Origin of the sequence: Quadrisphaera sp. RL12-1S (assembly GCF_014270065.1) — a bacterium.
Classification (GTDB): Bacteria; Actinomycetota; Actinomycetes; order Actinomycetales; family Quadrisphaeraceae; genus Quadrisphaera.
In genome coordinates, this window is sequence record NZ_JACNME010000002.1 from 399,081 (window position 1) to 580,284 (window position 181,204).

The 181,204-nt window shown below is 75.8% G+C and carries 173 protein-coding genes, 2 pseudogenes and 1 riboswitch (1 of these 176 running past the window's edge); of the genes and pseudogenes, 69 read left to right on the top strand and 106 right to left on the bottom strand.

Annotated features, from left to right (window positions below):
* Positions 1–1,251, bottom strand: the 5' portion of a protein-coding gene (locus H7K62_RS05380) for an AAA family ATPase (RefSeq protein WP_186716887.1). The gene continues 1,932 nt to the left of window position 1, outside the view; the window shows 1,251 of its 3,183 coding nt (coding positions 1–1,251); its start codon is at positions 1,249–1,251; its stop codon lies off the left edge, out of view.
* Positions 1,248–2,552, bottom strand: a complete 1,305-nt coding sequence (locus H7K62_RS05385) for an exonuclease SbcCD subunit D (protein WP_186716888.1) — start codon at positions 2,550–2,552, stop codon at positions 1,248–1,250. The genes H7K62_RS05380 and H7K62_RS05385 overlap by 4 nt, the downstream gene beginning before the upstream one ends.
* Before the next feature lie 125 nt (positions 2,553–2,677).
* Here H7K62_RS05385 and H7K62_RS05390 point away from each other — a divergent pair, with 125 nt between their 5' ends.
* Entirely contained in the window at positions 2,678–4,333 is a 1,656-nt protein-coding gene (locus H7K62_RS05390; RefSeq protein ID WP_222437109.1) for a hypothetical protein, read from the top strand.
* 314 nt (positions 4,334–4,647) lie between these two features.
* Positions 4,648–5,166, top strand: coding sequence for a hypothetical protein (locus H7K62_RS05395; protein ID WP_186717070.1), 519 nt, complete (start codon positions 4,648–4,650; stop codon positions 5,164–5,166).
* An 81-nt stretch (positions 5,167–5,247) separates the two neighbouring features.
* Here H7K62_RS05395 and H7K62_RS05400 read toward each other — a convergent pair whose 3' ends face one another.
* Positions 5,248–5,718 (bottom strand): PPOX class F420-dependent oxidoreductase, encoded by a 471-nt coding sequence (locus H7K62_RS05400; protein ID WP_186716889.1) that lies wholly within the window; start codon positions 5,716–5,718, stop codon positions 5,248–5,250.
* Between the two features lie 250 nt (positions 5,719–5,968).
* On the opposite strand from H7K62_RS05400, the gene H7K62_RS05405 reads away from it, so the two are divergent.
* The 5 genes from H7K62_RS05405 (at position 5,969) to H7K62_RS05425 (ending at position 13,860) form a co-directional block, all read left to right on the top strand.
* Positions 5,969–9,463, top strand: coding sequence for a pyruvate carboxylase (locus H7K62_RS05405; RefSeq protein WP_186716890.1), 3,495 nt, complete (start codon positions 5,969–5,971; stop codon positions 9,461–9,463).
* Between the two features lie 60 nt (positions 9,464–9,523).
* Positions 9,524–10,672 (top strand): FecCD family ABC transporter permease, encoded by a 1,149-nt coding sequence (locus H7K62_RS05410; RefSeq protein WP_370591616.1) that lies wholly within the window; start codon positions 9,524–9,526, stop codon positions 10,670–10,672.
* Positions 10,669–11,787, top strand: coding sequence for a FecCD family ABC transporter permease (locus H7K62_RS05415; protein WP_222437111.1), 1,119 nt, complete (start codon positions 10,669–10,671; stop codon positions 11,785–11,787). Before H7K62_RS05410 ends, H7K62_RS05415 begins: the two co-directional genes overlap by 4 nt.
* On the top strand, positions 11,787–12,680 hold the full coding sequence (locus H7K62_RS05420; RefSeq protein ID WP_186716891.1) for an ABC transporter ATP-binding protein: 894 nt from the start codon (positions 11,787–11,789) through the stop codon (positions 12,678–12,680). Before H7K62_RS05415 ends, H7K62_RS05420 begins: the two co-directional genes overlap by 1 nt.
* A gap of 85 nt (positions 12,681–12,765) precedes the next feature.
* Positions 12,766–13,860, top strand: a complete 1,095-nt coding sequence (locus H7K62_RS05425) for an ABC transporter substrate-binding protein (protein ID WP_186716892.1) — start codon at positions 12,766–12,768, stop codon at positions 13,858–13,860.
* Positions 13,861–13,887: 27 nt separating this feature from the next.
* Here the strand turns inward: H7K62_RS05425 and H7K62_RS05430 are convergent, their stop codons facing one another.
* Positions 13,888–14,544, bottom strand: coding sequence for a histidine phosphatase family protein (locus H7K62_RS05430; protein ID WP_370591617.1), 657 nt, complete (start codon positions 14,542–14,544; stop codon positions 13,888–13,890).
* Between the two features lie 137 nt (positions 14,545–14,681).
* Here H7K62_RS05430 and H7K62_RS05435 point away from each other — a divergent pair, with 137 nt between their 5' ends.
* Both H7K62_RS05435 and H7K62_RS05440 read left to right on the top strand, forming a co-directional pair.
* A complete protein-coding gene (locus H7K62_RS05435; RefSeq protein WP_186716893.1) occupies positions 14,682–15,044 on the top strand; it encodes a hypothetical protein in 363 nt (120 codons plus the stop codon).
* A complete protein-coding gene (locus H7K62_RS05440) occupies positions 15,037–15,459 on the top strand; it encodes a hypothetical protein (RefSeq protein WP_370591618.1) in 423 nt (140 codons plus the stop codon). Before H7K62_RS05435 ends, H7K62_RS05440 begins: the two co-directional genes overlap by 8 nt.
* Before the next feature lie 193 nt (positions 15,460–15,652).
* Here the strand turns inward: H7K62_RS05440 and H7K62_RS05445 are convergent, their stop codons facing one another.
* Together H7K62_RS05445 and H7K62_RS05450 are read right to left on the bottom strand one after the other, a co-directional pair.
* Positions 15,653–16,852, bottom strand: coding sequence for a glycosyltransferase (locus tag H7K62_RS05445; protein WP_186717075.1), 1,200 nt, complete (start codon positions 16,850–16,852; stop codon positions 15,653–15,655).
* Between the two features lie 366 nt (positions 16,853–17,218).
* Entirely contained in the window at positions 17,219–18,514 is a 1,296-nt protein-coding gene (locus H7K62_RS05450) for a hypothetical protein (RefSeq protein ID WP_186716894.1), read from the bottom strand.
* Positions 18,515–18,817: 303 nt separating this feature from the next.
* On the opposite strand from H7K62_RS05450, the gene H7K62_RS05455 reads away from it, so the two are divergent.
* Entirely contained in the window at positions 18,818–19,273 is a 456-nt protein-coding gene (locus H7K62_RS05455) for a DUF6204 family protein (RefSeq protein WP_186716895.1), read from the top strand.
* 902 nt (positions 19,274–20,175) lie between these two features.
* Positions 20,176–21,432 carry a DeoR family transcriptional regulator gene (locus H7K62_RS05460; protein ID WP_186716896.1) on the top strand — a complete coding sequence of 419 codons (1,257 nt, stop codon included), beginning with the start codon at positions 20,176–20,178 and terminating at the stop codon, positions 21,430–21,432.
* 40 nt (positions 21,433–21,472) lie between these two features.
* Here H7K62_RS05460 and H7K62_RS05465 read toward each other — a convergent pair whose 3' ends face one another.
* The 3 genes from H7K62_RS05465 to speB are packed head-to-tail and all read right to left on the bottom strand — an operon-like array spanning position 21,473 to position 25,481.
* Positions 21,473–22,756 (bottom strand): MFS transporter, encoded by a 1,284-nt coding sequence (locus tag H7K62_RS05465; protein ID WP_186716897.1) that lies wholly within the window; start codon positions 22,754–22,756, stop codon positions 21,473–21,475.
* Positions 22,753–24,513: a flavin monoamine oxidase family protein gene (locus tag H7K62_RS05470; protein WP_186716898.1), complete on the bottom strand. Its 1,761-nt coding sequence runs from the start codon at positions 24,511–24,513 to the stop codon at positions 22,753–22,755. The genes H7K62_RS05465 and H7K62_RS05470 overlap by 4 nt, the downstream gene beginning before the upstream one ends.
* The gene (gene speB, locus H7K62_RS05475; RefSeq protein ID WP_186717076.1) at positions 24,510–25,481 is read right to left on the bottom strand and encodes an agmatinase; all 972 of its coding nucleotides are present in this window, start codon (positions 25,479–25,481) and stop codon (positions 24,510–24,512) included. The genes H7K62_RS05470 and speB overlap by 4 nt, the downstream gene beginning before the upstream one ends.
* A gap of 139 nt (positions 25,482–25,620) precedes the next feature.
* Between speB and H7K62_RS05480 the strand changes: the two genes are divergently transcribed.
* From H7K62_RS05480 to H7K62_RS05490, 3 genes are all read left to right on the top strand, one after another.
* Complete coding sequence (locus tag H7K62_RS05480) at positions 25,621–26,232, top strand: GNAT family N-acetyltransferase (RefSeq protein WP_186716899.1); 612 nt, start codon at positions 25,621–25,623, stop codon at positions 26,230–26,232.
* Positions 26,233–26,307: 75 nt separating this feature from the next.
* Complete coding sequence (locus H7K62_RS05485; protein ID WP_370591619.1) at positions 26,308–27,237, top strand: glycerophosphodiester phosphodiesterase family protein; 930 nt, start codon at positions 26,308–26,310, stop codon at positions 27,235–27,237.
* Complete coding sequence (locus H7K62_RS05490) at positions 27,234–28,646, top strand: MFS transporter (protein WP_370591620.1); 1,413 nt, start codon at positions 27,234–27,236, stop codon at positions 28,644–28,646. Before H7K62_RS05485 ends, H7K62_RS05490 begins: the two co-directional genes overlap by 4 nt.
* A 26-nt stretch (positions 28,647–28,672) precedes the next feature.
* Here the strand turns inward: H7K62_RS05490 and mmuM are convergent, their stop codons facing one another.
* The gene (gene mmuM / locus H7K62_RS05495) at positions 28,673–29,683 is read right to left on the bottom strand and encodes a homocysteine S-methyltransferase (protein ID WP_222437114.1); all 1,011 of its coding nucleotides are present in this window, start codon (positions 29,681–29,683) and stop codon (positions 28,673–28,675) included.
* 214 nt (positions 29,684–29,897) lie between these two features.
* On the opposite strand from mmuM, the gene H7K62_RS05500 reads away from it, so the two are divergent.
* Positions 29,898–30,248 (top strand): RNA polymerase-binding protein RbpA, encoded by a 351-nt coding sequence (locus tag H7K62_RS05500; protein ID WP_186716900.1) that lies wholly within the window; start codon positions 29,898–29,900, stop codon positions 30,246–30,248.
* Between the two features lie 128 nt (positions 30,249–30,376).
* Here the strand turns inward: H7K62_RS05500 and H7K62_RS05505 are convergent, their stop codons facing one another.
* Genes H7K62_RS05505 through H7K62_RS05515 form a run of 3 tightly spaced genes read right to left on the bottom strand, consistent with a single transcriptional unit; the run spans position 30,377 to position 34,691 of the window.
* Positions 30,377–31,213, bottom strand: coding sequence for a polyprenol monophosphomannose synthase (locus H7K62_RS05505; RefSeq protein ID WP_186716901.1), 837 nt, complete (start codon positions 31,211–31,213; stop codon positions 30,377–30,379).
* Entirely contained in the window at positions 31,210–32,967 is a 1,758-nt protein-coding gene (gene lnt, locus H7K62_RS05510; RefSeq protein ID WP_186716902.1) for an apolipoprotein N-acyltransferase, read from the bottom strand. Before lnt ends, H7K62_RS05505 begins: the two co-directional genes overlap by 4 nt.
* Complete coding sequence (locus tag H7K62_RS05515) at positions 32,964–34,691, bottom strand: amidohydrolase (protein WP_186716903.1); 1,728 nt, start codon at positions 34,689–34,691, stop codon at positions 32,964–32,966. The genes lnt and H7K62_RS05515 overlap by 4 nt, the downstream gene beginning before the upstream one ends.
* A gap of 114 nt (positions 34,692–34,805) precedes the next feature.
* On the opposite strand from H7K62_RS05515, the gene H7K62_RS05520 reads away from it, so the two are divergent.
* Positions 34,806–35,849: a 5'-3' exonuclease gene (locus H7K62_RS05520; RefSeq protein WP_370591621.1), complete on the top strand. Its 1,044-nt coding sequence runs from the start codon at positions 34,806–34,808 to the stop codon at positions 35,847–35,849.
* A 102-nt stretch (positions 35,850–35,951) separates the two neighbouring features.
* On the opposite strand, the gene H7K62_RS05525 is transcribed toward H7K62_RS05520, so the two are convergent.
* The 9 genes from H7K62_RS05525 to H7K62_RS05565 form a co-directional block, all read right to left on the bottom strand.
* Entirely contained in the window at positions 35,952–38,672 is a 2,721-nt protein-coding gene (locus H7K62_RS05525) for a DEAD/DEAH box helicase (protein WP_186716904.1), read from the bottom strand.
* A gap of 59 nt (positions 38,673–38,731) precedes the next feature.
* Complete coding sequence (gene tatC / locus H7K62_RS05530) at positions 38,732–39,553, bottom strand: twin-arginine translocase subunit TatC (protein WP_370591622.1); 822 nt, start codon at positions 39,551–39,553, stop codon at positions 38,732–38,734.
* 62 nt (positions 39,554–39,615) lie between these two features.
* The gene (tatA, locus tag H7K62_RS05535; protein ID WP_186717082.1) at positions 39,616–39,894 is read right to left on the bottom strand and encodes a Sec-independent protein translocase subunit TatA; all 279 of its coding nucleotides are present in this window, start codon (positions 39,892–39,894) and stop codon (positions 39,616–39,618) included.
* A gap of 94 nt (positions 39,895–39,988) precedes the next feature.
* On the bottom strand, positions 39,989–40,315 hold the full coding sequence (locus H7K62_RS05540; RefSeq protein WP_186716905.1) for a hypothetical protein: 327 nt from the start codon (positions 40,313–40,315) through the stop codon (positions 39,989–39,991).
* Positions 40,316–40,382: 67 nt separating this feature from the next.
* Entirely contained in the window at positions 40,383–40,718 is a 336-nt protein-coding gene (locus H7K62_RS05545; protein WP_186716906.1) for a hypothetical protein, read from the bottom strand.
* Between the two features lie 85 nt (positions 40,719–40,803).
* On the bottom strand, positions 40,804–41,931 hold the full coding sequence (locus tag H7K62_RS05550; RefSeq protein WP_370591623.1) for a helix-turn-helix transcriptional regulator: 1,128 nt from the start codon (positions 41,929–41,931) through the stop codon (positions 40,804–40,806).
* Positions 41,928–42,920, bottom strand: a complete 993-nt coding sequence (locus H7K62_RS05555) for a helix-turn-helix transcriptional regulator (RefSeq protein WP_186716907.1) — start codon at positions 42,918–42,920, stop codon at positions 41,928–41,930. The genes H7K62_RS05550 and H7K62_RS05555 overlap by 4 nt, the downstream gene beginning before the upstream one ends.
* A 44-nt stretch (positions 42,921–42,964) precedes the next feature.
* Complete coding sequence (locus H7K62_RS05560) at positions 42,965–43,816, bottom strand: polysaccharide deacetylase family protein (RefSeq protein WP_186716908.1); 852 nt, start codon at positions 43,814–43,816, stop codon at positions 42,965–42,967.
* Positions 43,813–45,120: a YncE family protein gene (locus tag H7K62_RS05565; RefSeq protein ID WP_222437115.1), complete on the bottom strand. Its 1,308-nt coding sequence runs from the start codon at positions 45,118–45,120 to the stop codon at positions 43,813–43,815. The genes H7K62_RS05560 and H7K62_RS05565 overlap by 4 nt, the downstream gene beginning before the upstream one ends.
* Before the next feature lie 178 nt (positions 45,121–45,298).
* Here H7K62_RS05565 and H7K62_RS05570 point away from each other — a divergent pair, with 178 nt between their 5' ends.
* Positions 45,299–46,498: an ATP-binding protein gene (locus H7K62_RS05570; RefSeq protein ID WP_186716909.1), complete on the top strand. Its 1,200-nt coding sequence runs from the start codon at positions 45,299–45,301 to the stop codon at positions 46,496–46,498.
* On the opposite strand, the gene H7K62_RS05575 is transcribed toward H7K62_RS05570, so the two are convergent.
* The 11 genes from H7K62_RS05575 to pafA all read right to left on the bottom strand — a co-directional run bounded on the left by H7K62_RS05575 (position 46,473) and on the right by pafA (position 59,939).
* Positions 46,473–47,261, bottom strand: coding sequence for a sirohydrochlorin chelatase (locus H7K62_RS05575; protein WP_222437116.1), 789 nt, complete (start codon positions 47,259–47,261; stop codon positions 46,473–46,475). The two genes, H7K62_RS05570 and H7K62_RS05575, sit on opposite strands and share 26 nt — an antisense overlap.
* Positions 47,258–48,424, bottom strand: coding sequence for a uroporphyrinogen-III synthase (locus tag H7K62_RS05580; protein ID WP_370591637.1), 1,167 nt, complete (start codon positions 48,422–48,424; stop codon positions 47,258–47,260). Before H7K62_RS05580 ends, H7K62_RS05575 begins: the two co-directional genes overlap by 4 nt.
* Positions 48,425–48,450: 26 nt before the next feature.
* Positions 48,451–49,704 (bottom strand): uroporphyrinogen-III C-methyltransferase, encoded by a 1,254-nt coding sequence (gene cobA / locus H7K62_RS05585; protein ID WP_186716910.1) that lies wholly within the window; start codon positions 49,702–49,704, stop codon positions 48,451–48,453.
* Positions 49,705–49,932: 228 nt separating this feature from the next.
* Positions 49,933–50,295 carry a Rieske (2Fe-2S) protein gene (locus tag H7K62_RS05590; RefSeq protein ID WP_186716911.1) on the bottom strand — a complete coding sequence of 121 codons (363 nt, stop codon included), beginning with the start codon at positions 50,293–50,295 and terminating at the stop codon, positions 49,933–49,935.
* On the bottom strand, positions 50,292–52,919 hold the full coding sequence (gene nirB / locus H7K62_RS05595; RefSeq protein ID WP_186716912.1) for a nitrite reductase large subunit NirB: 2,628 nt from the start codon (positions 52,917–52,919) through the stop codon (positions 50,292–50,294). Before nirB ends, H7K62_RS05590 begins: the two co-directional genes overlap by 4 nt.
* A gap of 12 nt (positions 52,920–52,931) precedes the next feature.
* The gene (locus H7K62_RS21495; protein ID WP_222437117.1) at positions 52,932–53,279 is read right to left on the bottom strand and encodes a molybdopterin oxidoreductase; all 348 of its coding nucleotides are present in this window, start codon (positions 53,277–53,279) and stop codon (positions 52,932–52,934) included.
* On the bottom strand, positions 53,276–55,600 hold the full coding sequence (locus tag H7K62_RS05600) for a molybdopterin oxidoreductase family protein (RefSeq protein WP_222437118.1): 2,325 nt from the start codon (positions 55,598–55,600) through the stop codon (positions 53,276–53,278). Before H7K62_RS05600 ends, H7K62_RS21495 begins: the two co-directional genes overlap by 4 nt.
* A gap of 2 nt (positions 55,601–55,602) precedes the next feature.
* A complete protein-coding gene (locus tag H7K62_RS05605; protein ID WP_186716913.1) occupies positions 55,603–57,018 on the bottom strand; it encodes an MFS transporter in 1,416 nt (471 codons plus the stop codon).
* Positions 57,019–57,123: 105 nt separating this feature from the next.
* Positions 57,124–57,513 carry an FKBP-type peptidyl-prolyl cis-trans isomerase gene (locus H7K62_RS05610; protein ID WP_186716914.1) on the bottom strand — a complete coding sequence of 130 codons (390 nt, stop codon included), beginning with the start codon at positions 57,511–57,513 and terminating at the stop codon, positions 57,124–57,126.
* 4 nt (positions 57,514–57,517) lie between these two features.
* Positions 57,518–58,528, bottom strand: a complete 1,011-nt coding sequence (locus H7K62_RS22055) for an FKBP-type peptidyl-prolyl cis-trans isomerase (RefSeq protein WP_186716915.1) — start codon at positions 58,526–58,528, stop codon at positions 57,518–57,520.
* A gap of 49 nt (positions 58,529–58,577) precedes the next feature.
* On the bottom strand, positions 58,578–59,939 hold the full coding sequence (gene pafA / locus H7K62_RS05620; protein WP_186716916.1) for a Pup--protein ligase: 1,362 nt from the start codon (positions 59,937–59,939) through the stop codon (positions 58,578–58,580).
* Between the two features lie 181 nt (positions 59,940–60,120).
* On the opposite strand from pafA, the gene H7K62_RS05625 reads away from it, so the two are divergent.
* Entirely contained in the window at positions 60,121–62,550 is a 2,430-nt protein-coding gene (locus H7K62_RS05625; protein ID WP_186716917.1) for an HNH endonuclease signature motif containing protein, read from the top strand.
* Between the two features lie 331 nt (positions 62,551–62,881).
* On the opposite strand, the gene H7K62_RS05630 is transcribed toward H7K62_RS05625, so the two are convergent.
* Genes H7K62_RS05630 through H7K62_RS23580 form a run of 4 tightly spaced genes read right to left on the bottom strand, consistent with a single transcriptional unit; the run spans position 62,882 to position 65,291 of the window.
* On the bottom strand, positions 62,882–63,445 hold the full coding sequence (locus H7K62_RS05630) for a GNAT family N-acetyltransferase (protein WP_186716918.1): 564 nt from the start codon (positions 63,443–63,445) through the stop codon (positions 62,882–62,884).
* A gap of 21 nt (positions 63,446–63,466) precedes the next feature.
* On the bottom strand, positions 63,467–64,255 hold the full coding sequence (prcA, locus tag H7K62_RS05635; RefSeq protein ID WP_186716919.1) for a proteasome subunit alpha: 789 nt from the start codon (positions 64,253–64,255) through the stop codon (positions 63,467–63,469).
* Complete coding sequence (gene prcB, locus H7K62_RS05640) at positions 64,252–65,082, bottom strand: proteasome subunit beta (RefSeq protein ID WP_186716920.1); 831 nt, start codon at positions 65,080–65,082, stop codon at positions 64,252–64,254. The genes prcA and prcB overlap by 4 nt, the downstream gene beginning before the upstream one ends.
* Positions 65,079–65,291, bottom strand: coding sequence for a ubiquitin-like protein Pup (locus H7K62_RS23580; RefSeq protein ID WP_186716921.1), 213 nt, complete (start codon positions 65,289–65,291; stop codon positions 65,079–65,081). Before H7K62_RS23580 ends, prcB begins: the two co-directional genes overlap by 4 nt.
* A gap of 154 nt (positions 65,292–65,445) precedes the next feature.
* Here H7K62_RS23580 and H7K62_RS05650 point away from each other — a divergent pair, with 154 nt between their 5' ends.
* Complete coding sequence (locus tag H7K62_RS05650) at positions 65,446–66,294, top strand: HEAT repeat domain-containing protein (RefSeq protein ID WP_186716922.1); 849 nt, start codon at positions 65,446–65,448, stop codon at positions 66,292–66,294.
* On the top strand, positions 66,291–66,749 hold the full coding sequence (locus H7K62_RS05655) for an SRPBCC family protein (RefSeq protein ID WP_186716923.1): 459 nt from the start codon (positions 66,291–66,293) through the stop codon (positions 66,747–66,749). The genes H7K62_RS05650 and H7K62_RS05655 overlap by 4 nt, the downstream gene beginning before the upstream one ends.
* On the opposite strand, the gene dop is transcribed toward H7K62_RS05655, so the two are convergent.
* Positions 66,738–68,318, bottom strand: a complete 1,581-nt coding sequence (gene dop / locus H7K62_RS05660) for a depupylase/deamidase Dop (protein ID WP_186716924.1) — start codon at positions 68,316–68,318, stop codon at positions 66,738–66,740. The genes H7K62_RS05655 and dop overlap by 12 nt on opposite strands.
* 95 nt (positions 68,319–68,413) lie before the next feature.
* On the opposite strand from dop, the gene H7K62_RS05665 reads away from it, so the two are divergent.
* Complete coding sequence (locus H7K62_RS05665) at positions 68,414–68,818, top strand: DUF3054 domain-containing protein (RefSeq protein WP_186717087.1); 405 nt, start codon at positions 68,414–68,416, stop codon at positions 68,816–68,818.
* On the opposite strand, the gene arc is transcribed toward H7K62_RS05665, so the two are convergent.
* From arc to H7K62_RS05680, 3 genes are all read right to left on the bottom strand, one after another.
* Entirely contained in the window at positions 68,815–70,506 is a 1,692-nt protein-coding gene (arc, locus tag H7K62_RS05670; RefSeq protein ID WP_370591624.1) for a proteasome ATPase, read from the bottom strand. The genes H7K62_RS05665 and arc overlap by 4 nt on opposite strands.
* A 137-nt stretch (positions 70,507–70,643) precedes the next feature.
* Positions 70,644–71,738: a tRNA (adenine-N1)-methyltransferase gene (locus H7K62_RS05675; RefSeq protein ID WP_186716926.1), complete on the bottom strand. Its 1,095-nt coding sequence runs from the start codon at positions 71,736–71,738 to the stop codon at positions 70,644–70,646.
* 90 nt (positions 71,739–71,828) lie between these two features.
* A complete protein-coding gene (locus H7K62_RS05680; RefSeq protein WP_186716927.1) occupies positions 71,829–72,974 on the bottom strand; it encodes a site-2 protease family protein in 1,146 nt (381 codons plus the stop codon).
* A gap of 106 nt (positions 72,975–73,080) precedes the next feature.
* Here H7K62_RS05680 and H7K62_RS05685 point away from each other — a divergent pair, with 106 nt between their 5' ends.
* The 3 genes from H7K62_RS05685 (at position 73,081) to H7K62_RS05695 (ending at position 77,175) form a co-directional block, all read left to right on the top strand.
* Positions 73,081–73,950, top strand: a complete 870-nt coding sequence (locus H7K62_RS05685) for a RecB family exonuclease (RefSeq protein ID WP_370591625.1) — start codon at positions 73,081–73,083, stop codon at positions 73,948–73,950.
* 278 nt (positions 73,951–74,228) lie between these two features.
* Positions 74,229–75,929: a putative bifunctional diguanylate cyclase/phosphodiesterase gene (locus tag H7K62_RS05690; RefSeq protein WP_186716929.1), complete on the top strand. Its 1,701-nt coding sequence runs from the start codon at positions 74,229–74,231 to the stop codon at positions 75,927–75,929.
* 199 nt (positions 75,930–76,128) lie between these two features.
* Positions 76,129–77,175: a class I SAM-dependent methyltransferase gene (locus H7K62_RS05695; protein WP_186716930.1), complete on the top strand. Its 1,047-nt coding sequence runs from the start codon at positions 76,129–76,131 to the stop codon at positions 77,173–77,175.
* Between the two features lie 7 nt (positions 77,176–77,182).
* Here H7K62_RS05695 and H7K62_RS05700 read toward each other — a convergent pair whose 3' ends face one another.
* The 10 genes from H7K62_RS05700 to H7K62_RS05745 all read right to left on the bottom strand — a co-directional run bounded on the left by H7K62_RS05700 (position 77,183) and on the right by H7K62_RS05745 (position 89,739).
* Positions 77,183–78,292: an ABC transporter ATP-binding protein gene (locus H7K62_RS05700; RefSeq protein WP_186716931.1), complete on the bottom strand. Its 1,110-nt coding sequence runs from the start codon at positions 78,290–78,292 to the stop codon at positions 77,183–77,185.
* Positions 78,289–79,332: an ABC transporter ATP-binding protein gene (locus H7K62_RS05705; protein WP_186716932.1), complete on the bottom strand. Its 1,044-nt coding sequence runs from the start codon at positions 79,330–79,332 to the stop codon at positions 78,289–78,291. The genes H7K62_RS05700 and H7K62_RS05705 overlap by 4 nt, the downstream gene beginning before the upstream one ends.
* Positions 79,333–80,253, bottom strand: a complete 921-nt coding sequence (locus H7K62_RS05710) for an ABC transporter permease (protein ID WP_186717088.1) — start codon at positions 80,251–80,253, stop codon at positions 79,333–79,335.
* A gap of 16 nt (positions 80,254–80,269) precedes the next feature.
* On the bottom strand, positions 80,270–81,274 hold the full coding sequence (locus tag H7K62_RS05715) for an ABC transporter permease (RefSeq protein WP_186716933.1): 1,005 nt from the start codon (positions 81,272–81,274) through the stop codon (positions 80,270–80,272).
* Positions 81,275–81,283: 9 nt separating this feature from the next.
* Positions 81,284–83,002 (bottom strand): ABC transporter substrate-binding protein, encoded by a 1,719-nt coding sequence (locus H7K62_RS05720; protein ID WP_186716934.1) that lies wholly within the window; start codon positions 83,000–83,002, stop codon positions 81,284–81,286.
* A 178-nt stretch (positions 83,003–83,180) separates the two neighbouring features.
* Positions 83,181–83,906, bottom strand: a complete 726-nt coding sequence (locus H7K62_RS05725; RefSeq protein ID WP_370591626.1) for an HAD family hydrolase — start codon at positions 83,904–83,906, stop codon at positions 83,181–83,183.
* Between the two features lie 11 nt (positions 83,907–83,917).
* Positions 83,918–84,604, bottom strand: coding sequence for a response regulator (locus H7K62_RS05730; protein ID WP_370591627.1), 687 nt, complete (start codon positions 84,602–84,604; stop codon positions 83,918–83,920).
* A gap of 32 nt (positions 84,605–84,636) precedes the next feature.
* Positions 84,637–87,504, bottom strand: coding sequence for an ABC transporter permease (locus H7K62_RS23245; RefSeq protein WP_186716935.1), 2,868 nt, complete (start codon positions 87,502–87,504; stop codon positions 84,637–84,639).
* The gene (locus tag H7K62_RS05740; protein ID WP_186716936.1) at positions 87,504–88,370 is read right to left on the bottom strand and encodes an ABC transporter ATP-binding protein; all 867 of its coding nucleotides are present in this window, start codon (positions 88,368–88,370) and stop codon (positions 87,504–87,506) included. The genes H7K62_RS23245 and H7K62_RS05740 overlap by 1 nt, the downstream gene beginning before the upstream one ends.
* Before the next feature lie 67 nt (positions 88,371–88,437).
* Positions 88,438–89,739 (bottom strand): sensor histidine kinase, encoded by a 1,302-nt coding sequence (locus H7K62_RS05745; protein ID WP_186717091.1) that lies wholly within the window; start codon positions 89,737–89,739, stop codon positions 88,438–88,440.
* A gap of 182 nt (positions 89,740–89,921) precedes the next feature.
* Between H7K62_RS05745 and H7K62_RS05750 the strand changes: the two genes are divergently transcribed.
* Positions 89,922–90,749 (top strand): PAC2 family protein, encoded by an 828-nt coding sequence (locus H7K62_RS05750; protein ID WP_186717092.1) that lies wholly within the window; start codon positions 89,922–89,924, stop codon positions 90,747–90,749.
* Positions 90,750–90,848: 99 nt separating this feature from the next.
* Here H7K62_RS05750 and mshC read toward each other — a convergent pair whose 3' ends face one another.
* The 5 genes from mshC to H7K62_RS05775 all read right to left on the bottom strand — a co-directional run bounded on the left by mshC (position 90,849) and on the right by H7K62_RS05775 (position 95,066).
* Positions 90,849–92,141: a cysteine--1-D-myo-inosityl 2-amino-2-deoxy-alpha-D-glucopyranoside ligase gene (gene mshC / locus H7K62_RS05755; protein WP_186716937.1), complete on the bottom strand. Its 1,293-nt coding sequence runs from the start codon at positions 92,139–92,141 to the stop codon at positions 90,849–90,851.
* A gap of 37 nt (positions 92,142–92,178) precedes the next feature.
* Complete coding sequence (locus H7K62_RS05760) at positions 92,179–92,997, bottom strand: SCO1664 family protein (RefSeq protein ID WP_222437123.1); 819 nt, start codon at positions 92,995–92,997, stop codon at positions 92,179–92,181.
* A 68-nt stretch (positions 92,998–93,065) separates the two neighbouring features.
* Positions 93,066–93,626, bottom strand: coding sequence for a DUF3090 domain-containing protein (locus tag H7K62_RS05765; protein WP_186716938.1), 561 nt, complete (start codon positions 93,624–93,626; stop codon positions 93,066–93,068).
* A gap of 21 nt (positions 93,627–93,647) precedes the next feature.
* On the bottom strand, positions 93,648–94,391 hold the full coding sequence (locus H7K62_RS05770; RefSeq protein WP_186716939.1) for a histidine phosphatase family protein: 744 nt from the start codon (positions 94,389–94,391) through the stop codon (positions 93,648–93,650).
* Positions 94,392–94,406: 15 nt separating this feature from the next.
* Positions 94,407–95,066, bottom strand: a complete 660-nt coding sequence (locus H7K62_RS05775) for a hypothetical protein (RefSeq protein WP_186717110.1) — start codon at positions 95,064–95,066, stop codon at positions 94,407–94,409.
* 68 nt (positions 95,067–95,134) lie between these two features.
* Here H7K62_RS05775 and H7K62_RS05780 point away from each other — a divergent pair, with 68 nt between their 5' ends.
* Positions 95,135–96,124, top strand: a complete 990-nt coding sequence (locus H7K62_RS05780) for a magnesium and cobalt transport protein CorA (protein ID WP_222437124.1) — start codon at positions 95,135–95,137, stop codon at positions 96,122–96,124.
* Here the strand turns inward: H7K62_RS05780 and H7K62_RS05785 are convergent.
* A pseudogene (locus H7K62_RS05785) lies at positions 96,102–97,144 on the bottom strand (LLM class flavin-dependent oxidoreductase). The gene H7K62_RS05780 and the pseudogene H7K62_RS05785 overlap by 23 nt on opposite strands.
* Positions 97,145–97,228: 84 nt before the next feature.
* Between H7K62_RS05785 and H7K62_RS05790 the strand changes: the two are divergent.
* Positions 97,229–98,164 (top strand): aldo/keto reductase, encoded by a 936-nt coding sequence (locus H7K62_RS05790; protein WP_186716940.1) that lies wholly within the window; start codon positions 97,229–97,231, stop codon positions 98,162–98,164.
* A gap of 15 nt (positions 98,165–98,179) precedes the next feature.
* Here the strand turns inward: H7K62_RS05790 and H7K62_RS05795 are convergent, their stop codons facing one another.
* Complete coding sequence (locus tag H7K62_RS05795) at positions 98,180–98,491, bottom strand: hypothetical protein (RefSeq protein WP_186716941.1); 312 nt, start codon at positions 98,489–98,491, stop codon at positions 98,180–98,182.
* A gap of 36 nt (positions 98,492–98,527) precedes the next feature.
* On the opposite strand from H7K62_RS05795, the gene H7K62_RS05800 reads away from it, so the two are divergent.
* On the top strand, positions 98,528–98,764 hold the full coding sequence (locus H7K62_RS05800) for a DUF5703 family protein (RefSeq protein ID WP_186716942.1): 237 nt from the start codon (positions 98,528–98,530) through the stop codon (positions 98,762–98,764).
* Positions 98,765–98,777: 13 nt separating this feature from the next.
* Here the strand turns inward: H7K62_RS05800 and H7K62_RS05805 are convergent, their stop codons facing one another.
* The 4 genes from H7K62_RS05805 to H7K62_RS05820 form a co-directional block, all read right to left on the bottom strand.
* A complete protein-coding gene (locus tag H7K62_RS05805) occupies positions 98,778–100,148 on the bottom strand; it encodes a M20/M25/M40 family metallo-hydrolase (RefSeq protein WP_186716943.1) in 1,371 nt (456 codons plus the stop codon).
* Positions 100,149–100,184: 36 nt separating this feature from the next.
* Entirely contained in the window at positions 100,185–102,062 is a 1,878-nt protein-coding gene (locus tag H7K62_RS05810; RefSeq protein WP_186716944.1) for a hypothetical protein, read from the bottom strand.
* A gap of 140 nt (positions 102,063–102,202) precedes the next feature.
* On the bottom strand, positions 102,203–102,934 hold the full coding sequence (locus tag H7K62_RS05815) for an HAD family hydrolase (protein WP_186716945.1): 732 nt from the start codon (positions 102,932–102,934) through the stop codon (positions 102,203–102,205).
* Positions 102,931–103,992, bottom strand: a complete 1,062-nt coding sequence (locus H7K62_RS05820; protein ID WP_186716946.1) for a HoxN/HupN/NixA family nickel/cobalt transporter — start codon at positions 103,990–103,992, stop codon at positions 102,931–102,933. Before H7K62_RS05820 ends, H7K62_RS05815 begins: the two co-directional genes overlap by 4 nt.
* Positions 103,993–104,070: 78 nt before the next feature.
* Between H7K62_RS05820 and H7K62_RS05825 the strand changes: the two genes are divergently transcribed.
* The gene (locus H7K62_RS05825) at positions 104,071–104,415 is read left to right on the top strand and encodes an ArsR/SmtB family transcription factor (protein WP_222437126.1); all 345 of its coding nucleotides are present in this window, start codon (positions 104,071–104,073) and stop codon (positions 104,413–104,415) included.
* 77 nt (positions 104,416–104,492) lie between these two features.
* On the opposite strand, the gene H7K62_RS05830 is transcribed toward H7K62_RS05825, so the two are convergent.
* The 3 genes from H7K62_RS05830 to H7K62_RS05840 all read right to left on the bottom strand — a co-directional run bounded on the left by H7K62_RS05830 (position 104,493) and on the right by H7K62_RS05840 (position 106,638).
* A complete protein-coding gene (locus H7K62_RS05830; RefSeq protein WP_186716947.1) occupies positions 104,493–105,089 on the bottom strand; it encodes a copper resistance CopC family protein in 597 nt (198 codons plus the stop codon).
* Positions 105,090–105,133: 44 nt separating this feature from the next.
* Positions 105,134–105,916, bottom strand: a complete 783-nt coding sequence (locus H7K62_RS05835; RefSeq protein ID WP_222437127.1) for a YcnI family copper-binding membrane protein — start codon at positions 105,914–105,916, stop codon at positions 105,134–105,136.
* A 74-nt stretch (positions 105,917–105,990) separates the two neighbouring features.
* The gene (locus H7K62_RS05840; RefSeq protein ID WP_186716948.1) at positions 105,991–106,638 is read right to left on the bottom strand and encodes a hypothetical protein; all 648 of its coding nucleotides are present in this window, start codon (positions 106,636–106,638) and stop codon (positions 105,991–105,993) included.
* A gap of 58 nt (positions 106,639–106,696) precedes the next feature.
* On the opposite strand from H7K62_RS05840, the gene H7K62_RS05845 reads away from it, so the two are divergent.
* Positions 106,697–107,863, top strand: a complete 1,167-nt coding sequence (locus H7K62_RS05845; protein WP_186716949.1) for an FUSC family protein — start codon at positions 106,697–106,699, stop codon at positions 107,861–107,863.
* On the opposite strand, the gene H7K62_RS05850 is transcribed toward H7K62_RS05845, so the two are convergent.
* Together H7K62_RS05850 and H7K62_RS05855 are read right to left on the bottom strand one after the other, a co-directional pair.
* Positions 107,771–108,382 carry a hypothetical protein gene (locus H7K62_RS05850; RefSeq protein WP_186716950.1) on the bottom strand — a complete coding sequence of 204 codons (612 nt, stop codon included), beginning with the start codon at positions 108,380–108,382 and terminating at the stop codon, positions 107,771–107,773. The two genes, H7K62_RS05845 and H7K62_RS05850, sit on opposite strands and share 93 nt — an antisense overlap.
* A gap of 34 nt (positions 108,383–108,416) precedes the next feature.
* Positions 108,417–109,139 (bottom strand): TetR/AcrR family transcriptional regulator C-terminal domain-containing protein, encoded by a 723-nt coding sequence (locus H7K62_RS05855; RefSeq protein WP_370591638.1) that lies wholly within the window; start codon positions 109,137–109,139, stop codon positions 108,417–108,419.
* 226 nt (positions 109,140–109,365) lie between these two features.
* Between H7K62_RS05855 and H7K62_RS05860 the strand changes: the two genes are divergently transcribed.
* The gene (locus H7K62_RS05860) at positions 109,366–109,806 is read left to right on the top strand and encodes an Asp23/Gls24 family envelope stress response protein (RefSeq protein ID WP_186716952.1); all 441 of its coding nucleotides are present in this window, start codon (positions 109,366–109,368) and stop codon (positions 109,804–109,806) included.
* Between the two features lie 153 nt (positions 109,807–109,959).
* Positions 109,960–110,739: an aquaporin Z gene (gene aqpZ / locus H7K62_RS05865; RefSeq protein ID WP_186716953.1), complete on the top strand. Its 780-nt coding sequence runs from the start codon at positions 109,960–109,962 to the stop codon at positions 110,737–110,739.
* A 92-nt stretch (positions 110,740–110,831) separates the two neighbouring features.
* Here the strand turns inward: aqpZ and treS are convergent, their stop codons facing one another.
* Positions 110,832–113,084, bottom strand: coding sequence for a maltose alpha-D-glucosyltransferase (gene treS / locus H7K62_RS05870; protein WP_370591639.1), 2,253 nt, complete (start codon positions 113,082–113,084; stop codon positions 110,832–110,834).
* Between the two features lie 1,160 nt (positions 113,085–114,244).
* Here treS and H7K62_RS05875 point away from each other — a divergent pair.
* The 3 genes from H7K62_RS05875 to H7K62_RS05885 all read left to right on the top strand — a co-directional run bounded on the left by H7K62_RS05875 (position 114,245) and on the right by H7K62_RS05885 (position 117,588).
* Positions 114,245–115,168, top strand: a complete 924-nt coding sequence (locus H7K62_RS05875) for a carbohydrate ABC transporter permease (protein ID WP_186716954.1) — start codon at positions 114,245–114,247, stop codon at positions 115,166–115,168.
* Between the two features lie 89 nt (positions 115,169–115,257).
* Positions 115,258–116,112, top strand: coding sequence for a carbohydrate ABC transporter permease (locus H7K62_RS05880; protein ID WP_370591640.1), 855 nt, complete (start codon positions 115,258–115,260; stop codon positions 116,110–116,112).
* 102 nt (positions 116,113–116,214) lie between these two features.
* Positions 116,215–117,588 carry an ABC transporter substrate-binding protein gene (locus H7K62_RS05885; protein WP_222437129.1) on the top strand — a complete coding sequence of 458 codons (1,374 nt, stop codon included), beginning with the start codon at positions 116,215–116,217 and terminating at the stop codon, positions 117,586–117,588.
* A gap of 75 nt (positions 117,589–117,663) precedes the next feature.
* On the opposite strand, the gene H7K62_RS05890 is transcribed toward H7K62_RS05885, so the two are convergent.
* The 9 genes from H7K62_RS05890 to H7K62_RS05930 form a co-directional block, all read right to left on the bottom strand.
* Positions 117,664–118,083 (bottom strand): hypothetical protein, encoded by a 420-nt coding sequence (locus H7K62_RS05890; RefSeq protein ID WP_186716955.1) that lies wholly within the window; start codon positions 118,081–118,083, stop codon positions 117,664–117,666.
* A gap of 10 nt (positions 118,084–118,093) precedes the next feature.
* On the bottom strand, positions 118,094–118,267 hold the full coding sequence (locus H7K62_RS05895; protein ID WP_186716956.1) for a CsbD family protein: 174 nt from the start codon (positions 118,265–118,267) through the stop codon (positions 118,094–118,096).
* A gap of 165 nt (positions 118,268–118,432) precedes the next feature.
* On the bottom strand, positions 118,433–119,155 hold the full coding sequence (locus tag H7K62_RS05900; RefSeq protein ID WP_186716957.1) for a GNAT family N-acetyltransferase: 723 nt from the start codon (positions 119,153–119,155) through the stop codon (positions 118,433–118,435).
* Positions 119,152–120,309: an LLM class flavin-dependent oxidoreductase gene (locus H7K62_RS05905; RefSeq protein WP_186716958.1), complete on the bottom strand. Its 1,158-nt coding sequence runs from the start codon at positions 120,307–120,309 to the stop codon at positions 119,152–119,154. Before H7K62_RS05905 ends, H7K62_RS05900 begins: the two co-directional genes overlap by 4 nt.
* Positions 120,306–121,664, bottom strand: a complete 1,359-nt coding sequence (locus H7K62_RS05910) for an NtaA/DmoA family FMN-dependent monooxygenase (protein ID WP_186716959.1) — start codon at positions 121,662–121,664, stop codon at positions 120,306–120,308. The genes H7K62_RS05905 and H7K62_RS05910 overlap by 4 nt, the downstream gene beginning before the upstream one ends.
* A complete protein-coding gene (locus H7K62_RS05915; protein ID WP_186716960.1) occupies positions 121,661–122,824 on the bottom strand; it encodes an LLM class flavin-dependent oxidoreductase in 1,164 nt (387 codons plus the stop codon). The genes H7K62_RS05910 and H7K62_RS05915 overlap by 4 nt, the downstream gene beginning before the upstream one ends.
* A 43-nt stretch (positions 122,825–122,867) precedes the next feature.
* Positions 122,868–123,776: a hypothetical protein gene (locus tag H7K62_RS05920; protein WP_186716961.1), complete on the bottom strand. Its 909-nt coding sequence runs from the start codon at positions 123,774–123,776 to the stop codon at positions 122,868–122,870.
* 27 nt (positions 123,777–123,803) lie between these two features.
* Positions 123,804–123,924: riboswitch (SAM riboswitch) on the bottom strand.
* 112 nt (positions 123,925–124,036) lie between these two features.
* On the bottom strand, positions 124,037–124,495 hold the full coding sequence (locus H7K62_RS05925) for a hypothetical protein (protein WP_186716962.1): 459 nt from the start codon (positions 124,493–124,495) through the stop codon (positions 124,037–124,039).
* A gap of 154 nt (positions 124,496–124,649) precedes the next feature.
* Positions 124,650–125,345 carry an SDR family NAD(P)-dependent oxidoreductase gene (locus H7K62_RS05930; protein WP_186716963.1) on the bottom strand — a complete coding sequence of 232 codons (696 nt, stop codon included), beginning with the start codon at positions 125,343–125,345 and terminating at the stop codon, positions 124,650–124,652.
* Between the two features lie 203 nt (positions 125,346–125,548).
* Between H7K62_RS05930 and H7K62_RS05935 the strand changes: the two genes are divergently transcribed.
* On the top strand, positions 125,549–125,965 hold the full coding sequence (locus H7K62_RS05935; RefSeq protein ID WP_186716964.1) for an STAS domain-containing protein: 417 nt from the start codon (positions 125,549–125,551) through the stop codon (positions 125,963–125,965).
* A gap of 80 nt (positions 125,966–126,045) precedes the next feature.
* Here the strand turns inward: H7K62_RS05935 and H7K62_RS05940 are convergent, their stop codons facing one another.
* Positions 126,046–126,477, bottom strand: a complete 432-nt coding sequence (locus H7K62_RS05940) for a rhodanese-like domain-containing protein (protein ID WP_186716965.1) — start codon at positions 126,475–126,477, stop codon at positions 126,046–126,048.
* Positions 126,478–126,562: 85 nt separating this feature from the next.
* Here H7K62_RS05940 and H7K62_RS05945 point away from each other — a divergent pair, with 85 nt between their 5' ends.
* Positions 126,563–127,021 (top strand): Lrp/AsnC family transcriptional regulator, encoded by a 459-nt coding sequence (locus H7K62_RS05945; protein WP_186716966.1) that lies wholly within the window; start codon positions 126,563–126,565, stop codon positions 127,019–127,021.
* A gap of 298 nt (positions 127,022–127,319) precedes the next feature.
* Here the strand turns inward: H7K62_RS05945 and H7K62_RS05950 are convergent, their stop codons facing one another.
* Positions 127,320–127,727, bottom strand: a complete 408-nt coding sequence (locus tag H7K62_RS05950; protein ID WP_186716967.1) for a VOC family protein — start codon at positions 127,725–127,727, stop codon at positions 127,320–127,322.
* Entirely contained in the window at positions 127,724–128,293 is a 570-nt protein-coding gene (locus tag H7K62_RS05955) for a tyrosine-protein phosphatase (protein WP_186716968.1), read from the bottom strand. Before H7K62_RS05955 ends, H7K62_RS05950 begins: the two co-directional genes overlap by 4 nt.
* 209 nt (positions 128,294–128,502) lie before the next feature.
* Between H7K62_RS05955 and H7K62_RS05960 the strand changes: the two genes are divergently transcribed.
* Positions 128,503–129,369, top strand: a complete 867-nt coding sequence (locus H7K62_RS05960; protein ID WP_222437130.1) for a PHP domain-containing protein — start codon at positions 128,503–128,505, stop codon at positions 129,367–129,369.
* Between the two features lie 24 nt (positions 129,370–129,393).
* Here H7K62_RS05960 and H7K62_RS05965 read toward each other — a convergent pair whose 3' ends face one another.
* Together H7K62_RS05965 and H7K62_RS05970 are read right to left on the bottom strand one after the other, a co-directional pair.
* Positions 129,394–129,738: a DUF1048 domain-containing protein gene (locus tag H7K62_RS05965; protein WP_186716969.1), complete on the bottom strand. Its 345-nt coding sequence runs from the start codon at positions 129,736–129,738 to the stop codon at positions 129,394–129,396.
* Positions 129,731–130,042 carry a PadR family transcriptional regulator gene (locus H7K62_RS05970; protein WP_186716970.1) on the bottom strand — a complete coding sequence of 104 codons (312 nt, stop codon included), beginning with the start codon at positions 130,040–130,042 and terminating at the stop codon, positions 129,731–129,733. Before H7K62_RS05970 ends, H7K62_RS05965 begins: the two co-directional genes overlap by 8 nt.
* Positions 130,043–130,217: 175 nt before the next feature.
* On the opposite strand from H7K62_RS05970, the gene H7K62_RS05975 reads away from it, so the two are divergent.
* From H7K62_RS05975 to H7K62_RS05995, 5 genes are all read left to right on the top strand, one after another.
* Positions 130,218–130,568, top strand: coding sequence for a VOC family protein (locus H7K62_RS05975; protein WP_370591628.1), 351 nt, complete (start codon positions 130,218–130,220; stop codon positions 130,566–130,568).
* 75 nt (positions 130,569–130,643) lie between these two features.
* Positions 130,644–131,309 carry a DUF3105 domain-containing protein gene (locus tag H7K62_RS23585; RefSeq protein WP_186716972.1) on the top strand — a complete coding sequence of 222 codons (666 nt, stop codon included), beginning with the start codon at positions 130,644–130,646 and terminating at the stop codon, positions 131,307–131,309.
* Entirely contained in the window at positions 131,306–132,118 is an 813-nt protein-coding gene (locus H7K62_RS05985) for a DUF305 domain-containing protein (RefSeq protein ID WP_186716973.1), read from the top strand. The genes H7K62_RS23585 and H7K62_RS05985 overlap by 4 nt, the downstream gene beginning before the upstream one ends.
* A gap of 139 nt (positions 132,119–132,257) precedes the next feature.
* The gene (locus H7K62_RS05990) at positions 132,258–132,800 is read left to right on the top strand and encodes a putative immunity protein (RefSeq protein ID WP_186716974.1); all 543 of its coding nucleotides are present in this window, start codon (positions 132,258–132,260) and stop codon (positions 132,798–132,800) included.
* A 170-nt stretch (positions 132,801–132,970) separates the two neighbouring features.
* Positions 132,971–133,873 (top strand): alpha/beta hydrolase, encoded by a 903-nt coding sequence (locus tag H7K62_RS05995; RefSeq protein WP_186716975.1) that lies wholly within the window; start codon positions 132,971–132,973, stop codon positions 133,871–133,873.
* Here the strand turns inward: H7K62_RS05995 and H7K62_RS06000 are convergent.
* Positions 133,864–135,009 (bottom strand): MFS transporter, encoded by a 1,146-nt coding sequence (locus H7K62_RS06000; RefSeq protein WP_370591641.1) that lies wholly within the window; start codon positions 135,007–135,009, stop codon positions 133,864–133,866. The genes H7K62_RS05995 and H7K62_RS06000 overlap by 10 nt on opposite strands.
* A gap of 239 nt (positions 135,010–135,248) precedes the next feature.
* On the opposite strand from H7K62_RS06000, the gene H7K62_RS06005 reads away from it, so the two are divergent.
* Positions 135,249–135,782 carry an RNA polymerase sigma factor gene (locus H7K62_RS06005; protein ID WP_186716977.1) on the top strand — a complete coding sequence of 178 codons (534 nt, stop codon included), beginning with the start codon at positions 135,249–135,251 and terminating at the stop codon, positions 135,780–135,782.
* Positions 135,779–136,849, top strand: coding sequence for a hypothetical protein (locus H7K62_RS06010; RefSeq protein ID WP_186716978.1), 1,071 nt, complete (start codon positions 135,779–135,781; stop codon positions 136,847–136,849). Before H7K62_RS06005 ends, H7K62_RS06010 begins: the two co-directional genes overlap by 4 nt.
* Positions 136,850–136,919: 70 nt before the next feature.
* On the opposite strand, the gene srmL is transcribed toward H7K62_RS06010, so the two are convergent.
* Positions 136,920–138,185 carry a PheS-related mystery ligase SrmL gene (gene srmL, locus H7K62_RS06015; RefSeq protein ID WP_222437131.1) on the bottom strand — a complete coding sequence of 422 codons (1,266 nt, stop codon included), beginning with the start codon at positions 138,183–138,185 and terminating at the stop codon, positions 136,920–136,922.
* A 222-nt stretch (positions 138,186–138,407) separates the two neighbouring features.
* Between srmL and H7K62_RS06020 the strand changes: the two genes are divergently transcribed.
* On the top strand, positions 138,408–138,896 hold the full coding sequence (locus H7K62_RS06020; protein ID WP_186716979.1) for a GNAT family N-acetyltransferase: 489 nt from the start codon (positions 138,408–138,410) through the stop codon (positions 138,894–138,896).
* Here H7K62_RS06020 and H7K62_RS06025 read toward each other — a convergent pair.
* Positions 138,889–139,785, bottom strand: a complete 897-nt coding sequence (locus tag H7K62_RS06025; protein WP_186716980.1) for an aminoglycoside phosphotransferase family protein — start codon at positions 139,783–139,785, stop codon at positions 138,889–138,891. The genes H7K62_RS06020 and H7K62_RS06025 overlap by 8 nt on opposite strands.
* A gap of 56 nt (positions 139,786–139,841) precedes the next feature.
* Here H7K62_RS06025 and H7K62_RS06030 point away from each other — a divergent pair, with 56 nt between their 5' ends.
* From H7K62_RS06030 to H7K62_RS06045, 4 genes are read left to right on the top strand one after another with little or no spacing between them, the layout of a single operon-like run.
* On the top strand, positions 139,842–140,237 hold the full coding sequence (locus H7K62_RS06030; RefSeq protein ID WP_186716981.1) for a hypothetical protein: 396 nt from the start codon (positions 139,842–139,844) through the stop codon (positions 140,235–140,237).
* Positions 140,238–140,251: 14 nt separating this feature from the next.
* Positions 140,252–140,686, top strand: coding sequence for an NAD(+)--rifampin ADP-ribosyltransferase (gene arr, locus H7K62_RS06035; RefSeq protein ID WP_186717102.1), 435 nt, complete (start codon positions 140,252–140,254; stop codon positions 140,684–140,686).
* A gap of 17 nt (positions 140,687–140,703) precedes the next feature.
* On the top strand, positions 140,704–141,630 hold the full coding sequence (locus tag H7K62_RS06040; protein WP_186716982.1) for a phosphotransferase: 927 nt from the start codon (positions 140,704–140,706) through the stop codon (positions 141,628–141,630).
* Positions 141,627–142,487: a haloalkane dehalogenase gene (locus tag H7K62_RS06045; RefSeq protein WP_186716983.1), complete on the top strand. Its 861-nt coding sequence runs from the start codon at positions 141,627–141,629 to the stop codon at positions 142,485–142,487. The genes H7K62_RS06040 and H7K62_RS06045 overlap by 4 nt, the downstream gene beginning before the upstream one ends.
* A gap of 10 nt (positions 142,488–142,497) precedes the next feature.
* Here the strand turns inward: H7K62_RS06045 and H7K62_RS06050 are convergent, their stop codons facing one another.
* On the bottom strand, positions 142,498–144,003 hold the full coding sequence (locus H7K62_RS06050) for a PD40 domain-containing protein (RefSeq protein WP_186716984.1): 1,506 nt from the start codon (positions 144,001–144,003) through the stop codon (positions 142,498–142,500).
* Positions 144,000–144,332, bottom strand: a complete 333-nt coding sequence (locus tag H7K62_RS06055) for a PadR family transcriptional regulator (RefSeq protein ID WP_186716985.1) — start codon at positions 144,330–144,332, stop codon at positions 144,000–144,002. The genes H7K62_RS06050 and H7K62_RS06055 overlap by 4 nt, the downstream gene beginning before the upstream one ends.
* Positions 144,333–144,417: 85 nt before the next feature.
* Between H7K62_RS06055 and H7K62_RS06060 the strand changes: the two genes are divergently transcribed.
* Entirely contained in the window at positions 144,418–144,867 is a 450-nt protein-coding gene (locus H7K62_RS06060) for a GNAT family N-acetyltransferase (RefSeq protein WP_186716986.1), read from the top strand.
* 7 nt (positions 144,868–144,874) lie between these two features.
* On the top strand, positions 144,875–145,645 hold the full coding sequence (locus tag H7K62_RS06065) for an SAM-dependent methyltransferase (protein ID WP_186716987.1): 771 nt from the start codon (positions 144,875–144,877) through the stop codon (positions 145,643–145,645).
* Between the two features lie 163 nt (positions 145,646–145,808).
* Here the strand turns inward: H7K62_RS06065 and H7K62_RS06070 are convergent, their stop codons facing one another.
* Positions 145,809–146,816: a zinc-dependent alcohol dehydrogenase gene (locus H7K62_RS06070; protein WP_186716988.1), complete on the bottom strand. Its 1,008-nt coding sequence runs from the start codon at positions 146,814–146,816 to the stop codon at positions 145,809–145,811.
* Positions 146,817–146,905: 89 nt separating this feature from the next.
* Here H7K62_RS06070 and H7K62_RS06075 point away from each other — a divergent pair, with 89 nt between their 5' ends.
* Together H7K62_RS06075 and H7K62_RS06080 are read left to right on the top strand one after the other, a co-directional pair.
* Positions 146,906–148,618: an IlvD/Edd family dehydratase gene (locus H7K62_RS06075; RefSeq protein ID WP_186716989.1), complete on the top strand. Its 1,713-nt coding sequence runs from the start codon at positions 146,906–146,908 to the stop codon at positions 148,616–148,618.
* 148 nt (positions 148,619–148,766) lie between these two features.
* Entirely contained in the window at positions 148,767–149,393 is a 627-nt protein-coding gene (locus H7K62_RS06080) for a hypothetical protein (protein ID WP_186716990.1), read from the top strand.
* 48 nt (positions 149,394–149,441) lie between these two features.
* On the opposite strand, the gene H7K62_RS06085 is transcribed toward H7K62_RS06080, so the two are convergent.
* Positions 149,442–149,648: a hypothetical protein gene (locus H7K62_RS06085; RefSeq protein ID WP_186716991.1), complete on the bottom strand. Its 207-nt coding sequence runs from the start codon at positions 149,646–149,648 to the stop codon at positions 149,442–149,444.
* A gap of 7 nt (positions 149,649–149,655) precedes the next feature.
* A complete protein-coding gene (locus tag H7K62_RS23590; RefSeq protein WP_222437133.1) occupies positions 149,656–150,609 on the bottom strand; it encodes a phosphatase PAP2 family protein in 954 nt (317 codons plus the stop codon).
* 604 nt (positions 150,610–151,213) lie between these two features.
* Here H7K62_RS23590 and H7K62_RS06095 point away from each other — a divergent pair.
* Positions 151,214–151,708, top strand: a pseudogene (locus tag H7K62_RS06095) (GH25 family lysozyme); the annotation flags it as partial.
* A gap of 11 nt (positions 151,709–151,719) precedes the next feature.
* Here the strand turns inward: H7K62_RS06095 and H7K62_RS06100 are convergent.
* Positions 151,720–152,091: a cupin domain-containing protein gene (locus tag H7K62_RS06100; RefSeq protein ID WP_222437134.1), complete on the bottom strand. Its 372-nt coding sequence runs from the start codon at positions 152,089–152,091 to the stop codon at positions 151,720–151,722.
* Positions 152,088–153,527, bottom strand: coding sequence for an NAD(P)/FAD-dependent oxidoreductase (locus tag H7K62_RS06105; RefSeq protein ID WP_186716992.1), 1,440 nt, complete (start codon positions 153,525–153,527; stop codon positions 152,088–152,090). Before H7K62_RS06105 ends, H7K62_RS06100 begins: the two co-directional genes overlap by 4 nt.
* Before the next feature lie 274 nt (positions 153,528–153,801).
* Between H7K62_RS06105 and H7K62_RS06110 the strand changes: the two genes are divergently transcribed.
* Positions 153,802–155,868: an HNH endonuclease signature motif containing protein gene (locus tag H7K62_RS06110; protein WP_186716993.1), complete on the top strand. Its 2,067-nt coding sequence runs from the start codon at positions 153,802–153,804 to the stop codon at positions 155,866–155,868.
* Between the two features lie 188 nt (positions 155,869–156,056).
* Positions 156,057–156,827, top strand: coding sequence for a signal peptidase I (lepB, locus tag H7K62_RS06115; RefSeq protein ID WP_186716994.1), 771 nt, complete (start codon positions 156,057–156,059; stop codon positions 156,825–156,827).
* A 35-nt stretch (positions 156,828–156,862) separates the two neighbouring features.
* Here lepB and H7K62_RS06120 read toward each other — a convergent pair whose 3' ends face one another.
* Together H7K62_RS06120 and H7K62_RS06125 are read right to left on the bottom strand one after the other, a co-directional pair.
* A complete protein-coding gene (locus H7K62_RS06120) occupies positions 156,863–158,065 on the bottom strand; it encodes an aromatic amino acid transaminase (protein WP_186716995.1) in 1,203 nt (400 codons plus the stop codon).
* Positions 157,995–158,993 (bottom strand): DMT family transporter, encoded by a 999-nt coding sequence (locus tag H7K62_RS06125; RefSeq protein WP_186716996.1) that lies wholly within the window; start codon positions 158,991–158,993, stop codon positions 157,995–157,997. The genes H7K62_RS06120 and H7K62_RS06125 overlap by 71 nt, the downstream gene beginning before the upstream one ends.
* Before the next feature lie 83 nt (positions 158,994–159,076).
* Here H7K62_RS06125 and H7K62_RS06130 point away from each other — a divergent pair, with 83 nt between their 5' ends.
* Both H7K62_RS06130 and H7K62_RS06135 read left to right on the top strand, forming a co-directional pair.
* Positions 159,077–159,532, top strand: a complete 456-nt coding sequence (locus H7K62_RS06130; RefSeq protein ID WP_222437135.1) for an Lrp/AsnC family transcriptional regulator — start codon at positions 159,077–159,079, stop codon at positions 159,530–159,532.
* Positions 159,529–160,041, top strand: a complete 513-nt coding sequence (locus H7K62_RS06135) for a hypothetical protein (RefSeq protein WP_186716997.1) — start codon at positions 159,529–159,531, stop codon at positions 160,039–160,041. The genes H7K62_RS06130 and H7K62_RS06135 overlap by 4 nt, the downstream gene beginning before the upstream one ends.
* A gap of 28 nt (positions 160,042–160,069) precedes the next feature.
* Here H7K62_RS06135 and H7K62_RS06140 read toward each other — a convergent pair whose 3' ends face one another.
* Positions 160,070–160,294, bottom strand: a complete 225-nt coding sequence (locus H7K62_RS06140; protein WP_186716998.1) for a hypothetical protein — start codon at positions 160,292–160,294, stop codon at positions 160,070–160,072.
* Between the two features lie 98 nt (positions 160,295–160,392).
* On the opposite strand from H7K62_RS06140, the gene H7K62_RS06145 reads away from it, so the two are divergent.
* On the top strand, positions 160,393–161,460 hold the full coding sequence (locus H7K62_RS06145) for a hypothetical protein (protein ID WP_186716999.1): 1,068 nt from the start codon (positions 160,393–160,395) through the stop codon (positions 161,458–161,460).
* Between the two features lie 16 nt (positions 161,461–161,476).
* Positions 161,477–162,154, top strand: coding sequence for a M15 family metallopeptidase (locus tag H7K62_RS06150; protein WP_186717000.1), 678 nt, complete (start codon positions 161,477–161,479; stop codon positions 162,152–162,154).
* On the opposite strand, the gene H7K62_RS06155 is transcribed toward H7K62_RS06150, so the two are convergent.
* A complete protein-coding gene (locus tag H7K62_RS06155) occupies positions 162,123–163,097 on the bottom strand; it encodes a GNAT family N-acetyltransferase (protein ID WP_186717001.1) in 975 nt (324 codons plus the stop codon). The genes H7K62_RS06150 and H7K62_RS06155 overlap by 32 nt on opposite strands.
* A 66-nt stretch (positions 163,098–163,163) precedes the next feature.
* On the opposite strand from H7K62_RS06155, the gene H7K62_RS06160 reads away from it, so the two are divergent.
* Positions 163,164–164,252 carry a hypothetical protein gene (locus H7K62_RS06160; protein ID WP_186717002.1) on the top strand — a complete coding sequence of 363 codons (1,089 nt, stop codon included), beginning with the start codon at positions 163,164–163,166 and terminating at the stop codon, positions 164,250–164,252.
* Positions 164,253–164,257: 5 nt separating this feature from the next.
* Here the strand turns inward: H7K62_RS06160 and H7K62_RS22085 are convergent, their stop codons facing one another.
* From H7K62_RS22085 to H7K62_RS06175, 3 genes are all read right to left on the bottom strand, one after another.
* Positions 164,258–165,922 (bottom strand): GGDEF domain-containing protein, encoded by a 1,665-nt coding sequence (locus tag H7K62_RS22085; protein ID WP_186717003.1) that lies wholly within the window; start codon positions 165,920–165,922, stop codon positions 164,258–164,260.
* A gap of 70 nt (positions 165,923–165,992) precedes the next feature.
* A complete protein-coding gene (locus H7K62_RS06170) occupies positions 165,993–166,928 on the bottom strand; it encodes a HEAT repeat domain-containing protein (RefSeq protein WP_186717004.1) in 936 nt (311 codons plus the stop codon).
* 90 nt (positions 166,929–167,018) lie between these two features.
* Entirely contained in the window at positions 167,019–167,435 is a 417-nt protein-coding gene (locus H7K62_RS06175) for a hypothetical protein (RefSeq protein WP_186717005.1), read from the bottom strand.
* Positions 167,436–167,602: 167 nt separating this feature from the next.
* On the opposite strand from H7K62_RS06175, the gene H7K62_RS06180 reads away from it, so the two are divergent.
* A complete protein-coding gene (locus H7K62_RS06180) occupies positions 167,603–168,193 on the top strand; it encodes an LD-carboxypeptidase (RefSeq protein ID WP_186717006.1) in 591 nt (196 codons plus the stop codon).
* Positions 168,194–168,241: 48 nt separating this feature from the next.
* Positions 168,242–168,517, top strand: coding sequence for a hypothetical protein (locus H7K62_RS06185; RefSeq protein ID WP_186717106.1), 276 nt, complete (start codon positions 168,242–168,244; stop codon positions 168,515–168,517).
* A 24-nt stretch (positions 168,518–168,541) separates the two neighbouring features.
* Here H7K62_RS06185 and H7K62_RS06190 read toward each other — a convergent pair whose 3' ends face one another.
* On the bottom strand, positions 168,542–169,300 hold the full coding sequence (locus H7K62_RS06190) for a TetR/AcrR family transcriptional regulator (RefSeq protein WP_186717007.1): 759 nt from the start codon (positions 169,298–169,300) through the stop codon (positions 168,542–168,544).
* Between the two features lie 104 nt (positions 169,301–169,404).
* Here H7K62_RS06190 and H7K62_RS06195 point away from each other — a divergent pair, with 104 nt between their 5' ends.
* The gene (locus tag H7K62_RS06195) at positions 169,405–170,946 is read left to right on the top strand and encodes an MFS transporter (RefSeq protein WP_186717008.1); all 1,542 of its coding nucleotides are present in this window, start codon (positions 169,405–169,407) and stop codon (positions 170,944–170,946) included.
* Here the strand turns inward: H7K62_RS06195 and H7K62_RS06200 are convergent.
* Entirely contained in the window at positions 170,930–171,787 is an 858-nt protein-coding gene (locus H7K62_RS06200) for a TIGR03620 family F420-dependent LLM class oxidoreductase (RefSeq protein WP_186717009.1), read from the bottom strand. The genes H7K62_RS06195 and H7K62_RS06200 overlap by 17 nt on opposite strands.
* Positions 171,788–171,903: 116 nt before the next feature.
* Between H7K62_RS06200 and H7K62_RS06205 the strand changes: the two genes are divergently transcribed.
* Positions 171,904–172,128 (top strand): hypothetical protein, encoded by a 225-nt coding sequence (locus H7K62_RS06205; protein ID WP_186717010.1) that lies wholly within the window; start codon positions 171,904–171,906, stop codon positions 172,126–172,128.
* Here the strand turns inward: H7K62_RS06205 and H7K62_RS21515 are convergent.
* Together H7K62_RS21515 and trpS are read right to left on the bottom strand one after the other, a co-directional pair.
* Complete coding sequence (locus H7K62_RS21515; protein WP_222437136.1) at positions 172,118–173,266, bottom strand: GNAT family N-acetyltransferase; 1,149 nt, start codon at positions 173,264–173,266, stop codon at positions 172,118–172,120. The genes H7K62_RS06205 and H7K62_RS21515 overlap by 11 nt on opposite strands.
* 29 nt (positions 173,267–173,295) lie before the next feature.
* Positions 173,296–174,462, bottom strand: a complete 1,167-nt coding sequence (trpS, locus tag H7K62_RS06215; protein WP_186717011.1) for a tryptophan--tRNA ligase — start codon at positions 174,460–174,462, stop codon at positions 173,296–173,298.
* Between the two features lie 203 nt (positions 174,463–174,665).
* Between trpS and H7K62_RS06220 the strand changes: the two genes are divergently transcribed.
* Positions 174,666–175,208, top strand: coding sequence for a DinB family protein (locus H7K62_RS06220; protein WP_186717012.1), 543 nt, complete (start codon positions 174,666–174,668; stop codon positions 175,206–175,208).
* A 97-nt stretch (positions 175,209–175,305) separates the two neighbouring features.
* Positions 175,306–177,126 (top strand): putative bifunctional diguanylate cyclase/phosphodiesterase, encoded by a 1,821-nt coding sequence (locus H7K62_RS06225; RefSeq protein ID WP_186717013.1) that lies wholly within the window; start codon positions 175,306–175,308, stop codon positions 177,124–177,126.
* A gap of 40 nt (positions 177,127–177,166) precedes the next feature.
* On the opposite strand, the gene H7K62_RS06230 is transcribed toward H7K62_RS06225, so the two are convergent.
* Positions 177,167–177,673, bottom strand: a complete 507-nt coding sequence (locus tag H7K62_RS06230; RefSeq protein WP_186717014.1) for a hypothetical protein — start codon at positions 177,671–177,673, stop codon at positions 177,167–177,169.
* Positions 177,674–177,772: 99 nt separating this feature from the next.
* Positions 177,773–178,510, bottom strand: a complete 738-nt coding sequence (locus H7K62_RS06235) for an HD domain-containing protein (RefSeq protein ID WP_222437137.1) — start codon at positions 178,508–178,510, stop codon at positions 177,773–177,775.
* A 161-nt stretch (positions 178,511–178,671) separates the two neighbouring features.
* On the opposite strand from H7K62_RS06235, the gene H7K62_RS06240 reads away from it, so the two are divergent.
* Complete coding sequence (locus tag H7K62_RS06240; protein WP_186717015.1) at positions 178,672–180,501, top strand: TIGR03767 family metallophosphoesterase; 1,830 nt, start codon at positions 178,672–178,674, stop codon at positions 180,499–180,501.
* Positions 180,502–180,516: 15 nt separating this feature from the next.
* Here H7K62_RS06240 and H7K62_RS06245 read toward each other — a convergent pair.
* The coding region (locus tag H7K62_RS06245; RefSeq protein ID WP_186717016.1) for a short-chain fatty acyl-CoA regulator family protein at positions 180,517–181,204 on the bottom strand (688 nt) is incomplete at its 5' end.

Consider the following 181,204-nt stretch of genomic DNA (forward strand, 5'->3'; position numbering starts at 1 on the left):
GCGGGCCTGCTCCTCGCGGCGGGTCGCCTCGGCCTCCAGCTCCACCAGCCCGGCCAGCCGGCCCTGCTCGCGGCGGTGGTGCGCGGCGCGTTCGCGCAGCTCCCCGGGGTCGGCGCCGCCGGCGGTGGCCTGCCCGGCGGCCGGTCCGGCGGCGCGTGCGAGGGCGGCGCTGGCCGCGGCGGCGCGCTGCTCGGCCTCGGCCAGCGACGCGCGGGCGGCGTCGAGGGCGTGCAGGTGTCCCTCTACCGCCTGCCCGGCCAGGGCCGCGCCCAGCTCGGTGCGCTGCGCCCGCACCCCGGGCTCGGCCTGCTGGAGCCGCTGCTGCTGCTCGCGCACCTGCGCGGTGCGCCGGACGCGGTCGGCGGCTTCGCGCAGGGCGTGCTCGCGCTCCCGGGCGGTGCGGGCGGCGGCGGTGGCCCTCACCCGGGCGCCCTCGGCGTCCAGCGCGGCCTCCCGGGCCGCGGTCGCCAGGGCCCTGACGCGCTCGAGGACGTCCCCCGTGCCGCCGTCGGCGTCGTCGTCCTCACCGACCTGCGGGGTGGGGTGGGGCGGGGCCCACTCGGCGCCGGTGTGCTCGGCGCGCTCGGCGAGGGCCGTCAGCCGGGTCGCAGCGGCTTCCTGGGCGGCCGCGGTGCGGGCCCGCTCACCGGCCAGCCACCGCTCGGCGCGCTCGTACCTGTCGGTGGCGAACAGCCGCTGCAGCAGAGCGCGACGCTCGGTGACCCCCGAGCGCAGGAACGTCGCGAACTCGCCCTGCGGGAGCAGCACCACGGTGGCGAACTGCGGCAGCGCCATCCCCAGCAGGTCGGTCAGGACCTGGGAGGCCTCGTCGTTGCGGGAGGACAGCGGCCGCCAGCCGTCCTCGCCGGCGTCCTCGGCGCCGGGGGCCCACTCGGCGAGCAGCGTGCGCGCCTGCTCGGTGGTGGTGCCCTGCCCGCGGCGCTTGGGACGGGTCCACGCCGGGGAGCGCTCCACCCGCAGCCGCCGCCCCCCGGCGGTGAGCTCGAGGACGACGACGGGCGCGGCGTCCGGGGAGGCGTGGTGGGAGCGCAGGTCCGGGGCCCCGCCGGAGCGGGCGCCGGGGACCGCGCCGTAGAGGGCGAAGCAGACGGCGTCGAGCACGCTGGTCTTGCCCGCACCGGTGCGCCCGTGCAGCAGGAACAGGCCGTCGGCGGACAGGGCGTCGAAGTCGACCTGTTCGGAGCCGGCGAAGGGGCCGAAGGCGGTCACCGACAGCCGGTGGAGCCTCACGCGCTGGCCGTCCGCGTCTCCGCGGCGTCGAGGCGGTGCTCGCGCAGGTCCACCTCGTCCAGCCCGTCCAGCTCGGGGCGGTGGTCGGCCTCGACCAGCTCCGGGCGGGTGGCCTCCAGCGCCGCGCGCAGCAGGGCCCGCTCGGCGGGGTCGGCCGCGCGGCCGCGGACGTGGTCTACGAAGGAGCAGCACAGGGCCTCCTCGTCCAGGCCGGCGACGCGCTCGGCGTAGCCCTGCGGCCTGCGGTCCGCGGCGGTCCGGTCGGGCTCCCAGGACAGCACGAGCACGTGGGGGAAGCGGGTGCGCAGCGCGGCCATCGGCTCGCGCGGGCGCTCGGGGTCGGTGAGGACCACCTGGCACCACGCCTGCCGCGCGGCCTCGTGCTCGGGCGCTGAGAGCAGGTCGGCCAGGTGCCCGCGCAGCAGTGCGAGCGGTCTCGGCGGGGCCACGTCGACGGCGTCCACCCGCTCCAGGCCGTCGGCGCCGAGCTCGAGGAGCCAGTGGCCCTTGGCGCGTCCGGCCTCGGAGAACGCGTAGGCCAGGGGCGACCCGGAGTAGCGGACGTGCTCGGTGAGCACCTGCCGCCCGTGCAGGTGGCCCAGGGCCAGGTAGTCCAGGGAGCCGGCGCCCTCCTCGTCGCCGTCGTCGTCCTGCGGCGGGGAGGCGCCCAGCAGCACCCCGGCGGGCACCGAGCCGACCCCTCCGACGGTGATGTCGCGCTCGTCCCCGCTGGCCTGGCCGCCCACCACGAAGGCGTGCGCGGCCAGCAGGGCCCGGGTGCGACCGCGGGCACCGTCACCGGCGCGGCGGGCCGCGAGGTCGGCGCGCACCCGGGACGAGACCTCCCCGAGCACGGCCGTGTGGCTGCGCGCCACCCCCAGCGGTCCGGCCACCAGGCCCGGCTCGAGGTAGGGCACGCCGTACAGGGCCACCGGTCCGTGCGCGTCGGCCAGCTCCACCGGGCGGGCGGCGTCGGCCACGCGGGTGCGCAGGTGCAGCCCGGCGCGCTCCAGGGAGCGCCCCCCGAAGCCGAGGCGGGCCGCGGAGTCGTGGTTGCCGCTGGTGAGCAGCACCTGCGCGCCGGCGTCGAGGAGGCGGTGCAGCGCGTCGTCGAGGACCTCCACCGCGTCGACCGCGGGCAGCGCCCGGTCGTACACGTCACCGGCGACGACGACGGCGTCCACCCGCTCGGCGCGCACCACCTCCACCAGGTCGTCGAGGGCCGACGCCTGGTGCTCGAGCATGCCGACCCGGTGGAAGCTGCGCCCCAGGTGCCAGTCGGAGGTGTGGAGGATCCGCACCCCTGGGACGCTAGGCGGCCCCACCGACAGCCCGTCCGGCGGGTCACGCACCGCAGGCGCCCGCAGCGCACCGCGACGCTGGCGCCGGCGGCGGTCACCCGCTCGGAGCAGGGGCTGGCTGGCAGGTGGGCGCACTGGAGGTGGGGGCGGTGGGGCAGGAGGTCGACGCGGCCGCGCTGGGGCGCGAGCGGCGGCGCGCGCACCGCGAGCGGCTGGCGCTGTGCGTGGAGGCGCTGGAGGGGATGCTCACCGAGCACGCCGGCGGGCGGGCGCGGTTCGAGGCCGACCCGCCGCGGGTGGGCGTCGAGCTGGAGCTGGTGCTGGTGGACCCTGCCACCAGCGCACCGCTGCGCGCCAACGACGCCGTGCTGCAGCGCATCGCGGCCTCCTCCGACGGCTCGGACGGCTCCGACGGCTCGGACGGCTCCGGCGGCTCGGACGTCCCGTCCGGCGGGGCCGGTGAGTGGGGTCCGGAGATCAGCGCCCACACCCTGGAGGTGAACCTGCCCCCGGGCGCGCTGGAGGGGCGGGGCCTGGCGGCCCTGGAGCGAGGGCTGCGCAGCCGCCTGGACGCCGCCGGCGCGCGCGCCCGCGAGGCCGGCGGCCGTCTGCTGATGACGGGACTGCTGCCCACGCTGCTGCCCGAGCACACCGGTGGGGACTGGATGACGCCGTCAGCGCGCTACCGGGCCCTGCAGGAGGCGGTGCTGGACGCGCGCGGGGAGGACCTCGCCCTCGACGTCGAGGCGGCACCGGAGACCCCCGGCGGGCAGCGGCTGTCCCTGCTGCTGGACACCCTCGCTGCCGAGGGGGCCTGCACCAGCACGCAGGTGCACCTCAAGGTGGCCCCCGAGCAGTTCGCCGCCAGCTGGAACGCCGCGCAGCTGCTCATGGGCCCCCAGCTGGCCCTGGGCGCGAACAGCCCGTTCGCCTTCGGTGCGCGGTGCTGGGAGGAGTCGAGGGTGCCGGTGTTCACCCAGTCCGTGGACACCAGACCGCCCGAGCTCGCGGCCGCCGGCGTCCCGCCGCGGGTCTTCCCCGGCAGCGGCTGGCTGGACCCGGCCCGGGGGGCGCTCGCGGCGTGGGACCTCTTCGCCGAGAACGCCCGGCTGTTCCCGCCGCTGCTGCCGCAGACCTGGACCGAGGACCCGGCGGCGGAGCTGGCCGCCGGCCGGGCCCCGCGGCTGCCGGAGCTGTGCCTGCAGGGGGGCACGGTGTGGCGCTGGAACCGGCCCGTCTACGACGTCTCCCCGCAGACGGGGGCGGGGGCGGGGGCGAGGGCGGCGCTGGCGCACCTGCGCATCGAGAACCGCGTGCTGCCGGCGGCGCCGACGGTGCTGGACGCGGTGGCGGACGCTGCCGTGTGGCTGGGGGCCGTGCACGCGCTGCGCACCGGCGGGCCCGACCCGGCCCAGCTGCTGCCGCACGCCGCCGCGGTGGCCGGACTGCACGACGGCGCCCGCGAGGGCCTGCGGGCGCTGCTCCCGTGGCCCGGCCTCGGCCTGGTCGCGGCGCCCAGGCTGCTGCTGGAGGTGGTGCTGCCGCTGGCCGCCGACGGGCTCGCCGCGGCAGGGGTGTCCTCCGCCGAGGTCGACAGGTACCTGCAGGTGGCCGAGCGACGGGCCGCCGCCGGCCGCACCGGGGCGCAGTGGCAGGCGCGCGCCGTGGCGGCGCTGGAGGAGCGCGGCGCCGACCGGCGCGCGGCGCTCGCGGGGATGGTGGCGCGGTACGCGGAGCTGGAGGACGGCGGGGAGCCCGTGCACACCTGGCCCGACCTGTGAGCTCCGGCCCGCGGCGAGCAGGCGAACAAACACCTCACTCCTGTAAGTTTGTAATCGCGTAATCAGGCGTAGTCTCGACGTAGTCGGCGAGCCGCCGACGCCCCGCCGTCGTGCGCGCCCAGGAGGCCCCCGTGAGGAACTGCCACCACGTCCACCACCTGCCCCCCGAGGTCGTCGCCGTGTGGGCCGAGCGCGTGCGCGCCGCCCGCGGCGGCCCCTCCGGACCGGGTGGTCCTTTCGCCGACGCGGTCCGCGCCGGGCGGGGTCGCGGTGGCCCGCGAGGGCGCGAGAGCGCCCCGCCGCCGGTCGAGGGCCTGGCCGGCTGGCTGGCCGGACGGCTGCCGTCGGACTGGTTCACCGGTCCGGTGGAGCTCACCGCGGACCGTGACGAGGTCCTCGTGGTCGGGGAGCTGCCCGCTCTCGACCCGGTGCCCGTCGAGGACGCCGAGCGCACCGCCGCCGAGCGCGGACGGATCGCGAGGTTCCGCGAGAGCACCCGCGAGGAGCGGATCGGCATCGCCCGCGAGGTCGAGGAGCGCTGGGGCCGCGCGGTGGCCTGGGGCGCCCGGCTGGGCTCGACCAGGGAGGTGTTCACCACCCTCTCGGTGCCCACCATGACCCGGCTGCGCCAGCCCGAGCGGCTGGTGCTGGACACCCTCGTCGACGCCGGCGTGGCCCGCTCCCGCTCCGAGGCCCTGGCCTGGTGCGTCGCGCTGGTGGGAGAGCACACCGAGGAGTGGCTGGGGCAGCTGCGCCAGGCGCTGACCGAGGTGGAGCGCGTGCGCGCCGCCGGACCCGGCGCTGGGCCCGGCGCCGCTGCCGAGGGGGCCTGAGGCGCCACCACGAGCGGCCCCTGACCCCATGACCTCCGCGGGCCCGCTGCGAGGCCCGCGGAGGTGAGGGGGGGCAGGGGGTCAGGCGAGCCGGGCGGGGAACCCGCCGGTGGCCACCGGTCCCCAGCGGGTGGGGGTGATGCTGATGAGGGACTTGCCCTGTGTGCGCATCGCCTGGCGGTACTCCTCCCAGTCGGGGTGCTCCCCGGAGATGCAGCGGAAGTACTCCACCAGCGGCTCCACGGCCTCCTCGCCGTCCACGACCTGCGCGGTCCCGTCCACCTGCACCCACTCGTTGCCGAAGCCGGGCGAGAGCACCACCAGGGAGGCGCGCGGGTCGCGGCGGAGGTTCACCGCCTTGGCGCGGTCGGGGTAGGTGGACACCACGAACCGGGCCTGTTCCCCGACGCCGGTGACGCCGCACGTCACCGGGGAGGACTGCAGCGTCCCGTCGCGGCGGAAGGTGGTCAGGACGACGTCGTGGCGCGTGCGCGCGAAGTCGAGGAGCCCGGCGAGGTCGACGCGGTTCGTGGTCGCGATGGTGCGTGCCATGGGGCGAACCTAGCCAGGCCGCGGAGCGCGGGCGCGCCAGGCGAGTGCTGGCCCGGCGCGGGCGCCGCTGTTGGCCCGGCAGGGGCGTCGGTCCAGGGGTGCGCGCGCTGATCGGGCCCCGCTACGGTCGCGGTGAGGCCCGGCTGGCGGTCTGAGGCACCACAGAGGCACCACCGCCGCTGGGGTGCCGCAGCACCGCCGCAGCACCCGCCGGGACCGTCGAGAGCCGCGCCGCCCTCCTGGAGGTCCCGTGTTCCGCAAGGTCCTGGTCGCCAACCGCGGGGAGATCGCCGTGCGCGCCTTCCGCGCCGCCGTCGAGCTGGGGGCCCGCACCGTGGCGGTCTACCCCTACGAGGACCGCGGCGCGGTGCACCGCATCAAGGCCGACGAGGCCTACCAGATCGGTGAGCGCGGCCACCCCGTGCGCGCCTACCTCGACGTCGACGAGATCGTCCGCGTCGCCCGCGAGTCCGGCGCCGACGCGGTCTACCCCGGCTACGGCTTCCTCTCGGAGAACCCCCGGCTCGCGCAGGCCTGCGCCGACGCCGGCATCACCTTCGTGGGGCCCCCGCCCGGCGTCCTGGAGCTGGCCGGCAACAAGGTCCGCGCCCTGGCCCGGGCGCGCGCGGCCGGGATCCCCGTGCTGCGCTCCTCGGCGCCGTCGGCCGACGTCGACGAGCTGGTCGCGGCCGCCGACGGCATCGGGTTCCCCGTCTTCGTCAAGGCCGTCGCCGGTGGCGGCGGGCGGGGCATGCGCCGCGTCGACGACCCCGCCGCGCTCGCGGAGGCCCTCGCCACCGCCATGCGCGAGGCCGAGGGCGCCTTCGGCGACCCGACGGTGTTCCTGGAGCAGGCGGTGCTGCGCCCGCGCCACATCGAGGTGCAGGTGCTGTCCGACGGCACGGCCGGCACCCACGCCCCCGGCAGCGCCGGCGCGACCGACGACGGCTTCGTCCACCTGTTCGAACGCGACTGCTCCCTGCAGCGGCGCCACCAGAAGGTCATCGAGATCGCCCCCGCGCCCAACCTCGACACCGAGCTGCGCGACGCCCTCACCCGTGACGCCCTCGCCTTCGCCCGCTCCATCGGCTACGTCAACGCCGGCACCGTGGAGTTCCTCGTCGAGACCGCCGGCGAGCGCGCCGGCCAGCACGTCTTCATCGAGATGAACCCCCGCATCCAGGTCGAGCACACCGTCACCGAGGAGGTCACCGACGTCGACCTCGTCCAGTCCCAGATGCGCATCGCCTCCGGGGAGACCTTCGCCGACCTCGACCTGTCCCAGGACCGCATCGTCCTGCGCGGCGCCGCCCTGCAGTGCCGCGTCACCACCGAGGACCCCGCCAACGGCTTCCGCCCCGACACCGGCACCATCACCGCCTACCGCTCCGCCGCCGGCGCCGGCGTCCGCCTGGACGGCGGCACCATCGACACCGGCGTGGAGATCAGCGCCCACTTCGACTCCATGCTCGTCAAGGTCACCTGCCGCGGGCGCGACTTCCCCACCGCCGTGCGCCGCCAGCGCCGCGCGCTCGCGGAGTTCCGCGTGCGCGGGGTCAGCACCAACATCCCCTTCCTGCAGGCCGTCCTGGACGACCCGGCCTTCATCGCCGGGGACGTGGCCACCTCCTTCATCGAGGAGCGCCCCGAGCTGGTCAGGGCCCGCACCCCCGCCGACCGCGGCACCAAGCTCATGACCTACCTCGCCGACGTCACGGTGCACCGCCCCCACGGGGAGGCACCCACCTCCCTCGCCCCGGCCGCGAAGCTGCCCGCGCACGTCGACCTGGAGGCGCCCGCCCCGGACGGCTCCCGCCAGCGCCTGCTCGACCTCGGCCCGGCCGCCTGGGCGGCGGCCCTGCGCGCCCAGGTGCCCGTGGCCGTCACCGACACCACCTTCCGCGACGCCCACCAGAGCCTGCTGGCCACCCGCGTGCGCACCCGGGACCTGGTGGCCGTGGCCCCGCACCTGGCCCGGGCGCTGCCGGGCCTGCTGAGCGTGGAGTGCTGGGGAGGGGCCACCTACGACGTCGCCCTGCGCTTCCTCGGCGAGGACCCCTGGGACCGCCTGGCCGCCCTGCGCGAGGCGATGCCCAACCTGGCGCTGCAGATGCTGCTGCGCGGGCGCAACACCGTCGGGTACACCCCCTACCCCGAGGCCGTCACCCGCGCCTTCGTCGCCGAGGCCACCGCCACCGGCGTGGACGTCTTCCGCATCTTCGACGCCCTCAACGACATCACCCAGATCCGCCCCGCCATCGAGGCCGTGCTGGAGACCGGCACCGCCGTCGCCGAGGGCACCCTGTGCTACACCTCCGACCTGTCCGACCCGTCCGAACACCTGTACACGCTCGACTACTACCTGCGCCTGGCCGAGCAGGTCGTCGAGGCCGGCGCCCACGTCCTGGCCGTCAAGGACATGGCCGGCCTGCTGCGCCCCCCGGCCGCCAAGAAGCTGGTGTCCGCGCTTCGGCTGCGCTTCGACCTCCCCGTCCACCTCCACACCCACGACACCGCCGGCGGGCAGCTGGCCACCCTGCTGGCCGCCGTGGACGCCGGTGTCGACGCCGTCGACGTCGCCGCCGCCCCCATGGCCGGCACCACCAGCCAGCCCCCCGCCTCGGCCCTGGTCGCCGCCCTGCGCCACACCGAGCGCGACACCGGCCTGGACCTGCGCGCCGTCATGGACCTGGAGCCCTACTGGGAGGCCGTCCGCCGCCTCTACGCCCCCTTCGAGTCCGGCGTCGGCGCCCCCACCGGCCGCGTCTACGACCACGAGATCCCCGGCGGGCAGCTGTCCAACCTGCGCCAGCAGGCCATCGCCCTCGGCGTGGGGGAGAAGTTCGAGCAGGTCGAGGCGATGTACCACGCCGCCGACCGCATCCTGGGCCACCTGGTCAAGGTCACCCCCTCCTCCAAGGTCGTCGGGGACCTCGCCCTCCACCTCGTCGCCGTCGGCGCCGACCCGAAGGACTTCGCCGCCGACCCCCAGCGCTTCGACGTCCCCGACTCCGTCATCGGCTTCCTGTCCGGAGAGCTCGGCACCCCGCCCGGCGGCTGGCCCGAGCCCTTCCGCACCAAGGCGCTCGCGGGCCGCACCGCCGCACCCCAGGAGGTGGCGCTGAGCGGCCAGGACGAGGCCGGGCTCAGCGCGCCCGCCGACCTGGTCACCGACGGAGCTGGCGGCGGTGAGGGCCGCGGCACCAGCCCGTCCCGCCGGGACCTGCTGAACCGGCTGCTCTTCCCCGGCCCGTCCGCGGAGCTGGCGCGGGTGCGCGAGGCCTACGGGGACGTCTCGGTGCTGGACACCCGCGACTACCTCTACGGCCTGCGCCGCGGGGAGGAGTCCGTCATCGCGCTCGGCCGCGGTGTCTCGCTCATCGCGGGCCTGGAGGCCGTGGGCGAGCCCGACGAGAAGGCCGTGCGCACCGTGATGACGGTGCTCAACGGCCAGCTGCGCCCGGTGGCGGTGCGCGACCGGACCCTGGAGGTCTCCGTCGCCTCCGCCGAGAAGGCCGACCCGGCCCGTCCCGGTCACGTCGCCTCCCCGTTCGCGGGCGTGGTCACCCTCGTCGTCGCCGAGGGCGAGGCCGTCGAGGCCGGCCAGACGGTCGCCACGATCGAGGCCATGAAGATGGAGGCCTCCATCACCACCCCCGTCGCCGGCACGGTGCGCCGCCTGGCCATCGGGAAGGTGCAGCAGGTGGAGGGCGGCGACCTGGTCGTGGAGGTCGCCACCAGCTGAGAGCAGGACGACGACGGGGGCGGTTCCCGCGGGAGGTGAGGACAGGCTAACCTCACCTTCGTGATCGCCCCCGTCGACGCCCCGGCGACCCCGGCGCGCCCCGGACGGCGCTCCGGGAGTCACCCCGGGCAGCCTCTCGACCTGCGCCCCGCGCAGACCGCCCGCCGCAGCGCCGTCGTCCTGCTCCTGGTGCTCGGGGTGCTGCTCGCCGTCCTGGCCAGCCTCGCCCTGGGCTCCCGGGCGCTGGCGCCGGCCACCGTGCTGGAGGCCCTGCGCGCGGGGCCGGCTGCCGCCGGCCCCGGGGGCAGCGAGGCCTCGGTGATCGTCTGGCAGCTGCGCGTGCCGCGCACCCTGCTCGGCCTGCTCGCCGGGGCGGCCCTCGGGGTGGCCGGCGGCCTCATGCAGGGCCTCACCCGCAACCCCCTCGCCGACCCCGGGCTGCTGGGCGTCACCCAGGGCGCCGCCCTGGCCGTGGTGGTGGCCGCCGTCACCCTCGGCGCCGGCGGCGTCCTGACCCCGACCACCACCGTCACCGCCGCCCTGCTCGGCGCCGCCGCGGGCGCCCTCGTGGTGGTCGGCATCGCCGCCGGCGGTCCCCGCGGCCGCGCCTCCACCACCTCCACGGGCAGCGCCGGCGGCACCGACCCCCTCACCCTCGTGCTCGCCGGCGCCGCGGTCACCGCCCTGCTCGGAGCCCTCGTGCAGGCCGTCGTCCTCGCCGACGCCACCGGCCTGCAGGCCTTCCGCTTCTGGGCCGTCGGAGCGCTCACCGGCACCGGCGGCGTCGTGGCGCTCGCGGCCCCGGTCGCCGCCGTCGGCCTCGTGCTGGGCCTGCTGGGTGCGCGCGGCCTGGACCTGCTGGCCCTCGGGGACGACCTCGCCCGCGGCGCCGGGCTGCGCGTCGGTGCCGCCCGCGGCCTGGGCGTGGCCGCCGTCGTCGTCCTGGTCGGCGCCGCCACCGCGGCGTGCGGGCCGATCGGCTTCGTGGGCCTGGTGGTCCCGCACCTGGCCCGCGCGCTGGTGGGTCCGGTGCACCGCTGGCTGCTGCCGGTGGCCGGGCTGTGCGGTGCGGTGCTCGTGCTCGTCGCCGACGTCCTGGGGCGGTTGGTGGTGGGCGCCGGGGAGGTGCCGGTCGGGGTGGTCCTGGCCGTGCTCGGCGGTCCCGCGTTCGTGGTGCTCGTGCGCCGGCGCCGGTTGGTGGCCCTGTGAGCACCCGCCCCCTCGCCCCCCTCGCGCCCCTCGCCCCGCTGCTGGCCCCGGCGCCCGGGACCCTCGCGCTGCGCCTGGGGCCGCTGTCGCTGCGCCTGCACACCCGCGCCGCGGTGCTCGTGGCCGCCGCCCTGGCGCTGCTCGTGCTCGTCGTGGCCGTGGACCTGTCCCGCGGGTCCGCCCCGCTGGGCCTGAGCGAGGTGTTCTCCGTCCTCACCGGCGGCGGGGAGCGCGGCGCCCGCTTCGTGGTCACCGAGCTGCGCCTGCCGCGCACCAGCACCGCCGTCGCCGTCGGCGCCCTCCTGGGCCTGTCCGGGGCGCTGCTGCAGGCCTTCGCCCGCAACCCCCTGGCCAGCCCCGACGTCCTCGGCGTCGACCGGGGCGCCGCCGCCGGCGCGGTGCTGGTCATCCTCGCCGCCACCGCCGCCCCCGGGCTGGCCGGGCCGCTGTCGGCGGTGGGCGTCCCCCTGGCCGCCGGCGCCGGTGCCCTGGGCACCGCCGCCCTCGTCTACGCCCTCGCCTGGCGCGGCGGCGTCCACGGCACCCGCCTGGTGCTCGTCGGCATCGGCATCGCCGCCGCCCTGCAGGGCCTCATCTCCTGGATGCTCATCGGCGCCCGCCTCGACTGGGCCGCCCAGGCCGTGCGCTACCTGTCGGGGTCGCTGTCCGGGCGGGGCTGGGAGCAGGCCGCCCAGGCCGGCGCCACCCTCGCGGTGCTCGTGCCGCTGGCGCTGGTGCTCGGGCACCGCCTGGACGCCCTCGTGCTGGGGGACGACTCCGCCCGCGCTCTGGGCGTGCCGCTGCAGCGCAGCCAGCTCGCGGTCCTGCTGGTGTCGGTGGTCGCGGCGTCCGCCGCCGTGGTGGCCGCCGGGCCGATCGGCTTCGTGGCGCTGCTGGTGCCGCAGGTGGCGCTGCGCCTGGCCGGCAGGGCGGCCCGCGGCCGCCCCCCGGTGCTGCTGTCCGCCCTGCTGGGGGCGGTGCTGGTGGTGCTGGCCGACTGCGTCGGACGCACCGCCCTGGGCGGGGAGGTGCCCGTCGGGGTGGTCACCTCGATCATCGGCGCCCCCTACCTGATCTGGCTGCTCGTGCGCAGATCCCGCGAGAGGACCTTCTGATGACCACCACTTCCACCACTCCCACCACCTCCACCAGCAGGTTGCGCGCCGAGGCGGTGCGCCTGGCCTACGGCGAGCGCGTCGTCGTCGGCGGCTCCAGCGGTGGCCTGGACCTGGCCGTCCCCGACGGCGCCCTCACGGCGGTCGTCGGCCCCAACGGGTGCGGCAAGTCCACGGTGCTGCGCGCCCTGGGGCGCCTGCTGCGGCCCACCGCCGGACAGGTGCTGCTCGACGGGCGCGCCATCGACTCGATGCCCACCCGCGCGGTGGCCCAGCAGCTGGCCCTGCTGCCCCAGAGCCCCACCGCTCCGGAGGGCCTGACCGTGAGGGACCTGGTCTCCCGCGGTCGCCACCCGCACCAGCGCTGGTTCTCCACCGCCTCCGCCGCCGACGACGACGCCGTGGCCCGCGCCCTGGAGCGCGTCGGCGTGCTCGACCTGGCCGACCGCGTGGTCGACGAGCTCTCCGGCGGGCAGCGCCAGCGGGCGTGGATCGCGCTGGCCCTGGCCCAGGAGACCGACCTGCTCCTGCTGGACGAGCCGACCACCTTCCTGGACCTGTGCCACCAGCTGGAGGTGCTCGACCTGGTGCACGGGCTCGTGCACCCCACCAGCCCCGCCAGCCCTGCTGGCACCTCTGCTGCCACCTCTGCTGGGGGGCGCACCGCCGTCGTCGTCCTGCACGACCTCAACCTCACCGCCCGCTACGCCGACCACGTCGTCGCGGTGCAGGCCGGAGCCGTGGTGGCCACCGGGACCCCCGCCGAGGTGCTCACCGAGGAACTGCTCGAACGCGTGTTCGGCGTCCGGGCGCGGGTGCTGGAGGACCCCGTCGCCGGGGGACCGCTCATCGTCCCCCTCGCCGGTCGGCACGCCCTCGCCCCCACCGCCTGAGCGGCGCCCCGACCGCCCTGGCCACCCCACTGCTCCGCAAATCGAACACCTGTACGACAACCGCCCGAGGACCCCAGGAGCCCCCATGACCCGCCCCACGCCCCACCTCGCCTCCCTGCTGGGCGCCCACCTGCCCCCCGCCGGCGCAGGCACCTCCCGCCGCGCCGTCCTGCTCGCCGGCGCCGGCGGACTGGCCGGCCTGCTCGCCGCCTGCGGCTCCAGCAGCCCCGACCCCGGCGCGGCAGGCGGTGAGGCGACGGCCCGCCCCGGCGGCGCCAGCCCCACCTCCGGCCCCTGGACCTTCACCGACGACCGCGGCCGCACCACCACCCTGGACGCCGTCCCCACCCGCATCGCCGGCTACGCCGACGAGGTCAGCGCCCTGTGGGGCTTCGGCATCACCCCCGTGGGCGTCTGGCACCGCTACCCCCTGTCCGAGGACGCCAACTTCACCGGCCGCGACACCACCGGCGTGACCGTCCTCGGCTCCACCTACGGCGAGATCGACCTCGAGGCGCTCGCGGCGCTGGCCCCCGACGTCCTCGTCGTCCCCGGCTACCCCGCCGACTCCTCCGGGAAGCTCGGCGAGCAGCTGTTCTCCTTCACCGACCAGGCCCAGCAGGACGCCGCCGCCAAGATCGCCCCCATCGTCGCCATCGCCCAGAAGGGCACCTCCGCCGACGTCATCGCCCGCAACGGCGAGCTCGCCGCCTCCCTGGGTGCGGACCTCGACGACGACGCCAACACCCGCGCGAGGGCCGACTGGGAGGCGGCCTGCGACCGCGTGCGCGCCGCGGCCTCCCGGGACCTGGTGGTCGGCGCCCTCTACGCCACCCCCGGTGACGGCATGTACTGGGCCAAGGCCTCCGACGACCCCGGCCTGGCCTTCTACGCCTCCCTCGGCGTGCGCTTCCTCCCGCTGTCCACCAGCGAGTACTACTGGGAGCAGGCCTCCTGGGAGAACGCCGGGAAGTACACCCCCGACGTCGTCCTCTACAGCCCCATCGACGCCCTGGACGCCGCCGGCCTCAAGGCCCAGCCCACCTTCGCGCCCACCCCCGCGGCCCAGGCCGACCAGCTCTACCCCTGGTACTTCGGCTCCATGGACCACGTCCAGCAGGCCCGCGTGCTCAACGCGCTCGCCGACGACCTCGAGAAGGCCCAGAAGGTCACAGCCTGACCCTCAGGTCGTCTACCAGGTCAGCCCTCAGGTCAGCAGGCCCGGGGTGAGGTTCCACCGCCTCACCCCGGGCACCCCGTGCTCGGCGTCCAGCACGCACACCGCCGCGGTGTCCAGCAGCAGCTGCGCCCCCGCCTGCGGACCGGCCTCCAGCCACACCGCCGCCAGCACCCGCAGCACGTGCCCGTGCGCCACCAGCACCACGTCACCGCGCCCCAGCGCCGGCCGCACCCGCTCCAGCACCCGCTCGCAGCGCGCCGCGACCTGCTCCAGCTGCTCACCGGGCGGCTGCCCCTGCCCCCCGGGAGCCACCCCGTCGCGAAACACCCGCCAGTCGTCGCCCCGCTGCTCGCGGATCTGCGGCGTCGTCAGCCCCTCGTAGGCCCCGTAGTCCCACTCCGCCAGGTCCTCCAGCACCACCGGCTCACCACCACCGAGCCCACCGTCGGCCACCGGCACGCCCAGACCCGCCAGCCGCGCCGTGCGCTGCGCCCGCTGCCGAGGGCTCACCGCCACCAGCGCCGGCTCACCCTCCAGCACCCGGTGCAGCACCCGCGACGCCCCGCGCGCCTGCTCCTCACCCACCTCCGTCAGCGGAACGTCGGTGCTCCCCGTGTGCCGACCCGAGGTCGACCACTCGGTGGCACCGTGACGCAGCAGCAGCAGACGACCCGTCTCACTCACCGCGCCAGGCTGCCAGCCAGCCCCCGCCAGCGCTCGCGGGCCGCCACCTACGATGACGACGACGCCTCCACCGGCGCCCCACCTGAACCACAGCCCGACGACCAGCAGGCACCAGCAGATCCCAGGAGGCCCTCGCCGTGACCCCGGTCCTCGCCTGGGCCTGCGGCGTCCTCGCCCTGGTGGTCGCCGCGCTCGCGGGCCTGGCCACCGCCCGCGGCCGGCGCCTGGACGACCGGATGCTCATCGCCGTCGCCGTCCTCGAGGTCGCCCTGCTCGTGCAAGCCGTGGCCGGGTTCGTCGCCCTGGCCCTGACCGACCGCCCCGTCGACGGCGTCGTGTTCGGCAGCTACCTGGTCACCACGGTGCTCGTGCCGCCGGTCGGGGCGTTCTGGGCGCTGGGGGAGAAGTCGCGCTGGGGGACCGGGGTGCTCCTCATCGCCGCGCTGACCACCGCCATCCTCGTCGTGCGCCTCGAGCAGGTCTGGAGCGCCGGTGCCTAGCAGACCCCCCACCTCCGGCGCGTCCGGGGCGATGCGCCACGGCCCGGGCCGGGTGCTCGTGGCCGTCTACGCCGTCCTGGGCCTGTCCGCCTCCGTCCGCGGCCTCTACCAGGTGCTCTTCCAGTTCTCCGAGGCGCCGGTGGCCTACCTGCTGAGCCTGTTCGCGGGCCTGGTCTACGTGGTGGCCACCGCTGCGCTCGTGCGCGCCACCCCCGGAGCGTGGCGGGTGGCGCTGGGTGCCGTGCTCGTGGAGCTGGTCGGGGTGCTCACCGTGGGGACCCTGACGGTGCTGGACGCCGCCGACTTCCCCGACGGGACGGTCTGGGGCGCGTTCGGCCGCGACTACGGCTGGGTGCCCCTGGTGCTCCCACTGCTGGGTCTGGCCTGGCTGCGGCGCACCCGTCCCACGCGCTGACTACACCGATCTCGCTGATCTCGCCGACTCCGGCCTGCTGACTGCTGGTCGGTGGCGGAGCGGGGCACCCACCCAACCTGATAACAGAACCAAGCAGGGTGATCATGGAGCGCTCGTCGTGCGGGCCGGCCGGCAGCCGGCCCGCACGACGAGCACCCCGCACCGACACCGGTGCGGCGGGGGAGGGGAGGGGTCAGCCGCGCCAGTCGGCGCTGGGGACCCGCTGGCCCCGGAAGACCCACACCCGCAGCAGCAGGAAGCGCAGCACGGTGCCGGCGAGGTTGGCCGCGGTCAGTGCCACCACCTCCACCACGTGGGAGGCGCCCGGCGCGACGGCGTGCAGGAGCACCAGCGACCCCGAGGTCAGGCCCCAGCAGATGCCGAAGACCACCAGGCCCTGCGCCTGGTGGCGGGCCACCTGCGAGCGCCCCCGCACCCCGAAGGTGAAGGCGCGGTTGGCGGCGGTGTTGGCCACCGCGGTCACCAGCAGGGAGGCCAGGTTGGCGCCCTGCGGCCCGAGCACCGGCCGCAGCAGCAGGTACAGCAGGGCGTACGCCAGGGTGCTGGCCACCCCGACCACCGCGAACCGCAGCACCTGCGAGAGCAGGCCCGTGGGGGAGGTGGGGGAGGGGCGCGTCACCAGGGCGGCGTGGACGTCGGCCAGGGGCAGCTCCCCCCGGGCCAGGGAGGAGGCCAGGCGCGCCAGGCCCCGCAGGTCAGCGGCGGCGGTGGCGACGATGTCGACGCGGGAGTCGGGGTCGTCCACCCAGTCCACGGGGACCTCGTGGATGCGCAGGCCCGCACGCTCGGCGAGCACCAGCAGCTCGGTGTCGAAGAACCAGCCGTCGTCGACCACCAGCGGCAGCAGCGCCCCGGCGACCTCCTTGCGCACCGCCTTGAAGCCGCACTGGGCGTCGGAGAAGCGCACCCGCAGCGTGGAGCGCAGCAGCGCGTTGTAGCAGCGCGAGACGACCTCGCGCTTGGGGCCGCGCACCACCCGGGAGGCGCGGTGCAGCCGGGTGCCGATGGCCACGTCGGAGTGCCCCGAGACCAGGGGTGCCACCAGCGGCAGCAGCGCGGCGAGGTCGGTGGACAGGTCCACGTCCATGTAGGCCACCACCTGCGCGGGAGAGGCCGACCACGCCGCGCGCAGCGCCCCGCCGCGGCCCTTGCGGTCCAGGTGGACCACCTTCACCCCGGCTCCGGGGGAGTCCAGCTCGGCGGCCAGGGCGTGCGCGGTGACCAGGGTGGCGTCGGTGCTGGCGTTGTCGACCACGGTGACGCAGAAGGAGTACGGCAGGTGCGCCAGCAGGTGGGCGTGCAGGGCCCGCACGCACCCGGGAAGGTCGTCCTGCTCGTTGTAGACCGGGACGACGACGTCGAGCACGGTCACGGGAGTCGAGGTCGGGTCGCAGGTCGGGTCGGACGCCGCAGTCGCGGCCGCGGCGAAGGCGGAGGTCCGCGCGGCCGGTGCACCGTCCCCCGGGGCCGCCGGGGCCGCGGGGCCGCCCTCGGAAGTTGCAGCGGCGAAGGCAGCGGTGCCGGCGTCACCGTCCACGAGGCTCACGCCAGCGACCCTCGGCCCGCTGGCTGGGGCGAGCTGGGGGGAGACCTGGGCACCACCTGGGAGGCTCCCCACAGGACCGCTCTGCCCAGCGCGCTGCACAGCTCTCGGGTCGACGCCCAGCCGGCCATCGGGCAGCAGGGGCCCACCTCGCCCGGGGGCGCCGGCGTCATCGCGCGTCGCACCGCTCACGGATCACACCGGCCCACGCCCCCGAGCGTAGGCCCGCACCGCCGCGGTGGAGAGGTCCTCCAGGTCCCGGTCCTCCAGAGCGAGGACGCCCAGGGTGGTGGTGAAGGCCAGGCGCAGCCCCCGGTCGGACAGCGGCAGGCCCGCCGGGCGCAGCGCTCCCGTGCGCAGGTCGGTCGAGGGCCGTACCCGCAGCCACAGCGCCGAGGGATCCGACCCGCGCAGCAGCGAGGCCAGCACGGCCCGGTCAGCCAGCCACCCCGACAGCGCGGTCCGCGCCGGCTCGGGCAGCTTCCACGTGCGCGGTGAGAGTCCGGTCTGCACGCGCACGTGGGTGGCCACCGCCAGAGCAGCTGACCCTCCTGGACCTTCTGAGCCGGCTGTCCCCTCGGGCCGCAGGCGGCTGGGCCACCCCGCTCCCGCGTCCACCGCCGCTCCCGCCAGCACGACGTCGGTCTCGCCGCTCGCATCATCACTGGTGTCATCACTGGTGTCATCGCTGGCGTCGGGGAACAGCGGGGGAGTCACCGCGTCGCCGTCGATGTGAGAACCGCTGGCCCGGTCGATGTGAGGAAGCGACGACGAGGATGTGACATCGGCGCCGTGAGAGTTCTGTGACGACGCGTGAGGAACAGGAGGGGTGAGGTCATCACTGCCTACGTGTGAGATGGAGGAGGTGTCGTCGTCCTGTGAGGCGTGGGTGGTGACGTCTGCCAGGCGCAGCGTGGCCATGACGTCCTCGCGCTCACCGGTGAGCGCGAGCAGGTGCACGTGAGCGCAGAACCGGGTCCACACCGCCGGGTGCACGGCCAGGGGCCGTGCGTCGGGGTGGGCCTTGACGAGCAGGCGGCGCACGGGGTCGGGGTCCGGTCCGGGCGCCAGGGGCGGTGCGGGCATGCGCAGGACGGCGGCCAGGGCTGCTGCGGCACCCACGGGCAGTGCCCCGGTGGTCTCGGCGTGCTGGGTCAGCGCCCGCACGGCGCTCGCCCTGGCCCGCAGGCCCGGCAGGGAGGCCGGGGGGTCGGCGGTGGCCGCGGCGTCCAGCCAGGCGCGCACGGGCTCGGGTGCCAGGACGGCGGCCGGTGTGGGGGAGGCAGGCGCTCCTGTGCCCCCGGATGAGGTCCCGGGTGTGGCCCCGGGGGTGCCCTGCGTCCAGGTGAGCAGCTCGCGCAGGGCCCAGGTGCGCTGGCGCTGGGTGGAGGGGCTGGTGGCGCCCAGGGTGGCCAGGTAGCCGTCCACGAGGCGGCTCAGGGCCGTGGGGCGATCGCCTGCGGTGGTGGAGGCCTGCGCGTCCGTCGTCACCACCCCATCCTACGGCACTTGATAACGGAACCAGGCCCACCTCCTCGTCCCCGGTCGCCCCCAGAGACCCCCGGGTCCGCGCGAACCACGTCAAGGCTTCGGTCTGGCCTAGACGTACTGACGGGTCCGGTCCGTGGTGAGGAGAGGGTTGCTGCGTGGTTCCGTTATCAAATTGCGGGTGGATGTGCCGATGAGGGTGGGCGGGGGCAGTAGGAGGCGACGTCGAGGCCGACGACGAGGACCACGGGGGGAGCGCGAGAAACGGCTCGTGCAGCACGCGCGCGATGAGGACACTGGTCGACCATGACGACGGACCAGCGCCCGCGCGACGCCGCGAGTCCCAGAATCCCAGCGGACCCGCTGGCGCCGGCGACACCAGCGGCACCAGCGACGTCCCAGACCCGGACCTACCGCACCGAGGTCGTCGGACAGTTCGACCGCCCCAGCGGTGAGCTGCGTCAGCGACTGCTGGCCGCCCAGGGCGAGCACGACGTGTTCTCCTCGGCGTTCACCGAGGACGGCTGCTGGACCTACGGGCCCACGCTGACGCGCTTCACCGTGCGCCACCTGCTCACCGTGGTCTCACCCAGCACCGTCGAGGCCAACGACGACGCCCGCACCGAGGCCCTGCTGCGGACGATGACGATCCTGCAGGACGCCGGCGTCTCCTGGCGCGGTGACCTCAGCGTCTCGGTCACATGCCTGCAGGACGTCAGGACCCGCGCCTCGAAGCGGACCGGTCGGCGCAGCAGCTCATGAGGCCGCGCTCAGCGCCTCGTCGGGGAGGCCCCGACCTGCCCCTTCTTCCCGCAGTCTGACATAACGTCGATTATCGGCTCGCTGGGAACGGCCAGGGGAGCGACGCTCCAGCAGGCTCCTCGAGACCGTGCGCCTGACACCTGACCTGGTGCCTCGAGCGCCTGGACGGTGTCTGTCGGGGTTCCCAGAATGCGCCAGCGGCGGCCCGGACCGCCCGTGGTGATGACGGCTCGGGCGGCCCGGACCGCCCGTGGTGATGACGGCTCGGGCGGCGGCTCGGTCGCCATCGCTGCGACCTCCGGGAGCGAGTCCCCCGGTGTCCTGCCGTCGGCGGCTCCTTCCTTGCTGCGACCGTCATCATCACCGCCATTGCCACCGCCATCGCCGTCGAGCTTCCCGCCGTCGCGCCGGCCTGCTCGCCCGGCGATGCGTGGTGCCCCGAGAAGCACCGAGAAGCACCGGGAAGCAGGAGCCGGACGCGGCGGGATCCCACCGAGGCCCGCGGGTGGGTGTTGGCCCGATCGGTCCGCAAGCCCCGGTGTCAGCAGCTGCCGTTCGCTCCGCCTCTGCCGGCCGCTGCGCCGCTGCGGCCGGAGCCGACGGCGTCTGCGTCCGGGCCTTCCCCTGCGGCTCCCCCGGAAGATGTTGTTCTCGCACGCTTGGTGCCGTTATCAGATACTGCAGGAGCCCCAGGAGGTGCGTCGTCGTCGCGCACATCCCGCGACGGCGACGAGTTGCGTTCTCACATCCATCCGCCACGGAGCCTGTGAGCAGCAGGCGCCCTCGCACGTATGAAACGAACCTCACGCACGTGCTGTGAGCAGACTTCTCACACATGACAGCACTGTCAGAACCTCACATCAGCCAGGGTGCGCCGTGCGTCGCATGTGACACCTGGTTGGATGTGCGATGTGAGCGGTGAGCGGTGGGATGAGATCACACGCTGGGTCGACGCGGAGGGCCGGGTCGGCCTCGCTGAGCTGGCGTCGCGCTTCGAGGTCTCGGAGATGACGATCCGGCGGGACCTGGACGCGCTGACCGCTGCTGGTCGTCTGCGCCGCGTGCGCGGTGGCGCCATCAGCCTCACGACCGCTCCCCCGAGCGCGCCCAGGCCGACCCCGGCGCCGCAGCAGGCCCCGACCCGTCCGGCCCCCCCGGCCCCCTCAGGTCCCCCGGCCTCGGTGGACCAGGGGCGCGGGGCGCCGTCCAGTGCGGCGCCCGTCGTCCACACCGGCGTCGAGGCGGGCGTCGAGGCGGAGCCCGACCCGGTGGCCTCCCCCGGCTTCGACCCGTCCAGGGCACCCTCTTCGCTCGGTTCCGTTATCGCGTCATGGGCGGGAGCCTTCCCCTCTGGGTTCCCCACGCCGCAGGCCGCACCTGCCCGCGAGACACCAGCGCCAGCAACGGCCCCGGCCCCGCACGCGCCCGCCGAGGCGGAGACGCCGCCGGGCTGGGACGTCCCGCTGCCCCCCGCGCGCCCCGCTTCTCCCCCCGCTTCTCCCCCCGCACATCCCGACCGTCCTCGTGATCATCACCTCGAGGACCAGCCCGTCACCCGCCCCGCTCCCCCCGCCGAGACCGAGGACCCCTGGGCGCGTGCCGCCCGCGCCGCCCTGGGCGAGCTGGCCCCGGGCGCCGCCGTGCTGCTGACCGGGGGCACCGGCGCGCTGGCGCTGGCCCACCACGTGGCCAGGCTCGCGGCCCGCTCCCCCACCGCACCGCTGACGGTGGCCGTCACCGCCCTGGCCCCGGCCACCGTGCTGTCCGGCGCCCCCGGCGTGCGCCTGGTGGTGCTGGGCGGGGAGGCCGAGCACGCCGGCACCGACCTGGTCGGTCCCTCGGCGCTGGCGGCCCTGGAGGACCTGCACCTCGACGTCGCCGTCCTGACGCCCACCGGCCTGGACGCCCGCGGCGCCTGGGCGCCCACCTCCGCCGCCGCGGCGCTGGTCGCGGCGGCGGTGGCGCGTGCCGAGCGCACCGTGGCCGTGGTCGCCCCGGGGGTGCTGGGCCGCCCGGGCCTGGTGCGCGCGGCGCCGCTCGGGGCGCTGCAGGAGGTGGTGGCAGTCCCCGCCCCGGGCGAGGACACCGCCGCGCTCACCGCCCGCCTGGAGGCGGTCCGCTCCGGGGCGCCCAGCGCCCCCCGCGTCACCGCCGCCTGATCACCACCGGATCGCTGCCCGGGTCGGCCTGAGCCCTCCGTCAGGCGGGGTCCGCGCCGCGCGGGGCCACTCCGAGCACCCGGGAGCAGGCGACGACGACGAGCGCGGCCAGCGCCGCCGCCGCCACGGGCAGCAGCAGCGCGGGCTGGGGGCCGGGTCCGTCGATGATCCGGCCGGCCACCGCCGCGCCGAGGGAGACCCCGAGACCGAGGGAGGTGCCGATCCAGGCCAGGCCCTCGGTGAGCTGGCGCGGCGGCACCAGCTGCGCCACGAGCGCGTTGCCGGAGATCAGCGTCGGGGAGATCGCGATCCCGGACAGGAACAGCGTGGCCGCCAGCACCGGGATGCTGCCCGACAGGGCCACCGGCGCGATGAGCACGGCCATGGCGACAGCCCCCCGGCGGAAGCGGCGCGGCAGGCTCCCCCGCCAGGTGACAGCGCCGAAGACCAGCCCGGCCAGCAGGCTGCCGATCGAGTACAGCGCCAGCACCAGCCCGGCCGCCGCCGGCTGGCCGCGCTCGGCGGTGAACGCGACGGCGATGACCTCCACCGACCCGAAGACCACGCCGGTGGCCACGAACGCCAGCACCAGCGCCCGCAGGCCGGCGTTCTCCACGACCCCGACCGCTGCGCGCACGCGCTGCCCGGCGGAGACAGGGGTGCGCTCCGGCGCCCCGCCCGCCGCCGAGGACGCCGCCGCCGTCGTCGTCCTGGTGGTGGGCGGCTCGCTGGAGCGCTGCACCACCAGGGCCGTCCCGCCGGCAGCGGTCGCCGCGAGCGCGGTGGCCAGGGCGAGGGAGGGTGAGACGGCGACGGCCAGGACGGTGGCCAGGGGTGGGCCGACGGTGAAGGTGACCTCGTCGAGGACGGACTCCAGGGAGAAGGCGGGGTGCAGGCCGGTGGGGTCCTCGCGCAGGGCCCAGGCCCAGCGGGCGCGCACGAGGGATCCCCAGCTGGTGAAGGAGGCGCCCGCGAGCGCGGCGGCGGCGCCGATGAGCAGGGGGCGGGTGCTGGTGGGCAGGGGGGCGTGGGCGGCGAGGAGGACGCCGAGGATGCCGGCGGTGTGGACCGCGAGCGCGGGGACGGCGACGCGGGCCTGGCCGTGGCGGTCGATGAGGCGTGACAGGACGGGGGCGCCGAGGGCGGAGGCGATCGAGGAGGCGGCGGCGACGGCTCCTGCTGCGGCGTAGGAGCCGGTGGCGCGTTCGACGAGGAAGACGTAGATGAGCCCGTACATGGAGATGGGCAGGCGGGCGAGGAGCCCGGCGCTCACGAAGGCGGGGGCTCCGGGGGTGCGCAGGACCTGGCGGTAGGGGTTCTTCATCCCCTACCGGCTGGGTGGTCGGCGGAGGTGCTGGGGTCGGAGGCGTCGAGGTCGACGGGGGCGAGGGCGTCGAAGGCGTCGCCGGGGCCGGGGTTGTCGGGGTGGGTGGTGCCGCCGAGGTGGCGCACGACGCCCCAGACGGCGTTGAGGGCGGTGGTGACGGCGCCGTCGGCCCACCCGGGGGTGAAGGAGATGTCGTCGCCGGCGAGGAAGAGCCCCTGCTGGGCGGGGGGCAGGTCGTCCCTGACGAAGTGGGTGAACAGGCGGCGCTGGTAGCGGTAGTGGCCGGGCAGGGCTCCGCGGAAGGCGCCCATGAAGTTGGGGTCGGACTCCCAGGAGACGGTGACGGGCTCGCCGATGATGTGGCTGGCGATGTCGACGCCGGGGTAGACCTCCCCCAGGGAGCGGACCATGAGGCGGACGCGCTCGTCGGTGGACAGGGCCAGCCACTTGAGGGCGTCGTCGTTCCAGGTGTAGCTGAGGCAGATGGTGGCCGGTTCGTCGTCCCCGCCCCCTTCTCCGTCCAGGAGGTAGGTGGCGCGGGTCATGCGGTCGGTGAGGGTGGTGGACATGACCCGGCGTCCTGTGGCCGGGTCCCGGTCGCGCCAGAAGGGGCGGTCGACCATGACGAAGGTCTTGGAGGACTGCGCGTAGTGGGAGCGGTCCATGGCCATCCACGTGGGGTGGTCGAAGAGGGCCTCTTCGGTCTCGATGCGCGCGGACAGCAGCCAGGACTGGCAGGTGACGACGACGCCGTCGTGGGTGGTGGTGCGTCCCCAGCGGTCGGTGACCGCGACCTGGGAGCTGGCCGCGCTGCCGGAGGTGGCCGAGCCGGCGCGGGCGAGGGCGGCGACGCCGGGGCGGGGGGCTCCGGCGTGCAGGTCGCGCAGGGACTGGCCTGCGTAGGGGCCGTCGGGCAGGGGCCGGGACCACAGGCGCAGCGGGACCTGCTGGACGCCGCCGAGGACGCGCTGGTGGTCCTCGTCGGCGTTGGTGGCGATGACGCGCAGGATCTCCAGGATGGAGTTGGGGAAGTCGGTGTCCCACCCCCCGGTGCCGAAGCCGACCTGGCCGAAGGCCTCGCGGTGGGCGTAGGGCAGGGCGCGGAAGGCGGCGGAGGCGGCGACGAAGCCGTAGAAGCTCTGCTCGTCGCGGGCGCGCACGAGGGGGTCCCACAGGGCCTTGACGCGGGGCAGGTCGCGGGTGGCGATGGCGTGCTGGAGGTCGGGGACGCCGATCTCGGCCAGGGCGGCGGCCCAGGCGCGGGCGACCTCGGAGAAGAAGCCCGGCAGGTCGGCGGCGGTCTCGGCGTAGTGGACCTGGCCGCCGAGGTCGATGACGGTGGACCCGGCGGTGGGGGTGAGCGGGTTGGGGAACGGCGTGGTGCGGGTGCCGACCAGGTCGGCGTAGTGGAAGAAGGAGCGCCCGGAGGTGGGGAAGCGCATGCCGCCGAGCTCGGCGAGGACCCCGTCCACGCCGCCGGGGAAGGGCACCGAGCGCAGGCGGCCGCCGATCTGGTCGGCCTCGTGGACGACGGGGCGCACCCCCAGGCGGGCGAGCTCGTAGGCGGCGACCAGGCCGGAGATGCCGGCGCCGACGACGGCGACGCTGGCGCCGCGGGCCTCGGGCGGCACGGACCCCAGGCCGGCGGGGTGGGCCAGCCAGCGGTCGTGCTCGAAGGGGAAGTCGGGGGTGAGCATGGTCACCTCCGGGTGGGCGAGGGCGCCGAGCACCCCCTCGCCGGTGGCGGCGGTCATGCGGGCGCTCCCGGGGTGGTGCCGTGCAGGGGTGACAGGGCCATGAGGGAGACCAGGTCGTAGGCGACGTGGCTGGCGGCGACGGCGGTGATCTGGGCGTGGTCGTAGGCGGGGGCGACCTCCACGACGTCGGCGCCGACCAGCTGCAGGCCCGCCAGGCCGCGCAGCACCTCCAGCAGCTCGCGGCTGGTCATGCCGCCGGCCTCGGGGGTGCCGGTGCCGGGGGCGTGGGCGGGGTCGAGGACGTCGATGTCGATGCTGAGGTACAGCGGGCGGTCCCCGATCCGCGAGCGCAGGCCGTCGACGACCTCGTCGACGCCGCGGCGCATGACGTCGGCGCTGGTGACCAGGCCGAAGCCGAGGCGGGCGTCGTCGTCGAGGTCGGAGCGGCCGTACAGGGGGCCGCGGGTGCCGACGTGGGTGAGGGCGCCGGGTTCGAGCAGGCCCTCCTCCACGGCGCGGCGGAAGGGGGTGCCGTGGGTGTAGGGGGCGCCGAAGTAGGTGTCCCAGGTGTCCAGGTGGGCGTCGAAGTGGACCAGGGCGACGGGTCCGTGGCGGCGGGCGACCGAGCGCAGCAGGGGCAGGGCGATGGTGTGGTCGCCGCCGATGGTGACCAGGCGGGCGCCGGCACCGGACAGCTCGTCGGCGCCGGCCTCGACCTGCTCGATGGCCTGGTCGATGGAGAAGGGGTTGGCGACGACGTCGCCGGCGTCGACGACCTGCTGGTGCGCGAAGGGGTCCAGGTCCAGGCCGGGGTGGTGGGGCCGCAGCAGGCGGGAGGCGTCGCGCACGGCGGCGGGCCCGAAGCGGGCGCCGGGGCGGTAGGACACCCCCGCGTCGAAGGGGACGCCGATGACGGCGACGTCGGCGCGCCCGACCTCGTCGGCGCGGGGCAGGCGGGCGAAGGTGGCCGGCCCGGCGAAGCGCGGGATCCGGGAGGAGTCCACCGGCCCCACCGGCGCGCTCACGTCCCCTCCGCGACTGGTCGTCCCGCTGGTCGACTGCTCGGAGAGCTCCTCAGGCACCACGACGAGCATCGTAAGGACGACGCCGGTCCACGTCCCAGAGCCCTGGCCCCGCCCCTGCCCGCCCGGGCACGATGACCGGATGGCTGATCAGGTGGACGACACCGGTGTGGTGAGACCCGCTCGCGCTGAGGACGCCCGCGCCGTCGCCGAGGTGCACGTGGCCGGCTGGCGGACCGGGTACCGCGGCCTCTTCCCGCAGGCCTACCTCGACGCCCTCGACGTGGACGCCCACGAGCAGCGGTGGGCCCAGAACATCTCCGGCGGCCTGGCGGTGCTGGTGCACGTCGCAGCTCGTCTCGACGACGATCGAGACGACGACGGCGTGGACGGCTTCGCGGCGTTCGGCCCCGCCCGCGACGACGACGTGCCCGCGAGCGCCGGAGAGGTGTACGCGCTGTACGTGCACCCGGACGCGTGGGGCCGCGGCGCCGGGGGTGCGCTGCTGGCGGCAGCCGTCGGGCAGCTGGCCCAGGTGGGTCGGCAGCGCCACGAGGGTCGGGAGGACGCCGCTCCGGTGCTGTGGGCGCTGGAGGACAACGCGCGGGCCCGTCGGTTCTACGCCCACCAGGGGTGGGTCGAGGACGGCGCGCGCCGCCGGGACGAGCGCCCCGGCAGCGGGGACGTGCCGGGGATCGCCTTCACCGAGGTCCGCTACCGCCTCGCCAGGTCCTCGCTCGGGCTCCGGCGGTGAGGAGTTCACCGGCCGGACACCCCTCGCGGGTCTGAGCCGCTCCGCTCCTGGGCCCGGCTGCGCCACACTGCGCGGGTGACAGGCCCGCCCCTGAGCCCGCCTCCCCCTGCCGCGCCCGCGTTCCTGGGCCTGCGCGGACCGCTGGGCCTGGCGCACCGCGGTGGCGCGGAGCACCCGGAGAACTCCCTGGCGGCCTTCGAGGCCGCCCTGGCGATGGGCCACCGGGTGCTGGAGACGGACGTGCACGCCACCGCCGACGGGGTGCTGGTGGCGCTGCACGACCCGACGCTGGACCGCACCACGGACGGCTCCGGCCCCCTGGCGGCCCGCACGTGGGAACAGGTGTGCGAACTGCGGCTGCGGGACGCCGGCGGTGCGGTGACCGACCACGCGCCGGTGCGCCTGACGGACCTGCTGGACGCCTGGGCCGGCACGCGTCCCCGGGTGCGCCTCAACGTGGACGTCAAGGAGGTGGGCGCCGTCGGCCCGCTGGTGGAGCTGCTGGCGGCCCGGCCGCGGGACGCGTCGCGGGTGTGCGTGGCGTCCTTCTCCGACGCCCGCCGGCGCGCGGTGGTGGCGGGCCTGGCGCGGCGCGGGGTGGCCGTGACCAGCTCCGCGGGCACGGGCGGGGTGGCGCGCTTCCTCGTGGGCGCCCGGCTGGGGCTGCGGGGCCGGGCGCTGCGGGCGCTGGTGGGTGCCGACGCCCTGCAGGTGCCCACCAGCCACGCCGTGCCCGCGCCCCTGTCCCGGGTCCTCGGCGACCAGGTGCACCTGGTGACACCGGCGCTGGTGGACGCGGCGCACTCGGCGGGGCTGGTGGTGCACGTGTGGACCGTCGACGACCCGCACCAGATGGAACACCTGTTCGACATGGGGGTGGACGGGGTAGTCACCGACGACGCCGCCGCCGTCCGGGACGTCCTGCGCGAACGCGGCGCCTGGCCGCCGCACGAGGACGAGCACCAGCACCAGGACGACGACGACGACGAGGGGGTGCGCCCGTGAGCGCGCAGGTGGCCACCGGCCTGACGCCGCGGCAGCTGGGCCGCGCCCGCCGCGCCTGGTACGTCTACGACTGGGCGAACTCCGCCTACGTCACCACGACGGCGACAGTGCTGTTCTCCCCCTACCTCACGGCCGTCGCGCAGGCGGCGGCGTGCCCGGACGGTGTCGGGCAGGTGGTGCGCGACGGCGTCACCACGTGCCCGGTGCCGCTGGACGTGCTGGGGGTCCCCGTGGCGCCGGGGTCGCTGGCGCTGTACGTGGTGACCTTCGCGACGCTGCTGTCGGCGCTGGTGCTGCCGGCGGTGGGCGCGGTGGCCGACAGGTCCCGCTCCCCGCGGCGGCTCATGACCGGCTTCGCCTGGGTGGGAGCGGCCGCGGCGGCGTCGATGGTGTTCGTGGCCGGGGACCGCTGGGTGCTGGGGGTGGTGCTGCAGCTGGTGGCGAGCCTGTGCCTGGGGGCGTCCCTGGTGGTCTACGACTCCCTGCTGGTGCGCCTGGCCGGTCCCGCCGAGCGGGACCGGGTCTCCAGCCGCGGCTGGGCGCTGGGGTACGCCGGTGGGGCGGTGCTGCTGGCGGCCAACCTGGTGCTGCTGGCCCAGGCCGACGCCCTGGGCCTGGACGAGGCCGCCGCCGTGCGGGTGTCGCTGCTCAGCGCGGGCCTGTGGTGGGGGGTGTTCACGCTGGTGCCGCACCTGGGGCTGCGCCGGCTGGACGGCGCCCCCGCCGTCGTCGTCCTGCCCGGTCCGGAGGGCGAGCCTCCGCAGAGCACGGCCGGCGTGGTGGCGGGCTCGCTGGGGCAGCTGGTGCGCACCCTGCGGGGGGCGCCGGCGTTCCCGCAGACCCTGCTGTTCCTCGTGGCCTACCTGTTCTTCAACGACGGGGTGCAGACGGTGATCGCGGCCGCGAGCGTCTACGGCCAGCAGCAGCTGGGGTTCGCCTCCTCCCAGCTGGTGGTGGCGATCCTGCTGGTGCAGGTGGTGGCGCTGCTGGGGGCGCTGGCCGCGGGCTGGGTCGCGCAGCGCACGTCGGCGCGGGCCACGATCCTGGGCAGCCTCGTGGTGTGGGTGGCGGTGGTGGTGGCCGGGATGCTCATCCCGGCGGGCGATTTCGGGCTGTTCCTGGCGCTGGCGGCGGGGATCGGGCTGGTGCTCGGGGGGACGCAGGCGCTGTCGCGGTCGGTGTTCAGCCAGCTGGTGCCGCTGGGCCGGGAGGCCGAGTGGTTCGGGCTGTACCAGTCCGCCGAGCGCGGCACGAGCTGGCTGGGGACCCTGGTGTTCGGACTGGTGTTCCAGCTGACCGGTTCCTACCGGCCGGCGATCGCCTCGCTGGTGGTGTTCTTCGTGGTCGGCGGGGTCCTGCTGCTGCGGGTGGACGTCGAGAGGGGGCGCGCCCAGGCCCAGGCGGCCTGACCAGCCGCTGACCTGCCGCTGGCAGGTCAGCCCAGGGAGGTCAGGACGGCGGCAGTCCGGGCCGTGTGGTGCGGGCGCACCCTGCAGCAGCCGCCGACCAGCCGCGCCCCCGCAGCCACCCACGCGGCGACACCCTCATCGCCGGCACCGTCGGCGTCGGTGCCGGCGCCGGACCAGGTGCGGGCCGCCGCGTCCCACGCCTCCCCGCTGTTGGGGTAGGCGACCAGCACCGCCTCCCGGGCGGGAACCGCCGCCCCGGCCTGGAGCAGCGCCGGCAGCACCGCCGCCGGATCGAGGCAGTTCACCCCCACGCCCAGCACGCAGCCCACTCCCGCGGCCGCCGCCAGCACCGGCCCGACCGGCTCGCCGCGGCGGGTGCGGACCACCCCCGCCTCGTCCACCACGGCGCTGAGCGAGACCCACGCGGGCACCCCCAGCTCCTCCAGCTCGGGCAGCAGGGCCTCGACCTCGGCGGCGCCGGGCAGCGTCTCGCAGGCGATGACGTCCGCACCGGCCTGCGCGAGCAGCTGCAGGTGGGGGCGGTGGTGGGCGCGCAGGGCGCGCTCGTCCACGCGCCCCTCGCCGGCGGACGCGCCGGTGGACTGGCCGGCGGACAGGTAGGCGCCGGTGTACTCCGAGCCGTCGGCGAGGTGGGCCCCGTACGGGCCGACGGACCCGGCCACCCAGCCCGCAGCGCCCGCGAGCGCGAGGCCCTGGCGGGCCAGGTCGACCGAGGAGGTGATGGCGCGCTCGGCGCTGGTGCGGTCCAGCCCGGCGGCGAGCAGGCCGGGCAGGGTGGCCTGGTAGCTGACGGTGGTGAGCACGCGGGCGCCGGCCCGGGCGAAGGCGGCGTGGGCCGCGACCACGGCGGCGGGGTCGTCGAGGAGGAGCCGGGCCGACCACAGGGCCGAGGAGACGTCGTGGCCGCGGGCCTCGAGCTCGGTGGACAGGCCGCCGTCGAGCAGGACGGGACCCTCCGCGAGCGCCGCGGTGAGCAGTCCCTCGGGTGCCTCGTGTCGAACGTCGGGTGTGACCACGGGGACAGGGTGTCACCGGGATCACACCCAGCGTCGGATCGCCCGCGACAGAAGGGAACAGAACGGGGTAGTGGGCCGTTGTCTCAGGGGTAGCGGCTGCTGCGGCAGGCGGTCGAGCGTGCGGCTCGACCCCCGTGGCACCCGGGCGCGGAACGACGCCGACGCCGGGCCGACGTCGAGGGGACACCGGCGTGGACAGCGACTGGAGGACAGCATGAGTGACAGGAGCCTGCGCGGGACGCGTCTGGGTGGTTCGAGCATGGAGAGCGAGGACGGTGTCGAGCTGGCGCCGCGCCAGCTGGCCGTGTACGAGTGCCCCCAGGGACACGTGACGCAGCTGCCGTTCGCGGCGGAGGCCGACGTGCCGGCCGTGTGGGAGTGCCGCTGCGGTGCCGAGGCGCTGCTGCGCAACGGCGAGGCCCCCGAGGTCAAGCCCACCAAGCCGGCCCGCACCCACTGGGACATGCTGCTGGAGCGCCGCTCCGTGGCTGACCTGGAGGTGCTGCTGGAGGAGCGGCTCACCAAGCTGCGCAACGGCACCCTGCACCAGCGGCGCAGCGCCTGACGCTGCGCCGCCGCCCCGTGCGGCGTGCGCCGGGGGCCTCTTCCCAGGGCCTCGTGGTCGCCGCGCCGTACGGACCCGGGTGAGGGCCTCGACCCCGCGGGTCCCCTGGGAACGGGCCGGACCTCCCCCTACCGGGGGAGGCCGGCCCGTCGCCGTGTCCGGACGCTGCGGGCGAGGTCGCCCAGCTGGTCGGCCCGGCGGCGCGCTCCCCACGCGGTGGTGCGCAGGAGGGCCTCGACGACGATCGCCCTGCTCATCTTGCTGGCGCCGGCGGCGCGCTCGGTGAAGGTGATGGGCACCTCCACCACCACCAGCCCGGCGCGGACCACCCGGGCGGCCAGGTCGAGCTGGTAGCAGTACCCCTCCGAGCGGACCGAGGGCAGGTCCACGGCGTGCAGGGCGCGGGCGCGGTAGGCGCGGAAGCCACCGGTGGCGTCGCGCAGGGGGACGCCCATGGCCCAGCGGGCCCAGGTGTTGCCGCCGCGGGAGAGCAGCTGGCGGGTCAGCGGCCAGTCGACCACCCGGCCGCCGGGCACCCACCGCGAGCCGAGCGCGAGGTCGGCGCCGCCCAGCGGGAGCTCGACGTCCGCGCCGTTCGCACCCGCCGCACCGGCGGGTGCACGCACCCCGACTGCCGCGAGCAGCCAGGGGAGCTGCTCGGGGGCGTGGGAGCCGTCGGCGTCCATCTCCACCAGCACGGCGTACCCGCGCTCCAGGCCCCAGGTGAACCCCGCGGTGTAGGCCCCGCCGAGCCCGCTCTTGCGGGGGCGGTGCAGCACGTGGACGGCGCTGTCCTGCGCCGCGAGCGCGTCGGCGATCTGCCCGGTGCCGTCGGGGCTGCCGTCGTCCACCACGAGCACGTCCGCCCACGGGACGGCGCTGCGCAGCCGCGCCAGCGTCACCGGCAGCGACTCGCGCTCGTCGTACGTGGGGGTGATGACCAGCACCCGCTCCTGCGCGCTCACGCGACGGGTTCGCGGCGGACGGGCTCCGGGACGGGCCCGCTGCCGTCGCCGTCGTCGTCACCCTCAGGGCTCTGGGAGCTCTGAGCGGTCCGGGCGCTCTGGGCGTCGCGGCGGCCCAGCAGCAGCCCCCCTGCGGCTCCGAGCAGACCCAGCAGGGACAGCAGCCCCTCCACGGGGACCCCCGCCTGCCGGACCCGGTCGGCCACCGTCAGCGACGTGCGCAGCGGCACCTGGCCGGAGATGACGGCCGGGGTGTACAGCCGCGTGGGGTCCACGAGGGCGCCGTCGGGCATCACCAGGGCGCTGGTGCCGACGGTGGAGACGTGGACGACGGCGCGGCCGTGCTCGACGGCCCGCAGCCGCGACATCGCCAGCTGCTGGACGTTCTCGTCGGAGTACCCGAACGTGGCGTTGTTGGTCTGGACCACCAGCAGGTCGGCGCCGTCGTCGACGGTGTCGTCCACGAGGCCGTCCTCGACCACCTCGAAGCAGATCATCACGCCCAGCTTCGCGCCGCCGGCGTCCAGGCGGCCCACGCGGTCCCCGGGGACGAACTGCGCCGTCACGAGGTCGACCTTGGAGGTGATGAGGCGGAAGAAGGACTTGTAGGGGATGTACTCCGCGAACGGCACCGGGTGGCGCTTGTCGTAGGCGCCGGCCACCCCGCCGACGCCCCCCAGCCCGTCGCGGGTGGTGCCGTCCGGCTCCCACACCAGGGAGGTGTTCTTCACGGTGCCCGGCTCCTCACCCAGCAGCACCGCGCCGAGCACGATGGGTGCCTCGACCGCGTCGGCTGCGGCCTGGATCTCGGAGTTGGCGTCGGCGTTGCGCAGCGGGTCGATGTCGGAGGAGTTCTCCGGCCACACCACCAGCTGCGGAGCCGGCGCCTGCCCGGCCCGCACCCGCTGGGCCAGCTCCAAGGTGCCCTTGACGTGGTTGTCGAGCACCGCGCGGCGCTGGGCGTTGAACTCCAGCCCCGCGCGCGGCACGTTCCCCTGCACGGCGGCGACGGACAGGTCGCCGTCCTGGGCCGCGGTGGGTCGGGGCACCAGGGCCCCGACGGCGCTCACCGCCAGAGCCGCGACCGCGGCGGTGAGCGGGACGACGACGGCGCGGGGCTGGCGGGCGGTCCCCGCTGTCGCCGCTGTCGCCGCCATCGCCGCGGGACCCCGGCCAGGAAGGCCGAGCAGCGCCTGGGCCAGCAGCGCACCCGCCACGGCCACCGCGAAGGACACCAGCGGGGCGCCACCCAGCGCCGCCAGCCCGAGGGTGGGGGCGTCGGCCTGGCTGAAGGCCAGCCGTCCCCAGCCGAACCCCCCGAAGGGCCAGCGGGCGAAGCCGGCCTCCACCGCGGTCCAGGCGCCCGCCGCGGTCACCGCGCGCAGCAGCGCGGTGGGCAGGGGGCGCGCACCAGCCAGGGGCCAGCGCAGGCGCGAGGTCCACGCCATGAGCACCCCGGCGACGGCCACCGACAGCGCGCACGCCACCGACAGCGGGATCCAGGCGATGAGGCCCAGGTAGATGCCCGACCACGAGACCAGCGGGAGGAAGAAGGCCAGACCGGTCAGCAGGCCCAGCCCCGCGGCCCGCCAGGTGCGCCTCCCGGTGACGGCGGCCAGCAGCGCCCCCACGCCGAGCGGGGCGAGGTACCACAGGTCGTGCCCGGGGAAGGCCAGGTACAGCAGCAGCCCCGCGCCCACGGCCACCGGCACGGCCCAGCGGGCCCGCAGCGCCGGCCCGGTCACCGGGGTCATGCCAGCACGCCCGCGTCGTGGGCGGTGCGCCCGCGCACCAGGGTGCGCAGGCAGCGGGGGGCGGGAGTGCCGGGGGTGAGGTCGGGCAGGCCCGGGGTGCCGGAGCGGGCGTCGGTGCTCCAGGCCTGGAACCTGTCGTCGGGGGCCTGCACCACGAGGTCGGAGGAGGGCTCCCAGACGGCCAGGGTCGCCGCGCCGCCGGGCACCAGCGCCCCCTCGCCGTCGCGGCGGGCCGCGCGCCAGCCGCCGCGGGTGGAGGCCAGGAACGCCGCGCGGGCGGAGACGGCGTGCTCGCGCACGTGCGGGAACGCGGCGGCGCGCACCGCCTCCCAGGGGGCGAACGGCGTGACGGGGCTGTCCGAGCCCAGCGCCAGCGGCACCCCCGCCGCGGCGAGGGCGGCGAAGGGGTGCAGCGCGAGGGCCCGCTCACGGCCCAGCCTGGCGGCGTAGACGCCGTCCGCGCCGCCCCAGGCGGCGTCGAAGGCGGGCTGGACGCTGGCCACCAGGCCCAGGCGGGCCATGGTGGCGATGCCGGCGGCGTCCACGGCCACCGCGTGCTCGATCCGGTGGCGCGAGGCCGCCAGCGGCGGCGCCCCCTCGGCGGCCAGGACCTCGGCCGCGGCGGAGAGGGCCTCCAGGGCCAGGTCGAGGCCGGCGTCGCCGATGGCGTGGACACCGGCCTGGAGGCCGGCGCGGGTGCAGGCGATCACGTGGTCGCGCAGGGCGGCGACGTCGAGGTAGCCGTGGCCGCGAGAGCCGGGGCCGGCGGCGTCGAGGTCGGCGTAGGGCTCGCGCAGCAGGGCCGTCCGCGAGCCGAGGGCGCCGTCCACGCACAGGTCCCCGCCGAACCCCAGCAGCGTCCCGGCGGGCAGCGCGAGCTGCGCCGCCAGGTCGCGGGCGGCATCGGCGTCGGGCACCAGCTCCCCCCACAGGGCCAGCACCTCCGGCAGGGCCAGCTCCTCCGGCACCGCGCCCGTGACCGCGCCCGAGGTGAGCTCGACGAGGTCGCGCAGGTCGTCGTGGGAGCCGACGTGCGGCGCGGAGCACTCGTGGACGCTGCCGATGCCCGCGGCCGCCGCGGCCCGCAGCGCGCTGTGCTGCAGCTGGCGACGGCGGGCGGGGTCCTCGCGCAGCCGGCGGTGCACGGCGTCGCGGGCGGCGTGGTGGGCCTCGCGCTCCACCCTCCCGGCCTCGGCGAGCCCGGCGCGGGCGGCCAGCGCCGGGGAGATGACGGCGGAGTGCACGTCCACGCGCGAGAGGTGGACCTCCGTGCCCGCTCCCGCGGCCCGCTCCAGCTCGGCGGCCGTCGGGGGTCGGCGCTCGGGCCACCCGGTCTCGTCCCAGCCGTGCCCGAGCACGGGCTCCCCGGGGTGCTCGGCGGCCGCGCGGGCCACGCGGTCCAGCGCGTCGGTCAGGCTGCGGGCGCCGGTGAGGTCCACGCCGGCCATCGCCAGCCCGGTCTCGGTGGTGTGGACGTGGGCATCGACGAAGGCGGGCGTCACCAGCGCCCCGTCCAGCTCCACCACGGCCAGGGGCTCCCCGGCAGCACGGGAGCGGGAGGCCTGGGCGTCGGCGGCCTCGTCCGAGCCCACCCAGGCGACGGTGGCGCCGTCCACGAGCACGGCCGTGGCGAACGGGTCGGCCGGGGAGTAGACGCTGCCGCCGCGGTAGAGGACGCGCGAGGGCGCGTCACCGGGGGCAGCGGCGGCGGTGGGGTCGCTCACCGCCTCATTCTGCCGCCGTCGCCTGGGAGCCCTCCCGCCCCCTGCTACCCGTCCACCGGCGTCCGCTTGGTTCTGTTATCAGCCTGCTGGCCGCCCTCCCCTACGCTGGCCGCCGTGCCCGACCCCTCGACGAGCCAGCAGGCCGGCCAGCGCGTCCTGCTGCTCGACGCCGCCACGCTCTACTTCCGCGCCTTCTACGCCATCCCCTCCTCGGTGACGGCACCCGACGGCACCCCGAGCGGCGCGGTGCGCGGCTTCCTGGACATGACGGCCACCCTCGTGGAGAGGTTCCGGCCCGCGTCCGTCGTCGCCTGCTGGGACGACGACTGGCGCCCCGCCTGGCGCGTCGCGCGCATCAGCTCCTACAAGACCCACCGGGTGGCCGCGCAGGGCCCGTCAGCCGGCGGGCCGAGCAGCGAGGAGGTGCCCGAGCACCTGCCCGCCCAGGCCGACGCCATCGCCGACCTGCTCGCCGCCCTCGGCGTGCCCCGGGTCGGGGCACCCGCGTGCGAGGCGGACGACGTCGCCGGCGTCCTCGCCACCCGCCCCCGCCCGTCGGGCAGCGGCGGCGCCACTGGCGTCGACGTCGTCAGCGGTGACCGCGACCTCCTGCAGCTCGTCGACGACCGCGCCCACGGCGGCGCCGGCGTGCGCGTGGTGTGGATCGGCAAGGGCGTCGGCAAGGCCGAGGTGCTCGACGGCGCCGCCCTGGCCGAGCGGTACGACCTGCCCGCTCGAGACCCCGGCGGCGCCTACGCCGACCTCGCCGTGCTGCGCGGGGACCCCAGCGACGGGCTGCCAGGGGTGGCCGGCATCGGGGAGAAGACCGCGGCGAGCCTGCTGCGCCGCCACGGCGACCTGCTGGGCGTCCTCGAGGCGGCTCTCTCCGGCGATAGCTCCGCGTCCGGGATCACCCCGTCCCAGCGCCGGCGCCTGGCGGAGGCCGCGGACTACCTCGACGTCGCCCCGCGCGTGGTGCGCGTGCTGCGCCACGGGGAGGTGGTCGAGCCCTTCGGCGACGACGCCGCCGGGGTCGACGCCGCCTCCGTGCCCGAGCCGGAGCCGGGGCGGCTCGACGAGGCCGCCGTCGCGTCCCTGGCCGAGCGGTGGGGCGCCCGCTCCCCCGCCGAGCGCCTCGTCGCCGCCCTCACCCGCTGACCCCGCCCCATCCTCACACCTCAACCCTCACGTGAGGGTTGAGGCTCGACCTGAGGGTGAAGGTCGGCCGTCCGTGCTGGTCAGCGCCAGGTCGAGGGCCGGTCAGGCGGTGCGGGCCGCGGAGCCGGCCGAGTAGGTCACCACACCGCGGTCGACCAGGGCGATGGCCTGGCGGGCGGTCCGCGCGAGGGCGTCGCCCTCGTCCGTCCCGGCCCGGGAGGCCACCACCACCACCTGGTCGAGCAGGTCCAGCAGCTGGCGGGCCCACCGGACGAAGTCGCCCGCGGCGAGGTCGACCGGGCCCCGGGCCGCGTCGAGCACGGCGTCCAGGGAGGCCCCGCGGCACCAGCGGTGCACCGGCCAGACGAGCCCGAGATCGGGCTCGCCGGTGGGCCGCAGGTGGTGGTCCTCCTCGGCGTCAGACAGCTGCGACCACGCCCGCACGGTGGCGGACAGGGCCTGCGAGACGGCGTGCCCGCCGGGGGTGTGGGCCGCCGGCGGCCCCTCCTCGCGGCGCGCCTCGTAGACGATGGAGGACAGCACCGTGGCGAGCCCGGCCGCATCGAGGGACGCCCACGCCCCCGAGCGCAGGCACTCGGCCACGAGGAGGTCCTTCTCGGCGTAGACCCGGCGCAGCACCTGCCCCGCCGGCGTCACGCGCAGCTCCCCGGGCAGTTCCCCGGGACGCGCGTCGTCGTCGTCGAGGAGGTCTGAGGAGGGCGCCACGGGCTCGAGGTAGCCCAGCTCGACGAGGAGGTCGCAGACCCTGTCGAAGGTCCGGGCGATGGTGCCGGTGCGGGACTCGATGCGCGCCAGCACGCCCTCGTGCTCCTTGCGCAGGCGCTCCCAGCGCTCGGCCCAGCGGGCGTGGTCCTCGCGGTCTGGGCAGCCGTGGCAGGGGTGCTGGCGCATCTGGCGGCGCAGCCGGGCGACCTCGGCGGCCACCTGGTCGTCGCGCAGCGGGCGCCGCTGGTCGGCCTGGTCGCTCACCCCGCCCTTCTGCCGGGCCTCCGCGCCGCGCAGCGACAGCTCCTCCACGGGGCCGCGACGGCGTCGTCGTGCTCCTTCGCCCTCGAGCTCGCCGATGCGGCGGCGCAGCGCGGCGTACTCGGAGAAGTCGCCCAGGTGGCACGTCATGGCCTCGGCGTAGCCGGCCAGCCCCTCGGACTGGGTGCGGGCCTGGCGGGCCAGGCCCACCACGCCGCGGTCGGCCTGGAACTGCGCGAAGGAGGTCTCCAGCACCTCGCGGGCCCGCGCCCGGCCCACCTGCGCGACGAGGTTGACGGCCATGTTGTAGGTCGGCCGGAAGCTCGAGCGCAGCGGGTACGTGCGGGTGGAGGCCAGACCGGCGACGCCCTCGGCGTCGAGCCCGGGCTGCCACAGCACCACCGCGTGGCCCTCCACGTCGATGCCGCGCCGGCCCGCGCGGCCGGTGAGCTGGGTGTACTCCCCGGGCGTGACGTCCACATGGGACTCGCCGTTGAACTTCACCAGCTTCTCGATGACCACGCACCGCGCGGGCATGTTGATGCCCAGCGCCAGGGTCTCGGTGGCGAAGACGGCCTTCACCAGACCGCGGGCGAACAGGTCCTCCACCACCTCCTTGAAGGTGGGCAGCATGCCCGCGTGGTGGGCCGCCACGCCCCGGGAGAGCCCGTCGAGCCAGTCCCAGTAGCCCAGCACCGCCAGGTCGACGTCGGGCAGGGCGGCGCAGCGCTCCTCCACCACGGCGCGGATCTCGCGGCGCTCGGCATCGGTGGTCAGGCGCACCCCGGCGGCCACGCACTGGCGCACGGCGGCGTCGCAGCCGTTGCGGGAGAAGACGAAGAGGATGGCCGGCAGCAGGTGCGCCTCCTCCAGCTCGGCCAGCACCTCCGCCCGGGACGCGGCGTGCACGCGGGCGCGCACCGCCGGGGAGCGCTGGCCGCCGCGCGGGGGCCGGCGCCCCGGGTGGGCTCGTCCGCCGCGCCCACCGGGGCCGCCCCCGCGGTGGACGTCCTCGCGGGACATGCGCACCAGCTCGGGGTTGACCTCCAGCTGCGTGCTCGGCTCGGCCGGGGCTGTGCCGCGCCGGCTGGGCACAGGACGGCCGCCGCTGTGGCCCGCCTCGCGCTCGGTGAAGAGGTCCACCACGCGGGTGCCCACCATGACGTGCTGCCACAGCGGCACGGGGCGGTGCTCGGAGACCACCACGTCCACGGTCCCGCGGACGGTGGCCAGCCAGTCGCCGAACTCCTCGGCGTTGCTGACGGTGGCGCTCAGCGAGGTGATGAGGACGTCGTCGGGCAGGTGGATGATCACCTCCTCCCACACGGCGCCACGGGCGCGGTCAGCGAGGTAGTGCACCTCGTCCATGACCACGTGCGCGAGCCCCTCCAGGGCCGGGGAGCCCGCGTAGAGCATGTTGCGCAGCACTTCGGTGGTCATGACGACGACGGGGGCGTCGCCGTTGACGGAGGTGTCACCGGTGAGCAGGCCCACCTGCTCGGCGCCGAAGCGCTCTGCCAGCTCGGCGTGCTTCTGGTTGCTGAGGGCCTTGATGGGGGTGGTGTAGAACGCCTTGCGCCCCGAGGCGAGGGCCAGGTGGACGGCGAACTCGCCCACCACCGTCTTCCCGGCGCCGGTGGGAGCCGCCACGAGCACCCCGCGCCCGGCCTCCAGGGCCTCGCAGGCCCGCAGCTGGAAGTCGTCGAGGTCGAAGCCGAGCAGCTCGCGGAACCGGCCCAGCTCGCTGGTCTGGAGCTTGCGCTCCCGCTGGGCGCGGGCCTTCGCCGCGGCGAACCGCTCCGCCGGTGACGACCCCGAAGACGACGGCACTGCCATGCACCGAGCCTATGCGGCCCCGGGGACGGCGCCCCGGCGCAGCCGCCGGGGCGACGCGGTCAGAGCGCGCTGGCCTCGTCGTCGGACAGGCCCGCGTACTGCGGGTCTCCCTTGGCGCGGCGCTTGTCGTTGAGCATGCAGACGGCGATGGCGATCGCGAAGAGCGCCAGCATCGGCAGGGCGAGCAGGAACATCGAGGTGATGTCCGGGGTGGGGGTCGCGACGGCGGCGAAGGTGAAGCACAGCACCGTCACCCAGCGCCACGCCTTGAGCACCGACCTGCCGGCGAGCAGCCCGGCGAGGTTGAGCGCGACGAGCACCACCGGCAGCAGGAACGCGATGCCGAAGGCCAGCACCGTCCGCATGACGAACCCGAGGTACACGTCGGCGGAGATGATGTTCGACCCGCCCTCGGGGGTGAACGAGGTGAAGAAGGTGAAGACGTTGGGGATGAAGAAGCTGGACAGGTAGACCCCGGCCAGGAACAGCGGGACCGCCACGGCGACGAAGCCGAGGGCGTACCGCCGCTCCTTCTTCGTCAGGCCGGGCGTGATGAACGCCCACAGCTCGAAGATCCAGACGGGGCTGGCCAGGATGATCCCGATCCAGACCGACATCTTGAGCTTGAGGTCGAAGGCGGACCCGACCTGCCCGAAGTTGATGCTGACCTTCTCGCCAGCTGCCTGCGCCGCCTTGATCGGCTCCGTGATGTAGTTGAACACCGGGTCGTACAAGTACCACCCTGCGACCGACCCGAGGATCACCGCGATCGCGGCGATGGTGACGCGCTTGCGCAGCTCGAGCAGGTGCTCGCGCAGCGGCATCCGCCCCTCGGGGTTGTCACGCCGCTTGGGCGGGCGCGGAGGGGTCTCCGTGGCCACGTGGTCAGCCTCCGGTCAGGGGGTCTGCAGAGCCGGCGGGGCGCAGCGCGGGGACGGCGGTGTCAGGCGGAGTGGCGCTGCTGCTGGTCGTACGAGGGCTGCGTCGGCGGCTGCTCGCGGCGCGGCTCGTCGACGACACGGCCCTCGAGCGGGCGCGAGGGGTCGCTCTCGTGCGCCGAGGACGGACGGCGCTCGTCGTCCGTCTTCATCTCCTTGACCTCGGACTTGAAGATGCGCATCGAGCGGCCGATGCTCCGGGCCGCGTCAGGGAGGCGCTTGGCGCCGAAGAGCAGGACGACCAGGAGCAGCACGACGACGAGCAGCACGGGGTTGTCGAACAGAGCGCGCACAGTCCACCTCCGGTGTGGGATCGGCTCACTCTAACCCCGCGCCGTGCGCGGGCAGGAGCACCTCGCCTGGGAGTACGCCGAGGGTTCAGCCCACCGCGCGCCGCAGGCGCAGCTGCTCGCGTCGAGCCTCCCGCTGGGCGGCCACCCGGCGGGCGCGCTTCCTGCGCAGCTTCGCCTGCTCGCGGCGGCGCTGGGCGCGCAGGGCGTACGGGTCGTCCATGACGGAGTGCGCCGGCTTCTGGGTGGGCAGGTGCTCGACCTGCGCCATGAGCTCGCCGGCGCGGGCGGAGGCCTCCCCCACGGCGCCGAGCACGGCGAAGCCCCGCTTCACCACGCCCCAGGCCAGCAGGCCCAGGACCACCAGAGAAGCCAGACCCAGACCCAGGAACACCGCGACCCACCACCAGCCCATCGCTGCAGGCTAGTGGTGGGTCGTCAGCGCGCTCCGGGCGGCGGAGCGCTGCCGCCCGGAGCCGGGCTCAGGCCGGGTGGCGCAGGCGGGTGGTGGCGGCGGCCACCACGTCGGTGCTCTCCAGGGCGAGGGTGAAGTCGAGGACGTCGTCCCAGCTGATGGTGGAGCCGGTGTGCTCCTCGAGGGCCTCGGCGGGCACCGACCAGTGCTCGGCGGGCACGCCGCCGCTGGTCAGCAGGCGGGTGACCTCGTCGGTGGCGTGCTTGCGGACCTCCTCGGCGCACTCGGGGCACTCGAAGGCGTAGAAGCTCCACGCGGGGACCGTGCACACCACGAGGCGCACCTGGGGCGGGGTCAGCTCGACGTCGCCGCAGGTGGGGCATGAGGCCTTGATGGTGGTCATGGGTCCGGGTCCTTCCGTCAGGCGCACGCCCCGGCTCCTCGGGGCTACTGACCTGATCGGGCCCGCTGCAGACGCCCTTGACGGTTCAGGTGCTCGGATGCTCCGGTCGGGCGTCGGCCACTGGGGGGACCCCCTGCCCCGCCGCCTCGTGGGCCGCGAGCGCGGCGGCGGCGGCCTCGGCGACGCCCTGGGCCACCTCGGGCGGGTCGACGACGACGGCGGCGCCGCCGAGCGGGAGCAGGATCCGGCGCAGCCAGCGGTCGTCGGGGGTGCGCAGGACGACGCGCAGGCCGTCGTCGTCGAGCTCTTCGACCGACTCCACCGGCACGCGCTCGGCCACCCAGCGGGCGGACCCCGCCAGCTCGAGGGTGACGACGAGGTCGTCCTCGCCGGGGGTGAAGAGGGACTCGTCGACGTCGCGGGCGACGGCCTCCGGCGGCGGGGTGCCGTCGGCGTCCAGGACGGCGGCGGTGACGACCCTGTCGACGCGGAAGAGGCGGACGCCGCCGGCGCGGTGGCACCAGCCCTCGAGGTACCAGCGGCCGTCGACGGTGAGCAGGCGCATGGGGTCGACGTCGCGCTCGGTGGTCTCGTCGCGGCTGGGGACGAGGTAGTGCAGGCGCAGGCGGCGGCGTCCGGCGGGGTGGCGCAGGGCCTCGCGGGCGGTGGCGAGGACCTCTGCCGCGGCCTCCTCCCCCGGGGGTCGCGCCTCGGGCGCGGCGCCGCGGGGTCCGGAGCCGGCGCGCCCGGTGAGGTCGACCGCGAGCGCGCGGGAGGCGTGGGCTGCCTCGCCGGCGGCCTCGGTGAGCTTGGCGAGGGCTCCGGTGAGGGCCTCGCGGTCCTCCTCGCCGGCGGAGAAGCCGGGGACGTCGAGGAGGGTGCGCAGGCCGGTGATGAGGGCGAGGGCCTCGTCGATGCCGAGGCGCAGGGGGCGGGCGATGGCGTCGGCGTTGCCGATGTGGAGGCGGCCGCCCTCCCAGTCGGCCTCGATGAGGTCGTCGGGCAGGTGGCCGGGGGTGCCGCAGACGAAGAGGAGCTCGAGGTCCTTGACCAGCTGGTCGGTGGTGATGCCGAAGCGCTGGGCGACCTCCTCCAGCGGGGCGCCCTGGTGCTCGAGCACCCAGGGGACCATGGCGAGCAGGCGGGAGAGGCGGTCGGCGGCGGAGACCTGGACGGGTGGGCGGGAGCGGGGGCGACGCGGGGGCGTGCTCACCGGGGGGCCCCGTGCGTGGCGAGGACGCCGCGCAGGCGGCGCAGGACGGCGTCGCGGACGTCGTCGGGTGCGAGGACCACGGCGTGGGGGGCGGCGGCGGCCACGGTGGCGGCGAGCTCCTCGGGGTCGGTGAACTCCACCTCGGCGACCACCTCGCGGTCGGCGTCGGCGGCGGGGACGCCGGCGCGCAGGCGCAGCTGGCCGGCGGCGCGGGGGGCCAGGCGCAGGCGGGCGGTGCGGGGGGCGGACTCGCGGCCGGCCTGGGCGGCGGCGATCATGGCGCGGCCGTCGACGTCGTCGGGGACGTCGTAGGCGCCGGCGGGGCCGCTGCGCCGGACGGTGCCCTCGATGCGGGACAGGCGGAACACGCGGGGGGCGCCGCGGTCGAGGTCGTGGCCGACGAGGTACCAGTGGCCGCGCCAGGAGGTGACCTGCCAGGGCTGCACGCTGCGGCGGGTGGGGTCGGCGGCGCCGGGGCGGCGGTAGGTGAAGGTGACGCGCTGACGGTCCCGCGCTGCGGCGTACAGGGGTTCGAACGCGGGCTCGGCGGTGCGGACGCGGGGCTCGACGCCGACGAGGGACTGCTCGTCGACGTCGACCCCCAGGGCGCGCAGCTTGGTGACGGCGCGGGCGGCGGGTCCGGCGAGGCTGGCCTGGGCCCACACCCGTGCGGCCAGGGACAGCACGGCCAGCTCGGCGGGGGTGAAGGACACCGCGGGCAGGGCGTAGGCGTCCCGGTCGACCTTGTAGCCCTGCTCGTCGTCGAACCAGGCCGACGCCGAGCCGGTGACCAGGGGGACGCCGAGCTCGCGCAGCTCCTCCTTGTCGCGCTCGAACATCCTGTCGAACGCGTCGGTGCTGGCGCAGTCCTCGTACTGCGGCACCGCCCTGCGGATCTGCTCCTTGGTGAGCCAGGTGCGGGTGGACAGCAGGGCGATGACGAGGTTCAGGAGGCGCTCGGTCCGGCGGTCCCCCGAGGCTGCTGCCACGGCGGGGAGGCTACCCCGCCGAGGGGGTCCCGCTCAGCGCACACCTACCGGACGCCCAGCAGCTGGGAGGCCGTGACGGCCTGGAGCCCCTTCTGCCGCAGCCCGTCGAGCACGGCGGGCAGGGCGTCGCGGGTGCCGGCGTGCCCCAGGTGCAGGCTGACGATGGACCCCGGCCGCACCGCGCCCAGCAGGCGGGAGGTGATGGCCGCCGAGCCCGGGTCGCGGTTGTCCATGGGGTCGACGTCGTACATGAGGCAGGCGCCGTACCCGGCGGCCGTGGCGGCGGCGCGGATCTGCGGGGTGCTGGCGCTGGTGGCGCTGGGGCGGAACCAGCGCCCGGGCGAGCCGGTGAGGGCCTTGAGCTCGGCGGCGGCGCGCTGCACCTCGGCGGTGGTGTCCGCGGCCGACAGGGACGGCATGTCGCGGTGGCTCCACGTGTGGTTGCCCAGCTCGTGCCCGTGGTCGAGCAGCAGCTTGGCCATCTGCGGGTCCTCCGCCAGCCAGGTGCCGATGGCCATCACGGTGATGAGCGCCCCGGCGCTGGCCAGCTCCCGGACCACGTCCTGGGTGATCTTCGGGTCCCCGGCGCCGTGGAAGGTCAGCGCCACACCGGTGGAGGTGGCGGGGCCGGCGGTGATGTCGGCGCCGGTCGGCACGCCCCCCGTGGCGGAGGAGGAGGACGACGACGACGCTGCCGCCGACGACGCTGCCGCTGTCGAGGTGGCGGCGGAGCCGGACGGCGCGCCGGCGGCGCTCGTCGTCGTCGGCTGCTGCTCGCCGGTGGGGGTGCCGTCGGTGCTGCAGCCCGCGAGCGCGGCGGCTCCCCCGGCCGACAGGGCGGCCAGGGCGGCGAGCGCGGTGCGGCGGCTGGGGCGGGGGGCGGGGGGCTGGCTCATCGCATGTTCCCGGTGTGTCCGAGGGAGTGCTGGCCGGGCTGGGGCCAGACCGCCAGGCCGTGGGGGCCGTCGCCGACCTCGATCTTCTTGAGGAGGGAGCCGTCGGCGGTGGAGATGACGTAGACGACGCCGTCGTAGCGGCCCGACAGCCACAGCTGGCTGCCGTCGGCGCTGACGCCGCCCATGTCGGGCGACCCGCCACCGGGGATGGGCCAGGTGGCCCTCACGGTGAGGGTGGCGGCGTCGACCACGCTGATGCTGCCCTCGTCGCGGTTGGAGACGTAGAGCACGGAGGCGTCGCGGCTGGGGTAGATGCCGTGGGCGCCCTTGCCGGTGTGGAGGAACCCGCGGACCTTCTGGGTGGCGGCGTCGATGAGCCAGGTGCCGTTGCGCTGCATGTCGGCGGCCAGGAAGGTCTTGCCGTCGGGGGCCAGGCGCACGTCCTGCGGCATGGAGCTGACCCCCTTCTCCATCTCCGAGCCGACGCCGCTCATGCGGGCGGCCATGGGGTCGTTGGCGCCGGGGGTGGCGATGGCGTTGAGGTCGATGACGGAGCGCACGGCGGAGCCGTCGGTGGGGATGACCAGCAGCTTGCCGCTGAACTCGCAGGAGGCGAGGAAGAAGCTGCCGTCGGCGCTGAAGTCGGCGTGGTTGACGCCGCCGCACGGCACCGGCAGGGAGTGCTGCAGGGCCATGGTGTGCGGGTCGCGGAAGTCGATCCGGCGCAGGCGCTCGGCCATGACCATGGCGGAGCTGCCGTCGGGGGTGAAGTAGAGGTTGTACGGGTCGTCCACGGCGACCTTCTTGCCGACCTGGCCGGTGGTGGGGTCGATCGGGTAGAGGTCGTTGGACAGGTCGTCGTTGACCCAGAGGGTCTTCTCGTCCCAGGAGGGCACCACGTGCTGCGGCTCGTGGCCCACGGGGAAGCTGCTGAGCACCGCCATGGTGGTGGGGTCGACCACGTCGACGGTGTCGCTCTTGGTGTTGGGGACGTACACCAGCGGCTTGGCCGTCTTCGCGGTCTCGGAGAGCATCCCGGCACCCGCGCCGGCGTAGACGCCCGCCGAGGACGCCGCGGCCGTGGAGGTGGCGGCCGTCGAGCCCGGAGCCGCAGGGGCTGACGACGACATCCCCGCCATGCCCGCCATCGACGCGTCGCTGCTGGCGCTGCCGGCCGGGTCGGACCCGGTGGCGCTGCAGCCGGCGAGGGCGATCAGGAGCGCGGGCACCAGCGCGGGCACGAGCGCGGGCAGCAGGCCCCGGCGGGGCGGGCGGGACGCGCGGGTGCGGGGGGAAGTCCTCACGGCGGCATTGTGGGGGTGCTTCCTGACAGCCGGCAGGCGCATGCGGACGCGGGGTGGCGCGGGCCCGTTCCGGTGGTCTCCCAGGGGTCGTCCGCCCGACCTGTAGGGATGTGTAGGTGGGTGTAGCGATCCGCTACACAGCCCTACAGACGTGTACAGCTCGGCGTACGCTGCGCCGGTGGATCCCGTGGCCAACCCCTACGCGCCCGGCGCGGGGCGCACGCCGGCCGCGCTGGTGGGCCGGGACCGGCAGCGCGAGGCGTGGCGGGTGGGCCTGGACCGCGTCGAGCGGGGCCGCACGGCGCAGCCCGTGGTGCTCTACGGCCTGCGCGGCGTGGGCAAGACGGTGCTGCTGTCGAGCTTCCGCACGGCCGCGGCGCAGCGCGGCTGGGTGGTGGCCCAGGTCGAGGCCGGGCGCGGCGGCACCAGCAGCGGGGCGGGGTCGCGCGCGGGGCTGCGGGGCGCGATCGGTGAGGCGCTGCACGTCCCCCTGGTGGACCTGGCCAGGCCCAGCGCCGGCCGCCGGCTCCTGGCGGCGCTGCGCACGGCGCTGAGCTTCAAGGCCTCCTACGACACCGCCGGCACCTGGAACTTCGGGGTGGACCTCAGCGAGGCCAGTGGCGGAGGCGCCGACACGGGGGTGTTCGAGGCCGACCTCGCCAAGCTGGTGCGCGACGTGGCCGCGGGCGCCGCCGAGGAGGGCGTGGGCCTGGCGCTGCTGGTGGACGAGGCGCAGGACGCCACCGCCGACGAGCTGGCCGCGCTGTGCGCGGTCGCCCACGCGGCCGGCCAGCAGGACTGGCCGGTGCTCGTGGCGCTGGCGGGCCTGCCGAGCCTGCCGCGGGTGCTGGCCGAGGCGAAGTCGTACGCGGAGCGGCTCTTCGTCTACGAGCGGATCGAGCAGCTGCCGCCGGAGGCCGCCGTGGAGGCGCTCGTGGCGCCGGCGGTGGCCGAGGGCGTCCACTGGACCGACGGCGCGGTGGAGCTGGTGGTGGGCGCCACCGGCGGCTACCCGTACTTCCTGCAGCAGTTCGGTCAGGAGTGCTGGAACGAGGCCGAGGGGACCACCATCGCCCACGCCGACGCCCGGGTGGGCGCCGCTCGCGGCCGGGCCGCCCTCGACGACGGCTTCTTCAGGTCGCGGTGGGACCGCGCCACCACCGCCGAGCAGGCCTACCTGCGGGCGATGGCCGCCGACGGCGACGCCGGCTCCCCGTCCGGGGAGGTGGCGGCGCGGCTGGGTCGCAAGGTGGCGAGCCTCGGGCCGGCGCGCGCGAGCCTCATCGCCAAGGGCCTCGTCTACGCCCCCGAGCACGGGGTGGTGGCCTTCACGGTGCCCGGCATGGCCGACTTCATCGAGCGGCAGCCAGCGGGCTGAGGGCCTCGCCGGCTGCGAGGGCCTCGTCGTAGCGGCGCAGCGCGAGGGCCGCCAGGCGAGGGTCGACGTCGCCGTCGGCGCACAGGGTCTTCGCCACCACCTCGGCGGGGGCCGGCCCGTCGGAGCCGTCCAGGAGCGCCTCCAGGCGCTGGGAGAACACCCCGGGGGCGAGCAGGTACGGCACCACGGCCACCCGCCGTCCCGGGGCGCCGCCGGTCCGGCGCAGCGCGGCGCACGCCTGCGCGACGGTCGGGGCCTGGGCGCTGGCGTACCCCGCGGTGACGGGCGCGCCGCGGCGCGCGGACAGGGCGGCGAGCACGTGCTCGACGTCGGCGGCGGCCTGCGGTGCGAGCGACCCGGCGGCCGCGAGCACCACGGCGTCGTCGTCGTGGGCACCGGCGGCGGTGAGGCGGTCGAGCAGCAGGTCCACCAGCACGGGGTCCGGCCCGAGCGCCGCCGCGGCCACCGCGCGGCCTCCCGCGGCGCGGGCTGCGCGCACCGCGGAGGCGACGTCGGAGCGCACGTGGTACCCGGTGGACAGCAGCAGGGGGACGACGACGCAGGCCCGTCCGGCGGCGGCCAGGCGCGCCACCACGTCCTCCAGGGCGGGCTTGTGCACGTCCACGTGAGCGGCCACCACCTCCAGGCCCGGCCGCGCGGCGGCCACGGCCAGGCGCAGCTGGGCGACGGTGCGCCGGCCGGCCGGCGAGCGGGTGCCGTGCGAGACGGCCACCAGCACCGGGGCCGCGCTCGGCCCGCTCACGCGACCTCCAGGGCGTACCCGCGCTTGACCACCGTGCGCACCACCGGTCCGCCGCCGCCGGGTCCCGGCAGCGCCGCCCGCAGCCGCGCCACGGCCACCTCCACCGCGTGCCCGTCGGTGGCCAGCGGCAGCTCCGCGAGCAGGTCGGCGCGCCCGACCACGCGGCCCGGCGCGGCCGCCAGCCGCGCCAGCACCGCCAGCGGGCCGGGCGCCAGGTCGAGCACGCGCCCGTCGAGCACAGCGGCGCGGGCGCGGACCACCAGCTCACCGGCCGGGGTGGCCGCACGGGCGCGGGGGTGCTCGGCCAGGTGCGCCGACAGGCAGCGCATGAGCGCCCCCAGCCGCCAGCGCTCGGGCACGAGGGGCTCCACGCCGCGCTCGCGCAGGGGCGCGGCGGTGACGTCGCCGACGGCGCAGCACACCACCGCGGCGCGCCCGTCCCCGGTGCTATGGCCCCCGGCGCCCCCCATCGCGGCGAGCACCTCGGCCAGCCGGCCGCGGCGCTGCGCGGCCTCCAGCAGCGCCACGGCGCCCGGTGCGGAGGTGAACGTCACCGCGTCGAGGCTGCGGGCGGCCACCGCGTCGACCAGCCGGTCCACGGCGAGGGGGTCGTCCGGGGGCTCCCAGCGGTACACCGCCAGCGTGCGCAGGTCGGCGCCGGCGGCCCGCAGCGGCTCCAGGTCCTCCAGACCGGCCGCGCCGTGCAGCTGGACCAGCACCGAGCGCCCGGCCACGCCCTGCCTGAGCAGGTGCTCGACCGCCTCGGCAGTCTGCTCGCTGGCGGCGGTCCACGCCTCCGACAGACCGGCCGCCCGCACGGCGCCGCGGGCCTTGGGTCCGCGGGCCAGCACCTGCGTGTCCGCGAGCGCCTCCACGAGCGCCTCGTCCAGGCCGTGGGCCTCGGCGGCGGAGATCCAGCCGCGCAGGCCGATGGCGGTGGTGACCACCAGGACGTCGGGCGGGTCGGCGATGGCGGCGCGGGTGCCCGCCACGAGGTCGGCGTCCTCGGTGAGGGGGACGATGCGCATCGTGGGGGCGTGGACCACGCCGGCGCCGCGGCGGGTGAAGGTGGCGATGAGCTCGTCGGAGCGGCGGTGGCTGGTGACGCCGATGGTGGCGCCGAGCAGCTGCGTGGGGTCGAGCTCGGTGCAGGACCCGGGCACCGGCACGGGCTGGGCGGTGGTGCCGGTCACGGGGACGGGGAGGTGGCCACGGCCAGCGCCGGGCGGTAGCTGCCGCCGTGGGCCATGGCGGCCACGGCGCCGATGACCAGCACGGCGGGGGCCTTGACGCCCCGGCGCTGCGCGACGGCCGCGGCGTCGGCGAGGGTCGCCGTCGTCGTCCGCTGCTGCGGGGTGCAGCCGCTCTCGACCACCGCCACGGGCAGCTGGGGGTCGGCGCCGTGCGCGACCAGCCCGTCGGCGAGCTCCGCGAGCCGCGAGGCGCCCATGAGCACCACGAGGGTGCCGCCGCGGCGGGTCTGGGCGGCGAGGTCGAGCAGCTCGTCGCCGCCGAGGGACTCGTGCCCGGTCATGACGGTCACCGAGCGGGCCACGCCACGGTGGGTGACCGGGATGCCCGCGGCGGCGGGCACGGCGAGGGCGCTGGTGATGCCGGGCACCACCTCGCAGGGCACGCCGGCGGCGCGGCAGGCGGCGAGCTCCTCGGCACCGCGGCCGAAGACGTAGCCGTCACCGCCCTTGAGGCGCACCACGCGCAGGCCGTGCAGGGCGCGGTCGACCAGCACCCGCTCGATCTCGCGCTGCGGGACGGGGTGGTGGTCGGGGGCCTTGCCGACGTCGACCACCTCGACGTCGGCGTCCAGCTCCGCCAGCAGGTCGCGGGGGGCGAGCCTGTCGACGACGACGACGTCGGCCTCCGCGAGCGCGCGCCGGCCGGCGAGGGTGATGAGGGAGGCGTCGCCGGGGCCGCCGCCGACCAGGGTGACGCGGCCCAGGCCGGTGTGGGGGCGGCGGCGGCGCAGCGGGAGCGCCCCGGAGGACAGGCCCAGGCGGACGCCGTCGCGCACGGCGGCGGCGCGCTTCGGGTCGCCGCCGGCGGTGACGGAGACGACGACGTCCTCGTGGCGGACGACGGCGGGGGTCCATGCCCGCGAGCGCGCCGCGTCGTCGGCGCGGACGCACCAGACCCTGCGGGAGGTGGCCTCGGCGGCGACGGCGTCGTCGGTGCGCGGCACGCCGGTGGCGGTGTGCACGAGCCAGGCGCCGTCGAGGTCGGAGGCGGCGAACCTGCCGCGGCGCCAGGAGATCTGGCCGGACCCGTCGAGCTCGGTGACCTCGGCGCAGGCCTGCGGGGCCACGAGCAGGACGTCGGCTCCGGCCTCGAGGAGGCCGCGGGCGCGGCGGGCGGCGACCGGGCCACCGCCGACCACGACGGCGCGGCGGCCCTCGAGGTCGAGGTGGAGCGGGTAGGTCGGGCTCATGGCGATCAGGGTGCCGCCGCTGTGTGTCGCTGGTGTTGCGTCGCGTTGCGCTGCGTTACGACGGTCCTCTCACCCGGGCGCCGCGCCTGTGAGCCCTCCGCTCCTCGCACGTTCCGCGGCACGTGCGCTGCCGGCACCCCTCCTTCTCGCACTTTCCGCGGCGAGTGCGAGAAGGACGGGGGTCGTTGGAGCACTTTCCACAGCAAGTGCGGGAAGGGGGCTGGCGGGTCAGGGGGCGGGGGTGACGTGGACCTGGGGGCCGTCGGGGGCGTCGGGGGTGTCGATGACGACGACGCCGTGCACGCGCACCGGCGCCTGGCCGGACGTGGAGGCCCCGGTCCGCAGGTCCCACGTGTTGAGGTGCAGCGGGCAGACCACCACGCAGGAGTCGATCTGCCCGTCCGCGAGCGGCCCGCCGGAGTGGGGGCAGACGGCGTCGACGGCGGAGACGCGGCCGTCGCGGTGGTGGAACACCGCGACCTGCGTGGGACCGGCTGCGCCCTCCACCACGTACGCGCGGCCCTCCCCCGGGGGGATGTCCGCGAGCGCAGCGACCCGCACGCCCGCGGCCGCCGTCGTCGTGGCGGTCACTGCTGGGCTCCGGCCATCGCTCCGGACATGACGGCCTCCTCGTTCGGCATGACGATCTCCACCGGCAGCTCCTCGCGGGGCGTGCCACCGGGGGCGCCCATCCGGCGCGAGGGCACCACGGGCAGCGGCAGCAGCGGCAGCGCCGGCGCGGAGAAGCGGCCGGGCGCGTCGGGGGCGTCGCGCTCCTTCCACGGGTCGCGGTAGGCGGCGCAGGCGGCGTCGATCTCGGTGTCGAGCTGGGCGCACATCCCGTCGGAGTCCTCGACCAGCACGAGCCGGACCCTCTCGATCGACAGGCGCGGCACGAAGTCGTAGGTGCGCTCCAGCCAGTTGCCCCAGGTCCGGTAGAACTGGATGAACCTGCCGGTGAGCGCGATCACCGCCTCGGGTGAGTCGACGGTGGCGAGCAGGTCGGCCTTGCGGACCGAGGCGCCCGCGGCCCCGCCCACGTAGACCTCCCACTTCCCGCCGCCGATGGCGACCACGCCGACGTCCTTGACGTACGCCTCGGCGCAGTTGCGGGGGCAGCCGACCACGCCGAGCTTGAGCTTGGCGGGGGTCTCGATGCCCTGGAAGCGCTCCTCCAGGGCGATGCCCAGCGCGGTGGAGTCCCCCAGGCCGAACCTGCAGTAGTCGGTGCCGACGCAGGTCTTCACCGTGCGCATCGACTTGCCGTAGGCGTAGCCCGACGGCATGTCGAGGTCGGCCCAGACCTTCGGGAGGTCCTCCTTCTTGACGCCGAGCATGTCGATGCGCTGCCCACCGGTGACCTTGAGCATCCCCACGCCGTACTTGTCGGCGACGTCGGCGATGCGGCGCAGCTGGTCGGGGGTGGTGACGCCGCCCTTCATCTGCGGGACGACGCTGAAGGTGCCGTCGCGCTGGATGTTGGCGTGGACGCGGTCGTTGATGAAGCGGGCGTCGCGCTCGTCGACGAACTCCGTCGGCCACAGGGTCCGCAGCAGCGAGGTCAGGCCCATCTTGGACTTCGCGTCCTCGGCGCCGCCCGGCGCGAGCGCGGCGAAGACGGCGGACACCGAGGTCAGGTGCTGCTCGCGGATGGCGGCGACCAGCTCGTCCTTGCGCAGCGGGACCCCGGGCACGTACCAGTGGACCGACGGGTCCTCGGTGAGCGCTCCGCCGCCGGCGGCGACGGCGTGCTCGACGAGCGAGCTGACCACCTCCTTGCAGGAGCCGCAGCCCTTGCCGGCGCGCGTGGCGTCCATGACCGACTTCACCGAGGAGCACCCGCCGGCCACGGCGCCGCAGATGTCGCCCTTGGTGACGCCGTTGCAGTTGCAGACCTGCGCGTCGTCCGCCAGGTCCTCCACCGAGCCCTCGGCGGTGGCGCCGAGGTCGAAGAGCAGCTCCACCCGCTGCTCGGGCAGGGGCAGCCCGCGGTCGAAGACCTGCTGCAGCGCGGCGGACTTGCGGGTGTCGCCCAGCAGCGTCGCGCCGACCAGCCGCCCGTCGCGGACCACCACGGACTGGTAGAGCCCGCGGCGGACGTCGGAGAAGACCACGTGCTCGTCCTCGGGGTGCTCCGGCCCGGACTGGCCGATGGCGGCGACGTCGACGCCGGCCACCTTGAGCTTCGTCGAGGTCTTCGACCCGTGGTAGGCCGCGTCCGGGTCAGCACCGGTGAGCACGTCGGCCAGCACGGTGGCTTGCTCCCACAGGGGCGCCACCAGGCCGTACGTCTCCCCGCGGTGCTGGGCGCACTCCCCGAGGGCGAACACCTCCCCGCCGGAGCCGACCGGCTGGTCGACGCAGCGCATCTGGTCGTCGACGACGATGCCGCGCTCCACCACCAGCCCGGCGCGCACGCCGACGTCGGTGTTGGGACGGATGCCGGCGGTGACCACCACCACGTCGGCGGGGAAGGTGCGGCCGTCCTTCAGGGTGACGCCCGAGACGCGGCCCTTCTCCGTGCACGCCGAGACGCCCGTGGTGCGGGCCCCGGTGACCACGGAGATGCCGCAGTCCTCGATCGAGCGCCGCAGCACCGCGCCGGCCTCGGCGTCGAGCTGCTGGTTCATGAGGTGCGCCGGGGAGTGGATGACGGTGACGTCCAGGCCGTGGTTCTGCAGGCCCTTGGCCGCCTCCAGGCCCAGCAGCCCGCCGCCGATGACCACGGCCCGCTGGTGCTGACCGGACCTGGCCTCCTCCAGCATCGCCCGGGTCTCGTCCAGGCTCCGGAAGCCGGACACGCCCGGCAGCAGGGAGCCGTCCTCGCGGCGCAGCCCGTCCATCGGCGGGAAGTGCGGGGAGGACCCGGTGGCGATGACGACGACGTCGTAGGGCGTGCGGCCGCCGTGGGCGTCGACGACCTCCTGCGCCGGCAGGTCGACGTCGACGACGCGCACCCCGGAGCGCAGCTCGATGCCGTTCTCGGCGTACCAGCCGAGCTCGTTGAGGTAGATCGACTCCTCGCCGTCCTCGCCCGCCAGGACGTGCGACAGCATGATCCGGTTGTAGTTGCCGTACGGCTCGTCACCGAAGACGGTGATCTCGAAGAGGTCGGAGGCGCCGCGTTCCAGCAGCTCCTCCAGCAGCCGGGCCCCGGCCATGCCGTTGCCGACCAGCACCAGGCTCCGCTTCCGGGCTTCCCGCTCCCTGTGCATGAGACCTCCCCCTCAGACCTCGACGAGACCCAGGTCGACGACGACGCTCGCCACGAGCCCCGTCGGCGCCGCCAGGTGCAGCTCGAGCACCTCACCGGCCTCGACGTCCTCCACCACCCGCAGCGGCACGTGCACGTCGCCCTTCGCGCCGATGGGGAACCAGCGCATCGGCACCCCGTCGCGGACCAGGACGACGATGACCAGCTCGTCGCTGGCGTTGCCGCCGCGGAAGTACAGGACCTGGGCGCGGCGGCCCTCCGGCACCTCGTAGGTGAGGGACTCGTCGAGCAGCGCGTGCTTGTCGAGGCCGGCCCCGGTGACGGGGAAGACCCCCTGCAGGAAGCGGAAGGTCGAGCTCATCGGGACTCTCCTCGGGTGTCGCGGTGCGGTTCACGGGTGGGTTCGCGGGTCAGGTCTGCCTCGTGGTCGCCGTCGTGGCGCTCCAGGCGCACGGCGCACGCCTTGAACTCCGGCATCCGGCTCACCGGGTCCAGGCGGGTGTCGGTGAGGGCGTTGGCCACGCTCATCCCGCCCCAGTGGAACGGCACGAAGACCGTCCCGGCGGTGATGTCGCGGGTCACGCGGGCGCGGAACAGGGCGGTGCCGCGGCGGGTGGTGAGGCGCACGAGGTCGCCGTCGGCCACGCCGTGGCGGCGGGCGAGGTCGGGGTGGAGCTCGGCGCGGGCGTCGGGGTCGGCCATGACCAGCTGGCGCACGCGGCGGGTCTGCGCCCCGGACTGGTACTGGGCCATCGTGCGGCCGGTGGTCAGCACGTACGGGTAGTCCTCCCCCGAGCTGTCGCGACCGGTGCGCTCGGCGCGCGGGGTGTACCTGACCACCGCGCACTGCGCGCGCCCGTCGTGGGTGGGGAAGGCGTCGGCGAACAGCCGCGGGGTGCCGGGGTGGACGGCGCCCTCGTCGTCGTCCTCCTCGACGGCAGGACAGGGCCAGAAGACGCCCTGCTCCGCCTCGAGGCGCCCGTAGGTGATGCCGGAGTAGTCGGCGCGGCCTCCCGCGCTGGCACGGCGCAGCTCGGTGAAGACCGTCTCGGGGTCGGTGGGGAACGCGGTGTCGGCGTCCAGCCCCGCGGGCAGGTCGAGGCGATGGGCGAGAGCGTTGAGCAGCTCGAGGTCGTCGCGGACGCCGTCCGGGGGCGCCAGCGCCCGCCGCCGCAGCAGGACGCGCCCCTCGACGTTCGTCATGGTGCCGGCCTCCTCCGCCCACTGGGCCGTCGGCAGGACGACGTCGGCCAGGGCCGCGGTCTCGGACAGGAAGAAGTCGACGACGACGAGGTGGTCCAGCGCCGCGAGCCGGCGGCGCACGCGCTCGGCGTCGGGGGCCGAGACCACGGGGTTGGAGGCCAGCAGGAGCAGCGTCCGCGCACCGGGCTCGGTGCCGGACTCGCCGCCGCCGAGGGCGTCGAGCATCTCGTAGGCGGAGCGGCCCGGGCCGGGCAGCACGTCGGGGTCCACGCCCCAGACGCCGGCGACGTGGGCGCGGGCGGCCGGGTCGGTGATCGAGCGGTACCCGGGCAGCTGGTCGGCCTTGAGGCCGTGCTCGCGCCCGCCCTGGCCGTTGCCCTGGCCGGTGACGGTGCCGAAGCCGCTGCCGGGGCGGCCGGGCAGCCCGAGCGCGAGGGCGAGGTTGGCCTGGGCGAGCACGGTGTCGGTGCCGTTCGCGTGCTGTTCGGCGCCGCGGCCGGAGAGCATGACCGCTCCGGCTCCGCCGCGGGTCGTCGAGGCGGCGGCCAGCAGGCGGACGGCGCGGCGCAGGTCGCCCTCGGGCACGCCGGTGGTGCGCTCCACGCGCTCGGGCCACCACTGGGCGGCGGCCGCGGCGGCGGCGTCGAAGCCGGTGGTGCGGGCGTCCACGTACTCCCGGTCGACGAACCCGTCGCGCACCGCCGCGTGCAGCATGCCCAGCAGCAGCGGCAGGTCCGTGCCGGGCACCGGCGCCAGGTGCACGCCCTGGGCGGCGGCGGCCGCGGCCGTCGGGGTGCGGCGCGGGTCGACGACGACGAGGGACGCCCCGCGAGCGCGGGCGGCGTCGAAGAACTGCATCGCCGGGGGCATGGTGGCCGCGGGGTTGCCTCCGGTGATCATGATGGCGTCGGCCTCGGCCAGGTCGGCCAGCGGGAACGGCAGCCCCCGGTCCACCCCGAAGACGCGGTTCATGGCACCGGCGGCGCTGCTCATGCAGAACCTGCCGTTGTAGTCGATGGCGCTGGTGCGCAGCGCGACCCTGGCGAACTTGCCCAGCGCGTAGGCCTTCTCGTTGGTCAGGCCGCCGCCGCCGAAGACGCCGACGGCGTCACGGCCGTACCGGGCCTGCGTGCCGGTGATGGCCTCGACCACGCGGTCCAGCGCCTGCTCCCAGGAGGCCTCGACCAGCGGGGAGGTGCGGTCGCCCGGGACGGCGCGCACCAGCGGGGTGAGCAGGCGCTCGGGGTGGTCGAGCAGCTCGTGCGCCGTCCAGCCCTTGGAGCACAGGCCGCCCGAGCTGGTGGGGAAGTCGGGGTCGGGCTCGAGGATGGCCGGGCGGCCGCCGGCGGTGAGGAGGATGCCGCACTGCAGGGAGCAGTAGGGGCAGTGCGTCCTCGTCGTCGTCCGGACCGGCTGCTGGCTGCTGCCGGCGCCGGCCCGGACGACGGGCGTCGGCAGGAGCGCCGTGGTGGGGGCCAAGCTCAGATCCGCTCATTCAGGCCCAGGGCGCCCTTGCGGGCGTACACGGCCCACGTGACGCCGATGCAGAGGACGTAGAAGACCACGAAGCTCCACAGCGCCGGCTGCAGCGAGCCGAACTGGGCGGTGGAGGTGGCGAAGCCGCGGTTGACCAGGAAGCCGCCGTAGGCGCCGATGCCGGCCGAGATGCCGATGCAGGCGGAGGCGGTGCGCTTGGCGCGGACCAGCCCGTCGACGTCGTCCATCGCCGTCCTGCCGCGGAAGATCGCCGGGATCATGCGGTAGGTGGACCCGTTGCCGATGCCGCTGGCCACGAAGAGCACCATGAACGCCCCGAAGAACAGCGGCAGGCTCTTCAGCTGCAGCGCGAGCACGGCCCCCGCGGCGCCGAGCGCCAGGACGGCGTAGGCGGCGATGCTGATCCGGGCGCCTCCGAGGCGGTCGGCGAGCTTGCCGCCGTAGGGACGGGCGAGGGAGCCGACGAGCGCACCGAGGAAGGCGATGCCGAGGTTCACCTCGGGGAACTGCGTCTTGAGCAGCAGCGGGAAGGCCGCGGCGTAGCCGATGAACGAGCCGAAGGTGCCGATGTAGAGCAGCGAGACGATCCAGGTGTGGCGGGTGCGGGCCGCGAGCTTCCACGCCTCGCCGTCGGCCTTGGCCTGGGAGAGGTTGTCCATGCAGCGCCAGGCGCCGAAGGCCGCGACGAGGATCAGCGGGATGAGGATGTAGGCGGGCCGGGCGGTGCTGGCGGCGACGCCGGCCACCACGAGGAACGGCGTGACGAACTGGATGACGGCCACGCCGATGTTGCCGCCGGCAGCGTTGAGGCCGAGGGCGGCGCCCTTCTCCTTCTCGGGGAAGAAGAAGGAGATGTTGCTCATCGAGGAGGCGAAGTTGCCGCCGCCCACGCCGGCGGTAGCGGCGATGGTCAGCATCAGCCAGAACGGGGTGCCGGGGTTGGTGGCCACGTGCACCAGGCCCAGGCACGGGACGACCAGCAGGAGCGCGGAGACGACCGTCCAGTTGCGCCCGCCGAACCTGGCCACGGCGAAGGAGTACGGGAACCGCATCGTGGCGCCGACGAGCACCGGGACGCCGGTCAGCCAGAGGGCCTGGGACGCGGTGATCGGGTAGCCGGAGGCGATCAGCACCGGGGTCGCGATCGACCACAGCTGCCAGACGGTGAAGCCGAGGAACTCGGCGGCGATGGACCACCACAGGTTGCGGCGGGCGGTGGCACGGCCGCCGCCCTCCCACTGGACGTGGTCCTCGGGGTTCCAGACGTCCACCCACCGCCCGCGGCGGGGGGCGGTCGTGGTGCCGACGGCGCCACCGGTGGTGGTCGCGCCGTCCGGGGCGGTGACCACCTCGAGGCGGTCGGGCGCTGCGGTGCGCGTGGCGCGGGTGTCCTGCGGCATGGCAGGGAACCTACGAACGCCGTGTTGCGTGCCGGTGCCGCTGTGTGACGGCACCGGCACGCTTCCCTCACACGGCGGTGGAGCCGCTGTGAGAGCGGTGAGGGGTCAGCGGACCCCGACGAGGTCGACCACGAAGACGAGGGCCTCGTCCGGGCCGATGACGCCGCCGGCGCCGCGCTTGCCGTACGCCAGGGCGGACGGGATCTCCAGGCGACGGCGGCCGCCGACGCGCATGCCGAGCAGGCCGTCGTCCCAGCCCTTGATGACCTGGCCGACGCCCACGCGGAAGCTCAGCGGCTCGCCGCGGTCCCACGAGGCGTCGAACTGCTCGCCGGTGGAGTGGGTGACGCCCACGTAGTGGGTGGTGACGGTGGCGCCGGGGGTGGCCTCGGGGCCGTCACCGACGGTGATGTCGGTGATGACGAGCTCGGTGGGGGCGGGACCCTCGGGCGGGTCGACCTCGGGACGGGTCCCTGCGTTGTCGTGGGTGCTCATGGGTTCACTGTGCCGCGAGCACGTCGACGACGAACACGAGGGTCGCGTTCGCGGGGATCTTCTCGCTCGGCGACGTCGCCCCGTAGCCGAGGTCCGGTGGGATGACGAGCAGCACCTGGCTGCCCACGGGAACGCCCTCCAGGCCCTGGTCCCAGCCCTTGATGACCTGCCCGGAGCCGAGCGTGAAGTCGAACGGGGCGCCGTTGGCCCAGGAGGAGTCGAAGACCTCACCGGTGGACCACGTGACGCCGGTGTACTGCATGGTCAGCTGCTGGCCCTTCTGCACCGGCGCACCGGTGCCCTTGACGAGGACCTGGCTGACCAGCGACGTCGGCGGGGCGACCGTCGAGTCGAGGGTGATCTTCGGGGCGTGGGTGGTCGGGTCGACGGCGACGGACGCCACACCGGCCGGCAGCGGCGCCGTCTGCGGGGTCCCGGTGGCCCAGCCCGGTGAGACGGACTTCACGTCCACGAGGTAGACGAGGGTGTCGGTGGCGCCGATCTGGGCCTGCGGGAGACCGCCCTGCGGGCCGTACCCGTCGGCCGGGGCGACGGCGATCAGCATCCGCGTGCCGGCCTTGACCCCGGTGAGGGCGGTGGTGAAGGCCGGGATGACACCGGGGCCGAGCACGAACTGCGACGGCTTGTCGGTCCAGCTGCTGGACCCGAAGGGCTTGCCGCTCTGGCCGTTGACTCCCACGAAGTCGACGCTGAGCACCTGGCCGGTCGTGGCCGCCTCGCCCGTGCCCTCCTGGAGCACCCGCGTCGTGGTCTTGGTGGTGCTGAAGCCCGCCGGCACGGTGACGGTGGGGACCGCGGCCTGGCCGGTGGCGCCCTCGGCGGGGTCGGTGACGGTGACCTTCGAGAGGTCGCCCGTGACCGCGGCGGTGCTGGCGGCGGTGCTGCTCGACGCGGTGCCCGACCCGTCACCGGAGCCGCCGGAGCACCCGGTGAGCAGGAGCGCACCGGCCACGAGGGAGACGAGGAGAGCAGGACGACGACGAGCGGCGATCACCCCAGCACGCTACGCGACCGGACTGGGTGCTCCCCGTGGACGCACGACGTCACATGCTCGCGATGAGGCGCTCGACCCTCTCGTCCACCGACCGGAACGGGTCCTTGCAGAGCACCGTGCGCTGCGACTGGTCGTTGAGCTTGAGGTGCACCCAGTCGACGGTGAAGTCGCGGCGCTTCTCCTGCGCCGTCCTCACGAAGTCCCCGCGCAGGCGGGCGCGGGTGGTCTGCGGGGGCACGCTGGTGGCCTCGAACACCTCGATGTCGCTGCTGACGCGCTCCACCATGCCGCGGGCGGCGAGGAGGTTGTACAGACCCCGGGTGCGGGAGACGTCGTGGTAGGCGAGGTCGAGGCGGGCGACCCGGGCGTCGGACAGCGACAGGCCGTGGCGCGCCTGGTAGCGCTCGACCAGCTTGAGCTTGATGACCCAGTCCAGCTCGCGGTCCACCAGGGACAGGTCGCCCTCGCGCACGGCGCGCAGGCCGCGCTCCCACAGGTCGAGCACGCGCTTGTCGGTGCTGGAGCGGGTGCCCTCCTCGTCGATGAAGGCCTTCGCGCGCTCGAGGTACTCCTCCTGCACCTCCAGGGCGCTGGCCTCGCCGCCGTTGGCGAGCTTGAGCATCCGCCGCCCGGTGGTGTCGTGGCTCACCTCGCGGATGGCGCGGATGGGGTTCTCCAGCGACAGGTCGCGCACCGCGACGCCGCTCTCCAGCATCCGCAGGACGATGTCGACGGCGCCAGCCTTGAGCATCGTGGTGGTCTCGGACATGTTCGAGTCGCCCACGATGACGTGGAGGCGGCGGAACCTGTCGGCGTCGGCGTGGGGCTCGTCGCGGGTGTTGATGATGGGCCGGCTGCGCGTGGTGGCGCTGGAGACGCCCTCCCAGATGTGGTCGGCGCGCTGGGACAGGCAGTAGACCGCCCCGCGCGGCGTCTGGAGCACCTTGCCGGCGCCGACGAGCACCTGGCGGGTGACCAGGAAGGGGATGAGGACGTCGGCGAGGCGGGAGAACTCCCCCTGGCGGGGCACGAGGTAGTTCTCGTGGCAGCCGTAGGAGTTGCCGGCGGAGTCGGTGTTGTTCTTGAAGAGGAACACCTCCCCACCGATGCCCTCCTCGGCGAGGCGCCGCTCGGCGTCCACCGTGAGCCCCTCGAGGATCCGCTCGCCCGCGCGGTCGTGGATCACGAGCTGGCGCACGTCGTCGCACTCGGGGGTGGCGTACTCGGGGTGGGAGCCCACGTCGAGGTAGAGGCGGGCGCCGTTGCGGAGGAAGACGTTGGACGACCGCCCCCACGAGACGACCTTGCGGAAGAGGTAGCGGGCGACCTCGTCGGCGGACAGGCGGCGCTGGCCGTCCGCGGCGCAGGTGACCCCGTACTCGGTCTCCAGACCCAGGATCCGGCGGTCCACGATCGCCACAGTACGTCGGCTGCACGGCCGCGCGAGGGCGGGGCGCGCACGCGGGCGCTGTCGGTGGTCGCCGGTACCGTCCGACGGGGGCTCCCCTTGACTTCGACACTGCGCCGCATCATCGCAGGTCAGGGCTTCGTTGATGTTGCTGGATCGAACGCCTGTCGGTATCATCTGGAGCGTGGACGAGACCCCCGCGAGCGCCCTCGTGGCGGCGAGCGACGGGCTCCCGCAGCCTCCGGCGCGGACGCGCCGGACCCGGTCGCAGGCCCGTCGTCGTCGTGCGGCCCTGTCCGAGCTGCCACCGCGCGGCCCCGCCCGGCGCCGGCACGACGCGACCCGGCGGGACGTGGCCCGGCGGGGCCTGCCCGGTCCGGCCGGCATGGACCAGGCGCTGCTCGACCAGGTGCTCACCGCCCGCGCCGTGCCGGACGAGGAGTGGGTCTGGGACGCCGCGCTCAGCCGGTGGCGCGTCGCCACCGACGCCGACGACGCCCCGTGGATCTCCGGGGACGTCTCCGGCCTGCTCGAGCACCCCGACGACGCTCCGGTCGACGTCGTCCTCGACGACGGGCCCTGTCCCTTCCAGCAGCACAGGACCGCGCAGCGAGCCGCTGGTGAGTTCGAGCGCTGGCTCGCTGAGGACGCCGACGACGACGAGCGCCGCCGCGTCCGCGCCGTCGTCGCCGAGCGGGTCGCCCTGCACGCCGCGAGGAGGCACGCCCACAGGCTCCGCACCCAGCAGGCCGCCGTGGGGCGGGCCCAGGGCAGCCAGGTCCGCATCCTCGCAGCGATGGCGCCGCTGTACCGAGCCGCCGTGCACCACCCCGACAGGGAGCCCGACGACCAGGACGACCTCGACGACTCACCGGGCGGGTCCCGCGCGCAGCGCCAGCGCGAGTCGCTGGAGGCGTTCGGCCTGACCGACCTCGTCACCGAGGTGGCGCTGCTGCTCGCGTGGACGGAGCACCGCGCCGGCAAGCAGGTGCGGCTGGCCGAGCACGTGGTCGGCTGCCTCCCGCGGACCCTGGAGCGCCTGGAGGCCGGGCGGCTGGACCTCGCCCTGGTGACGGTGGTCGCCGAGCAGAGCCTCGACCTCGACCCGCAGCTGGCGCTCGAGCTCGACGAGGAAGTCTTCGGCCCCGACGGCTCCGGGCTGGGACTGAACACCGCCGAGCTCAAGGACGTCGTCGACGAGGTGGTGGCCCGCAAGGACGCCGCCGCGGTGCGCCGCCGGTCGCGCCGGAAGGTGTCGGCGCGGTCGGTGGTCATGCGGCCCCTCGGCGACGGCATCGCCCAGCTGGTCATGACCGGCCCGGCACCCGCCGTCGTCGCGACCTACGAGCACCTCGACGCCGTCGCCGGGCTGAACCTCGCCGAGGCGCGCCAGGCGATCTCGGAGGGGCGACTGCCCGCCGACGGCGGCGACCCCTACGCCAACGGAGTGGACGGGCTCGGCGGGGCTCCGGACGGTCCGGAGGCTGACGCCGCCGTCCACGACGCCCGGCGGATGCCCGCACACCGCTTCGACGCCCTGGCCACCGCGGTGCAGGGCGCCTCTCCCGCCGAGCCGGGCGCCCCGCGCCCGCAGACGACGCTGGAGCTGCACGCGGCGCTGTCCACGCTGTGCGGCGAGGACGACCAGCCCGGGTGGCTGGAGGGCCTCGGCTGGGTGCCCGGGTGGCTGGTCCGCCAGGGGCTGACGTGGGAGCGCTGCCGGCTGCGGCGTGTCCTCACCGACCCCTTCACCGGCTACCTCGTCACCGTGGACGGGCACACGTACCCGGCGAGCTGGCTCACCGACCCGGGGCCACCACCACCCCCGCGCACGCGCCCGGGGCCGCCGCCGGGCACCCCTCCCCGCGGTCCGGGAGCGGCCCCCACGACCTTCCACGGGCGCCCCGTCCAGCAGGTGCCCGGCACCCCGCACGAGGACGACGACGACCCGCCCGCCCAGCCCGACCAGCAGTCCGACGAGCATCTCGACGACCTGCACGACGACGTCGTGCTCGCTCCCGAGGCCGACTCCCCCGTCCCCTGCACCGACGGCACCTGCTCCCCGGCCAGCCCCTCGAGCTGCCCGGTCGCGAGCGTCGGCGGTGGCCGTTACGCGCCTCCCGCGGCACTGGCCCGGGTGGTCCGACGGCGGTGGGGCCGCTGCGCCCACCCCGGGTGCCGGCGCCGCGCCACGGCGTGCGACCTCGACCACGTCGTCCCTCACCGCCGCGGTGGCCCCGCCGCCGGCGGAGGGAGCACGTGCGCCTGCAACCTCGAACCGAAGTGCCGGCGCCACCACCTGCTGAAGCACGGCGGACGGCAGGACCCGTCCCGCCCCGATGACGGGTGGGTGCGCTGGACCGCGCGCTGGCAGCAGTGGCGGTGCGACCGCGGGTCGTCGCACTGGCGCTCACCGCTGGGCTTCGACCACCACAGCGCTCCCCGCCCCGCGGCGCTCCCGGACGAGCGGTACCGCTTCACACCGTGGCCACCGCGGAACCCCCTCGAGGAGGAGCGCCTCGGACGCCGGCACGCTGGCGCCCTCGACGAGGCGCCGTCGCTCGCGAACGCCCGCCGCACGCACGTCACCTTCCCCGACGAGCCGCCCTTCTAGGCCCCGGCCCCTCGGGTGGCGCCGACGGCATCGGACGGCGATGGGCGCCTCCGGGCGACGATCATGGAGCAGCGCGCCACCTCCTCGCCTGACGTCAGCCCTGCGGGCCCTCGCCAGGGACCGATGCGCACCTCGCGACGATCTGCGGAACCGCGCTGGTCGGTCCGCACCGAACCGGTCCTCCTCTGACACGACCCGCCGTCAGGACGGTCGCCGAGGACCAGCGTCGCGACGCACCACGGCTGCACACCACGACGGAATTCCCTGCGCATCCTCGTGCGGCTCGACGGTGTCGCTGGATTCCTTGATCGTCGTCGAGGCGCGTGCCCGGTCAGATGAGCGGCTTGACGAGCACCACGAGGCGGACGCCGCGGTCGTCGACGCGGGCGGCGTCACCGGGCCTGTCGCTCAGGCGGTACCCGGCGCGCTGGTACAGCGCGATCGAGCCCTCCGACTCCGCTCCCGTGAACAGCTCCATGCGCACCGCACCCGCCTGGCGGGCCTCGTCCTCGGCCGCGCCCAGGAGGGCCTTGCCGAGCCCCCGTCCCTGCGCATCCGGGACGACGACGAGCCTGCCCACGTGCCCGACGAGCGGGCCGTCACCGTCGTCGTCCTGCCCGCCGGGCAGATCGCCGGGCAGGTCACGGGCCAGGTGGACGCGGACCGAGCCCAGCACCCGGTCCGGCTTCCAGTCCGACCAGGCACCGGCCTCGGCGACCACGACCCGCTGCGCCGGGTCGTCGATGGCGGCGCGCACGTCGGAGAGCGTCTCCCGCAGCGGCGGGAGCAGCGGGTCGCCGTAGCGCTGGGCCTCGCTGACGAACGCCGCCAGCGAGACCACGAGCACCTCACCGGCGTCCGCCAGCCGTGCGCGGCGCAGCCGCCACCCACCCACGCCAGACCAGCCCTGCGAGGGTCAGTCAGCGGGCGGCAGGTCGACGGTGCTGCTGGGCAGGCCGGTGTGCCCCGCCTGCCCTGCGGCGGGCGCGGACGCGGGAGCGCCCTCGTCGCTGCCGTCGATGACGGCCTGCAGCACCAGTCCCTCGAGCCGGCGGAAGGTGCGCCGCGGCCGGGCGCGCTCCAGCACCGCGACCTCGAGCTGGTCGGCGCTCAGCGTGCGCGCGGGGCCCCCCGCGGGGTCGGGCGCCAGGGCGCGCAGCGCCAGCGCCAGCACACCGGGCAGGTCGAGGTCGGCGCGCCAGCCCTCCCGCAGCGGCCCGACGACCGCCTCGGTCTGGCCGCCGATGATGACCACGCCGTGCTCCTCGGCCACCGAGCCGTCGTAGGTGAGGCGGTACAGCTGGTCGGTGCCCGGCTCCGGGCCCACCTGCGCCACCACCACCTCGACCTCCAGCGGCTTCGGCTCGCTGGTGAACACCGCACCGAGGGACTGCGCGTAGGCGTTCGCCAGGCCGCGGGCCGTGACGTCGGCGCGGTCGTAGGAGTACCCGCGCAGGTCGGCGTAGCGCACCCCGGCGACGCGCAGGTTCTCGAACTCGTTGTACTTGCCGACCGCTGCGAAGCCGATCCGGTCGTAGATCTCGCTGACCTTGTGCAGCGCCTTGGACGGGTTCTCCGCCACGAAGGCGATGCCCCCCGCGTACTCGGCCACCACCACCGACCGCCCGCGGGCGATGCCCTTGCGGGCGTAGTCGGCCTTGTCCCGGATGAGCTGCTCGGGGCTGACGTAGAACGGCATGCTCATCGGCGGCGCCCCTCCTGCTCGGCGGTGCGGTCGGCGATGACGGCGGCGGCGACGGCGCCGAGCTCGTCCTCGCCCACCCGCACGTAGCCCTCGGCCGTGACGACGGCGACGACCGGCCAGATCCGGCGCACGACGTCGGGGCCGCCGGTGGCGGAGTCGTCGTCGGCGGCGTCGTAGAGGGCCTCCACGGCCACCCGCACGGCGCCGTCGGCGTCCAGCCCCGGGCGCCACAGCTTCTTGAGGGCCCCACGGGCGAACAGCGAGCCGGAGCCGACGGCGTGGTGCTCGTGCTCCTCGTAGCGGCCGCCGGTGACGTCGTAGCTGAAGATCCGGCCGGTCTGGCGGGCGAGGTCGTACCCGGCGAACAGCGGCACCACCGCCAGGCCCTGCATGGCCAGGCCGAGGTTGCCGCGCACCATGGTGGCCAGGCGGTTGGCCTTGCCGTCCAGGCTGAGCAGGGCGCCCTCGATCTTCTCGTAGTGCTCCAGCTCCACCTGGAACAGGCGCACCAGCTCCACCGCCAGGCCCGCGGACCCGGCGATGCCCACGCAGCTCCACGCGTCGGCGGGGAAGACCTTCTCGATGTCGCGGCTGGCGATCATCGACCCGGCCGTGGCGCGCCGGTCACCGGCCATCACCACGCCCCCGGGGAAGGTCAGCGAGACGATGGTGGTGCCGTGCGGCGCCAGCTGCTCACCCGCTCCCCCGTGCTGCGCTGTGGCGGCGCGGCGGCCGGGCAGCAGCTCGGGGGCGTGCGCGCCGAGGAACTCGGTGAACGAGGAGCTGCCGGGCGTGGTGAACGCCGGGGGCAGGGGAGCTGCCGTCACTGGCCGCCCTTCTGCGTGTACTGGCGCACGAACTGCTCGGCGTTGGACTCGAGCACGTCGTCGATCTCGTCGAGGAGGGCGTCGACGTCGTCGGTCGACGACGCGGCCGAGTCCTCGCCCTGGGCGCCCGAGCGCGGGAGCGGCTCGACCTCGTGCTCGACCTCGTCCTTGTCGCGCCGCGACGGGCGCTGCTGCTCCTGACCTGGCACCGGTGCCTCCTCCAGGTGACCGCTCGGCTGGCCGGCGCACCCACGGGGTGGGGTCCGGTCGTGCTGCGTCGATCGTAGGCGCGGGCGCCGACAGCGCGACCGGCACCCGGCTGATCGGCGGGCTCCCCCCTGCGGACCTGGCAGCATCGGGGCCGTGCCAGAGCAGCCCGACTCCCCCGCCGAGGTCCCCGCCGAGGTCCCCACCGAGGTCCCTGCCGAGCTCCTCGAGGCCCGCGAGGGCACGGGCGCCGCGTTCCCGGCCGCGCTGGCCGCCCACGCCCGCCGCTCCGGCGCCCTCGCCGACGCCGCCGCCTGGTGGAGGTCCGAGGAGCTGTCGGTGCGGCAGGTCGGGCTGGAGCTGTCCGCCGTCCTGGCCGGCCCCGCGTCCCCCCTGCCGCTGGCCGACCGGGAGCGGGCGCGCGAGCAGGTGGCCGAGCAGGCGGCGCAGGCCGCCACCAGCCCCGACGCCGACCTGCGCTGGGCCGCCGCGAAGGCCCTCGGCGCAGCCGGGCCGTCGGCGGCCGCGCTCGACGTCCTCGTCGTCCTCTCCCGCGACGGCGACCCGGACGTGCGGTGGCAGGCCGTGGCCTGCCTGCCCCTGGCCCTCGGCGCCGACGGCGCCTGGCTGGACGGTGAGCCCGGGCAGCGCGTGGTGACCGCCCTGGTGCGCGCCACCGAGGACGACGACGCCGACGTGGCCGAGCAGGCCGTCTTCGCCCTCGCCGAGCAGCTCGACCCGACCGGCGCCGCCGCCTCGGCCGCGGTGGCCGACGCCCTGGCCGCCCGCCTGGACGCCCCCGGGGAGACCGGGGGCCTGGCCGCGCTGGGCCTGGTCCGCCGCGACGACCCGCGCGCCGAGCCCGCCGTGCGCGCCGCGCTGAGCGGCGCCCTGGCCGACCCGGACTCCGAGCTGGACGAGCCGTGGCTGACCGCCGCCGACCTCCTGCCGGGTCTGGTGGCCCTCGCCGCGGACGTGCGGGCGGCGGGGAGGATGGAGGCATGAGCCCCCGCGTCACCGCCTCCAGCGAGCACACCGCCGCCGTCTCCGCCCTCCAGCTGCGCAGCGCGCTGGCGGACTACACCGGCGCCCGCCGCGAGGCCATGCCGGAGGCGTACAGCCAGTACCGCGTGGAGTCCGGCGGCACCGGCGCCGGCACCCGGGTGGGCTGGCGCTTCCAGGCAACCAAGAAGCGCGTGCGCGAGCAGCTGGTGGAGGTCTCCGAGGAGCCCGACGGCACCCTCGTCGAGCGCGACACCCGCTCCTCGATGGTCACCCGCTGGGTGGTCGCCCCCTCCGGGATGAGCTCGTGCACGGTCTCCACGACGACGACGTGGGACGGCGCCACCGGCGTCGGCGGCTTCTTCGAGCGGACCTTCGCCCCGCTGGGGCTCAAGCGCGTCAACGGCGAGCTGGTCGCCAACCTGGAGAGCCGGCTGAAGGGCTCCTCAGCGACCTGAGAGGGCGTCCACCAGCGCGGCGGCGTCGGGGCACCGGTCCAGGAGCGCCTCGGTGCCGGCCCGGGTGCCGCGCAGCGGTTCCAGCATCGGCACCCGCTGCAGCGCTCCGCGGCCGGGCACGTCGAAGATCACCGAGTCCCAGCTGGCGGCGGCCACGTCACGGGAGTACCGGGCCAGGCACTGGCCCCGGAACCACGCCCGGGTGTCCTCGGGGGGCTCGGTGCTGGCGACCTCCGCCTCGGCGTCGGTGACCAGCTCCTCCACGGCCCCGCGGGCGCGCAGCCGGGCGTGCAGGCCCTTGGCGGGGTTGACGTCGGCGTACTGCAGGTCGATGAGGGCCAGGCGGGGTGAGTCCCAGGCCAGGCCGTCGCGGTCGCGGAAGCCCTGCAGCAGCCGCAGCTTGGCCACCCAGTCCAGCTGGCCGGCCAGGCGGAACGGGTCGGCCTCGAGGTCGGTGAGCACCCGCTCCCAGCGGGCCAGCACGTCATCGGTCTCGGCGCGGGCCGCCTCGTCCGGACCGCCGCCGCGGGAGGCGACGTGGGCGCGGGCCGCCTCCAGGTAGCGCCACTGCAGCTCGACCGCGGTGAGCTGGCTGCCGTCGGCCAGCCGCACCCGGTGGCGGAGCGACGGGTCGTGGCTGACGGCGTGCAGCTCCGAGACCGGGGCGGAGACCACGAGGTCCGGAGCGGTGCCGGCCTCGACCATGTCGAGCACCAGCGCCGTGGTCCCCAGCTTGAGGTAGGTCGCCACGTCGCAGAGGTTGGCGTCACCGACGATGACGTGCAGGCGGCGGTAGCGGTCCGCGCTGGAGTGCGGCTCGTCGCGGGTGTTGATGATCGGCCGCTTGAGGGTGGTCTCCAGGCCGACCTCGGTCTCGAAGTAGTCGGCGCGCTGCGACAGCTGGAAGCCGGGCTCCTCGCCCCGCTGCCCCAGGCCCACGCGGCCGGCGCCGCACACCACCTGGCGGCTCACGAAGAACGGCACCAGGCCCCGCACGATCGCGCCGAACGGGGTGGTGCGGGCCATGAGGTAGTTCTCGTGGGTGCCGTAGGAGGCGCCCTTGCCGTCGGTGTTGTTCTTGTACAGGTTCACTGGGTCCAGCCCCGGGGAGGCGGCCACGCTCGCCGCCGCCCGGCGCATCACCAGCTCCCCCGCGCGGTCCCACCGGACCGCCGCCAGCGGCCCGGTGACCTCCGGGGAGGAGTACTCGGGGTGGGCGTGGTCGACGTAGAGCCGGGCGCCGTTGGTGAGGACGACGTTGGCGCTGGCCGGGTCCTCCCCCGCACCGGCGGCGCCCACGCCCGCGCCGTCGCCCGGGTCGCGGCGGCCGGGGGCGTCGGTGAGCTGGCTGGAGTGGGCGGCGCTGCGGGGCACCTCGTAGCCGCGGGCGTCGCGCAGCGGTGCCTCGTCCTCGTAGTCCCACCGGGGCCCGCTGCGCCGGCCCGAGACCAGCGGGGCGGCGTAGCTGGCCACCACCTGGCTGGACAGCAGCACGGGGTCGTGCTCGGGGTGGCCCGGCGCTGAGACGCCGTACTCGGTCTCCACACCCACGACCCGGCGCACGCTCATCACGGCCACCCTAGGCTCGGGTGGTGACGCAGCGCGCGGCAGCCCCCGCCCGGACCCCCGCCACCCGCAGGACGACGACGGCGGGTGCACCGGCCCTGGTGGCGGCGCTCGTCGTCGACGTCGCGCTCGTCCTGGTCTTCGCCGCTGTGGGACGCCGCTCGCACGGCGAGGCCGGTGCCGTGGTGGGACTGGCGCACACCGCCTGGCCGTTCCTGGCCGGGCTCGGCGCCGGCTGGCTGCTGGTGGCGCTGCTCGGGTCGCGCCGCAGCTGGTCGCCGCTGGCGTTGGTGCCCGCAGGCCTGGTGGTGTGGGCCGCGACGCTGCTGGGCGGGCACCTGCTGCGGCTGGTCTCCGGCCAGGGCAGCGCGTGGAGCTTCGCGGTGGTCAGCGCCGTCGTCCTGGCGGTGTTCCTGCTGGGATGGCGGGCTCTGAGGACGCCGCTGGCCCGCGTGCTGCGGAGCACGCGGGCCAGCGGGCACGGTCCTCGCGGCCAGGACTAGAGGTACTGGCCGGTGCCGTTGACGGTGTCGATGCTCCGGCCGGGCTCGGAGCCCTGCTTGCCCTGGATGATCGTGCGGATGTAGGTGATCCGCTCGCCCTTCTTGCCCGAGATCCGCGCCCAGTCGTCGGGGTTGGTGGTGTTGGGCAGGTCCTCGTTCTCCTTGAACTCGTCCACGCAGGCCGCCATGAGGTGCTCGATCCGGATCCCGCGCTGGCCGGTGGTCAGCAGGTCCTTGATGGCGGACTTCTTGGCCCTGTCGACGATGTTCTGGATCATGGCGCCGGAGTTGAAGTCCTTGAAGAACAGGACCTCCTTGTCACCGTTGGCGTAGGTGACCTCGAGGAACTGGTTCTCCTCGGACTCGGCGTACATCCGCTCCACCGTGCGCTCGATCATCGCGGCGGCGGTGGCCGTCGGGGACCCCCCGTTCGCGGCGAGGTCGTCGGCGTGCAGCGGCAGGTCCGGCGTCAGGTACTTGGCGAAGACGTCGTGCGCGGCCTGCGCGTCGGGACGCTCGATCTTGATCTTCACGTCGAGGCGTCCCGGGCGCAGGATGGCCGGGTCGATCATGTCCTCGCGGTTGGACGCGCCGATGACGATGACGTTGTCGAGGCGCTCCACGCCGTCGATCTCGGCGAGCAGCTGCGGCACGATCGTCGTCTCGGTGTCGGAGGAGACGCCCGAGCCGCGGGTGCGGAACAGCGACTCCATCTCGTCGAAGAAGACGATGACGGGCGTGCCCTCGGAGGCCTTCTCCCGCGCGCGGGCGAAGATCAGGCGGATGTGCCGCTCGGTCTCGCCGACGTACTTGTTGAGCAGCTCGGGGCCCTTGATGTTGAGGAAGTAGCTGCGCACCTCCGTCTTGCCCTGCCGCTCGGCGGCCTGCTTGCTCAGCGAGCGCGCCACGGCCTTGGCGATGAGCGTCTTGCCGCAGCCCGGGGGGCCGTACAGCAGGATGCCCTTGGGCGCCTTGAGGCCGTGCTCGCGGAACAGCTCGGGGTGGGCGAAGGGCAGCTCGACGGCGTCGCGGATGGCCTCGATCTGGCCGGCCAGGCCGCCGATGTCGGTGTACTCGATGTCGGGGACCTCCTCCAGGAGGAGCTCCTCGACCTCGGCCTTGGGCACCTTCTCGAAGACCACCGAGCTGCGCGGGTCGAGGTTGAGGGCGTCGCCCACGCGCAGCTTGGCCGCCTGCAGGGGCGCCGCCAGGCGCACCACGCGCTCCTCGTCGGCCTGGGCCGTGACCAGGGCGCGGCCGCCGTCGAGGACCTCCTTGAGCGTGACCACCTCGCCGATGCGGTCGTACCCGCCGGCGCGCACCACGTTGAGGGACTCGTTGAGGAGCACCTCCTGGCCGTGCCCGAGGGCGTGGGCGTCGACGGCGGGGCTGACCGCCACGCGGACCTTGCGGCCGGCCTGGACGACGTCGGCGGTGCCGTCCTCGTGCAGCTCCAGGAACGTGGCGTACCCGGAGGGCGGCTGCGCGAGGCGCTCCACCTCGCCCTTGAGCTCCACCAGCCGGGCGCGCGCCTCGGTGAGGGTGCGCACCAGCCGGTCGTTCTGGGACGTGGACGCGGCGAGCTGGCGCTCGAGGTCCGCCGCCCGCTCCTCCAGGGCCCGCGTGCGGGCCGGGGTCTCGGCCAGGCGCCGTCGCAGGGCACCCACCTCCTCGCGCAGTCCCTCCACCGCCCGCCGCTGGGCGGGAGGCTCGTGGTGCTCGGTGGTCTCAAAGGGCCCTGAGCTCGCGTCTGACACAGCACACCTCCGCACGACCCGCTCGGCGCGGGCCGGAGTCGAGTCCGTGCTCGACGATAACTCCCGCCTCAGACCTCGCGCGGTGAGATCCCCTCGGCTGCAACAGGACCGTCACCGGGCTGTGACGCAGGAGGCTCCCCCGCTGCCGTCGACGAGGACGACGCGGCGTCGGCGATGCGGGCCGCGTCGCGGGCGGAGCGGCGCAGCTTCTTGTCGGAGGTGCCGCGCACGCCGAGGGAGGCGTCGTCGAACTCCTCCTCGGCCCACGGGGAGACCAGCGTCCCGGACTCGTCGCTGGCGCCGGGCGCCGGACGGCGGCGCCGCTGGGGCGCGGTGGTGCCCGGGGCGAGGCGCCGGCTGGTCATGAGGAACCCGGTGTGGCCGACCATGCGGTGCTCGGGGCGCACCGACAGGCCCTCGAGGTGCCAGCCGCGCACGAGGGACTCCCACGCGCTGGGCTCGGTCCAGCAGCCGGCCCCCCGCAGGTCCTCCGCGAGGCGCGACAGCTGCGTGGCGGTGGCCACGTAGGCGATGAGCACGCCGCCGGGCGCGAGCACGGTCGCCACGGACTCCAGGCACTCCCAGGGGGCCAGCATGTCCAGCACCACGCGGTCGACGCTGCCGGGCTCCTCGCCGTCCTCGGGGTCGACGAGCGCGGTGGCGAGGTCGCCGACGGTGACGCGCCAGGCGGGGTGGGGACCGCCGAAGAACCCTTCGACGTTGCCGCGGGCGATGTCGGCGAAGTCCGCGCGGCGCTCGTAGGAGTGCACGTGCCCGTCGTCGCCGACCGCCCTCAGCAGCGACATCGACAGCGCGCCGGAGCCGACGCCGGCCTCCACCACGCGGGCGCCGGGGAAGACGTCGGCCATGGCGACGATCTGCCCGGCGTCCTTGGGGTAGACCACCGCCGCGCCGCGGGGCATGGACAGCACGTGGTCGGCCAGGAGCGGCCGCAGGGCCAGGTACTCGTGCCCGGAGGTGCTGACCACCACGGAGCCGTCAGGCTCACCGATGAGCTGCTCGTGGCGCAGGTGCCCGCGGTGGGTGTGGAAGGTGGCGCCGGGCGCCAGGGTGATGGTGTGCAGACGACCGCGCGGGTCGGTCAGCTGGACGCGGTCACCCACGCGGAACGGGCCGCGGCGCAGCGCGGAACCGGTGCTCACGGAACGGTCACTCCTCGGTGCTGGACGTCAGGAAGGGGTCTGTCAGGGGTGCTCGGCGGAAGTGCTGGGACGGGTGGGCGAGCCGCCGGCTCAGCGGCGCGCAGCCCGGGGCCCGAGGACGGCCGCGGTGACGTCGCGCGCCAGCAGCAGCCCCACCACCCGGCCGCCGGGGTCCACCAGCACCCACTCCTCGCTGGACTGGCGCGACATGGCGGTGATGAGCTCGGGGCCCACGAGGTGGTCGGGCAGCACCGTGCCGGGAAGCAGGGCCGTGGCCGCCGCGGTGGCGGGGACGGCGGGGCGGCGCTCGGGCGGGACGGCCTGGGCGGCGCCGGGGTCGAGCAGGCCGGCCGGGCGCCCGTCCGGGGCGGTCAGCACCACGCGGGCGCCCCCGGAGGCCTGGGCCGCCGCGAGCGCGTCGGCCACGGACGCGTCGGCGGGCACGGCGACCGCGGGGCGGGCCAGCTCCCGGGCCCGGGCCCGGGGCAGCCGCCGGCGGACGGCGGGGCCGGCGAGGGCCGCTCCGGCACCGGTCCACAGGACGGCGCCGACGGCCCCGGCCCAGACCACCGTGACGATGTCGGGGCGGCCGCCGTGCACCAGCGGCCAGCCGAGGGCGACCACCGGCACGCCGACGGCGAGGACGCGCCCGGTCCACCCCGCGGCGACGGTGCCGCGGTCCCGGTCTCCGGACAGCCGCCACACGGCCGCCTCGAGCAGGCGGCCGCCGTCCAGCGGGAGGCCGGGGAGCACGTTGAACACAGCCACGAAGGCGTTGGTGAGGACGGTGGCGGTGAGCAGCAGCGAGGCCAGCGGCGGCAGGGCCTGGGAGTGCAGGGGCAGGTAGGCCAGCAGCGCGAGCAGCCCGTTGGCGAGGGGGCCCACGACGGCGACGGCGAAGCTGCGCCACGGGGAGGGCATCTCCCGCTCGAACTGGGTGTGACCGCCCATGAGCGTGAGGACGACGCGGGTGGGCGGCAGGCCCACGGCGCGCGCGACCAGCGCGTGGGCCATCTCGTGGACGAGCACCGAGACGCCCAGCAGCACCGCGTAGGCGAAGGAGACCGCGTAGGAGGCGACAGGGCCCAGGCCGGGCGCCGCGTAGGACACCGAGCTGTGGAAGAGCAGGGTGATGATCACGGCGATGACGAACCACGACCGCGCCAGCACCACGGGGACGCCGAGGAGGCGCCCCAGGACCAGGCCCTCGGAGCGCTCGGACGTCGCCCCAGCCACGGCGCCAGGGTACGGGGCCGCGCGGGTGGCCGGTCTGCGGCGCGGGATCCACAGGCACGGGGCCGAGGCGCCCGGGCTGTCGGGGGCGGCGCCTACCGTGGTGGTCGTGTCCGCTTCCCCCACCGCTGAGGCCGCGGCGCCGGTGAGCCGGCGCTCGCTGTCGCCGTCGCGCGCCAGCGACTTCCAGCAGTGCCCGCTGCTCTACCGCTTCCGCACGGTGGACAAGCTGCCCGAGCCGCCGTCGTCGGCGGCGGTCCGGGGCACCCTGGTGCACTCGGCGCTGGAGCACCTCTTCGACCTGCCTGCTGCCCAGCGCACCCCCGAGGCCGCCCAGGCGCTGCTGCCCGGTGCGTGGGAGCAGCTGCAGGTGGACGAGCCCGACGTGGCCACCCTCTTCGACGGCGACGAGGCCGAGCGCACCTGGCTGGAGTCCGCGGCGGCCCTGGTGCGCACGTGGTTCACGCTGGAGGACCCGACGCGCCTGGAGCCGGCCGAGCGAGAGCTGAGGGTCGAGACCGAGCTGGAGTCCGGACTGCTGCTGCGCGGCATCATCGACAGGGTTGACGTCGCCCCCAACGGCATGGTGCGCGTGGTCGACTACAAGACCGGCCGCTCCCCCGGTGAGGGGTTCGAGGGCAAGGCGCTGTTCCAGATGCGCTTCTACGCCCTCGCCGTCTGGCGCCTCAGGGGCGTGGTGCCCGCGCTGCTGCAGCTGGTCTACCTCGGGGACGGCGTGGTCCTGCGGCTGCAGCCCACCGAGGCGGACCTGCTCGCCACCGAGCGCAAGCTCGAGGCGCTGTCCGCGGCCATCGAGAAGGCCCGGGAGAGCGGCGACTGGCGCCCCCGCACCAGCAAGCTGTGCGGCTGGTGCGCCCACCAGGCGCTGTGCCCCGCGTTCGGGGGCACTCCCCCGCCGCTGCCCGTGGCCGTGGGGCCGCGGCCTGAAGACGTGCAGGAGGCTGCAGCGATCGGGTGACCGCCTGCTCCGGACGGGTGTTCGGAGTGCAGTGATCTCGGGGGACGGCCGATCGAGGAGGTGTGAGCAGGCGCACGCCCTTCCTAGGGCGCCCCGTGGGACGGGCGCGTCAGGTGGCTCAGCTCCCAGCGCCCCGGGGGCTGACACAGTCCGTTCGCCCCGCTGCCACCGCTCCGGTGGCCGTGGTCCGGCCTCGATCAGCTCGGCGGCTCACTGGCCTGCGCCCGCGCGGCATGCGGTCGCCGCAGACCTCCACGCTCCTGTCAGGCAGCGAGGCCATGTCTGCTGTGTCCGGCTGGTTGTACGTCTTCACGGGCCTGCTCGTGATCGCCAGCACCTACCTGCCCACGACGGCACCCGAGCGCGGTGCCGACGTCGTCCGCCTGGTCAACGCCGCAGCGGTCGGCGCAGGCGTGCTCATGCTGGTGCTGCGGATGCGCCTGCCCCGCCTGACTCCGCACGTCGCCACCTTCGGCGGCGTCCTCCTCATCACCGCGGCACTCCTGTCGTCAGGAGGCGGTGCCGGCGCGGCCGCCTACGCGGCTGTGTACTGCCTGTCACCCGCCTACTCGTTCCTGTGCCTCCCGCCGAGGTGGGCGTACGTCCACCTCGCTCTCACCGTGCTCGTCGGCGCACCGGCCCTCGCCTCCCAGCCGGGGGTGGGCCTCGCCGAGCAGCTGGTGCTGTGGGGTGTGGTGCTCCTCCTGGGAGTTGCCTCGGGTTTCATGGCGAGGGCCCTGCTGCGGGCCGAGGTCGACAGCCTCACCGGTCTGCGCAACCGCAAGGGCGTGGAGCGCGCGCTCCACGAGGCAGCGGGAGAGAGCGGTTCCCACGTCGACCTCACCTACGCGGTCCTGGACCTCGACCACTTCAAGGCCTACAACGACGGTCTTGGCTCTGCTGCCGGCGACCGGCTGCTGCAGGCCGTGGCCAAGGAGTGGGCCGCCCTGACGCCGCGGGACGGGACGCTCGCCCGGCTGGGAGCCGACGAGTTCGCGCTCGTCATGCCCGGGTGGTCACCGGCCCGCACCGGCGCGCTGCTGGTGGAGATGCACGACGCGCTGCCGCAGGGCGTCACGTGCTCTGCCGGCGTCGCCGGTCGAGAGCCTGGCGAGTCGGTCTCCATGCTGGTGACGCGCACCGAGTCAGCGCTCTACACGGCCAAGCGGGAGGGGCGAGCCCGGACCCACCAGCACCCCGGTGTCGGTCGCGACGGCCGTGAGGTCCACGAGGGCCTGGCCCGGGGCGAGTTCCTGGTCCACTTCCAGCCGATCGTCGACCTGCAGACCGGTGAGCTCGCCGCCGCGGAGGCGCTCGTCCGCTGGCAGCACCCTGCCGGTGGGCTCATCCCGCCGGTGGAGTTCCTTCCCGGAGCGGAGCAGTCAGGCGCCATCAGCGAACTGGGCGAGTGGGTGCTGCGCGAGGCGTGCCAGCAGGCTGCTCGGTGGCCCGCCGGTCCGGACGGTCGCGTGCCGTACGTCACCGTCAACTCCAGCGGCCGCGAGCTGCAGGACCCCGAGTACGCGCAGCGGGTCGCCCGAGCCCTCGCCGACAGCGGCCTCCCGGCGGAGCGCCTGGTCATCGAGCTCGTGGAGAGCCACTACGACATCGAGTCCCTCCACCTGGCCTCCAACCTGCACGCTCTCAAGGCGTCAGGGGTGCGAACGGCGATGGACGACTTCGGCGTCGGGTACTCCAGCCTTGACCGGCTGCGACGGTCAGGCGTGGACATCCTCAAGATCGACAAGTCGTTCACCAGTGATATCAGGGGCCTGTCGTCACAGGCCCCCTTGGTCAGCGCCATCTTGGCCATGGCCGGAGCACTCGGCATGCGGGTCGTCGCTGAAGGCATCGAGGACGCTGAGCAGGCGCAGTGGCTGCGGGCGCGAGGATGCGACCTGGGCCAGGGCTGGTACTTCGGTCGCCCCGCTGGGACAGCACCGTCCGTGACGAAGGTGGCGCGTTCCGCGACGGCATGACGTCGGTCGGACCCTTGACCACTGGCCGCTGCGGGTGAAGGAACGCGTCGTTCCGCGTGTCTTCCGCAGGACGATCCCTCCAACGAGGGACGATCCCGGCAGACCAGAGGCCGGAACGGCCTGTCGCGCGTCCCGGAGGAGCTCCGTGGTCCTCGAACACCCCCAGCCCCCTCACCCAGCGACGCTCCTCCAGGGCGCCGTGCCCGCTCAGAGCACCGGAACACGGCGCCGCACCCGAGGCAGCGCGGTCGAGCTGTCCGTCGAGCACCGGGACGGTGTGACCGGGGTGCTGCACCGGCGCCTCGTGGTCGACGACGGGCACGCAGAACCGACCGACCGCGCCAGGATCCAGGCAGACATCTCGGAGTGGGACGCGCAGCTCCGCCGCCACCCCACCTGGAAGTCGCCGGACGTCGTCGACGGTCAGCTCGTGGTCCACAACGACGCCTCACGGTGGTTCTTCCGGTCCCCGGCGCTGCGCGAGTGGCGGCGGGACCTCGTGCCGTCAGCCGCAGCCCTGTACCCCATCCAACGCCCAGACGTCACCGCCATGCCGTCGGGCTCGCCGGTCGACGAGGCGGCGCGGGCCTTCTTCACCCACACCCTCGACTCCATCGGTGTCCGGACGCGGGGCCGCCTGATGCAGGACGCCCTGCACCGCTCGCGCGCCCTGTCCGTCCGAGACCGCCGCGCTGTCTGGGTGAGCCTCGCCTGCGGCGCGGCGGTCCCGGTGCTCGACGCGGTGCGCGATCACGTCGACACGGGTGAGGGCCCGCGCCTCGAGCTCGTGGACCACGACCCCGACGCGCTCGCCTTCGCACGCCGGCTCGCCGAGGCAGAGGGCATGCAGGCCGACATCGACTTCCGACTGCTGCAGAGGGACCTGGTCGCGACCGTGGTCGCGAGGGACGCACTCGTCGACGAGCTGGGTGCCGGGCGAGCCGCCGTCGTCGACGCGGTCGGGATCTTCGAGTACTTCAGCGACGCCTCGTGCGTGAAGCTCCTGCGGAACGCCTTCAGGCTGCTCGAGCCCGGTGGTGTGGTGGTCGTGGCCAACATGCTGGACGACCGGCCGGAGCTCGACTTCAACCGGCGTGCTGCCGGGTGGCCCGAGCTCCACTACCGCAGTGTGGAGCAGCTCGTCGACCTCGTCCGCCGCGCCGGGCTGCCGCTCGACAGGACGACCATCAGCATCCCCCAGGACGGGGTGTACGCCGTCGTCGACGTCGTGAAGCCGGGCAGCTGACCGAGGCTCAGACCGGCTCTACCGCGGCCGGGTCGTGCGAGGCCCGGGAGGGCTGCAGCTGCCCGTCGCGGATCGCCTCGGCCCAGTGGCACGCCACCCGGTGCGGGGTCCCACCGCCAGCGGCAGCGGGCGCTCCGAGGCCGGGCAGTCCCAGCTGCCGCAGCTGGGGTCGCTCGTCGGCGCAGCGCGTCGGCTGCACGAACGGGCACCGGGTGTGGAAGCGGCAGCCCGAGGGCGGGTCGGCGGGGCTGGGCAGGTCCCCGGTGAGCAGGATCCGTTCGCGGGAGTCCTCCACGGCCGGGTCCGGGACCGGCACCGCCGACATCAGCGACAGCGTGTACGGGTGCAGCGGCTGGGCGTAGAGGTCGTCGGAGTCGGCCTCCTCCACGATCCCGCCGAGGTACATGACGCCCACCCGGTCGCTGGAGTGCCGCACCACCGCGAGGTCGTGCGCGATGAGCACGTACGTCAGCCCGAGGGCCTCCTGCAGGTCCTCCAGGAGGTTCAGCACCTGCGCCTGCACGGAGACGTCCAGGGCGCTCACCGGCTCGTCGGCGACGACGAGCGACGGCTCGGCCGCCAGCGCCCGCGCGATCCCGACGCGCTGGCGCTGACCGCCGGAGAACTCGTGCGGGTAGCGGGTCGCCGCGGACGCCGGCAGGCCCACCAGCCCGAGCAGCTCCCGCACCCGCCTGCTGCGCTCGCCCCTGCCGGGGAACAGGCCGTGGGCGCGCAGCGGCTCGGCGACGGCCGCCTCGACGTCCATGCGCGGGTCGAGGCTGGCCATCGGGTCCTGGAAGACCATCTGCATGCGGCGCCGCTCGCGGCGCAGCGCCTCGGTACCCAGCGAGCGCAGGTCGGTGCCGTCCAGGCTCACGGAGCCCGCCGTCGGCTCGGTGAGGCGCAGCAGCGCCCGCCCGAGCGTCGACTTGCCGCACCCGGACTCCCCCACGAGGCCGTAGGTCTCGCCGCGCCGCACGTCGAGGTCGACGCCGTCCACGGCCTTGACCGGGGAGGCGGCGCGCCGCAGCAGCGACCCGCGGCCCGGGTAGTGCACGGCCAGGCCGCGCGCCGACAGCAGCACGTCGCCGGGGGCGCTGGCGTTCGTGGTGGTCATGCGCTGCGCTCCTGCTGGTGCGGGTCGGTCTGAGCGGCGGGCACCGGGTGCGCGCAGCGCAGCAGGTGCTGCCCGGCGCCGGCCGGTGCGTCGTCGTCCTGCTCCAGGGGCAGGTCGGGAACCCGGCAGGCGTCGGAGACCGCCGCGCAGCGGGGGGCGAAGGCGCACCCGTCGGTCCACCCGATGACGTCGCGCGGGGTGCCCGGGATCGGCTGCAGCCGCTGCCCGCGCGGCGCGTCCAGGCGCGGCACCGACGCCAGCAGCCCCGACGTGTAGCGGTGGCGCGGGCGCGCGAACAGCTCGTGCCGCCCCGCCCGCTCCACCACGCGCCCGGAGTACATGACCGTCACGGAGTCGCACAGGCCCGCGACCACGCCCAGGTCGTGGGTGATGAGCAGCATCGCCGTCCCGCGCTCGCGCACGAGGTCGCCCATGAGCTCCAGCACCTGCGCCTGGATGGTCACGTCCAGCGCCGTGGTCGGCTCGTCGGCGATGAGCAGCTTCGGGTGGCACGCCAGCGCGATGGCGATCATCGCCCGCTGCCGCATGCCGCCCGACAGCTGGTGCGGGTACTCCCGCAGCCGCCGCACGGGCGCGGGGATGCCCACGCGGGCCAGCAGCTCACCGGCCTCGTCGCGCGCCGCCCGCCGCGAGGCCCCGGTGTGGCGGCGCAGCACCTCGGTGATCTGCGTGCCCACCGTCACCACGGGGTTGAGCGAGGTCATCGGGTCCTGGAAGACCATCGCGACGTCGCGGCCGCGCACGCCCTCCAGCTCCCGCTCGGGCAGCGACAGCAGGTCGCGCCCGTCGAAGGCCGCCGTCCCGGAGACCCGGGCGGTCGCGGGCAGAAGCCCCATCACCGCCAGCGACGTCACGGACTTGCCGGACCCGGACTCCCCCACGAGCCCGGCCACCTGGCCGGCCTCCACGTCGAAGGAGACCCCGTCGACGGCCCGGTCAGACAGCCGGGACGACGACGAGCCGCGCCCGGACCCGCCGGGGAACGCCACGGTCAGGTCCCTGACCTCCAGCAGTGCCACTTACTTCCTGCCCTTGGGGTCGAGTGCCTCGCGCAGCGCCTCGCCCAGCAGGGTGAAGCCGAGCGCCGTGACGGCGATGCAGGCACCGGGCCAGATCGCCAGGTGCGGGTCGGTGGCCAGCCGCGACTGGGCGTTGACGAGCATGCGCCCCCACTCCGCCGTGGAGGGGTTGGAGGCGCCCAGGCCCAGGTAGCTCAGCGCCGCCACCTCGATGATCGCCGTCGCCAGCGTCAGGGTGGCCTGCACGATCACCGGGCCCAGGGAGTTGGGCAGCAGGTGGCTCATGACCACCGTGCGCCGGCGCACGCCCAGGGAGTGCACGGCGAGGACGTAGTCCGAGCCGCGCTGGGCGAGCATCGAGCCGCGCAGCAGCCGCGCGAAGATCGGCACCTGGGCCGCGGCGATGGCGATCATCACCGAGATCGGCCGCTGCCCGAGGATCGCGGCCACGCTGACGGCCAGCAGCAGCGACGGGATCGACAGGAGGATGTCGACCAGGCGCATCACCACGGTGTCGACCCAGCCGCCGAGGCCGCCGGCCAGCACGCCGAGCACGGCACCGCCGGCCAGGCCCAGCGCGGTGGAGACCACGCCGATGAGCAGCGACTGCCGGGCCCCGAAGACCAGCTGGGTCAGCAGGTCGGTGCCGGGGCTGTCCAGGCCCAGCGGGTGCCCCGGCGACGGGCCCGGCACCGATGACGGCGTGACACCGCTGTTCGGCAGCGGCACGCCGGGCGTGCCGGGGGCGATGAGCGGCGCGAAGAGCGCCACCAGGAGGAAGGCCAGCACGATGACCGCACCGGCGATGGCGGTGGGGTTGCGCCGCAGGCGGCGCCACGCGCTGTGCCACAGCCCGCCGCTGCCGACGGCGTCCGGGTCGGGCGCACCCGCCGGCGTGCTCGGCTCCAGCGCTTCGGAGATCTGGGTCACGAGAGCCTCAACTCAGCCGGACGCGGGGGTCGATGACGCCGTAGAGGATGTCGACGACGAGGTTGACCAGCGCGTACGTCAGCGCGATGAAGAGGATGAACCCCTGCAGCACGGCGTAGTCGAGCTGGCTGATGGCCTGGAACAGGTAGGCCCCGATGCCGTTGAAGGCGAACACCGACTCGGTGAGCACCGCCCCGGACAGCAGCAGCCCGGTCTGCAGGCCGATGGTGGTGACCACGGGCAGCAGCGCGTTGCGCAGCACGTGCCGGCGGCTGATGAGCGCCCGCGGCAGGCCCTTGGCCCGGGCGGTGCGCACGTGGTCCTCCCCGAGCACCTCCAGCACGGAGGCGCGGGTGATGCGCACGATGATCGCCAGCGGGATGGTCCCCAGGGCGATGCCCGGCAGCACCAGGTGCACGACCGCGTCCCAGCTGGCGTCCCACTCGCGCGTGAGGATCCCGTCGAGCACGTAGAAGCCCGTGACGTGCGTGGCGTCGATGCGCGGGTCCTGCCGGCCCGACGTCGGCAGCCACGGCAGCCACTGCGAGAACACGATCTTCAGCAGGTACGCCAGGAAGAACACGGGGATGGTCACGCCCAGCAGCGAGCCGCCCACCATGAGCGTGTCCAGCGCGCCCCCGGCGCGCCGCGCCGCCGCGTACCCCAGCGGGATGCCGAGGACGACGGCGAACAGCAGGGCGGCCAGGCTGAGCTCGATGGTGGCCGGGAAGCGGGACAGGAAGGTGTCGAGCACCGGCTCCCCCGACGCGCTCGAGGAGCCCAGGTCACCGCGCAGCAGCCGCCCCACGTAGGTGACGAACTGCACCGGCAGCGGCTGGTCGAAGCCGTACGCGGCGTTGACCTGGGCGATTGACTCCGGCGTCGCGCGCTGCCCGAGCAGCGCGCGGGCCGGGTCGCCGGGCAGGGCCCGCAGCCATGCGAAGAGCAGGACCACGAGCCCCACCAGCACCGGCACCAGCAGCAGCAGGCGCCGGACGACGAACCCGATCACGAGCGGGCGTCAGCCCTTCGAGACCGTGATGGTGTTCCAGACCTCGTCCTGCACGGGCGAGGGCTGGTAGCCCTGGACGGTCTTCGTGAAGGCGAGCGAGGGCACCGGCGAGGAGATCGGCACGCCGGGGGCGAACTGGGCGATCTGCTCGTTGATGGCCTGGTACGCCGGCACCTGCTGGTCGCGGGTGGGCAGCGCGCGGGCCGCCGTCAGCGCGTCGAACAGCTGGGTGTTGTCGAAGCCCCACTCGTTGGACTTCTGCCCGAAGAAGACGCCGAGGAAGTTGTCGGGGTCGTTGTAGTCACCGGTCCACCCCAGCAGGTGGATGCCGTGGTCGGAGCCGCCCTGGATCTTGTCCAGGTAGTCCGGGCTCCACTTGTTCGCCACGGGGTTGACCGTGATGCCCACGGCCTGGAGCTGGCTCTGGATGGCCGTGAAGGTGGCCTCCGGCGCCGGCATGTACGGGCGCGAGACGTCCGTGGGGTAGTTGAAGTCCAGCGTCAGGTTCGACTGCCCGGCCTCGGCGAGCAGCTGCTTGGCCTTGGCGGGGTCGTAGTCGTAGGTGGTGACGCTGTCGTTGTAGCCCGCCACGGTCTGCGGGATGAACTCCTTGGCCGGCGTGCTGCCCTGCGGCAGCGACTGGCTGATGACGGCGCTCTTGTCGATGGCGTAGGAGATCGCCTGGCGCACGCGCACGTCGGCCAGCGCCGGGTTCGCCTGGTTGAAGCCCAGGTAGAGGATGTTGAACGCCGGGCGGTTCACCACCTGGAAGCCGCCGGACTGCAGCCCGGCGATGTCACCGGGGGCCACGAGGTCGTAGCCGTCGATGTCGCCGGCCTGCAGCGCCTGCAGGCGGGCGTTGCCGTCTGCGATGGTGCGGATGATCACCCTGTCGAGCTTCGGCTTCTCGCCCCAGTAGCTCGGGTTCGGCTTGAGGGTGACCTGCTGCCCGCGCTCCCAGGAGTCGAAGACGAACGGCCCGGTGCCGGTGGGGTGCTCGGTGGCGTAGGCCGAGAAGCGCGGGTCGTCCTCGGTGCCGCCGGTGTTGTTCGCGTCGTACTTCTCCATGGCCGTGGGGCTCTGCATGGAGAACGCCGGCAGCGACAGCGCCTGGATGAAGCCCGCGAACGGCTTGGTGAGGGTCACCACGGCCTGGCCGGCGGACGGCGCCGTGCAGCCGCCGTAGATGCCGCCCTGCTTGGCCGGGTCGGTGCTGGTCTTGAAGCCCTTGAAGATCGAGCCGTAGTAGTAGCTGATGTTCCCGGACTGGTTGACGCCGGTCCAGTCGTACCAGCGGTCGAAGTTCGCACAGACCGCCTCGCCGTTGAAGTCGGTGCCGTCGGAGAACTTCACGCCCTGCTTGAGGTCGAACGTCCAGGTCAGGCCGTCAGCGCTGCCCGTCCACTTCTCCGCCAGCAGCGGCGCCGGGTCGGCGGTGCCGGGCTGGGTGCCCACCAGGCCCTCGAAGATCTGGCGGGCCACGCGGAAGGTCTCGCCGTCGGAGGCGAAGGCCGGGTCGAGCATGACCGGGTCGGAGGAGGCCGCGAAGACGAACGTGCCGCCACCGCCGGAGCCGGAGCCGCCGGACCCGTCCCCCGAGGCGGTGTCGCGCTGGCTCTGCGCGCAGCCCGTGAGGGCCACGGCCGTGGCCAGGAGGGCGGCAGCCGCTCCCAGGAGGCGCGGTGCACGCGGGCGTGCAGGGCGGGTGGGGCGGCGGAGGGCTCGCACAGGGATCTCCTCGAGCTTCGACGGTCGAGCCGCGGTCCCGGTGCTGGATCCGCGGCGACGAGCACGCTAAGCCGTAAGAACTCCTGCGAACAGCCTGGGGGGAACCTTGGAGGTCACGATCCGGACACGGCAGGCAGGTGATCTTCCGGTGGCCCGACGGCGTCGGCGAGGTGACGGCTCAGCGCACGAGGGGTGTCGAGGCGCCCTCGTCGGACGCGGCGCCGGCCGCCACGGCCGCCAGCCACGCCGGGTCTCGCCCCTCCAGCGAGGCCACGCGCACGAGACCCGGGCGGGCCTCCAGCTCCACCACGCAGGGGATGCCCACGGTGGGCACACCCGCCGCGAGCGCGCTGGTCAGACCGGTGGTGGAGTCCTCCAGCGCCACGCAGCGGGCGGGGTCGACCGACAGCAGGCGGGCGGCCTCGAGGTAGGGGTCGGGGGCGGGCTTGCCGCGCTTGACGGAGTCTCCGGTGACCACGGCGTCGAAGGTGCCCTCGGGGAGCAGGGCGACCAGCTCGTCGGCGAGCACCTTCCAGGACATCGTCACCAGCGCGCAGGGGACGCCGGCGGCGCGGGTGGCGGTCAGCAGCTCGCGCGCCCCGGGGCGCCACGGCACCGCGGCGCGGAACTGCTCGACCACGCGGCCCAGGAGGTCGCCGATGATCTCGTCGATGGTGAGGTCGACGCCGCCCTCGGTGCGCAGCCGGCGGGCCGACTCGTGCAGGTCCGAGCCCACCAGGGAGCGGGCCTGGTCGTGCGACCAGGACCCGCTGTGCTCGGCGACGAGGGCGAACTCCGCGGCGAACCAGTACGGCTCGGTGTCGACGAGGGTGCCGTCCATGTCCCACAGCACCGCCTGCGGCAGCGCGTGCTGGTCGGTCACGGGGCGGGGAGAGTCGCTCACGTGCGGCGAGGCTACCCGCCGGGGCGGACCAGCCCGGTCTCGTAGGCGGTGACCACGGCCTGCACGCGGTCCCGGGCGCCCAGCTTGGCGAGCACCCGGCCGACGTGGGTCTTCACGGTGGCCTCGGCGACGTGCAGGTCCGCGGCGATCTCGGTGTTGGAGCGGCCGCGGGCCATGAGCACCAGCACCTCGCGCTCGCGCTCGGTGAGGGCGTCCAGGGCGCTGCCGCCGTCGTCGTCCTCGGTCCTCTCGGCGGCCAGGAGCGGAGCGACGTGCTCCAGCAGCCGCCGTGTGGTGGAGGGAGCGATGACGGCGTCCCCGGCGTGGACGGTGCGCACCGCGGCGAGCAGCTCCTCCGGGGGCGCGTCCTTGAGGAGGAAGCCGCTGGCCCCGGCCCGGATGGCGGCGAGGGCGTACTCGTCGATGTCGAAGGTGGTGAGGACCACCACCTTTGACTCCGGCAGCGAGGCCGTGATGCGGGCGGTGGCCTCGATGCCGTCGACGCGGGGCATCCGCACGTCCATGAGCACCACGTCCGGGGTGACCGCGCGGGCCATCGAGACGGCCTGCTCGCCGTCACCGGCCTCCCCCACCACCTCCAGGTCGGGCTGGGAGTCGATGACCATGCGGAAGCCGGCGCGCAGCAGCTGCTGGTCGTCGACGAGGAGGACCCGGATGACGTCGGCGCCTGGTGCCACGGCGTCGAACCTAGCGCTGCCGGTGGTCGGGATCACCGGTCGGCCAGGGCGGCGACCGGCGGGGTGCGGACCGCGCGCCGCGCCGGGAGCACCGAGGCCGCCAGCCCGGCGAGGACGGCGACGGCGAGCAGCAGCCCGAGCCGCGCCCACGGGAGGGCGGGGGTCCAGATGGCGTCCCCGCCGGCGGTGGCGACGCCACCGAGGAGCGAGGCGGCACCGGCCCAGCCGTACAGGGACCCCAGCACCACGCCGAGCAGGCCGCCGACGCCGGCCACCAGCGCGCCCTCCAGGGCCAGCATGCGGCGCAGCTGCCCGCGGGTCAGCCCGAGCGCGCGCAGCACGGCGTTCTCCCGGGTCCGCTCGATGACGGACAGGCTGAGGGTGTTGGCCACCCCGACCAGGGCGATGACGACGGCGACGGCGAGCAGGCCCACCACCACCAGGAGCATCGTGTCGATGAGGTGCTGGTAGGCCGCGCGCTCGGAGGCCTGGCTGGTCACCGAGACCGGCTCCTGGCCGGCGGCCGCGCCGTCAGAGCCGGTGGCGCTGTCGGCGGAGGTGACGACGCTCTGCACCCTCCCGGACACCTCGACCGGGTCGGTGCCCGGCGCCAGGCGGAGCCACAGGGCCGACGCTGCGGCCGCCGGGTCCACCTGGCGCAGCACGGACGGGTCCAGGGCCACCGCCTGGCCGCCCAGCTGGGTCACCCGCGCGGTGAGCAGGACTCCCGGGGCGCTCAGGTCGGCGCTGGTGAACCCGCTGCTGCCGCCGTCGTCCGTGGTCGTGGTGGTCGTGGTGGTGGGCCGCAGCGTCACCTCGTCGCCGTCGTGGACGCCGAGCCGCTCGGCGACGTCGAGCGGGAAGACCACCGCGCCCGGCTGCAGCCCCGCGACCGCCGCGGGGTCGGCCAGGACGCGCTGGAGGGAGGCGGCGGGGGCGGCCACGGCGTCCAGGACCGACCCCGAGGCGCTGTCACCACCGCTGCGGCGGGTGTCCCCGGGGACCAGGGAGACCTGGCTGGTGAGCACCGACGTGGAGGCCGTGATCCCGTCGACGGCCGCGAGGCCCTGCACCACCGCCGCGGGCAGGGCCCCGCCGTAGCGCCCGGGGCCGGTAGGCACCGTTCCCACCTCGACGTCCACGGGGTACTGCCGGTCGAGGGCCGCGTCCAGGGTGCGGCTGGTGGTCGCGGCGCCCACCACCATGAGCGCCACGAGGGTGGTGCCGATGAGCAGGGCGCCCGCCGTGGAGGCGGTCCGGCGGGGGTTGCGGACGGCGTTGAGCGCGGCCAGGCGCGCCGGGGCGCCACCCGCCCGCGACACCAGGCGCCCCACGAGGGCCACGGTGCGGGGCACGAGGAAGACCTGTCCCACGAGCACACCGGTGAACGAGGCGGTCCCGCCGAGCACGGCGGCGGCGAGGCCGTAGGTCGTCCAGGTCCCGCCGGCTGCGACCTCGCCGAGCACCCCGTCGAGGGCGCCCGTCGCGAACAGGGCACCGCCGGCGAGCAGGGCTGTCCCGCCCACCAGCAGCACCAGGGACACCGCCAGGCGCACGCGGGAGGTGCGCGTGCGCAGGTCCGGCGCGGCGGCGGGGCGCAGCGCGGCCAGCGGCGAGACGCGGGTGGCCGCGCGGGCCGGCGCCAGCGCCGCCAGCACGGTCGCGCCGGTGCCCACGGCCAGCGGGACCAGGACGGCCGCCGGGGTGAGCACCACACCGGCGGGGAGGGAGACCCCGGGCGCGAAGTGCGTCAGCACGACCCCCGCGACGGCGGCCAGGCCGGTGCCGGCCAGCACCCCGACCGCCGAGGCCACCAGCCCCAGCACCGCGGCCTCGGCCAGCACGCTGCGGTGCACCTGCGCCGTGGTGGCCCCCACGCAGCGCAGCAGCGCCAGCTGGTGGGTGCGCTGGGCCACCACCACCGAGAACGTGTTGGTGATCACCGTGGTGGCCACGAAGAGCGCGACGGCGGCGAAGGCGAGCACCACCGCGGTGAGGATGCGGGTGCCGCCGAGCGCGTCGTCGACGGACCTGTCCACCACCTGGGGCACGGTGAGGACGTCGAGCGGCGGGGACTGCCCGGTCCACCCCCGGGAGGGGTCCCAGTCACCGGTCTGCACCGCCAGGCCCTCCGCGGCCAGCCGCTGCGCCACGACGTCACGCGCCTGCTCGGGACTGGTGCCGGGGGCGTCCACCACGAGCGCCGTGCTGTACCCGCCGCGGGGCGTGCCGTCCGGGAGGTCACCGAAGCGGGACGCCGTCCACGTAACGGCGTCCGCGGGGGCCGCCAGGGCGTCGGCGCTGCTGGTGAACCTCGACGCCTCATCGTCCCGGAGCAGCCCGACCACCGTGACGGGCGCGTCGACCGCCCCCGTCTCCTGGTCGGCCTGCTGCGCGGTCGCCTGCGCGGCGCTGCTGCCGGTCAGCGGGTAGTACCTGACGCTCACGGTCCCGCCGACGCCGACGCCGAGCCGCGACGCCGCCGCGGCCCCGAGCGCCAGCTGGCCGCTGGCCCGGGGCAGCTCACCGGCCGACAGCCGGGAGGCCGCGGGGTCGGCGAGCGCGGGAGTGGTGGAGGTGCTGCGGAGGGTGACGTACTCGGTGCCGGACGGTCCGACGAGCGCGACGCCGTCGTCGACGCGGCCCTCGGCGGCGGCGATCCCGGGGGCGCCGTCCAGCGCGGCGAGCTGGGCGTCGGTGATGGGAAGACCGCTGTTCGTCCGCACGACGACGTCGGCGCCGGCGTACTGCGCGGCGACCGCGTTCGTGATGGTCCGGGTGAACAGCGCGGAGGTGAGCAGCACGGCGGCCACGAAGCCGGCGCCGAGCGCCACCGCCACCCCGGCGAGCAGCAGGCGGCCCGCGGTGGAGCGGGCCTGGCGCAGGGTGAGGCGCAGCATCACAGGCCCGCGGCGGGGAAGGCTGCGGAGACGGCGCGGATCTGGCCGGTGGCCGTGGTGCTCGGGGCGCCGGCCGGGGGCAGGGACGTGCGCAGCGCGTCCAGCGCGGAGGTGACCGCCTCCGGGGTGGGGTCGGTGACCTCGCCCGCGAGCGCGCCGTCGGCGAGGAGCACCACGCGGTCGGCGTAGGAGGCCGCGACGGCGTCGTGGGTGACCATGACCACCGTGCGGTCGAGCTCGCGCACGCTGCGGCGCAGGAACTCCAGCACCTCCGCGCCGGAGCGGGAGTCGAGGTTGCCGGTGGGCTCGTCGGCGAGGACCAGCTCGGGCTTGGTGATGAGGGCGCGGGCTATGGCCACGCGCTGCTGCTGGCCGCCGGACAGCTCGCCGGGGCGGTGGGTGAGCCGCTCGCGCAGGCCCAGGACGTCCACGAGGTCGGCCATCCACTCGGCGTCGAGGCGACCGCCGCCGCGGCCGCCGAGCTCCAGCGGGAGGGTGATGTTCTGCTCGGCGGTGAGCACCGGCAGGAGGTTGAACTGCTGGAAGACGAACCCCAGCCGCTGGCGGCGCAGCAGCGTCAGCGCCGTGTCGCCGAGGGTGGTGAGGTCGGTGTCGCCGAGGAGCACCCGCCCGGAGGTGGCGGTGTCGAGGCCGGCGAGCAGGTGCAGCAGCGTGGACTTGCCGGACCCGGACGGGCCCATGATCGCGGTGAACGCGCCGCGGGAGAAGGTCACGTCCACGCCCCGCAGCGCGTGCACGGCGGCGGGGCCGCGTCCGTAGGTCTTGGTCAGGCCCACGGCCGTGGCGGCGGCGCCGCCCGAGGAGGTGCCGCCCGGGGAGGTGGCGGCGGGTGCTGTCGGGGTCATGCCCCCACCCTGGGCGCCGCGGCCGGGGCGGCGCATCGGCGCGCGGGCCCGCTCTGCGCCGCGGGCGTCATACCGGCGGCTGACCCGCCGGCGCCGCAGCGCTCCGCCCGGAGGAGGGCACGGGGAGCACGGCCTGCACCGCGAAGCCGCCGCCGCTGCGCGGTCCGGCGTGCGCGGTGCCCCCGTACAGGGCCATCCGCTCGGCCATCCCGGCCAGCCCGCGGCCCACGCCGTCACCGCGCGCCTCGCCGTCGACGCCCGCGGAGGCGCCGCGCCCGTCGTCCTCGACGTGGGCCTCCAGGCGCCCGGGTGACCAGTGCAGGCGCACGGTGGCGCGCGCGGACGGACCGCCGTGCTTGAGCACGTTGGTGAGGCCCTCCTGCACCACGCGGTAGACGGCCAGGCCGGCGCCGGCGGGCAGGGGCCGAGCCTCCCCGGTGGTGACGAGGGCGACGGGCAGGCCGCTGGCGCGCACGGAGTCCACCAGGGCCACCACGTCCTCGACGCCGGGCTGCGGCTCGAACACCGCGCCGCCGTCCTCCCGCAGCACCCCGAGCAGGCGGCGCATGTCGGTGAGCGCGGCCCGCCCGGTGGCGGCCACGGACTCCAGGGCGCGCACGGCGGCCGCGGGGTCGGCGGCGGCGGCGTAGCGGCCGCCGTCGGCCTGAGCGATCACCACCGACAGGGAGTGGGCGACGACGTCGTGCATCTCCCGGGCGATCCGCGCGCGCTCGGCGGCGGCCGCCAGCGCCTGCAGCTGCTCGCGCTCGGTCTCCACGCCGCGGGCGCGCTCCTCCAGGGTGCGCACGTGCGCCAGGCGGGTGCGGCGCCACTGCCCCAGGGTCCACGCCAGCAGCGCCAAGACCCCGGCGGTCACCGTCACCGAGACCACCACGAGCAGCGCGTCGCCGACGTCCGTGGAGGTCTGCCCGAGCGCCACGCCCAGCCCGAGCGCCCCCACGACGGCCACCAGCAGGCCCCAGGAGCGCGCCCAGCGGGGGCCGTGCGCGGCCAGCGAGTACAGCGCGACGAGCACCGCGACGTCCGAGGGCGAGACCAGCAGCGCCTGGTCGGACCCGCTGCCGCCCCCCACGCCGACGAGGCCGGTGAGCAGGTGGGCCGCGGCCAGCGCGTCGACGACGGCGGCGGTGAGCACCGGCCGGGACCGGCGCAGGGCGAGCACCCCCACCTGCACCAGGGACGCGAGGGCCTGCAGCGGCGCGCCGTCGGCGGCGAAGACCAGGGCGAGCAGCACCGCGGGCGGGCAGAACAGGGCCGCGTCGACCACCACGGGGTGGGTCCTGACCCACGCCTCGGAGGCGTCGACGCGGCCGCGCACGCCCCCCGGCTGGGGCCGACCCCGGTCCATCACCCGCCCACGCTAGGGCCGGGCGGGGGCCTGGGCGTCGTCCTGGCGGGTGAGCGCGCCGCCCGCCACCTCCGCCCGCGGACCCACCCCCCGCCTAGGCTGGCCGCGTGGCGCCCTGCAGACGGGGGCGCTGACAGGAGGCAGACGTGGCACCTGAGGAGCACCCGCTCGCCGAGCCGGTGATGCTCGCGGCGTTCGAGGGCTGGAACGACGCCGGCGAGGCCGCCAGCGGCGCCCTGGACCACCTGCGCCGCGTCTGGGGCGCGGAGCAGGTCGCCGAGCTGGACCCCGAGGAGTACCACGACTTCCAGGTCAACCGGCCCCAGGTGGCCCTCGACGACGACGGCCGCCGCACCATCACCTGGCCCACCACGCGGATCTTCGCGGCCACCGCTCCCGCCAGCGGCCGCACCGTGGTGCTCGTGCACGGCATCGAGCCGTCGATGCGCTGGCGCCGCTACACCTCCGAGCTGCTCGAGCACGCCCGCCGCCTCGGCGTCGAGACCGTGATCACCATGGGGGCGCTGCTCGCCGACGTCCCCCACACCCGGCCGATCCCCGTCTCCTCCACCACCGACGACGACGAGCTGCTGCGCCGCCTCTCGCTCGAGCGGTCCACCTACGAGGGCCCCACCGGCATCGTCGGGGTGGTCTCCGAGGCCGCCGCCACCGCCGGGCTGCCCTCGCTGAGCCTGTGGGCGGCCGTGCCGCACTACGTGGGGCAGTCGCCCTCCCCGAAGGCGGTGCTGGCGCTGCTGGGGCGCATCGAGGAGGTGCTCGGCGAGCCGGTGCCGCTGGGTGACCTCACCGACGACGCCCGCGCGTGGGAGCACGGCGTGGACGAGCTGGCCGGGGAGGACGCCGAGATCGGCGAGTACGTCCGCCAGCTCGAGGAGGCCAAGGACACCGCCGACCTGCCGGAGGCCTCCGGCGAGGCGATCGCCCGCGAGTTCGAGAGGTACCTGCGCCGACGGCCCGACGAGGGCAAGGACGGGCTCACCGGCGGCTGAGACGACCGCCTGGCGGGTCGGCGAGACCGCGAGGGCGGAGAACAGGGTCAGGAACGGGCTGTTCCTGACCCTGTTCTGCGCCCTCGCGGCACCAGCGCGTCAGAGGGCGATGCCGAGCAGGGCGTCGACGGCGTCCGCCACGAGGTCGGCGCGCCGGCCGGCCTCCCCGGTGCCCGGGCCTCCGGGGGCGGCCAGCACCGTGGCGGCCCAGGCGTCGAGGACGGCGAGGGCGCCGGGGGCGTCGAGGTCGTCGGCGAGGCGGGCGCGCAGGTCCGCCAGCACGGCGGTCTGGTCGGCGCCGGCCGCGCCGTCGTCGGCCCCGGCGCCGGCCCCGCCGACGGCGACCGCGGCGCGCCAGCGCACGAGGCGCTCCACGGCGTCGTCGAGCCCGGCCTGCGTCCAGGACCAGTCCGAGCGGTAGTGGTGGGCGAGCACCGCCAGGCGCACCGCGGCGGGCTCCACCCCGGCGGCGCGGAGCCGGGAGACGAGCACGAGGTTGCCCTTGGACTTGCTCATCTTCTCGCCGTCCAGCCCCACCATCCCGGCGTGGGCGTACACGCCGGCGAAGGGCGGGCCGTAGAGCACCGCGCCGTGGCTGGCGGACATCTCGTGGTGCGGAAAGGCGAGGTCGGAGCCGCCGCCCTGCACGTCGAAGCCGGAGCCCAGGGCGTCGGCGGCGATGACGGTGCACTCCACGTGCCACCCCGGGCGCCCGGCGCCGAGGGAGCCGCCGTCCCAGTGCGGCTCGCCCTCGCGGGCGGCGCGCCACAGCAGCGGGTCGAGCGGGTCGCGCTTGCCGGGCCGCTGCGGGTCACCCCCGCGCTCCGCGGACAGGGCGAGCATCTGCTCGCGCGCCAGGTGCGAGACCACCCCGAAGCCGGGGTCCGCGGACAGGTCGGCGTAGACGTCCCCGTGCTCGCACCCCTCCTCCGGCTCGAGGGTGTACGCGGCGCCGCGGGCGAGCATCGCCCGGACGGTGGCCGCGATGCGCGGGACCGCCTCGACGGCGCCGACCCACGCGTCGGGCGGCAGCACCCGCAGCGCCTCCATGTCGGTGGCGAACAGGTCCACCTGGGAGGCGGCCAGCTCGCGCCAGTCCACGCCGTCGCGGGTGGCGCGCTCGAGCAGCGGGTCGTCCACGTCGGTGACGTTCTGGGCGTACCGCACCTGCAGGCCGGCGTCCCGCCAGGCGCGCTGCAGCAGGTCGAAGGCCAGGTAGGTGGCGGCGTGGCCGAGGTGCGTCGCGTCGTACGGGGTGATCCCGCAGACGTACAGGCGCGCGCCCGGGCCGCGCGCGGCGACCCGCAGCTCACCGGAGGAGGTGTCGTGCAGGCGCACGGGGCCGCCCCTGCCGGGGAGGTCGGGGACGGCGGGGGCTGACCAGGGACGCATCGCCCGCGACCCTACCCACCGCCGGCGGAGCCGAGCGTCAGAAGGGGGGCCAGGGCAGCGCCCGGCCCCCGGGCGGCGGCTTCGGGAAGCGCCGGCGCTCCAGCAGCCGCTCCACGCGCAGCTGCGCGGCGAGCAGCTCGTCCTCGGTGACCAGCGCGGACAGCACGTCGGCGAGGTCGCCGTCCAGGACGGCGGCCGTGCGCTCCAGCAGCGCCACCACCTCGTCGTCGAACGGCCGCCCGGCGAACCCCCACAGCACGGTCCGCAGCTTGGGGTCGGCGTGGAAGGTCAGGCCGTGGTCGACGCCGTGGACGCGGTCGTCCAGGCCCCGCAGCACGTGACCGCCCTTGCGGTCGGCGTTGTTGACCACCGCGTCGAACGCCGCCATCCGCACCAGGCCCGGGTGGTCGGCGTGCACGAGGCAGACCGCCTCCCCGCGGTAGCCCTCCCCCTGCACCACGGTGAGCCAGCCGTCGGGCACCCGCGAGGGCGGGACGACGTCGATGACACCGGCGCCGGGCTCCCCGAGACCGCCGCTGACGACGCTGCCGCCGCGCCGCCGGCTGCCCGGAGCGTCCACGTACGGCCCGTCCTCGGGCGAGGGGCCCACCCACGCCTGCACAGACCCCAGGCCGAGCTCGCCCTCGCGCAGCACGGTCGGCGGGACGACGTCCCACCCGGCCGCGTCGGAGACGAGGGCGGCGGCCACCTCGCGCCCGGCGAGGGTGCCGTCGGGGAAGTCCCACAGCGGGGCCTCCCCCGCCACGGGCTTGTAGACGCACGCCAGCGACCGCTCCCCCGAGGTCACCCGGGCGAGCAGCGTGGTGTTGGAGGCGCCGAGCACCCTGCCGGTCACCTCCAGGTCACCCGCTGACAGCAGGGTCAGGAGGTCCGGAGCGCCTCCGTCGCCGGGCTGGGTGCTGCTCAGCGGCGGTACCCGTTGGCGCGCGGGCACACGTGCCCCGCCGGGTCGAGCGGGTCTCCGCAGAAGGGGCACGGCGGGCGGCCCGCGGCGACGACGGCGAGGGCCCTGCTGCAGAAGGCCCGGGCGCTGGCGCCGGTGAGGCTGACCCGCAGCAGCGAGCGGACGTCGTCGGCGGAGCCGGGCGGCGCCTCACCGCCCTCGTCGTCGTCGCCGACCTCGAAGCACTCGATGACCACCAGCTGGCGGTCCCCGTCCCACGCCAGCGTCATGGTGCCGACCCGGAACTCCTCCTCGATGGGGGTGTCCAGCGGGGCGTCGTCGCGGGCGTCGGCGGGGGTCACGGCGGGCACCGGGGCCGCGCCGCCGCTGCGGCGCACCACCTCGTCGAGGAGCTCCTCGACCCGCTCGGCCAGCGCCGAGACCTGGGTCTTCTCCAGGGCCACCGAGGTCAGGAGGGTTCCGGAGCGGGCCTGGAGGAAGAAGGTGCGTGCCCCCGGGGGGCCCGTGGTGCCTGCCACGAACCGCTCCGGGGGGTCGAAGTCGAAGACCTGCCGGGGCATGGTGGGGAACCTACCTCCCGCTCAGCGGCCTCCCCCGGCGCCACCGCCGATGACGGCATCGGACGACGACGACGCCGACGCTGCCGGCTCCTCGCCGGTCCCGGCCTTCGGCGGAGGGGGCAGCAGGGAGGAGACGTCCCCGCCGGTGTCGTTGGTGCGCACGGCGAACGGCCGCAGCGGGGTGTACCGGACCACCGAGACCGATGCCGGGTCGACGACGATCCGCTGGAAGCCGTCCAGGTGCACGCCGAGGGCGTCGGCGAGCACCGCCTTGATGACGTCCCCGTGGCTCACCGCGGCCCACACCGCGTCGGGCCCGTGCTCGGCGGCCACCTCGGCGTCGGTGCGGCGGACCACGTCGAGGGCGCGCTGCTGCATGGTCCGCATCGACTCGCCCCCGGGGAAGACCACCGAGCTGGGGTGGGCCTGCACCGCGCCCCACAGCGGCTCCTTGGTCAGCTCGGCGATGGGCCGGCCTGTCCAGTCGCCGTAGTCGCACTCCGACAGGCCCTCGTCGGTGACCAGCTCCGGGCGCGGGGCGCCGTCGGGGCCGGGCACGGCGAGCAGCGCCGCCGCCGTCTCCTGGCAGCGCTGCAGCGGCGAGGCGACCACGCGGACCAGCGGCAGCGGCGCGAGCCGCCGCGCCAGCGCGGACACCTGGCCGTGGCCGGTCTCGTCGAGGCCGACGCCGGGGGTGCGTCCGGCGAGGACGCCGCCGGTGTTGGCGGCGGTGCGGCCGTGGCGGACCAGGAGGAGGACGGGCACGGCCCGCACGCTACGTCAGGGGACGAGGAACGGCGGGGTCCGGCCGACCATGACGAGGGAAGGGCCCACGTCCTCGCGGGTCTGCAGCTGCGCGTGCAGCCAGAACTCGTAGTACGCGCCGCTGGTCAGCCCCGTGACGGTGGTGCTGGCCACGGTGCACCCGGCGGGTGCGGCGACGTCGACCCACCGCAGCGGCGGCTGGGTCCCGGCCACCGGGGCCTGGGGTGCCACGGCCACCTTCCAGCCCTGCAGGGCGCTGCTGGCCCGGCTGGTCCACGAGACCCTGGCCGCCCCGGGGGCGCCGGGCACGGCCACGGCGCCGACAGAGACCGCGTCGTACGCGAGCCCGGTGCAGTCGACGCCCGTGGGCGTGCCGGTCGGTGCCGTGGGCGTGCGGGTCACCACCGGCGGCGGTGTGAGGTGCCAGTAGGGGTCCGGTGCGGTGGCCGGCGGCGGGAACGGCGTGGAGGGCGTCGGCTCCGGCACGCCGCTGCCGAGCACCGTCGCCTGGCCGGGCGTGCCCGCCGTCGACAGGGCCCTGGTGGGCGTGGGGGTGCCGGTGGCCGTCCCGAACGGGCCGATCGGCGCGCAGGCGGCGGTCAGCGCCAGCAGGGCGGCAGCACCGAGCGCCGCGACGGCGCCGCGGCGGCTGCTCCACTCCCTGTCGGGGGCCACGAGATCCCATCGGCACGCCGGGGGCCGGCCTTGACCCGCCGCCCCCGGGCGGAGGGGAGGATGGGGACGTGATCGTGGGCACGTGGGTGTGGGACGCCGAGGGCCACCACCAGGTGGACGACTGGCAGCACGCGCTGAGCAGCTGCCAGGCCGGCGGCGAGGGCTTCGTGTGGATCGGCATGGACGAGCCCGACCCCGACGAGCTGCAGCGGCTGGCCCAGCAGCTGCACCTGCACCCCCTCGCCGTGGAGGACGCGGTGCACGGCGGGCAGCGGGCCAAGGTGGACCGCTACGACGACGAGTCCCTGCTGGTGGTGCTGAGGCCCCTGGAGTACGACGACGCCACCTCCAGCGTGGAGACCCGCGAGCTGACGCTCTTCGTGGGGCCCCACCACGTGGTGAGCGTGCGCCGCGGCGGGCACACCCCGCTCAAGCGGGTCCGCTACGGCCTCGACGACGCGCCGGGCCCCCTGCGGGCCAGCGCCATGGGCGCCCTGCACGGGGTGCTCGACGCCGTGGTGGACCACTTCGTGGTGGTGGCCGACGAGCTGGGCGACGACCTCGACGAGCTCGAGCGCCGCGTCTTCACCGCCAGCGGCGGGCGCGCCCCCGGGGACGTCGACGCCGCCGAGATCTACCGCCTCAAGCGGGAGGTCTCCGAGGCGCGGCGCGCGGTGGCCCCGCTGGTGGAGCCGGTGGCGTCCCTGGCCCGCGGCGAGGTGGCCGGGGTGACCAAGCGGCTGAGGCCCTTCTTCGCCGACGTGCTGGACCACCTCATGCGCACCGAGGACCGGGTGGCGGGCTACGAGCGCTCCCTGACGGACATCCTCAACGTGCACCTGGCGCAGGTCTCGGTGCAGCAGAACGCCGACTCCCGCAAGATCTCCGCGTGGGCGGCGATGGCGCTGGTGCCCACCCTCATCGCCGGGATCTACGGCATGAACTTCGACGTGATCCCCGAGCTGAAGTGGCACTACGGCTACCCGTACGCGCTCGGCCTCATGGTGGTGGTGTGCCTGGTGCTGTTCCGGGCCTTCAAGCGGTCGGGCTGGCTGTAGGCGCCAGCGCCTCCAGCAGCGCCAGGCGCTGCTCGGCGCCCGGGGCCAGGGGGGCGACGGCGACGGTGCCGACCCCAGCCGCGGCGTAGGCGCCCAGCCGCTCGCGCAGCTCCTCGGCCGTGCCCAGCAGGCACGCCGCGCGCAGCAGCTCGGTGGGCACCAGCGACGCCGCGCGGGTGCGGTCACCGGCCAGGTAGGCGTCCTGCACGGCCGCTGCGGCGGCGCCGTGGCCGAGGCGGGCGGCCTGCTCGGCGTAGACGTTCTTCTCGCGGCTGCCCATGCCGCCCAGGTAGAGCGCGGTGTGGGCGCGCAGCGGGGCGGCGACGGCCGGGTCGTCGAGGTCGGCGCCGGCGGGCACCACCATCGCGGTCACCGCGGCGACGACGTCGAGCGGGCGGTCCGGGCCGCCGGGCAGCTCGCAGCGCGCCCGCCCGCGGGCCAGGGCGTCCAGCTGCTCCTGCGCGGCCTCGGGGACGAGGAACGCGGGCAGCCACCCGTCGGCCACCTCCCCGGCCAGCTCCACGTTCTTCGGGCCCACGGCGGCGAGCAGCAGCGGCAGGTCCGCGCGGGGGCGGGCAGCGCCAGGCGCAGCCGCGAGGCGCCGTGCAGGCCGGGCTCGCGCGCCATCGCCCGTCGCACGTCGGCCACGTAGGCGCGGGTGCGCGCCAGCGGGCGGGCGAAGGGCACGCCGTGCCAGCCCTCGGAGACCTGCGGCCCGGACACGCCCAGCCCCAGGCTGAAGCGGCCGCCGCTGATGCCGTCCAGGGTGGCGGCGGTCATGGCGGTGGCCGCGGCGCTGCGCGCGGGCACCTGCAGCACGGCGCTGCCCAGGCCGATGGTGCTGGTCCGCCCGGCCAGCCAGGCGAGCACGCTGACGGCGTCGGAGCCGTAGGCCTCGCTGACCCACGCCGAGGCGAACCCCAGCTGCTCGGCGCGCTGCACCAGCGCCAGCGCGTCCGCCGCCTGGTCGGCCACGGGCCGGTCCGAGCCGAAGTACCCCAGCGACAGCGCCAGCTCCATGCGCGCCGACCCTAGGGGGTGGCTGCGGGCAGGCCGGTCCGGGCCCCGGGACCGCCCCGGCGGCGGTGACGCTACGTTGCCGCGGTGGAGCAGCGCACCCTCGGAAGGTCGGGGCTGCGCGTCTCGGCGCTCGGTCTGGGCACCATGGGCTGGGGCGGCGACGGCGTGACCGACGCGCACGAGGCGCGCGACCTGCTGGCGCCGTTCGTGGAGGCCGGCGGCACCCTCGTGGACACCGCCGACGTCTACGGCGGCGGCGCCGCCGAGCAGCTGCTCGGGGAGCTCCTGGACGACGTCGTCCCCCGCGACGACGTGGTGCTCGTGGTCAAGTCCGGGCGCGGACGCCGGCCGGGTCCTGACACCTCCGCCCGCGCCCTGCTCGCCGGGCTGGACGCCTCCCTGCGGCGCCTGGGCACCGACCGGGCCGACGTGTGGATGGTGCACGCCTGGGACGGCGCCACGCCGCCGGAGGAGGTCGCCTCCGCCCTGGCCCGCGCGGTGAGCAGCGGGCGGGCCCGCTACGCCGGTGTCGGTGACCACTCCGGCTGGCAGCTGGCCACGGCCGCCGCCGCCGCGCGCGCCGCGGGACATCCGCTGGTGGCCGCCGGGGTGGAGCTGAGCGTGCTGGCCGGGGACCACGCCGACGTGCTGCCCGCCGCCGCCCACCACGGGCTGGGGGTGCTGGCGTGGGCACCGCTGGGCCGCGGCGTGCTCACCGGGAAGTACCGCACGAGCGTCCCGTCGGACTCGCGCGGGGCCTCCGAGCACCTGGCCGCGTGGGTGCAGCCCTACCTGGGCCCCGGCGCGCGCCGGGTGGCGCAGGCGGTGGCCACCGCCGCGGACGGGCTGGGCGCCGCGCCGCTGGAGGTGGCGCTCGCCTGGGTGCGCGACCACCCCGGGGTGTCCAGCGCCGTGGTCGGCGCGCGCACCCCGGGCCAGCTGCTCGGCAGCCTCGCGGCCGCTGAGCTCGAGCTCCCCGCAGAGATCCGCGCGGTGCTCGACGAGCTCAGCGCCGGCTGAGGCGCCCCGGCCGGCTCAGCGGCCGGCGGCAGGGCCCTCGTCGTCGTCGTCCTCGGGGGCGTCGTCGTCGAGGTCGTCGTCCTCGTCGTCGTCCTCGTCCTCGTCGTCGTCCTCGAGGTCGTCGTCCTCGTCGAACAGCTCGAACGGGGTGACCTCCTCGTAGGCGGTGTAGAGGGCCTCCTCGTACACCTCGAACGCGTCGGCCAGGGCGGTGTAGGCCGCCTCGACCGCCGGGTCGTCGTCACCCTGGCGCCGCTGGGCGGCTGCCAGGTGGGACTCCAGCGCAGCGACGAGTCGGTCGAGGGCCGCGCGCGGATCGGTCGCCATGGCCCGAACGGTAGCGGGTGGGCATCATGGACGGCGATGGAGCAGATCCCCTCGCCCCGCAGCAGCGGCCGTCGCCCCGGCCGGTCCGACGTCGAGTACGAGTACCGCACGATCACCATGCCCCGCGAGACCTCGCGCAGCGAGGCCCGCCGGCTCATCACCGAGGCCGCCGAGCACGGCCACTGGGAGCTCGCGCGGGTGCGCCTCTACCTGGGCGGGCGGCGCCAGGTGCAGCTGAGGCGGCGCATCGTCAGGGTGCCCCGCCCCAGCTGACGCGGGGTGCGGCTCAGGCGCTGGCCACGAAGCGCTGCAGCACGCGCGTGCCGAAGCGCAGCGCGTCCAGCGGCACGCGCTCGTCGACGCCGTGGAACAGGCCCGCGAAGTCGAGGCCGACGGGCAGGCGCAGCGGCGCGAAGCCGTAGCCAGGGATGCCCAGCTGGCTGAAGGACTTGTTGTCCGTGCCCCCCGACAGGCAGTACGGCAGCACGCGGGCGCCCGGGTCCTCGGCGAGCAGCGCCTCGACCATGCGGTCGACCAGGGGGACGTCGAACGGGGTCTCCAGGGCGACGTCGCGGTGGACGTCCTGCACCTCGACGAACTCCCCCGCGAGCTCCCTGACGGTCTGCACGAGGCGCTCCTCGTGGCCGGGCAGGAAGCGGCAGTCGAGCAGGGCGGTCGCGGTGCCGGGGATGACGTTGTGCTTGTACCCGGCCTCCAGCAGCGTCGGGTTGGCGGTGTCGCGCAGCGTCGCGCCGACCCAGCGCGCCGTCGTGCCGAGCTGGTCCAGCAGGGCGCTGGGGTCGGCCGGGTCGAACTCGACGCCGGTGATGTCGGTGACGCCGTCCAGGAAGGCCCGCACGGTGGGGGTGACCTCCACGGGCCACGGGTGGGCGCCGATGCGGGCCACCGCCTCGCACAGGCGGGTCACGGCGTTGTCGGTGTTGACCTGGCTGCCGTGGCCGGCGCGACCGTGCGCGACGAGCCGCAGCCACGCGATGCCCTTCTCGGCCGTCTGCAGCAGGTAGGCGCGCTGGCCGCTGCCGGCCCCGGAGCCGCCGCCGATGGTGGTGGAGAACCCGCCGACCTCGCTCACCGCGGCGGTGACGCCCTCGAACAGGCCCGGGTGGTGGTCGACCAGCCAGTGCGCGCCCTGCACGCCCCCGGCCTCCTCGTCGGCCATGAACGCCAGCACGAGGTCGCGCGGGGGCCGCTCGCCGCGGCGCACGAGGTCGCGCACCACCGCCAGCAGCATCGCGTCCATGTCCTTCATGTCCACCGCGCCGCGGCCCCACAGGAACTCCTGCTCGGGGGACTCCGGGTCGGCGGTGGTCTCGGTGGTGACCTCCCCGGAGAACGGGTGGACGCTCCAGTCGTCCGCGCGGGCGGGGACGACGTCGAGGTGCCCGTGCAGCAGCAGGGCCCCGCGCTCCGCGGTGCCCGCCGGGTCCCCCTCGACCCTCACGACGACGCTGGCCCGGCCCGGCTCGCTCTCGAAGAGCTGCGGCTCCAGGCCCACCTCGGCCAGCAGGCCCGCCACGAGCTCCGCGGCGGCGCGCTCGCCCGGGCCGGACCCGTCTCCGGGGTTGGTGGTGTCGATGCGCAGCAGGTCGCGGCAGATGCTGACGACCTCGTCCTGCGGGTCCGGGGTGGAGCTCATCGCCCCACCGTACGCAGGCCGCAGGTCAGCAGCCTCTCAGTTGATGCCGGCCGGGGCCCCGACGATGCAGGTGGCCGGCTCACCGGCGTTGGTGGAGGTCTCCTCCGCCAGCACCGTGCCGTCGGAGTCCTTGATGCGGCAGCCGACGGTGCCGCCGGTGGCGCGGTCGAAGTTCGACACGGCCACGTACCAGCCGGGCCAGTCCTTCGAGCCGGTCATGGTCTTGGTGAAGGTGGAGCCGAGGTCCTTGCGGACGTCCCGGGAGTCCTTGGTGCCCATCTCGACGTAGGTGTCCTTCGCGGTGCCGAAGCCCTCGTAGGTGACGTCGCCCAGGGGCGTGGTGCGGGCGCTGGCCGCCGGCGCCGAGGAGGCCGGGGCCGCGGGCTGCGACGCGGCCGGGGAGGCGCCGGTCTTCTGCGCCGCCGCGGCGGCCTGGTCCGCCACCGCGGCGCCGCCGGCGGCCTTCGCCGGGGCGGACTCCGCGGTGGAGCCGGTGGGGCGGGCGGCGATGGGCGTGGCCGCGGCCGGCGTCGCCGCCCCGGGCTGGCCCCCGCTGGCCGAGGCCAGCGCAGCGGTGATCTCCTCGTGCCCGGGCGCGCCGGGCATGGTCCCGACGACGACGGCTGCGGCCAGCGCCACCGCTGCGGCGAGGATGCCGACCGGCATGCCCAGCGCGCGGCGCTGGTGCCAGCGACGGCCGCCGTCAGCACGGCCGCTCGGACGACCGCTCGGACGGCCGCTCGGACGGGCCGAGCTCTCCGGGCGGCCCGTGGCGCGGCCGGTGGTGCGGGCGGCGGTCCGGCCGGTCGTGCGGCCGTGGCGCGGCTCGGCCGGCGCGACCGCCGAGGTGCTGTCCGCGGGGGCCACGGGGGCGGCTGCGCCGGGGACGGCGGGGGCGGCGCTCGTGGCGGAGCGCAGCACCGCGAGGTCGGCGGCGGTCAGGGCGGCGGCGGGGCCGGAGACCGGCTGCGGGCGGGGAGCGGCCGCGGCGGGCAGACCGGTCGTCAGCTGATCAGGCGACCCAGACAGCCCAGGCAGCCCAGGCAGCCCGGGCACCAGGTAGGAGGTGCGGCCGGTGGGCTCGGCGCTGACGCGGTCGGGCATGGGCGGCGGGACCGGCGCGGTGGACAGGCGCGCTGCGCGGGCGCGCACCGCGGCCTCGACCTCTGCGGCGGGCGGCGGCGGGGGCAGCTCGCGCTCGCCCGCGGGGAACGCCGGGAAGCTGGGCGGCTCGACGGGCGAGGCGCTGGCCGGGCGCTGGGCGCGACGGCTCACGACGGGCTCGGTGGTCCAGGGCGGCTCGCGGCGGGGCTCGGCGGGCGTCGTCGTCCCGACCACGGGCAGGGGCCCGGACACGGCGGGGGCGGGCCGGCGGCGGGGCACGTACACCGCCGGCGCCGCGGACGCGGAGTCGGCGGAGCCGGAGGTGGTGGCCGTGGAGAGGCCGGCGGGCGGCGTCAGCGAGTCGAGGTGCTCGGTGAGGGTGCGGGCCAGGGCGTGCGTCAGCGGTGAGGGGCGGGCGATGGCGCTGGCCGTGCGCGGGTCCTCCAGGGCGGGCGAGGTGCGCCAGGCGGCGGACTCCGAGGCCTGCGCCGACGCCTGGACCGCGGCCTCGTCGAGGGCGGTGGGGCGGCGCAGCGCGGCGCGGTCGCGACGGCTCGGCAGCGGGGTGCCCAGCGGCGGGGTGGTCAGCGGCGGGGCGGCGGCGCTGGGCGTGCGGTGCTCGGTGCGGCCCTCGGGCGCGGCCGCGGGCCAGACCGCCCGGGTGCCGTCAGCGGGGGTGGTGAAGGGGTCCGGCGCGCCGAAGCCCTCCGGGACCGGTGCCGCGTGGCCGGGGACCCGGCGTCCGGAACCGGTGCGCTCGGCGTCCAGCGCGCGCCGGCGCTCACCGCCCTCGTTGGTCTGCCCCGCCACGGCCACCAGTCTGCGGCAGAGGGGACGCTGTGTCCGCCATCTGGCAGAACTCGACGTCCCCCGTCCGGCGCGTCGCCCCGGCGCGGCGCCCCCCGTGCCGCATCATGTGCCGCGCTCCGCTGGCCGCCGGCGGCGACGCCTCAGCGCGCGCAGGTCCCGTCCGCCGCCACCGCGCGGGCGGCGCCGAGCAGCGCGGGCAGCTCGTGCATGGACCTGAAGGTGGTGGCGGCGCCCACGGCCACGAGCGCCTCGGGGGTGCTGCTGGCGGGCCCCCCGGAGCAGTAGCCGAGGACCAGGGCGCCGGCGGCCACCCCGGCGCGGACCCCCGCCGGGGAGTCCTCCACCACGGCGCAGCGGCGGGGGTCCGCACCGAGCGCCGCGGCGGCCTGCAGGTAGACGTCGGGCGCGGGCTTGCTGCGGGGCAGCTCCAGGCCGCTGAACACCCGGTCCGCGAAGTGCGGCGCGAGCCCGGTGACGTCCAGCTGCATCTGCACCTTGGCGCGGTCGGCACCGGAGGCGCAGGCCAGGCGCTGGCCGTACGCGGCGGCGACGGCCGCCACGGCGGCGGCCGCGCCCTCCACCGCCTGCACGCGCACCGCCAGCTGCTCGCTGCGGCGGCGGCGGAACTCCTCCAGCCACGCCTGCGTGATGCGCACGCCGGTGCGCTCCTCGATGAGGTCGGCCTGGTCGGCCACGGCCACCCCCACGAAGCGGCGCATCCCCTCCTGCTCGGACAGGGACCACCCGAGCTCGGCGAGCATGGTGCGCAGCACCGCGTTGGTGATGGGCTCGGAGTCGACGAGGACGCCGTCGCAGTCGAAGAGGACGGCGTCGTAGGGCAGGTCGAGGGGTGAGGGGCTGGGCGGGGTCACGCCCGGGCACGCTTCCAGACCAGCCGCGAGGCCGCGAACACGACCGCGAAGAACCCGGCGAGCACGTACCCGGCGTGCTCGGTGTCGAGCGAGGTGAGCAGGCCCACCAGCCCGCCGCGCACGCCGAGCTGCTCGCTGAGCAGGGACGCGGCGGCCAGCGCCCCCACGAGCAGCCCGGACAGGACGCCGACACCGGTGATGACGAGGTTGTAGGTGATCTTCCGGGCCGGGTCCTCCTGGGCCGCGGTGTACATCCGCAGCATCATGAGGCCGTTGGCGGTGTCGCCCAGCGTCATGGCCGCGGTGAAGAGCACGGGCAGGCAGAGCAGCGCCACCAGCGGGGCGCCCGCCAGCGCAGCGCCGGCGGTGAGCACGAGCACCCCGATCTGGCTGGAGGTGTCGAACCCCAGCGAGAAGAGGAACCCCACCACGTACACGTGCCAGGGGTGGCGGACGCGGCGCAGCGGCGCGGTCATCACCACCGCGGCCGGGCCGCGCGGGGTGAGGGCGTGGGGTGGGACGTGCAGGTCGGGGTCGCGCCGCAGCGCGCGGCGCAGCGACCAGGCCCGGCAGAACGTGGCGAGGTTGGCGACGGCGACGAGCACGAGGTAGAGCCCGGAGACGCTGACGCCGATGACGCCCAGCACGCGCGCGGCCCCGGAGGACTCGTCCAGCGCGGTGCGCACGAACCCGGCGCCGGCGATGACGAGCACCCCGGTGAGCACCACCACCGTGGAATGGCCCAGGGAGAACGCCAGGCCCACCGACGCCGGGCTGCGCCCCTCGGAGACGAACTTGCGGGTGCTGTTGTCGATCATCGAGATGTGGTCGAAGTCGAAGGAGTGCACCAGCCCCCGCAGGTAGGCCACCGCCGCGAGCCCCACCGTGACGGCGCCCGCGCCCCCGGCGAGCACCCCGAGCGAGAGCAGGCCCAGCCCCACCAGGTGCAGGACCGCGACGACGGCGAAGGCCGCGCCCACCCGCCGGCGGAACGGCAGCGCCGCCCGGCCGCTGCTGGTGAGCAGCGGGTGCCTCCCCGTGGCCGTGGCGGTGCCCATGGGCGGGATGCTAGGCGCTGGACGTCCGCCACGGGTGTGCGGGCACACACACGACGTGGTCGCGGTGAGGAGGCGCTGGTGGGTGCTGACCCGCTGGAGGCGGTGGCGCGCGACGCCGTCACCGCGGCCCGCCCGCGCCTGGAGCGCGCGCTCGCGCGGTTCGCGGCGCTGTCGGACCCGACGCGCCTGGAGCTGCTGGTGGCCATCCACGCCGCCCCCGGCGCCCCCGTGAAGGTGCTGGCCGCCGCGGCGGGGCTCACCCCGAACACGGCCACGCAGGCGCTGGCGGCCCTGCGCGCCTGCGGACTGGTGGACCGCGTGCGCGACGGCCGGCTCAGCCGCTGGCACCTCGCCGACGACACCGCGCACGAGCTGCTGCACCAGCTCGGCGCCGCCCACTCCCCCCTCCACCCCGAGCACTGACCGCCCTCGGCGTGATCATGGGCGGTCCGCCACCCCCAGGTGACGGACCGCCCATGATCACGGACGGGGTGCCGGGGTCAGCGGCGCCGGCGGAGCACCGCGGCGGCGACGGCGGCCAGGAGCGCCAGCACCACCACGGCACCGACGACGACGAGCCACCCCGGCGTCCCCGACGACGACGCCGACACCGCCGAGGAGTCCACCGGGGTGGACGTCGGCGCGGGAGCGTCGCTCGTGGACGGGCTGGTCGACGGGTTGGCGGGCGGGCTGGTCGACGGGCTGGTCGCCGTCGCCGCCGCTGGGCCGGACGCGGTGTAGGTGAAGGTCCCCGAGACGGGGTGCCCGTCGTCGGAGGTGACGCGCCACTCCACGCGGTAGGTGCCCGCGGGGAGGTCACCGGTGAGCTGCTGGGTGACGGTGTCGTCGACGAACTGCGGGTCCCCGGTGGAGACGACCGCGCCGCCCGGCCCGGTGACCAGCACCTTCGAGCCGAGCGCGACGGCCGGCTCCTCGAAGGTCAGCACCACCGAGGTCGGCGCGGCGGCCACGGTCGCTCCGTCGGCGGGCGCTGTCGTGGAGAGCCGGTCGTGCGCCTGCGCCGGCAGGGCGGGCAGCAGCACGAGCAGCGCCCCGGCGAGCAGCGCGAGGCCCCGCCTCCGGCGGGCACCGGTCACAGGCCAGGGCGCACGCCGGGTCACACGCCCAGTCACAGGCGTGGTCACGAGGTCGCCGTCGCGGGCCGGCGGCGCACGAGGGAGACGACGAGGGCGGCGGCGCCGAGCACGGCGCCGGTGGCGCCCAGCCAGGTGCCGGCCCCGGTGGAGGCCCCCGCCGCGGTCGCACCGCCGCTGCCGGAGGCGGTGGCGGCCGCGGAAGCGCCGGCGTCGTCGTGCTGGTGGCCGGTGGAGGCGGCCGTCGTGGTGAAGACCGGGGCGGGGTTCTCCGGCTCGACGCCGCTGCTGGGGACGGGCTGGTCCCAGGCCACCACGGTGCCGTCGGAGTAGGTCTGCGTGGTGGGCAGCTGCACGGTGGTGCCGGCAGCCGGCAGGGCGCCGACGGAGACCGGGAACTGCTGGAACTGGCCCGGGGCGATGCCGCCACCGGCCTGCGCGGTCCACGTGATGGTGCGGGGCGCCTTGGTGAGCGTGGTGCCGTCCACCACCACGGGGGCGGGCAGCGGGGCCTCGGCGACCTGGGCGGTCCACCCCGGCACGGGCTGCACGGCGGCGTAGGTGAAGGGGTGGTCGGTGGGCAGCGACATCTGCACCTGCGTGGTGCTGGCGCTGGAGGACTCGTTCGGCACGCGCACCTCCAGCAGGGCGTAGCCGCCCGCCGCGGTGCTGTCGGGGGTGACGTGCACGTGGGCCGAGGCCGCGGCCACGGGGACGAGCAGGAGGCCCGCCGCGAGCGCGGTGGTGGCTCCCGCGCGCAGCGCGCGGGCGCTGCGCGACGACGGGGACGACGACGGGGTGGACGGAGACGACGGGGACAGCGAAGGCACGGTGGTGCTCCTGGGTGTGCGGCCGGGGTCCGGCGGGGGTGGGTGGCGCGAGGCCGGCCGCACCCCGGGCGGGGTCAGCCGGCGGCGAGCACCGGGGGTCCGCGCCGCCGCACGGCGCGCAGGACCACGCGGTCGCCGGGGACGGCCTCGGCAGCTGCCGGCAGCGGGCGCAGCCGCGGCGCCACCGGCAGAGCGGCGAGGGCGACGACGACGGCCGCCAGCGGCGCCAGCCAGGCGCACAGCGCCCAGACGGCGTCCTCGCCGCGGCTGTAGACCAGCGCCAGGGCGGTGGCCACCGCGACGTGCGCGAGGAGCATGGTGGCGTCGGCGGTGGAGGGGCCGCCGAGCCACAGGGCCGGGGCCGCGGAGACGTGGCCGGCGTGCTCGCCCAGGGCCGCGGCCCCGCCGGGGACGGCGGGCACGGCGGTAGAAGCGGCGACCAGCCCGGTGGCGTGGTCGGCGGTCGGGGCGAGGGCCTCGAGGGCGGCGTGCAGCACCACCTGGCTGCCGGCCAGCAGCGGCACGGCGGCACCCGCCGGCAGCTGCCAGCGGGTGGCGAGCCAGCAGCACGCCACCACCCCCGCGACCAGCGCGGCACCACCGGCGGGACCGGGCAGGTGGCCGCCGGCGGCGGCGTGGCCGACGGCCGACAGCCCCACCACGAACAGCGCCAGCACCAGGGACCGGGCAGCGCGCAGCGCGCCGCGGTCCGGGGTGGTCACGCGCCCACGGTACCGAGGGGGCGCACCGCACGGTCGCAGCGGCGGTGAGGATGGGGGCGTGTCGGAAGCGGGGTCGAGGGCCGGACCGACGGCGAGGTCGGGAGCGGCGGTGCGGGCGCTGGTCCGGCACACCCCGCAGTCGGCGACGCTCCCCGCCGCCCTGCGGGCGGGGCTCACGGTGGCCGTGCCGCTGGGTGCGCTCGTGGTAATGCAGCGGGCGGACCTCGCGCTGTACGCGACCTTCGGCGCGTTCACGGCTGTGTACGGGCGCCGTCCCGACGGGTCCGCCGACCCCCGGGTGCAGGCGCGCCTGGCCGTCGTCCTCGTCTCGGCCGTGGCGACGGGGGTGCTGGTCTCGCTGAGCGGGGCCGGCGCCTGGCTGGGCGTGGCGGCCGCGGCCGGGTGGGCGGCGCTGGCGGCCCACCTGTCCGACCGGCAGGGCTGGCGCCCGCCCGGTCCCCTCTTCGCGGTCTTCGCGGTGGGCGCGTGCTCCGCGGTGCCGGTCAGCGGTGCGACGGCGGCCGTGGAGGCCGTCGCGACCGCGGTGGCCGCGGCGGTGGTCGCGCTGGCGCTGACAGCGGCGTCCGGGCCGCTGGTCCGCCGCCTGCCGCGACACGTGCGGACGGCACCCCGCGCGACCCCGGTGGCACCGGCCGCCCCGGGGGTGCCGGCGCGCCGGACGCGGGTGCAGGTGCTCCGCTGCGCCGCGGCGGTGGCCGTGGCGGGAGCGCTCGGCGTGGCCACCACCAGCCAGCACCCGTACTGGGCCGCGGTCGCCGCGGTGGCGCCGCTGGCGGCGCCCACCCTGTCCTCGCAGCTGGTCCGCGCCACCCACCGCGCGCTCGGCACGGTGCTCGGGCTGGGGGTGGCGGCGGTGCTCCTGGCGCTGCCGCTGGGCGCGCTGGCCACCGCAGCCACCGCCGTGCTCCTGCAGGTGCTCGCCGAGCTCCTGGTGGTGCGCCACTACGGCGCGGCGATGCTCGTCATCACCCCGCTGGCGCTGCTGATGGGCCAGCTGGCGCACCCCGTACCGGTCGGCGGCCTGCTGGCCGACCGCGGTGCGGAGACGCTGCTGGGCGTGGCCGTCGGCGTGGCCGTGGTGCTCGTGACGCGTCCGCGCGCGGGCAGGGGCTCAGCCGCGCAGCGCGGCGACGCGGGCGAGCAGCGCCCCGGTGGCAGGCTCCGCCGCGTCCAAGGCACCCCCGACGTCGGACGCATCGGCTGACAGCTGCTGCCTCAGCCGGGACAGGACCGGGTAGGCGGGCAGCACCGCTGCGTCCGCAGGTCCCCCGCTCCCCTGCTGGGTGCCGGGCCCGGTGCTGGGGCAGGTGCGGGCCAGGTGGACGGCGACGACGCCGAGGGCCTGGTCCGCTCCGGCGCGGCCGAACCCGTCGGCCAGGAGCGCGCAGCGCAGCCGCGCCGCCCAGGCCCCCCGCAGCCAGTGCTCCAGGGGAACCCCCGAGCCGGCGGCGAGCCGCCACGCGACGGCGTCGCGACGGGCCACCTCCGCGGCGGTGCGCTGCAGCGCCACCACGAGCGCCTCCCAGCGAGCCGCCCCGCCGTCCGGGCCGCCGTCCGCGCCCGCGTCCGGGCCGCCGTCCGGGCCGTCGCACGCGCGGTCGAGCTCGCCCACCACGGCGCGGACCGCGTCCAGCGGGGCCGCGGCGGCCACCTCGTCGCGCTCGTCGTCGTCCTGCGGGGAGCCTGCGGAGGGCGCCGGGCCACCGGTGGGACTGTCGAGCACGGCCAGATTCTTACACCGTAAGACCGCGGGTCGCTCAGGCCCCGCTGCCGCCCACGACCTGCACGGTGATCCTGTCGATGAGGCTCTCCAACGACTCTTCGAACTCCTGCAGCGACCTGTCGTCGGCGAGCAGCTCGCTGAGGCGCTCCACCGTCGGGGCGCCTCGCAGGCCGTGCGGAGGCACCTCCTCCTCCACGAGGTCCAGCGGGCCCACCGCGCCACCGCGCTGGGAGACCTCCAGGAGCAGGTTGCCCAGCAGGAAGCTCGTGAAGGCCCGGTAGACCGCCACCGCCTGCTCGTCCTCGAAGCCCTCGGACAGCAGCCCGGACAGGAAGGTCTCCACCCAGCGCACCGAGCGCAGCGGCGGGCGCAGCCAGGGCGCCTCCGGCGGAGTGGAGGCGATGAGCGGGAACGCGCGGGGGTGGGCGATGGCCATCCGGCGCACGCCGTGCGCCATGCGCTGCAGGAAGTCCTGCCAGCCGTGCGCGGGGGTCCGCAGCACGTCCTCGTCGTGGTCGAGCTCGGAGACGAGGGTGTCGACCACACCGTCGAGCAGGTCCTCGCGGCCCGGCACGTAGCGGTACAGCGACATCGCCTCCACGCCCAGGCGCGCCCCGAGCCGGCGCATGGTCAGCGACCCCACGCCCTCCTCGTCGATGAACGCCAGGGCCGCCGCCAGGATGCGCTCGCGGCTCAGGGGCACCCGGGCCGAGGGAGGCTCCTTGCCCTGCACGGCCAGCTCGTCAGCGTCGGGCACGTCGGCACCGCGGCTGCTGCTCGCGCTGCCGTCCGGGCCGCTGCCGTCCGGGCCCCCGCTGGTGGTCACCCGCTGAGGTTGTCACCCACCGGCGCCGGGCGCAGGTCGTCGGGCCCGTCCGGAGCAGGCCCTCTGGGGTGGCGGGTCGCCTTTTACGGTGTAAGCCTGGTGCTCCGGCTCACGGCGCCCGGTGGCCACCCCGGCCACCGCCGTGACGAGGAGGATCATGACCGAGATCGCCGACCCGAGCACCTCGACGCTCCACGGCACCGCGAGCGCCTCCAGCGGCCTCTCGACCCGTGCCCCCGGCGTGCGGGCCGCGGGCGCCACCACCACCACGGACGCCGTCATCGCCACGCTCGCCGGCCTGGCCGCCCGGGAGGTGCCGGGCGTCCACGCCCTGGGCATCCCCACGGGGCGCACCGCCACGGCGCTCGGCCAGCTCATCCCCGGTTCCTCGCGCGGCGGCTGCGCCGGCGTGGAGGTCGAGGTGGGCGAGCGGCAGGCGGCCGTCGAGGTGGCCGTGGTGACCGAGCTGGGACGCAGCGCCCCGGCCGTGGCCGAGCAGGTGCGCACCGCCGTCGCGCAGGCCCTGCACGACCTCGTGGGCCTGGAGGTCACCGCGGTGGACGTCGAGGTGGTCGACGTCGCCGAGCCCCCTCGCTGAGCCCCTCACCGGGCCGCGGCCCCCGGTCGCGGGACGGCGACAGGTCGCCCACGATAGGACCGCTGACGGCGCGGGCACTGCCCGCGCCGTTCCCATGACGGCACTCCCCCGGTCCTGCTCGGACGCGGGGCACAGACAAGGAGAGGACCTTTCATGAGCTCGACGGTGCAGAAGATCGGCGCTGAGTTCCTCGGGACGTTCTGGCTGGTGTTCGCCGGCTGCGGCGCAGCCGTCCTGGCCACCACGGCCGCCCCCGGAGACACCGGCGCGCAGGTGGCCATCGGGTGGCTCGGCGTCGCCCTGGCCTTCGGCCTGGCCGTGACCACCGGCGCGTACGCGCTCGGCCACATCTCCGGCGGCCACTTCAACCCCGCCATCTCCCTCGGCCTGTCGGTCGCGGGCCGCCTGCCCTGGCGCGAGCTGCCCGTCTACGTGGTCTCCCAGCTGGTGGGAGCCGTCGCCGGTGCCGCCGTGCTGTACGGGATCGCCAGCGGCCGCGCGGGCTTCGACCCCACCGGCGCCTTCGCCACCAACGGCTACGCCGACCGCTCCCCCGAGGGCTACGGCCTGGTCGCCGCGCTGCTCGTCGAGGTGGTGCTGACGGCGGTGTTCGTGCTCGTGGTCCTGGGCACCACCGGCCCGAAGGGCGCCCCGGGGCTCGCCCCGCTGGCCATCGGCCTGACCCTCGTGGTGATCCACCTCATCTCGATCCCGGTGGACAACACCTCCGTGAACCCCGCCCGCTCCATCGCCCCGGCGCTGTTCGCCGGCTCGGCGGCTCTCGGCCAGGTGTGGCTGTTCATCGTCGCCCCGCTGGTGGGCGGCGTCATCGCGGCGCTCGTGCACAAGGGCCTGCTGGCCACCAGCGAGGAGCGCGGTGACGTCCGCGTGGAGCAGACCGCCCACCGCGAGCGGGTCGCCGGGCGGGCCTGACCGCCCCTGGCCACCGCTCTGCCACCGATCGACCACTGACGACGACGAGGGCCGGCCGCTGAGAAGCGGCCGGCCCTCGTCGTCGTCAGCCCTCAGCGCTGGGTGCCGGAGCGGCGCAGGTCCTCCTCCGGGGCGCCCGGGTCCTTGAGGAGCAGGAACAGGCCGCTGTAGGGGCTCAGCCACACGCTGAAGCTCAGCAGGTCGTCCACCCAGCCGATCTCACCCTCGTCGCGGGCGTCGAGCACCGCCATGCGCGGGGTGAAGTGCTGCGAGCGGACCGTGCCCTCGATGGTCTCGCCGGTGAAGTTCAGCACCGTGACCTGCAGCTGCGCCGAGCGGTTCGGGTCTCCACCGTCGAGGCGGTGCACCATGACCAGCATGCCGGGGTGGGCGACGGCGGGGACGTCCACCTGCGTGGCGGTGGCGATGCCGTGCTGGGCGCGCAGCGCCAGGAGCCCCTGCAGGCGCCGGGCGAAGGAGGCCTCGTCCGCCAGCTGCTCGGGCAGGGAGCCGTAGAGCACCCGGGCGCGCGGCATCCCACTGGCCGAGTGCGTGGCCTGCGGGTCGACGTCGAGCAGGTCGTGCGCGCCGCGCTCCACCCAGCGGGTGTCGCCGGTGTCGGTGAGGGCGGCCACCTGCTGGATCGGCACCGGCAGGGCCCCCACGAGGTCCCACCCGGACAGGGCGAACACCCCGGGCTGCCAGGCGTTGAACATGGCCAGCAGCAGGTGCGCCCGCCGGATCATCTCGACGTCGTCGTCGCCGATCTCCTCCAGCGTCCGGTGCCCGCGGGTCGCGGCGATCACCGAGGCGGTGGTGCACGCGATGCCGTTGGTGGTGAAGACGTGGTTGTAGTCCGCGGCCTCACCGGTGATGCCGCGCAGCAGGTCGCCGCGCACGGCCTCGGCCAGCTCGGCGCCGGTGGTGGGGCGGCCCCGGAAGAGGTACTCGTCGTTGGTGTGCGCGGTGGCCCAGTGGACCAGCTCGTAGGTGAGCTCGTCGTGGTTCTGCATGCCGTGCACCAGGGACGCCGGGTCTACTCCCACCTCCAGGGAGGTGCGCAGCGTCAGGCGCAGGAACTCGGTGTCCCCGGTGACCAGGGCGTGCTGGTAGGCGGGGCGGTTGACGAAGTCGTACGACAGGTCCGCGCCCACGCGGCCGGTGTCGCGGATGTCCTCGATGCCGAGGTTCAGCTCCTGGAAGGTGAACCCGCCCACCTTGCGCACGGTGCTGGCGATGACGTGGTTGGCCGCCTCCGACAGCGGGTGGCCCTCCGACCACGCCGGGCCGCCGCCACCGGACTTCTCCACCCCGAGGAAGCCGTTGGCGTCCAGGCGCAGCGCGCTGGTGCCCAGCTCGGCCAGGGAGTGCAGCGCGTCGCCGATGACCAGGCGCATGCCCGCGAACGTCGGGTCGAGCCAGTTGATGGAGGGCTGGCCCTGCTTGAAGTAGTGCAGGTACACCCAGCGCCGCACCTGGCCGTCCACCCCGGTGACCTCGGCGGTGGCGCTCCAGTTGGTCTCCTTGACGCCCGGCGCGTAGAAGATCACGCGCTGCAGCGCGCCGATGATGTAGCCGGCGTCGGCCAGGCGGGCCTCGGTGATGGCGTCGAGGTTGACCGCGTCGCGGCCGGCCGGCACGTCGGGGAGCAGGTGCCAGTCCTCCCGGGGGATCTCCACCATGTGGTAGATGCCGGGGTAGTCGCCGTGGCCCATCTCCGCCAGGCGGAAGTCGGCGCCCTTGCCCGTGTGGCCGGGGACGATGTCGTCGATGACGGAGCCGCCGTGGGCGTCGGCCACCTCGCACACGCCGCGGAACTCGTCCTCGGTGCCGAAGAGCGGGTCGATCTGGGTGCTGATCCTGTCGAAGTGCCCGTCGACGCTGGGGGTCTCCTCCCAGCCGGTGATGCCGCCGGCCTTCTTCACCGGGCCGGTGTGGATGCCGTCGATGCCGATCTCCTCGAAGGCGCTCCACAGGCGCTCGTCGGCCACCGAGGCCAGGAACGACTCCCCCTGGCGGGTGATGAGGGAGATCGGGTACGCGGTGAACCACACCGACGCCGTGGCGACCGCGCGCCGCGCGTCGGGGCGGGCGTAGGGGTTGCGCCACATGGCGGGGGTGCCGGACAGCTGCCGGCTCAGGCCCTCGGCGTCGGCCAGCATCGACTGCTGCACGAGCCAGGCCACGTAGGCCGGGTTGGTGCCGTCCGCGGTGCGGCGGTGCGTCGCCCGACCGCGCCGCACCTCCAGCTGGGCGGCCGGGCGCAGCCGGCGCGGACGGGCCGGGTAGCGCTGCTCGTCGTAGGTGATGTCGCTGGGCTCACCGCCCTCCTCGACGGCGGAGATGCCCGTCGGGGTGGCGGCGGGGACGACGAGCGGGCGCGGCGCGACGACGACCTCCTCGCGCAGCACCCCCGCCAGCCCGGCGCCGGCGACGACGATGCGGGCGCGCTCCCACGGGCGCTGCTCGGCGATGAAGGGCAGCTCCTCGGCCTGCCACTCGTGCCAGAACCGCGTGGCGGCCTCGCGCTCGCCGTTGACGCCGAGGGCGACGTCCCTGTCGATGCCGAGGCGCTCCGCCTCGGCCGGGTCTGACTGCACCCACAGGACGACGTCGACGTGGTCGGCGAGCTCGCGGCGACCGGCGCCGACGCCCTCGAGGAACAGCCACCGCGTGCCCTCCGGCACGTCCAGGGTGCCCTCTCGGCCGTGCTCGGCCCACGCCGGCGGGCGGAAGCTCACCGCCTGCCCGTCCCGGGCCGGCTGGAGCACGCCCTCGACGAGCAGGTCGGTCCAGTCGAAGAAGCCGTGGTGCCAGGCGATGTCGTCGGTGCGCACGAGCACCCCGTCCTCCACGGCGGCGAGCAGCCGGTCCGCGAGCGCCGACTTGCCGCTGCCACCGCGCCCGTCCACGGCCACCACGCGCGGACGGTCGGCCGGCACGTCGGCCGAGTGCTCCAGCAGCGCCACGAGCCCGGACAGCGGCACCTGCCGCCACGGGCCCGCCAGGGGCTCGCCGTCGGGGAGCACCACCCCGGTGGGGACCACCTGGGTGGCGTCGGAGCTCGTCTCGGGGTCGGGAAGGGCCTGGTCGTCGGAGGGCGCCGTCAGCACGGCTGACCACGCTACCCATGCGCGGGGGCAGCGGCGCGCGGAGATCCGAGCCCGGTCGGCAGGGCGCCGACGCCCGGGGTCGGGATGAGCGGTCGCAGGCCCTCCCCCGGTGGTCTCGCAGCGGACCGGGAGGCCCTGCGCAGGTGATCACGAGGTGCTCTTCAGCATCCGCCGCCGTCCCCCGCGAGGGACACCTCCCCGCTGCGACGACTTCACCAGACGATCACCTCAGGGCCTCCCACGGGTCCCCCGGCTGCCGCAGCGTCCTCCTGGCCCCGGGGAGTCCGACCGGCTGCCCGACCGGCTGGCAGCACCGGACCGCTCGCAGCAGCAGGAGGAGGAGGGTCGATGGACCGCACGAGGACGCGGCGCCCGGCGCGGGACGTGCAGCGATGACGGCGCTGACCGAGCGCCCAGCGCCACCGCGCCGGCAGGCGCTGCGCCGCAGGAGCCGCCGCGAGGCCCTGTGGTTCTGGGCACTGGCCGGTCCCAACGTGCTGCTCATCCTCGTGTTCACCTACCGGCCCCTGATCTCCAACGCCTACTACTCGACGCTGGACTGGACGCTCGGCTCGCCGACCGCCACCCCGGTGGGGCTGGGCAACTACGTGGAGTTCTTCACCTCGGGCAGCGCCGGCCCCGTGCTGACGACCACGGCGGTCTTCGGCGTCGCCACGGTCGGCGGATCGATGCTCCTGGGACTGCTCCTGGCCCTCGCGCTCAACACGAAGGTCACTGGCAGCGGCCTGGCCCGCGCTGCCGTGTTCTCCCCCTACGTGCTGTCCGGGGTGGGTGTCGGACTCGTCTGGCTGTTCATCATGGACCCGGTCATCGGGGTCCTCGGTGCCGTGCTCCGCGCGTTCGGCGGGTCCAGCCCCGCCTGGTTCAACGACCCGCACCTCACCCTGACGATGGTCGTCGTCGTCTACGTCTGGAAGAACCTCGGCTACGCGGCTGTCGTCTACCTGGCCGGGCTGCAGTCCATCGACCCGGACGTGCTCGAGGCCGCCGCCCTCGACGGCGCCGGCCCCGTGCGGCGGCTGGTGTCCGTCGTGGTGCCGCTGCTGTCGCCCACGACGTTCTTCCTGCTCGTCACCACGGCGCTCAGCTCCCTGCAGGCCTTCGACCTCCTCAAGGTGATGAGCCCGCTCGGGCGCGGCACGGACACCCTCGTGTACGAGTCGTACCTGCAGGCCTTCGAGGGCTCCAACCGGGCCGGCTACTCCGCCGCCCTCTCGACGGTGCTCTTCGTGCTGCTCGCGGGCCTGACCCTCTTCCAGCTGCTGGTCCTCGAGAAGCGGGTGCACTACCGGTGAGCACCACCACCTCCCCCCACCACGTCCCCGGCAGCCCGGCCGGAGGGGCGCCCCCCGCGCCGCAGACCTCGCCCGACGCACAGGGGGCCCTGCCCCGGCGGTCACGGCACCGGCTGCGCCGGGCGCTGCGCACCGTCGCGGTCGGCTACCTGCCGGTGTGGCTGTCCACGCTGGTCGTGGTGCTGCCACTGCTGTGGATGGTGCTCTCCTCGGTCAAGACGCCCGCAGAGCTCATCAGCCAGACCCCGCAGCTGCTGCCCGCCCACCCCTCGCTGCACAACTACGTCACCGCAGCGGACCGGGTGCCCTTCCCGCGCTTGTTCGTCAACTCCATCATCGTGACGACGGTCGGCGCCGGCCTCAAGGTCGTGCTGGCGGTGTGCTGCGCCTACGCCCTCGTCTTCGTGAGGTTCCGGTTCTCGCGCGCGGTGTTCTTCCTGGTGCTGGCCACGCTCATGGTGCCCTCCCAGGTCTCCCTGCTGCCCAACTTCGTGCTCGTCAGCAGCCTGGGCGGTCAGGACACCTACTGGGGGATCATCCTCCCCGGGCTCGGCAGCGGGTTCGGCGCCTTCCTGCTGCGCCAGCAGTTCCTCTCCGTGCCCCCCTCGCTGCTGGAAGCCGCTGAGCTGGACGGCGCCGGGCACTGGCGGCGACTCACGCGGATCATCGTCCCGGTCTGCGCACCGGCGATCGCCACGGTGACCCTCGTCAGCATCGTCTACGAGTGGAACGAGTACCTCTGGCCGCTGGTCATCGTCTCCGAGCCCAGCATGATGACGCTCCCCGTGGGCCTGACCCTGCTGCAGAACAGCGAGAGCGGAGCGGCCGCCTACGGCGTGCTGATGGCCGGGACCGTGCTGGTCATCGTCCCGGTGCTCGTCGTGTTCACCGCCTTCCAGCGGTACATCGTCGCGGGTCTCGCGCAGGGCGCCGTCAAGGAATGACCCGCTCCGCGGCTCGCCCTCGACCGCGACCGCGCCCTCCAGCCCCCCGGACACCCCGGGCCCTGTCACCACCCCCCGTCACCCAGCCACGAGGAGACCCCTGTGCTCTCGCCCCTGTCCCACCCCCTCGACCGACGCCGGTTCCTCGGCCTGGCCAGCCTCGGCGTGGCCGCCACCGCGCTGACCGCCTGCGCCGGCCCCAGCACCAGCGGAGCCGCCCCAGGCGCCGCAGCGTCCAGCTCCAGCAGCGTCGACTGGGCCTCGGTGAAGCCCGCAGCGACCATCCAGTTCTGGTCGAGCAACCCCGGCTCCTCCCAGCAGGTGACCCAGCAGATCGTCGACGCGTACAACGCGTCCCAGAGCGCCACCAAGGTCACGCTGGTCACCGCCGGGGCCAGCTACGAGGACATCGCCGCCAAGTTCCAGACGGCCCAGGCCAGCGGGCAGCTGCCGGACCTCATGGTGCTCTCCGACGTCTGGTGGTTCCGCTACTTCCTCCAGGGCTCCATCACCCCGCTCAACGACCTGCTCGAGGCCGCGGAGGTGCAGACGTCGGACTACCGGAAGACCTTCCTCGACGACTACTCCTACGCCGGCTCCACGTGGGCGGTGCCGTGGGCGCGCTCCACGCCGCTCTTCTACTACAACAAGGACCACTGGAAGGCCGCAGGCCTGCCGGACCGCGCTCCCGCCACGTGGCAGGAGCTGGCGGAGTGGGCCCCGAAGCTGCAGGCCGCGGGCCTGGGCACGCAGCACGCCTACCAGCTTCCCGCCGTCGCGGGCTACGCCGGCTGGACGCTGCAGAACAACCTGTGGGGCTGGGGCACCGGGTGGAGCCAGAAGGACTCCTTCACCATCACCTGCGACTCCTCCGCCGCCCAGCAGGCGCTGCAGTTCCTCCAGGACGCCGTCTACAAGGACCGCTGGGCCGGTGTGGCCAGCACCTCGGCCATCACCGACCTCACCGCCAAGGCCGTGAGCGCGACCACCTCCTCCACCGGGGACCTGCGCACCGCTCTCAAGGCGGGGACCATCGACCTCGGCGTCGGCTTCCTGCCGGGTGGGCCGGCGGCCACCGAGCCCGTCTGCCCCACCGGTGGCGCGGGCCTGGCCATCCCCAGCGGCATCGACCCGGGGCGCCAGCTGGCCGCGATGCAGTTCATCAAGTTCCTCACGTCCCCGGAGAACACCGTGACGTTCTCCGACGCCACCGGCTACATCCCGGTGCGGACGTCTGCCGACACCACGCAGCTGCTCACCACGACGCCCCAGCTCAAGACTGCGATCGACCAGCTGTCCCTTACCCGGCCCCAGGACTGGGCGCGGGTGTTCCTCCCCGGCGCCGACCAGGAGATGGGCAAGACCGCCGCCGCGGTCTTCACCGGCCAGGCCGACGTCGCCAGCTCGCTGAGCCAGCTGAAGGCGACCCTCGAGGGGATCTACACGCGCGACGTGGAGCCGAAGCTGAAGAAGTGACCTCCGCCGCCGCTCGGCGCTGAGCGCCGCTCGTCCCGGTCCGACCACTGCGGCGGACCGGGACGGGTGCGCCCGTCATCGCGGCAGGCCCTCGCGCAGCAGGCGGACCACCTCGGAGACGAACTCCGCGCGGCGGGCGCCGTCGCCGTCCAGGACGGCCTGGACCTCCTCGGCGAGGTGGGGCAGCTGGTGCGGCGCCACCGGGTGGCCGGGGTGGTCGCTGAGGCTCCCGTGGATGCGGCTGGGCCACTCGCGCCCGATCGCGTGCGCCAGCACCACGGGGATCCGCGAGTGGTGGCGGTGCTCCTCGTGGCGCCACGGCTCGCTGGCGGCGGCGAGCAGGCGCAGCTGCTCGTGCAGGTCCAGGGACGCCAGCTCCGGTGCGGTGCTGACGGCGCTGACGAGCTGGTGCACGACCGGCTCGGCAGCGCCGCTGACCGCCACCGCGCCGAGTGCGGCGGGGGCGCCGGTGCTGGTGCCGCTCGCTGTGCTCACGGCAGCCGCCTCAGCCCTTGAAGGCGTCCTTCGCCTTCTCCACGTTCTGGCGCTGGGCGCCCATGGCCTGGTCCTTCTGGCCCTGCGCGGTCAGCTCGGCGTCGTCGGTCTTCTTGCCGACGGCCTCCTCGACCTTGCCCACGGTCTGCTGCACGACGTTCTTGGCCTTGTCCACTGCGGACACGTCAGCCTCCACTCCTCGAAGGTCGCCGGCGGACGCCGGCGCTCCCGACGCTAGGTAGGTCGCGTCCGACACGCTCGCCGAGGGCGGCCCGGGCGGCTGAGGGCCATCTCACACCCGCTCGACTGGCGCAGCGCGCCTCCCGCTGGGTGGCGCTGGCCGGCCGGGTCAGGAGGGGGCGGGTGGGCGCAGTGCCGTGAACCGGGTGGTGCGGCGCAGGTGGAAGCCGAGCTGCTCGTACAGGCGGATGGCCCCCGTGTTCTCCGCTGAGGCGTGCAGGAAGGGCACCTCGCCGCGCGTCCGGACCCCGTGGGCCACCGCGTGCACGAGCCGCGTGCCCAGCCCCTGCCCGCGCCAGGCGGCGTCGGTGCACACGGCGCTGATCTCCACGGCCCCCGGTGGGTGCAGCCGCTCCCCCGCCATCGCCACGAGCCGTCCCGCGCGGCGGATGCCGAGGTAGGTGCCCATCGCCAGGGTCCGCTCGAAGAACGGGCCGGGCCGGGTCCGCTCCACCAGGGCGAGCGCCTCGGCGACGTCGGCGGGGTCGGTGACGTCCAGCACCACGGCCTCCGGGTCGGGCGCCGACGCGACGGCATCGGTGGCGACCATCTGCACGCCGGGGATGTCGACGAGCGCGGTCCAGCCCGGCGGGGGCTCGGGGACGTCGCCGGTGAGCAGCAGGACGCCGTCAGCTCCCACGAGGGCCGCGGCGTCCGCCCAGTCGCCCGGCGCCGGGTCCTCGGGGAGGGAGGAGAACTGCGCGACGTCGGCGGGGTAGGTCACCACGCGGCCGCGCCGCACCGCCAGCCCCGCGTGGGGGCCGTGCAGGGCGTTCCACACCGACCTGTCGAGCTGGTCGAGCGGGTCGAGCGCCGAGGAGGCCGCGGTCACCGCCTCCCCCACTCGGCGGCCAGCAGCTCGTAGGAGCGGACGCGGGCGGCGTGGTCGTGGGTGGTGGTGGTGATGAGCAGCTCGTCGGCGCCGGTGGCGTCGCGCAGGCGCTCCAGGCCCTCCGCGACGGTCCGCGCCGACCCCACGAAGCGCGTCGCGAGCCGGTCGCGGACCAGCGCGTCGTCGTCGGCGCTCCAGTGCTCCGGCGAGGTGAGCTCGGCGGCCTCGTCGGGCGTCGGGTAGGGGATGGCCCCGGCGGCGGTGCGGATGGAGCGCACCCAGGGCCCGTAGCCGGCGGCCAGGTGCTCGGCCTCGGCGCCGGTCTCGGCGACGACGACGTCAGCGGACACCGCCAGGTGCGGCCGCGCCAGACCGTGCGCGCCCTCGGAGGGGCGGAAGGCGGCCCGGTACGCGCGGGCGGCGTCGAGGACGCCCTGCGGGGCCACGTGGTAGTTGGCGCCGAACCGCAGCCCGCGCTCGCCCGCCACCGCGGCGGTGGTGCCGCCGGTGCTGCCGAACAGCCACACCTGCAGGTCGGCGCCGGTGCCGGGGTGCGCCTGGAGCGGAACTCCGGACGACGACGTGAAGGTGCCGGCGAGGAGGTCGAGCACCGTGTCGACCTGCTCACCGAAGGAGGGGCCGCCGGAGGCCGGCGGCGGGACGAGCTCGGGGACCGCCGCGAACCGCGCCGAGGTGAGGATCGGCGCGAGCGGGAACGGACCGGGGATGCGCACGCCGTCGACCACCGTCCCGGCGGCCTGCTCGGGGGTGGGCGGCGGAGGCGGCGCCGGCAGCGATCCGTCGGGCCCGCGCGGCGGACCGCCGGGCCTGCCGAGGCCGAGGTCGACGCGGCCGGGGTGCACGGCGTCGAGGAGGGCGAAGTCCTCCACGGCGGACAGCACCGTGCGGTGGCCGGTCTGCAGCGCGGCCGACCCGAGGCGGATCGTGCTCGTCCGCCCAGCCACGAGGGCCAGGACGACCGCGGGCGAGACGCCCACCACGCCGGGGTTGAGGTGGTGCTCGGCCACCCAGTAGCGGGCGTACCCGAACCGCTCCGCGGACTCGGCGAGGTCGGCGCTGTTGGCCAGCGCCTGCGCGGCCGAGCCGCCCGAGGGGACGGGCGTCAGGTCGAGGACCGCCAGCGGCGTGCTCACGCGCGGGCCCCCGTCGTCGTCAGGGGTCGCAGGCCGAGGTGGTCGCGCAGGGTGGTGCCCTCGTACTCGGTGCGGTGCACGCCGCGCTCCTGCAGGATCGGCACCACCCGGTCGACGAACGGGTCCAGGCCTCCCGGCGTGAGGTGGGGCACGAGGATGAACCCGTCGGAGGCCTCCGCCTCCACGAGGTGCTGGACCTGGTCGGCCACGGTGACCGGCGACCCGACGAAGGTCTGCCGCGCGGTCTGCTCGATCATCAGCTCGCGGATCGACAGGCCCTCCGCCTCGGCGCGCTCGCGCCACGCCCTCGCCGTGGCCAGCGGGTCGCGGTGCATCCGGACGCTGGCGCGGCCCTGGCTCATCACCTGCTCGCCGACCACGGGGTCGACGTCGGGCAGCGGGCCGTCGGGGTCGAGGTGCGACAGGTCGCGGTTCCACACCTGCTCGAGGAAGACGATGGCGGTGGCGCCGCTGACCTGCGCGCGGCGCACCTCGCGGGCCAGCTCCTCGGCCTCGGCGTCGGTGTCGCCGAGCACGAAGGTGGCGGCGGGCAGCACGAGCAGGTCGTCGCGCTGGCGCCCGTGCTTCGCCAGCCGGGCCTTGACGTCGGCGTAGAACGGCCTGCCCTCCTCCAGCGTCGCGTGGCGGCTGAAGATGGCGTCGGCGTGCTCGGCGGCGAACTCCCGGCCCTCCTCGGAGTCACCGGCCTGGAAGACGACCGGCCGACCCTGGGGGCTGCGGGGCACGGTGGTGTGCCCGGCGATGTCGAAGAACGCGTCGCGGTGGGAGAACGCCCCGGGCCCGGGGGCTCGCAGGAACCGGCCGGTGGCCTGGTCGGCGAGGACCTCGTCACCCCGCCAGGAGTCGAACAGCTCCAGCGCCGTCTCCAGGAAGGAGCGGGCGCGGTCGTAGCGCTGGTCCGCCCCAAGGAAGCCGCCGCGGCGGAAGTTCTCCCCCGTGAACGCGTCCCAGCTGGTGACGACGTTCCACGCCGCCCGACCGTCGGAGAGGTGGTCGAGGGTGGCGAACTGGCGTGCCACCTCGTACGGCTCGTTGAACGTCGAGTTGATCGTCCCGGTGAGCCCGAGGTGCGTGGTGACGCCGGCGAGCGCCGCGAGGATGGTGAAGGTGTCGGGGCGGCCGACCACGTCGAGGTCGTAGATGCGTCCGGCGTGCTCGCGCAGCCGCAGCCCCTCCGCGAGGAACATGAAGTCGAGCTTCCCGCGCTCGGCGGTCTGCGCGAACCTGACGAACGAGTCGGGGTCGATGTGGCTGCCCGCGGCGGGGTCGGACCACACGGTGGTGTTGTTGACACCGGGGAAGTGCGCCGCGAGGTGCACCTGGCGCTTGCTCATCTGCTGACCCCCTGGGCGTAGCGGTTGGCGGGACGCGGCAGGCCGAGGCGCTCGCGCAGGGTCGTCCCGGCGTACGCGGTGCGGAAGGCGCCGCGGCGCTGAAGCTCGGGCACGAGCTGGCGGGTGATCGCCCGCAGGTCGTCGGGGAGGACGGCGGGCCGCAGCCGCAGCCCGTCCAGCCCCGCTTCCCGCCACGCCAGGGCCAGGTCGGCGAGCTCGCCGGGCGTTCCCGCGAAGACCAGCGCGTCGCTGGTCTGCGCCAGGGGCGCCCCGGCGGTCCCGTCGAGGCGGGCCAGCCGCTCCGCTGCGGCCCCCGGGCGGGGGTCGAGGACGACGACGACGTCGCCGAGCAGGCGCAGCGGCTGGTCGCCGAGCCCGTCCGGCCAGGCCGGCTGGACCTCGCGCTCGTCGCGGACGGCCGCGACGAGGCGGCGCGCGTCGTCGTGGGGGGTGAGGAAGCCCAGGTCAGCGCAGCGCGCGACGAACCGGTGCGCCACGGGCACGTGGGACAGGGCCGCCACGAGCGGCTGGCCCTGCGGCGGGCGCTGGGTGATGGCCGGGCCGCGCACGGAGAAGTGCGGGCCGGAGAAGTCGATGGGGTGGAGCTTGGCGGCGTCGACGAACCGGCCGGTGGCGACGTCGCGGATCTCGGCGTCGTCCTCCCAGGAGTCCCAGAGGCGGCGGAGCACCTCCACCCAGTCACGGGCCTCGTCGAGGGCGTCGGGCAGGTCGGGAGCGGGGCGGCGGCCGAACTGGGCGGCCTCGTCGGGGCTCAGGGAGACCTGCACGCGCACCCCAGCGCGCCCGCGGGTGGCGTGGTCGAGCGTGGCGACGGCCTTGGACAGGTGGAACGGCTCGGTGTGCGTGGCCGTGGCGCTCGGCACGAGGCCGATGTGCTCGGTGACCAGCGCGAGCCGCGCCGCGAGGAGCACGGCGTCGAGGCGGCCCACCACCACGTCCGTGCGGTCGGCGGACTGCACGCGCAACGCGTCCTCGATGGTCACCAGGTCGAGCAGACCTGCCTCGGCCTCGCGGACGAGGTCGGTCCAGTAGGCCGCGGTGAACAGGTCGCGCGGACGGGCGGTGGGCTCGCGCCAGGCGGCGGGGTGCCACCCCGCGCCGTCCAGCGCGAGGGCGAGGTGCAGGTGCTGCGTGCTCACGCCGTGCTCAGCCCCGGCGGGGGCGGGCTTGTTCCAGCGCCCCTCACGCGGCGGCGGCCGCTGCCGCGGGCTCGCCGAGGCGGTCGCGCAGGTCGGCGCCGCGGTAGGAGCGGCGGAAGGCCCGGCGGCGCTGCAGCTCGGGCACCAGGCCGCGGGTCACGCCCCGGACGTCCCGTGCCGGGTCGACCGGGTGCAGCCGCAGGCCTGCCAGCCCAGCGGCCCGCCAGCCCAGGGCCAGGTCCGCGAGCTGCCCGGGGGTGCCGGCGAAGACGCGCGCGCCCTCGGGTGCGGTGCTCGGCGCCTCCCCGGTCGAGCGCTCCCAGCGCTGCCGGGCGCGGGCGGAGCTGTCGTCGATGACGACGACGAGGTCCCCGAGCAGGTGGCGGGGCGCGCCGGCGCTGCGGGCCGCGGCCACCAGCTGCTGGGCGTCCACCGTGGTGCGCGGCGTCACGAAGCCGAGGTCGGCGGCGTCCGCGGGCAGCGCGCGGTGGTCGCGACCGCCGCGTCCGGGCAGAGCCACGACGGGCAGGCGACTGCCGGCCGGCCAGCTGCGGCGCACCGCCTGCACCCAGCCCTGCTCGTCGGCGGGCACCGGGACCCGCAGGAGCACCCCGGCGCGGCCGGGGGCGGTGGTGTGGAGCTCGTGGACGGCGCGGGCGATGGTCCACGGCTCGGTGCGCCCGGCGTGCACGGTGGGCAGCAGCCCGACGGTGCGCGTGGCCGCGGCCAGCCGGACGGCGGCCAGGACGGCGCCGACCCCGCCGCCGAGGCCGCTGCCAGCCTCGTCGGGAGCGCGGTCCTCGGGCGCGTCGAGGGTGACGAGGTCGAGCAGGCCGACCTCGGCCTCGCGGACGTGGTGGACCAGCTCGGCGGTGGTGGCTGCGGCGGTGCCGGCTGAGGGGAGGCTCGGTCGGGCGCCGTCGAGGGCGAGCGCCAGCTGGATCTGCGACACGGGTGGACCTCTTCCGCCCCGGACGGGGCCTCGCGCTTACCGGCCTCCGCTGGCAGCGGGGTCCGGTCGGGTCGTCACCTGGGGCACCCCGCCGCAGAGCGAGGGTTGCCGGTCAGCTAGCCAGGGCTTGTCGCTGACGCTCATGACCTGTGGGACTGGTGGAACGTGTGGTGCGGGACGAGCGTGACGGATCGGGTGCCGGCCCGTCAAGGGCGGACTCACGGGCCGGCCCGGCAGATCGCGGTGGCGGCCCCCGACCGTCACGCGAGGGTGTTCACGCTCAGGACCGCGGTGAGTTCGTCGTCGAGGCGCTGCCGGTCGCGGTGGGCCCGGTGCTCGTGGCGCGCGTCCTCAGCCCGCGGCCTGGTGGTGAGCTCCACGCTGTCAGCGACGGGCTGGGCGAGGTGCTGCGCGTCCGGCTCTGAGGCCCGCGGGGTGCGCGGGGTGCGCGCCTGTGACGCCGCCTCGGTCTGGCGCTGCTCACGGACCAGAGCCGCCTGGGCCTGCGCCAGCGCACCGCCGGCGAAGTCCACCGCCGCCTGGTCGATCTTCATGACCTGGGCGTCGGCGCGCTGCAGGGCGTCCGTCCGCAGCCGCTCCACGGCCTGCGCGTACGCCTTCTGCGCCCGCTGCACGGCTTGTTCGGCGGGGGTTCCGCTGGCCGCGCCGCCGCGGCCGGGCAGGCGCAGCGACCCGGCCGAGATGGCCTGTGCGCTCATCGCCGTCGGTCCTCCTCGCCGGTGGTCGGTGCGGGAGCGGGCTGCTCCCGTCCGTGATCCGCATCGGCGGCCGACGCCGCCGCTGCGGGCGCCGGCCGGCCGATCACCCGGCCGGACGCACACCACAGTCGTCGTGAGCCCCGGGGGGACGGGCTCAGGAGGAGACGACGCCGCGCACGCGGTGGCCCGTGGCGATCGACTCCCCCGAGATCGCGGCGGTGCGCGGGGAGAGGAGGAAGGTGACGAGGTCGGCGATCTGGTCCGGGCTGGACTCACCGCCGCGACCGGGCTGCACCTCGGCGGCCGGGGTGGGGGTGACGGTGCCGGGGCTGACGGTGTTCACCGTGACGCCCGTGCCGGCGACCGCGTCGGCGAGGTTCTTGGCCACCACGATGAGCGCCGCGTTGCGGACCGCGCCGGTGGTGTTGCCGGTGAGGAAGGCGTTCTGCCCGCTGATGCCCACCACGCGCCCGTAGCCGGCCGCGCGCATCACCGGCAGCGCCGCGGTGGCCAGGCGGAGGAAGACGACGGCCTTCGCGTCGAACGCCTCCAGCACCTGGGCCGGGTCGTCGTTGCGGGAGGCGTCCAGGGTCTGCGCGCTGGGCGCGGCCGTGACCACGAGGCCGTCGAGCCGGCCGTGCCGGGCCAGGACGGCCTCGACGGCAGCGGCCGCCGAGGCGTCGTCGCGGGCGTCGAGGCGCAGGCGGGTGCCGGCGTCGTCGGGGTCGGTGGAGCGGGAGGCGACCACGGCGGTGGCGCCCTCCTCGGTCAGCCGCCGCACCACGGCGGAGCCGATGAGCCCCCGCCCACCGACGACGAGCACGACGCGTCCACGCAGGTCCAGGTCCACGGGTGAAGGCTCAGCCAGGCGACGGCGCCGCGCCAGCCGAGGCGACGGCGCCCTGCACCCGCCGCCCCGCGCGCGCACCCCACCAGGGCCCTCCGGCCCTGTGCCGCCCGTCAACCACTGCCTACGGTCAGTCACATCCCCAGGTCACGGCGTGGTGCACCCCGCGCTGCGACCCCGACGCACTCCGGCAGAGCGGAGCGACCATGACCACCTCGACCCTCGAGGCGTCCGGACCACGCCCGCTGCTGGCGGTGGCGGTGGCGGTCCACCCACCCGCCGGCGGCGTCTCGCTCTGCGTCGTGACGCTCGTGGGGGACCTGGACCTCGTGTCCGCTCCCCGGCTCCGACGCGCCACCGAGGAAGCGCTGCCGGACGACCGCCAGGCAGCGGGCGTCCGCGACGTGGTGGTGGACCTGACCGACGTCGGCTTCGTCGACTCCGCCGGCCTCGGAGCGCTCCTCACCGCGCTGCGCCGCACCACCGTCCGCGGCGGACGGTTCGCGGTGGTCGGCGCCAGCGAGCAGGCGAGGCGGCTGCTCACCCTCACCGGCGTGCACCGCGTCATCTCCCTGCACGCCACCCTGGCCGAGGCCGTCAAGGCCCGGGAAGCTCGAGGCTGACCGGGCCGGTCCCGCCGGCCAGGGCCCGCCGGTAGCGCCGGCGGTACACGCGCCGGGCCACCAAAGCGCCATCCTGCCGATCATCTGACGGGCGCGGTGAGCGGATCCGGTGCCTGGCGGCTGCGGCCGGTGTCGCTGGCGACGGCGAAGCCCTCGCGCACCCAGTACTCGTAGCCGCCGACGAGCTCCTTCACGCAGCCGTAGCCGGCTCGCGCGAGCGCCAGCCCCGCGCGGGTGCTGCCGTTGCAGCCGGGGCCCCAGCAGTAGACGACCACATCGGCGTCGGGGTCGGGGGCGTGCTCGCCGATGCGGTCGGTGAGCTCGGCGAGGGGGATGTGCACGGCGCCGGGGATGCGGCCGGCCGCCCACCCGGCGGCGGAGCGGACGTCGACGACGAGCGGCGCCGCACCGGAGGCGCGGGCGTGGGCGAGGTCGGCAGGGTCGGTCTGGTGGGCGAGGCGCGCGGCGAAGAAGTCGGCGGCGGAGGTCGCGGGGCTGGTCATGACGTCCATGGAAGCGGGGTGGCGCTGCGCTGGACAGGGGTGTTCCACGGCGGTTGAGCCCTTGCGCCGTGGATCCGCTGGCATCCTGGCCTGCGTGCCGTCGAACCCGCAGATCGTGCTGGACGCCGTCGACCGGGGCGTCGTGGAGGCCCTCCAGAAGGACGGGCGGATGAGCGTCGCGGACCTCGCCCGGGCGGTGAACCTCTCCCCCAGCGCGACCGCGGACCGGCTGCGCCGGCTGACCGACCTCGGCGTCATCACCGGGTACACCGCGGTGGTCGACCCGGAGGCGCTCGGCTACGCCGTGCAGGCGTTCGTGCGGCTGGCGTACCCGAGCGGCAACTACAAGCCGTTCCACGACCTGCTCGCCGTGCTGCCCGAGGTGGTGGAGGCGCACCACGTCACCGGTGACGACTGCTTCATCCTCAAGGTGCTCGCCCGCAGCATGCGCGACCTGGAGCGCATCACCGGGAAGCTGGCGACGCTCGGCGGCATCACCACGAGCGTCGTCTACTCGAGCCCGCTGCCCCGCCGGGACCTCACGCCCGCCTGACCGCCCCCACCCCGTTGGCCCAGGGTGGCCCTGGTCCCCTGGGAGTGGACCAGGGCCACCCTGGGCCATGCCGGGAGCGGACCAGATCCACCCGGGGCAGGTGGACGACGACGAACGTCGGCGGCCACGCTCGTCCGATGGGACGCGGCCTGCAGAAGGCGATGAACGACGGCCGGGGCGAGGCGGGCGCGCTCGTCGGCGCCCAGCGCCCACCCCGTCCCGGACCGCCGGCTGCAGCAGCATCGGCGCCGCCTCCCCCTGCACGGAGCCTCGCGCTCGCCACCCCTGGCGGCGCGGGTCAGGAGGCGACCAGCTCGACCTCGTAGCCGTCCTCGTCCTCGAGGTAGGCCGCGCAGTGGTCAGGCCCCCCGGCGAAGGGGTGCTGCTCGGGGAACAGCAGCCGCCAGCCGTGGCCGGCAGACGCGGCGACCAGCGCGTCGAGCTGCTCGCGCCTGCCGGCGTGGAAGGCGAGGTGGTTCAGGCCCGGTCGCAGGCGCTCGTGCCGCTCACCCACCAATGCCGGGGACTGCTCGAGCACCAGGTAGGTCGCGCCCAGCCGGAAGCTCGCGCCTCCCTCCCACGCCTGGAGGGGCACGTGCCCCAGCTCGCCGAGCAGCCACGACCAGCGCGGCAGCGCCCGCGCCAGGTCCGGCACCCACAGCTCGACGTGGTGCAGCGCGCCGCGCGGTGGCGAGGTCCCGTTCACGCGGCGCCGGTCGGGCGCAGCAGCGATCGGAGGGCCGTGACCTGCCGGTCGTCCAGGCCGAGCCACCACAGGTAGGCCTCTGACCCGCCCCACCGGGCGTGTACGTGGTCGAGCATCGCGTCGATGTCCGGACCACCTCGCCGACGCGGCGGCGGTGCCGTCGCCGGGTCGACGACGGGCCTGCCGCTGCCGGCGCGGTGGTAGTCGTCGACCACGGCCTCCCGCTCGACGCCCGCGAGGTCGAGCAGCAGTGCGGCCACCATGCCCGTCCTGTCGCGACCGGCCGCGCAGCACACGAGGACGGCCTCGGCGCTCGGTGCGCTGACGGCGCGGTCTGCGAGGTCAGCGAGGTCAGCGAGGGCGCCGAACACCAGCGCCAGGGTCCTGCGGTTCCGCTCGAGGCTCCGCGAGTAGAGGTCGCCGAAGGTGGCCTCCGCACCGGTGTCGCGCAGCGCCTCAGCGGCCGGGTCGACCAGCGGCAGCAGCCGGTAGTGGCGCAGGTCGGCCAGCGGGTGGGGAAGCAGGCGCGCCTCCTCCTCCCCGCGCAGGTCGACGACCGCGCCCACCCCGAACTGCTGCGCAGCCCCCGGTCGTCGACGAGCAGGTCGACGGGCACGGCGGAGCGGACCACGCGCCGCAGCACGGTCGTCCCGCCGTCCCCCAGCGGGAGACCACCCAGGTCGGCCGAGCCGGGAAAGCCGGACAGGACCCCCAGGCGCACCGCGCCGCGCTGCTCACCGGGCCACCCGTCGTGCACGCGGGCTAGCGTCGCAGGGTGCTGCCCGCCGACGGCCACGTCCACAGCCAGTTCTCCTGGGACGCCCCCACCGGCGACATGCACGCCACCTGCGCCCGCGCCGTGGAGATCGGGCTGCCCGCGCTGGCGTTCACCGAGCACGTCGACCTGACGCGGTGGAACCTCCACGGCCAGCCGCTGCCCGAGCGCTACCGCGGCCACGTCGACGCACACGGCCGCTTCCTCGGCGACGCCCTGCAGGTGGAGGCCTACCTGGCCGAGGTGGGCCGCTGCCGCGAGGACTTCCCCGACTTGCGGATCTGGTCCGGCCTCGAGCTCAGCGAGCCGCACTGGCACCCCGGCGCCGTGGCCGACCTCGTCCGAGCCACCGGCGCGGAGCGGCTGGTCGGCTCGGTGCACGCCCTGCCCGACCTGCACCCGGACGCCGCGTCGACGACACCCGGTGAGGTCGTCGAGCACGTGGAGACCGGCCACGGCTACCTCCAGCGCCCACCGCTGGACGTCGTCCGCGCCTACCTCGCGGAGGTCGCCGCCCTGGCCGCCAGCGATGCGCCGTTCGCGGTGCTCGCCCACGTCGACTACCCGCTGCGCACCTGGCCCACCTCCGAGGGGCCGGTGCCCTGGGACGCGCTGGAGGACGACGTCCGCACCGCCCTGGCAGCACTGGCCGCCTCCGGCCGGGCGCTGGAGCTCAACACCCGCCGTCCCCTGGAGGGCCGGGTGCTGCGCTGGTGGCACGAGGCCGGCGGTGACGCGGTGGCGTTCGGCAGCGACGCGCACCACCCCGAGGCCCTCGCCCACGGCTTCCGCGAAGCGGCCGACCTCGCGCAGGCCTGCGGGTTCAGGCCCGGGCCGACGCCGTTCGATCTGTGGGGCCGCGCCTGACGCGACGGCCGCCGTCGTCGTCCGTCAGGGGCGCCGGTCGAGCTTCTCGTGGACCGTGCGGTTGAGCTGCTCGCGCCAGTCCTGGGTGTAGGTGCGGGCGTTGCGGAGCAGCTCGTCGCAGAAGCCGGCGACGTCGTCCCCGGTGACCTCCAGCGCGCGGCGGCCGTCGGTGGCGCCGGTCTCGAAGAGGCCGAGGAGGCCCTCGAGAAGGGCGACGATCGACCGGCCGTCGCCCCCGGCGAGGTTGAAGACGTACTTCTTGATCTCCGCGTACATGACGCGGTAGTCCTCGGGGAGTGCGGCGGCGCGGGCCTCCATGAGGCGCCACTCCTTCTTCTCGCCGATGAGCTTGGTGAGCAGGTCACGCACGGGGGCCCTCCCGCAGGTCGTCGATGGTGGTGGACAGGAAGTCCCACGTGCTCCAGAACGCGGCCAGGCGCTGCCGGCCGGCGTCGTTCAGGGCGTAGAACTTGCGCGGCGGTCCGCTGGTCGACGGCCGCTTGTCAGTGCTGACCAGGCCGTTCTTCTCCAGTCGCAGCAGGATCGCGTAGACGGTGCCCTCGACCACGCCCGTGAGGCCGAGCCCCTGCAGCGTCGAGGTGATCTCGTAGCCGTAGGTCTCGCCACGGTCGATGACCTGCAGCACGCAGCCCTCGAGGACTCCCTTGAGCATCTCGGTCAGGTTGTCCAGGACGACCCCCTCAGATCGGTGTCTGATCGCTACTCAGCGCCACTGAGTACCAGTACTCTGCGACACTGAGTACAGCGCTGTCAAGCACCGATGAGTCCCCGCCACCGGGGCGGTCACCACCGGCATGAGCGAGCCGATGACGACGAGGGTGCTGAGCGTGTCTGTCCCCGTGGCCGACCAGGACGCCGCGCTGCGCTTCTACACCGAGGTGCTCGGCTGCACCGTGCGCACCGACGTGGAGGCGATGCCCGGCGCCCGGTACGTGGAGGTGGTGCCGCCGGGCTCGGAGGTCGGCATCGTGCTGCTGCCCCCCGGCAGCCCGCTGCCGATGGCCGTCCGCCTGGGCACGTCCGACGCCGACGCGGCGCACGCCCGGCTGCGCGAGACCCCGGGCGTCGTGATGCACAACCCCGAGGTGCTGCGCTGGGAGGGCGTGCCGCCGATGTTCTCCTTCGAGGACCCGGACGGCAACGGCCTGGTCCTCCTCGAGGACGAGCACGCGACCTGAACGGGTCGTGAGACCGACCACAGGGTCTCGATGACCTGCCGTGACGTGCGCTGACGGCGTGCGACGATCGGGAGCGTGGCCGAACCCCGCAAGATCGACCGCGCCGAGCGCGCCGCCCGCGCCGCAGCAGCCCGCAAGGAGGCCGAGCGCCGCGAGAAGCGGCACCGGACGGTCGTCATCAGCGTGGCCGCCGGAGCCATCGCCGTCGTCGTGGCGACGGTGGCGACCGTCATCGTCGTCGACCAGAAGCAGGACGCCGCCCTCGAGGCCGAGGCGGCCCAGCCCATCCAGGGCGTGCAGGAGTTCGGCGGCCGGTACGGCAAGGACCTCGGCCGCGAGCACGTGACCGGCGCCGTCAGCTACCCGCAGACCCCGCCGGTGGGCGGGAACCACGACGCGGTCTGGCAGAACTGCGGCGTCTACGCCGACCAGTCGCAGGTGGCCGACCGCAACGCCGTCCACTCCCTCGAGCACGGCGCGGTGTGGGTCACCTACGACCCGTCGTTGCCCGCCGACCAGGTGGCCACGCTGCGCGAGGCCGTCTCCGCCAGCGACTACACGCTGCTCAGCCCGTACGCCGGTGTCCCCAGCCCGGTGGTGGCGAGCGCCTGGGGTGAGCAGCTGCAGCTGCCCAGCGCCGACGACCCGCGCCTGGCCACCTTCCTGCGCAAGTACGTCCAGGGCCCGCAGACCCCCGAGCCGGGCGCCCCGTGCAGCGGCGGGGTCGGCACGCCCGCGTGAGCGCGCCCCCCGCCGGTCTTCCGGACGACGACGACGCCGAGCCCCGCGAGGACCAGCCCGGCGTCGCCAGCGAGCAGCGGCCCGCGAGGGCCGGGCGCTCACCGGTGGTGGTGGCGCTGGCGGCGTTCGCCGCGGTGGCGCTGGCCGCGGCTGCGGTGCTGGGGGTCTTGCTCGTGACGCGGACCGGTCCTGGCGCGTCCGCGGCCAGCGCCGGAGCGCCGTCCGACACGTCTGTGGAGGCCGGCTTCGCCCGGGACATGCAGGCGCACCACCGCCAGGCGGTGACGATGTCGCTGTCCGTGCTGGGTGCCACCGACGACGCCGAGGTGCGCCAGCTGGCCACCGACATCATGCTCACGCAGCAGCAGCAGGCCGGGCAGATGCACGGCTGGCTGGAGCTGTGGGGGCTGCCGCAGACGGGCTCGGAGCCGGTGATGGCGTGGATGGGCCACTCCGCCGAGAGCTCCGGCGGTCACGACATGGGCGGCATGCAGGGGATGGACCACGGCGGCTCCGCGAGCGCGAGCGCCGGGGTCAGTGGCGTGGACGCGATGCCGGGCATGGCCACCGCCGACCAGCTCGCCCAGCTCCGGGCGGCGAAGGGCACCGACGCCGAACGCCTCTACCTGCAGCTCATGATCCCCCACCACGAGGCGGGGGTGGAGATGGCGCAGGCCGCGCTGGCGCTGCTGCCCGAGGCCGACACCGCGGAGCGCTCGCTGGCGCAGGCGGTGGTCAGCTCCCAGACCAGCGAGCTGGCCGTGCTGCGCTCCCTGCTCGACGCCCGCGGTGGCCCCCTCACCTCCTGACCACCCCCACCTCCCCGCGCCTCCCCCCGCGACGATCAAGGACGTCACACCCACGGGTGCGTGCAACGTCCTTGATCGTCGCGGGAGCGGGGTGGGGTGAGGGCGAGGACGACGGGCCCGCGCGTGGGAGGGTGCCGACGTGGCGTCACCGCAGACCCTCAGCGAGGCGGACCGCCGGTGCGTGGCCGCGTGGGCGGCCGACTGCGCCGAGAGGGTGCTGCCGCTCTTCGAGGCCGAGGCCGCCGGCGACGGGCGTCCGCGCGACGGCATCACCCGCGCCCGCGCGTTCAGCCGTGGCGACCTCGACGCCGCCGGGGAGATCCGGCGGCGGTTCGAGGCGGGGCGGGCCGCGAGCGCCGTCCGCTCGCCGGTTGCGAAGGCGGCCGCGTGGGCCGCGGGTCAGGCGAGCGGCGTGGCGCACGTGGGGGCGCACGCCCTGGGGGCTGCCGCGTACGCCGCGAAGGCGGTGTCGCTGGCAGCACCGGCCGATGACCGCGCGGGCGCGCTGGAGTGGGAGGTCGCGGCGCAGGTGGCGCTCCTGACCCCGCAGGTGCGGACAGCGCTGCGGCAGCTGCCGGCACTGGGTGAGGACTCCGCCGGACCGCTGGGCCCGGGGCTGCTCAGCTTCGGCGTGCTGGCCGACGTGATCCGAGCCCTCCAGGGGGAGATCGGCACGGCCTGACCCGCCCCACCTCCCTCGCGACGATCAAGGAGGTCGCACCCACAGGTGTGTGCCGCTTCCTTGATCGTTACCGGGTTGGTGGGACGGGAGGGGCGGGTGGAAGCGGGCTGGGCGCCCGATCGGCGGCCTGCGAGGTGCCCGGGGCGATCTCCGTGGCGCAGACTCCTCGGATGGCTGCCTCCCCCTCGTCTCCGAACCCGCGGCGCCGGGGCGTCGTCGTCGCGATCGCCGCGGCCGTGGCGGTGGTGCTCGTGGCGGCAGCAGCGCTGGCCTACCGCGAGCTGCGCCAGCGCGGGGAGGACCAGGTCAGCGTGGGCGGGGTGCCGGTGGCGGGTCCGCCGTCGTCGTCGCCCAGCGGGTCGGCGAGCTGCGACGGGCAGACGAGCGGCGACCTGCGCTTCGACACCGAGATGACCGGCGCCGACGGCGAGGCCGTCCCGTACAGCGTGAGCCTGCCGGCGGACTACTACACCGCCTGCAAGACCTACCCCGTGCTGTACGCGCTGCACGGGCGCGACCAGTCGAACGCCACCTTCCTGCCCGAGGCGGAGCGGCTGCGGGCGGCGGTGGACGCGGGGGCGCTGCGCGACGTCGTCATCGTCACGCCGGACAGCAACAAGGACGGCCGGTGGGAGGGCGTGTACGACACGCACTTCATCGACGACCTCATCCCCCACGTCGAGCAGACCTACCGCGTCGAGCCCGGCGCGGCGCAGCGCCTGCTGGTGGGCTGGTCGATGGGTGGGCACGGCGCGTTCCGGTTCGGGGTGGAGCACCCCGACGGCTTCGCGGCGGTGTGGTCGGTGGACGGCGCGATGAGCCGCGACCCGCAGTCGTACCTGACCTTCCTGCCGGGGGTGCGGGCCACCCCTCCGCAGATCCACCTCACCGGCGGTGACCTCAACGGCGACCGCGTGGAGGCCGTGGTGGACCTCTTCGCCCAGCAGGGCGTGCAGTTCCCCTACGAGCGCGAGCCGCTGGGCCACGACTTCAAGCTCTTCGTCGAGGCCGACCAGAAGGCCGGGTGGACCCAGCTGCGCTGGCTCGACTCCCAGCTGGGCCGTCAGCTCTGACGTCCAGGCCCGCGTGACGGCCGGGCGACCAGCAGGACGACGACGACGCCCGCCACCGCCAGCACCCCGTAGCCAGCGCTGATCTGCACCAGCGTGAGGGTGCCGGTGAGGCGGCCCGCCACGAGGCTGGGGCCGGCGGCGCAGCTGTAGCTGACCAGGAAGACCGTGGACAGCACGCCCGCGCGGTCGGCCGGCCCGGTGCGGGCGAGCAGCGCGCGCATGCCGCCGGTCTGTGCCACGCCCTGGGCGAGACCGGCGGCCAGGCTCGCCGAGAGGAACGGTCCCGTGGCCGCCGCGGCGAGCGCGCCGAGGATCCCTCCCACGCACAGCAGGTACACCACCGCGCCCCCGCGCAGGGCGAGGTCGGGGCGGAAGCGGGCTGACAGCGGACCACCCAGCACGGCCAGCACCGTGAACGACGCGAAGACCGCCGCGGCCAGCAGCGCGGTGCTGGACCCCAGCTGCTGCTCGGCGATGGTGGGCCCGAACGCCTGGTAGAAGCCGCCGAGCGACCAGGTGGCGAGGATGAACCCCGCGACGGCGCCCAGCTGCCGGCCCGCTCCGGCCGGCACCGTGACGTGCGGCCGCAGGGAGCGCAGCGCGGTGCGCACCGACGTGGCCGCGACCGTCTCCGGACCGACCGCCACGCCGACGGCCACCGCGAGGAGCAGCACGAGCACGGTGCTGTAGCTGAGCAGGTGCGGCGCCGGCGCGTGGTCGACGAGCACCCCGGACAGCAGCGCACCGAGCGGGATGCCGAGGGTCGGCGCGGCGCTGGTCACCACCGCCGGCAGCCACCGCCGGCGCAGCGGGGCGGTGTCGACGACGAGCGCGCCCAGCGCGCTGGACGCCATCCCCGTGGCCAGGCCCTGCAGCAGCCGCCCGACCGCCAGCGGTGCGACGCCGTCCACCCCCAGCAGGACGACGAGGCCCAGCGCCGAGCAGACCAGCGCCGCGACGCCCACGGCCCTGCGGCCCAGGTGGTCCGACAGCCGGCCGAGGACCAGCAGCGACAGCGCGGCGGCGCCCAGGTACGCGGCGGTGACGACGGTGAGGTCGGCGGTGGAGAGCCCGTCCTCGGCGCGGTAGAGGTTGTACAGCGGGATCGGGGTGCCCGCGGAGACGAAGGTGAGCACCAAGGCCGCCGAGGCGACGGCGAACCCGGCGCCGGGAGGGCGTGCGCTGTCCAGTGGTGGTCCCCGGGGTCGCGGTGGCGGGACCGCCAGCCTCGCACCCGCGGCGCCGTCCCGCCCCCGCGCCGTCCCGCCACCCGCGCCAGTGCGCCGCGCCGTGGTCGTCGTCGTCGTGCAACCTCCGGAGAGGCCTGGCGCGTAGTACTGCTGTGACGCTGCTGCACGGAGTCCGAGGAGGTGCTGTGACCGCAGGGCCGGAGGCCTCCTTCGACGCGTTCGCCACGTCCGCCGCACCGCAGCTGCGGCGGCTGGCCCGCACGTGGTGCCGCGACGCGCACCGCGCCGACGACCTCGTGCAGGAGGCGCTGGAGCGCCTGTGGTCGGCGTGGCCGCGGGTGCGCGCCGACGGCAACCCGGCCGCGTACGCGCGCACCACGCTGGTGCGGGTGCTCATCTCCGACGCGCGCCGCCCGTGGCGGCGCCTGGAGGTGCTGCAGGACCTGCTGCCGGAGCGGCCGTCCGCCGGCGCGGCGCCGTCCGGCGGGAGCGACGCGTCCGACCGCGTGCTCGAGGCCGTCCGGTCCCTGCCGCCGCGCCAGCGCGCCGTGGTCCTGCTGCGGTACGCCGAGGACCAGTCCGTCGCGCAGGTCGCCGAGGCGCTCGGCTGCAGCGAGGGCACCGTCAAGAGCCAGGCCTCTCGCGCGCTCGGCACGCTGCGCGCCCGCCTCGGCGCCACCCACCCCAGCACCACGGCCAGCGAAGGAGCCGTCCTGTGACCACCGACGAGCCCGTCCAGGACCTCGACCGGGACGACGACGACGCCCGCGGCGGGGGTGCGGGCGCGGCGGGGCCGGCGTCGTCGTCCTTCGAGGCGGGACTGCGAGACGCGCTGCGGCGCGTGGACGGCCAGACCGGCGCCCGCCCGCTGGACCTGGAGGCCGTGCGGCGCCGCGGGGCGCGCCGGCGCCCGGCGCGCGCTCCCGGCGTCCCCCGGGTGCCGGTGCTGGCCGGTGTCATCGCCGCGGCGTGCGCGACGGGGATCGTGGCGGTCACCGTGAGCGCGCTGCCGACGTCAGCGCCGATCGGTGGCCCGGCGGTGTCGGTGCAGCCGACGGCGACGGCCGTCCCCACGTCAGCGCCGCCGCTGGCGACCCCCACACCGAGCCCAGCCTTCCCGCACACCCCGGACTACGCCGCGCTCGGCGAGACACCCGGCGGGACACCCAGCGGACCGAACGCGACCGTCGTGCCGCTCGCGCCGGGCGAGACCTTCCCCGCGCGCGACACCCCGGGCTGGAACCCGTTCGCGGTGGCGTACGAGATCCCGGACGTGGCCACCTCGGCCGCCACCGCAGGGGAGCTGCCCCCTGGCGTGCAGCTGGGCCAGGACCTCGGGCAGTACCGGCTGGAGCCGACCGTTCCGGGCCAGTACTGCGACGGAGCCGACGACGACGCGGTGGCCGGACGGCAGTGGAGCTGGGCGGCGGACCCGCAGTCGAACGACCCGGCCCAGGTCAGCGTGTCGCTGGTGGTCACCGGGTGGCCCACCGGTGCCGGCGGGCGCGCCTTCAGCGACGCGGTCGAGGACACCGGGGCCTGCCGGTGGACGAGCGTCCCGGTCTCCCCCGCCGCGGTCAGCGCCCCCGGTGCCGACGAGGCGTGGACGGCGACCTTCCGCGACGGCGGGGACTTCACGCGCGGCGCCGCGCGCGTGGGCGACCTGGTGGTGGGCGTGGAGGTGTGGAACCCGCCGAGCGGCAGCACGGCGGAGGTGCAGCGGCTGCTGGCCGCGGTCAGCGCGCAGCTGGCCGCGTCCGGGCTGCCGGCAGCCGCAGGTCGCTGACGGCCACCGGCGTCCGACGGCACCCGTCCAGGGAGCTCGGAGGATCGGCCCCTTCGGCGTGACGGCTCCGTCACAGCGAAGGGGCCGATCCTCCGAGCTCGCCACCGGCACACGGGCGAGCCAGCTCCGCGTGGGGCCCGCAGTGCAGCGCCCGGTAGACCGCGTCTCTCGCGAGGTCGGCCTCCCACGACGTCAGCGTGCGCTCCAGCGGACGCAGAACCAGCCGGAGCAGGGCGTTGACCTGGCCCGGCACGGTCCCGAGGCGCTCCTGGACCCGAGGCGGCAGGTCCTCGTGTGCGGTCACCGCCACCACCTGCACCCGCTCCAGGTCTGACGCCCGCTCGCCGAGCGCCGTCCTGACGCGGTCGCCGAGCACCTCCTCGTCGAGCAGCGGACCGCCCGCCGGGGGGTCGACGGCGTCGCGGTCCAGCACCACGGACAGGTCGCGGCGCGCAGCCGGCAGGGTCGACACCGGCCGCCACGGCTCCAGGTCGAGCATCTGGCTGGCAGCGCGCGGGTGGGCGGAGCGCAGCCAGCGGATGTCGTCGACGCCCTTGCGCAGCATCACCGCGCGGTCCAGCCCCAGTCCCAGGGCCAGGCCCGACCAGCCGATCGGGTCCAGGCCCGAGCCCCGCAGCACGGCCGGGGCGACGAGGCCGCACTCCGCCAGCTCGAGCCACTCGCCGCCGACCTCGACGTCCACCTGCAGCCCGTCGGTCGTGTACGGGTGGGTGGTCGGGACCGCCCGCCAGGAGGCTCCCGGCAGGACGGCCTGGACCACGGCGCCAGCCATCGCGAGCAGCGCTTCCCGGTCGCTGGCGCGGTCGGTGCGCAGGGTCCGGATCCGCCACAGGTCCACCTGGTACGGCGCTCCGACGTGGGTCCTGTCCACCACGTCGCGCCGGTGGACCAGTCCCGGCGCCACGAGGAGCTCGTCCACGGCGGGCGCCCGGCGTCCGTCGAGCCGAGCGCGGGCGCGCTCGGCGGCGACAGCGCGGTAGCGGTCCAGCTCGTGGGGCATCGCCGCGCTGGTGTGGCTGCGCAGCATCGTGGTCGGGCTGGCGTAGCGGGTGTACCGGCGGGCGCGGGTGACGTCGTCGGTCCGGTAGCCGAGCCGGTCGTAGTTGTCGGCGACGGCTACCAGCGGCCCTGGCCGCACGCTGCGCACGGGGCAGCCCCACAGCCTGGACAGCGTGCTGGTGACGGCGTCGAGCAGCAGCTGCGCAGCGTGCGGTCCCTGGGCGGGGTCGGTGAGGTCCCGCAGGGTCAGGGCGGCGACCAGCTCAGGCGTGCTGAGCAGGTCGGCGGTGGTGCGGTGGGAGGTGGAGGTGGGCACGGCGGGTCTCCTGGCGCTCGGTCGGTGGGTGGTCAACCCCCGGCCGGCGGCTGCGGAGCGCTACGCGACGTGGCGTGCAGCAGTGGCCCCGCAGCCGGTGGTCGGCCGGGGGCGCCCAAATCGACGCGTGCGTCGGAGCGGCGCTGCCACAGGACCAGGGTAGGCCGGAGCGGCACCCGGGGGCCAGGACCACCGCTCCGGCAGGCCGGGCAGACTGCAGCGGTGGTCGTGCTGCGCCCCCAGCTCCCCGAGGACCTGCCGCTGCTCACGGGCGGCGAGAGCCCCTTCGACGACTTCGGCCCGTCAGCCGCGCGGGCCGCCCCTGCGGGGTGCGACCTGGAGAGGCACGGCGCGCTCACCGTGGTGACCGACGACGGCGACGTCGCCGGCGAGGTCAGCTGGCACTGGCAGGAGCGCCGCTGGGGCCCGAACGCCGCGTCGGGCTGCCCGATGATCGGCGTCTGGTTGCGTCCGGCGCACCGCGGCAGGGGCATCGGCACGCAGGCGCAGCGCCGGCTCGTGGAGCTGCTGTTCGCCCACACCGCGGCGCACCGCGTCGAGGCGCACACCGACGTGGAGAACCTCGCCGAGCAGCGCAGCCTGGAGAAGGCGGGGCTGCTGCGCGAGGGCGTGGTCCGCGGTGGGCAGTGGCGCGACGGCGCCTTCCGGGACGGCGTGCTCTACGCCGTGCTGCGCACCGACCTCACGTGAAGACGTCGAGGAGGCGGCGGCACCTCGGCGGGTCGAGCGTGAGCCCGCGCCGCAGGCCCCACAGGAGGTAGGACGCCGACCGCACGAGCACCCAGTCGCGGGCCCGCTCGCGCGGCACACCCGCCACGTCGACGAAGCGGTCGAAGAGCGCCACCACGCCGGCGTCGTCGTCGACCTCGTCCAGGCGGCTCCACAGGACCCGGGCGAGGTCGTGCTCGAGGTCTCCCCGCAGCAGCAGCGGGTCCACCACCAGCCAGGGAGCGCGGCGCCCGCGCAGCACCTGCTCGGGGTGGAGGTCGCCGTCGACGGCGAGGTCCGGGAAGGGCGCGGTAGCCCTGGAAAGGGCGGCGCGGAGCACCGCGTCGACCTGGGGGCGCGGAAAGGGGCGCCCCAGCGCCTCCCACTCCCCCGGCAGCGACGCTGCGAGCTCGGCAGCGGCCGACGCGGTGCTCGGCACGTCCGCCGCGACGGGCACCGCGAGCGTCACGGCCAGCTCGGCGAGCACCTCGACCGCCTCGGGCAGCGGGACGCCGGCGAGCGTCGCGCTGCCGTCGAGGCGCTCGAGCAGGAGGGCGCGCTGGTCGTCGTCGTCGACGTCGTGGAGGAGCACCGCTCCGCGCCCGGCCCACAGGCGCAGCGCACGCGCCTGACCGGTGACGTCGTCTCCCGGCGGCGCGAGGCGCAGGGCCAGCGGCTCCCCCGGACCGGACCGCTCGACGACGGGGACGACGAGCGCGTTCGACCCGTGCCACGGGGGGCCGTCCACGGCGAGCGACCAGCGACGGCACTGGTCGGCGACGAGCGCGGGGAGCTCCTCAAGCCAGGCGCGGCCCGCGTCGTCGTGCCACCAGCGGGGCATCGCGCGGAACGCCTCCGGCACCTCGACCACGAGGTCACTCTAGAGGGGTTGACGTCAGGGCTACCTGACGAGGAGGCTGCGGGCTCGTGACCACACCTGGTGCCCTGGAGCGCGAGCACACGCTGATGACCGCCGCGGCGCGCTACGACGCGCTGCGCCGCCAGGAGATCGCTGACTCCGCCGGTGTGGACGCCGCCGTCGGTGACCCCGCCAGCGCGCTGGAGCTGCTCGCGCTGAGCGAGGTGCTGGTCCGCAAGGCCGGGTACGGCCGCCAGCTCACCGTGCGCGGTGCGCGGGCGGCCGGCGCGAGCTGGGCGCAGATCGGGCAGGCGCTGGGGGTGAGCAAGCAGTCGGCGTGGGAGGGCCACCAGCGCTGGATCGACGAGCAGGTCCGCCAGCACGCCGCGGTCGACCACGAGGGCATGGACGACGACGAGGCCGCGGCCGCGCGCGAGCTCGCGGGCCGGAGCTCGGACCAGTGAGCGAGAGCGCGCGGGTGCCGGTGACGCTCGACCACTGCGACCACGTGGCGGGGCCGTTCCTCCACGGGACGCGGGCGGTGCTGGCGGTCGGTGACGAGCTGGTGCCCGGTCACCGGTCGGCCTTCCGGGACCGCGCCCTGCGGCACGTCTACTTCACCACCAAGGAGGAGACGGCGGCCTGGGGCGCGGAGCTGTCCACCGCGCTGACCGGCGAGACCGGGCGCGGGCACCTGTACGTCGTGGAGCCGCTCGGCCCGTTCGAGGACGACCCGAACGTCACCGACAAGAAGTTCCCCGGCAACCCCACGGAGTCGTACCGGACGCTGCACCCGCTGCGCGTGGTCGGGGAGGTGGCCGACTGGCAGGGCCACTCCCCCGAGGTGGTGCAGGGCATGCTCGACGGCCTCGCCCGCCTGCGCGAGAACGGCCTGGACGTCATCGAGGACTGAGCCCGAGACTGCTGCGGGTGGCCCGGGACCTGGACCTGCCCGCCGAGCTGGTCGACGTGCTGCGCCGCGAGCTGGGTCGCGCACCGGTGGCGGCGACGGCGGCAGCGGGGGTCTACGCGTCGGACGCGGCCGCCGTCGTCGTCCTCGAGGACGGCGAGGAGGTGTTCGTCAAGGCGTCGCGAGACCCCGAGCGCCGCCACGACTACCTGACCGAGGCGCGCATCGGCGCGCAGCTGCCCGCCGGGCTGGTGACCCCGCGGCTGCGCGGGTGGACGGTCGACGGCGCGTGGGTGGTGCTGTGGTTCGATGCGCTGCACGCGCACCTGGCGGCGCAGCCGTGGACCGCGGACGACGTCGCGGCCGTGGTGGCGGCGGTCGAGGCGCGGGTGGCACTGCTGGTGCCGAGCCCGGTGGTGCCGCTGCGGTCGGTGGCGGAGATGGTCGGGCCGGCGTTCACCGTGTGGGGCGACCTGGCCGGCGGGCGCCCGCGGGCCCTGGCGGTGGACGACCTGGACGCGTGGACCCGCGAGCACCTCGACGAGCTCGCGGCGCTGGAGGCCTCCTGGCCGGGGGCGTCGGCCGGGGAGGCGTTGTGCCACTTCGACCCGCGCACCGACAACTACCTTCTCGACGACGCCACCGGTGCGGTGTGGACCATCGACTGGAGCCGCGGCTGCCTCGCGGCGCCGTGGGTGGACCTGGTGACGTTCCTCGTCACCGCGCGGGGCGACGGGCACGACGCGGCGGCGCTGTTCGCCGCGAGCCCGCTGTCCTGCGGCGCGGAGGCGCGCGCCGTCGACGCGCACCTCGCGGTGCTCGCCGGGTACTGGACGGAAGCGGCGTTCCGCGCCCGGCCGGACAGCTTCCCCGAGCTGCTCGACTACCAGCGCCGGTCGCTGGCAGGGTCGCTCGCGTGGCTGCGGGAGCGGTGGACGACCCAATGAGCAGTGTCGACGTGCTGGGCACGTCGATGGCGTACCGGGAGGCGGGGCGCGGGCGGCCGGTGGTGCTGCTGCACGGCAACCCGACGTCCTCGTGGCTGTGGCGGCACGTGCTCGCGCGCGCGACCGCTGAGGACACGGGCGCGCGGTGGGTCGCGCCGGACCTCATCGGCATGGGCGCCTCCGCCAAGCCCGACCTCTCGTACTCCTTCGGCGACCACGCCGCGCACCTCGACGCCTTCATCGAGGCGCTGGGGCTGGACGACGTGGTGCTGGTCGGGCACGACTGGGGCGTCGCGCTGGCGCTCGACCACCTGCGTCGGCACCCAGACCGGGTCCGGGCGGTGGCGCTCATGGAGGGGCACCTGCGCCCGCTGGCCGGCTGGGAGGACTTCGACGACGGCGGGCGCGACCTCTTCCAGCGGCTCCGCACACCCGGTGTCGGCGAGCGGATGGTGCTCGAGGAGGACTTCTTCCTGAGCACGCTGCTGCCCGCGGCGCTCGTGCGGTCGCTCCCGGACGACGAGCTGGCCGTCTACCGCGCTCCCTACCCGGACGCCGCCTCGCGGCGGCCGCTGCTGGCGTGGGCGCGGCAGGTCCCCGTCGCCGGCGCGCCCGCGGCGGTGGCGACGGCCATGGTGGCAGCGCTGGAGCACCTGAGCGCCAGCGCTGTGCCGACGCTGCTCCTGCACGGGACGCCTGGCGTGCTCGTCACCGAGCGGACCGTCGCGTGGTGCCGCGAGCACGTCCCGGGCCTGGAGGTCGTCGACGTCGGCGGCCCAGCGGGGCACTTCCTCCCCGAGGACTGTCCGGCGGAGGTCGCGGAGGCGCTGGCGCGGTGGGTGGCTCAGCTGCCCTGACGCCCGGGGCTCAGCTGAGCCCTGGGCGTCCGCCGACTCGGCGAGCGGTGACCAGGTGGGAGGCCCGCCGTGCGAGGGCTGCGGCGGCAGCCACCAGCAGCGCCACCGCGCCCGCGAGCAGCACGAGCGCCAGCACCTGGAGCACCAGGGCCCCGCGACCGTGGTCGTAGCCGGGCGAGGGCGCGGTCCCGTGCTGCCCCGCGGCACCGGCGAGCGCGACCGCCGGGACCTGCAGGCGCGAGACGACGTAGTTCGCAGACGCGGTCGGCACTCCGGACAGCACCGTCCGCCCACCGCTGACGGCGTCGACGGCGACGACGGGCTGCGGGTCGAGCTCCGCGCCGGAGGCGTCGACCGGCTCGTCGACGACCACCGCGCTCGGCGTCGCCCAGCCCACGAAGCGGCTGCTCGACGACAGGCCCGGAACGCACTCCGCGGCCGATCCCACCGACCCGGACGGCGCCACAGGGTCGGTGGGCGCAGGGCTGGTGGGCACCAGACCCACGGCGCACGCGCGCCGGACGGCCAGCCACCGGCCGTCCGGTGACCAGGCGGCCTGCCCCAGCAGCGATCCCGTCGCCTCCAGCGTGCGCAGGTCCTCGCTGCCCCTGTCGAGCACCACGAGGGAGCCGCCCTCCGCCTGGAGGGCCACCTGCCGGCCGTCAGGGGAGAACGCAGCTTCGACCACCGCGCTGGGAGCACCCGGGGGGAGAGTGGAGACGGCCCCGTCCACGCCGACGAGCACGGGCGTGCCGGAGGCACCGCGTTCGGCGTCGACGGAGTAGGGGTTCCACGGCGCGTCCCGCACAACGGCGAGCAGCGCCCGGCTGTCCGGTGACCACGCCAGCGGGAGCACGGCCCGACCCGCCACCACCGCCGAGTGCGTGACCGCCCCCGAGGTGAGGTCCTGGAGGGCGATGTCAGGAGCGTCGTCGTCGTAGCGGCCGACGGCCACGCGGCGGCCGTCGGGAGACAGCAGCATCGCGCCGGGGTCGCCCTGGGCCCCCTCCCCGCGTGCCTCGGCCAGGTCGAGCCGGCGCACCGCCCCGCCGGCGCCGACCACCACGGCCTGCGGGGCGTCCGCGAGCTCCACGCCGTACCCCTGCTGGTACAGCGCGACGGCGGGACCGGGAGGTGACGACGACGCGCTCGCCGTGACGTAGGAGTAGCCGGGCAGGACGTCGGGGAGCGCCACGGGCTCGCTCTGGCGCACGGCCGCGGCGGGCAGGACCAGCCAGACCAGACCGGTCACCAGCACCAGCGCCCCGGCCGAGGTGCCCGGGGCACGTCGGGCGAGGGCCGCCGTGGCGCGGGACCACGCCAGCGCCGCGGCGCCCGCCAGGTCCAGGCCCTGCGCGGCGTCCAGGCGCTGCTGCCCAGGCCGGGAGGCGTTGAGGAGCACGGTCAGCACCTCCTCCTCGCGCCTGTGGCGCCAGCCGGAGGGGAACACGCGGAGCCAGCGGCGGCAGGAGCGCTCGAACGGGTCGGACGAGGCCGAAGATGCGGGGCGCGTCACGACGTCCAGCCCAGGGCCCCGAGGCGACCGAGTGCGGCGACGCTCTGCTCCTGGCGCCGCCTGGCCTCGGCCACCAGGACGTCGGCTCCCTGGCGGGTGAGCCGGTAGCTGCGCCTCAGCCGGGAGTCGACGACCTCCTCCGCGGCCACCTCGACCAGTCCCTGCTCGGCGAGGCGCTCGAGAGCGCCGTACAAAGTGCCCACCCCGAGCCGGGTCGAGCCGCCGGAGGTCGTCTTGACGTCTTTCAGGATGGCGTAGCCGTGCATCGGGCCACTGGCCAGCGCCGTCAGCACCAGGAAGGACGGCTCCTGGAGCCGCTGGGTACCCATGACTTCAAAGATATTCCGTTGATCAGAGTATGACGAGACCTGCTGCCCGTTGATCGCCGCGAGGTCACCACGCCAGGGTGGCCCGGTGGCCCTCCTGCTCGTCCCCCACGACGACCCTCGCCTGCTCGCGCTCGTGCGCGCGCAGGAGCGCGAGGTGATGGCGCGCTACGGCGTCGCCGACGCCGGGCCGGGGCTCGGCCCCTCCTCCACGTGCCTGCTCGCGACGGAGGACGACGACGACGCGGGCTGCGTGGGCGTCGCCCCGCTGGCGCCGGGCGTCGGGGAGGTCAAGCGGATGTACGTGGCGCCGCGGCACCGCGGCCGCCGCCTGGCGGCTCGGCTGCTCGCCGCTGTCGAGGAGGAGGCGCTGCGGCGCGGGTTCCACGCGCTGCGCCTGGAAGCGGGCACCCAGCAGCCGGAGGCGGTGGCGGTCTACGAGCGGGCGGGCTACCAGCGCATCCCCTGCTACGGGAACTTCGCCGACGACCCGAGCACCCTCTGCTTCGAGAAGCACCTCACCGAGCCGCAGGGCTGATCGAGCTGTGGACCGCGCCCTCGTCGGCGACCTCGCCCACGCCGACCACCCCGTCGCCGCCCCGCTGGACGACGCGAGCGTCGACCGGCTGCTGCGCACCGCCCTGGCCGTGCCGCCGGGCCCCCGCTCGGTGCTGGACCTGGGCTGCGGTGACGGGACGTGGCTGCTGCGCGCCCTCCGCCTGAGCCCGGACCTGAGCCCAGACCTGCGCGCGGTGGGCGTCGACCTCTCGGGGGCGGGGTTCGAGCGGACGCGGACCGCCGCTGACGCGGAGGGGCTGGGTGACCGGCTGCAGCTGCACGTCGCGGACGCGGCGACCTGGTCGGCGGGCGAGCGCTTCGACGTCGTCCTGAGCATCGGAGCGACCCACGCGTTCGGCGGACTCGTCCCGACCGTGGAGGCCGCCGCGTCGCACCTGCACCCGGGCGGGCGCCTGCTGGTGGGCGAGTGCTTCTGGGAGCAGCCCCCCAGCGCCCGCGCGCTCGCGGCGCTCGGCGCGAGCGCCGACGACTACCGCGACCTCGCCGGGACCGTCGACGCCCTCCGCTCGGCGGGGTGGGAGCCGCTGACCGGGCACGTCAGCAGCCTGGCGGAGTGGGACGCGTACGAGTGGTCGTGGACGGGCTCGCTCACGCGGTGGGCGCTGGAGCACCCGGACGACCCGTCCAGCGGCGAGGTGCTGGAGCTGGCGGCGCAGCACCGCGAGGCGTGGCTCGGCGGCTACCGCGGGACGCTCGGCTTCGTCACCCTGCTCCTGGCGCGACGCCCCGGAAGATGAGCGCACCCGGCGCCAGGTCCCGTCACGGCGGCAGACCTCAGAGGCCGGATCCGAACAGCGGACCCTGGTGCTGCGGCTGTACCCGGGACGGAGGTGTGCACAACGTCCATGATCACGGTCGGAAAGTGCTTCGGAGGTCCATGATCACGGACGGGAGGGGCGGTCAGGGGCGGACGTGGACCTTCGGGCCGGGGCCGGCGCCGGGCGGGCGGTGACCGGCCAGGACGTCGAGCACGTCCTCCAGACCCACGGTCGCCGCCACCAGCGGACGCGGGTCGACAGCGCCTGACGCGTAGGTCGCGATGGTCTCCTCCAGCCCCGGGGAGGCCGAGAGCACCCCGACCGCGGTGACGTCGGCGAGCAGCAGCTCACGGGTGTCCAGCGGGGTCGGCTCGTGGGCGATGCCGATGAACACCAGCCGGCCACCGGGCTCCACCAGCGACAGCGCGAGCCCCGGCGCCTCGGTCCCGGTGGAGCAGTCGACGACCGCGTCGAACGGCAGCGGCGGCAGCTGCTCGCGCGTCCACACCTCGCCGACCCCGAGCCCGCGGGCGAACTCCAGCGCAGCCCCGGGCAGCCCCAGCACGTGCACCTCCGCACCGGCCGCCCGCAGGAACATCGCGACGAGGCAGCCGATGGCGCCGGGCCCGATGACCAGCACGCGGTCACCGGGCCCGGCACCGGCGGCCCGCGCCGCGCGGAGCGCGTTGCCGCCGGGCTCGACCAGCGCACCGAGCACTGGGTCGACCGCGTCGGGCAGGGCGTGCAGGGACGTCGCCGGCACCGCGAGCTGCTCCGCGAGCGCGCCGCTGCGGCCGCCGCGGATGCCGACCTCCTGCCGCTGCTCGCACACGTGCTGCAGGCCGCGGCGGCACCGGCGGCACGCGCCGCAGCCGAGCATGGTGTCGCCCATCACCCGCCGCCCCACCCAGGAGGCGTCGACACCGCGGCCGACCGCGGCGACCGTCCCCGACCACTCGTGGCCGAGCACCACGGGGTAGCGGGCGTGCCCGGAGTGCAGGTACGTCATGGCGCCGGTGAAGAACTCCGCGTCGGTGCCGCACACGCCGGCTCGCTCGACGTCCACCACCACCTCGCCGGGACGCGCCTGCGGGGCAGGCACGTCCTGCACGCCGCCCTCACCGGGCCCGGTCAGCACGAACGCGCGCACGTCTGCCCCACCTCCTGCGCGACCCCCGTCGTCGTCGCCACGCCCAGCAGTAGAGCATCGTGGGCCGGGACGACAGGGAGGGGCTCGACGTGGAGCTCAGGAGCGCGCACTGGTACGCCGGCACCGACCGCAACGCCTCGATCCACCGGGCGTGGATGCGCCGCGGGGTGCCCGGCTCGGCGTTCGAGGGGCGCCCGCAGATCGCCATCGCCAACACCGCCTCCGACCTCACGCCCTGCAACCGGCACCTGTCCGAGGTGGCGCGGTCGGTGCGCGACGGCGTCTACGAGGCCGGCGGCATCCCGCTGGAGATGCCCGTGGTGTCCCTGGGCGAGACCAACGTCCGGCCCACGGCGATGCTCTGGCGGAACATGGCCGCGATGGCCACCGAGGAGCTGCTCCGGGCCAACCCCGTCGACGGCGTGGTGCTGCTCGGCGGCTGCGACAAGACGATCCCCGCCCTGCTCATGGCCGCGGCGAGCGTGGACCTGCCCGCCGTCGTCGTCCCCGGCGGACCCATGCTCACCGGCACGTTCCGCGGGCAGCCGCTCGGCTGCGGCACGGACACCTGGCGCCTGAGCGAGGAGGTGCGCGCCGGGACCATGAGCCAGGCCGCGTTCCTGGAGTCCGAGCGGTCGATGATCCGCAGCCGCGGGCACTGCAACACCATGGGCACGGCCTCGACGATGGGCCTGCTCGCCGAGGCCCTCGGGACGACGGTGCCCGGCACCGCTGGCACGCCCGCGCCCGACAGCCGGCTGCTGGAGGCCGCGCACACCACCGGGATGCTCGCCGTGGAGCTGGTAGAGCAAGACCGCCGGCCCAGCGCGCTGCTGACCCGGGCGTCCTTCCACAACGCCGTGGTGGCGCTCGCGGCGATCGGCGGGTCGACCAACGCCGTCGTCCACCTGCTGGCGATCGCCGGGCGGCTCGGGGTGCCGCTGACCCTGGACGACGTCGACGCCATCGGCTCCCGGGTGCCCGCGCTGGTGGACCTGCAGCCCGCCGGTCGGTTCCTCATGGAGGACCTGCACCGCGCGGGCGGGTTCCTCGCGGTGCTGCGCGAGGTGGAGGACCTGCTCGACCCCACCGCGCTCACCGTGATGGGGACGCGGCTGGTCGAGCACCTGCGCGACGCCGAGGTGTACGACCGCGAGGTCATCCGCCCGCGCTCGGCGCCGCTGCTGGCCGAGGGCGGCATCGCGGTGCTGCGCGGCAACCTCGCGCCCGACGGCGCGATCATCAAGCCCGCCGCCGCGTCACCGCACCTGCTGCGCCACCGAGGGAAGGCGGTGGTGTTCGACTCCATCGAGGACTTCCGCGCGCGCGTGGACGACCCCGACCTCGAGGTGGACGCCGACTCGGTGATGGTGCTGCGCGGGTGCGGGCCGAAGGGCTACCCGGGCATGCCCGAGGTGGCCAACATGCCGCTGCCCACGAAGCTGCTGGAGCAGGGGGTGCGCGACGTGGTGCGCATCTGCGACGGGCGCATGAGCGGCACGGCGTACGGGACGGTGGTGCTGCACGTGGCGCCGGAGGCCGCCGCGGGCGGCCCGCTGGCCCGGGTGCGCACGGGCGACTGGGTGGAGCTGGACGTCCCCGGCCGGCGCCTGCACCTGGACGTCGACGACGACGAGCTGGCGCAGCGCGCCCCGAGCCCGGCCAGCGCTGCGGCGTACGCGGCGCCGCGGCGCGGGTGGGAACGGCTCTACGTCGACCACGTGCAGCAGGCCGACACCGGCGCCGACCTCGACTTCCTCGTCGGCTCCAGCGGACCGGAGGTCAGCCGGGAGTCGCACTGACCGGCGGGCGGTCCGCACCCGGCCCTCCGGGAGCCGCCGTCGAGCGCCTCGGAGGATGCGCCCCTTCGGCGTGACCGGACGGCTACGCGCAAGGGGCCGATCCTCCGAGTCCGCGCCCGACCGCACCGGCGGCTGGCAGGGTGCCCCCGTGGCCGGACTCCGCAGGACTCCCCCGTCGCTCGACCTGGCCGCCGTGCCCCCGGACGTGCGCGCCGCCCTCGAGGCCGCGCTGGCCGGCGCGGAGGTGCCGCTGCACCGCGGCGGACGCGCGCTGGGCGTGCTCACCGTGCGTCCTGCCGTGCTGGAGGGTGAGGTGCTCGACGCGCCGCGGCTGCCGCCGCCGGACGTCGAGGTGCCCGAGGGGGTGCAGGTGGTGGCGACGGCGATGCGCCTGTCCCGCGAGGTCCGGCGCCGCCTCGCGGACTCCTTCGGGCCCGGGTACCTCGTGCTGGACCTGCACGAGGCTCCCGCCAGCACCGACGTGCTGCTGGTCAACCCGGTCAGCGTGCAGCTGCTGGAGGTGCTCCGGGCGCGCTTCCCGAGGGCGCGGGTGGTGGTGACGGAGGTCGAGGACGACGTGCTCGGCGTCGACTACGCCGGGCCCGTGGGCCGGATGCTGCGCGCCGGGGCGTCCGCGTACCTGCCGCCGCGCCCCGTCGCCGCCGTCGCCGCCGGGGTGCGCGCCCACCTGGAGGGCGGTGGCGCGCCAGCGCTGGAGGCGGGCGGAGCGCAGCCGGCGCGAGCGCTCCCGACGGGCACCGACCTCGACGGGTGAGGCGAGCCGACCGCGGCCGCCGACTCGGTCAGCTGCCGTCAGCTGCCGTCAGTGGCCGGTGGCGTCCGCGTCCATGCCGCTCATGCCGTCCATGCCGTCCATGCCGCTCATGCCGTCCATCTGGCTCATGTCGTGACCGCTCATCGACCCCGACCGCGAGTGGTCGGTCGGGGTGAGGGCCATGAGCGCGAACACGGCGAGCGTGACGAGGACGACGAAGGCCATGACGAGGTTCTTGGCGCGGGTGCGGGTCACCCCCTCCTCATCGGTCGCGCGGACCGCCGCCTGAACCACCGCCTGCGCTGTGCTGGCCACGGCGCAGCGTGAGGTAGAGGCGGTGGCCGGTGATGACCACGCCCAGCCACGCCAGCCCCAGCACCCACGCCACCAGGACGTCGGTGAACCAGTGGTGCCCCAGGAAGATGCGGCTCAGCCCGATCGTCACCGCGAACAGCACGGCGACGACGACGACGAGGCGGCGCGCCCACGCCGCGCGCAGCCTCCGCAGGAGCAGATAGGCCACGATCCCGGCGAACGCGGTGGCGTTGAGCGTGTGCCCGCTGGGGAAGCTGAAGCTGTGCTCGTAGGGCGGCACGGCGTCGGCCAGCGGCGGGCGGGCCCGCCCCACGCTGGCCTTGCCGGCCATCGTCAGGGCCAGGGACCCGAGCATCGTGGTGACCAGCAGCGTCACCGGCGTCCAGCGCCGCCAGGCGATCGCCAGCGCGGCGGCCGTGGCGGCGGCCAGCAGCGGCATGCCGACCGGGCCGCCGATGTCGGTGTAGAAGGTGACGGCGGTGTCCAGGCCCGGCGAGCGGTGCTGCAGGGCCAGCTGCAGCGCGGGCTGGTCCAGCCCCGTCACGCCGTCCCCCTCCACCACGGCGTCGTAGACACCGGCGGCTGCCGCCGTGAACGCGGCGGTGACCACCAGGCCGACGACCAGGGTCAGCGCCCACACCTCGCGGGGGGCGAGCCAGCGCCGGGCGCGGACCGCCGCCGCGTGCAGCGCGCGGCCCGCCGCGGTGGGCCAGTGCGTGAGGTCGCGTCCACCGACGAAGTCGTCCTGGCGCCCGTCGTCCAGCAGCTCGTCGAGCACCTCGAGCTGCCCGGTCGGCCGCTCGTTCGGCTGCTCGGTCGGCGCTGGCCGGCGTGCGCGGGGACCGTGTGAGGGCGGGCGGGGCGGCGGGGCGCCACCGCTGCCGGGGGTCGTCGTGCTCACGGGTGGCTCTCCTGCTCCGGGCGCGCCCACCAGCGGTGCGCGCGAGCGACGAGTCTGTCCGCTGCCTCGGCCGCGCGCTCCCCGGGAGCACCCGGTCGTGCTCCCGGGTCGGGCTGCCCCGTCAGGACCGTCGCGCGCCAGAGCTCCGCGGGGACCGGCTCTGCGCCAGGGACGGTGCGGGGTGCAGCGGCCGACGCGGCTCGCGGTCACCCGCGGGGTCTCCGCCCTGCCCTGGCGGCTCGGGGAACGCGAAGCCGCCGTGGTGCCACATCCACACGTGCGCCCACCTGTCCACGAGGGGCAGCCGTCGCCACACCCGCACCCACCACGGCAGGTCGGCGTCGCGGAGCTCCAGCCCGCCCGGTGGCGTCCAGTCCCACCCGGGCAGGACCCCCGGCGGAGGGGTGATCCCGCCCGGGGTCACACCACCGTCCCGGTCGCGGTCCCGGCCGCGGTCCTCCGCGGGAGGCCAAGGGAACCGGCGTCGTCGCACGAGCCATGATCGACGCGCCCGCCCGGTGGGGTCGAGGTCCCCGTCCGGAGGCCGCCCGTTCCGCAGCCTGCGCGGCGTGGAGCACGCGCCGGAGCCGACGACGTCGCGTACGTCAAGGCCAGCGAGGGCGGCGACGTCACCGACGAGCGGTTCGCCGAGAACTGGGCGGGGGCCGGGCGCGCCGGACTGCAGCGCGGCGCCTACCACTTCTTCACGCCGTGCCGTCCGGGCGGTGAGCAGGCCGAGCACTTCCTGCGGACCGCGCCGCCGGAGGCTGGTGCCCTGCCGCCGGCCGTGGACCTGGAGCTGGCCGGCAACTGCTCCTCGCGCCCCGGTGGCGCGCAGGTCGACGCCGAGCTCGGTGCCTTCCTGGAGGCGGTGGGGCGGGCGTGGGGACGGCCGGTGGTGCTCTACGTCGGTGAGGACTGGGAACGCGTCTACCCGGTGCTCGAGGCGTCAGAGCGACCGCGGTGGCTGGTGAGCTTCACCGGACGCCCCGACGTGCGCTGGTCCGTGTGGCAGCACGCGTGGTGGGGACGGGTCGACGGTGTCAGCGGCCGCGTGGACCTGGACGTCGTCCGGCTCGCCGACCTCGCGCGCCCGTAGCGCCGCGCGGGTCACGGCAGCTGCAGGTACAGCTTGCGCAGAGGCTCGCGCACGGTCCAGGTGGTGCGGTCGCCTGCCCGCAGGTGCACCACGGACCCGGCGGCCAGCTCGAGCACCTCGTCGTCGTCGTCGAACGCCACGGTGGCGCGGCCGCTGAGGACGACGAAGAGCTCCTCGGACTCGGTGTCGCGGGCCGCCCCGGGCGTCATCTCCCAGAGGCCCACCTCGACGCCACCGCTCGCGGGACCACCGGAGAGCTCCCGGTAGCGCGCCGTCGGCGAGCCGGCCAGCACCTCCTCACCGGCGGGCAGAGCCTCGGGCAGGTCGGCGGTGAGCGCGTCCGCGCACAGCAGCCGGGTCGGACGCCCCGGCGAGGCGCTCACGAGTCGAAGCCCAGGCCGGCGGCGTCGAGGGCCTTGAGGAAGAGGTTGCGGCGGCCCTGGTGGTGGTCGGCGCTGTCCAGGGAGGCCCTGGTCAGGGCCACTCCCACCGCCGTCGCTGGCTCCGGGGGGAACGGCAGCGGCCTGCGGCGCACCATCTCCAGCTGGGTCCGCTCCGTCTCGGCGCCGGCGAGCAGGTCGAGCAGCACCTCCGCGGCGAAGCGCGTGGCCCCGACCCCCAGACCGGTGAACCCGCGGGCGTACGCGAGGTCGCCCTTGCGGGCCGTGCCGTAGTACGCGGCGAAGCGCGTGCAGGTGTCGATGGCCCCGGCCCAGCGGTGGCTGAAGCGGACGTCCTCCAGCTGCGGGAACATCGTGAAGAAGTGGCTGGCCAGGCGCTCGTAGCTGGCGGGGCGGTCCTCGTAGCGGCTGTTGACGTGCCCGCCCGCGTGGTGGATGGCGTCGTACCCGCCGAAGAGCACGCGGTCGTCCGCGGACAGGCGGATGTAGTGGAACTGGTTGGCGAGGTCCGTCAGCCCCTGGCGGTCCTCCCACCCCACCGCCCGCTTCTGCTCCGCCGTCAACGGCTCGCTCATCAGCACGTAGTCGTAGACCGGCACCGTCATGAGGCGGTCGCGGCGCAGCAGCGCGGGGAAGACCCCCGTGGCGAGCACCACCTGCCGAGCGGTGACGGAGGCCCGTGCGGTGCGCACCACCTGCGGACCGCCCTTGGCACCCGGCTTCTCCAGGGCGGTCACCGCGGAGTGCTCGAAGACGCGCACGCCCAGCTCGCGGGCCGCGCGGGCCAGCTCCCGGGCGAGGCGGGCGGGCTGGAGCAGGGCCACGTCGTCGCGGTCCCAGCGCCCGGCCAGGAAGATCGGGGAGTCGATGTGGGCACGGGTGGCGGCGGCGTCCAGGACGTCGTGGTCCGCCCCCTCGGACAGGCCCTCCGACAGCCATGGGACCTGGTGGGGCTCGACGGCGACGGCGAGGCTGCCGGTGCGCTCGAAGTGGCAGTCCAGGCCGAGCTCGGCGACGTCGCGGGCGAAGGCGTCGAGGTTCTCCCGGCCCAGGCGGTGCAGCTGGTCGTACTCGGACGGCCAGCGGTTGCGGCCGTTCTCCTCGCCGTGGGTGATGCTCGCCTCGCAGAAGCCGCCGTTGCGGCCCGACGCCGCCCAGCCCACGGTCTCCGCCTCGAGCACCACCACGCTGCGGCCCGGGTCCCGGCGCTTGGCCAGCACCGCCGTCCACAGGCCCAGGTAGCCGCCGCCGACCACCACGAGGTCCGCGGTGGTGCCAGCCGTCAGCTGCTGGGCGGAGGGGGGTGGGGGCGCCTCGTCGAGCCAGAAGACGCGCTGCTCGCTGCCCGCCAGGGCCTTGCTCACGAGGGCCGGGTCGGGCGCGGAGCGCTCCCACACCGTCGGGGTCGCCGCCACCATGCGGGGATGGTGGCACAGGAACGGGGGTCGCCGTCACCCCTGCGCTGCGGATCCGAGCGCTTCGCGGGCTTGAGGTGGTGGCTTTCCGCAGCCTTCGGGGCTGGGAGATGCGCTATCCGCAGGCTGCGGGGATCGCCCCCATGGGAGTGACCACCCTGCGACGCCACGTGAGGACCAGGCATGCGGGTGAACCTCGACTTGCACGGATCATGCCCCTGTGCAGGCCCGTTGCACGCCCGTTCGACTGTCGGTGCCGACCCCTAGCGTGATCCACATGACCTGGACGGCCGCCGAGACGCCCCACGAGGGCGACTCCACCGGTGGCGCCAGCCCCGAGGCGAGCAGCCCTGAGGTGAGCAGCACCGAGGGGAGCAGCACCGACTGGGTCGCTGAGCCGCTGGCCCCCGGTGCCCTCGGCGCCGACCCCTGCGCTCCCCAGGACGACGATGGCACGTCTGCCGGTGAAGTGCCGCTGCCGCTGGCCGGTCCGCTGACTGGTCCGCTGGCCCAGGCCATGACCACCACCCGCGCCGGAGCTGACCAGGCCGCAGCCGCCGCCTGCTACCTCGCCTCCCTCAGCCCCCACCAGCGGGTGGAGGCACTGCGCCAAGGCGCCCGCGCCCGCGACGTGCTGGAGGCGGCGCTGCTGCGCCTGACCGCCTCCTTCACCCCCGCAGACCTGCAGACCCTGGGAGCCACCTCGGTGGTGGACCTGCTGCTGACCCACACCGGTGCCGACCCCCGCCGCGCCAGCACCGAAGCAGGCCTGGCCACGGCACTGACCACGCCCCCGGCTCCGCTGCCGATCCCGGTCGGCGCCGACCTCAGCGCGGCCACCACCAGCCACGACGGCGTGGACGACGGCGTGGACGAGGGTGTGGACGAGGGTGTGGACGAGGGCGTGGACGAGGGCGTGGACGACGGCGTGGACGACGGCGTGGATGAGGGTGTGGGGCTGGGTGTGGACCTGGACGCGGAGGTGGCCGCTGCAGCCGCGATGAGCCCAGCGCACACCCACTGCGGGGAGGGACTGGGACGCCTGGGAGCAGCCCACGCCGCCGGGCAGGTCTCCACCGACATCGCCGCCCTGGCCCGGCGCACCCTGGCCGCCCTGCCCGCGCGGCTGCGCCGCGCCCACGGGGCGCTGGCTGATGCGCTGCTGGCCAGCGCCCTGCCCGGGCTGAGCCACCCCCAGGCCGTCATCGCCTGCGAGGTGGTGGCCCGCACGATCGACCCCGACCGGCCCGAGCGCGGCTTCGACCCCGACGCCGTGGACAAGCGCTACCTGCACCTCACCGTGCACGCCGACGGGGTGGTGGACGTGCGCGCCCGCCTGGACGCGCTCACCGGCGCTGAGCTCAAAGCCGCCATCGACCACTACGCCCAGCCCGACCCCACCGTGCACGCCCCCCTGGCCGATCAGCCCGCCGACCAGCCCACCGGCCAGCCCCTGCCGGGGTTCGGCGACCGTGAGGGCGCCACCGGAGGCGATGCCCAGCCGGCCGGGCAACCGGCCGGCGGCCGGGCGGGGGTGGCGGTGCGTGATCAGCGCACCGCGCCCCAGCGCCGCGCCGACGCCCTGGGACTGCTGGCCCGCTTGGGCCGGGTCGGGGACCAGGCCCGCGGTGGGGAGGCGGCGCGCCTCATCGTCACCGCCACCACCGACCAGCTCACCGGTGTGCCCGGGGCCGGGCAAGCCAGCTGTGAGACCACCCGGCGGGGACTGGGCACCACCGCGCTGCAGCACCTGGCGTGCACGGCGCTGCTGCACACGGTGACCCTGTCCTGTCAGGGCGGCAGTGCTGCGGTGCTGGCGCTGGGACGCAGCGTGCGGTTGTTCTCCCCGGCCCAGCGCCGGGCGATGCTGGCTCGTGATGGCGGGTGTGTGATCCCGGGGTGCACCTCCCCGCCGGGGTGGTGGGAGGCCCACCACACCCACGCCTGGGGGCACGGGGGTCCTACCGATGTGGACCAGGGGGTGTTGTTGTGCGGGCGTCACCACGTGCTGGTGACCCTCGGTGTGTGGCAGGTGCGGATGGTGGGCGGTGCCCCGCAGGTGCGTCCGCCGGTCAGTGTCGACCCGTTGCAGCGGTGGCTGCTCAACCCCCGCCGGGCGTTGGAGCACACCACTGCGCGGCGCACCGAGCAGCTGCTGCTGCTCACCGACCCCGGCGCCTTCGGCCACCAGGGACCACACCAGGGACCCCGACCTGGAGCTGGGGCACCCGCGCCGGGTGAGCCGCCCGAGCCGCCCGAGCCGCCCGAGCCGGATGAGCAGGGCGAGCACGATGAGGGGCCACCCCCGGACATCCCCTCAGCCCGCCGCACCTGCGACTGCTGACCCCGCTGACCCGTCCCGCCAGCTCGCGCTCACCCCTGCCTCCCGTGAGGCAGGGGTGGGCGGTCTGCCCGGAGCCGGCAGCCGCCGCAAGTGCCGCCGAAGATCGACGAAGGCCCGCGCCGAGGGTCGCTGCGGCCTAACCTGCGAGGGCTGGGCCGTTCCTCGTACGGTCACCACCAGGAGGTGCCATGGCCGGCTCGCCGCCGGACGCAGCCGCAGAGCCAGCGGGCCCGCCGGCCCCCGCCACTCGGCGAGACCGCCGCGCGCACGGGCCCGGTCGTCGGCTGTTCGCGGCCGTCCGCGAGGCGCTCGTGGTGGTGACCTCCGCCCTCGTGCTGTCGCTGCTGGTGAAGACGCTGCTCCTGCAGGCCTTCTCGATCCCCTCCGAGTCCATGGAGGCGACCCTCGTCAGGGGCGACCGCATCCTCGTCAGCAAGCTCACCCCCGGCGTCGTCGACCTGCAGCGCGGTGACGTCGTGGTCTTTGCGGACCCGGGCGGGTGGCTGCCACCGGAGCAGACGGCCTCTCGCGGGCCCGTGGCGGGCGCTGCCCAGGAGGTCCTGACGTGGGTCGGGCTCGTGCCCGAGGGGACCGGTCACCTCGTGAAGCGGGTCATCGGGCTCCCTGGCGACTCCGTGGCCTGCTGCGACCAGCGGGGCCGCACCACCGTCAACGGCGCAGCGCTGGCAGAGGACTTCCTGGCGCCTGGCGCGATCCCCAGCCAGTTCCCGTTCTCCGTCACCGTGCCGCCGGGGTCCGTGTGGGTCGAGGGCGACAACCGCCAGCACTCGGCGGACTCCCGCTGGCACCAGGACGGTCCCGGTGGCGGGATGGTCCCGGTCGACGACGTCGTGGGACGTGCGGTGGTCATCGCCTGGCCGCTCGACCGCCTCGCGTGGCTGTCACGTCACGGCGGAGCCTTCGCCGGGGTGCCTGCTCCGCCCGGTGCGACACCGTGAAGCCGGCCCGGACGGAGTGCGCACAACGCCCATGATCACGGGTGGTGGGAGGCGGCGGTGATGGCGGCGGCGAGACGACCGACGGCCGACGCCGGCACGCCTGCGAGGTTGATGCGCCCACCCGGCATGCCGTGCACGCCGTGCTCGACCCGCAGCACGTGCATCTGCGACGCAGCCAGCGGCAGCTGCAGGAACATCCCGCGCTGCACGTCCACCGCCGCCGCCACCCCGCACGCGCCGCGGGAGCGCAGCCCGGCCACCAGATCCGAGCGCAGCCGGGTCAGCCGGTCCCGCGCGCCGTCGAGCTCGGCGCGCCAGAGGGCGCGCAGGTCGTCGTCGTCGAGGACCTCGGCCACCAGCTCCGCACCGTGCCCGGGCGGCTGGGAGTACAGCGACCGCGCGCTGGCCTCCAGCACGCTGCGCGCGGCGCCGGCGCCGGCGCCCGCGCCGGCAGGACCCTCGCCGACGACGACAGCGCAGCCCGTCCGCTCGCTGTACAGCCCGAACGCCTTCGACGCGCTGACCGCCACGAGCACCTCGGGCACGCGGTCGACCAGCAGGCGCAGCCCGGCGAGGTCGGCGTCGAGGCCGTCACCCAGCCCGTAGTAGGCCAGGTCCACGAAGGGGGTGACCCCCGCGTCCAGGCAGGCGCTGGCCAGGGCGTCCCACAGGTCCACCGACATCGAGGTGCCGGTCGGGTTGTGGCAGCAGCCCTGCATCAGGTAGACGTCGCCGGGGCGGGCGGAGCGCACCGCGGCGAGCAGGCCGGCGGCGTCGAGGGCTCCGTCCGGCGTGGTCCACGGGTGCGTCACCACCTGCAGCCCCGCCCCGCGCAGCAGCGGGACGTGGTTGACGTACGCGGGCACCCCGAGCAGCACCCGCCGGGTGGGGCTGGCCGCTGCCACCAGCTCGGCGAGCAGCCGCAGCGCCCCCGTGCCCGCCACCGTCTGCACCGTGGTGGCGCGGGCCACGCGCTCGGCCGAGCCGAGCAGCAGCGACGTCATGGCGGCGTTGAACCGCCCGTTGCCCGCCAGGCCCTGGTAGCCCTTGGGCCCGCGGCGCGCCGCCAGCCGGTCGGTGGCGCGGGCGACGGCCTCCATGACCGGGACGCGGCCGTCGTCGTCCCGGTAGACCCCGACCGTGAGGTCCAGCGCTCCCGGGCGGGCGTCAGCGGCGGCCTGGGCGACCAGCGACCAGACCGGGTCGGGCGGGAACGGGCGCAGCTGGGCGAGGAGCATCGCGGACCTCCGGGGTCACGGGGCTGACAGGGCGAGCGGGACGGGCGTGGAAGGCGAGGACTCCGGTCACCACGAGCGCGCCACCGGCCAGCACGAGGGCGTCGACGCGCTCGCCCAGCAGCGGCGCCGCGAGCACCGCCACCAGCACCGGGCTCAGGGCGCCGAGGGTCGCGGCGCGCGGGGCGCCGAGCTCGCGGATGGCGACGGCGTAGGTGAGCCCGGCGACCACACCGACTCCCACGCCCTGCACCAGCGCGAACAGCAGGAGCGTGCGGTCGGGCGCGGTGCCCTGCAGCAGTCGCGACGGCAGGAGCCCGGTGGCCACCGCCAGCACCGCGACCACGGACGACGGCAGGCACACGGCCACCGCGGCGGCCACCGGGTCGAGCCGCGTGGCGCGCAGCCCGAGCGTGTAGACGCTCCACACGAGGCCGGCCACCAGCAGCACCGCCGTCCCGGCGGCGTGCCCGCCGGGCCCGCCCTGCAGCAGGTCCGCGGTCGCGATGGCCCCGATGCCGACGACGACGCCCGCGAGCGCGACCAGCTGCCGCCGGCCCGGGCGGGTCCGCCACAGCAGGGCCGCGAGCGCGGTGACGAACAGCGGGACGGACCCGGGGACGACGAGCCCGACGAGGGTCGCCGACGACAGCGCGCCGCCGGCCGCGGACAGCAGGAAGAACGGCAGGCCCGCGCCGACGGCGAGGGCGGCCAGCACCGCGGGGCGCTCTCCGCGCAGGCGCCGCAGCGACCGCGGCAGCCACGGCGCGAGCACGAGCAGCGGCACGCCGAAGCGGAGCAGCGCGACGTCGGCGGGGTCCCACGCCGAGGTGGCGATCGCGCGGACGCTGAGCGCGAACGCCGCCCACACGAGCACCGTGAGCGCCATGGCCAGCAGGCCGGACCCGGGTCGCCGAGGGGTGGTGGGCATGCTGCGACGCTAGCCAGGACAGCGCCGCAGGCGATTGCGTCTTCTGCCGTGTGTCATGCCGCCTGTGGCAGGATCTGCTGCTCGTGGATGACATCGACCGTCACATCCTCCATGAGCTGCAGCTCGACGGGCGGATGTCGAACCAGGACCTGGCTGACCGGGTGGGCCTGTCGCCGTCGCCCTGCCTGCGCCGCGTGCGGCTGCTGGAGCAGCGCGGGCTCATCACCGGGTACCGGGCCGTGGTGTCCGGGCGCGAGGTGGGGCTGCCCATCACGGCGTTCGTGAGGCTGCGCCTGGTCTCGCACGCCCCCGAGGGCGTGACGGTCTTCGAGGAGCGGGTGCGGGCGCTGCCGGCGGTGGTCGAGGCGTACCTGCTCGCCGGTGACCATGACTACCTGCTCAAGGTGGCGGTCGCCAGCTTCGAGGCCTACGAGCTGTTCGTGCGCACGCAGCTGCGCGCCATCCCGGGCGTGGAGTCGATCGAGACGACGTTCGCGTACGGCACCACCAAGCCCCCGAGCCCCCTGCCCGTGGCATGAGCGGGCGCGTCGACCTCGACCTCGAGCGGGTGCGCAGCCGCGTCAGCGCGTACGTCTACGGCAACGTGCTCGTCCTGGCCGCCGTGGTGGGCTGCGCCCCGGAGTCGGTGCGCAGCGGGCGCGCCGTCGTCGTCGTCCTCGCGACGATGGTGACGACGTACCTGGCGCACGTGGTGGCCCACCGGATCGGTGAGAGCGTCGGACGGGGCCAGCAGGAGGCGGAGCTGCACCTGCGGGCCGAGCTGCGCGACGCCACGCCCATCGTCACCTCCGGCGTGCTGCCGGCGCTGGTGCTGCTGGTGGCGTCGCTGGCCGGGTGGGAGGGGACGGCGGGCGCAGTCGCCCAGCTCCTGGCGGCGCTCGTGCCGGTGGTGCGGCTGGCGGCCACGGGGTCGGTGACCTCGCGGATGGCGCGCCGGGGCTCCTCCCGCAGCGCCTTCTGGAGCGCCGTGGGGCTGGCCGTGGCGGGCTCGCTCATCGCCGTGGTCAAGGTGCTGCTGACGCACTGAGGGCGCCGCCGGCACGGGGGCGGGCGGGTCACACCGGGGCGCCGGTTCCCGCCTCGACGGGCTCGGCGGCGCTCAGGACGGGCGCCGCCGAGGGTGCGGAGACGGGCTGGGTGGCGACGGGCTGGGCGGCGGCGCGGGGTGCCTGCGGGCGCAGGATCACGCGCTCGGCCAGCACCAGCAGCACGATGAGCACCGCCATGCCCGCCAGCGCCGCGGTGATGAGCTCGAGGGCGTGGTCGACGTCCGTGGTCACGGGCCACCTCCTGCTTCCTGGGTCGTAGCCGGTGCGACTCTCGGGCGGCGCGCCGGTGATCGCATCCCGGCCGCCACGACCGGGCCTACGCTGCGCGGGTGGGGGAAGATCACCGGCGACCCGACTCCTGGATCGGGTGGGCGTTCGCGCTCGTCGCGGCGGGCTGCCTGGTGGCCGCGGGGAACTGGTGGAACACGTGGCGCTCCGTCGAAGCGTCAGAACCTGGTGGCGCCTTCAGCGACCAGAGCGAGCAGCGGATGCTCTTCTGGCTCACCTGGACGGCGCTCGCCGCGATCGCCGCCGCAGTGGTGTGGGCCGTCCGGCGCTGGGGTCGCCGCAGCAACGGCGAGGCACCCGACGCGCTCCTGGACGGCCGCGACGCGCCAGCCGCGAGCAGCCCTGCGTCCACGGGCGCCGTCGTCGTCGGCGTTCCCCCGACGACCCGCCTGGACTGGAAGGTCCCCACCTCGCCGCGGCCACTGCACTGGACCGACAGGCTCCGGTGGGCGCTCGGCGTCGGCTGGGTGGCGCTGCTGCTGGTCGGGGTGCTGGCCGGGACGCGGGCCGGGACGTTCGAGGAGGTCCGCACCGCCGTCGCCTCCGGAGCGGTGCACGAGGTGACCGTGGCGGGGGGCCTCACGGCGGCGGAGTCCGGCACCACGACGCAGCAGGTCGTGTGGCGCGAGGGCTGGATGCAGCACCGCGCCGACGTCACCTGGTCGACGTCCTCCGCTGGTGCAGACGACGGCGGGGTCGTCTCGTCCACGACCTCCGACGGCGCGCCCGTGCTCGGTCGGGACGTCGCGGACGTCCTGCGCGAGGCGCAGCCGGGACTCGTCGTGCACCGCACCGAGAGCTGGGCGCCCAGCTCGACGTCGTTCCTCGGCTGGTACCTGCCGGCGCCGCAGGTGCTCGGCCCTCTGTACCTGGCGGGCGCGCTGGTGCTGCTGTTCCTCATCATGAACGTGCCGCCGACGTGGCGGCTCACGCGGTGGGCGTGGTTCTGGATCGGGTTCACCCCGGTCGGCGCGGTCCTGTTCGCGCTCTTCGCCGGCCCGACGCCGGGGCTGCCGCGGCCGCGCCACCCCACCGAGCGCATCGGCGGCCTGCTCGCCTTCGTGGTGTCCCTGGTCGCCGGCGGGCTGCTGCGCTGGGGCTCGGCCTGACTGGCACACTCCCGGCGTGTCCGACGTGATCGTCATGGCCGATCCCCGTGTGGCCGCAGTGCCTGTGCGCGAGTGCGGTGAGCCTCTGGTCGACGCCGCGGGAAGCACCCACCTGCGAGTGGACCACCGGATGGCGGACGAGCACGGGCACTGGCGCCTGCTGCGGGCCGGCGTGCTCGAGCGCCTCGAACGGGCGGCGCAGCTGCTCCCCGACGGGGTCGGCCTGCTGGTGCTGGAGGGGTACCGCTCGCCCCAGCGACAGGCCCGGGGGTTCGAGCGCTACCGCGGGTCGCTGCGGGCGCTAAGACCGGATCTCGGGGATGCCGAGCTGCGGGCGGCGACCAGCCGCTACGTCTCTCCCCCGGAGGTGGCGCCGCACCCCACAGGGGCGGCGGTGGACCTCACCCTGTGCGACGGCCACGGCGCTCAGCTCGACCTCGGCTGCGCCTACGACGCGACGCCCGAGCAGAGCGACGGCGCATGCTTCACCGCTGCGCCGGGGCTGGCGGGCACCGCAGCGGACGACCGGCGGCTGCTCGTCCACGCCCTCACCGCCGCGGGCCTGGTCAACTACCCCTGCGAGTGGTGGCATTGGTCTTACGGGGACCGCTACTGGGCGCTCGAGACCGGGGCGCCCGCGGCGCTGTACGGCCCGCGAGACCTCACGGCACGAGCACGAGCAGGAGCGGTCTGAGCTCCACGACCGGCAGACCCGCCAGCGCCGGCTGGAGGTGGGGGTCGTCGACGTGGCCGTCCAGCTCGAGTTGATGCGGCCGCTCGTCACCGCGACGGGCCAGCTGCACGAGGGTCCGGGCGAGTGCGCTGCGCAGCACCTCGACCCCGCTGCACCGGGCGGGGACGCCGACCGCTCGCACCTGCGGCACCACCGTCTCCGCCACTGCCTCCCAGCCTCTGGAGGAAGGGAAGACGAGCACGGTCGCCATCAACCGCCCTCGCCACCACACACCAGAGCTGAGCGCCCGGTCCACCTCAGCGGCCGTGGCGACCGCGACCTCGGCGAGCGCACGGCGCGGTGCCCCCGGGGGGACGGGCGACCACGGCGCGTGCACCCACAGGTACTGCTCGGCGAAGGCCTGTGCCAGGTGCTGGTCGCCGAGGCGCTCCAGGGATCCCGTCTCCAGCCCAGGAGGGGCGGCGGCTGCGAGGTCGTGCTGTTCGGCCCAGGCGAGGACTCCGGGGTCGTCGAGGTCGACCACCTGGCCGGGGCAGCGCTGCCTCACGCTGCCCCCTGCCGCGGCGAGGAAGCCCGTGGCCGCGGCGTCCCACGGGCGCAGCTTGCCCGTGAGCGGCAGCCCCTCGGAGCCCCCCGTCCGCACTGCAGCCAGGAGCCGCCTGCCGATCCCGCGACGACGCCAGGCGGGGTGCACGTCCACCGCGCACGAGAACCGGTCAGGGTGCACCCGGTTCCGTGCGGCCGTCGCCGCGCCCACGACCGCACCGTCGAGCTCGGCGACGGTGGTGCGCCGCCACCGCTCGCCGTCACGGGGCGGTCCGTGCAGCGCGTGGCACTGCGTGACCCAGAGGTGGTCAGCACCGGCGTCGAGCAGGCCCAGCACCCCCGGGGCGTCGGCCGGCTCCCAGGCGCGCAGCCTGAGCTCAGCCCCGTCGAGGTCCACGGGGTGATCCTCGCGCAGCCGCGGCGCAGGAGCAGGCCCGTCAGTCCCCTCGGGCAGACTCCGACCATGATCGACGAGCCAGAGGTGGGCGGCGCACCGGTCGACCGGCGCACGGGCCTGCGGCCGACGGCGCTCGCCGTGCTGCGCGCGGTCGACCGGGCGTGCACGTGGCGGTCGCGCCGCCTGAAGACCGCCCCGACCACGCGCGCCGTCGAGCAGCTGGGCTCCAGCGGGCTCACCGAGGACGAGGCTCGCGCGCTGCTGTGCGCACTGGGCCAGCCCTGGCGGACGCTGCACCCGCTGCTGGTCCACGGCGGCAACTGGGGGTCGGCGGAGGGGGACGAGCCCGCCGACGACGAGTTCACGCGCGTCGGCCTGTCGCCGCTGGGGCGCCTCGCCCTGGACGCAGCGGACTCCAGGTGCGCTCCGGTGCCGCTCGGGCTGGTGCTCGGTGACGTGCACCCTCGCCGCAGCCACGGCACCCCCGCCGCCGCCACTCCCACCACCGGCGTGCTGCGGCCCGGCTTCGGGCTGGGACCCGTGCTCGACGCCCTCGACGCCGTCCGCTCCGGAGTCCCCGGGCCGTCGCGGGTGCTGCCGGTCCCACCGTCGCCGGCACGAGCCGTCGTCGACGTCGACCTCTCGGCGATGCTCGCCGGTGAGCCGACGCGGGCGCGGCTGGGCTGCCGCTTCGACGTCGTCCCCGCTCCTGCCGTCCCACCTCCCCCACCCGGACCTCCACCGGAGGTCGTGGCCGCCGTGCGGGCCCGGGGACTGTCCTCGTTCGGGTGGGTGACGTACGGCAACCGCCAGCACGCCGGGCCGTCGCTGCTCATCACGGGCGCACCCACGGGCGTCGACATCGGGCTCCTCGAGGACCAGCTGCGCGAGGCCGCCCAGACCGGGCACCCACCAGTGCCCGTCGCGGACGTCGTGAACGAGAGCACCGACCGGGTCGGCGTCCGCGTGCTCGTCCACACCGACCACCCGACCGCCGACGTGGACGCCCTCCGCGCGTGGACCAGCACCCTGCCCGCCGCCACCGACGAGGTGACCTGGCACCTGCCCGGTGGTGCCGACGCCGAGCTGCGCCGCTGGCGAGACCCCACCGCGGACGACGACGGCCTGCGGCGGCTGGCGTCGCTGCGCGCCTGAGGGCGTCAGCGCACGCGCGCGGCGTGGTGACGGCGCTTGGCCGCGTACATCCGGTGGTCGGCCTCGCGGAGCAGGTCGTGGGCGTCCACCCTGCCGCCGGGCGGCACGTCGACGTCGCTGGACGACACGGCACCCACGCTCGCGGACACGCGGTCGAGCGCGCGCACGGCGTCGTCGTCCGTCCCCGAGGGACGCCGGGAGGTGGGCGACCGGTCCGCGCCGGCGGTGAACGGCGCCGAGAGGGCGCAGCGGAGCAGGTCGCGCAGGTCGGCCGCCGCGCGGGCGCCGGCGGCCCTGGGCCCGGCGTCGGTCACGAGGACCGCGAACTCGTCGCCACCGAGCCGTGCCACGACGTCTTCGGCCCGCACGGCGTGCCGCAGGCGCTGCGCCACCGCCACCAGCAGGGAGTCGCCCGCGGCGTGGCCGGAGGCGTCGTTGACGGCCTTGAAGCCGTCGAGGTCGCAGAACGCCACCAGCACCGAGCGCCCCGGCGCGTCGGCGTCGTCAGCGGCGGCGGCGTCGGCGGCGGCGTCGAGTGCGGACTGCAGCGCCCCGGTGAACGCCGTGCGGTTGGCCAGCCCGGTGAGCTGGTCGGTGTAGGCCAGGTGCGCCAGCGCGGCCGAGCGCTCCTGCAGCTGGCGGGCCAGCCGGGAGTTCTCCGCCACCACCAGCCCCTGGCGCAGCACCAGCGCCGTGGTGAGCAGCAGGGTGCCGCCCAGCTCCACCAGGCCCAGCTGGCGGTGGGTCGCTTCGAGGAGCACCGCGGGGACGGCGACCACCAGCGGCAGGTACGGCAGCGCGGCCAGCGGTCCACCGGCGCGCGGACGCTCCCGCGCCACCGGCACGCCGTCCTCGGCCACCGCGGCCCCCACGAAGGCGACCAGCGCGACCGCGTAGCCGACGGAGATCCACCCGCCCGGGGCGAAGGTGCCCGACCGGACCATGAGGAGGTAGGCGACCTGGCAGGTGGCCATGACCACGCTGCCGCCGGCCAGCAGCGCCAGCGAAGGCGACGGGCGGCAGCGCACCGCGAGGGTCAGTGCCGCCGTCACGAGCACCACGGCGCCCACCACCGTGCTCGCCGTGAAGACGACGGCGGCCAGCGGGACGTCCCCGCGCCCCAGCGCCGGTCCGAGCACGGCGAGCCAGCTGAGCACGAACAGCCCGCCGCCGGCGAGCAGCCCGTCCAGCAGCGTGCGCACGCGCGGCACGGGCGGGTGGACGGCGCGCACCGCCAGCACCACCGCCAGCGGTGCGAGCACGGCCGCGGCGATGTAGCAGGCGATGGTCCCCGGGTCCTGCCGCGGGTCACCGCCACCCCACACCTCGACGACGGCGAAGCGCCCCTGCGCGGTGGAGTAGCAGGCCATGGCCGCCGTGAACACCACCCACGGCGCGGTGGCGCGCCGACCGCCCCCGGCGCGGGCGATGCGCACGCAGCGGACGGCGAACAGCACCAGCACCGCCACGGCCAGCGCGAGCAGCAGCAGGTCGACCACGGCCTGCGCCTGCTCACCGGGCACGCCCAGGGCGTTGCGGAGAGGGCCGACAGCAGCCATGACCAGGGCGGACGCGCAGCCGAGCCCGCTGACGGCCAGCAGCCGGCGCCGGGTGCCGGGACGGTGCGGCCGCGGGGGTCCAGCGGGAGCGGGACCCTGCGCGTCGGTCATCCGTCGGCGGTGCACCCCCCGGTCATCGGCCTCCCGGCCGCCCACCTGGAGGGCCAGCCGCGAGCGGGCCTCACGGTGACCCTCGCAGCACGAACGTGCCGACCAGCTGCGGAAGCACCGCGAGGGCCGGGTCGTCGTCGTGCGACCACAGCCGGAGCGGCACCTGGTGCGGCAGCGGCCGGCCGGAAGCGTCGACGTCGACCACCCGGGTGCGCGGCCAGCTCCCCCGCAGCTCCCCGTGCGGGACGCCGCGCCGGCGGGCGTCGGCGGCGACCCGGCGCAGCTGCTCCTCGACGGCGGCCGCCGCCACGGCGGACTGCGGGCGGCAGCGGCGCAGGGCCACGTCGGCGGCCTCGGAGAAGGCGTCGGGGGCGTGCACCCAGGCTCGGGCGAGCACCTCCAGCGGCGCCACGAGCGCGGGGTGGGCGAGCTCCGCGGCGGCCTCTAGGTGCAGGAGCCCGATCGGCCCGGGCCGGCTCAGGACGACGACGGCGGCCGCCAGCGCCCGGTCGTCACCCGTGGCCGCGAGGGCGCGCAGTGCCTCGTCGCGGGTGTCCTCGTGGGGGTCGTCCAGGCGCGCCGCGAGCGCGTCCCGGGAGGCGGGGTCGTCGGCCTCGTCCAGCCCGAGGGCGAAGCAGGCCCAGTCCCTGACGTCGTCGACGGGGTCGGCGGTCATCGGGACCAGAGCGGCGACCACCTCGGTGCGCAGCGGCTCGACGTCGACGCCACCGGCGAGCGCCCGCGCCACGGTGCAGCGCACCTCGGGGTCGGGGTGACCGGCCCGGGCCAGCGGGAGCAGCAGCTCCGCCGCGCGCGGTTCGTGCGCCAGGCCGAGGGCGGCGACGACGTCGGCCAGGGCGTCGTCGTCGCCGTCGTCCCAGGTGCTGCGCAGCAGGGCTGCGAGCTCGGGCAGGGCCGCCTCGACGCGCTCGGGGTGGCCGTTGACGAGGGCTGCGAGCTGCTGCGCGCGCCGGGCTGCCGCACTCGCCGGCGTCTCGAGGTCCACCCGCTCAGGCTGGCGCCCCGCGCGCTGGCCCGTCACCTGGTTTCCGTGTCGGGCCGGGAGGGCCGGGAGGGCCGGGAGGGCAGGCCCGGGTCAGGCCAGCAGGTCTCCCCACCGCACGTCGTCGACCGCCAGTACCAGGACGTGCCCGTCACCGTCCGCCCAGATCGAGAGGTGCGTGAGCCTCGTCGCGCGGCGCCTCACCCTCGGGGCGCCCGAGGCGACCAGGGACGCCACCTCCTCGGCGTCGAACCAGAACCAAGTCGTACCGCAGCTTCCGCCGCAGCCGCAGGGGTCCCACACCACGCGCGCGCCCCCGGCTGCCGCCGCGAGCGCCGCGGCGGGGCTGACGTCGTGGGCGGTCCGGCGGTGCTCTCGACCGTCGGGGTCGACGAGGTGGCCGCTGGCGTCGATGCGTCCGCGGACGGGTTCCGGCGCCGGCGTCCGGGGCGAGCTGCGGACCGCGTCCAGCGTCTCGGCGAAGGTCGCCTCCCTCCTCCTGCCTCGCACCCGGCCATGGTGGTGCGCGGGCGGCTCCGGGTCACCCGGGTTTCGACGCGGCGGGCCGCCGAGGTGCGCGCGGGGTCGACGGCTCGTCGTGGACCGCCATCCTCAGCCGACGCCGGGCACTGCTGGCGCGACCGCGCTGTCGGTGCCCGCGCCTACCGTCGCGGTTCGTGGAGGACCCGACGACACGACGCCTGCCGCAGCGGCTGCAGCCCGGAGACCGCGTGGTGGTGCTGTCACCCAGCAGCTGGCCCGAGGACCCCGGCCACCTGGAGGGGATGCTCGACGACCTCGCGTCCTGGGGGCTGCGCCCGGAGCCGAGCGCACACGCCTTCGGCCGCCGGGGGTACATGGCCGGCACCCCCGCGGACCGCCTCGAGGACCTCAACGGCGCGCTGCGCGACCCCGGCGTGCGAGCGCTCGTGGCCAGCCGCGGCGGGTGCGGGGCGCTGCGGCTGCTGGCGGGGGTGGACCGGTCCGCGCTGGAGCGCGATCCCAAGCCGCTCGTCGGCTACAGCGGCATCACCGCCCTGCACCAGGTGTGGCGGCGATCGGGTGTGCCCGGCGTCCACGGCGCGGTGCACGGCGCTCACCGGGACCTCGTGCGCTCACAGCTGCTGGACGCGGCGTCCACCACCGCGACCAGCGACCCGGCCTCGCTCACGACCGCGCTGACGACCAGCGGCGTGGCGCGCGGCGACCTGGTGGGCGGCAACCTCGAGCTCATGGCGCGCACGGTCGGCGTCGTGGACGTGCGCTAGGAGGGCTGCCTCCTGCTGCTCGAGGCGAACCGCGCGGCGGGCCTAGGCATGGTGGACCGGGCGCTCACGCAGCTGCGCCTGTCCGGGGCGCTCGACGGCGTGGCCGGGGTGGCGGTGGGCAGCTTCGATGAGTTCGCGGGGTTCTCCGACCGCAGCTGGACGGTGCTCGACACGCTCCACGACCTGCTCGACGACCTGGGCGTGCCGCTGCTGGGCGGCCTGCCGCTGGGGCACCTGCCCGACCCGGTGCCCGTGCCGGTGGGCGTTCCCGCCGTCCTCGACGCCGGCGCCGGCACCCTGGTGGTCGCTCCCGCGGTGCGCTGACCGCTCGCCGGCTGCGCTGCGCAGCTAGTGACCGCCGGCCTGCCGGCGGATGCCGTCGAGCAGCAGGTCGAGCCCGGCGACGAACACCTCCTCGTCATCATGGGTGGCGAACTCGTCGACGATGTGGTGGACGAAGGGGTACTCCGTTTCGGGCAGCGAGCGCCACTCGTCGACCGCCTCGTCGAGGCGCGTCGTGTCGTCCCGGTCGACGGGGGCCAGGTCGTGCGCGGCGCCGTCCTCGGGGTGGCGGCCGAGGTCGGACGCGACCCCGATGACGTACCCCGTGACCGCCGAGACGGCGTGGAACCGCTGGCGGGCCGTGAGGTCCAGGCGCATCGCCTGTTGGCCCATGCGCTCGTAGAGGCGCAGCGCGTTGGGCTGCAGCCCGGAGTCGCGCTGGAAGTAGGAGCCCAGCCAGGGCCGGGAGGCGATGACGCGGTAGAACGCCACCGCCATCTCGCGGAGCCCCTCCACCGGGTCCTCCGCGCGGGCCGCGCCCTCGGTGGCCGCGAGCACGTCGGTGAGCACGTGGTCGCTGGCGCGGGCGACCAGCTCGTCCTTGCTGGAGACGTACCAGTAGATGCTGCCCACTCCCCCGCCGAGGCGGGCCGCGAGCGCGCGGAAGGTCAGCGCGGACTCCCCCGCCTCGTCGAGCAGGGTGACCGCCTCGGAGACCACGGCCTCCAGGGAGTGCGAGGCGCGCTGGCGCGTGCCGACCCGTCCCGGCCGCGGCTGCGGACCCGCTGCGCGAACGGACCCGGGGGTGGTGCGTGCGTCCGCCATGCCGCCATCACACCACATGCTTGCGCAACGACCGAACGTCGTTCTATCTTGACCGAACGCCGTTCGATCCAGCGGCGGAGACCGCTCCCGAGAGGAGGGACGCCATGAGCCCCAGCACCGCCAGCCCCGCCCAGACGCCCACGACCGACCCCACCGCGCCGACCACGACGACCACGACGTCGCCCCGCACGTACACGTCGCTGACAGCGGCGTGGGTCCCGCTGCTCGCCCTGTGCCTCGCCTTCTTCGTGGAGATGGTCGACAACACGCTGCTGACCATCGCCCTGCCGACCATCGGCCGGGACCTCGGCGGCAGCACCACCGCCCTGCAGTGGGTGACCGGCGCCTACTCCCTGACCTTCGGCGGCCTGCTGCTCACCGCCGGCTCGATGGCCGACCGCCTCGGCCGCCGGCGGGTGCTGCTGGTCGGGCTCGCCGTCTTCGGCGTCGTCAGCCTCTCCGTGGTCCTCGTGACGACGACGAGCGAGCTCATCGCGGTGCGCGCCGCCCTCGGCATCGCCGCCGCGGCCATGGCCCCCATCACCAACTCCCTGGTCTTCCGGCTCTTCGACGACGAGGCGCTGAGGATGCGGGCGATGACCGTGATGATCGTCGTCGGCATGAGCGGCTTCGTGCTCGGCCCGCTGCTCGGCGGCACCGCCCTGGCCCACGTCAGCTGGCAGTGGCTGCTGCTCGTCAACGCCCCCATCGCCGCGCTCGCCTGGGTCGGTGTGCGGCTCGGCGTCCCCGCCGACCGCCGAGAGGACCTCACCGACGACCGGCTCGACCTGCCCGGCGCCGTCCTGTCCACCGCCGCGATCGGCCTGGCCTGCTACACCCTCACCAGCGGCATCGAGCACGGCTGGCTGTCCTTCGCCACTACCGGCTCCGCCCTCGGCGCCGTGCTCGCGCTGGTCGCGTTCGTCCGCCACGAGCGCCGCACCGCCCAGCCGATGCTCGACCTCGCGCTCTTCCGCGACGGCACCATCCGCGGTGCGTCGGTCGCGCAGGTCGGCACGTCCATCGCCATGGCCGCGGTGATGTTCGCGCTCATCCTGCACTTCCAGTACGCCTACGGCTGGAGCCCCGTGCGCGCCGGCCTGGCCAACCTGCCGCTGATCGTCACCATGGTCCTCGCGACGCCCCTCTCCGAGCGGCTCGCGCGGCGCTTCGGCCACCGCGTGGCCTGCCTCATCGGCGCCGGGCTGCTCACCGCCTCGCTCGCTGGCCTGGCGGTCGGCGTCGACCACGGCTACCCCGCCATCGCCGCCTGCATGGTGGTCATGACGGTGGGCCTGCGCACGGTGATGACCATCTGCGCCGTCGCCCTCGTCAGCGCCGCGCCGGAGAACCGCACCTCGCTGGCCGCGTCGCTCAACGACACCGCGCAGGAGGTCGGCTCCAGCATCGGCACCGCCGTGGTCGGCACCCTCATCGCCGCCCTCGTCACCGCCACGCTGCCCGCCGGCACGTGGAGCACCGCGCTGGTCAGCTCGTTCTTCCACGGCGAGCGGGTCGCGTTCACGGCGCTCGCCGTCGTCGTCGGGCTGGTGGCAGGAGCCGGGGCGCTGTCGCTGACCAGCTCCCGCAGCACCGAGGAGCACCCCGCCCCGGCCAGCGACCCGGCGGTCACCCCCGCGGCGTGAGCCCCAGCGCTCCCGCGAGCGCCCCCAGCGCGCCGGCCACGTCGCTGCCAGCAGGCACCACCTGCACGCAGACGTGGTCGGCGCCGGCGTCGAGGTGGGCGCGCACCCCCGCGGCCAGGGCGGCGGCGTCCCCGTGGACGACGATCGCGTCCACCAGGCGGTCGCTGCCGGGCAGGGCGGTGTCGGCCTCGGTGAAGCCGCCGCGGTGCATCGTGGAGGTGTAGTTGTCCAGCTGCAGGTAGCGCGAGAGGAAGTCGCGGGCTGCGGTGCGGGCCGCGGCCTCGTCGGTGCTGTCGTCCTGGAGGACCACCGTCTGCTCGGGCGCCACGAGCACGCCCTCCCCCAGCGCCTGGCGCATCTGCTCGCTCTGGGAGGGCACGGTCAGGTACGGGTGCGTGCCGACGGCGCGGGCCGCGGACATCGCCAGCATCTTCGGTCCCAGCGCGGACAGCACCCGGGCCGAGGCCGGCACGCCGCGCTCGTCGAGCACGTCGAGGTAGCGGCTCATCGCCTCCAGCGGGCGCACCCGCTGCGGCGTGGCCTCGCGGTGGCCGGAGCCGATGCCCAGCAGCAGCCGGCCGGGGAAGCGCGCCTCGACGCGGTGGTAGGCGTCGGCCAGCTCCGCCGGGTCGGTCATCCAGATGTTGGTGATCCCGGTGGCGACGACGAGGGCGTCCGTGGCCTCCAGGAGCCGCTCGGCGGCGTGCAGGTCCGCCGGGGGTGAGCCGCCCAGCCAGAGGGTGCCGTAGCCGAGGCGCTCGGCCTGCGCCGCCAGCGCCGGGTCGGTGTCGGTCGCTCCACGCCAGACGCCCACGGCGCCGAGACGGTCCTGCCAGGTCATGGGACCAGCCTGCGGCCGGAGCCGAGCCGCGGCCACCCGTCGCGCCGTCGTGGTGCGGAGGTTGATACGCAGGCCCGGGTGCGGAACGATCGGGAGCCCGGCGTCGAGGAGGACCCGTGCTCCCCCAGTTCCCGCTCCCCACCTGGATCGACGGCTCCGCCAGCGCGGTGCCGCTCATGGCCCTCATCGGCTGGGCCGCCTTCGTCGTCCTGCTGGTGGTCGGTGCCGTGGCCGCTGCGCGCGAGCTCGCGCGCCGCCGCCGGGTGGCTCTCGCCCACGCGGTGGCCGAGGGCCGGGCCGGCGCGGCACCCGAGCGCGCGGGGCGCCGCGTCAGGCGGTGAAGCGCACGAAGGAACGCAGCGACCCGTAGGGCGCCTCGCCGGCCTGCGTGAAGCCGAGCGAGGCGTAGAACGCCCGCTGGCCCGGCTCGTCGTCGGTGAGCAGCACCTGCTGGCGCACGCCGCCGAACGGCCTCAGCACCGCGCGGACGAGGGCCGTCCCCACGCCGCGGCGCTGGTGGTCGGGGTGCACCAGCAGGTCCTGCAGGTAGACGATGCTCACCCCGTCGGAGACGACGCGGGCCAGCCCCGCCAGCTGCTCGTCGCGGCGAGCGACGACGACGCGCGTCGACCCGGCCAGCGCCGCCGCCAGCTGCGCCGGGTCGTCGGCGTACGCGCTCCACCCCACGGCGCGGTACAGGTCGACGACCTCGGCGAGGTCGGTCCCCGCGAGGTCGAGGTCGGGGCCCCCGTCCGCCCCCGCCAGGTAGACCGACGGCTCCGCCTCCCCGCGGAGCTCGGCCTGGTGCTCGCGGTGCACCACGCGCTGACGCGCACCGTCGTCGAGAGCCGCGACGACGGCCGGGTCGTCGTCGCGGCCGAGCACCTCGACGACGTCGTCGGTGAGGTCGTCCTGAGCGGCGAGGTACCACCGCTCCACCCGTGAGCCGTGCCGGGCCAGGCGCAGGGCGCGCTCGTGGTCCCAGGGGAGCCCGTCCCTCGGTGCATCGCGACGCTCCACCGCCAGGTGCAGCGAGCACGGCGCCGCGAGCGCCCGCAGGTGCTCGGGGGGCGGCGCCCAGGGGTGGCTGCTGGCGTTGAGCGACACCTCCACGTCCGACGTCGTCCAGCCCGGCCAGTCGAGCCGGTCCGGGTCGACCTGGTGCACGAGGGGCCGGCCGGGTCCTGCGCTGCCCAGGTGCCGGGCGAGGAGGGTGAAGGCGCCGTGGACGACCTCGCGCTCCCCCTCGGTGAAGACGCTGAGTCTCGGTGGGTGCGCGGAGGAGTGGACGCTCCACTCGCGGTGGCTGGGACAGGTCCATCGGCCTCCGCTGCGCTCACGCACCCAGCCCGCCTGCTGGAGGCCGGCGGCGAGGCTGTCGGCGTGGTCGAGGAGGCCTGCGGTCACCGCCGCCCGCAGGAGGTCCAGCACCGGCCCGGGGACGTCAGGAGCGGTGAGCAGCGCTCGTCCGATGGTCATCCCGTGATCCTCGCGGACGACGCGCCAGCTCAGTAGGCCATGTCCATCACCGCGCGGACGTCGGCGAGCGTGGCGTCAGCCACCTCGTTGGCCCGCGCGTTCCCCGCGCGCAGCACCTCCAGGAGGGCCCCCGGGTCGGCGACGAGCTCCGCGCGGCGCCGCCGCAGCGGACGCAGGTGCTCGTTGACGACGTCGGTGACCAGCACCTTCAGCGCCCCGCCGCCACCGCTGCCCACCTCCTCGGCCAGCGCCTCCGGCGCGCGCCCTGACAGCAGCGAGGCGAGCAGCAGCAGGTTGGCGACCTCCGGGCGGCGACGGGGCTCGTAGGTGATGTGCCGCTCGCCGTCGGTCTTGGCGCCGCGCAGGAGCCGCGCCGTCTCGTCCTCGCTCGCGCGCAGCTCGACGGCGTTGCCGCGGGACTTGCTCATCTTGGTGCCGTCCGTGCCGAGCAGCACCGGAGCGGCGGTGAGCAGCGCGTCGGGCTCGGGGAAGAACGGCTCGCCGCCGGCGTAGCGCTCGTTGAAGCGGCGGGCCACGGTCCGCGTGACCTCCAGGTGGGGCAGCTGGTCCCGCCCCACCGGCACCAGACCCGCTCGGCAGAAGAGGACGTCCGCGGCCTGGTGCACCGGGTAGGTCAGCAGCAGGCCCGACAGCGGACGGCGGCCCGTGGCCTCCAGCTCCGCCTTCACCGTGGGGTTGCGGCGCAGCTCGGCGTCCGTGACGAGGCTGAGGAACGGCAGCAGCAGCTGGTTGAGCGCAGGCACGGCACTGTGCGCGAAGACCGTCGTCCTGCTCGGGTCGATGCCGGCGGCCAGGTAGTCGGCGACGAGCCCCAGCACCGTCGGGGACAGCGCGCCGACGCCGTCGCGGTCGGTGATGACCTGGTAGTCGGCCACCACCAGCACCACCTCGGCGCCCGCGTCCTGCAGCCGGACGCGGTTGGCGAGCGTGCCGACGTAGTGGCCCAGGTGCAGCGCACCGGTCGGCCGGTCTCCGGTGAGCACGCGGAAGCGCGTCGGGTCCGCGGCGACCTCGGCCTCGAGGGCGGCGCTGCGGGCGGCGGCGACGGCGAACGACCTGTCAGCCGCAGTCGCGGCGCCGGTGGAGGTGGTGCTGGTGGGGGTGGTGGTGGGGGTGGGGGTGGGGGTGGGGGTGGTGGTGGGGGTGGTGGTGGGGGTGGTGGTCGGGACGGACATCGCAGGGCTCCAGGTGGGGTGGGGAGCTGCCTGCGGGGGTGCCGCCGTGCGGGGTGCGCGCCGGGCTGTCCTCAGGACAGCCCGTGGGGTCGGGTCAGGGCCGTCGCGAGGACGGCCACCACCCGGTGCGGACGATCAGCACCCGAGGACCGTACCCACCCGCCGCCGGGGCGTCCACGGCTCGCGCGTGCCAGCCTGGGGCCGTGTCCGACAGCGCTCCGGCCGCCGAACCCTTCGCCGTCCCCCTCGCCGACGAGCGCACCCAGCTCACCGCGTTCCTCGAGCACTACCGCGCCGCGATCGAGGCGACGCTCGTCGGGCTGGACGCCGAGCAGGTGCGCCGCCGGCTGGTGCCGTCCGCCACCACGCTGCTCGGGCTGCTCAAGCACGTCACGTGGATGCAGCGGGTCTGGTTCGAGGAGTGCGTCGGCGGCACCCCCCGCGCACAGCTCGGCACGGTCACCGCGGTGGAGCAGACCTTCCAGCTGGACGACGACGACACCGCCGCCTCGCTCATCGCCGCGCACCGGCGTGCGTGCGCCACCGCCCGCGCGCTGGTGGCCGACCGCGACCTCGACGACGTCGTCACCGGCCACCCCGGCGGCCCCCGCACGCTGCGCTGGGTGCACCTGCAGGTGCTCCGCGAGCTGGCCCACCACTGCGGGCACGCCGACATCCTCCGCGAGCAGCTGCTCGCCGCGCCGCGCCCCTCGGAGAGCCCCTCGGAGAGCCCCACCGGGACCTGAGCGACCAGCCCCACCGGCGCCGAGGCTCGTCGGCGCGCCACCTGGTGTTCACCAGCGCGTCCCTCGAGCGGCCGACGTCCCTGCCGATGATCATCGTGTGAGTGCTGATCTCCGCGCTGCTCTCGGCGACAGGACCGGCGGTGCCGGCGACGTCGCCCCCCTCGTGCGACCCGTGGGGGTGCTCGACCCGACGGACCCCTGCGAGGACGTCGACCAGGCCTTCCGCACCGACCCTGCGCTCGGCTGCCTGGCCGTGCGCCCCCGCGCGGAGGACCCCCACCGGCGCTGGGGCCTGGTCTCCCGCGGGCCGTTCCTCACCGCGATGGCGGGCCGGCTCGGGTACGGCCGGTCGGTGAACGCGCGCCGGCCCATCAGCGCCTTCACCGACTGGGACGCGCTCGTGGTCTCCCCGGGCACCACGGTCGCCCGGGCGGCGCAGCTGGTCCTGGCCCGTGACCGCGCCGCCCGCTACAGCGAGGTGCTCGTCCTCGCCGAGGGCGAGCACGACGACGACGGCGGCCAGCCGGGGCACCTGGAGGTGGAGGACGTGCTGCGCGACCTCGCCGCCGAGCTGGCCCACAAGGCGCTCACCGACCCGCTCACCGGCCTGGCCAACCGCGAGCACTTCCTGGAGCGGCTGGCCGCCGCGCACCCGCCGCTGGCGCTGGTCTACGTGGACGTGGACGACTTCAAGGCCATCAACGACAGCTTCGGCCACGCCACCGGCGACCAGGTGCTGCAGCGCGTGGCGTCCCGGCTGCGCGGGGCCGTGCGCCCCGGTGACCTCGCCGCGCGGCTGGGCGGGGACGAGTTCGCCCTGCTGCTGCGTCCCCCGGCGCCTGAGGAGCGGGTGGTCGCCTGGGCGCAGGAGGTGGGCCAGCGGCTGCTCAGCAGGCTCACCGAGCCCGTGCAGCTCGGGGGCCGCGTGCTCCCGGGGCAGGCCAGCGTGGGGGTGGCCGTCAGCACCGGTGGCTTCGACCCCACCGCCCTGCTGCACGAGGCCGACCTCGCCATGTACGGCGCCAAGGCCGCCGGCGGGTCCCGCTGCGCCGTGGTGGAGGGCGGCGCCGCGCCGTCCATCACCGCCGCGCACGCTCCCGACCGCACCGAGCTGCACGCCGCGGTGGCGCAGGGCAGGTTCCTCCTGCACTTCCAGCCGATCGTCGAGGTGGGCAGCGGCCGGCTCGCCAGCACCGAGGCGCTCGTGCGGTGGGACCACCCGCACCGGGGCCTGCTGCCGCCGGCGGCCTTCCTCGGGGACGTCGCCGCCGCCGGGTTCGGCGCCGAGCTGGACGCCCACGTGCTGCGCACCGCGCTGGCCCAGCAGGCCCGGTGGGTGGCCGCCCTGGGCGAGGCCGCGCCGCCGTGCGTGAACGTCAACCTGTCCGTGCCCGGACTGCTGCGCGGGGACCTCGTGCCCCAGGTGCTGGCCGAGCTGGACCGGGCGGGCCTGCCCCCGCGGGCGCTGCGCGTGGAGCTGCCCGAGATCGCGACCACCGCGCACGTGGCCGCCGCGTCCGCGTCGCTGTCGGCGCTGCGGGCGGCGGGGGTGGCGGTGGTCCTGGACGACGTCGGGTCGGGTGCCGCGGGGCTCGCGCACCTGCGGGACCTGCAGCTGGACGGTGTGAAGATCGACCGCCGGTACGTGATGGGCATGCTCACCGACGAGCGCGACGCGGCCGTCGTGCGGATGCTGGTGGAGATGGCCCACGGGCTGGGCGCCTCGGTGACCGCCGAGGGCGCTGAGACCCCGGCGCACCTGCAGGCGCTGCGCGACCTCGCCGCGGAGCGGCCCGGCCGCCGCCTGCACGCGCAGGGGTTCGCCATCTCTCGGCCCGTGCCGCCCGAGCAGCTCACCGCCGCGTGGACGACCGGGTGGGACCTGCCGGCACCCGCCCCCGCCACCGGCGCGCTCTGAGCGGGTCCCCGGCGGGCGCTGGGCAGCCCCGAGCAGCCCGTCAGGCGAGGAGGAGGACCGCCGGGCCGCCGACCCGGCTCAGCGGGAGCACCCACAGCGGGTCGTGGTCTCCGGCGGCACCTGACGGGGACGCCGGGTCCCAGGCGCAGCCGGCGGGGTCCTGGAGGGTGCGCAGGTAGACGTCACCGGCGGGTGTCGCGGTGAGGGCGTACACCCAGTACCGCTCCCCCAGCGACCCGGCCACCAGCAGGTCGGAGTGTCGCGCCCGCACCGACGGCTGGTGGGCGGACAGCAGCTGCACCTCGATGAGCCGCTCGGGCGCGCCGGCGGCGTCGAAGCTCAGGTAGCGGCGCCGCGACCAGAAGCGCGTGCCCCCGGGGACGGCGTCGCCCCACGCGGCCCGCGCGCGCAGCACGGCCTCGCTGTCGAGATCCTCCCAGGCGGCCAGCTGCGGGTCCACGAGACGTCGGCCCTGCTCGGCCTCCCAGCGCCGGACCACGGCCACCGGGTCGGCGCGCTCGACCAGCGAGCCCCTCTCCCGTGCCACCGGACCAGCGTGCGGGCCGCCGCTGGTGGGCGCCTGCGGAACCGCTGGATGTTCACCGAGCCGAAACCTGGCCGGCCGGCGCGTCGCCGGGGTGGCGCCTCAGCCGGCGGCGCGCGCCAGCAGCAGCCGGTCCTCGGTGGCCCGCACGGCGGCGATGAGCACCGGCCCGCGCTGGGCGTGGCAGCGGGACTGGGGGCTGCCGGGGCCGTGGCGCTGGAGCACCTCGGCGATGCGCTCGTGCACGGTGACCCGCCGCCCGTCGGGGGCGGTGGTCTGGTCAGCCCACGTCAGCGCGTCCGCCACCGGGCCCGACCAGTAGCCGGGCCGGCTGAAGGGGTCCAGGAGGTGGGCGACCTGGCGGACCCCCGCCACGAAGCGCGCACCGGAGTGGTGGGCCACCAGCCCCACCAGCGCCGGGGGCCACAGGCTGCGCTGGAGGTGCAGCGCGCCGTCGACCGGGTGGAAGCCGGTGTGGGCGACCGCCGGGGCGTAGCCGACGTCGTGCAGCCACGCCGCGGCCAGGAGGAGGTTCACCTGCTCCGGCGCCACGGCGTCCGCGCCCTCCGCCGCGCGCTCGGCCACGGCCTGCGTGTGCCGCCAGCGGCGACCGTCGTCGTCGACGGTGGCCAGCAGCTGCTCGGCCAGCTCCCGGGCCTGGCCGACCAGCTCGGCGTCCAGCGCCACGGTGTGCGCCTCCGCCCCGGCCCGGGCCAGCGGGGGGTCGGCAGGAGCGTCGGGCACCTGCGGGGACGGCGCGCCCAGGGTGGGGTGGAGCGCGCGCGCCACGGGCCGCAGGGGCGACCAGGCGGTGAACGAGGACCGTCCTCCAGTCGACATGACCACCAACGTAGCCGCTCCGGCCACGGCAGATCGCGGGCGACGAGTCCGTCCCCGCAGTGGACCCCGCTGTGATCCGCCAGGAGGGTGACCGCCGCGCGCCACCCGCTCTCCCCGGCCCGTTCACCGACGCGTCGCCCTCGCGGAGCAGCGTGCCTCCCGTGTCCGCGCAGCCCGGCCCTCCCTCCCCGCACGCCCGACCGTCCCTGCCGCGCCGGGAGGCGCTGGCGCTGGGTGGAGCCCTCGCCGCCGCGGCGGCCGCCGGTGCCGCCGGGCTCGCCGGCGCGCCCGGCGCCGCGGCAGCGGTGCCGGCAGCAGCGACCACCCCTGCTCGCCCCTCCGGCACCACGCTGGCGCGCACCCTGCTGCGCGGGACGCCGGGCGCCGGTGGGTTCGTCCGCCACGTGCTCGGCCCCGGGGAGCCGTACACGGTGCGCACGGACCTGGGAGGCGTCCCCTCCGCCGGTCGCGCCTCGACCCGGCGGGTGATGACGGCGTTCGTGCAGCTCACCGACGTCCACCTGCAGGACACGCAGTCGCCGGCCCGGTTCGAGTTCCTCGACCGGTACTCCGACGCCGACCCCTCGGTCCCCTTCCAGGCCGCCTACCGCCCCCACGAGATGCTCTCCACGCACGTCGGCGAGGCCACGGTGCGGGCCGTGAACGCGCTGAAGGGCGCCCCGGCCACCGGAGCGGCCCTCCAGCTGGCCCTCAACACCGGCGACGCCACGGACAACTGCCAGGCCAACGAGCTGCGCTGGTCGATCGACCTGCTCGACGGCGCCACCATCACGCCCGACAGCGGCAGGCCCGGCGTCTTCGAGGGCGTCGCGGACGGGAACGCCGCCACGTACGACACGCACTACTGGCACCCCGGCGGCACCCCGGCCGGGTCCAGCGGCGGCGCCGACGCCTACCGGGGCCAGCACGGCTTCCCGACCGTCCCCGGCCTGCTGGCCGCGGCCGTCCGCCCGTTCCGCGCCACCGGCCTGCGGATGCCCTGGTACGCCGTGCACGGCAACCACGACGGGCTGCTCACCGGCAACTTCCCGGTCTCTCCCGCTCTGGACGCCCTCGCGGTGGGCAGCGTCAAGCCGCTGGGCCTGCCGGCCGGTGCGGACCCGACGACCTTCCTGCAGCGGCTCCTCGCAGGCGGCGCCCCGGCGCAGGCGGCGCTGGCAGCAGCACCCGTGCGCACCGTCTCCCCCGACCCCCGGCGCCGGCTCGTCAGCCGCGCCGAGGTCGTGGCGGCCCACTTCAGCACCGCCGGCGCCCCGGTCGGCCACGGCTTCACCGCCGAGAACCGCGCGACCGGGACCGCCTACTACGTCGTCGACGCCCCGGCGGTGACCGCGGCGGGACGGCGGTCGGCGCCGGTGCGCTTCGTCGTCCTGGACACGGTCAACGAGAACGGCGAGGCCGACGGGTCCCTCGACGCGGTGCAGCACGCCTGGCTGGTGGCGACGCTGGCCGCGGCGCCCACCCGCCCGACCGTGGTGGTCAGCCACCACACCGCCGACACGATGGGCAACGCCCTGGTCGCCACCGGGGGTGACCCCGCGCCCCGCGTGCTGGGACCGCAGGTGCTCGCGACGCTGCTGGCCAACCCCCAGGTCATCGCCTGGGTCAACGGGCACACGCACACCAGTTCCGTGACCGCGCGCCCGCGCCCGGGAGGCACCGGAGGCCTGTGGGAGGTGACGACGGCGTCCCACATCGACTGGCCGCAGCAGGTGCGCACGCTGGAGATCACCGACAACGGCGACGGCACCCTGTCGATCTTCGGGACGGTCGTCGACAGCGCCGCCGCGCCGACCTGGAACGGCTCGCTCGCCACGCCGCTGGACCTGGCGTCGCTGTCGCGGGAGCTGGCGGCCAACGACCCCCAGGAGTCCGCCCGGCCCGACCCGGCCACCGACGGCCTGCGGGGCAGGGCTGCTGACCGCAACGTCGAGCTGGTGCTGCCCAGGCCCGCGGGCCTGGTCACCTGAGGCCGACCCGTCCGCTCACCCCTGCGGGGCGTGGGCCTGCAGGAAGTCGTAGACGGCGGGGGTGTCCACGCCGCCGAAGGAGCCCACCGGCGTGGAGGCCAGCAGGCTCGCGGGGGTGCGCGGGCTGGCCCACGACCTGCCCTGCCAGCGGGCCGCCACCTCCGGGCTCGCCTGCCGGCAGCACGCGGGGTCGGGGCAGCGCGAGGTGGACCGCTCGGTGGTGCCGCGCCCGCGGAACCACTTCACGTGCGCGTACGGCACCCCGAGGGCGACGGAGTGGTCCAGGCCCTCCCCGGCCGCGCCCGAGCCGGGCTGGGTGCGCGCGGTGCACCAGAACGTGCCCGCCGCGGTGTCGGTGTACTGGTGGTAGGGGCTGAGCTGGTCGGCGATGTCGAACACCGTCCGCACCGTCCAGTGCCGGCACACCGGCTGGCCCTCCACCGCGCCGAGCGCGTCGGTGGGGAAGCGCACGCCGTCGTTCTCGTAGGCCTTGAGGATCCGCCCGGCCCGGTCCACCTTCATGAAGTGCACGGGCAGGTCCAGGTGCACCGTGGCGAGGTTGGTGAAGCGGTGGGCGGCAGTCTCGTAGGGGACGGCGAACGCGTCGCGCAGGTCCTCCACGGACAGCTCCCGCTCGGTCTTCGCGCGGCGCAGGAACGCCACCGCGGACTCCTGCGGCAGCAGCAGCGCCGCTGACAGGTAG

Coding starts and splice junctions, on each gene's coding strand:
- H7K62_RS05940 (WP_186716965.1), bottom strand. CDS start 126,477: ATGGACGTCATGACCAGCCCCGCGACCTCCGCCGCCGACTTCTTCGCC.
- H7K62_RS05525 (WP_186716904.1), bottom strand. CDS start 38,672: ATGGCAGTGCCGTCGTCTTCGGGGTCGTCACCGGCGGAGCGGTTCGCC.
- H7K62_RS22085 (WP_186717003.1), bottom strand. CDS start 165,922: ATGACCGACGCGCAGGGTCCCGCTCCCGCTGGACCCCCGCGGCCGCAC.
- H7K62_RS06185 (WP_186717106.1), top strand. CDS start 168,242: ATGGTGGACCGGGCGCTCACGCAGCTGCGCCTGTCCGGGGCGCTCGAC.
- H7K62_RS05970 (WP_186716970.1), bottom strand. CDS start 130,042: ATGCTCAAGGGAGTCCTCGAGGGCTGCGTGCTGCAGGTCATCGACCGT.
- H7K62_RS05910 (WP_186716959.1), bottom strand. CDS start 121,664: ATGAGCAAGCGCCAGGTGCACCTCGCGGCGCACTTCCCCGGTGTCAAC.
- H7K62_RS06110 (WP_186716993.1), top strand. CDS start 153,802: ATGACCTGGACGGCCGCCGAGACGCCCCACGAGGGCGACTCCACCGGT.
- H7K62_RS05455 (WP_186716895.1), top strand. CDS start 18,818: ATGACGACGGACCAGCGCCCGCGCGACGCCGCGAGTCCCAGAATCCCA.
- H7K62_RS05745 (WP_186717091.1), bottom strand. CDS start 89,739: ATGGACCGGGGTCGGCCCCAGCCGGGGGGCGTGCGCGGCCGCGTCGAC.
- H7K62_RS05925 (WP_186716962.1), bottom strand. CDS start 124,495: ATGAGCGCACAGGCCATCTCGGCCGGGTCGCTGCGCCTGCCCGGCCGC.
- H7K62_RS23245 (WP_186716935.1), bottom strand. CDS start 87,504: ATGCTGCGCCTCACCCTGCGCCAGGCCCGCTCCACCGCGGGCCGCCTG.
- H7K62_RS05425 (WP_186716892.1), top strand. CDS start 12,766: ATGACCCGCCCCACGCCCCACCTCGCCTCCCTGCTGGGCGCCCACCTG.
- H7K62_RS05610 (WP_186716914.1), bottom strand. CDS start 57,513: ATGAGCACCCACGACAACGCAGGGACCCGTCCCGAGGTCGACCCGCCC.
- dop (WP_186716924.1), bottom strand. CDS start 68,318: ATGAGCGTGCGCCGGGTCGTGGGTGTGGAGACCGAGTACGGCGTCTCA.
- H7K62_RS05500 (WP_186716900.1), top strand. CDS start 29,898: ATGAGTGACAGGAGCCTGCGCGGGACGCGTCTGGGTGGTTCGAGCATG.
- trpS (WP_186717011.1), bottom strand. CDS start 174,462: ATGTCCGTCCCGACCACCACCCCCACCACCACCCCCACCACCACCCCC.
- H7K62_RS06125 (WP_186716996.1), bottom strand. CDS start 158,993: ATGCCCACCACCCCTCGGCGACCCGGGTCCGGCCTGCTGGCCATGGCG.
- H7K62_RS05750 (WP_186717092.1), top strand. CDS start 89,922: ATGCTCGCGGCGTTCGAGGGCTGGAACGACGCCGGCGAGGCCGCCAGC.
- H7K62_RS05560 (WP_186716908.1), bottom strand. CDS start 43,816: ATGAGCCAGCCCCCCGCCCCCCGCCCCAGCCGCCGCACCGCGCTCGCC.
- H7K62_RS21515 (WP_222437136.1), bottom strand. CDS start 173,266: ATGACCATCGGACGAGCGCTGCTCACCGCTCCTGACGTCCCCGGGCCG.
- lnt (WP_186716902.1), bottom strand. CDS start 32,967: ATGACCCCGGTGACCGGGCCGGCGCTGCGGGCCCGCTGGGCCGTGCCG.
- H7K62_RS05700 (WP_186716931.1), bottom strand. CDS start 78,292: ATGACCACCACGAACGCCAGCGCCCCCGGCGACGTGCTGCTGTCGGCG.
- H7K62_RS06105 (WP_186716992.1), bottom strand. CDS start 153,527: ATGGTGGCGGCGACCCCGACGGTGTGGGAGCGCTCCGCGCCCGACCCG.
- H7K62_RS05740 (WP_186716936.1), bottom strand. CDS start 88,370: ATGACCCCGACAGCACCCGCCGCCACCTCCCCGGGCGGCACCTCCTCG.
- H7K62_RS06190 (WP_186717007.1), bottom strand. CDS start 169,300: ATGGCGGACGCACGCACCACCCCCGGGTCCGTTCGCGCAGCGGGTCCG.
- H7K62_RS05545 (WP_186716906.1), bottom strand. CDS start 40,718: ATGACCACCATCAAGGCCTCATGCCCCACCTGCGGCGACGTCGAGCTG.
- H7K62_RS05795 (WP_186716941.1), bottom strand. CDS start 98,491: ATGGCGACCGATCCGCGCGCGGCCCTCGACCGACTCGTCGCTGCGCTG.
- H7K62_RS06195 (WP_186717008.1), top strand. CDS start 169,405: ATGAGCCCCAGCACCGCCAGCCCCGCCCAGACGCCCACGACCGACCCC.
- prcA (WP_186716919.1), bottom strand. CDS start 64,255: ATGAGCATGCCGTTCTACGTCAGCCCCGAGCAGCTCATCCGGGACAAG.
- H7K62_RS05875 (WP_186716954.1), top strand. CDS start 114,245: ATGACGGCGCTGACCGAGCGCCCAGCGCCACCGCGCCGGCAGGCGCTG.
- H7K62_RS05480 (WP_186716899.1), top strand. CDS start 25,621: ATGGCTGATCAGGTGGACGACACCGGTGTGGTGAGACCCGCTCGCGCT.
- H7K62_RS05460 (WP_186716896.1), top strand. CDS start 20,176: ATGTGCGATGTGAGCGGTGAGCGGTGGGATGAGATCACACGCTGGGTC.
- H7K62_RS05540 (WP_186716905.1), bottom strand. CDS start 40,315: ATGGGCTGGTGGTGGGTCGCGGTGTTCCTGGGTCTGGGTCTGGCTTCT.
- H7K62_RS05860 (WP_186716952.1), top strand. CDS start 109,366: ATGACCGAGATCGCCGACCCGAGCACCTCGACGCTCCACGGCACCGCG.
- H7K62_RS06055 (WP_186716985.1), bottom strand. CDS start 144,332: ATGGGTACCCAGCGGCTCCAGGAGCCGTCCTTCCTGGTGCTGACGGCG.
- H7K62_RS06135 (WP_186716997.1), top strand. CDS start 159,529: ATGAGCGGGCGCGTCGACCTCGACCTCGAGCGGGTGCGCAGCCGCGTC.
- H7K62_RS05470 (WP_186716898.1), bottom strand. CDS start 24,513: ATGACCGCCGCCACCGGCGAGGGGGTGCTCGGCGCCCTCGCCCACCCG.
- H7K62_RS06045 (WP_186716983.1), top strand. CDS start 141,627: ATGAGCAGTGTCGACGTGCTGGGCACGTCGATGGCGTACCGGGAGGCG.
- H7K62_RS05465 (WP_186716897.1), bottom strand. CDS start 22,756: ATGAAGAACCCCTACCGCCAGGTCCTGCGCACCCCCGGAGCCCCCGCC.
- H7K62_RS06200 (WP_186717009.1), bottom strand. CDS start 171,787: ATGACCTGGCAGGACCGTCTCGGCGCCGTGGGCGTCTGGCGTGGAGCG.
- lepB (WP_186716994.1), top strand. CDS start 156,057: ATGGCCGGCTCGCCGCCGGACGCAGCCGCAGAGCCAGCGGGCCCGCCG.
- H7K62_RS05800 (WP_186716942.1), top strand. CDS start 98,528: ATGGAGCAGATCCCCTCGCCCCGCAGCAGCGGCCGTCGCCCCGGCCGG.
- H7K62_RS05400 (WP_186716889.1), bottom strand. CDS start 5,718: ATGGCACGCACCATCGCGACCACGAACCGCGTCGACCTCGCCGGGCTC.
- nirB (WP_186716912.1), bottom strand. CDS start 52,919: ATGCACAGGGAGCGGGAAGCCCGGAAGCGGAGCCTGGTGCTGGTCGGC.
- H7K62_RS06160 (WP_186717002.1), top strand. CDS start 163,164: ATGATCGACGAGCCAGAGGTGGGCGGCGCACCGGTCGACCGGCGCACG.
- H7K62_RS21495 (WP_222437117.1), bottom strand. CDS start 53,279: ATGAGCTCGACCTTCCGCTTCCTGCAGGGGGTCTTCCCCGTCACCGGG.
- H7K62_RS05935 (WP_186716964.1), top strand. CDS start 125,549: ATGACCACCTCGACCCTCGAGGCGTCCGGACCACGCCCGCTGCTGGCG.
- H7K62_RS05805 (WP_186716943.1), bottom strand. CDS start 100,148: ATGAGCTCCACCCCGGACCCGCAGGACGAGGTCGTCAGCATCTGCCGC.
- H7K62_RS05605 (WP_186716913.1), bottom strand. CDS start 57,018: ATGCCGCAGGACACCCGCGCCACGCGCACCGCAGCGCCCGACCGCCTC.
- H7K62_RS06120 (WP_186716995.1), bottom strand. CDS start 158,065: ATGCTCCTCGCCCAGCTGCGCCCGTTCCCGCCCGACCCGGTCTGGTCG.
- H7K62_RS05995 (WP_186716975.1), top strand. CDS start 132,971: ATGGCTGCCTCCCCCTCGTCTCCGAACCCGCGGCGCCGGGGCGTCGTC.
- H7K62_RS05765 (WP_186716938.1), bottom strand. CDS start 93,626: ATGCCCCGGCAGGTCTTCGACTTCGACCCCCCGGAGCGGTTCGTGGCA.
- aqpZ (WP_186716953.1), top strand. CDS start 109,960: ATGAGCTCGACGGTGCAGAAGATCGGCGCTGAGTTCCTCGGGACGTTC.
- H7K62_RS06235 (WP_222437137.1), bottom strand. CDS start 178,510: ATGTCGACTGGAGGACGGTCCTCGTTCACCGCCTGGTCGCCCCTGCGG.
- H7K62_RS05820 (WP_186716946.1), bottom strand. CDS start 103,992: ATGGGCACCGCCACGGCCACGGGGAGGCACCCGCTGCTCACCAGCAGC.
- mshC (WP_186716937.1), bottom strand. CDS start 92,141: ATGCGTCCCTGGTCAGCCCCCGCCGTCCCCGACCTCCCCGGCAGGGGC.
- H7K62_RS05690 (WP_186716929.1), top strand. CDS start 74,229: ATGTCTGCTGTGTCCGGCTGGTTGTACGTCTTCACGGGCCTGCTCGTG.
- H7K62_RS05420 (WP_186716891.1), top strand. CDS start 11,787: ATGACCACCACTTCCACCACTCCCACCACCTCCACCAGCAGGTTGCGC.
- cobA (WP_186716910.1), bottom strand. CDS start 49,704: ATGAGCCCGACCTACCCGCTCCACCTCGACCTCGAGGGCCGCCGCGCC.
- H7K62_RS05655 (WP_186716923.1), top strand. CDS start 66,291: ATGAGCCCCCGCGTCACCGCCTCCAGCGAGCACACCGCCGCCGTCTCC.